Origin of the sequence: Serratia sp. OS31 (assembly GCF_014164835.1) — a bacterium.
Lineage (GTDB): Bacteria > Pseudomonadota > Gammaproteobacteria > Enterobacterales > Enterobacteriaceae > Serratia > Serratia liquefaciens_A.
In genome coordinates, this window is the sequence record NZ_JACJFQ010000001.1 from 57,672 (window position 1) to 288,357 (window position 230,686).

The following is a 230,686-nucleotide window of genomic DNA, read 5'->3' on the forward strand; positions in this document are numbered from 1 at the left end:
TCCGGGTTCTCTGCACCGAATGCGGCTTCCGGCTGCAAGGTAAAGGCGCACTTGTCGCCCGCACGCAGGCCAATCAATTCCGCTTCCAGCGGTGCCGAGAGGCTGCCGTCACCCAGACGGAACAGCGCCGGTTTGCCGCTGCTGCGGGTAGATTCTGCGGTCGAACCGTCTTCCAGTTTCAGCGTGAAGTGAACCAGCACTGCGCTGTTACCGTTAACCTGAGCCGTCATATTACTCACCTTTACTCTTTGCGCTTTTGCTCGCCGGCGACAAGAAGCCTTCCAGCACGATCATCGCCGCCCCCACGCAGATAAAGCTGTCCGCCAGGTTGAAGGTCGGGTAATGCCAGTCGCCTACGTAGAAGTCGATGAAATCGACCACAAAGCCGTGCCACAGGCGATCGAACAGGTTGCCGAGCGCCCCGCCGATGATAAAAGCATAGGCAATATTGTTCAGCTTTTGCTGCGCCTGGCTGCGGTACATCATCACCAACAACACCGCCACGATAGCGACGGCGATGCCGGCAAAGAACCAGCGCTGCCAACCGCCGTGATCGGCGAGGAAGCTGAAGGCGGCGCCGTAGTTGCGCGCATAAAACAGATTGAACGACGGGATCAGCGGCTGGGTCTGGCCCAGCACAAAGTTACCGAGGATCCACTGTTTGCTGGCGAAATCCAGTACCAACACCACCACCACCAGCCACAGCCAGCGCAGACCGGTCGAACAGATTGGTTTACTCATTTAGGCAAACTTACGCTTTTCGCCGTCACCGGCTACGTTGATCACACAGCGGCCGCAAAGATCTGCATGCTCCGCCACCAGGCCGATATCGGTGGTGTAATGCCAGCAGCGCGGGCACTTCTCACCTTCTGCGGTGCTGAAGGCAATTTTCAGACCTTTCACCAATTCTGCTGTTTGTGCATCCGCCGGCGCATCGGCCAGTGGAGCAACGCGCGCTGCCGAGGTCAGCAACACAAAGCGCAGCTCATCCTGCAGGCTGTTAAGACGCTCGGCCAGTTCGGTGTCGGCATACAGCGTGACCGCCGCTTCCAGAGAACCCCCCAGGCGTTTGTCGGCACGTGCCTGCTCCAGCACCTTGTTCACTTCGCCGCGAACTTTCAGCAGCTCGGCCCAGAAAGCGTCGTTCATGCCTTCACCTTCGGCCAAGCCGAACAGGCCGTCGTACCACTCTTCGGTGAACACGTATTGGGCACGTTTGCCTGGCAGGAAGCTCCAGATTTCATCGGCGGTGAACGACATGATCGGCGCCATCCAGCGAACCAGCGCTTCCGCGATGTGGAACAATGCGGTCTGGCAGCTACGACGGGCGACGCTGTCGCTCTTCGCGGTGTACTGACGATCCTTGATGATATCCAGATAGAAGGAGCCCATCTCGACCGAACAGAACTGCATCAGGCGCTGCACCACTTCATGGAAATCGTAGTTGGCGTAAGCCTGTTCGATATCCTTTTGCGCCGCCAGTGCACGACCCACCGCCCAGCGATCCAGTACCACCATGTCTTCCGGGGCCACGCAATCGGTGCTTGGCTCAAACCCGTTCAGGTTGGCCAGCAGGAAGCGCGCGGTGTTACGGATGCGGCGGTAAGAGTCGGCGGAGCGTTTGAGGATCTCGTCGGACACCGCGATTTCACCGGTGTAGTCGGTAGAGGCCACCCACAGGCGCAGGATATCGCCACCCAGCTTGTTCATCACGTCTTGTGGACTGACGGTGTTGCCGATGGACTTGGACATCTTGCGGCCCTGACCGTCAACGGTGAAGCCGTGGGTCAGCACTTCTTTGTATGGCGCCTTGCCCTTCATCGCCGTGGAAATCATCAACGATGACATAAACCAGCCGCGGTGCTGATCGGAGCCTTCCAGATACATGTCGGCACCGTGGCCCTGGAACTCAGGACGCACGTCGACCACGGAAGAGTGGGTAGAACCGGAGTCGAACCACACGTCCAGGGTATCAGGCACTTTGACGTAGTCGGCAGCATCCGCGCCGAGAATATCGGCCGCGTCCAGATCCCACCAGGCTTGGATGCCGTCTTGCTCAACGCGCTTCGCCACTTCTTCCATCAGCTCAACGCTGCGTGGGTGCAGTTGCTCGGTGTCTTTGTGCACGAACAGCGACATCGGCACGCCCCAGGTACGCTGACGCGAAATACACCAGTCCGGACGATTGGCAACCATGGTTTCGATACGTGCCTGGCCCCATTCCGGGATCCACTGCACGCCTTTGATCTCTTCCAGCGACTGCTTGCGCAGGCCTTTCTGATCCATGCTGATGAACCACTGTGGCGTTGCGCGGAAGATGATCGGCGTTTTGTGACGCCAGCAGCATGGGTAGCTGTGAACCAATTTTTCCACGTGCAGCAGTGCGCCTTTCTCACGCAGCAGATCTACGATCAGATCGTTGGCCTTGAAGACAAACTTGCCGTCCAGCAGCGGATGAGTTCCGGTCAGGTAGCAGCCGTTCGGCCCTACCGGGTTGGCAATCTCCAGACCGTATTTCTGGCTGATGACAAAGTCATCCGGACCGTGGCCACCGGCGGTATGGACCGCACCGGTACCGGCATCCAGCGTGACGTGTTCGCCCATGATCGCCGGCACGTCGAAGCCCATGAACGGGTGTTCGAAACGCATCAGTTCCAGATCGGCGCCTTTGCAGCTGCCCAGCACGGTCCATGAGCTGATACCGGCGCGCTTCATTACGCTTTCCACCAGTTCAGCCGCCAGGATCAGGCACTGACCTTCAACCTGTACCAATTGATAAGCAAATTCCGGGTGCAAAGAGATCGCGCGGTTAGCCGGCAAGGTCCACGGCGTAGTGGTCCAGATCACCAGAGAGACCGGGCCGTTGAAGCTGGTAACGCCAAACTTGGCCGCCACGGCAGCCGCGTCAACCGCGTGGAAAGCCACATCGATCGACGGCGAAGTCTTGTCGTAATATTCCACTTCCGCTTCCGCCAGCGAAGAGCGGCAGTCGGTACACCAGTGCACCGGCTTGGCGCCTTTCAGCAGGTGGCCGTTGTCGATGATTTTACCCAACGCGCGGATGATATTGGCTTCGGTTTTGAAGTCCATGGTCAGGTACGGGTGATCCCAGTCGCCCAACACGCCCAGACGGATAAAGTCTTTCTTCTGACCTTCAACCTGCTCTGCGGCGTACTCACGGCACTTCACACGGAATTCCGCAGCGGTGAGTTTCTCACCCGGCTTGCCGTACAGCTGTTCAACTTTCAGTTCGATAGGCAGGCCGTGGCAGTCCCAACCCGGAACATAAGGCGAGTCGAAGCCGGACATCCCTTTCGACTTGATAATAATGTCTTTGAGAATCTTGTTAACCGAGTGACCAATGTGAATGCTGCCGTTCGCATACGGAGGGCCGTCATGCAAAATGAAGGATTTTTTGCCCTTTTTGGCAGTACGAATAATCCCGTACAGATCCTGTTCATACCAACGTTGCAGCATGCCAGGTTCACGCTTGGCCAGATCGCCGCGCATCGGGAACCCTGTTTCCGGCAAGTTCAGGGTATTCTTGTAGTCACTCATTAGATTCTCGGTTCCGTTTTCGGCTATAGAGATTAAACCGGTGTCTGTAGCCCGAAGAACTTTCGGGCCGTCACCACATCATTGGCGATTTGCTGCTTCAGGGCATCGAGCGAAGCAAAACGCTGTTCATTGCGCAATTTCGCGCGGAGCACCACGTCTATATGGCGCCCGTAAAGATCCATTGTGACATCCAGCAGGTGGACTTCCAGCTGCTGACGCACACCGGCAACGGTTGGGCGCGTGCCGATATTGGCTACGCCAGGGAGCGGCTCAGGCCCCAGACCATAAACTTCTACCGCATAAACCCCTTTCACCGGGGCAACCAGGCGCTTCAGCGGCAGGTTGGCGGTCGGGAAGCCGATGGTACGACCCAGCTCATCGCCGTGCACCACCCGACCAGAAATGCTGTACGGGTGGCCCAGCAGCGTCTCCGCCTGCGCCAGGTCGTCATCGCGCAGCGCATTGCGGATCGCCGTGCTGCTGATGCGTTGATCGCCCTCGCGGAAGGTCGGCGTGCTGATCACCTCAAAACCGTATTCTTTCCCGGCTTTTTGCAATAGCGGAAAATCGCCCTGGCGGGTAGCGCCAAAGCGAAAATCATCCCCAACCATCAGGAATTTCACGCCCAGTTTTTCCACCAGCAGTTCGGCGACGAACGCCTGTGCCGTGTTGGCGGCAAAACGCGGATCAAACTTGACGCACAGCAGGTAATCAACGCCCGCCTGCGCCAGATATTTGGCCTTGTCACGCAAACGCGTGAGACGGGCCGGTGCCTTGTCCGCTGCAAACATTTCCAGCGGCTGCGGCTCAAAGATCATGACCATCACTGGCAGCCCGAGGCGTTGCCCCTCTTGTTTCAGCTGCTCCAGCAACGCTTGGTGACCGCGGTGTACGCCGTCAAAGTTGCCGATGGTGAGCACGCAACCATGGTGGCGTGCCCGGATATTGTGAATGCCGCGAATTAGCTCCATAGCTGGCTCAAAACAGTGGAAATCGCCGGATTATACCTTGTACAGCGGTTAAGGTTAACCCGCGATTGGTGCCTTTATGTAATAGACATACCATACCGGAGATAATCTGCAGGTGAAACGCTCTAACCGCAGTTTATCCGGCGTCATCCGCGTGATTACCGACTGCGGCCAATGGGTTGCGACCACCCTGGCAAATCATTGGTGAATTTTCTCGCGAAAGACTGTATTCCCATGACCGAAGCTGGTAAAATCCTGCGCCATCACAACGTAGCAAGTGCCGCCCGTACAAACGGCGCTTATTTGCACAAATTCATTGACAAACGCAGGCTAAAAGGGCATATTCCTCGGCCTTCGAATTGTCCTCAATAGAATATATTTGGGAGTTGGACCTTGGCTAATATCAAATCAGCTAAGAAGCGCGCCGTACAGTCTGAGAAGCGTCGTAAGCATAACGCTAGCGGCCGCTCAATGATGCGTACCTACATCAAGAAAGTAGAAGCTGCTATCGCCACTGGCGACAAAGAAGCTGCGCAAGCTGCTTACGCTGTAATGAAACCAATCGTGGACCGCAAGGCTGCTAAAGGCCTGATCCACAAAAACAAAGCAGCACGCCATAAGTCAAACCTGTCGGCGCGCATCAACGCTTTGTAATAAGCAAAGTGTTGTCTGCTTGAAAAAAAAACCGGCTCTGGCCGGTTTTTTTACGTCTGCGCTACCCGGTCTAGTAGGCAAACAGCGCAGAGAAGTCCTTGTTGCACACCCGCTGTACCGCCGGATGCTGGATCATACGCTCGGCAAAAATGATGTAGTACTCTTCCTGCACGCTATCAATACGTCCAATCTCCACCACGTCATCGTCGTTATAGGTATCTTGCGCATACAGCGTCGGAGCAACGAAGATCGCGTTGTGGTACATGCCAAAGGTCTTCATCAGGGCCGCATCATCAAACTCGCCCAGGATTTCCACCTGAATGCCTTGAGTGTTAAACCAGTTAAGCAATTTACGCCCCAGCATCGAACGTCGGCCAGGGATCAACAATTTGCGCTGCTCCAGGCAAGCGGGGAACGGCAGATCCGGCGCCGGCTGACGACAGAAGAAGCTGATGCCGCACTCACCCAGCTTGAGTGAAAACAGCCCTTCCTGCTGGCTGGAGTCCACCGGGCAGTCTGACAGGATCATATCGAGCTTATGCTGGCTGAGCTGCTCCAACAGCATCTCATGCGTCGACTCAAAGCAACGCAGGTGAATTTGCTCATTATCCACCACCACCGCCGTTTCCAGAACCTGGCTCACCAAACGCTTGGACAGCGCATCCGCCACCCCTACGTCGAACAGCAGGTTGGATTCCTTGCGATAGTTGACGATATCCAGCATTTCCTGGCTGAGCATAAACATCTTGTCGGCATAGCGGAACACCAGCTGCCCCAATTCAGAAGGCACCAGCCCACGCCCCTGCCGCTTGAACAGCTTGCCGTCCAAACGTTCTTCCAGCGCTTTGATCTGGCCCGTGATGGTCTGTGGCGTCAGAAACAACGCTTCGGCGGCGCCGACCACAGAACCTTCCTTGCAGACCTGCCAGAAGTAGTAAAGGTGATTAAAGTTGATATGCGACATCCTCACGAGGTGCTCTCCTTAACATTTCATCGCGGCGAACTTTCGACCGTGACGAGCGACTAATGTCCTTTCCCTGTTTCAGACAACCTGTTGCTGCATTCGTCCCAAACAGAACGGCCGAAGCTGCACATATTTTATACTGTGCAGCTCCGACCAGCTATTGTAGTGTGTCCCCGCAAACAGGGGATACCCTAAAGGGGTTATCTGACCCGTGGTAACGACATGCGCAACAGACCGTACCCGACTACCGCCGCCGTGGTTGACCCAATCAGGATCCCCAGTCGCGAATAGGTGCTTAGTACAACATCCGCATCACCAAACGCCAGTGACGCGATGAAAATCGACATGGTGAAACCAATACCACAGAGCACAGAAACGGCAAACACCTGTTTGAAACCAATTCCTTCAGGCAACCTGGCAATCCCCAGCTTCACCGCCAACAGGCTAAAGGTGAAGATACCCAACGGCTTACCGATAAACAGACCCGCTGCGATCCCGACCGGCAACAGTGAGGTCAGCCCACTCAACGACACGCCCTGTAATGAAACGCCGGCGTTGGCGAAAGCAAACAGCGGCAGGATCATAAAGGCCACCCACGGATGCAGTTCATGCTCTAACGTTTCTGAAGGCGACGGGCCTTTCTTCACGTTCAGCGGGATCATAAAGCCGACGATCACCCCGGCGAGCGTTGCATGCACCCCGGATTTTAGGATCGCTACCCACAGCACCAGGCCGACAATCATATAGAGCGAAGTTTTCCCCACGCCGCGCCAGTTCATAAACGCCAATACGGCAACAGCGGCCGCCGCCACGCCCAACGCCACCATCGAGACTTCATGGGTGTAGAACAACGCGATAATCACGATCACGCCCAGATCATCAATAATCGCCAGCGCCAGCAGGAACACCTTCAGGCTGGTTGGCACGCGGTTACCCAACAGCGCCATCACCCCGAGGGCAAACGCAATATCGGTCGCCGCCGGGATTGCCCAGCCCTGACGGGTCACCTCGTCCGCGCCGTTGAACATCAGGTAAATCAGCGCCGGCGCCAGCATGCCACCCAGCGCGGCAATTGCCGGGAAGACCGCCTTATCGCGACCGGCCAATGAGCCCTGCATCAGCTCACGCTTTACCTCCAGCCCGACCACCAGGAAAAAGATCGCCATCAGGCCATCGTTAATCCACAACAGCAGCGGCTTGGCAATCTCCAGCGAAGACACTTTCACCATGACCGGTAAATTGAGGAAAGCGTGATAGATCCCCTGAGCCGGGGTATTGGCCATGATCAACGCAATAATCGCGGCTACGATCAGGATGATGCCGCCCGCGGCCTCCTGACGCAAAAACTGACGAATAATGTTGGTCACAATACGTCTCTCCAGATTTGTGCGTGGCGCAAGGCCCCCGCAGACAAAGTAATGGAACGAGTATAGACGGCGATTTAGCTCGATAAAATACGTTTATAAATGCTTTAAACATCGATAAAACCGATCTATTTACGATGTATGTCACATTTTTTATAGGGGTATTGGCAAGTGAACGTCAATAAAAAACCCCGGTTTTGACACCGGGGTTATGCAGAACGCTAACGGAGACAGAAGCTTAACGCGTCAGGTCGTCAAAAAACTTTTTCACGCCATCGAAGAAACTTTTCGAACGCGGACTGTTTTTATCACCGGAAGGGCCACCCAGGCTTTCCTCCAGTTCCTTCAGCAACTGCTTCTGCTTGTCGTTCAGGTTAACCGGGGTTTCCACCACCACGCGACACAGCAGGTCACCCTGGCTGCCGCCACGTACCGATTTAACACCCTTGCCGCGCATGCGGAACAGCTTGCCGGTCTGGGTTTCCGTCGGCACTTTCAGCTTCACTCGGCCATCCAGCGTCGGCACTTCGATCTCACCGCCCAATGCTGCCATCGCGAAGTTAATCGGTACTTCACAGTACAGGTTGTTGCCTTCACGCTCGAAGATAGGGTGAGCTTTCACCTGAACCTGAACGTACAGATCGCCAGCCGGTGCGCCGTGTTCGCCTGCTTCACCCTCACCCGCCAGGCGGATGCGGTCACCGGTATCCACGCCGGCCGGGATTTTCACCGACAGCGTTTTGGCTTTCTCTACCCGGCCGTGGCCGTGGCAGCTGTTGCAAGGGTCTTTGATGATCTGACCGCGGCCATGACAGTGCGGACAGGCCTGCTGCACGGTAAAGAAGCCCTGGCGCATCTGCACCTGGCCCTGACCGTGACAGGTTGGACAGGTCACCGGCGAGCTGCCTGGCTTCGCGCCGCTGCCGTGGCAAACGCCACACTCTTCCAGCGTCGGGATGCGGATCTCTTTGGTCACGCCACGAACCGCTTCCTCGAGGGACAGCTCCATGTTGTAGCGCAGATCGGAACCACGGCTGGCGCGTTGACGACGGCCACCACCGAAGATGTCGCCAAATACGTCGCCAAAGATATCGCTAAAGTCGGCACCGCCGCCGCCAAATCCACCGCCGCCGCCCATGCCGCCTTGTTCAAACGCCGCATGGCCGTATTGATCGTAGGCCGCACGCTTTTGATCGTCGGTCAGAACTTCGTACGCTTCCTTGACCTCTTTAAATCTGGCTTCGGCGTCCTGATCCTGGTTGCGGTCAGGATGGTACTTCATCGCCAGGCGCTTATACGCCTTTTTGATCTCACGTTCTTCCGCCGTCTTGGAGACGCCGAGAATCTCGTAATAGTCTTTCTTCGCCATTATTTCTGTAACCCTTAACATGCGTGCACGGGCGTAGAGTTGCCTCGACGCCCGTGCTGGTTTCCGGTAACGGCCTCTCGGCCGTTCCGTGCCCGCTTAAGGGCGATTATTTTTTGTCTTTAACTTCTTCGAACTCAGCGTCAACCACGTCGTCGTCTTTCTGCGCCGCGTTGTCAGCACCGGCATCAGCACCTTGCTGAGCCTGCTGCGCCTGAGCCATTTCCAGCAGCTTGCCGGAGACCTGCACCAGAGCCTGGGTCTTAGCTTCGATCTCGGCTTTATCTTCGCCTTTAACCGCAACTTCCAGATCTTTCAGCGCCGCTTCGATAGCCGTTTTGTCTTCCGCCGGCAGTTTGTCGCCCGCTTCTTCCAACTGCTTACGGGTACCGTGGATCAGGTGGTCGGCCTGGTTACGGGTCTGCACCAGCTCTTCGAACTTACGGTCAGCTTCGGCGTTCACTTCAGCATCGCGCACCATTTTCTGGATTTCTTCTTCGTTCAGACCAGAAGAAGCCTTGATGGTGATCTTCTGCTCACGGCCAGTATTCTTGTCTTTGGCAGACACGTGCAGAATACCGTCGGCGTCGATGTCGAAGGTCACTTCGATTTGCGCCATACCGCGTGGAGCCGCCTGGATGCCGTCCAGATTGAACTGGCCCAGTGACTTGTTATCGTTAGCGCGTTTACGCTCACCCTGCAGCACGTGGATGGTTACCGCAGACTGGTTGTCTTCAGCGGTAGAGAACACCTGGCTGTGCTTGGTCGGGATGGTGGTGTTTTTGGTGATCAGCGGAGTCATCACGCTGCCCATGGTTTCGATACCCAGCGACAGCGGGGTAACGTCCAGCAGCAGAACGTCCTTCACGTCACCGGCCAACACGCCGCCCTGTACCGCAGCACCCACCGCAACGGCTTCGTCCGGGTTAACGTCTTTACGCGGTTCTTTACCGAAGAAGTCAGCGACTTTCTTCTGAACCATTGGCATACGGGTCTGGCCGCCCACCAGGATCACGTCCTGAATGTCGGAAACCGACAGGCCTGCGTCTTTCAGAGCGACTTTCAGCGGCTCGATAGAACGCGCAACCAGATCTTCTACCAGCGACTCGAGTTTTGCACGGGTCACTTTGATGTTCATGTGTTTTGGACCGCTCGCATCTGCAGTAATGTACGGCAGGTTTACGTCGGTCTGCTGAGCGGAAGACAGTTCAATCTTCGCTTTCTCAGCGGCTTCTTTCAGACGCTGCATCGCCAACGGATCGTTGCGCAGATCGAAACCTTGTTCTTTCTTGAACTCTTCCACCAGATAGTTGATCAGGCGGCTGTCGAAGTCTTCACCACCCAGGTGGGTATCACCGTTGGTTGCCAGAACTTCGAAGGTTTTTTCACCGTCAACTTCGTCGATTTCGATAATGGAGATATCGAAAGTACCGCCACCCAGGTCATAAACCGCGATGGTACGGTTGCCGACTTCTTTGTCCAGGCCGTAAGCCAGGGCCGCAGCGGTCGGTTCGTTGATGATACGTTTTACTTCCAGACCTGCGATACGGCCGGCGTCTTTGGTCGCCTGACGCTGTGCGTCGTTGAAGTATGCAGGTACGGTGATAACCGCTTCAGTTACCGGTTCGCCCAGGTAATCTTCCGCCGTTTTCTTCATTTTCTTCAGCACTTCAGCAGAGATCTGCGGAGGTGCAACACGCTGGCCTTTCACTTCTACCCATGCGTCGCCGTTATCAGCAGCCACAATTTTGTACGGCATGATGTCTTTATCACGCTGTGCTTCTTCATCCTGGAAGCGACGGCCAATCAGGCGCTTGATCGCAAACAGGGTGTTTTGTGGGTTAGTAACAGCCTGACGCTTAGCAGGCTGGCCAACCAGGATTTCACCATCCTGGGTATATGCGATGATCGAAGGTGTAGTACGGTCGCCTTCGCTGTTCTCCAGCACGCGTGCTTTACCACCATCCATAATTGCTACACAAGAGTTGGTAGTACCCAGGTCGATACCAATAATTTTGCCCATCTAAACGTCTCCACTAATAAATTCATATTCGGTCAGGTTGCTAACCTATATGCGGGCGAATTTTTGCTTTTCAACTGCCCGACATTTCAGACTTACCCGCGGTCAGCAACTGCGGTTGCAAATAAGATGGGGCCATACAATCCAGCATCAAGGGGCAGGGCAAAAAAAAATTCGTTTTTATCGTCACTCAGATCATTGTTTCCTGTTCTGGGGATCATTATGATGCCGCGCGCTCTGATGGAAGTTATGGGTTTTTCGGCCATTCAGACCATTTATGAATTTACCTATCCATTTTCGTTAAAATTCTGTTATCGCAGAGGACATATGCACACCAACAAGTTGGCGAATCCCGGCCCTCTCGGCCTGATGGGCTTCGGGATGACCACCGTCTTGCTGAACCTGCACAACGCGGGCTTTTTCCCATTGAACTCTTCCATCATCAGCATGGGGATTTTCTTCGGTGGACTGGCTCAGATTATGGCTGGCCTGCTGGAATACAAGAAAGGCAACACCTTTGGCATGACGGCCTTTATCTCTTACGGCAGCTTCTGGCTGAGCCTGGTCGGGCTGCTGCTGCTGCCGCGCCTGGGCCTGGCTGAACCGACCGACGCCAGCGTGCTGGGGATCTATCTGGCACTGTGGGGCGTCTTCACCCTGTTCATGTTCTTCGGCACCCTGCGCGCCAACCGCGTGCTGCAGTTCGTGTTCGGCAGCCTGACGCTGCTGTTCGCCCTGCTGGCCGTAGGTAACATCATCGGCAACCCTGCGCTGCTGAAATTTGCCGGCTACGAAGGCATCATCTGCGGCGCCAGCGCCATCTACCTGGCCATGGCGGAAGTGCTCAACGAGCAGTTTGGCCGTACGGTGCTGCCGATTGGCGAACCCAGCGTCAACAATGTAGAACCTATCCGGGCAGTGGCCTAAGCGTCATTGACCTGAAATGAAAAGCCCTGCGGTTGATTGCAGGGCTTTTTTTTTTAGCTGTAAGAACCGGCGCGTTGCGCCTTGGTTTCGCTGTTCAGATCGCGATGAAGGTAAATCCCCAGCAGCAGTCCTATTCCCGACAGCGCCAACACGTAGTAAGCGGGCGCTAACGGGGTTAACTTCATGATCAACGTCACAAATATTGGGGTTAAACCCCCAAAAATAGCGTATGCGACATTATATGAGAACGAAATCCCGGTAAATCGTACTTCCGCCGGAAAAGCCCGCACCATCACATAGGGTACAGCGCCCACCACGCCCACGCTGAAGCCCACCAGCGCATAGCAGGCGAACAGCATTTCCGGGTGTTCTCCCACCGTGCGATAAAACAGCCAGCTGCAGCCGGCCAACAGCAAACTGCCAACGATAAAGGTTTTGCTGGCACCGAAGCGATCCGCCGCCAAACCCGCGATGATGCAACCGGCAATCAGCATGATGGTGGCAATGCTGTTCGCCTGCAGCGACAGCGCCGGGGCGATACCGAACTGCTTTTGCAGATAGGTGGGGGTCATCAGGATCACTACCACGATACCGGCGGACAGCAGCCAGGTCAGCAGCATCGACACCGCCACTTCCTTGCGATGGTTCAGCACCACGGACTTCAGCGGCAGCTCCTCCGCCAGGGCTTTGCGCGCCTGCATCTCGATGAAAATTGGCGTTTCCTGCAACCAGCGGCGCAGGTACATCGCCACCAGGCCGAAAATACCGCCCAGCAGGAAGGGAATGCGCCAGCCCCCTTCGGCAATGGTCTGTTGGCTGAGCGTGGTGTTGATCACCGTCGCCACCAACGAGCCCAGCAAGATACCGACCGTCAGACCGGCGGTCAGGGTGCCGCAGGCAAAACCAATGCGGCGGCGCGGCACGTGTTCGGCAACAAACACCCAGGCCCCCGGCACTTCACCCCCAATCGCTGCGCCCTGCAGCACGCGCATCAGCAGCAACAACAGCGGTGCGGCAATACCGATGCTGGCGTAGGTCGGTAACAAGCCCATGCCCAGCGTCGGTAGCGCCATCAGCAGAATGCTCAGGCTGAACATCTTTTTACGGCCGACCAAATCGCCGAAGTGCGCCATCACGATGCCACCCAACGGACGGGCCAGGTAACCGGCGGCAAAGATGCCGAAGGTTTGCACCTGACGCAGCCATTCAGGCATATCCGCCGGGAAGAAAAGTTCGCCCATCACCGCAGCAAAGAAAACGAAAATGATGAAGTCGTAGAACTCCAGCGCTCCGCCCAAGGCAGCTAACGTCAGAGTTTTGTAGTCTTGCCGGCTTAACCGGCGATTATTATCGTGAGGCATAGGGTACCGTCGGAGGAGACTGTTAAAATAAAAGCCAGTGGCTTTCTGTAAACGAATCCTTACTATAACGGCAAAATATTTTCACACCAGATCGCTTGGGGCTTATCTCACATAACGCTGAAATTTAGAGGTTTATCTCGCGACGCGCATTCTTCGGACGAAATGCTGCTACCACTTCAGCCTGAGTTTCCACATAAGGCCCCTCGAGCAGTTGGATGCAGTACGGCACGCTGGCGAAGATACCATGCACCACCACCTTGCCCTGCTCGTCCCTGACCCCTTCCAGCGTTTCCTTGATTGACTTGGGTTGTCCCGGCAGGTTGATGATCAGCGCCTGCTTGCGGATCGCCCCCACCTGGCGTGAAAGAATTGCCGTTGGCACAAAGTGTAGGCTGATTTGACGCATTTGCTCGCCGAAGCCAGGCATCACGCGATCGGCGATCGCCAGCGTGGCGTCCGGGGTCACGTCACGTCGCGCCGGCCCGGTACCGCCGGTCGTCAGCACCAGATGGCAGCCCATTTCATCCACCAGCTCACACAGGGTTTGCTCGATCAACGTTTGCTCATCGGGGATCAGCCGGGTTTCCAGTTTGAACGGCGTGGCCAGCGCGTCGGTCAGCCACGCTTCCAAAGCCGGTATGCCTTTGTCCTGGTAAACGCCGCCGGAAGCGCGGTCAGAAACGGAAACCAAACCAATACGTAATATGTCCATGCGTAACCTCTACAGCCTAATGGGGTTCGAACGGGTTCGCTTCCCGCCCTGTTATTCATTCCGAGAGTATAAGGTGTCTGCCCGCGCCGGGGATCTGCGAGCATAAAAAAAGGCGGCCTAAGCCACCTTTTTCTGCGCAGACTGCCTGAATTACAGCAAATCGGCGATCATTTTTTCCAGCTTGCCCTGGTCTACGGCAAACTTGCGGATACCGTCGGTCAGTTTCTCAACCGCCATTGGATCCTGGTTGTGCTGCCAGTAGAACTCAGGCTCGGTCAGCGGCGCAGGACGCGCTTTCACTTCGCCGGTGTAAGCCAGTTTACGCTCCAGAGAACCTTCGCTCTCTGCCAGCTCTTTCAGCAATGCAGGGGCGATGGTCAGACGGTCACAGCCGGCCAGTTCGATGATTTCACCGACGTTACGGAAGCTGGCACCCATCACCACGGTTTTGTAACCGTGCTCTTTGTAATACTGGTAGATCTCGGTAACGGAAACCACGCCCGGATCTTCGTGCGGCGCGAACTCTTTTTTGTCGCCGTTGGCTTTGTACCAGTCGAGGATACGACCGACAAACGGAGAGATCAGGTACACACCGGCTTCGGCACAGGCACGCGCCTGGGCGAAGGAGAACAGCAGCGTCAGGTTACAGTTGATGCCTTCTTTCTCCAACTGCTCTGCAGCGCGGATGCCCTGCCAGGTGGAAGCCAGTTTGATCAGGATGCGATCGTTGCTGATGCCGGCATCGTTGTACAGTTTGATCAGGCGCTTGGCCTTGGCAACGCTGGCCACGGTGTCGTAGGACAGGCGTGCGTCCACTTCGGTAGAGATACGGCCAGGAACCAGCTTAAGGATTTCCAGACCGATGTTGACGGCCAGCTTGTCGGCGGCGTCGGCGATTTGCTGTTCGCGATCGCTGCTCTGCTCGCGCGCCCAGGCAATGGCTTCGTCAATCAGTTTGCGGTATTCAGGAATTTGGGCTGCATTGAGGATCAGCGAAGGGTTGGTCGTAGCATCTTGCGGTTGATACAGCTTCATTGCCGCGATATCGCCCGTATCTGCAACCACGGTAGTGAGTTGGCGCAGGGAAGTTAATTTATCGGTCATGTTGGCATTATCTCATCGTTTGTGCATGAACTTTTGGCATCGTTCAACCATGCCCTGCCCTGATAATAACATGCGCAAGGCCCGGTGCAAGGCTGGAAAATCGCGGCCCGGCGGCGCTAGTTTTATCCTTGAGCGAGCAACCGTTTACGCCAGTATCTTTCGTCATTCTCGAGCTGATGAAAAGGCAATAACGTGCTATCGATTGAATAAATTATGTTAAATTCGCGAAAATTGATGCAATAGGGTGAGTAATCTGAGAAAAATCTCAATTGCTCGGAACCCAGCCGGTTTCAGCTAAGCTCTTGTAAAAATTCAATCAATATATTTTCACCCGTGGTGGACGCGACGCGGTGCGTAACAAATAACAACAAGGAGGGATCCGTGACGGACCTGATGAATTTTATAAATAATATTTTGTGGGGCTCGGTACTGATTTATTTGCTGCTCGGCACAGGCATTTACTTCACCCTACGCACCCGCTTTATCCAGGTCCGCCATTTCAGCCACATGTTCTCGGTGCTCAAGCACAGCAACAAAAGCGACAGCGCTGGCATCTCCTCTTTTCAAGCTTTGTGCACCACTCTCGCCGCGCGCGTCGGAACCGGTAATCTGACCGGCGTGGCTATTGCCCTCACCGCCGGTGGCCCGGGAGCCATCTTCTGGATGTGGGTGGTGGCGTTCATCGGCATGGCCACTTCTTTTGTCGAAAGCAGCCTGGCACAACTCTACAAAACCAAAGACGATCGGGGTAACTACCGCGGTGGTCCGGCTTACTATATGGAGAAAGGACTGGGCATGCGCTGGATGGGCGTGCTGTTTTCCATCTTCCTGATAATTGCCTTCGGATTAGTGTTCAACGCCGTGCAGGCCAATTCCATTGCCCAGGCCTCCGCCGTCGCCTTCCACGTGAAGCCTCTGTATGTCGGTATCGGTCTGGTGATCCTGAGCGGTCTGGTGATCTTCGGCGGCATCCGTTCCGTTGCCCGCGTAGCCGAATGGGTGGTGCCACTGATGGCCGCAGCTTATTTGCTGCTGGCCTTCTGGGTGATTGGCCATAACATTGAGCATATGCCGGCAATCTTGTCGCTGGTGTTCAAGAGCGCCTTCGGGCTGCAGGAAGCGGCCGCCGGCGCCGTCGGCTACGGTATTTCACAGGCGATGACCCAGGGCGTTCAGCGTGGCCTGTTCTCCAACGAGGCCGGTATGGGCTCTGCCCCCAATGCGGCGGCGTCCGCTACCCCTTACCCGCCACATCCGGCCTCCCAGGGCTACGTGCAGATGCTTGGGGTCTTTATCGATACCATCGTGATTTGCAGCGCGACCGCCGCGATCATTCTGTCCTCCGGCGTACTGGATCAGCCGGTGGCCAACGTCAGCGGTATCGACATGACCCAGAGGGCATTATCCGCCGCCGTCGGCAGCTGGGGCTCCCCCTTTGTCGCCATCGCCATTTTCTTCTTCGCCTTTACCTCGATTATCGCCAACTATGCCTATGCCGAGAGTAATCTGGTGTTCCTCGAGCATAATCACCCGGCCGGTCTGCTGGTTTTCCGCTGTGCCGCGCTGGGGATGGTGATGTTTGGCGCGCTGGCCGAGTTGCCGGTGGTATGGAAGATGGCGGACACCTCCATGGCGTTAATGGCCATCACCAACCTGACGGCCATCCTGCTGTTGTCAAAAGTGGCGCTGAAACTGGCCGATGATTATCACCGCCAGCGCACGCTGGGCAAATTGCCTACTTTCGACGCCAACCGTTTTCCGGAACTGAAGTCTCAACTGGAACCCGGCGTGTGGGATAAAAACTGAGTTTTTACGGGCGCGTCTGGCACGCGCCCTGCCTATCAGACCTATTGACCCTTTTTCCCGCGCTTTTTGCTACAGTATCCGTTCTTGGATAAACAGGATCTGGCCATGCTCGTTATTATTTCACCTGCAAAAACCCTTGATTACGAAAGCCCGTTGGCAACAGAACGCTTCACGCAGCCGGAGCTGCTGGACAAGTCGAAGCAGTTGATCAAGATCTGCCGCGAGCTGACGCCGGTACAAATCGCCAAGCTGATGGGCATCAGCGACAAACTGGCCGGGTTGAACGCCGCTCGCTTTGGCGACTGGCAGCCAAAGTTCACCCCGGACAACGCTCGCCAGGCACTATTGGCTTTCAAAGGCGATGTCTATACCGGTTTGCACGCACAGGATTTCAACGAGGGCGATTTTGACTTCGCCCAACAGCATCTGCGCATGCTGTCCGGGCTATACGGCGTGCTGCGCCCACTCGATCTGATGATGCCTTACCGTCTGGAGATGGGCATCAAACTGGACAACGCCAAGGGCAAGGATTTGTACAGCTTCTGGGGCGAGCAGATCACCAAAAAACTTAACGAAGCGCTGGAGCAACAGGGGGACGACGTGGTGGTCAACCTGGCTTCCGACGAATACTTCAAATCGGTGAAACCGGCCAAACTGCACGGCACGCTGATTAAGCCGGTGTTCCTCGACGAGAAGAACGGCAAATACAAGGTGATCAGCTTCTACGCCAAGAAGGCGCGTGGATTGATGAGCCGCTATATCATCAAGAATCGCCTGACGCAGCGCGAACAACTGCTTGGTTTCAACCTGGAAGGTTACGCCTTCGATGAAGCCGACTCCAAAGGCAACGAACTGGTGTTCAAACGCCCCGAACAGTAATCCGCCACGCCCATAAAAAAAGCCGTCGCAATGACGGCTTTTCGCTTTATGCACCCAGGGGGATCAGGCAGGCAAGGCCATCAGGAACTTGCGCAGCTCGCTAAAACCGGCCGGCAGGTTGTGGGACAGCAGCGGTAAATCGGCGCGCAGTGCCAGCGCCTTCGGCAGCGGCAGCTCCTGACCGAGAATTTCTTCTACGCTCTCTTTAAACTTGGCCGGATGCGCGGTGCCGAGGAACAAGCCAAACTCCCCTTCCTGCAACTGGTCACGCAACGCGCGATAAGCGATTGCCGCATGCGGCTCAGAAAGGTAGCCCAGTTGCGCCAGCTCACGCATGCTGTCCTTGGTGGTTTCGTCACTCACCGTTGCGTGCCCCAGTTCTTTCAACTGCCAAATCTTCCGACGGAACAGCTCTTCTACGCGCGGCCAGTTATTCGGCTGGCTGACGTCCATCGCGTTCGACAGCGTTGCCACCGTGGCATGCGGCTGCCACTGACCATTCGTCAGGAAGCGCGGCACGGTATCGTTGGCATTGGTCGCGGCGATAAAACGCTTCACCGGCAGGCCCAGCGATTTGGCCAACAAGCCGGCGGTCAGATCGCCGAAGTTGCCGCTTGGCACCGAAATCACCAGTTGATTACGCGCTTCCTGCGGCAGTTGCGCTACCGCTTCGAAGTAGTAGCAAATCTGCGCCAGCAGGCGGCTGATGTTGATCGAGTTGGCCGAGTTCAGGTGCAGCGCTTCTTTCAGTTCCTGATCGTCAAATGCCTGTTTGACCAGGGCCTGACAGGCGTCGAAGTCGCCGTCAATCGCCACGGTGTGAATGTTACCGCCCAGGGTGCAGAACAGTTTTTCCTGCAACGGGCTGATTTTGCCCTGCGGGTAAAGGATCACCACGCGAACATTTTTCAGGCCGTAGAAAGCATGAGCCACCGCCGCGCCGGTATCGCCGGAAGTTGCCGTCAGGATAGTCACTGGCTGATCGCCCGCCACTTCCGCCAGCATTTGCGCCATGAAGCGGCCGCCGAAGTCTTTGAAGGCCAACGTCGGGCCGTGGAACAGCTCCAGGCAGGCAATGTCGTCTTCCACTTGCGCAACCGGCGCCGGGAATTCAAAGGCCGCCGCTACGCGCTTATGCAAAGCCTCTTCGGAAACTTCGTCGCCAATAAACGCCGACAGAATGCGGCTGCTGCGGGTGACAAAATCCTGCTCCAGCAGATGGTCGATTTCGGTCAACTCAAACTCCGGCAGTTCCAGCGGGAAAAACAGCCCTTGCTGTTTGCCCAGGCCTTGTTTGATCGCCTGCGCGAAGCTGACCTGTTCGTTGTGATCCTTAAGGTTGTAGAGTTTCATGCATTATCCCAGTAGTCGTGCGCCTGCGGTATCCAGACGGCAAATATGAACAAAACCTTCGTCGTTTTGCAGATAGTGATTAGTCAGCCAATCGGCCATGCGTTGTGCCGTAGCGCCATCATCACAGACGGCGAACAGCGTCGGGCCGGAGCCGGAAATACCGCAAGCCAGCGCACCTATATCCTGCGCGGCCTTGCGCGCATCGGCGAAGCCAGGCAGCAGGCGGGTGCGGTACGGCTCGGCAATCACGTCCTGCATCAGTTTGGCGGCCAAGCGTGGCTGCTGGGTGTGGCAGGCATGAATAAAGCCCGCCAGATAGCGGCCGTGGCTGATACAGTCCTGACGACGATACTGCGCGGGCAAAATCGCGCGCGCTTCGGCAGTGGACACCTTGATTCCCGGATAGGCCATCACCCACAGCCAGTCTTTAAAGCATGGCACTTCCTGGCTGATGAAGCCTTCTTCTTCCAGCATCAGCTGCAAGCCGCCGAGGTAGCAAGGCGCCACGTTGTCGTAATGCACGCTGCCGGAGATGCGGCCTTCCAGCTCGCCCATCAGGCTCAGCAGGGTCATTTTATCCAGAGGACGGTTGCAGAATTCATTCATCGCCATCAGCCCGGCAACCACCGAGCAGGCGCTGGAACCCAACCCCGAACCGATCGGCATGTTTTTCTCCAGCCGCATCGCCACCGGGATCTCACGGCCGATCTCCTGGCAGAAACGCTGCCAGCACTGATAAACGATATTCTCTTTTGGATCGTCCGGCAGTTTGCTGACGAAGCGACCGGCGTTCTGCAGGCTGAACGTGGCGGCAGCCTCGACGCTGACGCAGTCGCCCAGCAAAGTACCGTCGATCGGTGACACTGCTGCACCCAGAACGTCAAAGCCGACGCTTACGTTGCCAATTGAGGCCGGCGCATACACCTTAACCATATTAAACTCCCAACTTCCATGACAGTGTGCGCAACAGATCGGCGAAGACCCCTGCTGCAGTCACATCGTTACCGGCACCGTAGCCACGCAGCACCAACGGCAACGGCTGATAGTAACGGCTGTAGAAAGCCAAGGCGTTCTCGCCGTTCTTCACTTTATACAACGGATCGTTGCCGTCTACCGCATCTATGCGAACCTGACAGCGGCCATTTTCAATGACACCGACGTAACGCAGCACCTTGCCCTGCTCGGCGGCATTGGCCACATTGCGGGCATATTCCTTGTCCAACTCCGGCAGGCGCGCCATAAAGGTTTCCACATCCCCGGAGGCATCAAAGGAAGGCGGCAAAGCCGACTCGACTTCGATATCCTCCAGTTCCAGCTTATACCCCGCTTCACGGGCCAGGATCAGCAGCTTGCGGGCCACGTCCATACCGGAAAGGTCGTCACGGGGATCCGGTTCGGTATAGCCTTTGGCCTTGGCCTCCAGGGTTGCCGCCGACAGCGACATACCCTCGTCCAGCTTGCCGAAGATAAACGACAGCGAACCGGACAGAATGCCGGAGAAACGCGTCAGCTCGTCACCGGCGTTCAGCAGGTTTTGCAGGTTTTCGATCACCGGCAGACCCGCACCGACGTTAGTGTCGTACAGGAACTTGCGGCGCGAACCGGCCGCGGCGGTGCGTAACTGTTGGTAGTAGTTCATCGACGAGGTGTTGGCCTTTTTGTTCGGCGTCACCACGTGGAATCCGTCGGCCAGGAAGTCCGCATATTGATCGGCAACGGCCTGGCTTGAGGTGCAGTCGACAATCACCGGGTTCAGCAGGTGGTACTCCTTCACCAAACGAATCAAACGCCCCAGGTTGAACGGCTCTTGCGCGCCGGCCAGCTCATCACGCCAGCTTTCAAGCTGAATGCCGTGAATGTTGGTCAACATGGCGCGCGAATTGGCAATGCCGCACACCCGCAGATCGATATGTTTTTGTTTCAGCCAAGGTTGCTGACGGTAAATCTGCTCGATCAACGCGCCGCCCACGCCACCAACGCCGATGACAAACACTTCAATCACCTGATCGGTGTTGAACAACATCTGATGGCAAACGCGCACCCCGGTGGTCGCAGAATCATTGCTGACCACCACCGAGATGGAGCGTTCGGACGAGCCCTGAGCAATAGCGACAATGTTGATATTGGCGCGAGCCAGCGCTGAGAAGAAGCTGGCCGAAATGCCGCGCAGGGTACGCATGCCGTCGCCGACCACCGAGATGATCGCCAGCTGTTCCATTACGTCCAGCGGCTCCAGCAGGCCGTCTTTCAATTCAAGATAGAACTCGTCTTCCAGCGCACGACGCGCACGTTGCAGTTCGCTCTGCGGCACGCAGAAGCTGATGCTGTATTCGGAAGAAGACTGGGTGATCAGCACCACCGAGATACCGGCGCGTGACATCACGGCAAACACCCGCGCGGCCATGCCGACCATGCCTTTCATCCCCGGACCGGAGACGTTGATCATCGCCATATTGTTCAGGTTGGTGATGCCCTTCACCGGCGTATCGGAATCCAGATTTTCGCCACCAATCAGTGTGCCAGGCGCCTGTGGATTAGCGGTGTTTTTGATCAGGCAGGGGATTTGGAACTGGGCGATGGGGGCAATGGTGCGGGGATGAAGAACGCTGGCGCCGAAGTAGGAAAGCTCCATGGCTTCCTGGTACGACATCGATTTCAACAGCCTGGCGTCCGGCACGGTGCGTGGGTCACAGGTATAAACGCCGTCAACGTCGGTCCAGATCTCGCAGCAGTCGGCGCGCAGGCAGGCGGCCAGCACGGCGGCGGAGTAGTCAGAACCGTTACGGCCCAGCACCACCAATTCGCCCTTGTCGTTGCCGGCGGTGAAACCGGCCATCAGCACAATGTGATCCGCCGGGATGGCCGATGCGGCGATACGCAATGTGGATTCTGCGATATCAACCGTGGACTCCAGGTAATGCCCCTGCGCCAGCAGCTTTTCAACCGGGTTAATCACCGTGACCGGGAAACCTTTGGCGCGAAACACCCCTTCCATGATGGCGATGGAGAGCTTCTCGCCGCGACAGATGATGGCCGCATTCACGCTGTCCGGACACTGTCCAAGCAACGCAACGCCATGCAACACCTGCTTGAGCTGGGCGAACTCCTGATCGACAAACGTCTTGAGGCGATCGTACTCAAAGCCGGGCAACGCCTGCGCCAGCCCGCTCAGCAGGTCGGCGAAGATGCGCTCTGCATCGCTCATATTTGGCAGAATGTCTTGCCCCGCTACCGTTTTTTCAATCATCGCCACCAGGTGGTTAGTGATTTTAGCCGGAGCGGACAAGACCGTGGCCACCTGTCCCTGACGTGCATTACTTTCCATGATGTCGGCAACGCGCAGAAAACGTTCTGCATTCGCTACCGAGGTTCCGCCAAATTTCAGCACTCGCATTTCTTGTCTCTCCCGAATTTAAGCCGAAAAAAAAGCCCGCACTGGTTAGGTGCGGGCTTTTTTCTTTTGTTTCCTGTACGCGTCAGCCCGCCCCGTTACCTGTGGTATCGGTGGTGGTAATAATTGTTGTGTTCAGGCTGATGTTTCGCATTTTGTCTGTCTGTCTCATTAAATACTCTGTCCCCTCTATTGGTTAAAGCAATCGCTATCCCAAGTCAAATTATTTCTTTTTTTTGCTTATTTATCGTCCAGCTAGCTAACCGGGCGATGCGAGAGCTGAAAAGCCAGATGACAGAACAAAAAGACAGGCAGGCGGCAAATTTGCAGTGGATCACACTGCAAAATTAGCCATGTTTACGGGTATCACTTTGTCAGTTTTTTTTCGATATCATGCAACAAAGTATGCAGCATCGCCGTGTCCCGCTGTAGCAAAGTACCAAGCCGTTGATGCAGCCAGTCGCGCAATTTTTGATCGTCACTGACCTCCAGCGCCGCCAGTAACCCATCAGCACGCTGACGCAATGCCTTAAGCTGGCCTTCGTGGGCGACCGCCTCTTGCGGCGCGCTGACGTTCATCAGCTCTGACAGCTGATAACAGTACACCATCACCGCCTGGCCGAGATTGAGCGAAGGATAATCCGCCTGCATAGGTACGCCAGTCAGCAAATCCGCCAGTTCCAGCTCCTCATTGGTCAGGCCGGAATCTTCGCGGCCAAACACCAGCGCCGCCTGGTTTACCCACTGGCTGCGCTCACTCAGTTGGCCCAACAGTTGCTGCGGCGTACAGTAATAATGAAAACGCGCCCGGCTGCGGGCCGTGGTGGCTACGGTGAAATCTACGTCCGCCAGAGCCTGTTCCAGAGTGGCGAAAGTTTGCACGCCGTCGAGGATCTCCCCCGCCCCGTGAGCAACCCAACGCGCCGCCGGCTGCAGGTGCGCTTCGCTGTCGACGATACGCAACGAAGTGAAGCCCATGGTTTTCATTGCCCGCGCCGCAGCGCCGACGTTTTCCGGCCGTGCCGGAGCCACTAAAACAATATGCAGCTGCATCAATACTCCACAGAATAAGGGATCGCAGGTTTTTGACTGTTCAGGATAGTCTGATTATATTTACAAGTGTGCAACAATAATCCCGCGGGCCGCGATAGACAGGGGTAAATGCGCTATTGGCCTTATAAATGGCACGGAATACATATTATTACTTCTTATGATTTACTACTCTTATTAATCAAGGTGTTAAAATAACTGCTTTATCAATAAGCCGTTAATTCTACCTCATTAGGCGCAACAATGCTGAATCGTACACAGAATTTATGGTTCTGTGACTTAAGCTGGCATTTCTGTAAGTGTTTTTCACAAAACTGTTAACGTGCTACAATTGAATTTGATATATGTCAACAAAGCTTAGTTTTGTTGGGTGATGAATTCGGTACGCACTGTTATATTGCTGTTAATAGGGTTAGGATATGCGCCGTTTTGGCACCTTTGGGGATGTAAGGAATAGCACCCCCACCAAGCTAGCGATCTTGTTGACATGAGATGGAAAGTGCATCAAGAACGAGTTTACGTACTGTAGTCATTTGGTAAGAGGGAACGTGAGCGCTAATCTCTGCCCTCCGCTAAGAAAACAAAGACTTCTGTACTTCCTATTTTCTATTTTGTTGGCAATTTTAGGTAGCAAATATGCAGACCCCGCACATTCTGATTGTCGAAGACGAGTTAGTCACTCGTAACACCCTGAAGAGCATTTTCGAGGCGGAAGGCTACGTTGTTCATGAAGCCAATGATGGTGCAGAAATGCACAACATCCTGTCTGAAAATGATATCAATCTGGTTATCATGGACATCAATCTGCCAGGCAAAAATGGCCTGCTGCTGGCGCGTGAACTGCGCGAACAGGCCAGCGTTGCGCTGATGTTCCTGACCGGCCGTGATAACGAAGTTGATAAGATCCTCGGATTGGAAATCGGCGCTGATGACTATATCACCAAGCCATTTAATCCACGTGAACTGACCATTCGCGCACGCAACCTGCTGTCCCGCACCATGAACCTGGGCAGCGTCGGCGAAGAACGCCGTCTGGTTGAAAGCTATAAGTTCAACGGTTGGGAGCTGGACATCAACAGCCGCTCACTGATCAGCCCAGCGGGCGAGCAATATAAATTGCCGCGCAGTGAATTCCGCGCCATGCTGCACTTCTGCGAAAACCCGGGCAAGATCCAATCCCGTGGCGAACTGCTGAAGAAGATGACCGGCCGCGAGCTGAAACCGCATGACCGCACCGTGGACGTGACCATTCGTCGCATCCGCAAGCACTTCGAATCCACGCCGGACACGCCTGAAATCATCGCTACCATTCACGGTGAAGGCTACCGTTTCTGCGGCGATCTGGAAGAGTAAGCCTGCGCGTTAAAATAGTTGGGGTTCAACTGAACCCCAAGTCTCTTATTTTGCCTCACCCCAAGGGATGATCGGCACAGCGCTCAGTGCGTTCTTCGGCGAACCGTCCACCACACGGTCTGAATAACTCAGATAGATCAACGCATTGCGATTCGCATCGTAAAAACGCACCACCTGCAGCTTCTTGAACACCAGCGACGTCCGCTTCTGGAACACCACCGTCCCTTCCGCCTTGCCGTTTTTGATTTTATCGTTCAGCGCGATCGGCCCGACCTGCTGGCAAGAAATGGCTGCATCCGCAGTGTCTTCCGCTAATCCCAGACCGCCTTTAATGCCACCGGTTTTGGCACGGCTGATATAACAAGTTACATTTTTAACATCAGGATCGTCGAATGCTTCCACCACGATTTTGTGGTCCGGACCGAAGAGTTTGAATACCGTATCCACCGACCCAACCTGTTCTGCCTGCGCGCTGTTTACCGTTGCGCAAACTAAACCAAACAAAAATATCCATCCTTTTTTCATTCACTTAACTCCAATAACCTGGGCGCTAAAAATAGCCGCAGGCAATTAATATTGTTTATGTTTTAGGTCACAGAATAGGGGTTTTTCCGGTCTGCACCGGTCTTTTTAGCACAGAGCGTGAAAAAAATCTTTGAGAGTCTCGGAGGAAAAAAATTGCTATTATGCGGCGTCGTTATTTCTTTGCGCCCTTTAAGGTGTGCCCCTGTCCAACTCCCGCGCAACCCGCTGCGAGAGGCAAAGAGTGCTACGCAAAATGGCTCATGGATTGGTCTGATAGCGCAAGCACCAGCGTGACGAATAAACAGTTCGGGTCCCGACCCTAAAGCTCTACGAGGAAGATCTATGGATCAAGCCGGTATCATTCGTGATCTGCTTAGCTGGCTGGAAAGCCATTTGGACCAACCCTTGTCGCTGGACAACGTGGCGGCGAAAGCGGGTTACTCAAAATGGCATCTACAACGGATGTTCAAAGATATTACCGGTAACGCCATCGGCGCTTATATCCGGGCAAGGAGATTATCCAAGGCTGCAGTGGCGCTGCGTTTAACCAGCCGCCCTATTCTGGATATCGCCTTACAGTATCGCTTCGACTCGCAGCAGACCTTCACGCGCGCATTTAAAAAACAGTTTGCGCAAACGCCGGCGTTGTATCGCCGCGCCGAAGACTGGAGCGCATTCGGCATCTGTCCGCCAATCCGCCTGGGCGCCTTTACCCTGCCGCAGCCAGAGTTTGTCACGTTGCCGGAACAGCATCTGATTGGCCTGACGCAAAGCTATTCGTGCACGCTGGAGCAAATTTCGAACTTCCGTACCGAGCTGCGCTCACAGTTCTGGCGCCAATACCTGGGCGAAGCAGAGACGCTGCCGCCGGTGCTGTACGGTCTGCACCATTCGCGGCCAAGCCAGGAAAAGGACGACGAGCAGGAAGTGCTGTACACCACGGCGCTGGAACCGCATCACGTTCCGAAGGAAATTCAGGCTGGGCAACCGCTGACGTTGCAAGGTGGTGAGTATGCAATGTTCAGTTATGAAGGCCCTACTTCTGGTCTGCAGGACTTTATTCTGACGCTATACGGCACTTGCCTGCCGGCACTCAAACTCACGCGCCGCAAAGGGCACGACATTGAGCGCTTTTATCCCAAGGGTGACCGTCGGCCACCCCAACCGCCGACCGAGATCAACTGCGACTATTTGATCCCGATCCGCCGTTAACGCTGCAGTTCGTCCAGTGCGGGCATGTCCAGATGCGTGACATCGCCCGCCGTTTCGACTATCCAGCCGGAAGCCAGCCAAGGGCTCTGCTGATGGTCGACACGCGACAGCGAACAGTTGCGCAAACGCAGGCGACGTTCGGCATAGGCCGGTAACCCTAGCACGGTGCTGATCAAACACCCCAGCGCGATACCGTGGCTCACGATCAGCGGCTTGCTCCCTTCAGGCAGCATCAGGCAGCTTTCCAGCGCCTCACGCATCCGCCCACCCAGCTCGCTCATGGATTCACCTTGAGGGATACGGCCGTCGGCAGTACCATCGACCATCTGCTTGCGCCACTGCTCTTCCTGCGGCGTCAGGCTGTCGATCAGGCGTTCTTCCAGAACCCCCATGTGTAACTCGCGCAAACGCGGATCGTTTATAACCTCGCAACCGCAAGCTTCTGCGATAATTTGCGCGGTGCGTCGGGTACGCCCCAAATCGCTGGTAATCACGTGCGTGATACCGAGCTTGCTGACGCGTTGGGCAACCAGATGAGCCTGATGCTCACCGTGGGCGGTTAACGGGCTGTCGGACTGACCCTGGATACGGCGAGCCGCATTCCATTCCGTTTCGCCGTGGCGAACGAGGTATACCTGTAACATTTTGCTTTTCCGTTATACTGCGTGAAACCTGAGTTTATCTTCGTCACAGGCCGCTTGCGCAAGCGTCTGACGTATTGAATAGGCTCTTAGCTTAAGGATGCCAAACCCGTTATGTATCATGTTGTCGCTGCAACTACCAACCCGGCAAAGATCAAGGCTATTCAGTTGGCCTTTGAGGACACCTTTGGCGTGGACCAATGCCGCATTGAATCGGTCGACGTCGCCAGCGGCGTCTCACTGCAACCCATCGGCAATCTCGAAACCCGCACCGGCGCACGCCAGCGCGTCATGGAAGCGCGCCAGGTACGCCCGGAGGCCGACTTTTGGGTCGGCGTGGAAGCAGGTATCGAAGAGAATATGACCTTCGCCTGGATGACGGTGGAAAACCCGTACACCCGCGGCGAATCGCGTTCAGCCAGTCTGATGCTGCCGGAGACGATTTTACAGGGAATTCGCGCCGGCCGCGAATTGGGGACTGAAATGGCGACCATCACCGGCAATGCCGAAGTGAAGCGCCAGGGCGGCGCTATCGGTATCTTCACCGATGGGCGGTTGAGCCGCACCAGCGTTTACCATCAGGCTCTGCTGTTGGCGCTGGTGCCCTTCCACAACCCGATCTACCAAAACCATAACAACGCGCCGCAAAAATAAGCGTTGACGAGCGAGGCGCGACTAAGGTGCCTCGCCCAGTAACTGCTGTTCCAGCCACTGTTTCAACGCCGGCGTCGCGGCCTTCAGGCTGTTCGAACCGCGAGTGATGGTGGCAATACCGGCACCCAGCTCGTTCTTCAGCTCACGCTGGCTCATCTCACCGCGCATCAGCTCCTGAATAATCCGCACCCGCGTCCCCAAAGCCGTTCTTTCGTCCGGCGTCAGCAGCAGTTGCAGCAGCGGTTGGTGCAGATCCTGGGCGAACGAATTCTGCAGCAGCGCGACAAAGCGCAGCCAATCCTCATTGCCTTGTTCTGAAAGAGCCGGGTCGTTAAGCGATAATTGCGTCATGGCAAGCCACCATACTATTTAACTAGTACAGCAGCATAGCATAGCGCCGCAAAAATCAATAACGCCTCTGCCACTCGGCATCGGTCAGCACCTTGGCCGGACGATGCATGAGGTAGCGATAAAATGCGTCGTAGGCCAGTACGTTCTTCACATAGGAACGGGTTTCCGAGAACGGAATGCTTTCGACAAACGCCACCGCATCCACCCGTCCCTCGCTGTTGCCCAACCAGGTATTTACCCGCGATGGACCGGCGTTGTAGGCCGCCGATGACAGAATACGGTTACGGCCGAACTGCTGGTACACATACTCCAGGTAGCTGGTACCGATGGTAATGTTAACCCGGGGATCAAGCAGCTGGCTCGGGCTGGTGTAACCGGGAATATTGTACATTTGCACGGTATGTTGCGCCGTGCGCGGCATCACCTGCATCAGGCCGCTGGCCCCTACCGGTGACTGGGCTTTCGGGTTCCAGGCGCTCTCCTGACGGGCTATCGCCATGGCGTAGCTTGGCGTGATCCCCTTGTCATCGGTCGCGGCCCGGAACTCTTGCGGCCAGGCCACCGGGAAGCGCTCTTCAAGGTGATCCCACAGTTTGCCGACGATGGTCGCCTGCACGCTGAGATCGGCCCATTTTTGCTCGAACGCATAACGCGCCAGCGCTTCCTGTTCCGGACGGCTGCGGCTGGACACAAACGAGGTCCACTCGCTGCGCGCCAGATTATCCATATTCCAATACATTAGCTCGCGCACCCGGGCAATCTCCGGCCCGTCCACCAGCGAAGCGCGAGGTTTCGCCGCCACGGCCACCATTACCGGGTAAGGCTTATTCAGTTTCTGCGCCGCCACCATAGGATAGAAGCCGCGTTCGTTCATCAGGCGACGCAGGATCTCTTCACCTTCACTGCGTTTGCCTTCGTCCAGCAGCAGGCTTGCACGCCAGTAACGCCACTCGTCTTTATTGCGTGACTCTGCCGGCAGGCGAGCCAGCCAGGTAGCAACCCCCTGACGATCGCCATTGCCCAATGCCATACGCACACGACGTTCCAGCAGAGCCGGAGACTGACTGCGCAGGATCACCTTATCTCGCCATTGGGTTTGTTCGAAGGTGGCATCGCTGCCCATCAGCCGCCAGGCCACCGCCTCTTCCAACCCCAACTGCTCGCCGTCGCTCATTTTTTGCAGACGTACCAGCGTCGGGATCATCGCGCGGGCATTTTCTACATCCTGGCGCGCCAGGCGTTCAAAAGCGATGCCGGTCGCGGCACGGGTAAAATCGGTTGGCCCCACGCTGCGGGCAAAGGATTCTACCGTGGCAGGATCGTTTTGCAGGCGCACTAGCGCATCGCCCATGGTTTGATAATCTGACGGCCACTGGCGGTAGAGGCTGTTGACCAGGCCGCTGTTGCCCTCCTTCAACGCCAACTTCATGCGCTCCAGAATGGCCGACGGCGTCTGTTTCCCGGCACCCTGCCAGACGTTGAACAGCTTGTCGCAGGCACCCGGCAACGACTTACCGCTCATCCACACGTCTTCGGCACCGCTCCAGGCTGCCTGTTGATCGCCGATGGCCCACTTGGCGTAATAGTAATTGCAACGTGCAGCGATAGGTTTCGGCGCCTGTGGGCTAAAAGCCAACAGTGTGCGCCAGTCCTCACGCCGTGCCAGCTCGTTAACAAAACGCGGGGCCAATGATTTGGCCGGCGGCAGCGTCGGATGCTGTTTGATAAAATCGTTCACCTCAGAGAACCCGGCCTGACTGAGATCCTGCGTCAGCTCACGGTATTCCAGATAAGGGTATAGCGGATAATCACGCAGCGTCGGCATCAATTGCGCCACGACGTCCATCTGCTTGCTGTCCCACGCCTGCTTAATCTGCAGGTAGCGCTGACGCTGGGCGTCCAGCGAGTCCGCCAATGCGGCGCCTGAGAATGCCGTCAGGCACAGGCCCACAGCCAAAAACCGCCACTTGTCTACCTTGACCATACTGACTCTTTCCTCGCTAATGCTGATGGTGTTGCCAGAGCCGATTCACCCGTTGCCGCGCTACGACAGCAGCCAACGGACAGTGAAACGGCTCTCCGAGTGTTTCGCGCTCTGTCGTGGGATATCGCTTCATCCGGCACGCCAGAACAAAAGGGGCGCTGAGTGACTGACTCAGCCATCTACCATAGACAACGCGATCGCTTATCCATTCACTACTGTAGATGAAGTTTATCGTCACGAAGGGCTTCAGGTAAAAAAGGTTTACCCTCGCTGACAAATAAAATAAAGCCGGCGCCAAACACCGCGTATTAATCATTTAACCCGAGGTTAACATTGAGAAACGAACGGCTCATTTATTATTAATAAGCTCCGCCGACAATAAGATGAAGTCATCTGAAATAATTAGTCATGCAGGATATATTTCCAAGCCGACGACTATGCCGTTGCGCAAATCCCCTCAAACCTCAGGCCGGGCGGGCTCAGTTTGCAGAAAACGCCTGGCAAACCCTGACGGACGTTTTTATACTATTAAAAAAAGGTAAGATAATTCTGAGAAAACGGCACATAAAGCGCGCAACCGGGATATCTTATAATACAATCCGCGCCAATTATGGGTAGATAGTGTTCATCAGGCAGTGCGATTGACAGTTTTCAGCAAGGCAATTATCCCTTCGAGCGGGTCAGGCTTCTCATTGTTATGTTGCCGCATCGGTACTGCGGACGTGGGCAGGAATGGCAGATGAAGATGGCAAAATATGCCGCGTCGTTAGCGACATGCGCAAAAAATTCTCTTGCGAGTTTCATTTGCGCACGTCTGGACTACGGCCGCCTGTTGTCGCTGGTGCTGCTCACCCTGTTGGCCTTTCCCGGTTCAGCCCGCCCCGAAACCGGTGATCCTTATCAAAATCGCATCCATGCCGTCACCACCGTGGTGGTAGGCATTATCAGCTATGCCCGTTGGCCCAGCGAACCCAATCCGATCCGGCTGTGCGTGACGGCACCCACCCAGTATGCCGAAGGCCTGTTCGATCCGATCCTGCTTAGTGCTCCGCGGCCGATTAAGGCCGAGCGCGTATCCTTTGACAGCCCGCTACTGAGCACCGGTTGCGATGTCATTTATTTAGGCAATATTAACGCCGGCCAGAAACAGAATTTTATACAGCGCATCAGCGGCCACTCCATTCTCAGCATCAGCGAGAACGATGTTGAATGCTCAGCCGGCAGCGCGTTCTGCCTGCAAATCGAAGGGGATACCGCAAGTTTTAAAGCCAATCTCGATGCGCTGGCACGTAGCGGCGTGCGCGTTCACCCCAACGTGCTGCAGTTGGCACGCAAACAGGCGCCCCCGCTATGAAGTGGTTGCGCAAGAACCGTTCGGGTCAGTCACGCCCTACGCTGGGCCGGGTACTGCAAAGAGTCCACCTTGGGCTGGCGCTGATTGCCGTGGGTACTGCGGGGATCTTCCTGACCCTGGTGGCGCTGTTTGCCCTGCGTGCCTACGCCAACCACAATTTGCATCTGATCGCACGTTCCATCAGCTATACCGTTGAAGCCGCCGTGGTGTTCGAAGACCGTGCCGCCGCCCGCGAAGCCCTGGTGCTGATCGCCTCCAAAGAGGAAGTGTCGGAAGCCAGAATTCTGAACAACAACGGCAAAGTGCTCGCCACCTGGCATCACCCCAAGGACGGCCCACTGCACGGCATGGAGCAAATCGTGGCGCACTGGGCGTTGCCGGAACCGGTGATCTTACCGATCACGCATGAAGGCAAAGAAGTCGGCAAAGTGTGGCTGAGCGGCCACGGCGGCAGCCTGCTGCGTTTTTTGCTACGCGGTATGGTAGGAATGATCGCCTGCCTGGTACTCAGTACCCTGTGTGCGCTGGTACTGTCGCGCCGCATGCTGCAGGGGATCGTCCGCTCGCTGGACGATATTGCCAACGTGGCGCATGCAGTACGGCGCGATCGCGCCTTTGGGCTGCGGGTGCCTTCGGCACCGATTGCCGAATTGCATGAGCTGAGCAGCGACTTTAATGGCCTGCTGGACGAACTGGAGGCCTGGCAAGCGCACCTGAAACAGGAGAATGACTCGCTGACCCACCGGGCGACCCACGACAGTCTGACCGGCTTGCCGAATCGCGCTTTCTTCGAAGGTCGATTGAGTCGCGCGCTGGGAGACATCGAGTCGCCCGAAAAACTGGCGGTGCTGTTTATCGACGGCGATCGCTTCAAGGAAGTTAACGACAGCTACGGTCACGCCGCCGGCGACGTAGTGTTGACCACCATTGCCGGGCGTATCCGCGCGCAGTTACGCGAAAGCGACCTGGTTGCACGTTTAGGAGGTGATGAGTTCGCCGTGCTGTTGGCACCGGTCCACACTACGGAAGATGTACTGCAGATTGCCGATAACATTATCGACTGCATGACCCAACCGGTGATGTTACCGAACGGCGAGGAGGTCATTTCCTCTTTGAGTATCGGTATTGCACTTTACCCTGAACATGCGGTGACGCCTCAGGGACTCTTGCACGAAGCTGACGATGCGATGTACCAGGCCAAGCATCGTTATAACGGAGGCTGGCGGCTGGCAATACAGAAATAAAGCCCCGGCTATAAAATAAAACTAGGGATTTGATTATGATACAGCAAACACTAAAAAACCGTTTTTCACTGCTGACGATGATGTTTATCGCTCTGCTGGCCCTCGCCGGCTGCCAGAGCAAACCGCAGGGCCTGACGCCCGAGCAGATTGCCCTGTTGCAGTCACAAGGGTTCAAACTGACCGATAACGGTTGGGAATTTGGCCTGTCCGACAAGGTGCTGTTCGGCAACAACGTGGGCAAACTGAACCCGGAAAGCACCGACACGGTGCAGAAAATGGGCCGCGCGCTGATGAGCGTCGGCATCACCAAATTCCGTCTGGATGGTCACACCGATAATTACGGTGAAGACAGCTATAACGACCAGCTCTCGCTGCGCCGCGCCAATGCGGTGGCCGACCTGCTGGCCAGCGTGGGTATTCCGCGCGCTAACATCGAAACTCGCGGCATGGGCAAACGCGACCCGGTCGCCGATAACCGCACCTCCAGCGGCCGGGCGGAAAACCGCCGCGTCGCGATCGTCGTCACTCCTTAAGCGACCAATATGCGCCTTCACGGGCGCATAACCGGTTATACTTAGCGATCGCTGAGTGATGTCTGGGATCCGCTTTCGAAACGGGCTACACTCCGCAGCCAGACATCCTATAAAAACTGATATAGAGAGGCTAGAGCACCGTGGCTCAATACGTCTATACCATGCACCGCGTCGGCAAAGTGGTTCCGCCGAAGCGTCATATCCTGAAAAACATCTCACTGAGCTTCTTCCCTGGCGCCAAAATCGGCGTGCTGGGTCTGAACGGCTCGGGTAAATCCACTCTGTTGCGCATCATGGCCGGCATCGACACCGATATCGAAGGTGAAGCTCGCCCGCAGCAAGGGATCAAAATCGGCTACCTGCCTCAGGAGCCGCAGCTGAACCTGGAGCACACCGTCCGCGAGTCGGTCGAAGAAGCGCTGGCGGAAGTGGTCGGTGCCCTGAAACGTCTGGATGAGGTGTACGCGCTATACGCTGAAGAAGGCGCTGACTTCGACAAGCTGGCCGCTGAACAGGGCCGTCTGGAAGAAATCATTCAGGCCCACGACGGCCACAACCTGAATACCCAGCTTGAGCGCGCCGCCGACGCGTTGCGCCTGCCGGAATGGGACGCCAAAATCGCCAACCTGTCCGGGGGTGAGCGTCGCCGCGTAGCGCTGTGTCGCCTGCTGCTGGAAAAACCGGACATGTTGCTGCTCGACGAACCAACCAACCACCTGGATGCGGAATCCGTGGCCTGGCTGGAACGCTTCCTGCACGACTTCGAAGGGACCGTGGTGGCAATCACCCACGACCGTTACTTCCTCGACAACGTGGCCGGCTGGATCCTCGAGCTGGACCGCGGCGAAGGTATCCCGTGGGAAGGCAACTACTCTTCCTGGCTGGAGCAGAAAGATGCACGTCTGGCGCAGGAAGCCTCTTCCGAAGCCGCACGCCGCAAATCCATCGAGAAAGAGCTGGAGTGGGTTCGCCAGGGCGCTAAAGGCCGTCAGTCCAAAGGCAAGGCGCGTTTGGCCCGCTTTGAAGAGCTGAACAGCACCGAATACCAAAAGCGTAACGAAACCAACGAACTCTTTATTCCACCTGGCGCACGCCTGGGCGATAAAGTGGTTGAAGTCAGCAACCTGCGCAAGTCCTACGGCGACCGCGTGCTGATTGACGATCTCTCCTTTGCCGTGCCGAAAGGCGCGATTGTCGGCATTATCGGCCCGAACGGCGCCGGTAAATCCACGCTGTTCCGCATGATGTCCGGTCAGGAACAGCCTGATTCCGGCAGCATCGTGCTGGGCGACACCGTTAAACTGGCCTCGGTCGATCAGTTCCGTGACAGCATGGACAATTCAAAAACCGTTTGGGAAGAAGTCTCCGGCGGCCAGGACATCATGCGTATCGGCAACACCGAAATGCCAAGCCGTGCTTACGTCGGCCGCTTTAACTTCAAAGGCGTCGATCAGGGCAAACGCGTAGGCGAGCTGTCCGGGGGCGAGCGTGGCCGTCTGCACCTGGCCAAGCTGCTGCAGGTTGGCGGCAACGTCCTGCTGCTCGACGAACCGACCAACGACCTGGATATCGAAACCCTGCGCGCACTGGAAAACGCCCTGCTGGAGTTCCCGGGCTGTGCGATGGTTATCTCGCACGACCGTTGGTTCCTCGACCGTATCGCCACCCACATTCTGGATTACCAGGATGAAGGTAACGTCGAGTTCTTCGAAGGTAACTTTACCGAATACGAAGAGTACAAGAAACGTACGCTGGGCGCCGAAGCGCTTGAGCCGCACCGTATCAAGTACAAGAGAATCGCCAAGTAATCCGGAAGGCGCCGCATGCGGCGCCTTTTTTAATCCCGAGCCAGTTCGCGGGCGTAATCGTCGAATACCGGATGTTGCAACACCACATCGATAAAACAGGCCAGCGCCGGCGAATTAAGCTTGCGACTGGGATAAACAAGATAGAGTTCATTGCCTTCCGCCTGCCAGTCCGGCAACACCTCCACCAGCTGTTTTTGCGCCACTACCTCGCGGCTGAGAAATGCCGGCAACAAAGTAATACCCGCGCCATAAATCGCACATTCGCGCGCATACAGCAGGTTATCGGTGATATGCAGCGTCGGCAGTTGCCAGCGAAAATACTCATCGCCTCGGCGCAGATTCCATGCGGGCCAGGAACGGTGCGCGATGCAGCGGTGCTGCTGCAACTGTTGCGGATGCAGGATAGGCGGGTACTGTGCCAGATACGCCGACGATGCCAGCAAATAACGCGGCGCATGCCCCAAGCGGCGACCAATCAAAGAAGAATCCTGTGGTTTGCCGGTGCGCAAAGCGGCATCGAACCCGTCCTGCACCATATCCACCATCGCATCGGATACCGACACCTCCAGCGAAACGTCCGGATATTGGCGCTGAAAATCCGCCGCCAGCCGTGCCAACAAGGTCGCCCCCAGCCCGGCAGGGGTCGAGATGCGCAACCGGCCGCTGGGGTTGTCACGCAGCCGTTGCAGTGCCAAATCCGCCCGTTCGGCAGCGGTCAGCATCTCCTGACAGTGTTCCAGATAGCGTTCACCGGCAAACGTCAGGTTGAGCTGGCGGGTGGTGCGGTTCAACAGGCGCAGGCCCAACGTCTGTTCCAACTGGCTGATGCGCTGGCTGACGCTGGACTTCGGCAAAGCGGCACGTTTGGCGGCGGCAGTAAAACTGCCGCACTCGGCCACCAGCGCGAATAGCGCCATATCCTGCAACTGCTTAAACCTCATTGTTCACCTCAAACGAACACTTAGTTAGTTATTGTCCATCTTATCACTCCCTCTCAAGAGGTCTACACTGAGGTTATTCATTCGAAAGGAGCACAGTCATGCCGATTAAAGCCATTGCCGTAGACCCGAAAAACCCCGCCGCCTTCATAGAGATCAGCCCAGAAAAACCCACGCCCGGACAGTACGATCTGTTGGTGGAAGTGAAAGCGGTGTCGGTCAACCCGGTGGATACCAAGGTCCATGCCGGCCTGCAAAAAAGCGGCCTGCAGCAGCCACGCATTCTCGGTTGGGACGCCAGCGGCGTCGTGGTTGAAGTGGGCAGCAGCGTCAGCGGCTTCAAACCCGGTGACGAGGTCTGGTACGCCGGTGATATCACTCGCCCGGGCAGCAACAGCACCCAACAATTGATCGATTCACGCATTACTGCCCACAAGCCTCGCAGCCTGAACTGGGCCGAGTCTGCCGCCATGCCGCTGACCGCCCTGACCGCCTGGGAGGCGCTGTTCGAACACCTGAAAATTCAGGACGCGGCGCCGGGGAAAACCCTGCTGATCATCGGCGGCGCCGGTGGCGTTGGTTCGCTGGCGATCCCGTTTGCGGCACAGCGCAGTCAGGTGAAGGTGATTGCCACCGCCTCTCGTCCCGAGTCGGCGGCCTGGTGTCTGGAGCGGGGTGCCGATCTGGTGGTGGACTATCGCGATCTGAAAGCTAACCTGGCGCAACAGGGCATTGAGAACGTGGATTATATTCTTTGCCTGAATGACACCGACGGCCACTGGCAAGCCATCTCCGATCTGATCGCGCCGATGGGCCACATCTGCACCATCGTAGAAAACGCGCAGCCGTTGGACCAGAGCGCACTGAAGTTGAAAAGCGCCGCGCTGCACTGGGAATTGATGTTTACCCGCAGCATGTTCAATACGCCGGATATCGCTCAGCAGGGCGATATCCTCAAGCAAGTGGCGCAACTGCTGGATGAAGGGAAGCTGAGCACCACCCTGAGCGAAACGCTGCACGGGCTAACGGTGCCGACGCTGACCGCCGCGCACCAAAAACTGCTCGACGGACATATGCAGGGAAAACTGGTGATTGTTTACTGATGACCGACGGGGCGCAGCCTGCGCCCCGCAGGCTTAGACCGCAACGCCAACCAGGCGACTGGCATCGGCCGCCAACAGCTGTTTGACCAGTTCGACGCAGCGCAGGAAGCGCTCGTCGTAATCGCTGGACTCTACGTGTACGTATTCAATGTTGTTGGCCCGCAGCATCTCTTCCAGCAAATACTGGAATGCCTTGCGATCGTTGGGATTGCCCAGGCTGCGCAACCCATCCGCCACCCATGGGGTGTTATTCTCCAGCAGGATCACCAGATCAAACCGGTACTCGTCGATCAACGCCTGTACAAAGGGGTGCTCGCGTCCTTCGTATTTTTTGCAGAACGCCTGAGTGGTCACGAAGTCGGTATCGATAAACGCCACTTTATTGGCGTATTTCACCGCAAAATCGACGTACTGCGCCTGGCCAAGGGCAATTTTGTCGTAGTCGGAATATTGCAACGCCATCTCATCCCCGCCGAGGTGCGAGAACACGTAGTCGCGGCCATATTCCCAGGCGCTGGTGGTATTGAATATGTTCGCCAACTTATTGACCAGGGTCGATTTACCGCTCGACTCGCCGCCGAGGATGGCCACGGTGCGAACAAAAAACGGCTTCACTTCGGTCGGAATATAGTCCCAATAGCGGAACGGATCCTGACGGATCTGGCGGCCGCTGATGTTCATAAATGAACGTTCGGGATCGATCAGAATGGTTTCAATGCCCAGATGTTCGCGATAGCGCGGAGCATCCTGTGCTTCACTGGAATAGATAAAGCTCGGCACTATGGCTTTCTGCTCCAGAAAAGCTTTCACCCCGTCGCTCCACACGTTCCAGCCGTGCGGATAGGGCTCGATGCCCTGTTCGTCAAACGAGTGAATATGGATGTTTTTCTGATATTTGAAGGTTTGCAGCAGCCAGCGCAGACGATCGCTGACCGTCGGCTGTTGCGACATGGAGCTGTTGTCAAACAGCTCCCGATCGCGCGGTTCATCGTGACACAGGATCACGTGCAACTCATCCACCTGGCTACAGGCTCGCTGGATCAGGTAAATATGACCGGTGTGCAGTGGGTAAAATTTACCAAACACCACGCCGACCTTTTTCTCACGGCGTGGAAACTCCAGCCCGAGGTAACGGTGCAGCGCCTCCAGCTTCTGGGCGCTCGGACTTTTGATTTTGTCGTTTAACAGTTGGCTAAGGTAGCCTTTGGTCATGCCACTGGCATCCGCCACCTGCTGCAGAGTGCAGTTCTTCTGCTTAATCGACGCCTTCAGGTAATCAAATTGCCGCATAGCCCCTCCGTTTAGTATGCTAAACAAAATAGCATAATCTGCGTACCCCATGGCAATTAATAAAACTGCTCCAACACGTCCAGCGCATCCGCCAGTTTCTTCACGCCAAACACCTGCATATTGGCCGGCGGTTTTTTCGGTACGTTAGCGTGCGGCACGATGGCACGCTTGAAACCGTGCTTCGCCGCTTCGGAAATACGTTCCTGACCGCTCGGTACCGGACGGATCTCCCCCGCCAGCCCCACTTCGCCAAACACCACCAAATCGTTCGGCAATGGGCGGTCACGCAGGCTGGACACCAGCGACATCAGCAACGCCAAATCGGCGCTGGTTTCGCTGACCTTCACCCCACCGACCACGTTAACGAACACGTCCTGATCGGACATCTGCAATCCGCCATGGCGATGCAGCACGGCCAACAGGATCGCCAATCGGTTTTGTTCCAGACCGACCGCGACCCGCCGTGGGTTAGACATCATGGAATGATCCACCAGCGCCTGAATCTCCACCAGCAACGGCCGCGTGCCTTCCCAAACCACCATCACCGAACTGCCGGAGGTCACCTCGTCACCCCGGCTGAGGAAGATGGCGGACGGGTTGCTGACCTCACGCAGGCCCTGCTCGGTCATGGCGAACACGCCCAGCTCGTTCACCGCACCAAAGCGGTTTTTGTGGCTGCGCAGAGTACGAAAACGCGAATCGGCGTCGCCGTCCAGCAGCACCGAACAGTCGATGCAGTGTTCCAATACTTTCGGTCCGGCCAGCGAACCGTCTTTGGTGACGTGACCGACCATGACAATCGCCACGCCGCGCGTCTTGGCAAAGCGCGTCAGATAAGCCGCCGTTTCACGTACCTGCGCAACGCTACCCGGCGAAGATTGAATATCCGCCATGTGCATCACCTGAATGGAGTCGATCACCATCAGCTTCGGCTGTTCCTGCTCGGCGATCAGGCAGATCTGTTCGATGCTGGTTTCCGACAGCATATTCAGGCCGCCGGTCGGCAAACCGAGGCGATGGGCGCGCATGGCGACCTGCTGCAGCGATTCCTCGCCGGTGACGTACAGAGTTTTCATCTGCTCGGACAGTTTGCACAGCACCTGCAGCAGCAAGGTACTTTTCCCTGCGCCAGGGTTGCCGCCGATCAGGATCGCACTGCCCGGAACCACCCCGCCGCCCAGCACGCGGTCAAACTCAAGGAAACCGGTGGAAAAACGCGGCAGCTCTTCCAGGCTGATGTCCGACAGCTTTTGCACCTTGCTGATACCGGCATCGCCGGCGTAACCGCTCAGGCGCTCGTTGCGAGAAGAGGAAGACACGGCAGCCAGACGCACTTCTGTAATGCTGTTCCAGGCGTGGCAAGCGCTGCACTGCCCCTGCCAGCGCGGATAATCTGCGCCGCACTCATTACATACAAACGCCCGTTTTGCTGCTTTTGCCACTGATTACCTCTGCTTTATTACCACATTGCCGCTGACGGGCGTCATCGCCGTGTCAGGGGCCTACTTAGCGAACTTCGTGTTTCAGGCTGCCGGTCAACACGCACAGCACGCCCATAAGATCGGCATGGCGAATCGACACCTGCGCCTTCTCATACACTTTAGGCTTGGCGTGATAGGCAATGCCCAACCCGGCAACCTGCATCATTTTCAAATCGTTGGCGCCGTCGCCGATGGCGACAGTTTGCTGCGGTGGAATGCCCAGCTTTTCCGCCAGTGCCACCAGCGTATCGGCTTTGAACTGCGCGTCCACCACCGGCCCCAGCACCTCGCCGGTCAGCTTGCCGTCGCGGATCTCAAGCTCGTTAGCCACCACGGCCACCAGCTTCAGTCTGTCACGCAGATATTCGGCGTAGTAGGTGAAGCCGCCGGAGGCAATCGCCACGTGCCAGTCCATCGCCTGCAGCTTGCGCACCAGGTTGGTCAGTCCGGACATCAGCGGCAGCTCGTCGCGCACCTGTTTGAGGATATTGGCATCGGCGCCTTTCAGCGTGCCGACGCGCTGACGCAGGCTGGCAGTAAAGTCCAGCTCGCCGCGCATCGCGCGTTCAGTCACTTCCGACACCTGCTCACCGACGCCCGCCAGTTTGGCGATCTCGTCGATGCATTCAATTTCAATCGCGGTGGAGTCCATATCCATCACCAGCAACCCGGGGGTGCGCAGGTGAGGGATCTTGCCCAGCGGTGCCACATCCAGCCCGCTCTCCGCCGCCAGCGTTTTGGCGCGTGCCGTCAGCGTGCCCGCCAGACGCACCACCTGATAATCCTCCACGCACCAGGCGGTGACGATCACCATCGCCGCACCCAGCTTGCGCTGGAAATCGGTAATGCGCGTTTTGTTCAGTTCTCTGCCATATAATAGCCAACCGGTATGACCCGCCCGATAATCCAGCGGCATCACTTCGTCACCGCTCAGCGAAAGGGGAAGACCCGGCCATTGAGAGATCTCAGCCGGGAGATCGCAATAGGTCAGACTATTCGACATCCTTAACTCCTGAAAAAACACTGCATGATAAAACGACGCATCAAGCTATCCTATCGCCATTGCTTCTGGCAACATAAAGTGTCCAAGATGCCCAAGGAACCTGCATGGCCCGCGCTAAACTGAAATTCCGCCTGCACCGCACCGCTATTATCCTGATTTGCCTGGCTTTGCTGGTGCTGTTGATGCAGGGCGCTTCCTATTTTAGCCTGAGTCACCAATTGGCGCGATCCGAACAGGTGGAAGAGCTGGCGCAAACGCTGACCAAACAGGTGGCATCCAGCCTGGCCCCCCTGATGGATGACGACAGCGACGTCGACAACCAACGCATCGACGCCATCCTCAAACAGCTTACCGACCACAGCCGCATTTTGGACGCCAGCGTCTATCAACTGGACGGGTCCCTGGTTTCCCACGCCGGTGAGCAGATAAGTATACGCGATCGTCTGTCGCTTGACGGTAAACGCGCCGGCAGCTACTTCAATCATCAACTGGTAGAGCCCATCGAGAACAAAGACGGACCGATCGGCTTTATCCGCATCACGCTGGACACCCACGTGCTGGCGACCGAATCCAAACAGGTGGATAACACCACCAACCTGCTGCGTCTGATGATCCTGCTGGCGCTGGCCATCGGCATCATCCTGGCGCGTACCCTGCTGCAGCACCGTCGCAGCCGTTGGCAGCAGTCCCCGTATCTGTTAACCGCCAACACGCCGTTGGAAGAAGGTAATACGGTGGAAGATGACGATGACGAACGGCCGGAAGAAAAGAAAGAAGAGAAGAAGCCCTAGGCTAGACCGCTGACAAAGCCCGTTATTAGGGAGAGCGTGCCGTAGGGGTCGTAGCGGCTTGCCCGCCGACCCATTTGCCGGGAGCAAATGGGAACGACTTCCAGTCGGCCCGTAGGGTGGGACACATGGACGTGTCCCATAATGGCCCCTCGGTGCGCTAGGCCCGGGTATCTCAGGCTCAAAGACTACTTTGTCATCAAACTCAGCCCTAGGCTCCCTCTAAGCCATGCGCTGGATATGTTCGTTCAGCCCTTGAACCTGCATCAACATCTGGTCGGCAACACCACGGAACGCCTCGCTGATCAGCTCATGCTGTGACGTACGTTGCCAGAACGCCAGCGCCATCAATTCCGCCTGCCGCCAAATAGCGCCGCTGACTTCATGGCTCAGCCGAATTTCCAACGCGGTGTGCCGCATATTGCCGCTGCTGGTTGGAGCAAATGCCATCGGCAACATATCGTATAACGGCGCCAGCGCCACCGGCCGCTGTTCAGGGCGCAAGAACGATAAATTACCCTGGTGCATATCACTATTGGCTATCAATCTGCCGAATGCCCAATACAGAGCCATTCGCTGACAGGTCGGACGGTCGATCACACCTTGCCGCAGTAACCCCTTGGCGGCAGTGGCCCAGTTAACATTGCCGCTCCCGCTGAATTCGGCATCCAGGGCTTCCAACGAAACCATCGCCACCCGGCCAAACTGACCTATGCGATCGAACCGCTCGATCTCCAGAAAACATTGCCGGTCCTCACCCTGCAGGATTTCACCCTGTGCAGCAGGAAATCCGGCTTCCGCCACAACCTGCAACGCCAGTGATTCTGCGATCAGCAAATCACTCCAACGCTGAGCATTCGGGTTTTCCGGCGCCGTACTGAATTTCACCAGCACATGACCGCATCGATCATCCTTCAGTTCGGCATAGGCGATAAACTTGGGTTGCTCTCCGCCTGCAGAAGACCCGACCAGTTCCCCTGCCAGCGCCAGCTTCGCCAGCTGCGCGTAGCGGATTTTTTTATCCGTCATCGGCACGGCTTCCTGCGGACTCCGGGCCAGCCAGCGTTGATAACTGCCATTACCGGGCAACAGACTGCCACTCATGTCATCCCCAAAGTGACAAACGGCTACCAAGCGCTGTTCTTCGCTCCATAGCAAGGTATCTTCCGGCAGCCGCAAAACATGCGAGATGGCCTTCCCCCACGCCCGACCAAGAAAACCTGTCGGCCGCAGATCATTAAGGTACCAAGGCAATCCATCATAGAGGTGCCATTCGCCATTTTGCTCATTGTGGACCGCATAACTCTCCGCCGGATAGACAGGATAAAGCGTGGCCAGCTTAGAGACCTTGCCCTGCTCGTTCACCTGATAGAGTGGAAAATGCGTCTCCCCCCCCACAACCCTGCGCAATGCATAGCGGGTGGCTCGACCTTTACCCATAGTCAGTACCGCCTCCGCCAGCGTATGGATGCGGCGCGACAGCGTCGGTTGGCTGATACCCAGCGCATCGGTGAGTGCTTTCGACGCGGCGGGCCCCTTACGCAGAACTTGCTCGAGGCTAGTCATAGATGAATAGATGAGTGAATAGATTGGTGAATAGAGTAATAGCGCTAATTATCTATAAGGTAAAGCATTTCAAGAAAATGAGGGGAGTACGATGAATAGATTAGCTGGGGCGCAGCAGAACGCTGCGCCCGCAGTATGATTAGGCTTTGTCGCCCAACAGCACAGATTCCAGCGCGATAATGATCATTTCATTAAAGGTGGTTTGACGCTCTGCTGCGGTGGTCGCTTCGTGACGCAGAATGTGGTCGGAAACGGTACAAATGGTCAGTGCCTTGGAACCGAACTCTTCGAACAGCTCAGCCGCCACGCCGTAGATGCCGGCCGCTTCCATTTCCACGCCCAGGATGCCGTACTTCTTCATCACCTGGAACATATCCGGATCCGGCGTATAGAACAGATCAGCGGAGAAGATGTTACCTACGCGTGCCGGGATGCCCTGCGCCGCTGCCGCATCGACTGCGTTACGCACCATGTCGAAGTCGGCGATCGCCGCGTAGTCGTGATCCTTGAAACGCATGCGGTTCACTTTGGAATCGGTGCAAGCACCCATACCGATCACCACATCACGCAGTTTGATATCGTCACGCACCGCGCCGCAAGAACCCACGCGGATGATTTTCTTCACGCCGAATTCGGCAATCAGTTCACGCGCATAGATGGAGCAGGATGGGATACCCATACCGTGGCCCATTACCGAGATTTTGCGGCCCTTGTAGGTACCGGTAAAGCCCAGCATGCCACGCACGTTATTCACTTCCACCGCGCCTTCCAGGAAAGTTTCGGCGATGTATTTTGCACGCAGCGGATCGCCCGGCATCAGTACTACGTCAGCGAAATCACCCATTTCAGCATTAATGTGCGGCGTAGCCATAATTATCTTCCTTCAGAAATCATATTTAATAAAAACGTCAAACATCTAAGCCTTGAATTTCGAGTTGCAGCTAGGCAGCTAGCGGGTGAATCCCCAGGAGCTTACTTGAGTAAGTGACTGGGGTTCACTCGTGAAGCTAACAACGCTGCGGCTTGAAATACGGGGCTTAGAGCATGGATTTACCGTAGTCCATCGGCGACACGCCAAAATAGCTGGCTACGGTCTGGCCGATGTCGGCGAAGGTTTCACGGTGGCCCAACGAACCCGGTTTCACTTTCGGGCCGTAAACCAGGACCGGAATGTGCTCACGGGTGTGGTCGGTGCCCGGCCAGGTCGGGTCGCAGCCGTGGTCAGCGGTGAAGATAATGATATCTTCATCTTTCACCAGTTTCAGCAGCTCCGGCAGACGGCGGTCGAACAGCTCCAGCGCCGCGGCATAGCCCGCAACGTCGCGGCGGTGGCCGTAAGAGGAGTCAAAATCAACGAAGTTGGTGAACACGATGGTGTTGTCACCGGCTTTTTCCATTTCGATCAGGGTGGCGTCGAACAGCGCGTCGATGCCGGTAGCCTTGACCTTTTTGGTGATGCCCACGTTGGCGTAGATATCGGCAATCTTACCGATCGACACCACTTCGCCGCCCTTCTCGTCCACCAGCTTTTTCAGCACGGTTGGCGCCGGTGGCTCTACGGCCAGATCGTGACGGTTACCGGTACGCTGGAAATTGCCCGGCTTGTCGCCCAGGAATGGACGCGCGATCACGCGGCCAATGTTGTAACCGCCTTCGGTCAGCTCTTCACGGGCGATTTCACAGAGTTCATACAGACGATCCAGGCCGAAGGTCTCTTCGTGGCAGGCGATCTGGAATACCGAGTCGGCAGAGGTGTAGAAAATCGGCTTGCCGGTTTTCATGTGCTCTTCGCCCAGTTGGTCGAGGATCACGGTGCCGGAGGAATGGCAGTTACCGAGGTAGCCCGGCAGGTTAGCGCGCTCGACCAGCTTGTCCAGCAGTTCCTGCGGGAAGCTGTTGTGTTCATCGCTGAAGTAACCCCAATCGAACAGTACCGGCACGCCGGCGATTTCCCAGTGGCCTGACGGAGTATCTTTACCAGAAGAGAGTTCGCTGGCGTAAGCGTAGGCGCCGATGATGTCCGCATTGCGATCCAGCCCTTGCGGGAAGGTGCCGGTGGATTCTTCCGCCGCTTTGCCCAGGCCCAGACGGCTCAGGTTAGGCAGCGTCAACGGGCCCTGACGGCCAACGTTGGCTTCACCACGTGCGCAAACTTCGGCAATGTGGCCCAGAGTGTCGGAACCCTTGTCGCCAAAACGCTCGGCATCTTCGCTTGCGCCAATACCGAATGAGTCTAATACCATAATAAATGTACGTTTCATCATGCTCTCCTGCGTGTTCTCACGCTGTGGGCGACAGCGAAAAGGCCGCTGCCGCTCCTGATTCGTTAATTATTCCGTGATGCGCTTGTAGACCACAGGCGTCACTTCCGGCGCTTTGTCGCTCAGCACCATCGCACTGCGTACAGCGTCGGCCGCCTGCTGCCAGCTCTCTTCGTCGTTGGCGTGGATCACCGCCAGCGGCTGCTGGGTATCCACTTTGTCGCCCAGGCGTGCCATGCCGGTCAGGCCCACGCTGTAGTCGATGCTGTCGGTTGCACGGCGACGACCGCCGCCCAAAGACACCACCGCCATGCCCAGCGCACGGGTATCCATTGCACTGATGATACCTGTTTTCTCGGCATAAACCGGCTTGCTGAGGGTCGCGGCAGGCAAATAGCTGTCGTAGCGCTCGACGAAATCGGTCGGGCCCTGCTGTGCGGCGACCATACGGCCAAACACTTCTGCCGCTTTACCATTGTCCAGCACCGCCTGCAGTTTGGCACGCGCATCGGCATCATCTTTCGCCAGGCCACCGGAAAGCAGCATTTCCACGCACAGCGCCATGGTCACTTCCAGCAGGCGCGGATTGCGGTATTCGCCGGTCAGGAAGCGCACGGCTTCGCGAACTTCCACTGCGTTACCGGCGCTGGAGGCCAGCACCTGGTTCATGTCGGTCAGCAGCGCGGTGGTTTTGCACCCGGCGCCGTTGGCTACGCCAACAATCGCCTGCGCCAAATCAGCCGACAGCGCGTAAGTCGGCATAAAGGCACCGGAACCGACTTTAACGTCCATCACCAACGCATCCAGACCTTCCGCCAGCTTCTTCGCCAGAATAGAGGCGGTGATCAGCGGAATGGAATCTACGGTAGCGGTGATATCGCGGGTCGCGTAGAAACGTTTGTCCGCCGGGGCCAGCGAGCTGGTCTGGCCGATAATCGCCACGCCGACGTCCTGAATAATTTTGCGGAAGGCATTGTCGTCCGGGAAGATATTAAAGCCCGGGATCGCTTCCAGCTTGTCCAGCGTACCGCCGGTATGGCCCAAACCACGGCCGGAGATCATCGGCACATAGCCGCCGCAAGCCGCCACCATCGGGCCCAGCATCAGCGAAGTGACATCACCCACGCCGCCGGTGGAGTGCTTGTCGACCAGTGGCCCGTTCAGTGACAGGCTTTTCCAGTCCAGTACGGTACCGGAATCACGCATTGCCATGGTCAGCGCCACGCGCTCCGGCATGGTCATATCGTGGAAATAAATGGTCATCGCCAGCGCGGCAATTTGACCTTCTGAAACGACGTTGTCACGGATACCATTGATGAAAAAGCGGATTTCTGCTTCGCTCAACGGCTGACCGTCACGTTTCTTACGGATAATTTCTTGGGCCAGGAACAAAGCGTCCCCCTGTTTTAGCTAGAGTAGAGTGCAGGCCGGCGATCATCTCGCCTTGCCGACGTAATCGATCAGTAACCGCTGCCGGACGGCCCGGCACTGTGGCCCAGCGTCGTCAGCAGGCTGGCTAACAGACTGGAAGCCCCGAAGCGGAAATGACGCGCATCGGCCCAACCTTCGCCCAGAATACGATCGGCAAGTTGCAGATAATGCAGCGCGTCTTCAGCTGTGCGCACGCCACCGGCCGGCTTGAAGCCCACCGTTTTGGCAACGCCCAGATCGCGGATCACCGACATCATCAGCTCGGCGCTTTCCAGCGTCGCGTTGACCGGCACTTTACCGGTAGAAGTTTTGATAAAGTCAGCACCGGCGTTGATGGCGATTTCCGATGCTTTACGGATCAGGCTGGCCTGCTTGAGTTCACCGGTTTCAATAATCACTTTCAACAGCACGTTGGCCGCCTGGCAGGCCTGCTTGCACTGTTTGACCAGTTCAAAACCCACCTGCTCATTACCGGCGATCAGCGCGCGGTAAGGGAACACCACGTCCACCTCATCGGCGCCATAGGCGATAGCCGCGCGCGTTTCCGCCAGCGCGATTTCGATATCGTCGTTGCCATGCGGGAAATTGGTGACGGTCGCAATGCGGATGTCCGGCGTCCCCTGCTCACGCAGAGCCTTGCGCGCCACCGGGATAAAACGCGGGTAAATGCAGATGGCCGCGGTATGGCCGGCCGGGCTGTTTGCCTGACGACACAGCGCGATCACTTTTTCATCGGTGTCGTCGTCGTTCAGCGTGGTCAAATCCATTAAGGTCAGCGCACGTTGCGCTGCTGCGGTTAATTCGGTCATAAAACTCTCCAACTGAGAACCTGGGTGTTGGCGAGCGGACTTGGTTCCTTGAAGATAGCGCTGGGGAACGGGTTCCCACCGCGGCAACTGAGATCCTTCTCACCGCACATAACCCTTCGCATCGCGCAGGGTCAGTAATAGCTATTTGAACACGATCGCCGGAGGCAATTCGCGTTCGGGGTCACACTATATGAAATAGCACTGTAACAGGCCGGAATTATATGTGAAGACCATCACAAAATAACGCGATATCGTTCACAAATTCGCTAAAGAAACGGACGCGGGCACGGCACGCTGTGCACGTCTTAGAGTATAGGCGCTGTCCTGCAATAGGGCTCGCGGCGCTATCACAGGACAGGACCGGGGTTACAGCGCCAGGAAGAACCCGGCGATGGTTGCACTCATCAGGTTGGAGAGTGTACCCGCAGCCACGGCTTTCAGACCGAAACGAGCGATGTCGTGACGACGGTTCGGTGCCATGCTGCCCAGCCCGCCGAGCAGGATCGCCACCGACGACAGGTTGGCAAAGCCGCACAGCGCGAAGGAGATGATCGCCTTGGTGTGCGTGGACAACACCTGCAGACCTTCTGCCGCCACCACATCATCCGGACGCAGGTAAGCACCGAAGTTCATGTAGGCGACAAACTCGTTAACGATAATCTTCTGGCCGATAAACGAGCCGGCGGCCATCGCTTCATGCCAAGGTACGCCGATCAGGAAGGCGATCGGTGAGAACACCCAACCCAGTATCAGCTCCAGCGACAGCTGCGGATAATCGAACCAGCCGCCGATGCCGCCAAGGATACCGTTCAGCAAAGCGATTAACGCGATAAACGCCAACAGCATCGCGCCGACGTTCAGCGCCAGCTGCATGCCGGAAGCGGCACCTGAAGCTGCCGCATCGATCACGTTGGCCGGGCGTTCATCTTCTGCGATCAACTTCATCGCGTCGTCTTTATCGTGGGTTTTTTCGGTTTCCGGCACCATCAGTTTGGCGAACAGCAGGCCACCCGGCGCAGCCATAAACGAAGCGGCGATCAGGTATTCCAGCGGCACGCCCATCTGGGCATAGCCGGCCAGCACCGAACCGGCCACCGAGGCCAGGCCGCCGCACATCACGGTAAACAGCTCAGACTGGGTCATGGTGGCGATATACGGGCGCACCACCAGCGGGGCTTCGGTTTGGCCGACAAAAATGTTGGCGGTCGCCGACAGCGATTCGGTCCGCGAAGTGCCCAGCAATTTCTGCAAGCCGCCACCCAACACGCGGATCACCAATTGCATGATGCCGAGGTAATACAGCACCGCAATCAGCGAGGAGAAGAACACGATCACCGGCAGTACGCGCAGCGCGAACACAAACCCCCCGCCGCCGAAGACTTCAAACATCTTGTCGGAAACCAGGCCACCGAAGATGAAGGAGATCCCCTGGTTGCCGTAGGCGATCACGTTAGCCACACCCGCCGACATGCCGCCGAGAATCGCGCGCCCCACCGGAACGTACAGCACCAGTGCGCCGATGGCGATCTGAAGAACAAATGCCCAAATAACGGTGCGCAGGTTAATCGCGCGGCGGTTGCTGGAGAGCAGCACCGCAATGGCGATCAGCACCGCCATGCCGACCAGGCTCATGATGAGTTGCATGCAAAGTATCCCTGTTGCGAAAAAGAAATGCATCCCTGTCAGAGAGGAACACGGGGTTGCTTTAGAGTGATTTCGGGGTGCGATTATACGGAGCGAGGTAGTCCCCGCACCGATTTATGTCACAAATGCATACAACAAGAAGCAAATGAAAATCTTATAATGTGACAGGCATCACAGTTATTGCGTAACAGAGACCTAAAAGGTAAACAAGGCGTGGGTGTTGTGTTGCAGCTGGGCCGCAATCTGATCGGGAGACTCCGGGCGCAGCTGGCACAACACCTGGAAAACTTCAGCAGCACGTTCAGGGCGGTTGGGCTGCCCCTGGTAGCCGGCCAGCGGCATGTCCGGTGCATCGGTTTCCAACAGTAAGGAGGTCAACGGCAGTTGGGCCATCACGCTACGGGTTTTCTGTGCCCGCTCATAGCTGATGGTACCCCCCACGCCGATGTAATACCCCAGGCGGATAAACGCCTGCGCCTGGGACAGGCTGCCGGCAAAACCGTGTACCACGCCCCGGCGCGGTAGCTCAGCGCGACGCAGCATCGCCGCCAGCTGATCGTGACTGCGGCGAGAATGCAGGATCACCGGCAGGTCATATTCCTTGGCCAGCTTCAACTGGGCCTTCAGCACTCGCTGTTGTCGTTCGAACTGCGGGTTCTCCATATACAAATCCAGACCAATCTCCCCCACCGCCACCAGCTTCTGGGGTCGGCTGGCCAGAAACCCCGCCAACTGCTCAAGCTCCGCTTCCTGATGCTGGGCAATATACAGCGGGTGCAGCCCAAGGGCAGCAAACAGCGGCGGATAGTCGCGCGCCAGTTTTACCACCCGCGCAAAACGATCGGCAGTGACCGTCGGCACGATAATTCGCCGTACGCCGGCCTGTTCAGCCAACGCGAGGCTTTCGAGTTCATTTCCACTGAACGGCGGGAAATCGAAGTGGCAGTGGGTATCGATGAAGTCAGGATTCACAGCAGGCCACCTTCGCCCGGCGGCACATCACCCGGCAGAATAATCTCTCTCGCGGCCAGATTGGCCTCCGGCTGGGTCGACAGCTCACGCGGATGCGTCACGTCGGTCACAATCGGCGAAGGCATAATGACGTTCTCCGGCTGAATCAAACGGCGCGACAGCGCCTTCTTCACTTTCATACCGTCCAGTTTGTCCTGCTTGACCAGCCAGTGCCCGACGGTCGCCAGGAAATAGCGTCCGCAGCGACGCCCCAGGTGATAGTCCTGATTGAGCGACGCCAGCCGGCTGCCCAAGGCATTGCTGGCCAGCGGCTTCGGCGGGAAAATTTCAAAGATGCGCAGCTTGCCGGGCGGCTTCTCAATGAATTGCTGAATGCGGTGATAGCTTTGTTCATGGTGTTGAAGGATGCGCACCATCTGCTGCAAGCTGCTTTCGCTCAGCCAGTGCTCCATGCGCTTCATCCACTGTGGGGTGTAATACATCTGCGAAGGCACGGTACGGATCACCACGATGGTGTCTGCGCCGCGACGGTATGCCTCTTCGACCGGGATCGCATCGCTGATGCCGCCGTCCTGATAGCTGACGCCGTCCAGCTCCACGCCCATACGGTAAAAACCCGGAATGGCGCTGGATGCCTTGATCGCCGGTAGCCAACTGGCGCGCTGCGCCGGCAGGTAGGTGGGTTCAAAGTCATCGCTGCGGCAGGCGCACATCAAAAATTCACGGCCATCGGTCAGGTGCTTTTCCGCCACGTCCATCGCCAGCGGCAGCTGCTGCGAGGTGGTATCTATAAGCCAGTCGAGATCGATCAGATGCCCACCGCGTACAAAACGCAGCGGGTTAAAGAATTCAGCGGAGGTGGTGTAACGGGTGATCACGCGTCGCGCATAGCCCATCTGACCACAAATAAAGGCCGAGAGGTTTTGCGCGCCGGCAGAAGTGCCGATCATCAGATCAAAAGGGTTAAAGCGGGCACGCTGAAACTCGTCCAGCACGCCGGCGGTAAAAATGCCGCGCTGCCCGCCCCCTTCACACACCAGCGCCATTTTACCGGGCCGGTATGGTTTATACGCCAGCGGTTCTATATTGCCGAGCGTGATGGGTATTCTGTATCCCAACCCTGCATCCTCAGTGAGACGTTTTACCCGAGGATACCTCGTCTTGCTCTCTTCCGTAATCCTCTTGCAGTACGCCAGAGAGGCAGTCATTGCTTCCCATCAGCCAGATGCAGTCATTGTCGGACCACTCCGCCAATGCCTGACACACCCGGCCCTTCAACTGTTTCCAGCGTCCGAGGATGATGTCGCTATTCATGACTGACCTCCCTGCGGTGAGAAAAGGAATTAAGCTTTGTTACACTTTGAGAGAAAAGCTAAGGACGTCGGCGGCCGGTAAACAGGCTGACCAGGAACAGAATGATCCCCACGACGAAGACGATTTTTGCAGCCCAGGCGGCGGTACCCGCCAAAGAGCCGAAACCTAACGCCGCAGCAATCAGTGCGATGACTAAAAAGATAATGCCCCAACGAAACATAAGCTTCTCCTTACCATAGTGAAAAAACACATCGCAACCCGTGCCCTTTTCAGGCTCTTCCAGGTTGCCGGTCAGTTTCTTTTTTTGATGGTGCATCCCGGGTTAACCTTTTAGCCAACCCAGGATTTGGTGCTTGTTGTTACGCGTACTTAAACTTACGGCTTAACTACCAGGTCGTTTTTAACGCTTTTCACGCCGTCGATCGCTTTGGCGATGCTTTCTGCACGCTCAGACTGCGCCTGAGTTTTCACTTCACCGGAAAGCTGTACCACACCGTCGGTGGTTTCCACTTTCACATTGCGTGAAGGCACGATGTCATCGGCCAGCAGTTTGGCTTTCAGTTCGCTGGTGGTCGCGGTGTCACCGGCGTAAGCCTTCACGGACTGTTTGCTTTCGTCTTTCACGTGCAGCTTGTCGCTGACGGATTTGACGCCTTCGACTTTACCGGCCACTTCAACCGCATGCTCGGCCTGCGCCTGGCTGCCGACAAAACCGCTCAGGGTAACGGTACCTTTTTCCGTTTTCACCGAAATATCGCTGCTGGTAATGGTTTTATCATCCACCAGCGCACTTTTAACTTTAGCCGTTGTTGCGCTGTCATCCATGTAGCCGTCAACTTTTTTCATGGAGCTATCGATTTTGGCACCCGCGCTATCAGCGGCACTCGACGCTTTGTTGAGCAGCGTATCTTCAGCCAGCGCGCTGCCACTAACCAGAACGGAACCCAAAACAACAGCCATCAGTGATTGTGCAAATTTAGTATTTTTCATCGATCTCTTCCTTTGGTTATGGATCCAAAATGATTGCGGATCCTTCAGTCGCCATAACGCGACTCACTCAGTGAATACTTCACGATTTCTATACGTTCAAACATTCACGCTAAGACGATTGTTGCCACACCAGGATTATTGCAACGGCTGTGCCAACTTTAAAATAACCTTATAAATCAATAACAAAACAAAATTTGATTACTAATCGCCCTAAAAACTGTCGCCTATTGACGACAACACCGATCAGTTAAATCAGGGTTAAAGCTATGTTATTGATATTCATCAATTCACACTGTCTCTGATTGGCAACAGTACCGAATAACTCGCTATTACCATGACAAAAAACAGTGAATTACGCTTACCGTCTGGGTGAGGCCCTATTAAATATAGACCATATGACAGAAAAAGCAGGAGGTGCCGGGCAGATGCTGGCGGATGCGGGAAGCAGGTGAAACTGATGAGGGGGATTTATTAATTAGCAGAATAGGGTGAAGCAATGTAACACAGGGCGCCCTAAGGCGCCCTGTCGTTCTGTTAGTGTTCGCGCGTTTTGCGGAACACCACTTCAGGATAACGTTCCTGAGTCAGATTCAGGTTAACCATGGTTGGCGCGATGTAAGACAGGTTGTCGCCCCCGTCCAACGCCAGGTTAAGCTCGTTCTTACGCTTGAACTCTTCGAATTTCTTCACGTCGCTGCATTCCACCCAGCGCGCCGTAGAGACGTTGACCGACTCGTACAAGGCTTCGACGTTGTATTCGCTTTTCAGACGCGCAACTACCACGTCGAACTGCAGCACACCCACCGCGCCCACGATCAAGTCGTTGTTGGCAATTGGACGGAAGACCTGCACCGCCCCTTCTTCGGACAATTGAACCAGGCCTTTCAGCAGCTGTTTTTGCTTCAACGGATCGCGTAGGCGAATGCGGCGGAACAGCTCCGGCGCGAAGTTCGGGATACCGGTGAACTTCATGTCCTCACCCTGGGTGAAGGTATCGCCAATCTGAATGGTGCCGTGGTTGTGCAGGCCAATGATATCGCCCGGATAGGCTTCTTCCACGTGCGAACGGTCGCCCGCCATAAAGGTCAGGGCGTCAGAGATCACCACATCTTTACCGGTGCGTACCTGGCGCAGCTTCATGCCTTTCTCGTAACGGCCGGAAACCACACGCATAAAGGCCACGCGGTCGCGGTGTTTTGGATCCATATTGGCCTGGATCTTGAACACGAACCCGGTGAATTTCTCTTCCGCAGCCACCACTTTACGGGTGTTGGTATCACGCGGCATCGGCGCCGGTGCCCAGGCGACCAGACCGTCGAGCATGTGGTCCACGCCGAAGTTACCCAGCGCGGTACCAAAGAAGACCGGGGTCAAATCGCCGCTCAGGAAGGCTTCATGATCGAACTCGTGCGAAGCGCCTTGCACCAGTTCCAGCTCTTCACGCAGCTGCGCGGCCAGATCTTCGCCCACCGCGGCGTCCAGATCTGGGTTATCCAGGCCTTTGACAATGCGCACTTCCTGAATGGTGTGGCCTTTACCGGTCTGGTAGAGGTAGGTTTCATCCTTGTACAGATGATAAACCCCTTTAAACAGCTTGCCGCAGCCGATAGGCCAGGTGATAGGCGAACAGGCGATTTTCAGTTCACGCTCGACTTCGTCCATCACTTCCATCGGATCGCGGATATCGCGGTCCAGTTTGTTCATAAAGGTCAGGATCGGCGTATCGCGCAGACGGGTTACTTCCATCAGCTTACGGGTACGATCTTCAACCCCTTTCGCGGCGTCGATCACCATCAGACAGCAGTCGACGGCGGTCAGGGTACGATAAGTATCTTCGGAGAAGTCTTCGTGCCCTGGGGTATCCAGCAGGTTAACCAGGCATTCGCGATACGGGAACTGCATCACCGAGGTGGTGATCGAGATACCACGCTGTTTTTCCATTTCCATCCAGTCGGATTTGGCGTGCTGGTTTGAGCCACGGCCTTTTACCGTACCGGCGGTTTGGATCGCCTGTCCGAACAGCAACACCTTTTCGGTAATGGTGGTTTTACCAGCATCGGGGTGCGAGATGATGGCGAAAGTTCTTCTTTTCGAGACTTCGCGGGCAAATTCACTAGGAGACATGTTTTTCAGATTCTACAGTTAGTCCGCCCTGCGAAAACATCAGAACGCGCCGCGCACGGCGCCAGGCAAAGCGGTAAATAAAAGATAATAGCCGGGCATTTTCGCTGATTTGTCAACCGGTGACAATCAATGCTTTTCCCGGCGGGAAGAAGTTAAAACCAAGACGCCGGCTAGGCCAGCGGCAGCGCCATGACAATGGCGTCTTCACGCCCATTGGCGCTCGGATAGTAATTACGGCGGACGGTCACTTCGTTAAAGCCGAGATCTTCATACAACGCAATCGCCGCGCGGTTGGAGGCGCGCACTTCCAGCCACAAAGTGACCACATCGCGGGTTTCCAACTGTGCAATCAAGGCTTCCAGCAACTGACGGCCAAAGCCGCGACGTTGCCAGTCGGGGTGAATGGCGATGTTGAACAGCGTGGCCTCATCCAGCACGATCTGGGTGATGGCAAAGCCCGCCATCTGCCCGTCGGCGTCCAGTTTCAGGTTAAGGTAACGATCGCCCTGATTGCTGGTAAAGGTGGCTTGCGTCCAGGGAAAGGCGTGACTGGCTTGCTCAATCTTGAAGGCCGTGGCCAGATCGGCCGCGGTCAGGGTAGAAATACTGTTCATGATGACAAATCTGCTGCCAGAGTGCGCGTTTGGCACCCGCATCGAGAGAAAGCTCGGCCAGCGCCGGGCTGTGTAGCTGTGCGCCGGCCACCGCGAGCGGCTCCGCAACGCCCAACCGCCAACTGTTGCATTCGGTATCTTCAGGCAGCATCGCCACCTGATCCGGCGTCAGGCCGTAGGTTTGCGCCGGCGTCAATCCCAGGCTGCGCAACACGTCGCAAAACAGCGGATCGTTATGCTCAGGCAGTGCCTGCGCCACGATCAACAAACGCACTTCGGGCGGCAGGCTGACCGCTACTTCGCCCTGCAACACGCCCGGGCGGCGCAATGTCCACTGCGTAATACCCAGTTGTTGTAACAGCCAGTCGCGTTTTGATGCCATGCCGATTCCTGTCAGGATCTAACCGTTGTGGTGCGCCATGCCTGCCATGCGCCGCGCTATGCTAACAAACCCGCGCGGCCTGCGCCAACAAACCCGTCGAACATATCGCCACAAAGCTCTATAATCCCCGGTCTAATTTCTAGGAGCCAAAACCTGATGTCTGCATTAACCCCCGCCAGTGAAGTTATGCTGCGCCACAGTGATGAGTTTGTCGAACGCCGCGTTCTGTTTGCCGGTGACCTGCAGGACGCCCTGCCGGCCCAATTCGAGGCCGCGGATGTGCGTGTCCATACCCAGCAGTACCATCACTGGCAGTTACTGAACCGGGCGATGGGCGAAAACGTGCAGTTCGGGCTGACCGTGGACGCCGCGTTCGTCGCCGAGTGCGATACGCTGATCTACTATTGGCCGAAGAGCAAGCAGGAAGCGCAATTCCAGCTGTGCAACATTCTGGCCCTGCTGCCGGTCGGCGCAGAAGTGTTCGTGGTCGGTGAAAACCGCAGCGGCGTACGCAGCGCCGACCAGATGGTGGAGGACTACGCAACGCTGGTGAAAATCGACAGCGCCCGTCGCTGTGGCCTGTATCACGGCCGTCTGGATACGCAGACCGAATTCAACCTGGAAGACTGGTGGGAAAGCTATCAGCTGCACGATCTGGAAGTGAAAACCCTGCCGGGCGTGTTCAGCCGCGACGGGCTGGACGTCGGCAGCTCACTGCTGCTGTCGACCCTGGAAAAACACATGAAAGGCAAGGTGCTGGACGTGGGCTGCGGTGCCGGCGTGATGGCTTCCGTACTGTCCAAACTGTCGCCGAAGATGAAGCTGACCCTCAGCGACGTTAACGCCGCCGCCGTAGAATCGAGCCGGGCAACGCTTGCCGCCAACGGCATTGAGGGCGAAGTGATCGTCAGTAACGTCTATTCCGACATTAGCGGCCGTTTCGACCTGATCATCTCCAACCCGCCGTTCCATGATGGCCTGCAAACCAGCCTGACCGCAGCAGAAACTCTGATCCGTGGAGCATTGAAGCATCTGCCGATCGGCGGCCGCCTGCGCATCGTGGCCAACGCCTTCCTGCCGTACCCGGACATTCTGGACGCCACCTTCGGCAGCCATGAAGTGCTGGCACAAAATGGCCGCTTCAAGGTGTATCAGGCGACCGTAGCCCGTGCGCCGCGCGATACCAAGAAAAAGAAGTAACGGCGACCCGCTAACGCGTCTCCGTATCAGGGCGCAGCGTTTACACGCTGCGCCCTTTTTATCAGCCGTTGATATAGGTCATCGACTCCGTGCCATAGCGTGCGCCCGCCGCGGCCTGCAGGGGGAATACCGCCTCAATGGCCGCCAGTTCGGCGGCGCTGAGCGTCAATTCGGCGGCTGCGATATTCTCTTCCAGATAGCGACGGCGTTTGGTGCCAGGGATCGGCACAATATGCTCACCCTGCGCCAACACCCAGGCTAACGCCAACTGCGACGGCGCAACGCCTTTCTGCTTAGCCAGCTCGGTCACTTTTTCCACCAGAGCCAGATTGCGCGCAAAGTTTTCCCCCTGAAAACGCGGGTTGCTGCGACGGAAATCGTCAGCGTCCAGATCTTCCGGCCGTTGGATCGCCCCGGTGAGAAAACCGCGCCCCAGCGGGCTATAGGGAACAAACCCAATCCCCAGGCGTTCACAGGCCGCCAATACGCCCTGTTCGGCATCGCGTGTCCACAATGAATACTCGGTCTGCAACGCGGTAATCGGATGCACTTTATGCGCACGCTCCAGCGTGGCGACCGAAGCTTCACTCAGCCCGATATAACGGATCTTGCCTTCGTTAATCAGCTCCGACATCGTGCCGACCACCTCTTCAATCGGCACTTCGGGATCGACGCGGTGCTGGTAATAAAGGTCAATAACCTCGACCCCGAGACGCTTCAGACTACCCTCCACCGATCGGCGGATATACTCCGGTCGGCTGCTGACGCCCCGCGCAGCAGGGTTGGCCGGATCGCGCACAATGCCAAACTTGGTGGCCAGAAAGACCTGCTGCCGCTTGCCTTTGATCGCTTTGCCAATCAGCTGTTCATTGGTGTGCGGGCCGTACATGTCGGCGGTATCCAGCAGAGTGACCCCTAACTCCAGCGCACGGTGCAGCGTGGCGATAGCTTCTTGTTCATCGTGAGCGGTCGAATAAAAATCACTCATCCCCATGCAACCCAACCCCAGAGCGGAAACCAGCGGGCCAGTGGGACCTAATTTGCGTTGTTGCATTGTGTTGCCCTCTTGCGGTTTTTATCAGCGAAGATGCTGATGCAACAGAGTCTGGTTGTTTCGCCTAAAAAGATAAATAATGCAGATTACTCATCACTGTTCATAAATCACTAACAATACGGAGCGGGCAAGATGGACCAGATCCAGGCCATGCGCATTTTTACCCGTATCGTCGAACTGGGCAGTTTCAGCCGGGCGGCGGAGCGCTTGCAGTTACCCCGCGCCACGGTCAGCAATGCGCTTAAGCGGCTGGAGCAGCGCCTCGGCGTGCGCCTGCTGCTGCGCACCACCCGTCAGGTACAGGTGACCAGCGAAGGCACGCTTTATTACCAGCGCTGCGTACAGCTGCTGGGCGCACTGGAAGAAGCGGACACGCTGTTCAGCCACCAAAAACTGCAGCCCTCCGGCAAAGTGCGTATCGATATGCCCCATTCGCTGGCGCGCGAAATCGTTATTCCGGCATTGGATGACTTTTACCGGCGCTATCCGGATCTGACCCTGGCATTGGGTGCCAACGACACCCACGTGGATTTACTGCGCGAGGGTGTGGATTGCGTGCTGCGTGCCTGGGAAACCGAAGATGACAGCCTGGTGGCGCGCCGCATTGCCATGTTGCCACAGCTGACCTGCGCCTCCCCTGCCTACCTGGCGGCGTTCGGCGTGCCGCAGTCGATTGACCAGCTGCAGCATCACCTGGCGGTGGGCTATTTTTCCCTCGCCAGCAACCGGGATTATCCGCTGGAGTTTTGCCGCAACGGCAAAGTGGAATTGCGCGAGTTGCCCGCCAAACTGAGCGTCAGCGGGGCTGATGCCTACACCAGCGGCTGCCGCGCCGGCATGGGGCTGATACAGGCGGCACATTATTCGCTGGCACCCTGGCTGCAGAAAGGAGAATTGATCGAAGTGTTGGCGGAAACCCCACCGCCGCCGATGCCCATTTACGTCATGTATCCCCCTGGCCGTTTCCTTGCGCCACGGGTCAGGGTGTTGATTGACTGGCTGATTTGGCTGTTTGAACGCTATCAGTCACCCAAAACGGACATTTTTCCAGCAAACGCCCGCAAACAGGGGAAATAACTATTGACGTACCCGCCAAAATCTCTAGAATTCGCCTCCGTGGTAACGTTACTCCGGTAATGTATCTGGTATGCGAAGGTGGCGGAATTGGTAGACGCGCTAGCTTCAGGTGTTAGTGTCCTTACGGACGTGAGGGTTCAAGTCCCTCTCTTCGCACCAAATAACCACATGATTTATATTGCACAGCATCAATGCGAAGGTGGCGGAATTGGTAGACGCGCTAGCTTCAGGTGTTAGTGTTCTTACGGACGTGAGGGTTCAAGTCCCTCTCTTCGCACCAAGCTGGTGATATAAATCGAAAGCAAAATAAAGATTATCGGCTGTGCGAAGGTGGCGGAATTGGTAGACGCGCTAGCTTCAGGTGTTAGTGTTCTTACGGACGTGAGGGTTCAAGTCCCTCTCTTCGCACCAATCGATAAATCTCTTCGAAAGTCCCCCTCCAAAGCCATTCCCAATCGAAACGATAACCAACACGCGATAGCGTGATTTTTGCGTTTTTATCCCAGATTGAAATTCAGGCTGATCGCCGCCAATCCCCCAGCCAATGCCATGCAGGAAGGCAGCAGCAGATAATGCCGCCAGCGGCTGTTGAACAACATCACCAGCGTCGCCAGCATGGCGATCACAATCAGCGTACGCAGTTGCATCATATCCAGGTTGATCAATGCCAGTAACGGCATTAAAGCGCAGGGCAACAAAACGCCCCAGGCGCTGGCCAGCCGATTGCCCAGGCACCAGCTGACGCCCCACAACCCACACGCGGTAATCATGGCTGCAATCATGATAACCCTACCCTTCAAGTGATAATGATAACCAATATCATATACCACTTTTTTTCACTGCGCATCATTTTCACCGCAACCACCAAACGCGGATGACATAACGGTGTAAAAATGATAGTTTGCCATAAGAAAATTCTTAGTCTAATTCGCATGTGAATAATCACAATCAACAACCATACAATGCGGATGTTTAATTCACGCCGAAAGAATTTTTCGCCACCTTAATTTTTCGACAGATCGATTTTGTGAAGAGTGAACTCCGTATGAACGCGCGTTCTTATCAGGAACTGCTGAACAGCAAGCACCGCTTATCATTATTTTTATTTTTGTTGATGAACGCTGCCTCTTCCATATTTACATTATTGGTCCCATTTAATGACAAGCCCGCTTTTACCCTACCTTTATTAGGTATACCGATATTTTGTCTGGTGGCGCTGTTATTTACCTTGCAGTCTCCACGGTTATACGTCAAAAAATTGAATCTATTTTCCTGCGTGCTCGGCCTGCTGTGGGCAGCGCATATTTACGTTAAAAGTCAGTACTGTGCGCCGAACAATCAAAGTTTTCTATTAATTAGTCTGTTCAGTATGTTTTTTATCAGCGCCATTGCCTTAACCGATAACTTTATCGCTTTTTGCCTGCACGCCGTGCCTTCCGCCCTGGTCATTCTATTACTGGACGGTATGCACAATACCACCAGGATCGTATTCACTACTATATTGCCGATTATCGCATTCTCTATTCATCACCTGATGCTCAAACGCAGCGAGCTTTTTACCCAAACGCTGGTGGCCAATCTGTATAACGAGCGGGATAGATTCAGCAATTTGAGCATGATCGATCCCTTAACCGGGCTTTATAACCGCCGGGGACTGGAAAATAAAATCAATATGCTGACGGTGCCGCCGTCGGGTTGTCATTTCGTGGTGTTACTCGATATCGACCATTTCAAGGCTTATAACGATAACTATGGTCACACCATGGGCGATCAGGCGCTGGTTCAGGTTGCCATCACCATCCGCGATTCGGTGCGTTCTCGCGATATTGTGGTGCGCTACGGCGGGGAAGAGTTTCTGGTGCTGCTGACCAACGTCAGCGAGGATTACGCCACCCAGTTGGCCGAACGGGTGCGGCTGCGGGTGCAGGGATTAAAAATTCCTCATCGCTTCAACCAATTGGAAGCCACTACCGTGACGCTCAGCGCCGGAATCTCCGCACTGGACAAGCTGGACGTGTCCTCGGCGATCCGCGCAGCCGACGCCGCGCTGTATCAGGCGAAAAACAACGGCCGCAATAATATCCAGCTGGCACCTAGCGTGCAGCCCGCCGCTGTCTGAGCCGACGGGCCGGGGGCTTAGCGACGGCGCTGCTGCAGGCCGTACACAAACACCACGCCGAAGCACAACAGCGGCAGCACATACGACAGTGCCGTACTGTATCTGTCCGCCAGCGCCCCCATAAAGTAAGGCATGATGGCCCCCCCGACGATCGCCATGATCATAAAGGAGCTGGCGCGCTTGGTGTGTTTGCCCATGTTTTTCACCCCCAGGGCGAAAATGGTCGGGAACATGATCGACATAAAGAAGAACACCGCGATCAATGCCACCACCGAGACCCCATCCAGGCTGAGCATCACCACGCCACACAGCACAATGTTAATCAGCGAGTAGATCATCAGCAACGTGGCCGGCTTGACCCTGCCCATCAGCCAGGTGCTGAAGAAGCGCCCGACCATAAAGCAAATCATGGCGATTGAAAGCAGGTAGGACGCACTTTGGTTGGACACTTCGTTCCAGTGTTCGGTGGCGTAGTTGATAAAGAACGCACCGACGCCAACCTGCGCTGCTACATAGAAGAACTGGGTAATCACTCCGCTGACAAAGTGCCGGTGCTGCCACAACCCCTGAGCGATTTCGCCGTGTTCCGGTTGCTCTTCCTCACGAATGTCCGGCAGCCGGGTACGGCCAAACAAAAAGGCAATCAGCAGCACCAGCACGGCGATCGCCACATAGGTCATCTTCACCGCGCTCTGGTCGCCGCTGCTCGCCCCTTGGGTGGCAGAGAAAAACAGCGTGCCGCCGATCATCGGGCCGATAAACTGCCCCAGACCGTTAAACGACTGGGAAAGGTTCAGCCGCCGTTCAGCCCCTTTAGCGTCGCCCAATACCGTGGCATAAGGGTTGGCCGCCGTTTCCAGACAGCCCAATCCGCAGGCAATGACAAACAGCGCGAACAGGAACATGGCGAAGCTGTTGGCGGATGCCGCCGGCACAAACAGCAAAGCCCCCAGCGCATACAGGCACAGCCCGACCAAAATACCGGCCTTGTACCCTTTCTTATCCATAAAATAGCCGGCGGGCAGCGCCACCAGGAAGTAGGCGCCGAAATACGCTGCCTGCAACAATCCCGACTGCGCTTTGGTAACGTGCAATGTCTCCTGGAAGTGTTTGTTTAATACGTCTAACAGGCCATACGACAGCCCCCACATAAAGAACAGGCTAGTGACCAGTATAAAAGCCCAGCGCAGGTTGGCGGTTGACTTGACGCCCAGCGGTGGCGGGGCCGCACTTTTTTCAGCAAGCATTGATATATCCTCGGTAGGGTAGCGATGTTATTGTTTTTGCAAAGAAAATATCTGCTCCATCTCCACCCATTTTTCGCCTTTCGGCGTCCAGGGGGTGGCGACCTGGTATTGCCACATCAGGGCTTCCCAGCGCTGCACGTGGGAGTTGGTCAGACCCGCGGCGGCAAACCGCGCGGTATCGAACTCGGTACTAACGTCAACAATCATGAACAGCCGGGTACCCAGCCGATAAATCTCCATATCCAAAATGCCGTGCTCCCGCAGATGAGCGGCAATCTCCGGCCAGATACGCTGGTGATGGTGCAGGTACTCCTCGATCAGCGCCGGTGAGTCGACCAGATCGAGCGCCTGACAAAAGCGCCGTCCCCTGCCCGCCCCGCTACTCATGTGATCGCCCGATCAAGATGCAGATAACCACCATCCACCGACAGCCATTGCCCGGTGGTGTGCGACGAACGCGATGAAATCAGGAACACCACGGTGTTGGCGATTTCCTGCGGCGTGGTCATCCGATGTTCGAAAGGAATGCGCGCGGTAATTTTCTCAAGCTGCTGTTCCGGCTGCTCGAAGGTATTGATCCAGCGCTGATACTGCGGTGTGATCACCTCCGCCGGAACCACCGCATTCACCCGTACGCCTTCATGGCGCAGCGACACCGCCCACTCGCGGGTCAACGCCAGCACGGCGCCCTTGGCGGCGGTATAACCGCTGGTGCCGCCCTGCCCGCTCAAGGCCGTTTTGGAAGCGATGTTGACGATGGCGCCCTTGCTGTTTTGCAGCGCCGACTGGCACAGGTGCGCCATCAGGTAGTAATGGATCAGGTTTTTCTCCAGAGATCCGACAAAGGCCTCGCGTCCGGCCTCCAACCCCACACCATCGTTAACACCGGCGTTATTCACCAGCGCATCGATGCGGCCGAAGGTCTCTTGCGTTTGCGCCACTGCCCGCCGACAATCCCGCTCTTCGCATAAGTCGGTGATGATCACCGTACTGCGCGGCTGCAACTGCCGCAGTTGCGTCAGAAATTCCGCCTCTGGCGCAGCGTTGGTGACAATCACCGGGATCGCCCCTTCCTCCGCCAGCAGCAGGGTGATGGCCGCGCCGATGCCGGAACCGCCGCCGGTGACGATCACCACCTTATCTTTCAGATACAGATCCATAACCAGACTCCGTTAAGCCATAAATTCGGCAGGCGGTACCGCCCCAAATCTCCGCCTGTTGCGAAGGACTCAGCGTGGCGATTGCCTGCTCACTCAGTTGATAAACCTGGCCATAATCCCCGGCCAGCAGGCACACCGGCCAGTCGGAACCGAACATCAGCCGCTGCGGGCCGAATACCTCCAGCGCCGCATCAAAAAACGGCAGCAGCTGCGATGCCTGCCACCTGCCACCGGGCACTTCGGTGATAAGCCCCGACAGTTTGCAGACCACATGGCCCAATGCCGCCAGCGGCTTGATCTGCTGCGCCCAGTGCTTCGCGCCCAAAGCGATATCCGGCTTGCCGAGATGGTCCAGTACCAACCAGTAATCGTCGTGCTCGGCGGCAAACTGCGCCGCCGCCGTCAAATGCCGATGGGTGACTAAAATGTCGTAAACGTAGCCCTGCCGCTGCAGCGTCTGCATGCCGCGCCGCACCTCCGGCCGCGCCAGCCAGGCGTCCGGCTGCGGTTCATCCTGTACCAGATGACGCAGGCCACGCAGCAGAGGCTGCTGCCGCCATTCATCAAGCCGCTGCGACAGCTGCGGTCCGGCAATGTCCAGCCAGCCCACGACCCCGCACACACCCCGGCTTTGCTGCACCTGGGCCAACAGTTCCTGTGTTTCCTGTTCGCCGTAGCGGGCCTGCACCACCAGCGCACCGTCAAAACCGTGGCGCTGCAGCAACGGATCAAGCTGAGCCGGGCCAAAATCCTGCTGCAGCACCGCCATCTGCTCGCCGATCCACGGGTAGCGTTGCGGATGGTATTGCCAGTAATGTTGATGGGCATCGATGCGCAGCATGGCCTGTTTCCCGTTCAACCGCGGAACCGATACTGTTCAAGCGACGACGCATGCATCTCGATCGAATAACCCGGATGACGTGGCGGCATATAGGCCGCCCCCTTGACGTCGCAAGGGTGAACAAAGTGTTCATGCAAGTGATCGACGTATTCGATCACCCGTCCTTCGTGGGTACCGGCAATGCACAGGTAGTCGATCATCGACAGATGCTGAACGTATTCACACAGCCCCACGCCTCCGGCATGCGGGCACACCGGCAGGTTGTATTTGGCGGCCATCAGCATCACCGCCAGCACTTCATTGACGCCCCCCAGGCGACAGGCGTCGATCTGCACCACGTCAATCGCTTCGCGCATGATGAACTGCTTGAACATAATGCGGTTTTGGCACATCTCGCCGGTGGCGACCTTGACCGGATGAACCCCCTCGCGAATGCGGCGATGCCCTTCGACATCATCCGGGCTGGTGGGCTCTTCGATAAACCAGGGCTTGGCGAACGCCAGATGCTTCACCCACGGGATGGCATCGTTGACCTCCCAGACCTGGTTGGCGTCGATCATCAGTTGACGATCGGGGCCAATGACCTCGCGGGCAATGCGCACGCGGCGGATATCGTCTTCCAGATCGCGCCCCACCTTCAGCTTCAGGTAGGAGAAACCGGCATCGACCGCTTCCTGACACAGTCGACGCAGTTTGTCATCCGGGTAGCCCAGCCACCCGGCGGAGGTGGTGTAACAGGGGTAGCCTTCCTGCAGCAGCCGTTCCAGACGCTGCTCTTTGCCCTGCGCCCGCTGTTTGAGCAGCGTGAGCGCCTCCTGCGGCGTAATGCAGTCGGTGATGTAGCGAAAATCGATGCAGCGCACCAGTTCCTCTGGCGTCATCTCCGCCACCAGCCGCCACACCGGCTTACCCTCGGCTTTGGCCCACAGATCCCAAACCGCGTTGATCACCGCCCCGGTCGCCAGGTGGATCGCCCCCTTGTCCGGCCCGATCCAACGCAGCTGGCTGTCGCTGGTAAAACGGCGCCAAAAGGCTCCCATATCGGCGGCGATCTCTTCCAGAGTGACACCGACGATCTGATGCTCCAGTGCACGGATCGCCGCGCAGCAGATCTCATTGCCACGGCCAATGGTAAAAGTCAGCCCATGGCCGCTCAGATCGGCGCGATCGGTCTCCAGGATCACATAAGCGGCGGAGTAGTCGGGATCCGGATTCATCGCATCGGATCCGTCCAGCGCCAGTGAAGTCGGGAAGCGAATATCTTCCACCCGCAGTGCGGTAATCGTTGTCATGGCAATGCTCCCCATCAGGCCTGTACGGTTGTTTGACGCTGTTCACCCAATCCCTCGATACCCAGCCGCATCGTCTGTCCGGCTTTCAGGTAAAGAGGCGTTGGTTTCTGCCCCATGCCGACACCCGGCGGCGTACCGGTCGAGATCACATCGCCCGGTTGCAGGCTCATAAAACGGCTCAGGTAACTGATAATTTGCGGAATGCGGAAGATCATGGTGCTGGTGTTGCCGTCCTGATAACGCTTGCCGTCCACCTCCAGCCACAGGTTCAGGCTATGGGGATCGGCAATTTCGTCGGCGGTTACCAGCCAGGGGCCGGTGGGGCCGAAGGTGTCACAGCCTTTGCCTTTGTCCCAGGTACCGCCGCGTTCAATCTGGAATTCACGCTCCGAGACGTCGTTAATCACGCAGTAACCGGCGACGTGGCGCATCGTATCCTGCTCGCTGATGTAACTTCCGCCCTGGCCAATAATCACGCCCAGCTCCACTTCCCAGTCCGTTTTGAGCGAGTCACGCGGGATTTGCACCTCATCGTTCGGCCCGACCACCGCGCTGGTCCATTTGTTGAACACCACCGGCTCGGAGGGGATCGCCGCGCCGGTTTCCGCCGCATGGTCGGCATAATTGAGGCCAATGCAGATAAATTTACCGATGTGGCCCACGCACGGCCCCAGTCGCGGTTGTCCTTCCACCCGCGGCAGGAGGTTGATGTCCAGCGCACGCAGTTTGTCCAAGGTCCCCGGCAGCAAGGCTTCACCGCTCAGGTCGGCAATATGCTGCGAAAGGTCACGGATTTGCCCCTGCGGATCCAATATCCCTGGGCGTTCCTGTCCCGGCGCGCCATAACGTAAAAGTTTCATGATGTCCTCGCTGTGAAAAATGGGTTGGGCATAGCGGCCCAAAGCGTCTGGTCTCAGTTGCTCCAGCCGCCGTCGATAATCTGTACCGTCCCTGTGGTGTAGGAGCTGGCGTCGGAGGCCAGATACAGCGCCAATTGAGCGATCTCGCCGGTGGTGCCGATACGACCAATCGGTTGACGAGCCACAAACGCCTGGTACACCTCTTCTTCGCTGCGTCCCTGTTCGCGCGCCTGCTCGGCGATGCGCTGCCGCAGCGAAGGCGACTCCACCGTGCCGGGGCAAATGGCGTTGCAACGGATACCCTGAGTGACGTAATCCGCCGCCACCGAACGCGTCAGGCCTATCACCGCCGCCTTGGTGGCGCTGTAGGCAAAGCGGTTCGGCACCCCTTTCACGCTGGAAGCCACTGAGGACATGTTGATAATCGACCCGTTTTTTCGCGCCAGCATGCCGGGAAGAAAGGCGCGGATCATGCGGAACATTGCGGTCACATTCAGATCCAGCGCAAATGCCCACTGATCCTCGCTGCACTCCAGGATCGATCCGCTGTGCACCACGCCGGCACAGTTGAACAACACGTCGATCGGGCCAAGGCTTTCCGCCGCTGCCGCAATCGCCGCGGCATCGGTGACGTTAAGCGTCATTGGCACGATGCCGGGCAACCCCTGCAGTTGCTCGGTGTTGATGTCGGTGGCAATGACCTGCGCGCCTGCCTCAGCAAAAAGTTTGGCGGTACTGAAGCCAATCCCCTGGCCGGCGGCGGTGATCAGCACGCGTTTTCCGGTTAAATTCATTTTCGCTCCCTTGGCTTAAAGGTCTAATGGTCAGGCCACTTGAGGCGATCAAAGGTCAGGCCTTTAACATGACAAAAGACGCTTTACGCGTTATGGTTTGGTGAGAATGTTATGAGATACACTTGGAACAGCTTTTTGATTAACCAATTTTTTACACTTGAATAACGATTACTCAAGCGGTTTGACTAATAACTGTGCGCTGAATCACTTAACACGGAAAAGGCCAAGGTAAAAAATGCCGATTACCCGACTGGAAAACCCTCGTATTTACAGACAGATAGCCGACCAATTGAAACGGCTTATCGATAACAATGAATTTCCTCCCGGCAGCCGCCTGCCCTCCGAACGCGATCTGGCCCAGCAGTTACAGGTTAGCCGGGCCTCCGTTCGAGAGGCCCTGATCGCGCTGGAAGTGATTGGCCTGGTGGATGTCAAAGTCGGCAACGGGGTGATCGTCCGGGCGCAAACGCCGGTGATGACATCGCAAGAGCCGGTGATGGCCCAGGCTGGCCGGGATCAGTGGGCAGAGATCGATGATGAATTGAATATCGAGCTGGATTTTAACGCCGAGCTGCCGCCGTTCTCACTGCTGCAAACCCGCCTGTTGATCGAACCCGAAACCGCAGCACTGGCGGCGCGCCACGCCACCGATCAGGAACTGGCGGGTATCCGCGAGGCCTACGAGCAAAACTGCCGTGATAACCGCGCAGGATCGGCCACCCATCCCGGCGATCGGTTGTTCCATATCCGCATCGCCCAAGCCAGCGGTAACCCGGCTTACGCCTTTATCATCGGCCACCTGCTCGGCCACCGCTACGGCAGCATGTTCCGCGTACTGCAGCGCCACTACACGCCGGATGATATGCCGCACCGTTCCGAACAGGAACACCGGGAAATTCTGGCCGCTATCGAGGCGCGTGACGTGCGTGGCGCACGCAAGGCGATGAAAGCGCATCTGGACGAAGTGATCGCCATTTTCGCCCGCGCGCAGTAGGACGATTGACCGGCATCAGGGCGGTGGGAAATTTTTTCTCAAACCGCCTTTTTTCCACATGCAGCCAAGGCTCAGGCACATTACACTGACAGCAGATTAAGCCGTCCCCGGCCCTTTCCCTGCTGCCTTTTAAAATGGATAACGACCGTTGAAGAACTCTTTCTCCGCTTCATTGCTGGCGCTGAGCCTGTGTGCCGCTCCGCTGGCCGCGCAGGCCGCCGCCCCGCAGCTGGCTTCGCAAATCGTCGACCAATATGCCGAGCACATTTTCTACAACAGCGGCGCCACCGGCATGGCGCTGGTGGTGATCGACGGCAATCAGGTGGTTAACCGCAGTTTTGGCGACACCAAACCCGGCAACAACCTGCGCCCGCGCCCGGATTCCCTGATCCGCATCGCCTCGATCACCAAGCTGATGACCAGCGAAGTGATGGTCAAAATGGCGGCGGAAGGCCGGGTCAAGCTCACCGATCCGCTGCGCAAATACGCCCCGTCAGGTGCCTACGTACCGGCTTATAACGCTCGCCAGCCGATCACCTTGCTGAACCTGGCCACCCACACCAGCGCCCTGCCGCGTGAGCAACCGGGCAAGAAACCGCCAAAAACGCCGGTGTTCACCTGGCCGACCAAAGCGCAGCGCTGGCAGTGGCTGGAGCACGCCAACGTGACGGTACCGCCGGGCGTACGCGCCTCTTATTCCAACCTGGCGTATGACCTGCTGGCGGATGCGCTGTCACGGGCGGCAGGCAAACCTTACAGCGCCCTGCTGAAAGAAAAAATCACCGCGCCGCTAGGCATGGTCGACACCACCCTGACCCCCAGTGCCGAACAGTGCTCACGGCTGATGGTCGCCTCAGCCGGCCCTAGCGCCTGCCGCGACACCACGGCCGCAGCCGGCAGCGGCGGCGTCTACTCCACCCCACGCGATATGCAGCGCTGGATGCAACAGTTCCTCACTTCCAACGTCTCCGGCCCACGCAAATCAACCGCGGCCAGCGAGCAGACCATGTACTTCCAGCGTAACGATCTGGTTTCGCTGAAAGGAATGGATGTGCCGGGTGAAGCCAGCGCCCTGGGATTGGGATGGGTGTATATGGCGCCGAACGGTGAACTGCCGGGGATTATTCAGAAAACCGGCGGTGGCGGCGGCTTTATCACCTATATGGCGATGATCCCGCAGAAAAACGTTGGTGTATTTGTGGTGGTAACCCGCTCGGAACTGAGTAAATTCACCAACATGAGCGATCCGGTGAACCGGCTGGTGAGTGATTTGGCGGCGAATAAAAGTTGATGTTAAAAATCAAACTATTGCACTGAACTTCATACCAGAAGCATGCACGACACGGGTGATCGTCTTTAAGGTAGGGTTCCCTTTGGGCGATAGGGTGCGATACAGCGTTTCTCTGGATATACCTGCCTTATCGGCAATAAACGCCATTCCACCATTGGCTTCAACAATGTGGCGTAATGCGATGAGGAACGCTGTTTCCCCCCCCTCTTCATCAAGCTCTTCTAATGCTGTTTTTAAATACGCGGCTGCAAAGGCCCGATCATTACGAATCATTTCAATAACAGACGCATCGTGATCACGGGATTTCATATATTACCTCGACTGATAATCTCTCAAATAAACTATAGCTTTCTCAATATCTGCCTGTTGTTTGCGTTTGTCACCTCCAGACAATAGCAACAACGTGATATTTTCTATCTGAGCATAATAGACCCGATATCCTGGCCCTTGATCTATTCGAAGCTCCCAAACACCCTCTCGTAGAGGTTTACAATCGCCGAAGCTACCGGCAGATAATCGGTTAATTCGAGTAGTGATTTTTGCTTTTGCGATAGGATCTTTCAGCGAGTTAAGCCACTCCTGATAAGGGTCTTTACAATCGGCAGTAAGGTAATGGACTATTGTTTTCACTGGTATATTGTAGCTTTAAAGCTACACAAAGCAAGCGTTAGGGTGGGTATCTATTGCAGATTAATGCTTCAAGTTCCGGTCAATTCCTTCGGTTAAAATCGTGGGGCGCAGCGGTGAACTGCGCCCATGAGGATCAGGCCAAAGCCAGCCTTTCGTGCATCACCGGATGGAAGTTGCGTTTGAAGTAGATCAGACCGTTACCGCCCGCACTCACCCGGATCTGGCGGATCTGCACCAGATAAACCTGATGGGTGCCAATGCTCTGGATCTGCTCGATCTCCCCTTCCAGACTGGCCAACGTGTTACGCAGCACCGGTTGACCCAGCGCGCCGTTCTGCCATTCCTCCAGACGGAAACGATCCTCCATGCTGAGTTCGGTCATCCCGGCAAAGTGGCGCGCCATCAGCTCCTGCTCATGGTTCAACACGTTGACACACAGGCGCTGATTGGCCTGGAAAACCGGGTTCATCGCGCTGTTGCGGTTAATGCAGACCAGCAGCGTCGGCGGCGTATCGGTCACCGAGCACACGGCGGTGGCGGTAATGCCGCAGCGCCCCGCAGGGCCGTCGGTGGTGACGATATTCACCGCGGCGGACAGGCTGGCCATCGCGTCGCGAAACAGCAAACGGTGTTCATTTTCCTGAGACATACACCCCTCCTTCAGGATCACTTGAGCAAGTTATCCAGCTGATTAATATCACCATTATTATGCAGATGCGGCACTTTCCAACCGTGCTGGTCATAGTCTGACAGACATTTGTCGACCATCTCCATCATCTGGTTCATGGCGCCGGATCCCTGTGCGTTGCGCAGACACTGCAGGCGGATCTCATCCTGGCTGCCGGCGTAGTTGATCTCATACAGCTCGTGGCGACCGCCAAATTCGCTGCCGATCGCATCCCACATCAGCTTGAGGATCTTGATGCGTTCAACGTGATCCATACCGTCGGATCCGCGCACGTAACGAGAAAGGTATTTATCGATCTCCGGGTTATTCATGTCGCGCACGCTGGACGGCAGATAAATCAAACCGCTGGTGACATTCTTTTCGATGATGTGCTTCACCTTGGTGTAAGCCATCGGCGCCATCACGCGGTAAGTTTGCATCGCGGTAGAATCCGGCAGATAAGCCCCGTTTTCCCATTGGGTAGCTTCGGCGCACATCGCATCGCTCAATGACCAGAACATATTGCGCCAAGCCACCACTTCGCCGAGATCGGCCTGAACACCACGGAACTCCAGCACGCCGGTACAGGACAGGCTTTTTTGCAGCAGCGCGGTGATAAAGTCCATTTTCACCGCCAGGCGCACACAGGCCTGCAACGGGAACAGACGGGCGAAGCCTCCTTGGGTGCTCCAGCGGCGACAACGATCGAAATCGCGGTAGATCAGCACGTTTTCCCATGGGATCAGCACATGATCCATAATCAGGATCGCATCGTTCTCATCGAAACGGCTCGAAAGCGGATAATCGAACGGAGATCCCGTTGCGCCGGCCACCAGTTCATAGGAGGCGCGAGAAATCAGCTTCACCCCTTCGGCATCCATCGGCGCTACAAACATCAGCGCGAAGTCCGGGTTATCCCCCATCACCTGGGCAGAACCGAAACCGATAAAGTTATAGTGGGTCAGCGCCGAGTTGGTCGCCACCACCTTGGCCCCGCTGACGATGATGCCCGCGTCGGTCTCTTTCTCCACCTGAATGTAAACGTCTTTCACTTCGTTGACCGGCTTATGGCGATCAATCGGTGGGTTAACGATAGCGTGGTTAAAGTACAGGCCGGTTTCCTGAATGCGTTTGTACCAGTGGCGCGCGTTATCAGCGAACTGACCATAAAACTCGGGATAAGCCCCCAGCGCGCAACCGAAGGCCGCCTTGTAGTCCGGGGTGCGCCCCATCCAACCGTAGCTCTGGCGTGACCAGTCGGCGATGGCATCGCGCTGCTGGCGCATCTCTTGCGGGCTGCGGGCGTAGCGGAAGAACTTGTGAGTGTAACCGCCGTTGCCGGTATCGGTGTTCCAGCACAGGCGATCCTGGCTGACCGGATCGTGCAGCGAGTCGTACAGTTGGCCGACCGAAGCCGCCGCATTGCGGAATGCCGGGTGGGTGGTGACATCTTTCACTCGTTCGCCGTAGATATAAATTTCACGGCCGTCCTGCAAACTTTTCAGGTATTCAGCACCGGTGAACGGGCGTTTGTTGTCAGCACGAAAGTCTTCAGGTTTCATTTAAGTCTTCCTCGTAATCGGCATAGTGCAGACCGTGGATTTGGCCGCTTGTTAAAATAATGTTTTCTTTTGGTTGCTTAATTGAAGCTTCCAGGGCCGGTTTCGAGAAGAGACTTTTGCGGCAAACGCCGGTACTTTTCAGGCGGGTTGGCCGCAATCGGCGCGAATTGTGATCCAGACGGTGTTCCGCCGTTATGAAAGGGGATGCTGCGCGGCGCGGTAGGTCGAGGGTGAACAGCCTTCCAGACGATTAAAGAAACGCGCGAAATAGGCCGGATCCTTAAAACCCAGGCTGTAGGCGGTTTCATGCACCGTACAAGCGCTGAATAGCAGCATGCGCTTGGCTTCGCGCAGCAGGCGATCGAAGATCAACCTTTTGGGGGGCTGATTGGCAAACCGTCGGCACAAATCATTCAGCCGCGATTCGGTGACGCCGAGCGCCTGAGCATAGTCCGGCACTGCCAGGTGATCGCGAAAACGCTCGTCCACCATCTTGTTGAAACGCTGGAACAGCTTCAGTTCGCCACGCACGCCGCTGGTGGCGGTATCCTCCAGCGTGGTATTGCGCAACAGCAGGGTAAACACCGCCTGCGCCAACAGCACCAGCGTCTGTTCGCGGCCCACTAACCTCTGGCTGAACTCACGCCGGATCAGCGCCCAGTAATGGCTAAGCGCGGTCAATTCCTGCGGTGCATCCGCCAGCGACAGGCAAATGCCCGGCATGTCCAACGCCAGATTGCTGCCAGGGTAGAGGCGTTCCAGCAAAGGCCAAATCAGCTCCTGGCGTACCGTCAGCACGTGGCCGTCACTGTCCGGTTCGGTGAAAAACGCATGGGGCACCGAGGGCGGCGTCAGGATGAACAGCGGCGCCTGCACCGAATAGTGCTGGCTGTCCAGCTGCAGCTCAATCTTGCCGGTCTCCAGAAAATGCATCTGGAAAAACCGATCGTGCCAATGCACCTGCATATCGCGGCCAAAAAACGCCGCCAGCCCGGCGAAGGTTTCATAGTGCACTTCGTCGGTGGCGTAACGCGCATCGTACTCTTTGCAGATATCGATATTGGCGATAAAACCGGTACTTTTCTGCATGTAGTGACCTCATCCCCCAAGAACGGGTTGAGCATGCTCAACCCCTACAGGTATCCGGCAGGGGTGCCGCAAGCGGCCCCCGCAGTTCAAGGTGTGGCCCGTGGACGCGAACCCTGCATCGGGATCCGCCAAACGATCACGGCACCGATGATCAACAACGCCGAAACGAAATACAGCCCAGAGTTAAAGCTGCCGGTCAGATCCTTAAACCACCCGATCAACACCGGGCTGACCGCCGATCCGATATTGCCGGTGGCGTTGATCACCGCGATCCCAATCGCCCTCGCCTCGAGGCTGATGGACTGATCCGGCGTGGTCCAGAAGATCGCCATCGCCGTGAACGACCCCACCGACGCCATCACGATCCCCAGCAGCTGGATCATGCTGTGATCGGTGGCCGACGCCAGCAGCCAGCCGGCAGCGGCAAACAGGTACGGCAGCGCGGTGTGGTATTTGCGCTCTTGCAGCCGATCCGATCTCTTACTCCACCACACCATGCCGGCGATGGTACAGATCTGCGGGATCGCCGCCAGAATACCGATCACAATGTTGCTACTGCCCTGGTTGAAGCTCTGCAGGATCTGCGGCGTCCAGATATTGATGGCGCTCAGGGTGTTGGTCAGACAGAAATAAGCCAGGGTATACATCAGCACGATCGGCGTGAAGATTTCCCTCCACAGGCTGCGCTGCTGCAGCGCCCGATGGCTGTGCGGCCCATTGGGTTGCACCAGTTGCAGCTTGTCTGCCTCCATCATCGCCTTCAGGCTGGATTTTTCTTCATCGGTCAGCCATTTGGCCTTGGCCGGGGTATCGTCGAGATAGAACCACACCACCACGCCCAACAGCACCGAAGGAATGCCCTCCAGCAGAAACAGCCATTGCCATCCCTTGAGGTTCATCAGCCCGTCGAGCGCCAGAATATAGCCGGACACCAGCGAGCCAATCGCCATAGTCACCGGCATGGCGATCATAAACAGCGCGTTGGCGCGAGCGCGGTAAAAAGCCGGGAACCAATAGGTGAGATACACCAGAATCCCCGGCAGAAAACCGGCCTCGGTAATACCTACGATCATCCGCAATAGGTACAGGCTGGTCGGCCCGGTGGCGAATAGCGTGCAGGTCGAGGCTATCCCCCACAGCACCATGATGGTGGCTATCCAGCGTCGCGCGCCAACAATCCCCAGCATGATATTGCTGGGAATGCCGAAGATCACATAGGTGACATAAAACAAGGTTGCCGCCAGGCCGAACATGGTCGAGCTCAGGCCGAGATCCTTGCCCATCGTCAACCCGGCGAAGCCGATATTGATGCGGTCGAGGAAAGAGAAAACAAACAGCACAAACAGGAAGATAATCAGTCGCCGAAATAACTTTTTAATCACCGATTGCTCGGCGGCGGTTAACGCTTTATGTTGCTGCGCCGGGTTGGCCGGCGGCAGCGAATCGACGTTGCTCATGGTGTCTCCAATAAGATGGCTGCCTGCAACCTAATAAACGCTCGGGGATTGCACGGGCGGCCGCTCCTGCTTAAAGCGGCTGGCCAACGATTCCGCCGCTCGCGCCAGCAGGGTGGTATCCACCCCTACTGCGACAAACAGCGCGCCGGACGCCAGATAGTGCTGCGCCAGTTCCGGATTGGCCGTCAGAATGCCCGGAGCCTTGCCTGCGGCGCTGATGCGCGCTATAGCGTCATCGATGGTGCGCTGCACTTCCGGCTGCTGCGGATTGCCGGAAAAACCCATGTCGGCGCTGAGATCCGCCGGGCCGATAAACACCCCGTCGACCCCCTCCACCTGCAGGATGGCATCCAGGTTTTTCACCGCCTCGCGGGTTTCGATTTGCACCAGTACGCACATCTGCGCGTCGGCCTGTTGCAGATAATCCGGCACCCTGTTCCAACGGGAAGCCCGTGCCAGCGCACTGCCAACGCCGCGTATGCCGTGCGGCGGATAACGGGTGGCTCGCACCGCGTCACGCGCCTGTTCTGCGTTCTGGATCATCGGGATCAGTAGCGTCTGCGCGCCGACGTCCAACAGTTGCTTAATCATCACCGGATCATTCCATGCCGGACGCACCACCGGATGACTCGGATAAGGCGCGATGGCCTGCAACTGGCCCAGTACCGTTTGTACGTTGTTGGGCGCATGTTCGCCGTCGATCAGCAGCCAGTCGAAACCGGCCCCGGCCAGCATTTCTGCGCTGTAGCTGCTGCACAGCCCCAGCCACAGGCCAATCTGCGGGCGTTTTTCCTGCAACGCCTGCTTGAAAGGGTTGGTTAACATGGTGTTCTCCATTGGTTTTTTCACTCTCCCCCGGGAAAGGGCCGATCAGACAAACCGGCAGCTGATGCAGCCCATCGGGCCATAATCCGCATGGAAGGTATCGCCGCGTCGGGCGGCAACCGGTCGGGTGAAGGAACCGCCAAGGATCACCTGTCCGGCTTCCAGCTCTACGTCGTACGGGAAGAGTTTGTTGGCCAGCCAGGCCACGCCGTTGGCCGGATGATTCAGCACCGCCGCCGCCACGCCAGACTCCTCGATCACGCCGTTGCGGTACAGCAACGCGCTGATCCAACGCAGATCCAACGCGTCCGGTTTGATCGGGCGCCCGCCCATCACCACCCCGGCATTGGCGGCATTGTCAGAAATGGTGTCGAACACCTTGCGCGGGCGCTGAGTTTCGGGATCCACGTTATGGCTACGCGCATCGATAATCTCCAGGGCCGGGATGATGTAATCGGTGGCGTTGTAAACATCGAACAGCGTGCAGTTCGGCCCGCGCAGCGGCTTGGCGAGCACAAAGGCCAGCTCAACCTCGACGCGCGGTACGATAAAGCGATCGATGGGAATATCGCTGCCATCGTTGAAGAACATGTCGTCCAGCAGCGCGCCGTAATCCGGCTCGGTGATCTGGGAACTGACCTGCATGGCGCGCGACGTCAGGCCGATTTTATGGCCCTTGAGTTTGCGCCCCTCGGCGATCTTCAGCTCTACCCACTGGCGCTGAATAGCGTAAGCGTCTTCAATGGTGATCTCGGGATGATCCAGCGACAGCGCGCGGATCTGCTCGCGGTTTTGCTCCGCCTGATGCAAGCGCTGCACGGCACGACTCACCAGCTCTTTATTCAACATTAACGGCCCCTTAGCCTTGGCGAAATAGCGCGTGGACATTGTTTTGCTTGTAGTTCAGCACCGGATCCAGCTCTTCCATCGTGAAGGACAGCGCCAGATAGCGCCTGGCCATCAGCGCGGCGAAATGTTCTTTGATCAGGGCAAACAGCATCTCGCCCACCTGTTCACGGCTTTCCAGGCTGCGGCCGTGACCAATCTTCAAAGTCATATGCACGAACGCGTAATCTTGCTTACCGTCGGCCATCTGCCAGGTATCCAGCCAGATAGCGCGGCTGCGCACGCCTGCCAGCGGAAAAATACCGGTGTCCGCCAGTGCCTGATTGACCTTGGCGAACAGCGCGGGGAGCTCGGCTTCTTCGCGGATGTTATTGGTGCATTCAGCATAAAAATGCGGCATAGCAATCTCCGGGAGACGAATTTGCGCGGACGCCTGTCCGCGCGTTGGGGGCTACAGGGTGTTGCCGAGCTTAAAGCCTTTCTCTGTATCGCCTTGACGGGTATAGGAAAAACCATCCGCACCAATGGTGACGGCCATTTCGCTTGGCGCGTTGCGTTCGATAACCGGCTGCGGCTGGCCATCGAGATCGAGCACCAGGGACCCTTCGGTGTACCAGCTTGGCACTACCGGGTTGCCCCACCAGTCGCGGCGCTGGTTATCGTGCACATCCCAGCTCACGGTCGGGTTGTCAGGATCGCCGGTGTAGTAATCCTGGGTGTAGATTTCTACGCGGTGGCCATCGGGATCGCGCAGATAGAGATAGAAAGCGTTAGAGACGCCGTGGCGGCCTGGGCCACGTTCGATCAGATCGGATTTACGCAACGCGCCGAGCTTGTCGCAGATGGCCAGAATGTTGTGCTTTTCATGGGTGGCGAACGCAATATGGTGCATACGCGGCCCGGCGCCGCCGGTCATCGCGGTGTCGTGCACCGTGGCTTTGCGGCGCATCCAGGCGGCGTAAACCACGCCATTTTCATCACGGATATCTTCCGTCACGCGGAACCCCAGCCCCTGGATGTATTCCACCGCGCGCGGAACGTCGGGCGTGATCTGGTTAAAGTGGTCGAGACGCACCAGCGCCCCTGGCGTGTAGAGATCGTAACGCCAGGCCAGACGCTCGACGTGCTGCACGTCGTAGAAGAATTCGTACGGGAAGCCGAGCGGATCCTCTACCCGCACCGAATCGCCAATGCCTTTGGCGAAACCATTCACCCGGCGCTCGGTACGGCAACCCAGCGCTTTGAAATAGGCTTCGGCGCGATCGACGTCTTCCGGCGTACGCACGCGGAAGGCAAAGGCCGCAACGGCAGCCACCGGCCCTTCACGCAGCACCAGGTTATGGTGGATAAACTCTTCCATCGACCGCAGATAGAGGTTTTTTTCGTCCTCGGCGGTCACAACCAGACCCAGGATATCGACGTAGAATTCGCGCGCGGCTTTAAGGTTGGTGACCTGAATTTCCATATAGGCGCAGCGCACAACATCGGGAGCAGGGACAGCATGGGTGGTAAGTTTTGTCGTCATTGTTCTCATCTCCTTCGTTTTTATTATGGGTTGAGGCTTAAACGCCCCAGCGCGGGATCGGGTGGTCACCCATGGAAATGCACACGTTCTTCATCTCGGCGAACACTTCAAAACTGTATTCCCCACCCTCGCGGCCGGTGCCGGAGGATTTCACGCCGCCAAACGGCTGGCGCAGATCGCGTACGTTTTGGGTATTGACGAAAACCATCCCCGCTTCAATATTGCGGGCCAGACGCAGTACCTTGCTCACATCCTGCGTCCAGATGTACGACGCCAGGCCGTACTCCACGTCGTTGGCCATGCGCAGGCCGTCTTCTTCCGATTTGAACGGCAGCAGGCAGGCCACTGGCCCGAAAATCTCCTCCTGCGCGATGCGCATCCGGTTGTCGACATCCGCCAGCACCGTCGGGCGCAGGAAATTGCCGTGGCTCAGGCCAGCCGGTTTGTCCGGGCCACCAGCCAACAGGGTGGCGCCTTCTTCCAGCCCGAGGCGGATATAGCCGGACACTTTTTCCCAGTGCTGCTGGCTGATCAACGCCCCAACCTGCGTGTTGGGATCCTGCGGATCGCCTACGCGCAGGCGGTTGGCGCGCTCGGCAAAGCGTTTGACGAATTCCGGGTAAATGCTCTCCTGAATAAAGATGCGCGAACCGGCAGTGCAGCGTTCGCCGTTGATCGAGAAAATGGTGAACAGCGCGGCGTCCAGCGCACGTTCGATATCGGCGTCCTCGAAAATCAGTACCGGCGATTTCCCGCCCAGCTCCATGGAAAACTTCTTCAAGCCGGCACTTTCGATGATCCGGCGCCCGGTGGCAGTGCCGCCGGTAAAGGACACCGCACGCACGTCTTTATGACGCACCAGCGCATCGCCGGCGGTGGCACCGTAACCCTGCACCACATTGAGCACCCCGGCCGGAATACCGGCTTCCAGCGCCAGTTCGCCCAGGCGATCGGCGGTCAGCGGCGACAGCTCGGACATTTTCAGCACTGCGGTATTGCCCAGCGCCAGGCAAGGCGCAGTCTTCCAGGTTGCGGTCATGAATGGCACATTCCACGGTGACACCAGCGCACATACCCCCACCGGCTGGATCAGCGTGTAGTTGAGCATCTTGTCGTCCACCGGATAGGTGCGGCCGTTCATCTGCTGGCAGATCTCTGCAAAGAACTCAAAGTTGTGCGAAGCACGCGGGATCAGCACGTTTTTGGTTTGGTGGATCGGCAGACCGGTGTCGGCGGTTTCCATCTCGGCAATCTGCGGCACGTTCTCGTCAATCAGCTCGCCCAGACGACGCATCAGGCGAGCACGCTCTTTCATTGGCGTATTAGCCCATTTAGGGAACGCAGCCTTGGCGGCAGCCACCGCCTGATCGATCTCCAACTGCCCGCCGGAAGCGACCTCTGCCAGCACCTCGCCGTTGGCCGGATTGGTGGTGGTGAAATACTCTTTGCTGGCTACGTTCTTACCGTTAATCCAATGGTTGATGGTTTTCATCGCAGGCTTTCCTCGTAATCTTTTTCACTGATGATGTGGTTAACCAGACGGCCGATGCCCTCAATCTCCACCACCACTTCATCGCCCGGCTGCACGTCGGCCAGCCCTTTCGGCGTGCCGGTGGCGATCATGTCGCCCGGCTGCAGCGTCATAAATTCGCTCAGGTAACTGATCAGGTAGGGAATATCGAAAATCATGTCGGCGGTGCTGCCGCGCTGGCGCAGCTCGCCGTTGACGTAGGTGCTGAGTGCCAGACGGTGCGGATCGGCGATATCGTCACGATCGACGATGTACGGCCCAATCGGCGTCAGGGTATCGCGGCTTTTCACCCGCAGATTTGGGCGGTAATAGTTTTCCAGATAGTCGCGAATGGCGTAGTCATTGCACAGCGTGTAGCCCGCCACGTATGCCATGGCATCTTCGCGGCTGACGTTACGCGCCGTCTTGCCGATCACCGCCACCAGCTCGGCTTCGTAGTGCATATAGTCGACGTTGGCCGGACGTACCGAAACCTGCCGATGGCCGGTCAGGGTGTTCGGCGCCTTGAGGAACACCAGCGGCTCTTCCGGGGCCTTGAATTCCAGCTCGCTGGCGTGATCGGCATAGTTCAGCCCCAGGGCAAACACCGTGCCCTGCGCCGGTGGCAACCACTCGACGTCCTGCTCTGGCAACACCGTGCCGTCCGGCAACGTCACGCGCAGTTGCTCGTCGACGCTGACATTAACAATTTGGCCATGATGGCGAATACGGGCGTGTCTCATGCTGTTTCTCCTGCCTGCACTACGCGGTTGGTCAGGGTCGGTAAACCGGCGGCACGCACCCTCACTTCATCTCCGGGTTTGATGTCCACCCGTTGGTGCGGCGTGCCGATCAGCACTGCGTCGCCCGGCTGCAGGGTAATAAAATCGCTGATGGCGGCGATCAGTTCCGGCACCGAACGCACCAAATCGGCCGTCGACCAGCGGTCCTGTTCCACCCCGTTGATTTCGGTGATGATTTCCAATTGCTCGGAATTCACCAATGCACCTATCTCCCCCAACGGGCAAAAACCGTCGCGGCATTTCGCTTTGATCGCCGGGCGGTAAAAGCTGCTTTCCGGCAGGCTGATGTCATTGGCCAGCGCATAACCGGCCAGATAGTCGGCGACCCGTTCAACCGGCACCTTACGGGCGGTGTTGCCAATCACCACCGCCAGCGTAGCGCCGCTTTGCACCTGCTCACCGGCAGGAAACGGGATCGCCCCGCCGTTGGCGAGGTGGGTATTGCGCGGTTTTATAAACCACACCGGGGTCTTCGGCGGGGTTTTATACGGCGGCTGATGAAACGCCTGATCCCAGGCGTCTATCTGGCTGCGGTGGTTCAACGCGACGGAAAATACGGTGCCTTTCATGCAAACTCCTTTCAATGACACAACAGGGCAATTTGGCATTCATTAATATGTTAATGAATACTTTTATACGCTGTTCAGCTTTTACGCAACGCGGGTGGATTGATTTGTGATCGTGATAACAAAATATTCACAACCCATGAACATTAGCGTGATTATTCAACGGATTAATCATTTTTAGGTGATTTTTACCGCTGTATAGGCGTTTTCGCTTTATCCATCGGGGTAAACTTGGCTACTATTAAGTTATTAATAAAATCAGGATTTACAGGAAGGGATTGCAGCGCCCGTGGGGCCGCCTGCCGAGCCCCGCCGGTAAATGCCGGAACAAAGAACCCCTTATAGCCAAGGCCAAATCTATGCATGAGTCCTTAACCATTGCCCTGCTGCAAGCGCGTGAAACCGCCATGGGCTTTTTTCGCCCGATCCTGAAAAGCCATAACCTGACCGAACAGCAATGGCGCATCATTCGCGTTCTGGCCAACAGCCGTTCAATCGAATTCCACGAATTGGCGGCAGAAACCTGCATCCTGCGCCCCAGCCTGACCGGCATTTTGTCGCGCATGGAACGCGATAAGCTGATTTTCCGCCTGAAACCGGTTAACGATCAGCGCAAGCTGTACGTGTCTCTCACCCAGCAGGGGCAGGAGCTGTATGAAGTGGCGCGCCACCAGGTAGAACAGGGGTACGCTGAAATCGAAGCCGCATTTTCACAGCAGAAAATGGACCAGTTGATGACCTTACTGGACGAACTGATCACTCTGGGGGACAAACTGCCCGCCAACGTGACCGCCCATCCGACAAAGAAATGATCCTTCCGATTATCATCCTCTGATTAATTGGCATTGCAGCCAGGCGGCCAGGGCGTGAGTCCCCTGGCGCTTACTAGTGACTTGGGTGAGCGCAAGCAGCCAACAGCGCTGCAACGTCAAGAAAGAACAGGATGGGCTTCGGGGAGTAATGCGCCGCCGTCCACCACCAGCGTTTGGCCGGTCATATAGGCGGCCGCCGGCGAGGCGAGAAACACCATCGCCGCCGCGATGTCTTCCGGCTCCCCCAATCGCCCGAGCGGCACTGCGGCCGCAATCGCCTGATTGACCGCCGCGCCCCCCAGATTGGCCATCGCCGGTGTGCGGATCATCCCCGGCTCCACACCGTTGACCCTGACGCCGGCCGCCGCCAGTTCCAGCGCCGCCGCGCGAATAAATCCGTTGACCCCGGCCTTTGAAGCGGCATAGTGCGCCAGCCCCGGATAGGCGACCCGTGGCCCGGTCACTGACGAAGTCACCAAAATACAGCCCCCACCCTGACGCTTCATCCAGGGTAACGCCGCCTGTGCCAGAAAGAACGGCGCCATCAGATTAACGCTCAGCGTGCGTTGCAATAGCACGGCGTCAATCTCGGCAAACGGCGTCAGCGGGAAGTAAGCCGCGTTATGGATCACCACGTCCAGCCGTTTATGCTGCAACCCCACCGCCGCTATCAGTTCAGTAATCTGCCCCGGATCGGCCAGATCGCAGGCCATCGCCTGTACCTGCCCGCCCTGTTGTTGCAGTGCCTCGGCGGCATCCTGCGCTTTTTGCAGCTGCAGATCCGCCATCACCACCGTCGCGCCCAGTCGGGCAAAGGCACTGACGATCGCCAGCCCGATGCCCTGTGCACCGCCCGTCACCAGTACCACCTGACCGCTGAAGGCATCGGCCGCATAGGTTGTATTCATCGGCCTATCCCCGTGGGTGACGCGTGGTGTTCAGCACCTGCGCATGGGCACCTACCGCAAAATTGCTCAACGCGTTGAAATCGCTGCCCTGATAGCCGAGGATCTTGCCGTCGGTGCGCATGCCTTGCAGGTCGATCATGACTACGCCCAGCGTCGGCACAATCTTCTCCCGCCAGACAAACAGGTACAGCTGTTCGGCCACCTTCACGTAATGGCAGCGATCGACATCCGCCAGCCCTTTTTCCACGCCGTCCAGACACTGCCAGGCATAAAAATTGTCGTTCAGATAAATGTGTTCGTAACGCTCGGTCGGGCTGTAGGTATACATGTTGCGCATGCCGATCAGCTCGTCGGTGAACTGTGGCGGCTCAGCATCGGCGTTATCCAGCGTGCCAAAGTGGAAGTCAACGTTGACCGCCGTCAGCGGCAGCCCTTGCTCAACCCGGCTGAAGGCGTCCAGACGGGCCTGTTCCTCATCCGGCAATTGGCCATACACCGCCGTGAAATTCCCCTGGTTGCGATCGCACACCAGCGTAATACTGGCGTTATCCTGTGCGGGATCGAGAAAATCGATAAACAGAATGCCGGGGCGGATGCTGGTGGCGCGATAAGCGATGCCCCTGTACTCCCCCCAACTCAGCGTCTGCTCATCGACAAAGTGACAACTCAGCATTTCACCGTCGGCAAAACGTAATGTCAGCGTGTTACCGCTCAACCCATGCTGCTGTTCCAGCGTATTGCTGTGCGGCGCAAAGCCTTCCGCCAGTGCGCCAACCTGAATAAATACCGCTTCTGTACTCATTTGATGCTCCTTAAAGGGAAGTAAAAGCCAATGTCGGTACGTCGACAATGGTGGAGCCGCCGTCGGCCACCAGCGCCGCACCGGTAATGATCGACGCTTCCTCCGAACAGAGAAAACGGCAGATAGCGGCGATCTCTTCGGCGCTGGCCGGGCGACGCAGCGGCACGTCGCGGCATACCCGTTGGTAAGCCTGCTCCAGCGTAAGGTGGTACTCAGCCATCAGCGGCTGCATCTCTTCATCCGCCATCGGCGTAGTGACCCAACCGGGACACACCGCGTTGGCACGCACGCCCAGCGGGCCGTAGTCACGAGCGATGGAGCGCATCAGCCCAATCAGCGCATGTTTGGCGGTCACGTAGCCGCAAACCTCCGGCCCGGCGGCCAGCGAAGCGATCGAGGCGACAAACAGCAGGTTGCCGCCGGTTTTCACCAGCTCCGGCAGGCAGGCGCGGGCGCTGGCAAAAGCACTGTTGAGGTTGCTGTCCAGCGCCTGACGCCACTGGTCATCGTTCATTTCGGTAATGCGCCCCAGCCCCATCCCGCCGGCGCTGCAGATCAGGCAATCAATGCGCCCGGCCTGCTGCAAAATGGCCGGCAACAGCTGGCTTTGCCAGCATTCACCGCTGGCGGCGTCCCCCACCAATGCCTGCGCGCCAATGTCGTCCGCCAGCGCCATCAGAGGTTCACGACGGCGGCCGATGATAAACACCCGATCGCCCCTGCTCGCCAGCAGCCTGGCGCACGCAGCCCCCACGCCGGTGCCGCCGCCGGTAATCACCACCACTCTACTCATCCAGTTTCTCCATCAATTGGCCGATCATCAGCAGGCTGCTCAGCAGCAAGCGCCGCTGCTCCGGTTCCAGCCGCAGATAGCGGCGACCGGCAGGCAAACGGCTGACCACTTCCGAAGCGGCAAAATGTTCGATCTCCAGCCGCCAATGACCGGCCGCGACCGTCAGTTGGATACGCCGAAAATCCAGCTGCTCCAGCGTTTCGGCAATCTGCGGATAGCCCCGCAGAGCGGCAATCATTCGCTGCGCTGCGGCATCATCCCGGGTCGCGCGATAAACCACGCCGCGTCGCCGCAACCAACCGCCGGCGTTAATGCATAGCGTCAGCGGCTCCTTCTGCGAGCACGCCCCCTGCAAGCAGAAACGCTGACTAACGATATGCGCCATAAACAGCGCGCTGACTTGTTCGTTAATGTCGATAACCGGCCCCTGCGGCAAGGTCAGGCGCAGCAGGCAGGGCGAAAGGCGCTCGCAGGCATAGGGCTGCAGATTGTTCGCCAGCCGGCTGAGGGTGACGCCCGGCTGGTAGCCCGCCGGGGAGCGCTGCCAGTAGCGATTAAGTGAGGGAAGTAAGCCGATCAAACTGCGCCTCCTCGCTTTCCGCTTTGGCAAAGGCCGTTTCCAGTACCTGTTCGACCGGCACCGGTTTAAACGGATTGACCTTTTGCACGCACAGGGTCCAGAACAGCGCATAGGCGGCAGTCAGGCCAATCATGATGCTGAACGGGATATAGACGGCACGCGGATCCATGCCCGGCGGGGTGATATAGATAATCGCCAGCACGATGCCCACGCTGGAGACAATTTGCGGCAGCGGGAACCAGGGAGATTTGTAAGCGCGTGGCAGATCCGGGCGGCGAATACGCAGGATCACCACCGAGCAGGTGACCAGCAGGTAGGCCACGCCCCAGGCGCACACCGCCGCCAGCACCAGCGGAATAATGCGGTCGAGATTGCCCTGAATGGCAAAGGCATGCACGCAGGGGATCAATACCGCGACCAGAATACCCACCACCGGGGTTTTAAAACGGGGGTGCAGATAGGCGAAGATACGTGGCAATGCCCCGTCCAGCGCCATGCCGTAAAGAATGCGCGGCACCGCCGCCATCAGCGTGTTGATGGTCGCCGCCCCGGCCAGCAGCAGCCCGATACCCAACCAGTATTTGCCGAATTCGCCCATCACCTGACCGGCAAAAGCCGGGATCGCCATCGGCGTATCCAGCAGATGAACGCCGTTGGCGGCATCTACCACCACGTTTTCCACCTGATGGCTGAGCGCCGCGCCGTACAACGCCATGCAAACCGCCACGCCGCAGAGTCCCAGCGACATTGCCCGAGGGATCACGCTGGCGGAGCGTTTGATCTCCGGCGCCATCGGCGTGACCAACTCACACCCGACGAACATGAACATCGCCATGCCGATCAGGCTGAATACCGCAAAAGGATCGCTCAGGCTCAGCGTGCTGCCAAACCAGCCTTCCAGCGGTACCGCATGCGGCGAAAGCAGCCCGGTAATGCCAAATATCACCAGGGTGCTCCACATGGCGAAGGTCAGCACGATCTCCGCTTTACCGAAGGCCTCAATGCCGAAGGCGTTGAGTGCACCGAAGACGATGACCAACCCCACCCCCACCATCCAGGAGGCATTGTGGGTTTCCATCAGGGTATTAAGGTGCTCAAAATTCACCAGCGCCATAATGCCGGAGAGAATGGTTTCGGCGGTCCCGGCAAAGATATGCACGATCAGGTAGGCCGACAGCGCACCGGTAATGGCAAAAAAACGTCCCATACCACAGGCGATATAGTCATACACCGATCCGGAGGTCGGCAATATCGCCGCCGCCTCCGAGAAGGTGGTGAGCTGGGCCTGCATCATGATAAAGGCGATCAGCATCGCCAGCGCGAAGGTATCGCCGCCGATGCCGAAACCGCTGGTCACGGTGAGGATCACCGGGCTGGCCATAATCACCCCGACCGAGCTGGCCAGCGTGGTGGGGAATCCGACCTTGCCCCGCTCAAGATGGGCATGAAGCCGCGACGACAGGTTCATGGTTATGTCCTCTTATAGTTTTATCGTTTGGCCCTGATGGTGCATTTGCAGGTGTTTCGTCGCCAGTGGCGGCAATATCACTATAGAGAGGAAAAGAAAATGCTGACTATCGTCCTTAAGGACGAGGCCAAACCATAGCTTTTTCGTCTTACCTTTTTTGCTCAATCAGCCGTTATGGTTTTCGTTGGCTGGTAAAGGTTTTCACAGCGAGAACCAACGGGATTAAGGCTGTCTATCGTTCTTAAGAACGAGCTGCGGGGAGCGGCATCAGCGGCGAGACAGGCCGGTGATACCCCAGGGGCTCACCACGCCGAGGAGGAAATTGCTGTAAATTCAGCAGGAAGGCCATGCGTGATTCGTTAATATATTAATAAAATATCGACACTCGCGCGGTGTTGTCGCTGCCGAGGCTTCTTCGTTGCCTTGTTATTTATGTGTTTTATTGCAATCAGGCTCACGTTGTTAATATGTATTTATTGTGTTGCACAATTGCTATCACTATGCTTGTATCGTTCACATATTGACCGAATATTCCAGACCGAACGATAAAGGGAGGAAATGAATCATGCACATTGCATCGTCCGATGCCTTTATCAACAGCTGTTTGACCACCATTGCGCACCTGATCCCGGTGTCCGCAGGGGTGTTTTATTTGGTTAACCATGACCTGCGGCCAGACCACTATATTTTGCACGGCATCTCCGATAAGACCCATCAACAGTATTTGAACCATTTCCAGCAGATCGATCCGCTCAAGCCGGCCAACTTTCACCAGCAAGACATCAACATGGTCGGCATGAGCCCGGCGGCAATCGCCAATAACCGCCATTACTATCATGACTTTATGCTGCCCAATGATATGCGCGACATGACGGAGATCTTTATTCGGCAGCGTAAACGCATCGTTGCCGGGGTGTCCTTGATCCGCGATACGCCGTTTACCGAACTGGAACGCGGTCGCCTGCGGGCGGTGATGCCGCTGATCGAACTGGCGACCCGCGACCTGTTGCCCGACGGGGAAGCCCGCCTGCTCACCGCCAAAGAGCAAGAGATCGTCAATATGGTGCGTGAAGGCGCCAGTAATAAACGCATAGCGTTGAAGCTGGGTATTTCGCTTTCAACGGTAAAAACCCATATGCGCAATATTTTTGCCAAAACTGAAGTGGTCAACCGTACCGAATTGGTGGCCAGCAGCTTTATTGCCCACGGTTAATAAATAGAGCCATAACATCGGCTTATAGTGGAGAAAATAAGTTCGTTAATTATTCGCCATTCATGGCGCGGTTTCCGCCTGCCCAGAATACGGCAACGCGGTTATATCTGAGTCAGGCTTAACCTGCGGGGATACTTATTATGTTCAGTGATTCCGTTTCTGTACCCGCTGCCGGGGCGGCTCTCCCCTGCCCGCCGCGGCTGTTGACCGCCATCATCATCTTTGCCGCCATTGCACCGGGCATCCTGATGACCGCTCCGGCGGTTGCCGCACAGCTGGCCAGCCAATGGTCGCTCACCCCCGCGCAAATCGGCCATCTGTTTTCCACCGAGCTGGGGGCCATGAGCCTCGCCACCCTGCCCGCCTGGTGGTGGATCAGCCGCGTTAACTGGCGCCGGGTGGCAACCCTGGCTGCGGGGGTGTTTATCGTCGGCAATTTGGCGTCGGCACTGGTCAGTGATTTTCACCTGCTGCTGGGGCTGCGCTTCATCGCCTCTTTGGCGGGCGGCACGCTGATGATCCTGTGTATTACCTGTGCCGGTGGCACCGCCAACCCCAGCCGGGTTTACGCGTTATGGGTACTGGGCCAACTGGTGCTGGGCGCCGTTGGCCTGCTGGTGCTGCCCCTGCTGTTCGCCCATTTTGGCCTGATGGCGGTATACCTGATCCTGGCGGCCATCATGCTGTGCAGCTTGCCGTTGCTTTCCGCCTTTCCCAGCGGCTTTCATCCTGCGCAATCCACCGCCCATGCCACGGCAACGCCATGGCTGCGCAAAGCCTTCGCCGTTCTGGCGGTGCTGACCTTTTATATCAGCCTGAGCGCAGTCTGGACCTTTATCGGCAGTATCGCCCACGCGGCCGGCCTTTCGCCGGTCAGCAGCGGCCAGGTGCTGGCGTCCGCCACGCTGTTTGGCATCGTCGGTGCCGGTGGTGCGGCCTTCATCAGCGCCAGGCGAAGCGGCAATGGGCTCATCTGGCTAAGTTACGGCTTGCTGATCGCCGGCATTGCGCTGCTGTTCCACACGCCGCAGCTGCTGCGCTTTGCGCTGGCGGCGGTGCTGTTCAAGTTTACCTGGACCTTTGTGCTGCCGTTTATCCTGGCCCGCGTCGCCGGGCTGGATAACAACGGCAAGCTGATGAACAACATCAATCTGGTGATTGGCGGCGGCATGGCGATCGGCCCAACGCTGGCCGGTTACTGGATTGAGTCTTCAGGCGGTTTCGACAGGCTGCTGGTCGGGGCGCTGAGCAGTGCGCTGCTGTCGCTGCTGCTGATTTCGCTGGCTTCACCGCGCGTTCAACGCGCCATTTAACAGGAGTAATAAGGTGAAAAGAAAAACCGGTTTCTTGTTTGATGAACGCTGTTTCTGGCACAGCACCGGCCTGCATGCCACTACGCTGCCGGTCGGCGGCTGGGTGCAACCGCCCTCAGGGGCGGGCCATGCCGAATCGCCGGAAACCAAACGGCGGATGAAAAACCTGATGGACGTGTCCGGCCTGTCGCGCCAGCTCCAGCTGCTGAGTGCCAACATGGCGACGGAAGAAGACCTGCTGCGCATTCATCCGGCCGACTACCTGCAACGTTTCAAACAGCTAAGCGATAACGGCGGGGGCATGTTGGGTGAGGAAGCCCCTTTGGGGCCGGGCAGCTACGAGATAGCCAAACTGTCAGCCGGGCTGGCCTGCGCGGCGGTCGAAGCGGTGCTGCAGGGCGAACTGGATAACGCCTATGCGCTGTCGCGCCCACCGGGCCACCATTGCCTGCCGGATCGGTCGATGGGGTTCTGCTTTCTGGCCAATATCCCCATCGCCATCGAGCGTGCCAGGGCCAAATACGGTTTGGGCAAAGTGGCGGTGCTCGATTGGGACGTGCATCACGGCAACGGCACGCAGCATATCTACTGGCAACGTGACGACGTGCTGACGCTGTCGCTGCATCAGGACGGCTGCTTCCCGGCGGGCTACTCCGGTGAACAGGACCGCGGTGCCGGGGCAGGAGAAGGCTTTAACATCAATATTCCGCTGCTGGCAGGTGCCGGTGACGACGGCTATCTGTATGCCATGCGGCAGATCGTGATCCCGGCACTGGAGCGCTTCAAACCCGAGCTGATCATTGTCGCCTGCGGCTACGATGCCAATGCCCTCGACCCGCTGGCGCGCATGCAGCTGCACAGCGACAGTTTCCGCAGCATGACGGCTCTGGTGCAGGACGCTGCCGACCGCCTGTGTGAGGGAAAGCTGGTGATGGTGCACGAGGGCGGTTATGCCGAGTCCTACGTGCCCTTCTGCGGTCTGGCAGTGATGGAGCAGCTGAGCGGTATTCGCACCGAGGTCGAAGATCCGCTGCTGGCATTCATCCGCCAACAGCAGCCGCGAGACGCTTTCAACCTGTTCCAGCGTCAGGCTATCGATGCGTTGGCGCAGCACTTTATTCGCTAAATATCCTGGGGCACCGCACGCAGTGCCCCTACCCATTCTCCGCTTTGCCGCTACGCTGAATATGACCCTTCCGATGAGAAAATACGATGTCTGAACAGAAGATCAGCTTTATCAAAGGCGGCCATGGCGATATTGCCGTGCATGACTGGGGCCATGACCGGCCGCGCTTTCTGGCGCTGCTGGTGCACGGTTACGGCGAGCATCTCGGGCGCTATCAGTACGTAGCCCGTACGCTGGAAGCCCAGGGTGCGCGGGTGTTCGGCCCCGATCATCTCGGCCATGGGCTTTCGCAGGGTGAACGCGTATTGATTGAGGATTATGACGCCGTGGTCGACGACGTTCGCCGCGTGACGGAGCATTTTCAGCGGCTGCATCCTGGCGTCCCCCTGGTGGTCATCGGCCATTCCATGGGCGGGATGATTGCCACCCGCTACGTTCAACGCTATGGCGATGACGTGCGTGCGCTGGTGCTTTCCGGCCCCTTGATTGGCGAAAGAACCCTGATTTCCGATCTGCTTGATCTGCCGGTGATCCCAGATACGCCGCTCGATCCCGCTACCCTGTCGCGTGACCCGGCGGTAGGGGAAGCCTATCAGGCCGATCCGCTGGTATGGCATGGGCCGTTCAAACGCCCGACGCTGCGGGCAATGCAGCAGATCCTGGCGAAAATCAACGCCGGCCCGGGCTTCGGCACGCTGCCTACGCTGTGGATACATGGCGATGACGACAGGCTGATGTTAATGGCGGAATCGCAAACCGCGATCGATCTGCTCAAGGGCAGCGATTTCGAAGCGATGGTCAATCCAGGCGGGCGGCACGAGAGTTTTAACGAAACCAACAAGGATCAGATATTAAGGCGGATCACCGACTTTATCGATCGGGTGCTGGGATAGCGGAATGCCCCTCTCCCGGCGGAGAGGGGCCAGTTCACGATCAGCCTTCTACGATCGCCAGGTAATGTTTTACAAAACGATCCGAGGTGATCTCCCAGCGTACCGGGGTTCCTTTTTCGACAAACCACGAGTCCCCGGCCTGGTACTGCACGGATTGACCGGTCTTTTCGTCGGTCAGCGTCGCGCTACCTTCCCACACCGTGGCGTGTTCGGAGAACGGATACTCCATTACAAAGGTGCCGCGCGTGCAGCTGAAAATACCGCAGTTCAGGTTATCGGTCGGCTCACCGAAAAGGCTCGCCACCCCGACGTTTGGCTCACCGTCGATCACCGTGGCGCCCAGGTTGCTGACGCTGCCAATGTCCAACAGTTCAGGCAGCGGTTGCTTAAGCAGTAATGGTTTCATGTTTCTCTCCTGTGATAAAAATTAGCGACGGCCTTTCCAGTAGCCGGACGTCTGGTGCCAAACCTTGCCGGCGGTGGTCATTACCCGTCGCAGCTTGTCTTTACCGAAGATATTGACGTGCGGGATTGAACTCATCAGATCGTATCGATCCGATCCCTCGCTCATGCCCTCTGCCAACACCTTGCAAACGATATGACTCGGCGTTACGCCAAAGCCGGAATAGCCCTGCACATAAAACACGTTGTCATGCTGCGGCAAGGTACCGATCTGCGGGAACAGGTTGGCGCTGCAACACAGCGGCCCGCCCCAGGCCAGGTCGATCTTCACGTCGTGCAGGTACGGGAACACCTTGAGCATCAGGTTGCGGTTCCAGGCCTTAAGATCCGAGGGAATGTATTCGATCAAGCGAGTGGCGCTGCCAAACAGCAGCCGGTTTTCATTGGTCACCCGGTAGTAATCGATCACCGGGCGGATATCGCTGTAGGCACCTCGGATCGGGCTGATCTGGCGGATCAGCTCTTCAGGCAAGGGTTCGGTAGCCAGTTGGAACGCGTAGGTATTGATGGTTTTGTTGTAGATGAACGGCTCCATGCCGTTGAGAAAACCGTTGCACGCCCACAGCATCTTGTTGGCACGCACTGAGCCCATGGCGGTGCGCACTTTGATGCGCGAACCGTATTCCACGCCCAGCACGCTGCTGTTTTCGAAGATTTTTACGCCGTAGCCGCTGAGCGCCTTCGCCTCGCCTAACAGCAGGTTGAGCGAATGCACGTGGCCGCCGCCCATGTGTTTCAATGCGCAGGTGTAGGCGTCTGACCCCACGACCTGCTTCACCTCTGCGCCGGTGTAGAGTTCAATCTCTTCATCCGGCGAGACCGCCTTGAATTCCTTCAGCCAGCTGCGCAGGGTTTTCTCCTGGCGTGCATTGCTGCCGAGGTAGCCATAGCCAAAACAGAAATCGGCATCAATCTCGTACTTCTTGATGCGTTCGCGAATAATCCCGGCGCCGAGGTTGCTGATTTTGAAGATGGTTTCCAGCCCGGAGGGGCCGACGTGGCGTTTGATTTTTTCCAGATCGTGGCCGATGCCGGCCATCACCTGCCCGCCGTTGCGGCCGGTGCCGCCGTAACCCAGATAACGCCCTTCCAGTATGGCGATATTGGAGATGCCCCGCTCAGCCAGCTCCAGCGCGGTATTAATGCCGGAGAAACCGCCGCCGATGATCACCACGTCAACGTCCAGATCTTCTTCCAGCGTCGGGAAGCGCAGATCGTATTTTTTGGTTGCCGCGTAGTAGGTTAACGATTCGATATTATTGTTCACTGTCGCACTCCCGAAGACCCTATGCCATAACATCGGATTATCAGGAGGTCGGCGCGACGTCGCCATGTCCCCTTAGGGACATTCGCAACAAATAATTAACACTCAGGCGCTGCGACGCAGCGGGGTGGCCAACAGCAGATTGAACAGTTCGGCCTGCGAACCGATCGCCAGCTTGCTGTAGATGTTCTTGCGGTGGTTTTTCACCGTTCCCAGACTGATGAACAGCCGATCGGCAATTTGCTGCGAACCGCAGCCGTCCAGGATCAGATCCACTATTTCGCGCTCGCGAGGCGTCAGCAGATAACGTGCCTGCACCGCACGATCCGTCACCCTTTCAGGCTCTGCCGGAGCGACGATCACTTCGCCATGCAGCCGCGCTACGCTCTTGAGCAGCGTCAACGCATCGCGTAACTCAGCCAACTGCGGATAACGCACGCCCACCGACTGGCGCGCCGAGCCGAAAAACACCCCCAGCCCGCGTTCGGGTGTCACGGGCAGCAGCACTCCGGCCTCATCATGCCAGCCGGTCTTGCGATAAAAATTGCGGTAATAATCAGTATGGTAGAAACCGCAGGGGGCCAGTTGGCGCAGGGTCAGCACCTCGCCGCCACCGCCGCCGTTCAGTGCCTGATAAAACGGATCCTGCAGGTAAGCGCCCTGTTGGTAGAGCTGATTGACCGCGTCACTGTTTTCACGCTCGGTTTTGATCAGGCAACGCGGTGCCTGGCCGCGTTCAAAAGCGTAAACAATGGCGTTATCAAAGGCGAAGAACCCTTCCAGCCAGGCCAGCAGATTGGGATAGAAACGTTGGGTTGCGACTGCGTCTATCACTGCGGATAATCGTTCCACCTGAATATTCATCTTCGCCCCGCCATCATTAATAAATTAACAATCACTTGATTCCGGCTAAGCCGTGGCCCGCTTGTTATAGAAAACACTCAATAGCGCCAAATGCAACCGCATAATCGTTTACATGTTAAACAAATCACACCTTCGCCAGATTATTGCGGCAGGGCCGAACGAGGCTGGATTAATATATTAACGGAATCCCCGTCAGGCAGAGAAAAGCAGTGGTTCAGCCGCAGAGGCTGGCTTATGCTGTGGTTTTCGCGTGCCAAGGAGAGAACATGACTATCAGCCTGACCATTGCCAACCGCCATACCTGGTTCGGCCACGGCAGCATCAGCCAACTGATCCCGCTACTGACCGCCGAACCACAGCCGACGCTGCTGTTTAGCTGCCGATCATTCCTCAATGGCGCGGTGTATTCCTCACTGGCAGACGGATTGACGCCGCTGCTGCTCGGCACCGAAATCGTCAGTCACGAGGCTTCGCCGCAAGAGATAGATGCCTGGGTCGCGCGCTGGCGCGGCAAGGTGCGACGCGTGGTAGCCATTGGCGGCGGTAGCGTACTGGATGCAGCCAAGGCCTTCGCCGCGCTGGTCGAGCACCCGTTGCCCACCCTTCGCTATATGGAAAAGATCGGCGACACAAAAATCAGCGGTGCAACCTTGCCGCTGATCGCCATCCCGACCACCGCCGGTACCGGCAGTGAAGTCACGCAGAATGCGGTGCTCACCGACACCCAGGTGAGCAAGGTGAAAGCCTCGCTGCGCCATAACAACTTTGTGCCGCAGACTGCCATCCTGGATCCACAGCTGCTGCAGGGTGCGCCGGACAAGGTGCTGGCCTACTGCGCCATCGACGCCTTTACCCACCTGTTCGAGGCCTATCTGTCCAAAACCGCCAACGCCATGACGCGCGAGATGTCGCTGACCGGCATCCGCCACTTCCTGCAGGCCTGGCCTGCGCTCAACCGCAGCGCCGAGGCTCATGAAGCTATTATGCAAGCCTCCTATCTTGGCGGCCTGACGCTGAGCGCCGCCGGGCTGGGAGTGATCCACGGCATCGCCGGTGAGATTGGCGCCCTGCGCGACTATCACCACGGCCAGGTCTGCGGCCGCCTGCTGCTGCCGTTCCTCGAACTGCTGGCGAAAAGCGAACAACCGCAGCAGCGGGCGCTGATGGCTGAGCTTGCCGCCCGTCTGTTCCCCGAGCAGCATGGCAGCCCGGAACGCTACCTGATCGACTTTATTACCCGCAATGCCATCGCCAGTTTCTGGCAGGATGACCTGCCGATTTCCGCCGACGAACTGGCGGTGACGCTGGCAAAATCCAACAGCAAGAACTCGCTGATCGACTACAGCGTGCCGCAGCGGCAACTGATGATCGAAGGCGCATTCCGCATCGAATGATTATATAATTAGATCAAAGTAATAGCGGGAGATTGGACATGGGCATCATCAGCTGGATTTTCACCGGCATCGCGATTGGCATCCTGGTCGGCGTACTGATCAAGATTTTTGGTAAGAAGAAAGAGCAGTAAACATTAAGCTGTTCCATGAGCCGCCAGCAGGCACTCGTGGAACAGCTTGACCACCCGCTGCGGGCCGGGCGAACGCCGCAGCACGCTGGAATACTCGCAGTGATAACGGAACAGCGTCGGTTTAATGGCGCGCATCATATTCTGCGCGACAAAAAACGCCGCATAGTGGTCGGGAAGAAAGCCGACGTACTTGCCGGAAAGGATTAGGGTCGCGATCGACTCCTGGGCAAACCCCGTTGCCTTGCGATGTAAATGTTGCTGCAGGCTCAGTTCCATATTCGGCGAATGGTAGCCTAATCCGGCAAAGGCATAATTGTGCAACAGATCCCAATTCAGCATTTCATGATGAGCGGAAAATAATTCATGCTGCGCGCCACAATATAAGAACATCCTCTCATGAAATAACGAACTATAAGATAAACTTTCCGCACTGCGGTGCATGGGAATAATGCCAATTTGAAATTGGCCGTCAATCACGCCGCGTTCAATGGTATTTATCGGCTCCACATACATTTGCAAAGAGACATCCGGCGCCTGCTCGCTGAATAAAGCAATCGCCCGGCCGATATGCGCCTGAGGATTACTGACGGTATGGTCGAATATCGCCACGTGCAGCTGCCCACCCAGGCGTTGATGCACATCATCCACCCCACGGCGAAAGGCCTCGGTCGCCGCCAACAGATTCACGGTTTCCTGATAAATCAGCAGCCCTTCGTCAGTAACCGCAAACCCCTCGCGCCCGCGGTGGCACAGCGTCAGGCCCAGCCGCTGCTCCAGATCCTTGATGTGCTTGCTGATGGTCGACAGGCTGATGTTCAGCTCCAGCTCGGCGGCACTCATGCCGCCACAGTCGACCACCGCCTTGAATACCCGCAGCAACCGCAGATCCATATCCGATAATTGGCCCAACAATGCGCGCTTTTTTACTTGCATAAAACCTTAAGTAAGTTTCGACATATGATTATTCACATTAGTGAAGAAGCAGAACATAGTCAATTTCACTCAACATTTCATTAACACGTTAGAGTATTTAATTAACCGTACCTGTTCTCCCCCTCGGAGGGAAAAATGGCTGATTTAAATCACCGTGAAAATAAAGCCGACCGTGAATGGTTAGAAGCACATTGGATGCCCTTTACCGGCAACCGTAATTTTAAAGCCAACCCGAGAATGATAAGCCACGCGCAAGGCGTTTATTATACCAGCCAGGACGGTCGCAAGATTTTTGACGGGTTATCCGGGTTGTGGTGCTGCGGATTGGGCCATGGCCGCCAGGAAATTGCCGATGCCGCTCACCGGCAACTTTCCCGATTGGATTATTCCCCGGCGTTTCAGTTCGGCCATGCCTTATCTTTCGAGCTGGCTAACAAAATCAAGGCCATGACCCCGGCCGGGCTGGACTACGTGTTTTTCACCGGCTCCGGCTCCGAAGCGGCAGACACCTCGTTAAAAATGGCTCGTGCCTATTGGCGAGCCAAAGGCCAGGCGGGAAAAACCTGTTTTATCGGTCGCGAAAAGGGCTACCACGGCGTTAACTTTGGCGGCATCGCGGTGGGCGGCATTGCCGGCAATCGTAAAGCCTTTGGTGCCAGCGCCGAAGCGGACCACCTGCCCCATACCCAACTGGCGGGAAATGCCTTTTCACGCGGCATGCCCGAGCAGGGGGCTGAACTGGCGGAGGAACTCAACCGCATCATCGCACTGCGTGACGCCTCGACCATCGCCGCGGTGATTATCGAACCCTTCTCCGGTTCTGCCGGAGTGATCGTACCGCCGGTCGGTTACCTGCAACGCATTCGCGAGATCTGTACTCAACACAATATCCTGCTGATTTTTGACGAAGTGATCACCGCCTTCGGCCGCTGTGGCGCCTTGACCGGCGCCGAGGCATTCGGCGTCACGCCAGACATCATGAATATTGCCAAACAGGTCACCAACGGCGCACAGCCGATGGGCGCAGTGGTAGTTCGCCCCGAGATTTACCAGGCCTTCATGGCCACCGATGAACCGGAATATTTGCTCGAATTCCCGCACGGCTACACCTACTCCGCCCATCCGGTCAGCTGTGCGGTGGGGCTGGCGACGCTGGATATCATTGAACGCGAGCAGATGATCGAACGGGTGCAGGCGTTGGCCCCCCATTTCGAACGGGCGGTGCACGGTTTGCAGGGATGCAGCCACGTCAGCGATATTCGCAACTTTGGCCTGGCGGCAGGTATCACGCTGGCGGCCCGGCCGGGTGAGGCGGCACGCAGGCCGTATGAGGTGGCGATGCGCTGCTGGGAAAGCGGGTTTTATGTCCGCTACGGTGGCGACACCCTGCAGTTGGCACCGCCGTTTATCAGCAGCGAGGCGCAGATCGACTCGCTGATCAACGCCCTCGGCGACGCTATCAACGCAACCGAATAATAAGGAGCGCATGCCATGCCAATTGCACATTGGATCAACGGCCAGTCCGCCACCGGCGGCACCCGCAGCCAGCCGGTCTACGATCCGGCTACCGGGCAGTCATATCAGGAGGTGTTGCTGGCCGACCGCGCCACGGTAGAAAGCGCCATCGACGCCGCCGAACGCGCTTACCCGGCCTGGCGGGATACGCCACCGCTGAAGCGGGCCAGAGTGATGATGCGTCTAAAAACGCTGCTGGAACAGCATGCCGATGCCATCTGCCGGTTGATCACCGCCGAACATGGCAAGGTGCTCAGCGACGCCATGGGCGAACTGCAGCGCGGCATCGAAAACATTGAGTACGCCAGCTATGCACCGGAGCTGCTGAAAGGCGAGCACAGCAAGGACGCCGGGCCAGGCATCGACAGCTGGAGCGAGTTTCAACCGTTGGGGGTGGTGGCGGGCATCACGCCGTTTAACTTCCCGGCGATGGTGCCGCTGTGGATGTGGCCGATGGCGGTAGTGTGCGGCAACACCTTTGTACTGAAACCCTCCGAGCGCGTCCCTTCCTCCACGTTGTATATCGCTCAACTGGCGTCCGAAGCCGGGCTGCCGCCGGGAGTGCTGAACCTGGTCAACGGCGACCATGAGGCGGTGGACACCCTGCTGCACGATCCCCGGGTCAAAGCCGTCAGCTTTGTCGGCTCTACGCCGGTCGCGGAGCACATCTACCACACCGGTTGTGGTCAGAACAAACGGGTGCAGGCGCTGGGCGGCGCGAAAAACCATGCGGTGGTGCTGCCGGATGCCGACATCGCCGGCAGCGTCAGTGCGCTGATGGGCGCGGCGTTCGGTTCCTGCGGACAGCGCTGCATGGCCATCCCGCTGGTGTTGGCGGTGGGAGACGACACGGCCGAGGCGCTGGTCGCCGGGTTACAGCAGCAAATGGCGGCCATGCGGATCGGCGCCGGTAGCGATAACCGCAACGACATGGGGCCACTGGTCACCCAACAGCATTATGAAAAGGTGAAAGGCTATATCGATCGGGGCGTTGAGGAAGGCGCCACCCTGGTAGTCGACGGCCGCAAGCTGGCGGTGCGGGAAGACAGCGGGCAAATCAGCCAGGGCTATTTCCTCGGCCCTACGCTGTTTGACCACGTGCGACCGGGAATGCGGATTTATCAGGAGGAGATCTTCGGCCCGGTGCTGGGCGTGGTTCGGGTCGGCTCGCTGAAAGAGGCGATGGCGATGATTGACGCCCACGAGTACGGCAACGGGACCTGCCTGTTCACCCGCGACGGCGAGGCGGCACGTTATTTTTCCAATCATATTCAGGTCGGTATGGTGGGGATCAACGTCGCGCTGCCGGTTCCGGTGGCCTACCACTCGTTCGGCGGCTGGAAACGCTCGCTGTTTGGCGACCTGCACGCCTACGGCCCGGATGCCGTCAGGTTCTACACCAAGCGCAAAACCATTACCCAGCGCTGGCCCTCTTCCCATGACGCCCAGCATACCACCTTCAGCTTCCCGTCCGGGCAAGGGTAATCTCATAATAAACATAATGATTTTTTAGGGGCGAAGAAATTCGCCTCGTTTTCCACGCGCTCCATTTAATCAGGCCCGGGCAGCGGCATGCCATCGCCATGCTCTACCGCACGACCGCCATCCGTAAAATAATCCACTAACGCGTTAATGGAGTTTTGAATGACTGAGTCCACACCAGAACACAAATTCAAAGGTAATCTCAGCGTCCTCGACGTGGTGATGATTACCGCCTCCGGCGTCACGCCCGCCAGCTCAATTTTCGTTATTGCTCCGCTGGCGATCGCCAGCGCCGGCAGCGGTGCCTTTATCTCATTTCTGATCGCCGCCTTTATCGCCGCCACCATCGCCCTGTGCTATGCCGAACTCGGCGCGGCGCACCCCAGCGCCGGGGGCGAATACAGCATTATCAAACGCCTGTTCGGCACCCTGTGCGGACTGCAAACTTACCTGTTTATCCTCAGCGCTGCGCTGTTCGTGCCGGCGGTGCTAGCCACCGGTGCCGTACCTTATTTGAACACCGCGCTGGGGACTCAGTTCGACGCCTCTACCGCCGGGATGATCACTATCCTGATCGGCGGTGCCTGCGCCATTTTCAACATCAAAGCCAATGCGCTGCTGACCGGCACCTTCTTGGTGGTTGAAATCGCGGTGCTGGGGTTAATCGCCTGGTTGGGCTTCAGCAACCCGCACCAAAGTGCGGACATCCTCGTCGCGCCGGTGATGCTAAATCCCGAAGGCGTGTTGGCGCCGGTTTCCGTACCGCTGATCGTCGCCATGGTCGGCGTCGCACTGTTTTCCTATAACGGCTACGGTGCCGCGGTGTATATGGCGGAGGACATGCGCGAACAGGGCAAGCCCATGGCCACCGCCATCATGCTGACGTTGGCGATCGTGGTACTGGTCGAGCTGCTGCCCTTTACCGCTTTGCTGATTGGCGCGCCGTCCCTGGCGGAAATGGCCAAACAGGCCGATCCGGTCGGCTACGTGGTCAGCCAATTGGGGGGGCCGACGCTGGCACGGGTGGTCAGCGGTGCGATTTACCTGTCGGTGTTTAACGCCATTATCGCCATCGTGGCGCAGTTTAGCCGCATGATGTTCTCCAGCGGGCGTGACGGTTTTTGGCTGCCGCAGGTGAACCGGGCATTGAAAATCATCCACCCGCGTTTTGGCACGCCGTGGATCGCCACCCTGCTGTTCGGTATTCCCTCCGCGCTGTTGGCCTTTTGCTCCAACCTCGGCGATCTGACTTCCTTTACCGTGATCCTGCTGCTGCTGGTGTACATCATCATGGCGGTCGCCGCGCTGATCAGCCGCCGCCGCGCACGCTTCCACCACCCGTACCTGATGCCGCTGTGGCCGCTGCCGGTGGCGATCGCGCTGATCGGCTGCCTGTATGTGTTATGGACAATTTTGATCGCCAGCAGCCTGAAAGACTTTATTATCATCGCCGGTATCCTCTGTTTTGGTCTGCTGCTGAGTTACATGCGCACCCGGCAGGCTATCCCGCACGTTGAACCCTCAATTGAAGGAGAATAACCATGTCGCAGCGCGCTCAGGATTTGGGCATTAAAATCGGCCACGGCGTTGCCGGCCCGCTGAACGCCATCACCGATGTGCCCGGCGTTCGCGTCGGCCACGCCAGCATCCACGCCGATTTGGCCGAGGGGCGCAGCTTGCGTACCGGCGTCACGGTGATCGAACCGCGTGCCGGTCAGGCGCGACAATCCCCCTGCTTTGCCGGCGTGCATGTGCTTAACGGCAACGGCGACGCCACCGGGCTGGAGTGGATCCGCGAAGCCGGCCTGCTCACCAGCCCAATCGCCTTCACCAACACCCACAGCGTCGGCGTGGTACGTGACAGCCTGATCGCGCTGGAACGCGAAGCGCTGCCGGCCGGCGACGCGGTGTACTGGAATATGCCGGTGGTGATGGAAACCTTCGATGGCCTGCTCAACGACATCAACGGCTTTCACGTCAAGCCTGAACATGTGCGGCAAGCACTGCAGGCGGCACACCAAGGATTACCCCTGGAAGGTGCCGTCGGTGGCGGCAGCGGGATGATCTGCCATGAGTTCAAGGGTGGCATCGGCACCGCTTCGCGGCGCCTGCCTGCCGATCGCGGTGGCTGGACGGTCGGTGCCATCGTGCAGGCCAACCACGGCAAACGCGCGTCGCTGCTGGTGGGCGGTTACCCGGTGGGCCGTCATTTGGCACATATTCACTCGCCGTTTACGCCGCAGCTGCCGCACCCGGGCATGGGGTCGATCGTCGTCACCCTGGCCACCGACGCCCCGCTGTTGCCGCACCAGTGCGCCCGTCTGGCACAACGCGCCAGCATCGGCATTGCCCGCACCGGCGGCGGTACCGAAGACTCGAGCGGCGACATTTTTATCGCCTTCGCCACCGGCAATGACGGCCTCCCCCCTGCCGACTATGCCAACAAAGGGGCCTTTACCACCCCGCTGCGCATGGTGAACAATGATTACATCTCCGAGCTGTTTGCAGCCGCGGCAGAAGCGGTGGAAGAGGCGATTATCAATGCCCTGCTGGCCGCCAATACCGTTTCCGGCAATGGCCATCGGGCGGAAGGACTGAGCGCTGAACAGCTGCTGACGGCACTGGAAAAAAGCGGCTGGCGGAAATAATTTCAATGTCTTATCTGGTTATGAGGGCAGACTAAAAAATGCTACTCTGGGCGGCGTCCATTTTTTGATTCTCAAGGAATTAATGATGAGCCGCCTCTCGCTCAAATCCATTTTAAATAGCATCCCACCGGGGAAACGACGCATCCAATTTGTGGTAAGCATTTTACTGGTCTTCTTCGCGCTATTTCTCTACAACAAAAATTATATTATTTATGCCATAACCCTGTGCTTGCTTATGGCGATGCCGACCTTATTGTTGCTCAGAACCGTTGCCCTGTTTCCCACAATCAAAAAAAAGCTAATCAGACGCTATTGGCGTTTAGTGATCAACACCCGGCAATTTTATAAGCTATCTCTTGCGACAGAGTTCCTGCTTTATATCGCCACATTTCTCATTACCTTGCATATTCCCTACGCTTTTCTGATTAACGTCCAGAGCCTGCTGTTGTTGCAGATCAGCATTGGGATCTATGCGTTCGCAGCCCTGTTGGATTTAAAATCCAGGTGTGAGTGGGTGATAAGAAAAACCTGGGCAAGATTGGCAGGGAAAGTCCTGCTGGCCGGTATAGGAACGTTAGCCTTTTACATTTCATCTGCCATGTCAAAGAGTTGGCTAACAGAACTCACCCACAGCAACGCGCGTTTTTTCCCGGAAATGACCACGATAGTCGCGACCCTGTATACACCCATCGCCTACTTGAGCATCATCCTGCTGTGCGTTATCACAATGGCCGTATTGGAATGGCTAGCCATTCTCATCCCAATGTTCGTCACCATGCCGCTGCAAATATTTGCACCGAACTTTATTAAACGTACGGCGCAGCGTCTTATAACCGGGAAGAAACATCTCTCACCCGATGCGAACAAAGAGTTGGAAGTGAAAAAGCTCATCATGCTGCCGCGCATAGCGGCGCCTCTCATACTGGCTTCTTTAATGGTCATAGGCATGCAAAGTACTTATGACATCAGCTCACCGGCCGTCAGTCTTATCGCAAAAAAATTCCTTGTTGAGCTTCATTATCACCCCAACTACCAATGTAATAATCTTCCCCCTGAAGCGACCGTCGCTGAATTGGAAAAAGGGGTGGTCTCCGTTGCTTATTTTGACGATAACACCCTTTCCTTTAAAGAACAGAAGTGTGAAACGTCATCCAACGATAAATAATAACCAGCACGCTATTTCACACTATTTGGACTCGCCGCCCGGTTTGGGCGTCGGGTAGTCGTAATCCAGCTTCAGCGGTTCGGCGTACAGGCTGTCCCACAGTTGGCTGTACAACTTGTCCAGCCGCTGGCTCATGTTCGCGTCGTGCAGCACAATCTCCAGATTGCGCGAATTGTCCAGATAGCCGCCGGTCCAGTTGCTGGTGCCCACCCAGGCGATCCCGCCGTCGATGGTCATGATTTTACTGTGGATCACTCGGGCAAACGGGATAAACCCGCTGCTGGCCGGTGGAATGGTGACAATTCTCACCTGTACGTTCGGCACCACCGCCAGGCTCTTCAGCCAGGCGATATCCGGCTTTTTGGTATTCCAGTTGGCAACCATCAGCTCGATCTGCACACCGCGCGCGGCGGCGCTGCGCAGGGCGTTATCGATCACCGCGTAGTAAGGCCGGGTGCGCTCCGGGCCAAAAGACAACGGCGCATAGTCCATCACCTGTACCCGTACCCGCTGCCTGGCGGAAGCCAACAGGCGCGGCAGCTCAAGCTGCGAGTCAATCACGCCCGTCGGGTTGTAGGCGCGTGGGCTGGCGATCAGGTAATTGCCCTGCGGCGTTTCCGCCGTGGGTTGGTACGTCAGTTGGGGCACCGGTTTATCCGCCGCCAGCAACGCCTGCGCCTGCCAGTCCTGTTCGAAGATCGCCTGGATCTGCCCCACGACCCCGGCATCGCTGATGCGCAACCCGGTTTCATGGATGTGTGCCAGCGCGCGCCAGTCAAAGTTCTGGCTGCCGACAAACGCCTGCTCACCGTCCACCAGCAGGTATTTGGCATGCAGAATGCCGCCGCTCAGCCGCTGGTAAGGGATGATACGCAGCTCCAGATTCGGGATCGCCTTGAGCTGTTCAAGCGTTTCGGGAGTAGAAATGCGGATGCCCTTCTCTTCCATCAGGAAACGAATTTTTACCCCACGTTCCCCCGCCGCTTTCAGATGCTGCAGCACGCCATCCAGCAGCGAACCCTGTTGGTTCGCCACGTAGAACTGGCCCAGATCGATGCGGGTTTTCGCCGCATCAAACATCTGCTGCCACACCTCGGCCGTGTTGCGCAGGTCATCCGCCTGCAACGCAGTTTCTACCGGTGCGGTGTACACCAGCTCGTAGCCGGGAATTTCAAAGCGCGCCGCCGCATTTTGGCTCAACATCAACAGACAACCACCCCATAACGCAGTGTAAAGGCGGCCCAGTGGCCACCGTGAATGACGGCCATTAGGCATAGCGCGGCACCTCGCTGTCAACCCGTTGCTCGCGGCTGCCGTTTTCCGGGCGGCTGCCAGGCGCACCGGCGCGGATCAGCAGTACCTTCAACAGTTCGTTAATCCGCTCCATGCGGCTTTGCAGATAGTTGTTCCCCACCAGGCACAGCAGCGCGATGGCGATACCCAGCCCGGTAGCGTACAGCGCGGTGCCCATCCCGGCAGAAACCAGGCTCGGCTCGGACACCCCCGAGGCAGCCAGTGCCTTAAAGGTTTCGATAATCCCCATCACCGTCCCCAGCAGCCCCAACAGCGGCGCCGCGGTAACGATAGTTTCCAGCAACCACAGGCCTCTCGCCATCAGCGGCTTGCTCAACAGATACTGAGCGTCGATCAGATCACCGATCGCCTCGCGGTCACCGGCACGGTGTTTTTGCTCCAGCACCGGTGAAATCACCGCCAGCGGCAGGCTGTTGCGCTGGGTCAGCTCATCCGGCAGATCGGCCGTGCGGTGCACGTCCAACGTCAGCGCCTGCTCCAGTCGGCGCGCCTGGCGTTGGGTATAGGCGAAGTACAACGCACGTTCGATAATGATCACCAGTGCAATCGCCAGCGCGGCGTACATCACGTAGAAAATAATGTCGTGTAATAGATTGGCATTCATCGTTCAGCTCTCTTATCCGTCGTCTTTCAAGCCGCAGCGTTGTTACCTGCACTCGCTCACCCCAGTTACTTACTTAAGTAAGCGCCTGGGGATGAGCGAGTTGGCCGCCTGGCTGCAACTTGAAAGCCGCAGGGTATAAATAGTTAAAAGGTGGCTTCCAGCGATACGCTGAAGGTACGTTCTTCACCGACGTTGTAGTAAGGCGTGCTGGCCCTCACGCCGTTATAAGGTGCGGCGTTGAAGGTCGTGGTACGCACCGAAGTCAGGTACTCCTTGTCAAACAGGTTGCTGATGCCAAAACGGAGTGCCGCACTCTTGACGATCTTCTTGTCCACCGGCAGATGCACCCCCGCCGCCAGATCGAATACCGTACGGCCGCCAATCTTCTCGTCATTGGTCAGGTCGCCGTAGAACGCACTGACGTATTTGCCGCTCACGCTGCTGTAATACAAACCGTCGTCATAACCCAGGGTTACGTTAAGCAGGTTTTTGGGCACGTTCGGCACCTCTTTGCCGCTGGTCGGCAGCGGCAGGCCGCCGTTGCTGACAATGTCGCTCTTCTGCTTGGACTCGGTATAGGTGTAAGAGGTGTAGTAGTTGAAGTTATGCGGCAGTTGGCCGCTCCACTCCAGCTCCAGCCCTTTGTTCTCTACGTTGCCGATGTTCATCATCTCGTAGTCACCGGCCGGGTTGGTGGTGGAGATTTGACGGTCGCTGTAGCGCATGTAGAACAACGAGGCGCTGAGCAGCATATCTTCACGCTCGAAGCGCCAGCCCAGCTCATGGTTCCAGCTCAGCTCCGGTTTGGTGCTGATAGAGTCGCCGACGTTGTACAACACATAGTTTGGCGGGGTGCGCATGTTGCGCGTCAGGTTATAAAACACCTGGTTTTCCGGGTTCAGCTTGTAACTGGCGCTGAAGTTAGGCAGCAATTCATGGTATTTGGCATCACGCTTTTCCGGCACGTTATACAGGCTGCCCTTGTTATCGCCTTTTCGTTCAACGTACTGATAGGCCAGCCCGCCGACGAAGGTCCAGTCCGGCGTCGCAAACCAGGTGTCCTGCAGCCACACTTTTTGCGCGGGGGTAATGGTGTACTGGTTACGCCCCTGTACGGTTTTGCCGTTGGCGTCCTTCACCTGATCGGAACCGCCCGGTTTGCCCGAGAGTTGTTCCGGGTTGCCGTCGTCCTTGATGCCGATAAACGGTTGGGTCTGCGACTGGCGCGCACGCTCATACCAGTAGCCAATATCCAGGCTGTGCTGATCGTTGATGTCCCACTTCAGCTTGGTGGTGATGCCCGGCCGCCAGGTCTGGGTCCAGGAAGGGCGGTAATAGGTGTTGGACTGCAAGTTGCTGAGGTCATACTGACCGGCCCGGTCCGAGGTATTGGACAATACCGATGCCGTCTGGCCGCTGAAGCTGCCGCCGTTCCCCCAGTAGTAGTACGGCTGCAGGGTCAATGCCAGGTTGTCGCGCAGCTGCAGCTTCTGGGTGAACGTCAGGTTGAAATTCTCGAACGGATTACGGTTGAGCTTGTAGTAGCGAGTCAGTTGGCCCCGGTTGTTGTAGGACGGCGTGGTGTCATAATCGCCACGGGGGTCCTCCGCGAACTGCGCCTTGCTCAGGGTGTTGTAGTTAACGTTATTCTGCTGGTTGTACTTCATGATCAGGTTGCTGCTGTTGCCGTTACCGTCTTCATACAACGAGTTCATCTCGAACTTGTTGGAGTACAGACGCCCTTCCCCGCGCCACTTTTTGGCCTCGGTGTGCGAATAGGAGATCCAGTTGCTGAATCCGTTGTACTCACCGGTCTCCAGACGGGCAAAGGTTTTGCTCAGGTTATTGCTGCCCAGCGTCTGTTTGACGAAGCCGCCGAAGTCTTTAGACGGACGCCGCGTCACCAGGCCAATATTGCCACCGCTGGAGCCAATGTGCGGGCCGTCGGCTTCCGAAGAGCCTTGGGTGACGAACACTTCCCCCAGGTTCTCCGAATCACCCAGCAGGTTCGGATAAACCGCATAGTTGCCGGAGTCGTTGATCGGGATCCCGTCCATCGACAGGCCGATTTGATCGGAGTTCATGCCACGCATGGTGTAATCGACGCCGCTCAGGCCGCTGGCGTCGTTGCTGTTGACGTTCAGGCCCGGCGTATATTTCAGCTTGTCGATGGCGTTGGCCGCCGCCGGCATTTTATCCATCGCCTCTTTGGTGACGGTGGAACGCGACTTGGCGCTGTCCTCCTGCACCATCATGCCGCCCCCCAGCGACTGCCCTTTTACGTTGATGGTGCCAACGTCGGTCGAGTCCGCTGCCAGCACTGCACCCGGCAACATCGCCGACATCACTGCCAGATAAATCCCAGATCGATTGAAAGATTTCATTGTTTCCATCCCCTAAAAATCAAACTGTTATGCCAGGCCTCAAGGCGCCTGATAATTGAACGTGGCTGAAAATCTTTTGGTTGTCTGCCCGTTGAAAGCCTCACTTGGGAACGGCTTCACCTGGCTGATACTTTGCAAACTGCTCAGCGCTGCACGGTTGAGCAGCATGCTGGGGGCCTTATTGGTGATGCCGGACGAGATCACCCGACCGCTGCGATCCACCTCCAGCCACACCTCGACGTTGCCCTGCGGCCGTTCAAGCGAAGCCTGCCGCCCACTGGGATAGCGCTTGCGCTGCTCCAGCTCATGGCGCAATGCCTGCAGATAACCGTTTTCAATGGCCTGCGCGTTCACCTTCGGTGCCGCCGGAGCCGGCGGAACGGGTTGTGCGGCGGGCTTGCTGACCAGGGTTCTCGGCGCTGTCGGCACCGCGACCGGCCTGGCCTTTTCCACCGGTTTGGCTTTCTCTTTCACCGGCTTGGGTTTGGGTTTCGGCTGCGGCTTGGGCACCGGTTTGGCCTCGACAATCGGCTCAGGTGCAGGCACCACAGGTTCAGGAAGGGGCTCTGGTTCCGGCGGCGGTGGCTCCGGTTGCGGTGGGGTTTCCACCGGCGGCTCCGGTTCCGGCTGTGGCTGAGGTTCCGGCTCGACCAATGCCAGCTCCATGGCGGTTTCGTCATAGCGCGGCTGAATTTTCAGCGCCGCCTGTTGGCTGGCGAACAGCACGCAGCCCACGACGATCAGCGCCGGCAACCAGCTGAAAAGGTGACGTGAACGATAGAGCAGATACATGTCACAGCTTCCGTGTGGCGATGGAGACGGAGAAGAAACCGCCCTGACGCAGGTTATCCATCACCGCAACCAGGCGTTCTACCGCAACGCCTTTGTCGCTGTTGACGATAATGGTGGTGGTCTGGTTTTCCTGCTGCTGTTGTTTCAGCGTGCTGACCAACGCGCTCAGCGCAATGGGCTGACCGTCCAACTGCAGTTGTTCCTCAGCGCCCAACGTGATGATCGCCTTCTTCTGCGGCTTCAATTGCTGAGCGCTACCGGCGGACGGCAACTGAGTCTTCAGCCCAAGGGCCGGGATCACGTTCAGGCTAATCAACACAAAAAACACCAGTAGAAACATCATTACGTCGATCATCGGGATCAGTTCGATGTGCGCTTTGTTCTTTTTCGGCTCGTTCCAGTTACGCATGACACGCCCTCCCAAAAGCAAAGCAGCCAATATAGAGAGCCTATGTTTATCTTTTGTTACGTTTGTGTGATCTTATTTTCACAATGCAGCGGTTTTGAGAGTTTTTTCTCAGGCAATCACTGGTCGGAGGGGATATATAACCAATTAATTAACGATGATTTTTTGAGGAATAATTGTCAGGGAGAACTTAGAGCGGTAACGCATAGGCAGGTAAGCTGTGATTATTCTGACACTTTACAGCAAGATCTTCAGGCCGTGTTTTTGCACCAGAGAAAGAAGTTTCAGCGACGGGCCTCCCGGCAGTTCCCTGTCGCAATTTTGCCCACCTACAGCTTCGCGATGCCCGTTTAAGGCAACGAGAAAATCTGGCTTTTGCTGACAGTACCGGACCTTTAAAGCGGCAGAGGTAACGAAAGGAAAAGCACTGCGGAGACCTGCGCAAAACGGTGTTTTTTAGCCATAAAAAAGACGCCCGCAGGCGTCTTTTCTACAGCGACTGAATCAATCAGTTCACTTTAACCGGCATACCGGAACGGGCTTTGATTGCCGCGTCCACTTCGCTCTGGTTAACCGCCGGGTCCATCATCACTTTGCCCACTGGCGCAGAGATGGTCAACGGCACCGGATCTTTGGACTGCAGCTGTTCTTCGTTAGCAGAGAGTGGGTTGTGCACTTCGATGTAACGGGAACCGTCCGGCTCAACGCTGGCTTTGATCGGCTCGTTGATAAACTGCACGCGGGTGCCGACCGGAACGTTTTCAAACAGGAACTTGATGTCGTCAGCACGCAGACGCACACAGCCGTGGCTCACGCGCAGCCCGATACCAAAGTTGGCGTTGGTGCCGTGGATGGCATACAGGCGACCGACGTACAGCGCGTACAGCCCCATAGGGTTGTCCGGACCGGCCGGGAATACCGCAGGCAGGATCTCGCCGTCAGCGGCGTATTCTGCGCGCATCTTGGCGGTTGGCGTCCAGGTTGGGCCGTCTTTCTTGCGCTGCACGGTGGTGGTCCAGTTCAGCGGCGTATCTTTGCCCAACTGGCCGATACCGATGGGCAACACGATCACGGTGTTGGTGCCTTTCGGGTAGTAGTACAGACGCATCTCAGCGCTGTTGATGATGATGCCTTCACGTGGCGCATCCGGCAGGATCAACTGCTGTGGGATGGTCAGAGTGCTGCCCGCCTTCGGCAGGAAAGGATCCACCCCCGGGTTGGCTTCCAGCATATTGCTCAGGCCCATCTGGTATTGAGCGGCAAAGCTCTCCAGCGGCAGCTTGCTGTCTTCCGGTACGGTGATCTGGATGTTCTCACCCACCAGACGGCTGTCTTTGGCAGGCAAAGGGTATACAACGGCGAAGGCAGCCTGGCTGAAAGCCACCAGTGCCGTAAACAGGGTTAGGAACGCGCGAATGCTCATTTTCATCTTCGTGTTGGTAGTGGCCACTGGCAGTTATCAATATAGGTTTATGCGGCCATAAATGACCGGATGCGCATTATATGTGCACATCGGCCTAAGTGTGAAACATTACCAGCGCAATATCGAACTTTTTTGTAACCTGGTGCAGCACGAAGAGGTTTTTCTGTGAAAACTGCCGTTAAAGCGCGGCGGCCGGCGGCGACGTTCGACGAATCGGGATCAGGTATTCGCAGCGGATCGCCGTACCGGGTGCGTTGCAAGACTCACCCGGCGTCGGATAGAAACGCTCGATATCCTGTCCGGGGCGCCGTACGGCTTTCATCATGGGCATCGCGGCTTCATACAAACGGTCCACGAAGTTTGGCAACTCTTCAACCTGCCCCTGATAGGTAAAGCTGGCATAATCGCCCTGTTCGATCAGCACCTGCTCCCCTACGGCCTGCTCATCCGCCAGCGCCAGAGTATAGGCCATGCGTTGACCATCAAGCTGTCGGCTGTCCGCTTCCAGACTGGTGAGGCCGTAGACCACCGCCGGTGGCGCAACTTCGGGTTGCAACACCTGGTTCCAGACATACTGACGCAGCTCATTTTTCGAACGTTGCATTTGCCCCAGAGTGCAGCAGCGGCGCTGGGTACGCCCCACCAGCTGCATGGCCGGCAGAGTGACAATATCCCCCTGCGGCAATGGGCCTTCTGCCATCCGCAGCGGCGGCTGCATGCCGTGGCTGGACCAATCCGCACTGCGGCGATAGCCGGCCGGCGGTAAACCGAACTGTTTCTTGAAGCAACGGGTGAAGGTCTGCTGGGAATCGAACTGGTACTTATCGGCAATGCAGGCCACACCGGTGTGGGTGAGCCGCAGCTCACGCGCGGCGGCGGTCAAACGCCTGCGCCGGGCGTAGGTGCCGAGAATATGGCCGGTCAACTGCTTGAACAGCCGTTGCAAATGCCATTTGGAATAACCGGATTTGGCGGCAATATCGTCCAGCGTCAGCGGCTGGTCGAGGTTTGCTTCAATCCAGGCCAGCAGTTGCGCAATTACCTGTTGCTGATACATGGCGCTTCCTTATTAATTATTGTTCCCGTGGCTCGAGCAGGCGCTGTGCCAACTCATGGGCCTGTTGCTCACTGGCCACCACCTTCACCGGGTAGCCCCAGAAGCGGCTGGCGAAATCGACAAACTCTTCCGCCGCCTGGCGGCGCACGTCGTCCGGCTCGATCAGCACCATGCCTTTTACCCACTGTGCCAGCGCCTCGCGGTGATCGCGTTTCCACAGGGCAACCTGGGTGCGCTCGTCGCGATCCTGCTCGCCGCTCTCATCCATACGACGATCGCAAAGCAGCACAAACGGCTGTTCTCGCTGCAGCAAGGTGCTGAATTCGGCAAATTCGGCGAGGGTATCTTTCGGTTCGCCGGCGGCTTGCTGACGCATCCAGACCAGCGGGAAGGTTGCAGAATCTAATGACATGAGATTTCTCCTAAGAGTTCGGAAACGTGCGCTTACTTTATCGGCGGAAGCACTAGACCACATTGCACAATCAGGACATAATGTTTTTCATTTGCGCCAAATTGAGAATAATTCTCATGCCTTTTATCACTCAGCCGCTTTTCGATATCGATCGGGTGCCCCGGGCGGTTTTCGCCGTGCAGGGTTCCACCGTTAACAAGGATTGGGAAGTCGCCCATCACCGGCACCAAAAAGCGCAGCTGATTTATACGATGCGCGGCATGATCCGCTGTGAAGTGGAAAACGGCCTGTGGCTGGTCCCGCCGCAGTGTGCGCTTTGGATGCCCAGCAACGTGCTGCATAACGCTCAGGGTACCGGAGCCACCGAATGTTACGCGCTGTTTGTCGATCAGGCTGCCATCACCGGGTTGCCTACCAACTGCTGTACGTTGGCCGTTTCGCCGTTGCTGCGCGAACTGCTACTTCAGGCCAGCGGTTTTGATCCGCTGTATGACGAGCAAGGGCCAGAGGGGCGATTGATTGGCGTACTCCTGGATCAATTGGCCGCCGCGCCGATTGAGAACCTGCACTTGCCGGTCTCCAATGACGCACGCATTCGCCAACTGACCGAGCGCCTGCTGGCCGATCCGGCGGACAAAGCCACCCTAAGCCAATGGGCTCAGCGCATCGGCATGAGCGAACGCACCCTCAACCGCACCCTGCAACAGCAAATGGGCATGAGCTTTGGCCACTGGCGACGGCAACTGCACGTGATGCTGGCGCTGCAACGCCTGACCAAGGGGGAGACCGTACAGCGGGTGGCGCTGGATCTGGGCTATGAGAGCGCCAGTGGCTTCGTCACCATGTTCCGCAAAGCGGTGGGCAAACCGCCGGCACGCTATCTGGCGGAGAAAACCGCGGCGGATCGGGCACAGGGCGGTTGGATCACCCTGTGAAATAACCAGTCAAAAAGGCCGGCAACGAGGCCGGCCTGGAAAGTTTGTGCGGGGGATCAGAAGTCGTAGAACACCGTCACCCAGGTGGAGTCCGGCTCGTTGTCGCTGCTGTTGGCCAGCGTCCGTTCCACATACACCGACAGGCCGTAGCCGATGGTGGTACCCGCCCCAAGGTAAACGTGATTGGCGTGGTACTCTTCGTCGCCCTTCAATTGCAGCGAGTCCGCGGCCACATAAGGCTGGATCGATTTCAGGAAAGGCTTGTCGATATTAAAGGTATAACCGACAAAGCCTTCTACCCCGTAACCGCTCCCGGCGAAATAATGCGACAAGGTACGTTCACGGGTGCTCGGCACATAGTCTTTGTAATAGCTGGCGGTCCCGACGATATACCAGTTATTGGGTTGCCAGGTCAGCGCGGTGCCGGACAACTGCTGGTGATACTCTTTCTCGTTATATTGATTGTCTTTGATTTTTGCGTCGGTGTAGCTGTAGGCCGCGCTGAAGGTTAATTCCTTCGTCGCCTTATAATCAAACCCCAACCCGCCGCCGCCTTTACGGCGATAGATGAGATTATCCGCCGTGTGCAAATCGTCTTCTGGTAATAAATAGTTGGCGTATAAGGTGACCGGCCCAAAATCATTGGTGTATTTCAGGCTGTTCTTCGGTTTATTACCGCCGTCGTAGTCGCCGGATATGCCAATGCCGGTGCCGCCCGCATGACCATCGTTATCCCAGACGTCGCTTTTAATGCCGACAACCGAATAATAAATGCCGTATTGGTGGCCAAAGGTTAAGGTGCCGTAGCGGTCATCTTTGAAGCCGCCATACAGCTGGCGCTGATAGTCGCGTTTGCCGTCTTCGTTGTAGTGGCCGTCCCAACTCAGCGCATGTGCCAGATCGACACCCCACTCGTAGTAGCCGATAACCGAGGTATCCTGCGTCAGTGCATAGTCGCCGCTAAAGCGAAAGCGCGTGCCGCCGTCGTGACCATTTTTATAATATCCCGGCTCCGGGCCATTATTAAATATCCACTCGGGGCGAATACTGCCGCCGACTTTCAAACTCAGTGGTGCCAGCAACACATTGCTTTGCGGGTTTTTATCCAGAATGGTGATTTCTGCCTGCGCGCCGGCGGATAACGCCGACAGCACAACGCCGCCAATGAATATTGGCGTTTTTATATATCTCATTATTACCCCTGCCCGAAAAATTATTTTTATAAATACGGTGGTCTTAAGCCACGCATAAACAATTACCCGATGTGTGCAAATGACGCAAGTTATAAAAATTCATGTCATAACCTGAGATTATTCACCACCGGATGATTTTTTCACCCTAAAAGTATTCAACTGTAATTCAATGCAAGACAATGTAATTAACCGCTCACATAACGCACAAAATGAGGTTTTTTAACCCGTAGAAACCTCCGTTATTATCGGGTTTTTATTATAAGAGATAACAAATAAATATTATAACAGCCACCAAACAATAACGTAGCTAAATTAATTATGGGTTATCTACCGGCAGGGAAAACCAGGAAACCCACGCGGCGGCACGACATCAGCAACCTTCTGCGCACTCTTCACATTGTGATTTTCACCCCAGCCTGGGTAGAAATCACTCCCCTCCAGCATGAATAATGATTATTATTCGCAAACAGAAGGCCCGGCGCGACGCGACCGGCCGGATTTTGCTTTGAATTCAATGTTGAGCTTTTTAGCCTCTGGGCAACCGCCCTGCGGCGACAGGCATTTTAACTCCATGGAGAGGTTATGAACTCTGCAACAACCACCAACCGCCGCTTTGGCGCACGCGCCGCTTTCCCACTGCTGCTGCTCACTTCAATGCTGTTTTCCGCCCCGCTGCTGGCCCAGGGCGAGCCGGAACTGCTGCGCAAGCCCGTCGGCAAAGGCGCTTATGAGATGGTCTACAGCCAGGGCGAGAACGCGCTGTATCTGGCCACTTCGCAAAGCCGCAAGCTGGACAAAGGCGGCGTAGTGTATCGTTTGGATCCGCAAACGCTGGATATCACCCAGATCATTCACAACGATATCAAACCTTTCGGCGCGGCCATTAACAGCAAAACCGACACGCTGTTCTTCGGCAACACCGTCAATAACTCGGTTACGGCCATCGACGGTAAAACCGGTGAGGTTAAAGGCCGCCTGGTGCTGGATGCGCGTAAACGCTCCGAAACGGTAAAACCGCTGGCACCGCGTGAGCTGGTGGCCGACGCCACCACCGACACCCTGTATATCACCGGGCTGGGTGAATCCAGCGTGGTTTGGGTAGTGGACGGCAAAGACCTGACCCTGCGCACCACCATCACCGAAACCGGCAAATACGGTACCGGTCTGGCGCTGGATGCGGCCGCAAGCCGCCTGTACGTGACCAACGCCGACGGCGAGCTGGTGACTATCGACACCAAAACCAACAAGGTGCTCAGCCGCAAGAAATTGGACGAGTCCAAAGAGCACTTCTTCCTGAACATCAGCCTGGATCCTGCCACGCATCGCGCCTTTATCACCGACTCCAAGCAGGCACAGGTGTTGGTGGTCGATACCCGCGACGGCAAGATTTTGAGCAAAATCGACGTGCCGGAATCGCTGGCGGTCCTGTTCAACCCGACGCGCAATGAGGTGTATGTCACCCATCGCCAGGCAGGCCAGGTCAGCGTGATCGACGCCAAGAACTACAAGCTGCTGCAAACCATCAAGACCCCAACCCACCCGAACAGCCTGGCGCTGTCACCGGATGGTCAGACGCTGTACGTGAGCGTCAAACAGGCTTCCAGCCGTGAGAAAGAAGCCACGGCGCCGGACGACGTGATCCGTATCGCGTTGAAATAACGGCATAAGGGCGCCTCGGCCTGTTTCTTATACACAAGTCCCTGGGTTATTTACCCGGGGACTTTTTGAATCTTTTCTCATGCTCCCGATCTGATATAAAAATTATCTTTGGGAGATGGCTATGTTTATATCCAATACTGCACACTGGGCCTATGACACTTTTCATCAGGCAAAACAGGGCGATATTCGCCGCTGCATCGCTGGGGATTTGATGGCGGATCGGTAGTGGTTGAGTCGGAAGTTATCCGCTAGTGGTTGGGTGACATTGGCAAAAGAGCGATTGCACATGCGCGGTATCCGCTTGCCCTCCCCTTGAGAGTAGAGAATTCATACGTTTGAATATTGAGTTCCAGCAGGTATTTTAGTGGTAAATTTATACAAAAAGACCTATTGACTGGTCTTTTTATGCATTATAATAAGACCTGTTAACTGGTCTTATTATGGAGGCAACATGCCAAATATCATTCTTAGCGATATCAGTGCAAGTATTAGCGAACTCAAGAAAAACCCGATGGAAACGGTCGGTGCCGGAGACGGCTACCCTGTGGCAATCCTCAACCGAAATCAACCTGCGTTTTATTGTGTACCAGCCGAGTTGTATGAGCAAATGCTCGATGCGCTGGACGATCAGGAGCTGGTCAAACTGGTCACAGAACGTCGCAACGAGGCGCTGATTGACATTAATTTGGACCATTTGGCATGACGTATACGGTCAAATTTCGTGAGACTGCAGCCAAGGAGTGGAGCAAGCTTGATAAGGTGCTTCAACAGCAGTTTGCCAAGAAATTGAAGAAGTGTTGCGAAAACCCTCATATACCTTCGGCGAAACTGCGCGGAATGCCGGGTTGTTACAAAATTAAGCCGCGCGCCTCGGGGTTTCGGTTGGTTTATGAAGTGATCGACGACTGCCTTGTGATCGCGGTTGTGGCCGTTGGCAAACGTGAGCGGGGCGACGTCTATCAACTGGCCAGTGAACGCTCTCGTTTTAAACCCTAAATCCAAGGTGTTTGCCGTCAGGCAGTTCGATATCCAGTCGCAGTGTTCCACCCATCGCTTCCACATACCGTTTTAATGTTGAAATCTTCAGCTCATTGCCACGCTGCTCTATAGCGGCAACAGAGGGCTGCGAAATACCGAGATTATTCGCCAGTGTCTGCTGTTAAATATCCAGTGCCTCCCGCACCTCATATAAGCGCGTTTCCAGCAGCATTTCCTCTGCCATTTCCTCAATTCGCTGCCTGCTATCAGGGGTACGCGAAGCTAACATTTCTTTTAAAGTACCCATTTAAGTATCCTTTCAATGCAGGTGTATACCGAACGACCAAATTATAGACTACAGCCTATAATTACAACGCCATTTTTAAAACTGTACCGCCAAGAACCCTGCTGCTACGGCTTCCCCGCCATCCCGTCAGCGTCCTGAACCACCGCCTTTTTAGTGGCTCGTTGGTAAAGGCACAGCTCTTTGCCCGCTTTGTTATGCATAAACGCCTGCGGATAGCGCCCGGCGATCAACAGGGCCGAGTAACCGACGTCGTCACCAAAATGGATAATGCTGCCGACGGCTTTGGCCCCTTGCAAACTGCTGGCTTTCAGGCAGGCGGTTTGCAGTGCTTTATCGCCGCTGGCCCATGCCGCTTCAGAAGAGGCCCCGACGCTGAACGCCGTCATCACGGCGGCAAACACGATAAAAGCTCTGATCATTATTTTCTCTCCTTATAACGGCGTTCTCAGCAGTATATGCAGCCTTTTATTCTTCAGCCATCAGAGCCACGCCCCTTATTTACAGCTTTTTTATTCCGGCCATAAATAAAGTTACGGCGTTTTTACAGACAGGTTTTAGGGGCGCGGATAACATCATTACATCGCCAATATGGCCTTACGAGACGGATGCCTCATGTGTTTATCCCCTGCCCTGATAATAACTTCCCCCGCGACTTTAATTTATTTCGGGGGCTGCCATGCATGCTAACGTTATTGGTTTTAACCCGCTGCTGGCAGATATTCCAGCTTCGCAGGCGCGTTCATTCCACAAAGAAGTGGAACAGTATTTACAGCGCTACCCGGACACCGAACACGTCGATATTTATCTCAACGATCTGAACGGTCAATTCCGCGGGAAACGGTTGCCTGTCGCCGAGCTGTTTGCGCTGGATAAAGGCTGTTATTTCCCGCTATCGATCTACGCCATGGATCTTGGCGGCCAGGTGATCGAAGAAAGCGGACTGGGCCAACAGGCCGGCGAGCCGGACAGGTTGTGTCTGCCGGTGCCCGGTACTTTGCGGCCCTGCGCCCGAGATCCGCAGCACCATGCCCAATTGTTGCTGACAATGAAAAATGCCGACGGCGACGCCTGCGAACTGGAGCCGCGCGTGGTGCTGCAACAGGTGCTCAAACGCCTGCATGCCAAGGGTTACTTCCCGGTCGTGGCGGCAGAGCTGGAGTTTTATCTGCAGGATCCGCTGCAGCAACTGACTGACGCCGAACGGTGCCCGACGCAGAGTTTTTCTGTCGATGCACCGGAGCGCCACCAGGCGTTGCTCAATGACATCGAGCATCAGGCCAGGCTGCAGGCCTTGCCGCTGACCGGCGTGGTCGCCGAAGCCGCCTCCGGCCAGTATGAGCTGAACCTGCATCACAGCGCTCGCGTGCTGGAGGCCTGCGATCAGGTGCTGGCCCTGAAGCGGCTGACGCGCCAGATCGCCGAGAAACACCACCAGCACGCCTGCTTTATGGCCAAACCCTGTGCCCAAGCCGCCGGCAGCGGTTTGCATTTTCACATCAGCCTGCAGGATGAACAGGGCAACAACCTGTTGGCCAGCCTGCCGGGCGAGTTGAGCGCCACCATGACCCAGGTGATAGCGGGCATGCTGGCGCTGATGCCGGCCTCGATGGCGATATTCGCGCCCAACGTTAACGCGTTCCGCCGCTTTCGCCCCGGCATGCACGTACCGCTGCGCGCCTCCTGGGGGCACAACAATCGCACGGTGGCACTGCGTTTGCCCTGCGCCGACAATGCCAACCAGCGCATCGAATACCGGCTGGCCGGGGCCGATGCCAACCCGTATCTGGCCGTAGCGGCGATGCTGAGCGGCATGCTGTATGGGCTGGAGCACGCGCAGCCCCTGCCACCGGCGGCCTGCGGCAACGGCTATGAAAATGGCGACGCGGTGGCACTGCCGCTCAGCCAGCAGGAGGCATTGGCGTTGTTCCGGCAAACCCCGCCGTTACAGGAAAACCTCGGCCCGGCGTTTGCCGCGCTGTGGCACACCTGCAAGAGCGCCGAGCTGCGCCGCTTTGAAGCGCAGGTCACCGAAGCGGAAACCCGCTGGATGCTCTAACCCCTATTCGTAACCTGAACAAGGAACGCAGCATGTCTCGTTTGGTTTTGATCTCGAATAAGCAGTGTGACGGCAAGGATCTGGCCTGCGCTACGCAGGCCCTATCGCCTGACAGCCAGAACGACGACGATCGCGGGTTGTGGCTGGGCTGGAACGGTGACGTACAGAACTTTGGTGATGCGCTGCTGCGCCCGGTCAGTTACCAGCACCGCAGCGGCTACGAACAGGTGACCTTTCCGCTGTCGACCGAGGAGTTTCACTTCCACTATCAGGGCTACTATCACGATGGCCTGTGGCCAGTGTTCCATAACCACCCGGAAAAGGCGCATTTCACGCCGGAAAACTACCGCGCTTATCGACAGCTCAACCGGCACTTCGCCGATATCGCCTGCGAGTATGTTTGCCCGAACGACATCATCTGTATTGATGATTACCAGCTGTTGCCCTGCGGCCAGGCGCTGAAAGAACAAGGGTTGCTGAACCCCTGTGCGTTCTTCTTCCATTTGCCGTTCCCGTCGACGGCGCTGCTCAGACAGATCCCCGAGCACCACGGCTTAATCGAATCGCTGTTTTTCTACGATCTGATCGGCTTTCAGACGCTCGACGACCGCAACAACTTTCTCAGCTATCTGACCCACGAATACCCGGTCGAAATGCTGCCCGACGACCAGTTGCAGGTTAACGGACACATCTTCGCCACCGGCATTTTCCCCGCCGGGATCAACGCCAGAAAGATTTACTGACCCGGCTCTCGGTGGGGCGTCGCAATTCCCCCGGCAACGCCCCACCGCTCACCCCTGAATTTCAACCGTTCGGCCCCCTATAGCACCGCTGACTGAAATTCGCCTGTCTTCCCCTGCCCCAACCCGCAATGATGAGCTGTTCCTAAACCTATACCCGAACGTTATCCGCACCGGGCCGCGTGCCTGAAACATCTTATAAGCGGGTTAACTCACTCATTTTGCAGATTTGAACTAAGGACACCTCAATGAACAGAGAGGGGATTTTAAAACACTTACCCTGGATGCTGCTGGGAATACTCGGCGCGTCCTGCCTGGGCGTGGTTGCGCTGCGCCGTGGCGAACACATCAGCGCACTGTGGATCATCGTCGCCTCGGTGGCGGTGTATCTGGTGGCGTACCGTTATTACAGCCTGTACATCGCCACCAAGGTGATGAAGCTGGACGCCTTCCGCGCGACGCCGGCGGTGGTCAATAACGACGGCCTGAACTACGTGCCGACTAACAAAAACGTGCTGTTCGGCCACCACTTCGCCGCCATTGCCGGGGCTGGCCCGCTGGTGGGCCCGGTGCTGGCGGCGCAGGTCGGCTATCTGCCCGGCACGCTGTGGCTGCTGGGCGGCGTGGTGCTGGCGGGGGCGGTGCAGGACTTTATGGTGCTGTTCATCTCCTCGCGCCGCAACGGCGCTTCGCTCGGCGAGATCATCAAAAAGGAAATGGGCCCGGTACCGGGGACCATCGCGCTGTTTGGCTGCTTCCTGATCATGATCATCATCCTGGCGGTGCTGGCCCTGATCGTGGTAAAAGCGCTGGCGGAAAGCCCGTGGGGCGTGTTCACCGTCTGCTCCACCGTGCCGATTGCCCTGTTTATGGGCGTTTACATGCGCTTCCTGCGTCCGGGACGGGTGGGCGAAGTGTCGATCATTGGCATCGTGCTGCTGGTGGCTTCCATCTGGTTCGGCGGCGTAATTGCCCACGATCCGTACTGGGGCCCGGCACTGACCTTTAAAGACACCACCATCACCTATACGCTGATTGGCTATGCGTTCGTTTCCGCCCTGCTGCCGGTCTGGCTGATCCTGGCGCCGCGCGACTATCTGGCGACCTTCCTGAAAATTGGCGTTATCGTCGGGCTGGCGATTGGCATCGTGATCCTCAACCCTGAGCTGAAAATGCCGGCGATCACCCAGTTTGTCGACGGGACAGGCCCGGTGTGGAAAGGCTCGGTGTTCCCGTTCCTGTTCATTACCATCGCCTGCGGCGCCGTGTCCGGCTTCCACGCGTTGATCGCCTCCGGCACTACGCCGAAGCTGTTGGCCAATGAAAAAGACGCGCGCTTTATCGGTTACGGCGCGATGCTGATGGAGTCCTTCGTGGCCATCATGGCGTTGGTGGCGGCCTCGATTATCGAGCCGGGCCTGTACTTCGCCATGAACACCCCGCCGGCAGCATTGGGCATCACCATGCCTGACCTGCACCGTTTGGGGACCGAAGATGCGCCGATGATCATGGCGTCACTGAAAGATGTGACCGCCCACGCGGCGGCAACCGTCAGCTCATGGGGCTTTGTCATCAGCCCGGAACAGATCCTGCAGACCGCCAAAGACATCGGCGAGCCTTCGGTGCTGAACCGCGCCGGTGGCGCACCTACGCTGGCGGTGGGTATCGCCCACGTGTTCCACCAGATCATTCCCGGCGCCAACATGGGCTTCTGGTACCACTTCGGTATCCTGTTTGAAGCGCTGTTTATTCTGACCGCGCTGGATGCCGGTACCCGTTCCGGCCGCTTTATGCTGCAGGATCTGCTGGGCAACTTCGTGCCGTTCCTGAAGAAAACCGACTCGCTGGTGGCCGGTATTGTCGGCACCGCCGGCTGCGTGGGCCTGTGGGGCTACCTGCTGTATCAAGGGGTGGTCGATCCGCTCGGCGGCGTGAAAAGCCTGTGGCCGCTGTTCGGCATCTCCAACCAGATGCTGGCCGCCGTGGCGCTGGTGCTGGGTACCGTGGTGCTGATTAAGATGAAGCGCACCCAATACATTTGGGTCACCGTGCTGCCGGCGGTATGGCTGCTGATTTGTACCACTTACGCCTTGGGTCTGAAGCTGTTCAGCGACAACCCGCAGCTGGAAGGCTTCTTCTTCCAGGCCGGTGAGTACAAGCGCAAAATCGCCGAAGGCGGTGCCGAGCTGACCGCGCAGCAAGTGGCTAACATGAACCACATCGTGGTGAACAACTACACCAACGCCGGGCTGAGCATTCTGTTCCTGCTGGTGGTGTACAGCATCATCTTCTACGGGGTGAAGACCGCCATGGCGGCGCACAAAAACCCGAACCGCAGCGACCAGGAAACGCCTTACGTGCCGGTGCCTGAAGAAGCGCCTACCAACGGCGTAACTGAGGGGGACGTCAAAGTTTCACCGCAGCACTGATGGTGATTTAACGGATACCCTGCATAATGAAAGCTGTTATGCAGGGTAATTTTTTGGGGAGAAGGCGATGTTCGGAAATCTCGGCCAGGCGGGGAAATACCTCGGTCAGGCAGCGCGCATGTTAGTGGGCGTGCCCGACTACGATACCTACGCCCAGCATATGAAAGACAACCACCCGGACAAACCGGTGATGACCTATAAAGAGTTTTTCCGCGAACGCCAGCAGGCCCGCTACGGTGGGGACGGCAAAGGCGGCATGCGCTGCTGTTAATAAGGACCCGTAATGAAACCCATCGCAGTCACCATTCTGACCGGCTTTTTGGGCGCCGGTAAAACCACTCTGCTACGCCATATTCTCAACGCCGAGCACGGCTACAAGATTGCGGTCATCGAAAACGAATTCGGCGAAGTGCCGATCGACAATGCGCTGATTGGCGACCGCGCCAGCCGCATCACCACCCTGAGCAACGGCTGCATCTGCTGCAGCAAATCCAACGAGCTGGCGGATGCGCTGCTGGACTTGCTGGACGGCGTTGACCAGGGCCAATTAACCTTCGATCGGCTGATCATCGAATGCACCGGCATGGCCGATCCCGGCCCGATCACCCAGACCTTTTTCTCGCACGAGATCCTCTGCGAACGCTTCCTGCTGGACGGCATCATCACCCTGGTGGACGCCGCACATGCCGACCAACAACTGACCCAGTTCAGCATCGCGCAGGCGCAGGTGGGCTACGCCGACCGCATTCTGCTGACCAAAACCGACGTGGCACCGGACTGCGAAGCGCTGATCCAACGCCTGCAGCAGATGAACGCCCGCGCACCGGTGTATAAAGTGACGCACGGCGAGATCGATCTCAGCGTGCTGTTCGACATCGAAGGCTTTGTGCTGAACGACAAGCTGACCCTGACGCCGCCGGCGCCGCTGTTTCGCCGCATTCCGCAAGCGCAGAACAACATTGGCTCGATCGTGGTGTACCACGACCAGCCGCTGGAGCTGATGCAGATTTCCGAAGTGATGGAGGGCCTGCTGCTGGAATACGCCGACAGTCTGCTGCGCTACAAGGGCATTTTGTCGATCAAGGACGAGCCGCGCCGGCTGTTATTCCAGGGCGTACAACGGCTGTATAACGCCGACTGGGATCGCGAGTGGCTGCCAGAGGAAGAGCGCCGCAGCACCTTGGTGTTTATTGGCGTGGATTTGCCGGAGGAGACGATCCGCCAGCGGTTTGCCGACCTGACATAACCTTAAGTTCACCAGGCTGCGCCTTTGCCTGCGCAGCCTAATCCCCCCTCATTCCTTCTGAAAATAAGGCCCCGCCGCTACCGAGTCCCGCAGGATCAGGCTAGCCGGGAAGGTGGGGCGCTTGCTCAGCTCGCCACCGTCCAGCATCGACACCAGCCGATTGATGGTTTCCTTGATCATCTCGGTCACCGGCATTTTCATGCTGGAGAGCGAGGGGATGGTATAAGGTGCCAGCGGGATGTCATCAAAACCTATCACCGAAACGGCGGACGGCACCGGGATCTGGCGCTCCGTCAACCGCTTGATGGCGCCGATAGCCATCTCGTCGTTGCTGGCGACAATGGCGCTGAAAGCGCAGCCGCTGGCCAGCAGCGTATCGACCGCCGCCATGCCGCTTTGCGCATTCCACTTCCCCTCGACAATCAGGGCGCTATTGACGGCGATACCCTGCTCCGCCAACGCGGCTTTATAGCCGGAAAGCCGCTCCAGCCCGGTGGGTGAATCCAGCGAGCCGGTGATGAAAGCGATATCGCGGTGCCCCTGTTCGATCAGGTGCCCCACCGCCGCCGCGCTGGTGGCGTGCTGATCGCTGAAGATGCAGTAGCTGTCGTTCAGCCTTAACCGACGATTGATCACCAGGATCGGCTGTTTGTGCTGGGAAATGATCTCGTCCATTTCCGCAATCGACAGAAAACGCGGGTAGATGATCACGCCGTCGCAGCGCAGATCCAGCAGGAATTGAATGGCGGCCTTTTCTTCTTCGGCGGTGTGCTTGCCGTCCGCCAGGATCAGTTGGCGGCCGTGCTCTTCCATGATGCGCGCCGACTGGAACATCAGCTCGCTGAAATAGTTGCCGCTGTACAGCGTGTTGGTGACCACCAGCCCGATGGTCTGAGTGGTTTTGGTGGCGAGGTTGCGCGCCAGCAGGTTGGGCCGATAGCCGGTTTCGGCGATGGCTTTCTCTACCCGTTCGCGCTTTTCCGGGCCCACGTAGCCGCTGCCGGATAACACGCGGGACACCGTCGCTTTCGAAACGCCGGCCCTTTTTGCCACCTCAAGTATTGTTGCCATCTCTGCGCCGTCAAAATCCAGGGTTCCGCGCAGTCTACCCAAGACGCCCCGGCTTTGAAATGTTTTCGCGCCTGCCGCTGCCGTCCCTTTCGGCCTTAAAGTGACTGACCTCACAAAATGAAAAACCAAAAAATCATAATTCTTGCCATAACAAAAACAGATCAGCATGATTTTGTGAAACCGGTTTCTTGTGGGCGTTTCATTGAGATGGAACGGCGGATCGCCCTGGTAGCGCAAATTCGCCTTTGGGCAATCCGAATTCATATCTAAGAGACGATATTCCATGCCGAAGAACTACACAGAGATCTCGCACGCCATCGTGGATGCGTTGGGCGGCCGCGCGAACATCGAAGCCGTTACGCACTGCATGACCCGCCTGCGATTCGTGGTGAAAGACAAGGCGCTGATCGACACGCCGAGACTCAAAGCGATTAGCGGCGTGATGGGCGTGGTGCACAGCGGCGAGCAGTGCCAGGTGATCATCGGCAACGAAGTGTCGAAAGCCTATCAGGCGGTGCTGGCGCTCGGCATGCCGGGCAACGCCCCCGCGGCCGCACCGGCAAAGCGCAAAATCACCCTGAAAGGCATTGGCGCCGGCATTCTCGACGCGCTGGTCGGCACCATGTCGCCGCTGATCCCGGCCATCATCGGCGGTTCGATGGTGAAGCTGCTGGCAATGATGCTGGATATGGCCGGCGTGTTCGACAAAGGCTCGTCGACGCTGATCATCCTCAACGTGATTGGCGACGGCGCGTTCTTCTTCCTGCCGGTGATGGTCGCCGCGTCTGCCGCCCTTAAATTCAAAACCAACATGTCGTTGGCGATCGCCATTGCCGGTGTGCTGTTGCATCCTAACTTTATCGATCTGATGGCCAAGGCGGCGCAGGGCCAGGCGGTGGAGTTCGCCTACATTCCGGTGACGGCGGTGAAATACACCTACACGGTGATCCCGGCGCTGGTGATGACCTGGATCCTGTCGTATATCGAGCGATGGGTCGATCGCATCACCCCGGCGGTGACCAAGAACTTCCTTAAGCCGATGCTGATTGTGCTGATCGCCGCGCCGATCGCGATTGTGTTGATCGGCCCGCTGGGCATCTGGATCGGTAGCGGTATCTCGGCGCTGGTGTACACCGTGCATGGCTATTTGGGCTGGCTTTCCGTCGCCATTATGGGGGCGATCTGGCCGCTGCTGGTGATGACCGGCATGCACCGCGTCTTCACCCCGACCATCATTCAGACCATCGCCGAAACCGGCAAAGAGGGCATGGTGATGCCTTCGGAGATTGGCGCCAACCTGTCGCTCGGCGGCTCTTCGCTGGCGGTGGCGTTCAAAACCAAGAACCGCGAGCTGCGCCAGACCGCCTTGGCCGCCGCCGCTTCCGCCATTGTGGCGGGGATTTCCGAACCGGCGCTGTACGGCGTGGCGGTGCGCCTCAAACGCCCATTAATCGCCAGCCTGATCAGCGGCTTTATCTGCGGCGCCGTCGCCGGCATTGGCGGATTAGCCAGCCATTCGATGGCTTCGCCCGGCCTGTTCACCAGCGTGCAATTCTTTGACCCGTCGAACCCAATGAGCATTGTCTGGGTCGGCGGCGTGATGGTGCTTTCCGTGGTGCTGTCTTTCGTGCTCACGCTGCTGTTGGGCTTCGAAGACATTCCGGAAAGCGAAGAGGCCCCAACGACAACCGCGCCTGCGGCCAATACCGCTAACGCTACCCACTGAGACAATTGAGGATTGCATGTCTGATTCAACTTTCCCGCAAGGGTTTTTATGGGGCGGCGCCCTGGCCGCCAACCAGTCTGAAGGGGGGTATCGCGAGGGCGGCAAAGGGCTGACCACGGTTGACATGATCCCGCATGGCCCCAACCGCATGCCGGTAAAGCTCGGCCTGGAGAAGCGCTTTACCCTGCGCGAAGACGAGTTTTACCCCAGCCACGACGCGATTGATTTTTACCACCGCTACCGCGACGACATTGCGCTGATGGCGGAGATGGGCTTTAGCGTATTCCGCACCTCCATCGCCTGGAGCCGGATTTACCCGAACGGCGACGAGCTGACGCCCAACCCGGAAGGCATCGCCTTCTACCGCAGCCTGTTCGAAGAGTGCCGCAAATACGGCATCGAGCCGCTGGTGACGCTGTGCCATTTCGATGTGCCGATGCACCTGGTGACCGAGTACGGCTCCTGGCGCAGCCGCAAAATGGTGGAGTTTTTCACCCGCTATGCCCGCACCTGCTTCGAAGCCTTCGACGGGTTGGTGAAGTATTGGCTCACCTTCAACGAGATCAACATTGTGCTGCACAGCCCGTTCTCCGGCGCAGGGTTGGTGTTTGAGGCGGACGAGAACCCCGAGCAGGTAAAATACCAGGCCGTGCACCACGAACTAATTGCCAGCGCACTGGCGACCCGCATCGCCCACCAGGTGAACCCCGCCAACCAGGTGGGCTGCATGCTGGCGGGCGGCAATTTTTACCCCTGGTCCAGCAAGCCGGAAGACGTGTGGGCCGCGCTGGAGAAAGACCGCGAGAACCTGTTCTTTATCGACGTGCAGGCCCGCGGTGCCTACCCTGCTTACTCTGCCAGAGTGTTCCGTGAGAAAAGCGTGAGTATCGTGATGGAGGAAGGCGACGCCGAGATCCTGAAGAATACCGTCGATTTTGTCTCCTTTAGCTATTACGCTTCGCGCTGCGCGTCTGCCGATATGAACGACAACAACAGCAGCGCCGCCAACGTGGTGAAATCCCTGACCAACCCGCATATTCCGCGCAGCGACTGGGGCTGGGGCATCGATCCGTTGGGTTTGCGCATCACCATGAACATGATGTACGACCGCTACCAAAAGCCACTGTTCCTGGTGGAAAACGGCCTAGGCGCACACGACGAGTTCAATGCCGACGGCGAGATAGCCGACGATTACCGCATCAGCTACCTGCGGGAGCACATCCGCGCAATGGCCGACGCCATCGCCGACGGCGTGCCGGTGATGGGCTACACCATCTGGGGCTGCATTGACCTGGTAGCGGCATCGACCGGCGAAATGAGCAAACGCTACGGCCTGGTTTATGTCGACCGCGACGACAGCGGCAACGGCACCCTCGCCCGCACGCGCAAGAAATCTTTCTGGTGGTACAAAACCGTCATAGCCAGTAATGGGGCCGATTTGGGGTGATGGGTTCGTAAGTTCATCGAATAAGGCTGCAGATTTACAGCCTTATTCATTTGGTGGGGAGTTGGCTCTAGTGTTTTGAGGTAGTATGACCGCTCAACCTTGCCGCAGATTACGTCGTAAGCTCAGACTCACCCCTTCTGCTGCTGGATCATTTCTTTGAGTTCATCAATAGAGAGGGTTCTATCTTTTTTACGATGGATGATACTGTGGCAATTAGCGCAGACCGGCACCAAATCTGTAGCTGGATTAACGGGTTTCTCACCGCCAAGCTCCGAGACCGGCAACAAATGATGGATGTGGATAAATCCCTCTGCATACTCACCATAAAATGCCTTGAAGTTGAAACCGCAGACGCAACATGTAGTGCCATGTAATTTCACTGCTTGGTTTTTTAACAGTGGCTTACGTTCGTACTTGGTCGTGAAGTAGCTGATTTTTGCACCTTCAAGATGGGTTGCTTCGGACTCAAAACTGTCGTTGTAATCCCCTTCCTCTTCCACCGCCTTCTCTTCCGGAACTACTACCGCACCCCGCTCCGCATGCTCGACTATCGCTTCAAATATTTCTTCGGTTATGGGGCGTACGCCATCGTACCAGTAGTTTGATTCGCGATTAGAAGGAATAGACTCAAAGTAGTTTTCACCCTTCTTTGCCAACACAGCCTCAGTGAATGGCTGAAAGTCCGTCACCACAGCATATAAATCGCTACGTTTTGCGTTGGGATCAGGATAAACACTACTAATGGTGGCTATCGCAAAATAGTGCGGTTTATCAGAAAGCCGTAGCGGCCGGTAACTCCGGTCCTTAATCTGGCCTTTGTAGTAGACAACGCGAGTTCCAGGTATGAGCATTTTTGCGTAACGCTTAGGGAAGTGATATTCCTCACCAGGCTTATCATTCCACTTGGATTTGTCCATCTCTGCAATTACGGCATACAGCATACGAATACTCACAGCAAAAAAATAATTTCAGTGAATATATCGCAACCTATTAATTTTGCAAATGAGTTGGATGTTTACAATAGATTATTGTGTTCATTCTTTGACGATGATGATGTTAGAAATTAATTGCTGCGATCTTGATTCCAATATTGGCAGTAATCACCTGTAATTTTAAACAGTCTATTTTATCGCCAAGAGCACAACGATATAATTTTGCTCGCTGCGGCAAAATCCGTCGCCGGAGTTAGCGTTCCGAACACATACACTAAGCAGCATTATGTATATAATGCTGGGGCCTCGAACATCCAGAATCATGGTGGCCCAGGCGGAGGCTTCGCAAGAAGCGCCGGTTTCCTTAGTGTCCGGTAACGCTAACTTCGTTTGGGCTACCACCATGGGTTTAGCGTCACATGGTAGTAGCGGCACACCACACTAAGGAGAACAACCACATGGAAAACACTTTCACGTCAGAACCCTCCACTAACACCATCGCTCTCTATCGCGAACTGTTTAGCCAGATCGATCTTCATGAACTTACTTCCACACAGCTTCTCGACCTTGCTGCGCTTTCAGCGGAACATGTGGAAGGTCTTTGTCATGGGCTGATACTTTTGGGTGACTTGTTGAGAAAAGAACAGAAAGATAATGATTGGGAGCAATTCGAGCGATATCTGAGTTCTACTGCTCATTTAGTGTCTGTATTATTTGATATTTACGAAAGATCATTGAGTGAGTTGGATAACTCCGCGTACTAAAAAACACGTATCACAAATTACGTTAATAAATAAAAAATGAAGCAGAATCCTATCGATACTCCTGCTTCATTTCTAAAATTGATGATAGTAATGAGTTTAAATAACCTCCAACTACAGTCCCTTATAAAAACCACTTAGATATATATCCTCTTTTATAACGTTCATTTAACTCTCTAGCGAACACTTCATTCACTTTATTGAACAATTCAATTTCAGTATCAAAAATCATCTTTTCATTACCACCTAAGTCATAATAATATTTAGATAATGGCATAGCGACATCATTCATATCATGTAAAACACGTTTCATTCTACTTTCATCTTCATAGAAATCAAAAAACTCACGTGACAGTTTCGCATACCTATCCATTAACCCCTCTTTTCCCGGCATTAACACACTACGCTCTTGATATAGTTTGTTTATTTTTTTATTCTCATTAATTACTATCTTTATATAATCATTATATACTCCAAACACTATAGACATCTCATTATATCTTTGCCGTAATTCTGAAAAACATTTTGATTGATTAACTTTCAACACTTCAAGTTGCGAGACACTTTCAGTAAAATTTTCGATTATAGACTTAGATAAAATTGCTTGTGGGTAAGTAATTTTACTCCAATCCATCTGGCTAACCTTAACTATCTCATCGGAAAAACTTTGGCTAGCACCAGAAATATAGTAATACTTATTAATAAGCTTACTATGAATATCTTGACAGTTAGCTTGGGACGCTATCATTGGTCTATAATAATCATCAAGAATTTCTTTGCGTGATGTCATATCATTTTTATAAGTCTCTATAACACCCGAAAAAAACAATGTTCCTAAAATCATAGGGAACACTGTAGTTATACAAGTCTTATAAAATAAGTTAATAAACCTGTTCATTACAGCCTCACTGAATACTCATGATTTCCATTTATAGTTAAATAACAACAGAAAATAAATATTATAATTATAACTCTTCTTACATTAAGTAAGAAGAGTCTAGTCCGCCTCTATGAGTAATATTAACTTTCCATCTGCCGTTCAAAAGCTTGAGTCACCAATGCCATTATATAAGGTAAATCTTCTTTATTTTCAAAAGCGACCTCTACATCACCGTTTCCCCACCGGCCTAACTTCGTCACGTCACGACTCAAACCGCGAGGATCCTCGAGCTCTGCAATAGGAATATTTAGTGACAGTAATAGACGCTTAGCCTGAGGAATAACATCCACAAAATTCACCTCGGCTTTATAAGCAATATAGAGTTTAAGGAACACTTCAGATACACAAGGATCAAGTGCTAATACTGCTTTTCGGAATGCCTCAAAAAGCACATTTACTTGTTCTTTCGCTAAGTGTGGATGATCTTCAATACTGTACGAACGACTGATTTCATCTTCAGGTTTATACGCGTTAAGAACCTCAACGGGCAGATTCACTGCTGGCCATACAATACTGGCTTTCTCAGCCATCACTTTTGCTCGAGCTTGAATTGCAGGCTCATCCCAGTTTTCTACAATCGATAATCCTTCATTTAAGCGAAGTGGGCTATGCTTAAATCCACCATCCATGTCGCGCTTATCAGCAAAAGATTTATTACTATACTCAGAGTTATAACCAGTCAATGTTAAGTTACCTAACGTATGGCGCCAAGTTTCCCACACACGTTGCCATTCGGTACCGAGCGTCTTCTGCCATACTAAAGGTACTTTCTCCACATTATTATCACACTGAGGCATGATATGTTCGATGGTATATTCATCGACATGAACACGCTCTTTGTGATTAAAATTCTCAAATTTTTTCAGCCAATAACTACGGCTTCTAAAATTATACAGATCGCGATGAGTTATTTCTCGCTTAAACTCGTCATCATTAGGAAAACGACGATATGAAGGTAGCATCATAAATGCTGCTTGAACACTTTCCAGATAGCGATCTTTTTTGAAACTTTTACTGAGACCGGCAAAGGTTTTATTCATCGAGTTGGTAGGAATAGCACATACTGCCCGACGGAAAACATAGCTTTCTATTAAGCGTAAAACAGCAACGAACTCAGAATGTTGTAGCTTTTCATTCTGGTAATCATTATACAGTTCTAAAATAAGTGGATATGCCACGTCCATACGCAGTTCACGGATGTCCTGGAATACCTCTCTTAGTTTTTTGTCTTTTTCTACCCCGAGTACAATGGCGCAATAATACACCGCATATTGGTAAATATCAGCAACAACGGAATCAACTGACTGTTTGCTCCGGTAGAAATGTTGCTTGAATGTCTCATAAACGTCGTCAACCTTCGGGATCTCGCCGGTTTTAACCGTTAAATAATGACGCATGAAGAAATCAAACTGTTCAGAGTAAGCCTCTTGGCCAAAAAGCAGTTCCATTTTTCGCCAGTAGTCGTTATACAGCTCAGTTTGACGTTCGTTATCCAGCCCCATTAAAATGTAGTTTCTGATCAAATCAGCCTGGCTCAACTTCTTCCCTGTTGAGTTCATACTCTCAAAAATCAACTGTGGATTGTCATAACCACGCTGCAATGAAATATCAACCACAATAAGCTTGTTAAGCCCTTTACATACTGTTTCCTGTAACTCTTTATTTTTCAGTTTATCTTGGAAAAACTCAAAATTCTCTTTAATCCTGATCGAGTAAGCTTCCGGCTGCGATTTCCTGTCAACAATAGCGCGTAATGTTGCATTATCCGTTTGAGACAACACTAATTTATAACGTTTTTCGCCAGACAATAACGGGTTGGTCAAATAAAATCCGCGTAATTGTTCCTGATTAAACCCCTCGATAAACTCGTCTTGTCCTACAGCCTCAGCTAAGGCTGCGATTAACAAAGAGGCGGTAGTAACACGCTGTTGCCCATCGATTATGAGTAACGGAGACTGTGACGTAACAGAATAAAGGCCATGCTCAATATACACTACTGAACCGATAAAATGACCGTTATTACTTTCATCTTTACCACAGCGAATAATATCGTCCCATAACTGCTCACACTCTTTCAAACCCCAAGAATAAAGACGCTGATAGATAGGTATAACTAACTGCGGGGCTGTGCGTAGAAAATCGAGTAATTTTGCTTCTTTGGCTTTCATCCTGATTATTCTCTTTTTGATATCCTGATTACATGCACGCCAGTGCAAATGTGCACCTACTGACGCCACTTGAACTGGGCCTTATTCAAGGGTTGATCAGGCAAGGAAAACAATCAAGAGGTAAACATCACAAACATTACATAGCTTTATGTTTTTGATTAAAAAAACCGCAGGCAACATGGCCTGCTATCCGCGGATTTTTACAATGCCTAAGATAATTGTCTCGCATCTATCCCCATTTTAGGCGGCAATCAGTTACATATGAAACTTCATGCAAAACCTCAATGTGATAAATCAACCATGCAGATACTTCTTAAAGTTCTCCGCCTGCTCCAGTACGCTTTTATAGACCTCATCATTGGCCACAGGAGGGAAGCCAAAGCGGTGTAGCAGCAGGATAAGATCTACTTTCAGCTTAGCCTTGATATCGTCACGGTTGCTCCAGTCCGGATACTGGGCACTGTCGTCAACAATCACCTTCATCTCTTTGGCTAAAGCCAGCATCTTATCCTTGTCATAGGTGAACTCATATTTCTCACACATATGCAACAAAATATCCAGGAAGGCCTTCTCCTCCATGTCGATGCCAATATCAGCAAACGACATCATCTCGGTCTTAATGTCGTAGATCATGTCGGCCATCTGCTGGGTGAAAGTATCGAACTCTTCCCCGTTAAGCACATCGTTCTCTTTACGCTGATTGTACTGTTCTACCAATGCTTGGAAACGCTTGGAGAAATTGATCCCCTGAAGCTGATTCATCTTTTGAAAATCGCTGATGGCTTTTGCCAACATTTTTTGCAGTAGTTGCATCCGGGTATTGGGTAACTTGATCTTACTAATGCGAGCCATGTACTCGTCATCAAATATGTCGATGGTCTCAGCTTTATCTTCGCCTAAGGTGAAGATCTCCTCTACCCCTTCAGCCTTGAGCGCTTCGGCAACCATCTCACGCACTCTCTGGTTCATCTGCGCAGTGTCGGGTGCATCGCCCTTAGTCAGCTTGTAGACAATAGAACGCACGGCCAGATAGAAATGAATTCGCTCACGCTCATCCTGGGTGACTTTCTCACTGCCAACGCAGATGTCATAGGCAGCTTTCAGGCGTTTCACCAATCCCATAAATCGCAGCTCAATCTTCTTAGTCTGCAGAACAAACTCGGCAGCTCGGTTGAGGCATGCCAGCTGTAGTGTAGGTGTGCCAGAGAAGTAATCGCTGCTGTCAAAGTTATGCAATAACTGAGTAAGCAGATGCAGGTGATTACGCACCTCAATCAGTGACTGCTGGATATCTTCAAAGTTGGATTTATCAGCCTTCGAATACATAGCTAACGCCATATTCATCCGGCTTTTGATGCCGATGTAATCGACCACAAGCCCCTTCTCTTTGCCCTCAAAGCGGCGGTTTACCCGCGAGATAGTTTGGATAAGATTATGCTTTTGCAGTGGCTTATCGATATAAATGGTATCAAGTTCGGGCACGTCAAAACCGGTTAGCCACATGTCGACCACGATGGCAATTTTGAAGTTGGACTTAGGGTTCTTGAACTGTTTGTCTAGCTCACGGCGGTACTCCTTAGTACCGAGCAAGTTATACATAGCCTCATCATCATCCTGGCCTCGGGTCATGACCATGTTGACCAGAGGAAGACTCATCAATTCTTTTTTCTCTTGCTCGGTAAGGGTGGCACCATCTATAGCCTGTTTCGCCTCAAACCAATCCGGGCGCTGTAGCTTCAAACTCTTATAGAAATCGTAAGCAATCTCGCGGCTAGCACAGACAAACATCGCCTTGCCTTTGATGGTCGAACCTTCCGTCACCCGTTTTTCGTAATGCTGGGCGAAATCCTTAGCCAATGCCTCGATGCGATCCGGATCGCCCAGGATGGAATTCATATTGGCCGTGGTTTTCTTGCTCTCTTCAATCTGGTGTTCACTGGCACCCAGTTTTTCGCATTCTTGATAGTACTGCTCGATCTCTTCCAGCTTACTGTTATCAAGCACCACTTTGGCGGCTCGTCCTTCATAAACAATCCGCACCGTGATTTCATCGTTAACCGACTCGGTCATGGTGTAGCTATCGATGGTAGGACCGAACACATCCAGGGTGGCATCGATAGGGGTGCCGGTAAAACCAACATAGGTCGCGTTAGGCAGCGAGTCGTGTAGATACTTAGCAAAACCGTAGGTCTTTTTGACCGTTCCGCTTTCAGCATCGATGCTAATCTTCAGGTCGAGGTTGATCTGGCTGCGGTGGGCTTCGTCGGAAATACAGATGATATTGCTGCGATTGGAGAGCAGTTGAATATCTTCAGTAAACTTGTGAATGGTGGTCAGGAATACCCCGCCGCTAGCGCATCCGGCCAGCTTGTCTCGCAGATCCTGACGGCTGGTGACTGGTTCAATCACCGCATCGCCGATAAAAGCAGTAGCATTGCAGAATTGCTTCGCGAGCTGTTCATCAAGATCGGTGCGGTCGGTAATCAGAACAATGGTCGGGCTGGCAAAATCGACGCTCTTCATCAGCAGGCGGGCCAAGAACTGCATGGTGTAGCTCTTGCCGCAGCCAGTAGCACCAAAGTAGGTTCCCCCTTTACCGGTGCCACCGATATTCTCGCCGTTGGCCGCTATCTGCTTGCGCTCTTTTTTAATGTTGTAGTAAAGCTTGCGGGCGGCGTAATACTGCGGATAGCGACAGCAGATCTTCACTTCCTGTTTGCTGGTGTCTGGGAAGAAAATGAAGTTCTTCAACACGTCCAGCAAACGGACCGGATGGAATAGCCCTTGGATCAGAGTGTAAAGACCATTGATACCATCTTGCTCGGTGGATTCATTACCGTTCACCTTGCGCCAAGCGTAGTAAAACTCGTATGGAGCAAACAGGTTTCCCAGCTTATTGTTCACCCCGTCACTAAGAATACACAACGCGTTATAGACGAATAGCTTAGGAATATCACGCTTGTAACGCACACAAAGTTGGCGCCAGGCATCATAGGTAGTGGCCTCTTCTTCACGTACCGCCGATTTAAACTCGAAGACTACCAGCGGCAGGCCGTTCACATACAAGATGCCATCGGGGATACGCAGTTGCAGTCCGCCGTCCCGGGGCTGGCCTTCTATCTCCAGTTGATTAACCAACCGGTAGATATTATTGCCCACCTCGGCAATCTCTTCGCCATGCCCTGTAAATAAGCTGGCTAACTGCTCTGACAAGGTGCTGGTATCCATCAGCTCGATATAGAGGTCTTTCTTATTACGATCTTCTCGTTTAAGTAAAAAGCCGTTGCTGAGCCAGTGGCAGAAGGTTTTATTGCTCTGATAGAGATCGCTGGCAGGAAGCGTCTGCAACTGATGGAGGATGTGAGAAATCTCCCCTTCCGTGATCCCCTCAACCTGATACTGGTTGGCCAGATACTGGCGCAGGTCATCTGTAATCAGCACCTCACTTTTCTCTTTGCGCGGCACATTGCTACCGACAAAATGAGGGTAACAGGGTTGGCCTTCCGCATTCGAGTGCTGTCCCAGTAGGGAGATAATGGCCTGTTCCAGCTTCGCTTCCGTGAAAATATGGCTCATGGCAATGGCTTCTTGTCTTGTTGTTGTCAGTGTGACCGAGCAGGTAATAACCGCCTCACCATAAATAAACCGTGTGGTGGTCGGATGGTTTATGCCAATACTTCGTCTGCGGTGTTGACCTCACTATCGCTAAGGCGCAGTTCACCGGAGATTAGTTTGGGGAGCAGTGTGTCGCGAAGCCTATTTAACGAAATACTTTCGTTTGTATTCTGTTTTAACTTCTTAAAAGAAGGTAAAACTAGACTGGCAAAACTATTCATTACTTCGATGGGTGGAACTGCGATCTGATAGTTATCAAAGCAACCATTTTGTACTCGCTGGCGTCCCGATGAACCAACCATACTTTGCATAACATGTTGTCTAAATTGTTCATGTCGAGCTAAACAAGCAATATATGAGTAATGTATATTTTTATTACCTCGAAGAATGATGAATTCTGTTGAGCCAAAACCTGCTTCTTTATCGGACAAAAAGTCGACTATACCCGTTTTACCGTTCTGTAAACATGGTGTTATACGGGCGACTAATACATCATCTTGCTTGAATTTCATCCCACCAGTAAAAGGTTTTTCGATGACCTCTTCTATCGAATAACCAGTTGTGGGAAGAGCTTTCATATCGACAAATTTTGCAATAGCATTTTTAGCCAAACTCACTTTTGGGTTAATAGAAATAGCCTCAGACACACATTTAACCGACCACCCCTCCGGCACCCAGCCACTAAGGCCAAGTGAAGGCTCCGAGCATTCCTCAAAAGCTGCAGGGAATAGCTGGCGGATATCTTCCGATAAGGGTTTGAAGTCGGCACTTTCCCGCACCGCTTTGCGGGCCTCAGCACGGCGCAGCAACTCATCAGAGAACTCTAAATCCTGCTCGAAAAACCCTGAATCCAAGGCGTTATCGACCACGGGGTCAAAATCTATAAACCATGATTTAAACAGCGCTTGTGCCATTTTCTCTAGGGTTTGGTTGATTTGGTAGTTGAGGGTTATTTTGTTCTTGATCGCACTCAAATGAGAAGCAATTCGTAGCTCACTTTTAAACCAACGAGGGATTTCAAAAACTTTTAATACCGGAATTCGAATATTGCTAACAGTCGTGCCGGTACCTTCATTCCAAGAAATTTGATGTTGAACAAATGGAGATTGAAGTGCCCAGAACAAGTATTCTCCAGATACTCCATTTTTTGGCCTCAATAAAACCTGTCGTTGTCCCAAACAGCATTGGAGTCCTTCAGGAATAAGGCAAACCTCCCCCATAGGTGCTTCACGAGTAAAGACAATATCGCCAGCTTTTGGGACCGCACGCTTTATTCTGCTTTTATAACCATTTTCATCAGTGAAGCTTGGAGATGATAGATCGAGAGAACCGTTCCTAATATTTTGGTTACGCAGAACGATATAACCTGAGTCAGTCCATTCTGGGGTTGAATGAGGGCAATCCACTATTAATTCACATAGATCGACTAACTTCGTCGTAACTAATTGCTTACTCCCCATAACCCAGTTCCTCCATAATGGTGCGGAGCGCCTGATCCAGCGTTGTCGCTTCATCCAACTGCCGATAAAGCGTTTGGGTCAGCTCCTGCATCTTGGTTTCGAAAGCAATCCCATCATCTTCCACATCTGCAGCTCCGACATAGCGGCCTGGAGTGAGGACAAAGTCGTTAGCTTGTATTGCATCAAGGGTCGCGACCTTACAGAAACCTGCTTGGTCTTGGTATTGCTCGACACTGATTTCCTTAGCTTTTATGCGACGCTTGAGTTCGCTCTCGCTGCTGCGCCAGGCGTGGAAAGTATCAGCGATGGTAGCGATATCCTCTTTAGTCAGCTCTTTTTGGGTACGGCTTACCATAGTGCCCAGATTGCGGGCATCGATAAACAGAGTCTCACCGCGACGATCACGGTAACCATATTGAGGATTGGCTTGTTTACTTTTGCTGATAAACCACAGGCAAACCGGGATTTGGGTGGTGAAGAACAGCTGCCCCGGCAAGGCAATCATGCATTCGATGCGGTCATCTTCAATCAGCTTTTGACGGATTTCGCCTTCACCGCTGGTATTCGAGCTCATCGAGCCATTGGCCAGCACAAAGCCCGCAGTGCCGTCTTCGCTCAGCTTGGAGAGCATGTGCAGGATCCAAGCATAGTTAGCGTTGCCGGTTGGAGGAGTGCGAAAACCTGCAAAGCGTGGATCGTTGGTGAGCTCCGCCTCGTTGCGCCAGTCCTTCAGGTTAAATGGCGGGTTAGCCATGATGAAATCGGCTTTGAGATCTGGATGCTGATCGGCAAAGAAAGTATCAGCCGGACGCTCTCCCAAATTGCCCGAAAGCCCGCGCACCGCCAAGTTCATCTTGGCCAACTTATAGGTTGTACTGGTAAGCTCTTGGCCGTAAATAGCGATGTCCTTACTCTTACCTTGATGGCTTTCAACAAATTTGAGGGACTGCACAAACATACCGCCTGAACCACAGCAAGGGTCATAGATCTTGCCTTGATAGGGTTCAAGCATTTCAGCGAGCAGGGTCACCACTGCTTTCGGGGTATAGAATTCACCACCGCCTTTGCCTTCGCTGGCGGCAAACTTGCCAAGAAAATACTCGTAGACGCGGCCAACGAGGTCCTCTTCTGTCAGATCGCATTCGTTGGCGAGGGTGTCGATATTCTCAATACTATCGATGAGAGAAGCGAGTCTTTTCACCTCTAATCCCTGACGGGAGAAGTAGTTATCCGGCAGGGCACCTGTCAGCGACGCATTGCGTTTCTCTATTGTAGAAAGGGCCGTGTCGATAATCACCGCGATGTCATCTTGCTTAGCTCGGGCTTTGACGTAAGACCAGCGGGCTTCTGGTGGCAGGAAGAAGACATTGTCCTGCTGATAGAAGACATCCATATCGACAAAGGCTTCTTGACCGTTGGCGATCAGTTGCTTGCGCTTGGCTTCGAACTTGTCGCTGATAAATTTCAGGAATACCAGACTCAACACTACGTGCTTGTATTCGGAGGATTCCACGCTGCCACGTAGCTGGTTGGCGGTATCCCAAAGTGTTTCTTCGAAGCCTTTGCCAGCTTTCTTGGTTGGTGATTTAGCCATGTAAATGCGTTCTCTTTTTCTTATGAAAATAGTTGGGTTCCCGTACCTAAGGTCTAAGCCTCGATGAGCAGATATGCCATCATGGATTAATTTCCATACGGGTAGGCGACAATGTATGCAAAGTTATATTGACCGGGATTATCTCATAAAATCAGCCTAACTTAATTGTCCGTGGCCAAAATGGGTGCAAGTTTGATGTCTGGAGTCCCTCGTGCTCGTAGCCTATAGCTTGAGCATAGGGGGTAAGTAGAGTGTGTGTAGGCACACCACGCGTAGCTTTTCCATGCTCACCACTCCTGATCCCAGGTCTTGGGATCTACCGGCTTGCCACGCGGGGTGACCTGTAGCTCCAGGTCCAGCGCAGCAAGCAGTTTGAACAACGTCTCCAGCCGGGTGCCGTCCGGGTTGTTTTCAAACGCGGAAACCGTCGCCTGTTTTAACCCAACGCTGTCAGCGGTTTTGCTTTGGCTCTGGTTACGCTTTTTACGCTCGTTGCGTAATGTATGCGCCAGCATCTGTGCCGAGGTGATTTTCATTTTATCCTCCCAAGCGGATGAAATGAGTATTATCCCCTATAACGGATAAAGCAAATATTATCCTCTATAGAGGATAGATGCCCTCGCCATATCGTGGGATCTGCTATGGCTTTTAGTGAGTATCAAAAGCGGACATGATTATTTAGACCTGCCCCTAAAAAAATCCACGCCGAAACGTGGATTGAATTTGATAGCCAAGGCCAAGGATCACTTTATTCGAAGTGAACTGCGGGGTTATCCGCCAGTGACACGAAATTCTTCGTATTTTTATCCAGCGTACGGATCTCGCCACTTTCGATGTCGTACACCCAGCCGTGCAGACGCAGGCCGTTGTTGCGCAGGCCCACGGCAACGGACGGGTGAGTCTTAATATTATTTAGCTGGGCGATGACGTTCTCTTCGACCATAGCGTTAACTTTGTCGATTTCGTTATCCCACGTTTTCTTCTCTACCACCGCTTTGGCCGCGTCCGCATAGTGCAGCCAGTGGGCCACTGCCGGCATCGGATCAAGGCACTGGCAAGAGGCTATCGCCTTCATGGCGCCGCAGTTCGAGTGGCCGCAAATCACGATATCCGTGACGCCCAATGCCACAACCGCGTATTCAATGGTCGCCGACACCCCGCCCGGCTCCGGGCCAAAGGAAGGAACGATGTTGCCTGCGTTACGGATAACGAAAAGCTGCCCCGGGTCTTGCTGAGTCACAAGCTCGGGTACCAGGCGGCTGTCAGAACACGAAATAAAAAGCGCTTTAGGGTTCTGGCTGGAAGCAAGGCTGCGGAAGAGTTCCTTACGCTGTGGGAAAATCTCTTTCTGGAAGCTGAGGAAACCTTCAATGATATGTTGCATAACACGCTCTCTGGATCGGTAGTATCGATAACATGATAATCATCACTCCCGGTTAGTCCAGTATCTCTTGGATAGAAATGAGCGTTCAGCGGACTGCGAGGCGTGCCTGCAAAAGTGCCAATGACGAGGTGCGGCAACGCGGTTAAATTGGGGATAACCGCTTTCTGCGCATTCTTTAATTGAGGGGGTGACCGTGAACTCCCCCCACTTATTGAGCACGGATAGGTCGTTGCCCCTACCTTAATGGGTATATAACTACTGATTCAATTCCTGTAGCAGCCTGGTGTTGATATACAGCTTTTCACGGCCAACTCTCATTTCCTCCAGAATACCAATTTCTACCAGTTGCTTAAGATACGTTGATGCCGTCTGGCGCTTGGCTACGCCGCGTTCCACAAGGTTATCGATCCGGCAATACGGCTGCGCAAAAAGCGTCTGGATAAGTTCATGGGTGTAAATTTTCGGCAGCTTCTGGCGCACATATTCTGTGGTTTCTGCCATCAATGCCCGCACAATCGATATCTTGTCAGTCGTCCACCGAGACGTGTTCTCTACCGCCTCCAGCATAAACAAGATCCATGATTCCCAATCCCCCTCTTCTGTCACCCTGCGCAGGAGCATGTAGTAATCGTCACGCCGCTCCAGGATGAAGTGAGATAAATACAGAATAGGCAGCGAAAGCAGCCCAGTCTGAATCAAATACAAGATATTCAGGATACGGCCCGTTCGCCCGTTCCCGTCAGGAAAGGGATGAATGCACTCAAACTGATAGTGCGCAATAGCCATTTTTACTAGTGGATCTAAATCATCATCGCCGTGTATGAATCGCTCCCAATTCGCCAGTAAGTTACGAATAGCGTCTTCACCCACGGGGGGGGTGTACACCGCGTTTTTGTTCTGATCGCGCAATACCGTACCCGGCGTTTTCCTGATATCGGTTTGCACTGCGCGTAATTTGGTACAGAGAGTTATCGCGGTGTTTGTACAGAGCGGATAAGCCTCAAGGTGGGTGTAGCCATCATAAAGTGCTGTACGATAGCGCAGCGCTTCCTTGGTGGCCGGATCTGCACCATCTGCGCGATCTGCATACTGGAAGAGCCGATCGCTGGTAGTCACGATATTCTCAATGCGCGAAGAGTCTTTCGCTTCCAGCATAGGAAGGATATTTATCAGCAAACCTTGATCGGGGATCAGCTCACCTGCAGTTTTCAACTCTGCGATCGCTGCGCGCGCACTTATGCACGCTTTGAGTACATTACGCGTTTCAACACGCTCCAGATCGGGCGGCAGTATCGGCAAATCGTTGTAAGGAGTTTCTGGATCCCAGTTCATATGTTTATAAAAACCGTTTTCATCGACATATAGCCATCTTATGTCGATGCCATAAACATGTCACGCCATCATGTTTAAAAAATTGCATTTTATCGACATATCACCGGAACCTGTCGATACCCTGGATCTATCCCAGCCATATGTTTAAAAAAACGAATTTCATCGACACAGAGTCGGAATATGCCGCTGTCATAAATACGTTGGGGGATTAGGTTTAAAAAGGTCATTTTTATCGACCTATCTGGATATGCAGCGTAGCTTGCCTGCATAAATTGATTGCACTGCCGAGAGTTTTCCTGCCCGTTGGGTTAACTCACTATAAAAATCAGGGCATGGCCCGGGTGGATATCTTCGATTACATTGAAGTGTGCTACAGCCGTACCCGGCACCACAGCCATCTCGGTGGCGTCAGCCCTGAGGCCTTCAAAAAGGCCTCGCCGCGAGGACAGAAACTGTCTACCGGAACGGGGGCACTCCACCATGCCAAATCCCAGGCACAAAAAAACCACCTCTCGGTGGCTTCTTGTTCGCGCTGTACTAATGGTGCCGAAGGCCGGACTCGAACCGGCACGTATCTCTACGGTTGATTTTGAATCAACTGCGTCTACCGATTTCGCCACTTCGGCACTGCAAGTAGTATGCGGAAAACGGGTGCATTATACCTTTCAGCGATCCACGTGCAACACTTATCCGTTGTTCAATGAGTTAAGTGCTGAAAAAATCGTCGCCGGGGTCACGTTGGGTTCATTATTTGGGCGAAGTAAGGCGTGTCTATCGGGGATAATTGTGGCATAGGGCACTGGCGCAGCATGCAGCGCCCCTACGGATGACACCGGCGATACTTGCGGCAAACGGCACGGGCGCAGCGTGCAGCGCCCCTACGGAAGACATCGGCGATACTTGCGGCAAACGGCACGGGCGCAGCGTGCAGCGCCCCCACGGATGATATCGACGATAATGTGCACCTGTGCATAGCGATATCAGTATCAGCGCGCTACAGGGCCCCAGAAACAAAAAAGGCGTAACCGCATGGCTACGCCTTTTTAAATCGTCTGTCATGCCGCTACTTGCGCTTTAGCAGCATATACACGCTGATCAGCAGGAACAGCATGCTTGGCAGCAACGCGCCCAGTACCGGCGGCATGTTGTACACCAGGCTCAGCGGGCCGAATATCTGGTCCAGCACGTAGAACAGGAAGCCGAAGCTGATACCGGTCACCACACGCACGCCCATCGGCACGCTGCGCAGCGGCCCGAAGATGAACGACAGCGCCATCAGCATCATCACCGCGACGGAAAGCGGCGAGAACACTTTGCTCCACATGTTCAGCTGGTAGCGGTTGGCTTCCTGACCACTCTGTTTCAGGTACTTCACGTAGTTGTGCAGGCCGCTGATCGAAAGCGAGGTTGGGTCCAGCGCCACCACGCCCAGTTTGTCCGGAGTCAGGTTGGTTTTCCATTCGCCGGTCAGCGTCTGGGTGCCGGTCACCTGCTTTTCATTGGTCAGGTCGGAGGTATCCACCTGCGAAAGCTTCCACACGCCGTCTTCAAAGCTGGCGGTGGCGGCATAGCGCACCGTCTCCAGCCTGCGCTGGTCGTTGAAGTGGTAGATGTTGACACCGGAAAGCTCTTTCTCGCCCGCCACGCGCTCAATGTAGATGAAGTCGTTGCCGTCCTTCGCCCACAGGCCGTTCTTAGTGGAAAGCAGCGAGCCGCCGTACATCTGCTGCGCGCGGTAGTTGCGTGCCATCTGGTCGCCCTGCGGTGCCACCCACTCGCCAATCGCCATGGTCAACAGCACCAGCGGGATAGCGGTTTTCATCACCGAACCGGCGATCTGCATGCGGGTAAAGCCGGAAGCCTGCATCACCACCAGTTCACTGCGCGTCGCCAGTTGGCCCAGCCCGAGCAGTGCGCCCAGCAACGCGGCCATCGGGAAGAAGATCTCGATGTCTTTCGGTACGCTCAGCAGGGTAAACATCCCGGCGCTCAGCGCCGTGTACTCGCCCTGGCCCACTTTACGCAGTTGGTCGACGAACTTGATGATGCCGGAAAGCGACACCAGCATGAACAACGTCATGATGATGGTGTTGAAAATCGTCTTACCGATATATCGGTCTAAAACGCCAAACATCAGGCCGCTCCTCTCAGGCGTGCACGCAGCTTACGCATCGGCACCGTATCCCACAGGTTTAGCGCCAGCGCGATCGCAAAGTACCCCGCGTTGACCACCCAAAGCCATATCATCGGGTCCAGTTTGCCCTTGCCGCCGTTGGAACGCAGCGACGTCTGCAGCAGGAAGAAAATCAAATACAGCAGGATGGCCGGCAGCATGCTCAGCACGCGGCCCTGGCGTGGGTTGACCACGCTAAGCGGTACCACCAACAGCGCCATGATCACCACGGAAAGCACCAGCGTCAGGCGCCAGTGGAACTCGGCGCGCGCGTCCGGGTCGTCAGACTCCAGCAGCGTCTGCATCGACATCTGCTCGGCCTGGTTGCCGTCCACGGCGACCGTGCGGTGGCCGACCACGGCTTTATAGTCGTTGAAATCGGTAATGCGGAAGTCACGCAGCAGCGCGGTGCCTTCGAAGCGGGTGCCCTTGTCCAGCGTCACCACCTGCGAACCGTCTTTCATCTGGTTGATCTTGCCGTGTTCGGCCACCACCACGGACGGGCGTTGGTTGCCGTTCGGCCGCAGTTGCGCCAGGAAAACGTCGTTGAAGGTGCTGCCTTTTACGTTGCCGATAAACAGCACCGCGTTGCCGTCTTGCGAAGGTTTAAACTGCCCTTCCGCCAGCCCGGCGATGCTGGGGTTGGCTTTGGCTTCGCTGATCACCACGTCCTGATAGCGCGAGGCCAAAGGGCCGGCCCAGAACACGTTGACCGCTGCCACGGCGGAGGTAATCAGCGCCAGCACCATCGCGGCGATAATCAGGGTACGCTTACCCAGCCCGCAGGCGTGCATCACGGTGATTTCGCTGTCGGTATACAGCCGCCCAAACGTCATCAATAAGCCGAGAAACAGGCTTAACGGCAGGATCAGCTGCGCCATCTTCGGCACACCCAATGCGAGCAAAGAAAGAACTAAATTTGTCGGGACATCGCCGTCCACCGCATCGCCTAACACCTTGACCAGGTTCTGACAAAAGAAGATCAGAAGCAGGATGAAAAGGATCGCGATTTGGCTCTTTAGCGTTTCCCGTACCAGATATCTTATGATGATCACGCTTATTACGCCTGTGAAAACTTGTCTTTTTGCAGGAAAATCGATAGTTTCATCGCTAATCCGCCATTTATTCTCATCATATGGCAACCGACACAGCTAAAATAGTATTACAACATCTAGCATTTGGGTGTCCTATAGGAACTTACTTATAGTCGCCAAAACAGAGCAATTTACGCCGTTCAGGTTAACATAGTTAGTTAACTCAATGGCGGGAGATCGTTACGGAGTACGTTATTCTAGCCGTAGCGCCTGCCTTTGTCTTTAAGATTCAGGAGAGTGCATGGAGTTCAGTGTAAAAAGCGGTAGCCCGGAAAAACAGCGCAGTGCCTGTATTGTAGTCGGCGTTTTCGAACCGCGCCGCTTGTCCCCTATCGCAGAACAACTCGACAAAATCAGTGATGGTTATATCAGCGCTTTGCTGCGCCGTGGCGAACTGGAAGGTAAAGTCGGGCAGACGTTACTGCTGCACCATGTGCCTAACATTCTCTCCGAACGCATCCTGTTGATTGGCTGTGGCAAAGAGCGCGAGCTCGATGAACGCCAGTACAAACAGGTGATTCAAAAAACCATCAATACCCTTAACGATACCGGCTCCATGGAAGCGGTCTGCTTCCTGACCGAGCTGCACGTGAAAGGCCGCAACACTTACTGGAAGGTGCGTCAGGCGGTGGAAACCGCAAAAGAAACGCTCTACACCTTCGATCAGCTGAAAAGCAATAAAGTGGAGCCGCGCCGTCCGCTGCGCAAAATGGTGTTCAACGTGCCGACCCGCCGTGAGCTCACCAGCGGTGAACGCGCTATCCAGCACGGTCTGGCCGTCTCTTCCGGTATCAAGGCAGCGAAAGATCTCGGCAATATGCCGCCGAACATCTGTAACGCCGGCTACCTGGCCTCTCAGGCTCGTCAACTGGCGGACGCCTTCAGCACCAACATCACCACCCGCGTCATCGGCGAACAGCAGATGAAAGAGCTGGGGATGAACGCCTATCTGGCGGTTGGCGCAGGGTCGCAGAACGAATCGCTGATGTCGGTGATGGAATACAAAGGCAACCCGAACCCGGACGCCAAGCCGATTGTGCTGGTGGGTAAAGGGCTGACCTTCGACTCCGGCGGCATCTCGATCAAACCTGCCGACAGCATGGACGAGATGAAGTACGACATGTGTGGCGCCGCCACCGTGTACGGCGTGATGCGCGTGGTGGCGGAACTGAACCTGCCGCTGAACGTGATCGGCGTACTGGCCGGCTGTGAAAACATGCCGGGCGGCAGCGCTTATCGTCCGGGCGACGTGCTGACCACCATGTCCGGCCAGACCGTCGAGGTGTTGAACACCGACGCCGAAGGCCGCCTGGTGCTGTGCGACACCCTGACCTACGTTGAGCGTTTCGATCCGGAGCTGGTGATTGACGTTGCCACCCTGACCGGCGCCTGCGTGATCGCGCTGGGCCACCACATCACCGGCCTGATGTCGAACCACAACCCGCTGGCACACGAACTGATCGGCGCGTCCGAACAGGCCGGTGACCGCGCGTGGCGCTTGCCGATGTCCGACGAGTACTACGAGCAGCTGGACTCCAATTTTGCCGATATGGCTAACATTGGCGGCCGTCCGGGCGGGGCTATCACCGCAGCCTGCTTCCTGTCGCGCTTTACCCGCAAGTACAGCTGGGCGCACCTGGATATCGCCGGCACCGCCTGGCGTTCCGGCAAGGCCAAAGGCGCAACCGGCCGTCCGGTAGCCTTGCTGTCTCAGTTCCTGCTTAATCGCGCGGGGTTAAACGGCGACGATTAAATCTGAGCGGTAATTCAGGTATAATCCCGAGGGGCACAGCATGCTGTGCCCCTACATTTTTTATTGGCAGCGGTGAATCAGATCATGAAACAGGCAACGTTCTATTTACTCGAACACGCGGAACCGGCAGGTGCGCTCAGCGCGCATGAGGCCGTGGCCTGCGCCGTTGCCGCCGAACGCTGGCGCTCCGGCAAGCGGGTGTTGATCGCCTGCGAAAGCCAGGAACAGGCCCAGCGGTTGGACGAAGCGCTGTGGCAGCGCGATCCGCACCAGTTCGTGCCGCACAATCTGGCCGGCGAAGGGCCGCACTACGGTGCCCCGGTCGAGCTGTGCTGGCCCGGCAAACGCGGCAACTCACCGCGCGATCTGCTGATCGCCCTGCTGCCGCAGTTTGCAGATTTTGCTACTGCTTTCCATGAAGTGGTAGACTTCGTCCCTTACGAAGACACCTTAAAACAGTTGGCGCGCGACCGATATAAAGCTTATCGCAGCGTCGGCTTCCATTTGACCACGGCAACGCCGCCAACTCACTGAACAACGATATAAAATGGAAAAGACAAACAGTCATCTCGATACCGCATACGACCCGAAAGAGATCGAACAGAAGCTGTACGATCACTGGGAAAACCAGGGTTACTTCAAGCCAAACGGTGATACCAGCCAGGAAAGCTTTTGCATCATGATCCCGCCGCCGAACGTCACCGGCAGCCTGCACATGGGTCACGCCTTCCAGCAGACCATCATGGACACCATGATCCGTTACCAGCGCATGCAGGGTAAAAACACCCTGTGGCAGGCCGGTACCGACCATGCCGGTATCGCCACCCAGATGGTGGTTGAGCGCAAGATCGCCGCAGAAGAAAACAAAACTCGCCATGACTATGGCCGCGATGCGTTCATCGACAAAATCTGGCAGTGGAAAGCGGAATCCGGCGGCACCATCACCCGCCAGATGCGTCGCCTCGGCAACTCCGTGGACTGGGAGCGCGAGCGCTTCACCATGGACGAAGGCCTGTCCAACGCGGTACGCGAAGTGTTTGTCCGTCTGCACAAAGAAGATCTGATCTACCGTGGCAAACGCCTGGTGAACTGGGATCCGAAACTGCGCACCGCCATCTCCGATCTGGAAGTGGAAAACCGCGAGTCCAAAGGCTCCATGTGGCACCTGCGCTACCCGCTGGCTGACGGCGCCAAAACTGCCGAAGGCAAAGATTACCTGGTGGTCGCCACCACCCGTCCGGAAACCGTGCTCGGTGATACCGGCGTGGCGGTAAACCCGGAAGATCCGCGCTACAAAGATTTGATCGGCAAAGAAATCATTCTGCCGCTGGTGGGCCGTCGCATCCGCATCGTCGGTGACGAGCACGCCGACATGGAAAAAGGCACCGGCTGCGTGAAAATCACCCCGGCGCACGACTTTAACGACTACGAAGTCGGTAAACGTCACGGCCTGCCGATGATCAACATCCTGACTTTCGACGGCGATATCCGCCAGGAAGCGGAAGTGTTCAACACCCTCGGCGAAATCTGCACCGATTACTGCAACGAAATCCCGGCCCAGTTCCGTGGCCTGGAGCGTTTCGCGGCGCGTAAAGCGGTGGTTGCCGCCTTTGAAGAGCTGGGTTTACTGGAAGAGATCAAACCGCACGACCTGACGGTGCCTTACGGCGACCGCGGCGGCGTGGTGATCGAACCTATGCTGACCGACCAATGGTACGTACGTACCGCACCGCTGGCGAAAGTGGCGGTGGAAGCGGTTGAGCAAGGCGAAATTCAGTTCGTGCCGAAGCAGTACGAAAACATGTACTTCAGCTGGATGCGCGACATTCAGGACTGGTGTATCTCTCGTCAGCTGTGGTGGGGTCACCGTATCCCGGCCTGGTACGACGTGAACGGCAAAGTCTACGTTGGCCGCAGCGAAGAAGAAGTTCGCAGCGAAAACAACCTGGGTGCCGACGTGGTGCTGACTCAGGACGAAGACGTGCTGGACACCTGGTTCTCTTCCGGCCTGTGGACCTTCTCTACCCTGGGCTGGCCAGAGCAGACCGACGCGCTGAAAACCTTCCATCCGACCAGCGTGATGGTCAGCGGCTTCGACATCATCTTCTTCTGGATTGCGCGCATGATCATGCTGACCATGCACTTCATGAAGGACGAAAACGGCAAGCCGCAGGTTCCGTTCAAAACGGTCTACATGACCGGTCTGATCCGCGACGACGAAGGGCAGAAGATGTCCAAGTCGAAAGGCAACGTGATCGACCCGCTGGACATGGTTGACGGCATCTCGCTCGAAGACCTGCTGGAAAAACGCACCGGCAACATGATGCAGCCGCAGCTGGCGGAGAAAATCCGCAAGCGCACCGAGAAGCAGTTCCCGAACGGCATCGAGCCGCACGGCACCGACGCCCTGCGCTTCACCCTGGCGGCGCTGGCCTCTACCGGCCGTGACATCAACTGGGACATGAAGCGCCTGGAAGGCTACCGCAACTTCTGTAACAAGCTGTGGAACGCCAGCCGCTTCGTCCTGATGAACGCGGAAGGTCAGGACTGCGGTTTCAACGGCGGCGAGAAAGTGCTGTCGCTGGCGGACCGCTGGATCCTGGCCGAATTCAACCGTACGGTGAAGGCTTACCGCGAAGCGCTGGACACCTACCGCTTCGATCTGGCCGCCAACATCCTGTACGAATTCACCTGGAACCAGTTCTGTGACTGGTACCTGGAGCTGACCAAGCCGGTCGTGAGCAACGGCAGCGAAGCGGAACAGCGCGGCACCCGCCACACGCTGATCACCGTGCTGGAAGCCCTGCTGCGCCTGGCGCACCCGGTGATCCCGTTCATTACCGAAACCATCTGGCAGCGCGTGAAAACCCTGACCGGCGAAACCGCAGACACCATCATGCTGCAACCCTTCCCAGAGTACGACGCCGCGTTGGAAGACGCGCAGGCGCTGAACGACCTGGAGTGGATCAAGCAGGCGATCACCGCGGTGCGTAACATTCGCGCTGAGATGAACATCGCCCCAAGCAAACAGCTGGAAGTGCTGCTGCGCAACTGCAGTGCCGACGCCCAGCGTCGCGTGCAGGAGAACCAGAGCTTTATCGAGCGTCTGGCGCGTCTGGAGTCTATCGCCCTGCTGCCTGCGGGTGACAAAGGCCCGGTATCGGTCACCAAACTGGTGGACGGCGCCGAGCTGCTGATCCCTATGGCCGGCTTTATCGATAAAGACGCCGAAATCGCGCGTCTGTCGAAAGAGATGGGCAAGCTGGATGCAGAAATCGCCTCGATCGAAGGCAAGCTGGCCAACGAAGGCTTTGTGGCGCGCGCGCCGGAAGCCGTGGTCGCCAAAGAGCGCGAACGTCTGGCAGCCTGCAAAGAAGGCAAAGTGAAGCTGCAGGAACAGCAGGCGACCATCGCCGCGCTGTAATCTTTCGGTTCACTGCCACAGTTGAAAAACAGCGGGGATTTCCCCGCTGTTTTTTTATCGCCGTTGCATCCGGCCCGCTTTAGATGTTATTACAAGATATTGCTGCATGGACGCCGCCGAGATACAAACTCGGCGCGTTTTTGTCTGCACAAAAAACGATATTCCGGAACCCTTCGGGTTCTTTTTATGGCGAGTGTAACTATGACAACAGCAACCCCAGTACGTCTTCTGGTGCGCCCAATAACGGCTGACGACAACGCCGCTATTGCTAATGTCATTCGCGAAGTCTCTGCCGAGCACGGCCTGACGGCGGACAAAGGCTATACCGTTTCCGACCCCAATCTGGACGTCTTGTATCAGCTCTACAGCCTGCCCCGCAGCGCTTATTGGGTGATAGAAGTCGATGGCCGGATTGCCGGCGGTGGCGGCGTGGCCCCGCTGCAGGGCGGTGACGACGATATTTGCGAATTACAGAAAATGTATTTCCTGCCGGTTTTACGCGGCCAGGGCCTGGCAAAACGCCTGGCGCTGCAGGCACTGGAGTTTGCCCGTCAACAGGGCTTCCGCTGTTGTTATTTGGAAACCACCGCCAGCCTGATGCAGGCCATCGGCCTGTACGAGCATCTGGGCTTCGAGCATATCGACCACGCTATGGGCACCACCGGCCACGTCGACTGCGAAGTCACCATGCTGAAAACGCTTTAATCTTGCCGCTGCGCCCGCGGTCATCACGGGCGCAGCATTCAACGTCCCTACGCCGTTACCCTGCCCTTGATCGCCAGCTCAATCCGGCTCAGCACCAGGCTGGTCAGGTAGGACACCACAATCAGCAGCAGCAGGATCAGCGGCGTGTAGCGCGGCGCAAAAATCAGCTTTTGGGTGAAGTAATAGCAGTAGAAGCTGTGGGTCAGCCACATGTACATCGAATGCTTGCCCAGCTCGCCCACCGCCCGATTCACCGTGCTGCCCAGCCCGTCTGCGGTTTTCATCATCGCGATGATAAACAGCGGCGTCACCAGCAGCAGCCCCGGATTATGGGCGACGATAAACACCGCCACCGTCACCATCAGCAAGATCAGCGGATGGGTGCGGCTCAGGGTAACAATCAGCTTCGACAGCCAGAAGTCCGCCGGCATGTGTTTGCTGCGGCCAAACACCATGCCAAAACCGAAAGGCAGTAGCCAGGTGCAATATTCGATCAGGATTTCAGGCGCCCAGGCGAAATACTGTAACCCTCTTCCGCACAGCGCCGCCAGAACCAGCAGCCCCAGCAAAGGGTAGATATTCAGCCGTGATAACAGCGGCAGAGAAAGCACGTACAGCACATAGAGTTTGAAGAACCACCACTCGCTGTTATACGTGGATTTAATGCCAATCAGGTTTTCGAGAAACAGCGGCAGGGAAAGGCTATACCTTTCTCCGGGAAAGAAGAAAATGCCGATGGGGACAAAGATAAATAACACTATCCAATAGCTGATATATAAATTCTTCAGCTTGCCCCAGATATAGTGGAACGACACTTCTTTTTTCAGCGAAAACCCGTAACCGGACAGAAACAGAAACATCGAAACGCAAATCTTGCCGAACAGACCAAGATACATTTCAAGATCAACGCTGTTAACAATATGATAGACCGGGATATCCGGGCTAATTCGGATCGGGTAGGCAAACAGGTGATGGATCAGCATCAATATGATGGCAATCCCTTTTAAATAATTAGATTTATTAATCGAAATGTCCATATTTCTTAATATCTTATCCAACCACAGAGTGGCTCATCATATAGCAGCATTTTTGTGCTGACATCCTCTTTCCCGCTCGGATAAATCTCATATTTAATATTCCGTTTAGAAACAATGCGCCGGATATTTATCACCACATATTTTTCGCGCCGGCATCATCACAGCCACGCAATATCGCAAAAATATTAATATGAACATTTTATTTTTTATTTATAAAAATCAATTAATTAATAAAAATTAAAAACAATTTATGTGATATTCATTAATAAATTAACGATTTGAAATTGACCTGCCGTCCGCTTGCGATACTCTGCCATGACAGGCTCATGCCGTAATCGCACAGGGAGCAGTCATGTCGGAAAATGCTTTTGATTACATCATTGTCGGCGCAGGGTCCGCCGGCTGCGTACTGGCAGCGCAGTTGATCCGCCGCACTCAGGCGCGGGTGTTACTGCTGGAAGCCGGTGGCGACGACAATAATTTATTCATCAAGATGCCGGCCGGCGTGGCGAAAATCATCGCCAAAAAAAGCTGGCCCTACGAAACCGAACCCGAGCCGCACGCCAACAACCGCCGCATGCAGATCGCCCAGGGCAAGGTGTTGGGCGGCAGCAGCTCGGTCAACGGCATGATCTATATTCGTGGCCAGCGGCAGGATTACGACGAGTGGGCCGAACGTTACGGCTGCGTCGGCTGGGGCTATCAGGATGTGCTGCCCTATTTCAAACGTGCCGAGGCCAACGAGAGCCTGTCCGATACCTATCACGGCGGTGAGGGCCTGCTGCCGGTCAGCGAGAACCGCTACCGTCACCCGCTCAGCATGGCGTTTATCCGCGCCGGCCAGGAGCTGAACCTGCCCTACCGCAACGATTTCAACGGCGACAGCCAGCACGGCGTCGGCTTCTACCAGACCACCACCCATAACGGCGAACGCGCCAGCACCGCACGCACCTACCTGAAAGCGGTGCGTAACGACCTACGCCTGGTGGTGAAGCTGAATGCGCTGGTTCATCGGGTGGTGCTGGACAACAACGTTGCCACCGGCGTGGTGTATAGCCAAAACGGCGGTGCCGAAGTCACCGCGCATGCGGCAAAGGAAGTGATCCTCAGCGCCGGCGCGCTCGGATCGCCAAAGATCCTGATGCTGTCCGGCATTGGGCCACGCGAACATCTGCAACAGTTGGGCATAACGCCGATCGCCGATCTGCCGGTGGGCAAGAACTTCCACGATCATCTGCATATGTCGATCAACGTCAGCACCCGGCAACCGATCAGCCTGTACGGCGCCGATCGCGGGCTGCAGGCGCTACGCCACGGTACCGAATGGCTGGCGTTTCGCAGCGGCGTGCTGAGTTCCAACGTGCTGGAAGGCGCCGCCTTCACCGACAGCCAGGGTGACGGCCGGCCCGATGTGCAGATCCACTTCCTGCCGATGCTCGACAGCTGGGACGACGTGCCCGGCGAGCCGCTGCCCAATATCCACGGTTTCACGCTCAAGGTCGGTTATCTACAGCCCAAGGCGCGAGGGGAAGTCCTGCTGCGCAGCCGCGATCCGCGCGATCCGGTGAAGTTGCACGCCAACTACCTCGGCCATCCGGAAGATCTGGCCGGCAGCGTGCGCGCGGTGAAGTTCGGCCTGCGCTTCCTGCAAACCGCGGCCCTCAAGCCGCTGATCAAAGACCTGCTGATGCCGCAGCCGGCATGGTTGAACGATGAGGCCCAGTTGGAGGAGTTTGTGCGCAACTTCTGCAAGACTGTGTATCACCCGGTAGGCAGTTGCCGCATGGGCCAATCGCCGCAGGACTCGGTGACCGATCTGCAACTGCGGGTGCACGGTTTTGAGCGACTGCGGGTGATCGACTGCTCGGTGATGCCGCAGGTCACCAGCGGCAATACCAATGCGCCGACCATTATGCTGGCGGAAAAAGCGGTGGACTTACTGCTGGGCGCACCGGCGTAACTTATTTGCGCGGGCGCCCGGCTATCAGGCGAAGGCGGGCACGCCGCTGTGGAAGCGGAACTCGCTGTCCGGCGTTTGAATAAGCTCTGCTTCAATGCGGCCGAAATGAGCCACCCGCTCACTGATGTCGCCGCCGGCTATCTGCTCGGCAAGCTGCAGGTAATCCTGATAGTGGCGCGCCTCGGAGCGCAGCAGCGAAACGTAGAAACGGTTTAACTCATCGTCCAGATGCGGTGCCAACCGGGCAAAACGCTCGCAGGAGCGGGCTTCGATATAGGCGCCGCAAATCAGTTTATCAATCAGCGTGGCCGGATCGTGGGTGCGGATCTCGCGGATCATGCCTTTGGCATAGCGGCTGGCGGTGATCTTCTTATACGGGATCTGTCGCACCAGCATGATCTCCAGCACCTGCGAAAAATGGTGCAGCTCTTCTTTGATCAGCAGCACCATCTTGTCCGCCAGATCCTGGCCGTAGGCCGAGCCGTTCTTGGGCAAGATCTTGCGGGTGAAATTGTTTTGCTGGAACAAGGCTTCCGGCACGCCCTGCGCTTCATGCAGAAACGCTTCATAAGGCCTTAGCAGCGCCAACAAGGCATCGCCGCTCTCCTTGTCTGCCACGTAACGGCGGATCAGCCACATGCCGGTCTGTGCCGCTTTCAGCTCGCACACCATATGGTCGGTCAGCAACAACGGCAGGTTTTCCGGACGACGGGCGGCGTCAATCCAGGCGTCTGGGGTTTCGCAGTGCAGGAAGTTTAAAATGGGGGCTAACAGGGATTGGTATTTCATCTGCTTCAACTGCCCTATGCATTTCAAGTTACCGCTAGCGCAGCGGCTTGAAAGACGGCGGGATAGGCGGGGCCGGCGAGCGCCGGCCCACAAGATTAATTAATGGCGTTTACCGTCGTCGTCTTCGTCGATGAAGTCACCTTCTTCTTCGTCGTCGTCACCTTCTTCGCCGTTCGGATCTTCAAAGTAGGTGCCCCAACCGTCGTAGTTGACGCCGCAACGTGCCGCCAGCGCCACCAACTGCTCTACCTGAGTGTCGATCAGCTCGGCGTTCAGGCCGATTTCGCTGATCACGTCACAGCACATCACCAGGGTACCGTCTTCCACTTCCAGCTCTTCAGCGTCGGTCACTTCGTAGCCCAACTTGAAGGCTTCAACGGCGGCCTGCTCCAGCACTTCAAACTTCTCAGCAGAAAGGTGGTGTTCGATGGTGTAGAGCGCTTCCGGATCGCTGCCGTCTTCCAGCAGTTCTTCGATGATCAGGCGGGTCTCTTCACGTTGTTCTTCTAGCTGTTCGCGGTTTGCCATGCCTATATCCTCAAGTCAAATGGCCTGTATTCCTTCTATTTTCACACACCGTCGGCATTGCTTCCACGATAAACGTGAAAGATTTCTACCGCGGGGTTGAAATTGAATATTCATACATATAAAGTGAATTTTAATTCAATAACAACAAGCAGGATACACGGCAATGAGTAGCATAAACCCGTTCTACAAACGTCACTTCCTAAGGTTAATGGATTTCACCCCGGCGGAGCTTCAGGCGCTGCTGCAGCTTTCGGCCGAGTTAAAGCAGGCCAAGCGGAAAGGCCAGGAAACACGCCACCTGCAGGGCAAAAATATTGCGCTCATCTTCGAAAAAGACTCGACCCGTACCCGATGCTCTTTCGAAGTTGCCGCTTTCGATCAGGGTGCTCAGGTCACCTATCTGGGCCCAAGCGGCAGCCAGATCGGCCATAAAGAGTCGATGAAAGACACCGCCCGGGTGCTGGGCCGGATGTATGACGGTATTCAATACCGCGGCTATGGTCAGGCGCTGGTGGAAACCCTGGCCAACCATGCCGGCGTGCCGGTGTGGAACGGGTTGACCAACGAGTTCCACCCGACCCAGTTGCTGGCGGATCTGCTGACCGTACAGGAGCACCTGCCGGGCAAGCCGCTGAGCGAGGTGAAGCTCGCCTACCTTGGCGACACCCGCAACAACATGGGCAACACCCTGCTGGAAGCTGCCGCCCTGGCGGGCATGGATCTACGGCTGGTGGCACCGAAGGCCTGCTGGCCACAGCCGGAGCTGGTCGCGGAGTGCCAGGCATTGGCAAAACAGACCGGCGCCAAGATCACCCTGACCGAAGACATTGCCGAAGGGGTAAAGGACGCGGACTTCCTGTATACCGACGTGTGGGTATCGATGGGCGAGCCGAAAGAAACCTGGCAGGAGCGTATCGCGCTGCTGAAGCCTTATCAGGTCAATATGGCGATGGTGAAACTGACCGGCAACCCGAACGTCAAATTCCTGCACTGCCTGCCGGCGTTTCACGACGACCAGACCACGCTCGGTAAGCAAATGGCCGAACAATACGGGCTGCACGGCGGCATGGAAGTGACCGATGAAGTGTTCGAATCCGCACACAGCGTGGTGTTCGATCAGGCCGAGAACCGCCTGCACACCATCAAGGCGGTGATGGTCGCCACCCTGAGCGAAAGCCTGTAACCATGACCTCCCCGGGTGGGGGCTCTCCCCACCCCACAACCTGACTGATTAACTATTTCCCTTTATCTCCCCGCACAGCGGATTTTTATGCACCCTAAGCGCCTAATTCTCCCCAACCTTGTAAAACCGCTGATGCTAACGGCTTGTTTGTTGGTCAGTAATAAAATTTAATCCCACGGCGTCACAAAAATAAAAAACCATCCTCTGTCACAATCAGGAATAAAAATTCAAAGAAATTTACCTTCGAACGGATATTAATTTTTCATTAATGAATAACCTTGCCACCATGAAAATAAAACACATAAATTACAATAAATTAGACAACAAACCATTAATCTAAACATACGTTTATATGAATAATTAACGTGACATTCGAGTATTAATGCATTTTGGAAGATATAATTTCCAACAAAACAATGATATTGGTCAACTGATAATTAATTTCACCACCCATCCTATATCAATGTGATTTCCGTCACAAAACACCTCAGGACAATGTTTATTATCAGCGGCAACGGAACGGCACCCATTCTCATTAAGTGAAATAAACCCTTTATTTCATTCCGTCTGATATTACCTGGATCTGATAATAGGAAATGACATGAATAGGAATTATGTAGGTTCTGAAATAGGCCAATTACGCAGCGTTATGCTGCATCGCCCTAATTTAAGCTTAAAACGATTAACCCCTTCTAACTGTCAGGAATTATTGTTCGATGATGTATTATCCGTCGAACGTGCCGGTGAGGAACACGATATCTTTGCCCAAACGTTACGGGCGCAAAATGTAGAAGTCTTGCTGCTGACTGATTTGCTGACCGAAACCATGAGCATTCCCGCCGCCAAGCAGTGGCTGCTGTCGGCGCAGGTTTCTGATTTCCGCTTGGGGCCTTCATTTGCCGCCGATATTCGCGGTTGGCTGGGGGATTTGCCCGACCGCCAGTTGGCACGCCATATGACCGGTGGCCTGACTTATGAAGAAGTCCCGGACAGCTTCAATAATATGGTGGTTGATACTCATCAGGGCACCGACTTTATTATGAAGCCGTTACCTAACCATTTATTCACCCGCGATACCTCATGCTGGATATATAACGGGGTGTCTATCAACCCAATGGCAAAAGCGGCACGCCAGCGTGAAACCAATAATCTGCGCGCCATTTATAAATGGCATCCTTATTTTTCCAAGGGTGATTTCACCACTTATTTCGGCGATGAAGAACGTAATTACGATCATGCCACGCTGGAAGGCGGCGACGTATTGGTCATTGGCCGCGGTGCCGTATTAATTGGCATGTCGGAGCGCACCACGCCACAAGGGGTGGAATTCCTGGCGCAGGCGTTGTTCAAATCCCATCAGGCAGAACGTGTTATCGCACTGGAATTGCCTAAGCACCGCTCCTGCATGCATCTGGACACCGTCATGACCCACATCAACCTGGATACCTTCTCGGTCTACCCGGAAGTGGTGCGCAAAGAGTCGCAGTGCTGGACGCTGACGCCAGACGGTAAGGGCGGCCTGCATCGTCAACAGGAAAAACACTTCCTGACCGCTATCGAACGCGCTCTGAACATCAGCCAGGTGCAACTCATCACCACCGGCGGCGACAGCTTCGAGGCCGAACGTGAACAGTGGAATGACGCCAATAACGTGCTGACCATCCGACCTGGCGTAGTGATCGGCTACGAACGCAATACCTGGACCAATGAAAAATACGATAAGGCAGGCATCACCGTACTGCCAATCCGGGGTGACGAGCTGGGCCGCGGCCGCGGTGGCGCTCGTTGCATGAGTTGCCCACTGGAACGCGACGACATCTAACCCCGACGGAGTAAAACATCATGACTAAACCCACAGTGGTGGTTGCCCTGGGTGGGAACGCCCTGCTACGTCGTGGAGAACCGCTTGAGGCGGATATCCAACGTCGCAACATCAAACTTGCCAGCCGCCAAATCGCTGCGTTGACAGAAAACTGGAACGTGGTGCTGGTGCACGGCAACGGCCCACAGGTTGGCCTGCTGGCGCTGCAAAACAACGCCTATTCGCAGGTGGCCCCTTACCCGCTGGACGTCTTGGGCGCGGAAAGCCAGGGCATGATTGGCTACCTGCTACTGCAGGAGCTGAAAAACTGCCTGCCGGATCACCAGATCAGCGCGCTGCTGACCCAGGTCGAAGTTGATCCTGACGACGTTGCCTTCGGCAACCCCAGCAAATATATCGGGCCGGTCTACGACCAGAAAGCCGCGCTGGCGCTGAGCCTGGAAAAAGGCTGGACCATCAAACCGGACGGTAAATATTTCCGCCGCGTGGTGCCCTCACCCAAACCACTCAACATCATCGAAACCGACGCGATTAATGCCCTTATCGCGCAGGGGCATCTGGTGGTCTGCGCCGGTGGCGGCGGCATTCCGGTATTACGCCGGGAAGGCCGTTTGGAAGGCATAGAGGCGGTGATCGACAAAGATCTGTCCGCCGCTTTCCTGGCAGAGCAGATCGGCGCTGACGCGCTGCTGATCCTGACCGATGCCGACGCGGTGTATCTCGATTGGGGCACGTCGCAACAGCGCGCGCTGGACAAGGTAACCCCGGACGATCTGGCCGGCATCACCTTCGACGCCGGCTCCATGGGGCCGAAGATCTCGGCCGCCAGCCATTTTGTACGCTATCGCCAGGGCATCGCCGGTATTGGCGCGCTGCAGGACGCCACCCGCATCCTGGCCGGTGAGAAAGGCACATTAATTACCCCAACAAATTGAATAAACAGGAATCTGATCATGAGCATAAACTTACGTCACCGCCATTTTCTAAAACTGCTGGATTTCAGCAGCGACGAGATCCAATCCCTGATCGATCTGGCCTTTGCGCTGAAAAAAGCCAAATACGGCAATGTCGAGCAGCAACGGCTACGCGGTAAAAACATTGCGCTGATCTTTGAAAAAACCTCCACCCGCACCCGCTGCTCCTTCGAAGTTGCCGCTTTTGATCAGGGCGCCCGGGTCACTTACCTCGGCCCAACCGGCTCACAGATCGGTATCAAAGAATCGATGAAAGACACCGCACGGGTGCTGGGTCGTATGTATGACGGCATCGAATACCGCGGCTTTGGCCAGCACATCGTCGAAGAGCTGGCGGAATTTGCCGGAGTACCGGTCTGGAACGGCCTGACCGACGAATTCCACCCTACGCAAATCCTGGCCGACCTGATGACCATGCTGGAGCACGCGCCGGGTAAAGGCCTCAATCAGATTTCCTTCGCCTACCTTGGTGATGCGCGCAACAACATGGGCAACTCGTTAATGGTTGGCGCCGCCAAAATGGGCATGGATATCCGTTTGGTGGCACCTAAGGCCTTTTGGCCGGACGAAGCCTTGCTGGCGCAGTGTGCCGACATCGCCCGCGATACCGGTGCGCATATCACCGTAACCGAACGGGTGGATGAAGGCGTGAAAGGTGTCGATTTCCTCTATACCGACGTATGGGTATCGATGGGAGAACCGAAAGAGGCCTGGGCGGAACGCGTTAACCTGATGCAGCCCTATCAGGTCAATGCCGCGGTGCTGAAAGCCACCGGCAATCCGCAGGTTAAATTCATGCATTGTCTGCCGGCCTTCCACAACGAGCAGACCAAAGTGGGTAAGGAAATTGAACTCGCCTATGGCCTGAAAGGGCTGGAAGTCACGGATGACGTGTTCGAGTCGGCCCACTCCATTGTATTCGATGAAGCGGAAAACCGCATGCACACCATCAAGGCCGTGATGGTCGCCACCCTCGGCGACTGATTGGCGACGCGGCGGCATCGTCTGCCGCCGCGTCCTCTCAACCTATGAATCATTATTTTCCTGCTGCCCTGCGCAGCTGGAGGAACCCTCATGTCTGAGAAAAAACTGGGGCTGGTTGCCCTGATCGCGCTGGTCATCGGCTCCATGGTAGGCGGTGGCGTATTCAGCCTGCCGCAAAACTTCGCTTCCGTCGCCTCACCTGGCGCACTGCTGATCGGTTGGCTGATCACCGCGGTGGGGATGATCTGCCTGGCATTAATTTATCAGAACCTAAGCGCTCGCTGCCCGCAGTTGGAGGGCGGTATTTACAGCTACGCTCGCGCGGGATTTGGCGATTTTATTGGTTTCCAGTCTGCCTGGGGCTATTGGTTCTCCGCCTGGCTGGGGAACGTGTCTTATGCGGTGCTGCTGTTCAGCGCCCTCAGCTTCTTCTTCCCGGTATTCGGCTTGGGCAACAACTGGCAATCGATCCTCGGCGCTTCCATCGTTCTGTGGTTGGTGCATGCGCTGGTGCTGCGCGGTGTGCAAGAAGCCGCCATGATCAATACCGTGCTAACGGTGGTCAAAGTGCTGGTGCTGTTGGTGTTTATTGTGGCGGTAGTGATCGCCTTTCGCATCGGCATTTTTACCGCAGATTTCTGGGGTCGCATGATGGTGATCGACGGCAGCCATCCCGCGCTGTTTGATCAGGTAAAAAACACCATGCTGGTGACCACCTGGGTATTTATCGGCATCGAGGGTGCCACGGTCGTCTCCTCCCGCGCCGCCAGACGCGCCGATATCGGTAAAGCCACGGTGATCGGCCTGCTGGGCTGCCTGGTGATTTATATTCTGGTCAGCGTGCTGTCGATGGGCGTGCTCGATCAGGCGACGCTGAATGGATTAAAAAATCCGTCAATGGCCGGGGTGCTGGAATCCGTGGTCGGCATTTGGGGGGCACGCTTTGTCGCCGCCGGCGTGATTCTGTCGGTAGCCGGTGCGTTGCTTGCCTGGACGCTGTTCGCCGCAGAGTTACCCTTTGTCGCAGCCAAAGACGGCATGTTTCCGCAGATATTCACCAAAACCAACGCCAATGGATCGCCTGCGGTGTCGCTGTGGATCACCAACGGTCTGATACAGCTCTTCCTGCTGCTGACGTTGGTCTACAGCGCCGGCTATCAGGCGCTGTTCTCCATCGCGACTGCCGCCATCCTTCCCCCTTATCTGTTCAGTGCAGCCTACGGTCTCAAGCTGGCGATCACCGGGGAAAGTTATCAACCGGGTGAATCACGTACCCGCGATCTGATGCTCGGGCTGATTGGCACCCTCTATGGTTTCTGGCTGTGCTATGCCGCCGGCAGCCAAATGCTGCTGACGTCATTGCTGTTTGTCCCCGGCTTGCTGGTCTTCCTCTGGCACCAAAAAAACCAGCACGCAGAGCGGTTGTTGAAAGGTTACGAAGCGCTGATTGCCCTTCTTTTGGTCATTGTCGCCATCATTACCCTTTATATGATTGCGACGGGTCATATCACCCTCGGTTAACCCATCTTCATTGCATTGATTTATATAGAGTTGTCACTCATTTTTAAACCAAGGCAACATAATGGCGAATAAAATAGAAACTCTGTGGGAGAAGGAACAACGGAAACTGGCATTGTGCCGCAAGCTGGTCGTGAGCCAACGCTATTCATCACAGGAGGAAATCCGCGGTGAAATGATACGGGGGGGCTATTCGGGTATCAGCCAGTCGACCGTTTCCCGTCTGCTGAACGCGCTGGGGGTGATGAAGGTGCAGAATGCCAAAGGGAAAAAGGTCTATTCTCTCAATGCGCTGCACCATCCAGTGCCTGATATTAACGAGCCGCTGACGGCCATGCTGATTGACGTCGAGCATAACGACCACTTTGTGCTGATCCACATGAATTCCGGCTATGCAAAAGCCATGGCACGCATTATCGATCTTTGCGCCTGGCCCGCCGTGCTGGGGGTTATCGCCAGCAGTAATGTGGTATGGGTGGCGCCACGCGATACCGCCTATGTCGCGCAGTTGCACCAGCGTCTGAAGACTTTGTTGGAAAACGATCCCCTTCTTTAATCACCCCCCCAAGCCCTCTTCAACGAGGGCTTGGGGCCGTTGACAAAGTTCTCTGTTGTTTAATGGTAGGGGCGCTGCATGCTGCGCCCAATAGCATAATCAATGAGTTAAATCGGGTCGAACATGTTCGCCCCCTACCGGTTTAGCCTTTTCGAATGTTTGTCAGCAGTCTGAAGCCCTCTTCAACGAGGGCTTTATTCTCTGGTGCGGTGGGCGGAGAGTTACCCGGCGTTCTATAGTGTTTTTGGACATATCAAATAGCCGATTGGACTTTGTCAGCCGCCGACAAAGACTCTACCGTGGCATTCTGGCGGCGAAAATGCCGTGAAAACAAACGATAACAATAATTTCTTGCCGTGCATTCAAGGGAAAACATCGATGAAAGCCAAAGTCCTGCCGCTGTTAATGCTTGCCGCCCTTTCCGCCTCCGCGCTGGCCGCCACGCCGCCCAATACGCTGGTGGTAGTGCAATCGCTCGACGATATCGTCAGCCTGGATCCGGCGGAAGCCAACGAGCTGTCGAGTATCCAGACCGTCCCCAGCCTGTATCAGCGGCTGGTGCAGGCGGATCGCGACGATCCGGCAAAAGTGGAGCCGGTGCTGGCGGAAAGCTGGCAGGGCGACCCCGTAGCCAAAACCCTGACCATCAAACTGCGTCCGCAGGCGACCTTCGCCTCCGGCAACCCGCTGACCGCCGATGACGTGATCTTTTCCTTTAGCCGCGCGGTGAAGATGAACAAGTCACCGGCGTTTATCCTCAACGTTCTCGGCTGGCAGCCGAACAACATCGACACACAGCTGAAAAAAATCGATGACCACAGCCTGCAACTGAGCTGGACGGCGAACGTCAGTCCGGCGGTGGCGCTAAATATTCTCTCCACGCCGATCGCCTCGATCGTCGACAGCAAGGCGGTGCAGCCTAACGCCAAAGACGGCGACTACGGCAACGCCTGGCTGAAAATGCACTCCGCCGGCAGCGGGCCGTTCAAAATGCGCGTCTATCAACCGCACCAGGCGATTGTGCTGGACGCCAACCCGACGTCGCCGGGCAGCAAGCCGCTGCTGAAAAGCATCATCATTAAAAGCGTGCCGGACTCCGCCACTCGCCGCCTGTTGATCCAGCAGGGTGACGCCGATGTGGCACGCGAACTGGGCCCGGACCAAACCGTGGCGCTGAAAAATCAGCCCGGCGTGAAGGTGCTGGAAATCCCCTCTGCCGAACAGAATTACCTGGTGTTCAACACCGGCAATAGCGCCAATCCGCTGTTGAAAAACCCGGCCTTCTGGGAAGCAGCGCGCTATCTGATCGACTATCAGGGCATCACTAAAGATCTGCTGAAGGGCCAATATTTTGTGCACCAGAGTTTCCTGCCGGTCGGGTTACCGGGTGCGTTGAAAGACAATCCGTTCAGTTTCGATCCGGCCAAAGCCAAGGCCATTCTGGCCAAGGCCGGTATCACCCATGCCTCGCTGACGCTGGACGTCGAGAACAAACCGCCGTTTATTACTATCGCTCAGGCGCTGCAGGCCAGCTTTGCCGAGGGCGGCGTGAAGGTGGAACTGTTGCCGGCTGCCGGCAGCCAGGTTTATTCACGGGTACGCGCCCGACAGCATCAGGCGGCGATCCGCCTGTGGATCCCGGACTATTTCGACGCCCACTCCAACGCCAGCGCCTTCGCCTATAACGACGGCAAAACCAGCACGGTGGCGGGCCTCAACGGCTGGCAGATCCCACAGTTGAACCAGCAAACGCTGGCGGCGGTGGCCGAAGCCGATCCCGCCAAGCGCACCGCGCTGTACACTGCCATGCAGCAAGAACTGCAACGCAGTTCGCCGTATGTCTTTATCGATCAGGCGAAAACCGAAGTGGTGCTGCGCGATAACGTCAAAGGCTATCAGCAGGGTCTGAACGCCGACATGGTCTACTACGATCGCGTCAGCAAATAACCGACTCGCGCCGTGGGGATACACAGCCTGGTGAAATGATGATTAAGGGAGATTTTGCCCCTAAGGCCACTGGCAAAGTGCTCCCAGGTTTCGTAGTAGGGGCGCTGCATGCTGCGCCCTATCGCATAATCAATAGGTTAAATCGGGTCGAACATGTTCGACCCCTACCGGTTTAGCCCTTATGCGGGTTAATCAGCGGTCTGAGGGTGGCTTCACCACCCTTTAATCGGCAAGCGCTCTAGCGGGGAATGCGCGCGGCGTTATAGCAGGTGATATCCACTTCAACCTTGCAATCCACTACCAGATCGGCGACCGCGCAAATGCGTGCCGGGGGGTGAGCGGCAAAGAACTCGCGAAAGACTTTATTGAATGACTGGAAGTAACGCGCATCGGTCAGAATGACCTTAACGTGCACCACGTCTTCCAGACCGTATCCCGCCTCTGCCATAATATCCAGGCAGTTTTGGATCGCCAGGCGCGACTGATCGATAATCCCCCCCTCCACCACTTCACCGTCTTTCATCGGCGTTTGGCCGGAAATGTACAACCAGCCACCGGCTTCTACCGCGCGGGAAAAGGGCAGATGCTGTCCACCGGTTCCGGTTCCGCCGTCAATGCCGTATCTTTTGATCGTCATGCCTTGCTCCTGTCGATTGAGTTGCCCTGACGGCACAAAAACCGCCCGGCGCGCAGGCCGGTCACGGCCTGATGTTGATAACTCAGCACGCCGTTCACCCACACCGCGTCGATCCCTGCGGCGGGTTGCTGCGGTTGGCTGAACGTCGCGCTGTCTTTCACCTTCAATGCATCAAACAATACCAGATCGGCGTAGTACCCTGTTTTGATCAGCCCACGCTGCGGCAGCTGATAACGCGCCGCTGACATGCCGCTCATTTTGTGCACCGCCACCGTGAGCGGGAACAACCTCTCGTCGCGGCTGTAGTGACCCAGCACCCGTGGAAAAGCGCCCCACAGGCGTGGATGCGGCATCGGATCGTTCGGCAAACCATCCGAGCCCACCATGGTCAGCGGGTAGCTCAACACCCGGCGCACATCCTGCTCGTCCATGTTGTAATAAATCGCCCCCGCCGGCATCAGCCGTTTGCCGGCTTCATGCAGGCTCATGGACCAGGCCCCGGCGATGTCCCGCAGGGATTGCCCGGCCTTTTCCGGATGCGGTTCGGACCAGGTGATAACGATATCGAACTCATCGGTGATCTGCTTTAAATCCAGCGTCGATGAACTGGCAGAGTAAGGGTAACAGTCGCAGGAGACGTCCTGCGTCTGGCGCACCTTGTCGAACAGCTTGAGCGTTTCCTGCGTGCGGCCCCAGTTTTTGGCCCCGGCGCATTTATGGTGCGAAATCACCACCGGCACCCGGCCATGGCGGCCAATGTGAAATGCCTCCTCCATCGCCTCGAGTATGGGTTCAAACTCCGAACGCAGGTGGGTAGTATAAATGCCCTGCTCACCCGCCAGCTCTTCCGCCAGCGCCATCACCTCTTGCGTGGGGGCAGAGAACGCCGAGGCATAAGCCAGACCGGTACTCAGTCCCAAAGCGCCCTGTTGCAACGCAGCACGCAGTTGCTTACGCATGGCGGCGATCTCTTCGGCATTAGCCGGGCGAAACAGGTCGTCCATCTGGTTGCTGCGCAGCGTGGTGTGGCCAATCAGCGTCGCCACATTCACCGCCGGCGTCACGGCCTCGACCTGTTGACGGTAATCGGCAATCGTTGGGTAAACGAAATGCGCTTTTTCCCCCAGCAGGTTCATCGGATCGGGCACGCTGGTTTTGATCACCGCCCCGGCGGCGCTGATGCCGCAGTTGCCGACAATCACCGTTGTCACCCCTTGCGATATCTTCGGCAGCATCTCGGGCATGCGGATCACGTTAGTGTCGTCATGAGTATGTACGTCGATAAACCCCGGCGACAGCACCCGGCCCCGGCCGTCGATCACCACCTCGGCCTCAGCCTCTACAGCAGGTGCGATAGCCGCAATCCGATCGTCTTTCACCGCCACATCAGCACGATATTCAGGCCCGCCGCTGCCGTCGATCACCGTGACATTTTTAATCAGATACTGATACCGCATGAATCATCATCCTCAGGTTAGTGTCTTGGGGGGCCGACTCAGTCCCCCAGCGGCTGCCGATCTTCTCCGCCACGGTGACTGTCCAGCGCCAGCTTGATGCGGCGCAGACGGTCCCGGGACTGGCGTTTATTCGCCATGGCCAGCGCCGTCGCCAGCACGTCGACCATCGCCAACATGGCGTAGCGCGAAGTACTGGGCTTGTAGATGTAATCATTTTCCCGCACCACCAGCGCCAACAGCACGTCGGCCTGCGCCGCCAGCGGCGTTCCTGCCGGGGTGATGGCCACCACTTTGGCCCCGTACTGGCGGGCAATCGCCGCGCTTTCCACCACTTCCTGCGTGTAGCCGCCCAGCGACAGCGCCACCACCACGTCCTGCCTGGCCACCGCCGCCGCCATCATGCGCACCAGCAAGCCGTCGCTTTGCGCGGTTACCGGCAGCCCGAGCCGGAACAGACGGTGCTGCACCTCTGCGGCGCAAATGGTCGATCCGCCCCCCATGCCAATGGCCAGAATTTGCCGCGCGTCGCTGAGCCACTCCACCGCTTTGGCCAGCGCCGGCTCGTCAATCGTCCGGCGGTTAATCGTCAGGACATTGATGATGGTTTCGTAAATCCCCTGGATCCCTTCCAGATCCGGCTCTTCATGGATAAACCGTTGCCCCACCGCCAACGACTGCGCCAGCTTGACCTTAAGGTCACGCACGTCACGGCAGCCCAGTATTTTGGCAAAGCGCGTGATCGAGGCCTGGCTGACCTGGGCCTGCCGGGCCAGTTCGGCAATCGGCAAAGCAGTCACCGCATCCGCATCGTCCAGAATGAATTGCGCGATGCGTTTTTCGGTGCTGCTCAGCTCAATAAAACGCTCTGTAATGCGCGAGATAATGTCGATATCCACACCCATTGCCTCACCCCATAGTGGTTAAATTTTGTCATTTACAATGCAGGAAAACAGTGGAAGACTACACAAAAATGAGCGTTAAAAATGATACTTTGTACCCTAAAATCAAAAAATAAAATTTAAATTCAATTAAAATCAAAACAATACATCAAGATATCCCATTCAAAAAAGATAGAACACCCAAAGGATAATGTTATGAAATACCAAAAAGATTTCACCGTTACCCACAAGGCCGCCGTGCTGCGCAGTGACCCGTCCGCGCCGGCAAACCTGCTTAACGAAGACGTCTGCCTGCCGGCCGCGGTGATCAAGCTCAGCAGCCTGGAAAACAATATCGCCTGGATGCAAAACTATGCCGACGCACGCGGCGTCTCGCTGGCCCCACACGGCAAAACCACCATGACCCCCTGGATCTTCCAGCGTCAGGTAGCCCAGGGCGCCTGGGCGGTGGGCGTCGGTTCCGCCTGGCAGGCGAAGGTGGCCATGGAGGCGGGCGTCCCCCGGGTGCTGATGGCCAACCAGTTGGTCGGCAAGGCCAACATGCGACTCATTGCCGAACTGAAAGCGCAACATCCCTCCACCCTTTTCCTTTGCTGCATCGACAGCCTCAGCAATGCGCAAGCCCTCTCGGCGTTTTTCAGCCAGCACGGACAAACCCTGGATGTCCTGTTGGAACTGGGCGTGCCCGGCGGCCGCTGTGGCTGCCGCAGCGTGGGACAAGCCGAGCAACTGGCGCAGGACATCGTCAGGCTGCCAGGGCTGCGCTTGCAGGGTATCGAGCTGTATGAAGGCGTGATGCACGGTGACGACGCCCAGCGCAAAATCGAACAATTTCTGCGTGACGCCGCCGGTCTGCTGCGTGAACTGCACCGGCAACGCCTGTTCAGCGGTGAAGAAGCGATCCTCACCGGGGCGGGCTCTTCCTGGTATGACGTGGTTTGCCGCGTTTGGGGTGAAGAATCGCTGCCGGAAAACTGCCGTCGGGTGATCCGCCCTGGCTGTTACATCACCCACGATCGGGGAATTTATCAGGATGCGCAAAATGCGGTGCTGGCCCGCGATAGCTACGCCTGCGACTTGGCGGGGGAGCTAACCTCGGCACTGGAATTGATCGCACTGGTGCAGTCGGTGCCGGAGCCGGGCCGGGTTATTGTCAATTTCGGCAAGCGAGATGCGGCTTTCGACGCCGGGTTGCCGCAGCCGATCGCCCATTACCGCAACGGGGTTCTGCAAGAAAGTGACATCCAGCAGCTGATCACCCAGGGGATCATGGACCAGCATGCCATGTTAAGCTGTCCGGCAGACTTCCCGGTGCAGGTTGGAGATATACTGGTGTTTGCCACCTCGCACCCCTGCCTGACCTTCGATAAATGGAAGACGCTGTTGGTGATTGACGATAATTACAACGTTATAGAAACCATTGAGACATCTTTCTGAGCACGGAAAAGGATATTTCATGACCAGCCTGCCCATCGACAGCCTGCTGTCGGTGCAGAACCTTTCCCTGGCGACCCCTGGGAAAAGCCCGCGGATTGATCGGGCCACCTTTAGCCTTCAGCCAGGCGAGTCCGTCACCATTATCGGCCCGAACGGCAGTGGGAAATCCACGCTGTTGCGGCTACTGACCTGTGAGCTCAAGCCGACCGAAGGCGAAATTCTCTTTCAGGGAAAGCCCCTAGCCAGCTTAAAACCCCTGCAACGCGCCCGCGCTATCGCCTTGCTGAGCCAGCACGATGATGCGGATTTACGGCTTAAGGTGAGCGAGTATGTGGCGCTGGGACGCCTGCCCTGGCTGGCCGATCATTCGCCATCTCAACACGCGCTGATAGTTGCCAAAGCGATGGAGGAGGTGGGTATCGGCCACCTGCAACATAGCCCGTTGGGCAAGCTTTCAGGCGGCGAACGTCAGCGCGCCGGCTTCGCCAGAGCTTTGGCGCAGCAACCGGTGCTGTTATTGCTTGATGAACCCACCAACCATCTCGATCCGCTGGCCCGGCATCAGTTGCTGTCGCTGATCCATAAGAAAAAGATAGCCACGATAAAAGTGCTGCACGATCTCGAGCTGGTGCAACCCTTTTCCGATAAGGTGATGATCATCAATGAAGGGAAAATCCTGTGTTATGGCCGCCCTGAAACGGTGCTGGAATCGGCGCACCTGCAACAGGTGTTTGGCATGAGAACGCTGCAGGTTCGTCATCCGGAAAGCGGCGAAGCCCTGCGTTTTTTCGAAGCTTTACCCACATCATCCCGGCACAATTCGCCACAATCGACAATTGTTTGATCTAACTACATTTGTCATACGAATTATTCAGGTATGTTGCCCCCGTTTCCAATAAACCGGGTTATTGACTTCGGTTTTGCCGTTTTGCCCACGGGGTTACCCGAGTGGGATGACCTTCCTCCGCCCCACCCCGCTGACGCCAGGCCAGACAACCGACGGTAATGCCCTCTCAATAGCCTTTCGGTGCTATGAATCTGGAGTCGATGTGAAAAACTTAACCCTCGCTGCGCTACTGGCCTTCACCACGGCAAGTGCCGGGGCCTCTGGCTTCCCCGTTACGGTGGACAACTGCGGCCAGCCCCTGACCTTTGAACGCCCGCCACAGCGTGCCGTTATTCAAGATATCAATATGTCGCAAATGGCCTTTGCCCTGCAGCTCCAGCCTTCTATCGTGGGCGTGACAGGGATCTCCGGTTGGTACAAAAACATCCCTGAATTCACCCAACAGCAGGGAAAAATTCCTGAACTGGCCCCCAAGTACCCGACCATCGAAAACCTTCTCGCCGCAAGCCCTGACCTGTTCTTCGCCGGCTGGAATTATGGGCTTCGTGGGGAAGTGACCCCGCAAGCGCTGGCAAAATTCAATATCAAAACGCTGGTGCTGAGTGAAAGCTGCATCCACGTCGACAACCATCGGCCACGGGCCAGCATGGATTTGCTCTACGACGATATGATCAGGCTCGGCAAAGTCTTTGGCAAACAGGAACAGGCGGAAAAGCTGGTTGCAGACTGGCAACGGCAGGTGGCAGATATCCATCGCAAAGTTGCGACGCAAAAACCCGTCAAGGTGTTCCTTTATGATTCCGGCGAAGAAAAACCCTACACCAGCGGAGCCTACGCCATGCCGACGGCGATTATTGAAGCCGCTGGGGCAACAAACGTGATGGATACCCTGAACACCAGCTGGGTGAACACCAATTGGGAAAGCGTGGCGGCGACAGAGCCTGAATTTATTATTCTGGTGGACTATCAGGCTGAATCCACCGACAGCACCGATGCCCGGCAGCTTTTCCTTGAACAACACCCCCTGATGAAGCAAACCCCGGCAGTGGTCCATCACCGCTATTTGAAATTGAAATACCAGGCGTTAACGCCGGGACCGGTCAATATTGAGGCGATCCACAAACTGGCTCAGGCCCTTTACCCTGCCGCGATTAGCTGATGTCGGAAAAAATGCGTTTCAGGCTGGCCTGGACCCTCGCCCCGCTGTTATTGGCAGGGTTAGTCTTCGCCAATGTCGCCCAAGGCAGCGTGTCGCTCTCACTCGCTCAGGTGCTAAGTGCGCTGGGCATCGTCCCGGGTGATGTGCCCCCCATGATCAAGAGCATCGTGCTGGAACTGCGTTTGCCACGCACCTTACTTGGGCTGCTGGCGGGGGCCGGCCTGGCGTTGGTTGGCGCCCTGTTGCAAACCACAACCCGCAACGATTTGGCCGATCCCTTTCTGTTTGGCCTCTCCTCTGGCGCCTCCGCCGGCGTGGTGCTGGTGATGACGCGCCTCGGCGATAGCCTCGGGGCCTGGACGTTACCGGTGTCTTCCTTTGCCGGTGGCATGATCTCTGCCGCGGTGGTGCTGGTTATTTTTATGACTCAATCGCAAAAAGGCACCGAAAAGCTGATCATCTGCGGGCTGGCGGTCTCTTTTTTATTCGGCGCCTTCACCAACTATCTGGTTTTTTCCGGCGATCAGCGTACCGCCAGCAGCGTACTGTTCTGGACGCTGGGCGGACTGGGGCTGGCCCGCTGGGATAACTTGATTTTTGCCTTGATAGCGCTGCTGTTGCTGGTGGTGTTGATTGCCCTGCGCTGTCGATCGCTGGACGGCTTGCTGGCGGGCGAGCAGACCGCCGGTACGCTGGGCATCAACACCCGCCGCTTGCGCACGGAAGTGTTTCTTTGCTGTTCGCTGGCGACCGCGTTACTGGTGGCATTGACCGGGGTGATAGGGTTTGTCGGCTTAATGGTTCCCCATCTGGCGCGCCCGTTTACCGGCGTACGTCACCGGCGCCTGCTGCCGTTGGTCGGGGTGTTAGGGGCCATATTGCTTTCTGCCGGCGATCTGCTGAGCCGCATCATCACCGCCCCCCAAGAACTGCCTATCGGGATCATTACCGCCGGGCTGGGCGGCGTTTTCGTTCTGGTGATTTTGCTGCGCCGAGCCCACTGAAGATAAATTTGCCTGCCATGCGGCTAAAGGCCACCAGCCAATCGATTGCGAAATGACAAAAATCGGCGTTTTAGCGCTTGCAGTGGCCAAAGGCGCGAGTATAATGCGCGACAATTTGCCAGGAGAAAGCATGAAAAACGACGTTTGTTTTGTTAGCCACAACCGACAAAACCGACTGCCAATCGGCAGCCAACTGCCGTTGTTTCTCCTGTTGCTAAACCGATCGTTTCAAGCCCCTCGTTGAGGGGCTTTTTTTTGCCTGAAAAATCTGTTCAAAGCCCCGCGCCACGGGCACGAGTCGAGGAGAGTGAAAAATGGCCAACCCGCTGTATCACAAACATATCATCTCTATTAACGATCTCAGCCGCGAGGATCTGGAGCTGGTGCTACGCACCGCCGCCAGCCTGAAAGCCAATCCGCAACCCGAGTTGCTAAAGCACAAGGTGATCGCCAGTTGCTTCTTTGAAGCATCGACCCGTACCCGCCTGTCGTTTGAAACCTCGATGCACCGCCTGGGCGCTTCGGTGGTGGGCTTTGCCGACGGCAGCAACACCTCGCTGGGCAAGAAAGGCGAAACGCTGGCCGACACCATCTCGGTGATTGGCACCTACGTCGACGCCATCGTCATGCGTCATCCGCAGGAAGGTGCGGCGCGCCTGGCGACCGAATTCTCCGGCGGCATCCCGGTGCTCAACGCCGGTGACGGCGCCAACCAGCACCCGACCCAGACGCTGCTCGACCTGTTCACCATTCAGGAAACCCAGGGCCGACTGAACAACATCAATATCGCCATGGTCGGCGACCTGAAATACGGCCGCACCGTGCATTCACTGGCGCAGGCCCTGGCCAAGTTTGAAGGCAACCGCTTCTTCTTCATCGCGCCGGATGCGCTGGCAATGCCGGCCTATATCCTGCAAATGCTGGAAGAAAAAGGCATCGAGTTCAGCCTGCACAGCAGCATTGAAGAAGTGGTCCCCGAGCTGGATATTCTCTACATGACCCGGGTGCAGAAAGAGCGTCTGGATCCTTCCGAATACGCCAACGTGAAGGCGCAGTTCGTTCTGCGCGCGGCGGATCTGGCCGGCGCACGCGCCAACCTCAAGGTGCTGCACCCGCTGCCACGCATTGACGAAATCACTACCGACGTGGACAAAACGCCGTACGCCTACTATTTCCAGCAGGCGGGTAACGGCATTTTCGCCCGTCAGGCGCTGCTGGCGCTGGTTTTAAACGCAGATTTGGCTCTTTAAGGGGGAACCGTTATGACTCACGATAACAAACTGCAGGTTGAAGCGATCAAGTGCGGCACGGTGATTGACCATATTCCAGCACAGATCGGGTTTAAGCTGCTGACGCTGTTCAAGCTGACCGCCACCGACCAGCGCATCACCATCGGCCTGAACCTGCCTTCCAACGAGCTGGGCCGTAAAGACCTGATCAAAATCGAAAACACCTTCCTGACGGAGCAACAGGCCAACCAACTGGCCATGTACGCGCCGAAAGCCACGGTTAACCGCATCGACAATTATGAAGTGGTGCGCAAACTGACCCTCAGCCTGCCGGATCACATCGACGGCGTGCTGACCTGCCCGAACAGCAACTGCATCAGCCGCAGCGAACCGGTGTCTTCCAGCTTTAGCGTGAAATCACGCGACGGCGACGTACACCTGAAATGCCGCTACTGCGAAAAAGAGTTCGAGCATCAGGTGGTCTTGCAGGCGGACTGAGTTCGGCCGGCTGCCGGGAGATGAGGCTGTTATTCTCCCGGTGACTGCCTATAATGGGAACCCCGTAGGGGCACCGAATACCGGGCCCGACGCTACGGAGAGCCACGCAGCCCACCGCGCTGCGATTTGAAAGACGAAGGGTATATCAGGAGAAAAAATGTCACGTAACATCAGCACTGAACTCGCCCCGGCAGCCATTGGTCCTTACGTGCAGGGCGTTGATCTGGGCAGCATGATCATCACTTCCGGCCAGATCCCGGTCGATCCGAAAACCGGCGCCGTTGCCGACGACGTTGCCGCTCAGGCTCGCCAGTCGCTGGAAAACGTTAAAGCGATCGTTGAAGCCGCCGGCCTGAAAGTGGCCGATATCGTGAAAACCACGGTTTTCGTGAAAGATCTGAACGACTTCGCTACCGTTAACGCCGCTTATGAAGCTTTCTTCACCGAGCACAGCGCGCCGTTCCCGGCCCGTTCCTGCGTTGAAGTGGCCCGTCTGCCGAAAGACGTGAAAATCGAAATCGAAGCCATCGCCGTTCGTCGCTAATACCGCGACCTCGCGCCCAACGGTCAGCCCAGGCTGGCCGTTTTTATTTTTAGTATTTTTATTATTTCAATTATTTTATAACGATAGACCTATCCTCCACACATTTACAATTCCGCATTAAAAATACGTCTATAATTATTTTCGCCCGGCCAGGCTATGATTTCTTGTGATTTATTAACCAGACTAATTATCTCAGGAGAATATCCCATGGCTCAAAGCATATTGGATTATTTTATCCAACAGGTCACTTATTCCCCCGAAGCACTGGCGATCGTCAGTGACGATCAACGTATTACCTACCGACAGTTAAATGAAGCCAGCAACCAACTCTGCGGTCAGTTGCAACGGCAGGGCGTTAGCCCCGGTGACAACGTGCCATTAGTCGCGCTGCGCACGCCGGAATTGCTGATAGGTATCCTGGCGATTATCAAAGCTGGAGCAAGTTATATTCCCATCGATGCCCGATATCCTGAAAAAAGAATTCTGGATATTGTCAGACAAAGCGGGTCAAAAGTAATCATATTGAGTAACTTATCAATTACTTTTGAAATAAACAACCCCGATGTAAAAATCATTGCCATTGATAATATTACATCAGATAAACTGGTGCCTTTTGAATTAATAAATCCCAAGAGTGATGCAACGGCTTATATTATTTTCACCTCTGGCACTACCGGCAAGCCCAAGGGAGTGATGATTGAACATCATTCACTGTTGAATATTATTCTCTGGCATAACCAAAAATTCGCCATGAGCCATGAAAGCCGTTCCACGCTGATAGCCGGTATCGGCTTTGATGTGGCCCAGTGGGAAATCTGGGCAGCATTGCTCAGCGGCGGCACGCTGTATTTGCCGCAAGAAGAGACCCGACTGCAGCCCTCTGCCCTGCTCAACTTCTTCGCAGACCACCAGATCACCCATGCATTCGTGCCCACGGTGTTGGTGGCTGAAATCGTCGGAGCGCCACAGCCAGAAAACCTGGCGCTGCGCTACCTGTTTACCGCCGGGGAAAAACTCAACCCGATCGATCTCCGTGGAGTGAGTTACCCCTTGGTGGATTACTACGGCCCCACTGAAGCGACCATCTTCGCCACTTGGAATCGGGTCACTTGTGCAACACAAAACTCGGCCGCGACTATCGGTCGACCGGTGGCAGACACCGATATTTTCATTCTCGACGATCATCTGCAACCGGTGAGTGGCCAACAGGCTGGCGAGCTTTATATCAGTGGCCGTTGCCTGGCTCGTGGTTACCTGAATGACCCACAGCTCACCGCAGAAAAGTTTATTACCCCGGTGCATTTTGCCGGTAAACGCCTCTACCGCAGCGGCGATCGGGCACGCTGGCTACCGGATCAACGCATTCAATATCTTGGGCGTCTAGACGACCAGATCAAAATCCGCGGTAACCGCGTGGAACTGGGCGAAATAGAAAGCGTTATGGTGCAGGTTGCGGGAGTGAAGGCGGCTGTCGCTATCGCCATCCAACCCCAGGATCCTGCAAACAAACAGATTGTGGCGTTTCTGGCGGCTGACAATGACGACGGAGAGTTGGTCGAACGTGTGAAGCAGCAGCTGAAAGAAATGTTACCTTCATACTTCCTGCCCGCCAGCTTCCTGGTGATGGAACGCATGCCGATCAATGCCAATGGTAAAACCGATAAGGCCGCGCTGTTGGCCCTTTCCCGCACGGATCAGTCTCCGACAGCAGAGACGCTGACCGGCAGCCGGGAGATCATTGCCGCTATTTGGAGCCAGGTATTGGGGACGACGAATATCCGCGCCGAAGACAACTTTTTCGACATCGGCGGCCATTCACTGCTGGCAGCAAAGCTGGCGACGGCCATCGATAACAAAATCGGAGTCAAAGTCTATGTGCGCGATATTTATGAATATCCGACGATAAACCGTCTGTCGCAGGCGCTGGATGAACGCAGCGGCCATGCACTGCCGACGGTGGACAGCGAACCGGTACGTGCTCTGCAAGACGACGTTTGGCTGCCTGCAGATATCACCATCAACCCGGATTATGATGTGCGACAGGTCAGCGACCCCAAAGCCATTTTGCTCACCGGCGCCACCGGATTTGTCGGTGCGCATCTGCTGGCAGAGTTGCTCGTCACAACCCGTGCCGAGTTGTATTGCCTGGTGCGGCAGCGCAGCCGGATATCCCCGCAGCAACGACTCAACGAGATCCTGAATCGCTATCAGATTACTTTATCCGCCGAGCAGTACGCGCGCGTCCATCTGATCCCCGGCGACGTGGCCGAACACGATTTCGCCCTGTCACCTGAGCACTTCCGTGAACTCAGCCAGCGGATCGATATCATTTATCATTCGGCGAGTGCGGTGAACTTTATCCAGCCCTATTCTTATATGAAACGCGATAATGTGCAGGGTCTGCGCGAAATCATTCGTTTTGCCGCGTACCGACGCACCAAACCACTGATGTTGATGTCGACGATTTCGGTCTACAGCTGGGGGCACTTGCATACCGGCAAACGGGTGATGCTGGAAAGTGACGACATAGATCAGAACCTGCCGGCGGTGATCACCGATATCGGCTACGTCCGCAGCAAATGGGTAATGGAGAAAATTGCCGATCTGGCGGCATCGCAAGGCTTGCCGCTAATGACCTTCCGTCTGGGGTACGCCACCTTCCACAGCCGAACCGGCGTCAGCGCCAGCTACCAATGGTGGGGACGGCTAGTCAAAACCTGTATCACCAGCGGCACCCTGCCGGTGTTGCAAGACCTGCGCGAGGGCCTGACGACGGTGGACTATATGACCCAATCCATTGCCCATATCACTCGCAACCCTCAGGCGTTAGGGAAGAAATTCAACCTGATCCACCAGCACCAGAATAACCTGACGCTGCAAGCCTTCTTCAGCCTGCTGGAGCGCGAGTGTGGCCACCGTTTCCGACAGCTGCCTTTCGACCAATGGCGAGCACAGTGGGAACACGACGCTAATGCACCGCTCTACCCGTTGCTCAGCCTGTTCAGGGACAATATGGTGAATGGGCAATCGACAGTGCAGCTCTACCAAAATACCTACCAATGGGATTGCAGCAACCTGCAGCATTTCCTGCGGCACAGCGGGATCGAAGAACCGCGGTTTACCCGGCAAATGCTACTGAATTATCTGCGGCAGTCTATCGGCACTTCGCAGCAAGCATTGCAGGTATAAATGCCAGGGCGGGTCATCAGGGCCCGCCAGCGTCCTTTGCCCGGTGAGTTGCGCCATCACTGCTCATAGCCAACCCACACACGCCGCGGTTTTGCCCCGTTTTAAGGCAGCGTCCGCTTTGGTTGCACCCAAAGCGGGCCATTTCCTGCCGCGAGCCGGCGTTTTCGCGCCATTTTCGCCCCTTTATCACCTTGGCACATTTTATGCTGGTTCTGTATACAGCCTGCAATGTCGACGAGGTGATGATGCTAAATATCGATCTGTCTGCTTCACCGTTTTTTGATGAGATGCTTCTGGCTGAGGGTAAGCACCGGGGTCACTACGAGGCTTACTGGCATTGGCTGCAACAGGCTGACCAAAAGGCCGTTCAACGCAAGAGGGAAGAGGCTGCACTGCTGTTTCACCGGGTGGGAATTACCTTTAACGTTTATGGCGAGGATGACGGCGCTGAGCGTTTGATTCCGTTCGACAGCGTACCGCGCATCATACCCGCCGGCGAATGGGCGATGCTCGATCGCGGTATCCGCCAGCGTGTCCAGGCGCTTAACGCCTTTCTGCACGATATTTACCATCAACAACACATTCTGAAAGCCGGGATCATTCCGGCGGAGCAGGTGCTGGCCAACGACCAATATCAACCCTGCATGCAAGGGGTAGATCTGCACCGCAATATTTACGCGCACATTGTTGGCGTGGATATGGTGCGCAACGGTGACGGCCAGTATTACGTGCTGGAAGACAACCTGCGCACCCCGTCCGGCGTTTCCTATATGCTGGAAAACCGCAAAATGATGATGCGCCTGTACCCGGAGCTGTTCGCTCAGCAACGCATCGCGCCGGTGGAGCGCTACCCGTCGCACCTGCTGCAAACCCTGCGTGAAAGCTCGCCGATTAACGATCCCACCGTGGTGGTGCTGACGCCGGGCCGCTTCAACAGCGCCTACTTCGAACACAGTTTCCTGGCGCAGCAGATGGGGGTTGAACTGGTGGAAAGCGCCGATCTGTTCGTCAAGGACGGGGCGGTCTTTATGCGCACCACCGCCGGGCCTTGCAAGGTGGATGTGATCTACCGCCGGGTGGACGACGCCTTCCTCGATCCGCTGGCGTTCCGTCCGGATTCGATGCTCGGCGTGCCGGGGCTGCTGTCGGTATACCGTGCCGGCAACGTGGTGCTGGCCAACGCCATCGGCACCGGCGTGGCCGACGACAAGTCAATTTATCCGTACGTGCCGGACATGGTGCGTTTCTACCTGCAGGAAGAGCCGATCCTCAATAACGTGCCTACCTGGCAATGCCGCCACAAGAATGAACTGTCGTACGTGCTGGCGAACCTGGAACAGATGGTGGTGAAGGAGGTGCACGGCGCCGGTGGCTACGGCATGCTGATCGGCCCGGCGGCGACCAAGGACCAAATCGCTCACTTCCGCAGCCTGCTGCTGGCCAAGCCGCATAACTACATTGCGCAAAATACGCTGGCGCTGTCGACCTGCCCGACCTTCGTCAACGACGGCCTGGCGCCGCGACATATCGATTTGCGGCCGTTCGCCCTCAGCGGCGCGGAAATCCGCCTGGTGCCCGGCGGCCTGACGCGCGTGGCGCTGGCGCAAGGCTCGCTGGTGGTCAACTCGTCGCAAGGCGGGGGAACCAAGGATACCTGGGTGTTGGAGGACGACGCATGCTGAGCCGAACTGCCAGTGAACTCTATTGGATGGCCCGCTACCTGGAGCGGGCGGAAAGCATCGCCCGGGTGCTCGACGTCACCAACAAGCTGTCGATGATGCCGATCCGCGACAGCGAGGATCAGGATCTGCAGGTACCGCTCAATCTGACCAGTACCGGGCAGCTGTATGCCGCCGCCTACCCCGACCTGACGATGGCCAATCTGGTGAGCTTTTTTGCGCTCGACAGCCGCAACCACAGCAGTATTTACAGCTGTCTGCAGATGGGCTGGAACAACGCCCATGCGGTGCGCGGCAGCCTGTCTTCCGAGGTCTGGGAATGCATCAACGCCACCTGGATCGAAATGAAGCTGATCCGCCGTCAGGGCATAGGGTCGGTGGGCGCGGATGGCTTTTTCGACTGGGTGAAGGAACGTTCTCACCTGTTTCGCGGCGCGATGTTCGGCACCTTGCTGCGCAGCGACGCCATGTGCTTTATCCGCCTCGGCACCCTGCTGGAGCGTGCTGACGGCACTGCCCGTCTGTTAGGGGTCAAGAACTCGCTGATGGACAGCGACGGCGATCCGGTGCGCGAGTATTACCGCATGGACACGCTGTTGCGGGCAGTGAGCGCACGCGAAGCCTACCACAGCATCTACAAGCAGCAGCTCAGTCGGGACACCATTGCCGAACTGATGATCCTGCGTAATGAAATCCCCCGCTCCCTGCTGGCCTGCGTCGGCGATATGGTGCAGCAACTGGAGCAAATTGGCGGCAACAGTGCCAATCAACCGCGCCGGCTGGCGCATACGCTGCACGCCGAGCTGCGCTTTAGCAGCATGAAAGACCTGAACAAGGTCGGGCTGAATGACTGGCTGGACGCGTTTCTCGGCCAGATTGGCGGCATCGCGGAGAGCATCCATCACACTTATCTGGAGGCGCAATGAAACTGAACATTGAGCACAACACCCACTACACCTATGCCCAGCAGGTGCAGCGCAGCACTCAGTACCTGCGCCTGACGCCGCAGGATTCGGAACACCAGCGCATCATTTCATGGCAGTTGACGCTGCCGGAAGATGCGGTGTGTACCACCGATGCCTTTGGCAACGTGCTGCACGTGCTGACGCTGGATCACCCGCATCAGGCCATCACCATTCAGGCCCACGGCGTGGTGGAGATTGAAGATGGCGCAGAGGATCAGGTGATGGGGCACTTGTCGCCGCTGGTGTTCCTGCGCCACAGCCCGCTGACCCAACCCGACAGCGCGATCCAGGCATTCGCCCTGCGCTACTACCAACCGCAGGCGGTGCTGGACGGGCTGGAAAATCTGATGGGCGAGCTGTTGCTCAAAATGCCGTACACCCCGGGCTCGACCAGCGTCACCGACAGCGCGGCCCAGGCATTCGCGACCGGCACCGGCGTCTGTCAGGATCATACCCACGTATTTTTGGCCTGTTGCCGCAGCCTGAACATTCCGGCGCGCTATGTCAGCGGCTATCTTTACAGCGAGGATTCCGCCCACGTCGCCACTCACGCCTGGGCCGAAGCCTGGGTCGACGACCGCTGGCACAGCTTTGACGTCACCAACAATACCCGCCTGCCGAATCAACACCTTAAGCTGGCGGTGGGCATCGACTATCTCGACGCCTGCCCGGTACGCGGGATGCGGCTCGGCGGCGGCTGCGAGAACATGCAGACCATCGCCGAAGTGCAGATGATGCCAACCGGCCAGTAGCCTCTTGCCGAAAACCAGGGTTTACGGCACGCTGGCGGTTGGCGGCGTGCCAGTATCGTTTTGAGGGATTGTGGTATGACCTATTGTGTGGCCATGCGCTTGTCTTCCGGGCTGGTCTTTGCTTCAGATTCGCGCACCAATGCCGGCGTGGATCATATTTCCACCTTCCGCAAACTGCATGTGTTTCAGCAGGACGGTGAACGCATGCTGGTGTTGCAAAGCGCCGGTAACCTGGCGACTACCCAGAGCATCATCAGCCTGTTGCAGCGCCGCAGCAAAGATCCCGAACGCATGAACCTGCTGAACGCCCCGAGCATGTACGAAGCCGCCACGCTGGTGGGCGAAACGGTGCGGGAAGTGATCCAACGCGACAGCGAAGCCCAGCAAAGCGGCAGCACGACCGACTTCAGCTGCAGCCTGCTGCTCGGCGGCCAGATCTGCGGTGAAGAGATGCGGCTATTCCATATTTACCCGCAGGGCAATTTTATCGAGGCCACCCGCGATACGCCCTATTTCCAGATTGGCGAAAGCAAATACGGCAAACCGATTATCGATCGGGTACTGACCTACGACACCCCGCTGGAACAGGCGATGCAGTGTGCGCTGATCTCTCTGGATTCTACGCTGCGCAGTAACCTGTCGGTCGGCCTGCCGCTGGACGTGATGATCTACCCGCGCGACAGCTTTAGCAGTGCGCAGCAGTACCGCATCACCGAAGATCACCCGCATTTTAGCGCCATCCGTAAAGGCTGGGGCGAAGGGCTGGTCAGTATTTTCAAACAGTTGCCGCCGTTGCAACTGTAGGTCTGAAGGCTCAGCATGCTGAGCCCCTACATATGCTGAGCCTCTACACATGCAGAACACCTACACATGCAGAACCCCTACACATGCAGAACCCCTACGCGTGCAGAACCCCATACATGCTGACTTACCTCACTCGATAGCGCTGGCGCGCAGAAGCGCTTCCAGCGGATAGACCGCCGCAATCACCACTTCGTCCCGTATCTGCGCCGCCGCGTCCAGTTGCAGCTGTATTTGCGCCGCTTCTGGCTTGCTCAGCGGTTTGCCCTGTTGATAATGCTCCAGCAGCATCAGTCCCAGCGTGGAGAGCGCGCCGACATCCTGCGCCACCGGTGCCAGGTCCTGCATCACCCGGTTACCGGCAATCACCGTTTTTACCGGCGCGGTATTGAGCTGCCAGCGTTGTAAACGCTCGCGCAACGCCTGCGCTGCCGCCCGGTCGTTACGGTCCTTCACCAAGGCCGCAACCTGCATACCCATCTCGCGCACCGCGTTGCTTTCCGCCGGCAGTGCGTCGGCAAAACGGTTCAGCGGTTCGAACTGGTGATAGTTACCGGCTTTGAATTTCAGATGCTGTCGGGTGTAGTACTGTCCGGGCTCCACCGCTTCGGCCAGGATTTGCAGCGGTGCTATCGTCACGCTGTTTGCCAACCGGGTGAACTCGCGTGCGGTTTCCGCATGCTGTTGCAACCCCACCGATACCACCGACCAGGCGTCGACTGCCGCCAGCCTGCGGTACATATTATTTTCATCGGTCACGTCCTGCGCCGACCACAAGCGCTCCGCCACCGCGAACCCACGCGGCCAGAGTTTGAGATCGAGGATCGGCGCCCTGATATTTTCCGCCCACAGCGCCGCCTCGCCGCCGAGAATATTGGCCTGCTGTTTGGTCTCCGGCACCACCGGCATCTTGCCCACCGGGATCGCCGTAAGCTTGCTGCCGGTGGTCGGGTAACGCACGTTGCCCACCAGCGTATAACCGCTGAGCTGATCCTGGCTCAGGGTGAACACCGGGCGGGTGTCCCCCATCCAGCTGTCGAGCCGGAAGCTCACCTGCTGCGGGGAACGCCAGACGATATCGTGCAGCGCACGGCGAGATTTGCCGTTGAAATCGATAAAACCCCGCCAGCCCTGCTTGCCTTCAATCAGGGTAAAACTGCCTTCTACCGCGCTGCCCTTCAGCCGTGGCATGCTGAACTGCCAGCTTTGTGCCTTTTCATCCGGCTGCACCTCAGTGTCGACGCCCAGCGGCTGCGGCAGGATCTCATTGCGATAGTGGTAGGCGGCGCTTTGCGGTTGATCGAGGTAAAAGCCGGTAGACAAAATGCCCTGGTACCCGTCCTGCGCGCTGGCCCCAAGCGAGTCCTGCCCTTGCCATGACTGGATGACAATGCTGCGCGGCAGTGACGGATGATAGATCTCGTCCCACCCCACCATCTGGCGCTGGTGCTGCTCGAGGATTTTCTCCAGCTTCTGATTGAAATAGGCCTGCAGAGCATGGGTGTCCGCCAACGAGTGCTGCTGCATAAAGGCCTGAATGGTTTTGGATTGCTTCCACTGGCTGGCATCAACCTCATCACCACCGATATGCAAATAGGGATCGGGGAAGATTGCTGCCAGTTCACCGATGATAGCGTCAACAAACCGATAAACTTCATCGCGGGTCGGATCCAGCGTCGGCAGGTGCACGCCCCATTTACGCTCCATCGAATACGGACCAGGCGCGCTCATCAACTCCGGGTAGGCCACGGCGATGCTGGAAGCATGCCCAGGCAGATCGATTTCCGGCACCACACGAATACCGCGCGCTGTGGCATAGGCCACGACCTGTTGCATCTGCTCGCGGGTGTAGAACCGGCCGTCGCTGGCCTGCTGCTGCAGTTTAGGATAGCGCTCAGAAGCAAAGCGCCAGCCCTGATCGTCGGTCAGGTGCCAGTGAAACACGTTGAGTTTGGCCGCCGCCATGCCGTCGAGCTGACGCAGAATATCCGCCAATGGCAGGAAATGACGTGCCGAATCCAGCAGCACGCCGCGCCACGGGAAACGCGGTACGTCGGTAATGTTCACCAACGGCAGGAAAGTGTTCTGCCCGTCGGTCTGCACCAATTGCAGCAGGGTTTCCATGCCGCGCAACGCGCCGAAACGGGTATTGGCTGTCAGCGCTACCCCCTGCGGCGTCACCGCCAATTTATAGCTTTCATCGCTCCCCGGCAGCGGCTGCGCCGCCACCTTATCTTTGATATTCACCTTAATGACCACGCCCGTGGCTTTTTCTGCCTGTGGCGCCAGGGTCCAGCCGGTTTGCAGCTCAATACGTTGGCGCCAGCGCTGCAGCGCATCGCCCAAATCGTCGCCCTGCAGGCTAATCGACAAACGCTGATCCAGCACCAGCTTGCCCGCCGGCTGAGTCAGTTCAACCTGCTGCGGCCAGGGCATCAGCGGCAGATCGCCGGCCGGCTGCGCCAGCGCGCCCAGGGAAAGCAATAACGATGAAGCCAGTAGCGTATAACGCAGGGGTCGGTGCATCAGAAATTCCTCAGAGGAAAAAGATCAATAAAAACAGCGAAGCTGTAAATAAAGACTGAGCACAGGACAGATGTCCAACGGCGAAGGTGAAAAGCCGGGTTGGATCACAGATGCCCCTCTTCCGGACGAAAGAGGGGCGCAGCGGTTACTGCCAGCCGTAACGACGCACAAACCAGCCTTTCACGCACTGGGTCAGCACCATATAGCCAGTCAGGATCAACACCAGCCAAGGGAAATAGCCGAGCGGCAATGCCTGCAGCTGCAGGAAACCGGCCAACGGCGAGAAGGTCAGGCCGATGCCGGTAACGATGACCAGCAGGGTCATCATGCACAACGGCCATGAAGGACGGCTCTGGATAAACGGAATTTTGCGCGTGCGGATCATATGCACAATCAGCGTTTGCGACAGCAACCCTTCCACGAACCAGCCGGACTGGAACAGCGTCTGCATTTCAGGCGTATTGGCCTTGAAAACCCACCACATCAGGCTGAAGGTCAGCACGTCGAAGATCGAGCTGATCGGCCCGAAGAACACCATAAAGCGCCCAATATCGCCGGAGTTCCAACGTTGCGGCTGAGTAATCTGATCGTCGTCGACGTTGTCGAACGGAATGGCGATCTGTGAAATGTCATACATCAGGTTCTGGATCAACAGGTGCAGCGGCAACATCGGCAGGAAAGGCAAAAAAGCGCTGGCGATCAACACACTGAAGACGTTGCCGAAATTGGAGCTGGCGGTCATCTTGATGTACTTGAGCATATTGGCAAAAGTACGACGTCCCTCGATAACCCCCTGCTCCAGCACCATCAGGCTTTTTTCCAGCAGGATGATGTCCGCCGCTTCCTTGGCGATATCCACGGCGGAATCCACCGAAATACCGATATCGGCGGCGCGCAGAGCGGGCGCATCGTTGATGCCGTCCCCCATAAAGCCGACCACGTGGCCCTGCTGGCGCAATAGCTTGACGATGCGTTCCTTATGCAGCGGCGTCAGCTTGGCGAACACCGTGGTACGCGCCGCGGCCTGCGCCAGCTGTTCGTCGTTCATCTGTTCGATTTCGCTGCCGCGCAATATATGATCCGCCGCCAGCCCGACGTCTTTGCACACCTTGGCCGCCACCAGCTCATTGTCACCGGTGAGGATCTTCACCGTGACACCGCTGTTTTTCAGCGCCGCCAGCGCCGGCGCCGTGCTCTCTTTAGGCGGATCGAGGAAGGCTACATAACCCTCGAGGATCAAATCCGACTCGTCGGCCACGCTGTATTCATGAGCCTGCGCCGGCAAGATCTTGTTGGCCACCGCCACTACGCGCAGCCCTTGCTGGTTGAGATCGTCGGTGATGCGCCGAATGCGCGCCAACAGCGCCTCGCTGAGCGGGATCACCTCATCTTCCTGCCGCACATGGCTGCAAATTGCCAGCATCTCCTCCAGCGCGCCCTTGCAGATCAGCTCGTGATATTGCGCGTCTTTGGCCACCACCACCGACATACGACGCCGTTCAAAATCAAACGGGATCTCATCCACCTTACGGTAATGCTGCAGCGCATCCGGCTGTTGGTTCTGTTCCGCGCAGCTCAGCACCGCCACGTCGAGCAGGTTTTTCAATCCGGTCTGGTAGAAGCTGTTCAGCCAGGCGTAATGCAGTACCCGATCGCTGGCGGCACCGAACACGTCGGTGTGACGCTCCAGCACGATTTTATCCTGGGTCAGGGTACCGGTTTTATCGGTACACAAAACGTCCATGGCGCCAAAGTTTTGGATTGCATCCAGACGTTTGACGATCACTTTCTGCCTGGAGAGTTTCACCGCCCCTTTGGCCAGCGTCGAAGTGACGATCATCGGCAGCATTTCCGGAGTCAGCCCCACCGCCACCGACAGCGCGAACAGCGCCGCTTCCCACCAATCCCCCTTGGTGTAGCCGTTGATCAACAAAACGATCGGCGTCATCACCAGCATAAAACGGATCAGCAGCCAGCTAACCCTGCTGATGCCGGTCTGGAAGGCGTTCGGCTGTTCATCCTGGCTGATAACCCGCTGTGCCAATTGGCCGAAGTAGGTGCCGCCGCCGGTCCCGATCACCATTGCCAGCGCGGTGCCGCTGACCACGTTGGTGCCCATAAAGCACAGATTTTGGCACTCCAGCGGATCTTCTGCCTGTTCACGCTGCTCGGCGGTTTTCTCTACCGGCAGAGACTCGCCGGTCAACGCCGCCTGGCTGATAAACAGATCCTTGGCCGACAACACGCGCAGATCCGCCGGGATCATATCTCCTGCTGCCAGCTTAATGATGTCACCCGGCACCAGTTGAGAGATCGGCAATTCAAGGTGTTCGCTTTTACCGGACAATGCGTCGCTGCGGATCACCGTGGCGGTGTTGCTGACCATCGCCTTCAGCGCGTCCGCCGCCCGATTGGATCGCGCTTCCTGAATGAAGTTCAGCAACGTGGAGATCACCACCATCAGTGCGATCACCAGCGCGCCAGTCAGATCTTCCGTCGCATAAGAAATCATGCCGAGTGCGGTCAGCAGCAGGTTGAACGGGTTGCGATAGCAGTGCCACAGGTGCTGCCACCAGGCTTCTTTTTGCTGATCGTCGATGACGTTCTCACCGCAGCGTTCGCGCACCCGCTCAGCCTCATGAGCGGTGATACCTTCCGGGTGGCTGTGAAAACGCAGATACAGATCGGTGACGTCGGCAGCGGCGCATTCCATGCGCTGCTGAGCCAAACCGGCGGGCAACCCTTGCGCTTTGCCGCCAAGGCTGTCCAACAGGCTATCGCGGTGCACCAAACGGCGCGGTAAATTGCGGCTGAGCATGCCCAACAGCTGACGGGGAATATTTTTCAGTTTCATTATTTTGCACCTCGTCGCCCATTGCCTCCCGGCAGCGGGTGAACGCGGAATTGCTCCCTGCCGGGCTTTTGGATGCGCCAAAAAGCCTCTGCCGGGGCAGATCCTGGTTTTTTTAAAAGCAGCTGGAGCGAACGACGGGCGTGCGCTACCGGTTACCGTTTACTTCACCGGTAAAACAGCAGCGCAAAGCGAGCAGGTTTTACCGGATCACCGAGTGGGTGTCTAACGGGGTCGGATCGGGATCCATACGGGTGATAACCTCCGGTAAATAAAAAGATCAAACGACAAGAGCGGCCGTTCAGCGCAGTGCGTAAATCCCTGCATAGCGTCAAGATCCGTTGCGGAAAATAAGCTATGCTGACGGGCATTCAGCGTAGGCCGCCAGTCTACGCCTTTTAACCTCAACGAAAAGTAAACCATGCAAAACCGGCTGACCATCAAGGACATCGCACGCCTGAGCGGCGTAGGTAAATCCACCGTATCACGCGTGTTGAACAACGAAGGCAGCGTGAGCCCGCAAACCCGCGAACGGGTGGAAGCGGTGATCCGTCAGCAGGGATTTACCCCATCCAAATCGGCGCGCGCCATGCGCGGCCAGAGTGACAAAGTTGTCGGCATCATTGTTTCCCGTCTCGATTCGCCGTCAGAAAACCAGGCGGTACGTACCATGCTGCCGCTGCTGTATCAGCACGGTTTCGACCCTATCGTAATGGAAAGCCAGTTTGAAACCCGGCTGGTGGAAGAGCATCTGCATGTCCTTCAACAGCGCAACGTCGACGGGGTGATCCTGTTTGGCTTCACCGGCCTGACGGCTGCCATGCTCAGCCCATGGCAAGAAAAGATGGTGGTGCTGGCGCGGGAATACGACGGGTTTTCTTCGGTGTGCTACGACGACGACGGTGCCGTACGGCTGTTGATGGAACGCCTGCAAAAGCAGGGCCACCGCCATATCAGTTACTTGGGGGTGCAATTGTCGGATGCCACCACCGGTTTGCGCCGTCACCAGGCCTATCTGGACGCCTGCCGCGAACGGGGTATTTCCCCCCATGTGGCCTTGGGTGAATTGAGTTATCAGAGCGGCTTCCAGCTGGCGGCCTCAGCCATCGAACCGCAGACCACCGCGCTGGTGTGCGCCTCCGACACCATTGCCCTCGGCGCCATCAAATACCTGCAACAGCAGCAGATTGCGCCGCTGCAGGTGTGCGGCATCGGTAACACCCCGTTGCTTAACTTCTTGTTCCCCGAAACGTTCTCGGTCGATCTCGGCTACGGCAGCGCCGGACTGCAGGCTGCTCAACAGCTGCTGGGCCAGCTCAGCGGCGAACAAGGCCTCCGCCAGATCATCGTGCCAAGCAAACTCGCCTGACGGCGGAATTTGTAGGCAGTCCTCAAGGCCGCCCTTCGTAACCATCCCAGTAGGTTGCAACGGCGGCATCCAGCAGTATCTGGCGTTGTTTTTGCGGGTTATCCACTGAATATCGCTGATTGATAAATCTCCCTTTCTTCCCCATGTCACTCAGGAATTCTGGGCTGCGGAAATAGGCCTCCTGCTGCTGTGCCTGCTGCTGCGTTAGGCCCTTGGCCCGATCGGCTTTCCCCATTTGGTAAAACTGGTCAAAGAATGGGATAGCCGCTTTTATCGAATCCGGGATTTGGGTTCGCATTTCGGGGGAGAAATCTTCACGTGCCAACTGATAAACCGCATGTTTGGCGTGGCGTTCCGGGCTACTTTTTTGACTGGTACAGGCGCTCAGGAGCAGCGCGGTAAAGACGATAAGCAGTCGAGGCAATGTCAAAGTCATCATTCTTCCTTGAAAAAAGTGCGTGGTAATAGCACTCGTAGAGCGTATTGGTTTTAAAAATACAGGCGTGAGTGCCACTGATTTCAATCAACTTGTTGATTGTTAAGGCTGACAGTATAGCCACCATTGCGCCAGTTCAAGATAATATTACGAAATGTTACGGCTCGCGCTCAAATTTCCCCTGTTCAACAAGTGGTCATTTTTTTATCGTTTTGTGATCCTCGCCCCAAACCGGGAACGTTCCCATTCCATAAAAAAAGCGAAATGACTAAGCTTTGATCATCACTCGAACAACACCTCTGCGGCAGTCTCATCCCAAGAAAGGTATCTAATAATGGGCAAAGTAAAACAGCAGGATATCGATCGCCTGATTGTGCTGGTCGGCGGGCGCGAGAATATCGCCACCGTCAGCCATTGCATTACCAGGCTGCGTTTCGTTCTCAACGACCCAAGTCTTGCCAAACCAAAAGAAATCGAAGAGCTGCCGATGGTCAAAGGCTGCTTCACCAATGCCGGGCAGTTCCAGGTGGTGATTGGCCCGGAGGTCGGTGATTATTATCAGGCGTTGATTGCCACCACCGGCGTCAACGAGGCCGATAAAGAACAGGCCAAGGTGGCGGCGCGCCAGAACATGACCTGGAGCGAGCGTGCTATCTCCCACTTCGCCGAAATCTTCTTCCCGCTGCTGCCGGCGCTGATCAGCGGCGGTTTAATCCTTGGCTTCCGCAACGTGATCGGCGACATCCCGATGTCCGGCGGCCAAACGCTGGCGCAAATGCACCCGGCGTGGAAAACCATTTACGACTTCCTGTGGCTGCTCGGTGAAGCCATCTTCATGTTCCTGCCGGTCGCCATCTGTTGGTCAACGGTGAAAAAAATGGGCGGCACGCCGGTGCTTGGCATCGTGCTGGGCGTCACGCTGGTGTCCCCGCAGTTGATGAACTCCTATCAGCTCGGCCAGCAGATCCCGGAAGTGTGGAACTTCGGCTGGTTCACCATCCAGAAAGTCGGTTATCAGGCGCAGGTGATCCCGTCCATGCTGGCCGGTATGGCACTGGGCTGGATTGAAACCCGCTTGAAAAAGATCGTGCCGGATTACCTGTATCTGGTGGTGGTGCCGGTCGTTTCTCTGCTGCTGGCGGTGTTCCTGGCGCACGCCTTTATCGGCCCGTTCGGCCGCATGATTGGCGATGGCGTAGCCTGGGCGGTGAAAGCCGTCATGACCGGCAGCTTCGCGCCGATTGGGGCCGCACTGTTTGGTTTCCTGTATGCCCCGCTGGTGATCACCGGTGTGCATCAGACCACGCTGGCCATCGATATGCAGATGATCCAGAGCATGGGCGGCACGCCGGTTTGGCCACTGATTGCTCTGTCCAACATTGCTCAGGCATCTGCGGTGCTGGGTATCATCATCGTCAGCCGCAAGGCCAACGAACGTGAAATCTCGGTCCCGGCGGCCATCTCCGCCTACCTTGGCGTCACCGAACCGGCAATGTACGGGATCAACCTGAAATACCGTTTCCCTATGCTGTGCGCGATGATCGGCTCTGCCTTCGCCGGGCTGATCTGTGGCCTGGACGGCGTGATGGCCAACGGCATCGGCGTCGGCGGTTTGCCGGGCATCCTGTCGATCAAACCGCAGTTCTGGATGATTTACACGGTAGCGATCCTGGTGGCGGTCATTATCCCGCTGGTGCTGACCATCATGGTTTACAAACGCAAAGCCAGCCGCGGTGAGCTGCCGGTCTGATTAAAATGTAGGGGCCCGGCATGCCGGGCCCGTTGTCACGATTTAAAGGTATGACTATGAGCAATCCAATCCCCTGGTGGCAAAACGGCGTCATCTACCAAATCTACCCGAAGAGTTTTCAGGACAGCACCGGTAACGGCTACGGCAATCTGGCCGGTGTGACCCAGCGGCTGGACTATCTGCAGGAACTGGGCGTCGATGCGATCTGGCTGACGCCGGTGTATGTCTCCCCACAGGTGGATAACGGTTATGACGTAGCGGACTACTGCGCCATCGATCCGGCCTACGGCACCATGGAGGATTTCGACCGACTGATTGCCGCCGCCCACCAGCGCAGCATCCGCATCGTGATGGACATGGTGTTTAACCACACCTCAACCGAACACCCCTGGTTCAAAGCCTCGCAAGAACTGAACAGCCCCTTCCGCCAATTCTACGTCTGGCGCGATGGCGAAGGTGACGCGCCGCCGAACAACTGGCGTTCCAAATTTGGCGGTAATGCCTGGCAGTGGCATGCCGACAGCGGCCAGTATTACCTGCATCTGTTTGCCACCGAGCAGGCCGATCTCAACTGGGAACACCCGCCGGTCCGCGAAGAGTTGAAGAAAGTGTGCCAGTTCTGGGCCGACAAAGGCGTCGACGGCCTGCGCCTCGACGTGATTAACCTGGTTTCCAAGCAGCAGGATTTCCCGTCCGATCCTCAGGGGGACGGTCGCCGTTTCTATACCGACGGGCCGCGTATTCATGAGTTCCTGCAGGAGATGAGCCGCGACGTGTTCCAGCCGCGCGGCTTGATGACCGTGGGCGAAATGTCCTCCACCACCCTGGAGCATTGCCGGCAGTACGCTGCGCAAAGCGGTGAAGAGTTGTCGATGACCTTCAACTTCCACCATCTGAAAGTGGACTATGCCGGCGGCGAGAAATGGACGCTGACGGCGCCGGATTACGTTGAACTCAAACAGATTTTCCGCCACTGGCAGCAGGGCATGCACAACCAGGCCTGGAATGCGCTGTTCTGGTGTAACCACGATCAGCCACGTATCGTTTCGCGCTTCGGCGATGAAGGCGAACTGCGAGTACCGGCCGCAAAAATGCTGGCGATGGTGCTGCACGGCATGCAGGGCACTCCTTATATTTATCAGGGCGAAGAGCTTGGCATGACCAATCCCGGCTTTAGCACCATCGGGCAGTACCGCGATGTGGAAAGCCTGAACATGTACGCCGAACATAGCGCACAGGGCAAAAGTGACGCAGATCTGCTGGCGATCCTGGCCACTAAATCGCGCGATAACGGCCGCACGCCAATGCAGTGGAGTGCCGCGCCCAACGCCGGATTTACCCAGGGAACCCCGTGGATTGGCTGTGCGGAAAACTACTCGCAAATCAATGCTGAAGCGGCACTGGCCGATCTGGACTCGGTGTTTTACGCCTACCGTCAGTTAATCACCCTGCGCAAGCAGTATCCGCTGTTGACCCACGGCGACTATCAGGATCTGGCGCCCAGCCATCCGGCGCTGTGGTGCTACCAGCGCCGCTGGAACGGCCAACGCCTGCTGGTGGCAGCCAACCTCAGCCGCGAACCGCTGGCCTGGCAGGCGGAAGGCGTGGAACCTTCAGCGTTGTGGCGTCCGCTGATGAGCAATTACGCCGATGCGCCTACGCAGCCGCAGGCCATCACCCTGCGACCGTTCGAAGCGGTGTGGTGGCTGTTAGAGGACTAACCCCCAGGGCGTGGCCTCAGGCTGCGCCCTGCCCTTTTTTCAACAGAGCCACTACCCCGGCGGCCTCTTGCGCCAGACGCTCATCGCTCATGTCAAAAACGCCCTGCACCAGATGCGGCGGCAGATAATCCATGCCGGTCAGGTTGGCCATCGCATGGAACGGGCGCAGCAAATCCTCGACCGGATAGCGGTTATACCCTTCCGCCGTATAGGCCTGCTGATTGCCGCCGGTGGTAACCACCAGTTGCAAGGGCTTGCCGTGCAGCTGGGTGCCTTCACTGCCGTAAGCGAAACCGTGGGTTAATACCGCATCCTGCCATTCGCTGAGAATGGCCGGTGAGCTGTACCAGTAGAACGGGAACAGCATCACCACCGCATCATGGTTTTGCAGCAGCTCTTGCTCACGCGCCACGTCGATTTGATAGTCCGGGTAGGCACGCATCAGTTCGTGGACAGTGACGTCCGGCAAAGGACGAAGCGCTTCGATCAACGCTTTGTTGATGCGTGATTCGTCGGGAAAACGGTGGGCGGTCAACACTAAAATACGCGACATAAAGGATCCTTGATTAAGATTTGATAACGCATTTTTCCATTTCCAGCGCCGCGGGTGTAGGCTGTGAATGGTCACTTCAATTTCAACTGAAAGTATCAACCACTATGTCGCTGCCCTTTGACGTGCACCGCCTGCTGCCGGCCTTCCTCGCGGCCGCCCAGGCGCAGAATTTCTCCGCCGCCGCGCGCCAACTGGGCGTCACCCCGGCGGCGGTCAGTAAAAATATCCGCGTGCTGGAAGAAAAGCTGGCGCTGCGGTTGTTCCAGCGTAATACCCACAACGTGGTGCTCACCGACGAAGGCAAGGTGCTGTTGCAGCAGGTGGCGCCGCTGTGGCAGGCGCTGTCTGCCACGCTGGAAGCTGCCGGTAGCGCGCAGCAGGCCCCTTCCGGCACGGTGCGCGTCAGCATGATCCCCGGCTTCGGCCGCCAGATCCTGATGCCGTTGATCCCGCAATTCCTGGAACGTTATCCGCAGATCGATCTCGATCTCTCACTGGATGCCCGGGTGGTCAATCTGGTGGGCGAAGGGTTTGACGTCGGCATCGGCAGCCGGGTCGATCCCGACAGTCGGCTGGTGGCGCGGCCACTGTATCCGATGCAGATGGTAGTGGCGGCCTCGCCCGACTATCTTGCGCAGCACGGCACGCCGCAGGATCCTGACGATCTGCTGCAACATAATTGCCTGCTGCACCGTAACCCGGCTAGCGGCCGCAGCGTAAAATGGCCGTTGCACAGGCATGGCGAAGCCAAAACGCTGGAACTGCATGGCCGGCTGGTGGCCAGTCGGCCGGAGATGTTACTGGATGCGGCGCTGGCCGGGTTGGGCATCGTCTGTCTGGCGCGTTGGTATGCGGAGCATCACTTTGCGCAGGGCACTCTACTGCCGGTGCTGGCAGAATGCTGGCCGCGGCCAACCCAACTGTGGTTGTACTATGCCTCCGCCGATCTGCCCCCGCGAGTGCGCGTCTGGGTGGAGTTCCTGCTCGAACATTTCCACTCTCGTCCGGCCTGAGCATTCAGGCCGAAATTAACGTCTGTACAGCTTGCGCGCGCTCTTTCATTTTCTTTGTCCTACGTCAAAAGAACTCCATCAACATCTATATATAGTGCATCAAGAAACGACAGCACCTATATATAGTAGTTATCCACAAAATCATCCACACGTCGCCTCAGCCCTTGCGTGCTGCGGCATTGCCCTGTGGATAAGCTGAAATCATACCGATACCCGATAGCTTTCAGGCAGAAATCTGCAAGGCAGGGCATCAACGCTCCCTCGGGGAACAAGGAGTAACAACGTGAAACCAGTAGTGATTAAACGGGACGGTTGTCAGGTACCTTTTGACGAGGCACGTATTGGGCAAGCCATCGAGCGGGCCGCGCTGGCCGTGGGGATCGTCGATGCGGACTACTGCGCAACCGTCGCCCGCGTAGTCGCTCAGCAGATATCACAGCAGCCGCGCGTCGATATCCATGAAATCCAGCGGGCGGTAGAAAACCAGCTAATGGCCGGCGAGTACAAGCAGCTGGCGCGGGCCTATATTGAGTATCGTCACGATCGCGACGTCGCGCGCGAACTGCGTGGACGGCTGAACCAGGAGATCCGCGGCCTGGTAGAGCAAAGCAACGTGGCGCTGCTCAATGAAAACGCCAATAAAGACAGCAAGGTGATCCCCACCCAGCGCGATCTGCTGGCCGGGATCGTCGCCAAGCACTATGCCAAGCAGCATATCCTGCCGCGTGACGTGGTGCTGGCCCATGAGCGAGGCGAGATCCACTACCACGATCTCGACTACTCGCCATTCTTCCCGATGTTCAACTGCATGCTGATCGACCTGAAGGGCATGCTGACCAACGGCTTCAAGATGGGTAACGCAGAGATTGAACCCCCGAAGTCGATCTCCACCGCTACCGCAGTGACCGCGCAAATCATCGCGCAGGTAGCCAGCCATATTTATGGCGGTACCACCATTAACCGTATCGACGAGATCCTGGCGCCGTTCGTCACCGAAAGCTTTAACAAACACCAGCAGGTCGCCGAACAGTGGCAGATCCCGGATGCGCAAGGTTATGCCATGGCGCGCACCGAAAAAGAGTGTTATGACGCCTTCCAGTCGCTGGAATACGAGGTCAACACCCTGCACACCGCCAATGGCCAGACGCCGTTCGTCACCTTTGGTTTCGGGCTGGGGACCTCCTGGGAATCACGATTGATCCAACGTTCTATCCTGAGTAACCGCATTGCCGGGCTGGGCAAAAACCGTAAGACGGCGGTGTTCCCTAAACTGGTGTTCGCCATCCGCGACGGCCTGAATCATCAGTACGGCGATCCGAACTACGACATCAAGCAGTTGGCGTTGGAATGCGCCAGCAAGCGCATGTACCCAGACATTCTCAATTACGATCAGGTGGTGAAAGTCACCGGCTCGTTCAAAACGCCGATGGGCTGCCGCAGCTTCCTCGGCACTTACGAAGAAGAGGGCGAGCTGGTACACGATGGCCGCAACAATATCGGCGTGATCAGCCTGAACCTGCCGCGCATTGCGCTGGAAGCGATGGGGGATGAAAGCCGTTTTTGGCGTCTGTTGGATCAACGCTTGCTGCTGGCGAAAAAAGCGCTGATGACGCGCATCGCCCGGCTGGAAGGTATCAAGGCGCGCGTGGCCCCTATTTTGTATATGGAAGGTGCCTGCGGCGTACGCCTGAAGGCAGACGACAACATTGCCGAGATCTTCAAAAATGGCCGCGCGTCGATCTCGCTGGGCTATATCGGCCTGCATGAAACCATCAACGCCCTGTTCGGCAACGAACAACACGTATACGACGATGAAGCGCTGCGCGCCAAAGCGATCGCTATCGTTGCGCACCTGCGGGCCGCCACGGAAAGTTGGAAGGCAGAGACCGGTTACGGCTTTAGCCTGTACAGCACGCCAAGCGAAAACCTGTGCGATCGCTTCTGCCGGCTCGATACCGCCGATTTCGGCGTGGTGCCGGGCGTGACCGACAAAGGCTATTACACCAACAGCTTCCACCTCGACGTAGAGAAAAAGGTCAATCCTTACGACAAGCTGGATTTTGAGGCTCCCTATCCGCCATTGGCCAACGGCGGTTTCATCTGTTACGGCGAATACCCGAACCTGCAGCACAACCTGAAAGCGCTCGAAGACGTGTGGGATTACAGCTACAGCCGCGTGCCCTATTACGGCACCAACACGCCCATCGACGAATGCTACGAGTGCGGTTTTACCGGAGAATTTTCCTGCACCAGCAAGGGCTTCACCTGCCCGAAATGCGGTAACCACGAGCCGTCCAAGGTCTCCGTCACCCGCCGGGTGTGCGGTTATCTCGGCAGCCCGGACGCCAGGCCGTTCAATGCCGGCAAGCAAGAAGAGGTGAAACGCCGGGTGAAACACCTGGGGAACGGGCAGATCGGCTGACGCCGGACTGCTGTCGGTCGGGGCGCGGCCAACCGCGCCTGCTATCCGGGCTCAGCCTGCTGAGCCCCTACCTTCAGAAAGCGAAAGATGAATTATCACCAGTACTACCCCATCGATGTCGTCAACGGCCCCGGTACCCGCTGCACGCTGTTTGTTGCCGGCTGCGTGCACCAGTGTCCCGGCTGTTACAACAAAAGCACCTGGCGGCTTAACTCCGGCCAGCCTTTTACCCAGGCGATGGAAGACCAATTGATTGCCGACCTGAACGATAAGCGCATTCCACGCCAGGGGCTGTCGCTGTCCGGTGGCGATCCCCTGCACCCCGCCAACGTCGCGGCGGTGCTGCAACTGGTGAAACGGGTACGCGCAGAATGCCCCGGCAAGGATATCTGGCTGTGGACCGGCTACCGGCTGGCGGAGCTGGATGCGCAGCAAATGCAGATAGTGGACAGGATTAACGTGTTGATTGACGGCAAGTTTGTGCAGGACTTAAAAGATCCGGCGCTGATTTGGCGCGGCAGCGCTAATCAGGTGGTGCATAAGCTGCGTTAGTTCTATATGTCAGGGAATTTCTCTCGTTGATGAGCAACGGCTAAAACCTTAATCACGTCGTCAACAACAACGTATAAAACTAATAATGAAGCCTGGCTGACCAATAACTTACGCGCCTGTCTGTACCAAATTTTACCGAGTTCAGGGTAATCCAACAGGCGCCTCACTGCCTTATCAATCTCAGCATCAGCCTGCTCAGCAGCCTGCAGATTAAAAGGATAGAGAAAATCAAAAATACGTTCCCTGTCCCGTAGCGCTTCTTCATCCCATTCGACACGCATAACGATCCTTATTTTCGGTCGTATTTCGCTCGGACTTTTGCCTTAAAGGCATCCATGCTTTCATCAACCTGTTGTTGGTCAAGATAGACCGCGCTTCCTTCATGCAAACGGGCAAAAGCGGCATCAACCTTTTCTTTCAACCAATTCTCATGTTGCTCAGTTGCCCGTTGCTCATCTGCCATTTGCTCAGCCAAACGTCTACATGCCTCACTCAAAGTGATCCCCTTGGCTTCTGCGGCTTTCTGCGCCAAACGTTTAGTCTCATCCTCAATGCGAAACTGGATACGGCTTTCCATCTTGATACTCCTGCATTCGCTCAATAATTAACAACTGAAAACCTGTCAACGTTAGCACATTTGTGACAACACAAATACGAATGAAAGACTATTTATTAAACAATTTATACCAACCCCATTCCTACCACGCCCGTGACGATCCCACACAGCGCAACCAGCAGCGCCGTCAGGCACAGTGCCTTGGCAGAGAAGGCCTTGTTCAGCATCAGCAAAGAAGACAGGCTGACCGCCGGCAGGGTCATCAACAGCGCCAGCGCCGGGCCAGTGCCCATGCCCGCCAGCATCAGGGTCTGCACATTCGGGATTTCCGCCGCCGTCGGGATCACGAACAGGCAACCGGCGATCGCCAGGCCAATAATCCACAGCAAACTATTATCTATCGCCCCATCGGCATGCGGGAACAGCCAAACACGCGCGGCCCCTAGCGCCAACACTGCCAGAATGTAGACAGGTATGGTTGACCAGAACAGCGACCACAGCGCCCTGAGCCAGCGGCCGAAAAACGGCCTTTCGTCAGCTTTATCCAGCGACAGCAGCGGCGTTGGCAAAGCCGCCGGTTGCGCATCCCTGGCGGTGGCCCGCTGCACCAGCCAGGCGATGCCCAGCACCATGATCACCCCAGCCACCAGCCGGATTGCGGCAAACTGCCAGCCGAGCACAAAGCCCATGAAAATCAGCGTCGCCGGATTCAGCACCGGGTTACTCAACCAGAACGCCATCGCCGCACCGCTGGACACCGACTGACGCCGTAATCCGGCGGCTACCGGCGCAGCGCAGCAGGTGCACATCATGCCCGGCAGTGCGATCACCGCACCCAGCAAAGTGCCGGAAAAACGCGGATGACCGAGCGTGCGCATCAACCAGTCGCGTGGGATCAGCACCTGCACCAGCGAACCCAGCAGTACGCCAAGCACCGCCGCCTTCCACACCGCCGTGAAATAGACCAGCGCGTAGTGCCAGGCCGCCAGCCACGGGCTGCTGTCGTCGTTGACCAGTATCGATTTGCCGATGGAATGCGTGTCCGCCGCCAGAAAGGCCTTGCCGTAGTAAGGCTGCCATTTGACGTAGTAGAGGCCGATGGCCACCACCAGCAGAAACAGCGCCGGTTTCCACCACGGCCAAGGGCGCGCGCGGTGTTCAGTTGCAGTCAGGGGATGTGGCATGGGATCAGGTTAACTCGGTTCAATCATCAATAGCGTCAGCTTAGCGCGCTGCGGCTCCCTGCGCATCATCTGCCTGTCCAAAATAGTTCATCTGTTCGCCACCGACGCGTAACGCGATTGTCATCTGACGCCTGCAAGATGATGCCAACTTCACCACGGGACCTGCCCGTCGTCTTCCAAGCCGCAGGGTAAGCACCGTAAGACACGCCGATAAACCGCATATTTTTTATGTCGTTATGGCCACCGAGGTTTTTTATTATGATGGACTTATCTAGACATCCGACCAGTTACCCCACCCGCTATCAGCAAATCGCCGCACAGCTGGAACAAGAGCTGCGCACCCAATACCGCTGCGGCGACTACCTGCCTTCCGAGCAGCAATTGGCGGAACGCTATCAGGTCAATCGCCATACCCTGCGTCGTGCAGTCGATCAATTGGTGGAGCGCGGCTGGCTGCAACGCCGGCACGGGATCGGCATTCTGGTGTTGATGCGCCCCTACGACTACCCGTTGCATGCCAATACCCGCTTCAGTCAGAACCTGTTCGAGCAGGGAAGTCACCCCACCAGTGAGCGCTTACTCGCGGTGCTACGCCCATGCAATGGGCATGTTGCCAGCGCCTTGTCGCGGGAAGAAGGCGAAACGGTGATCCACCTTCGCACTTTGCGCCGGGTCAACGGCGTACCGATGAGCCTGATCGACCACTATCTGCCCGATCTGGACTGGTGGCCGGCGCTCCAGCAGTTCCACAGCGGTTCGCTGCACGAATTTATCGAATCAAACATCCACCAGCCGCTGACCCGCAGCCAGACACGCATCAGTGCGCGCCGAGCTCAGGCCAAAGAGAGCCGGATGCTGGAAATTGCCACTCAGGCGCCGCTGCTGTGCGTGCGCACCCTGAACGTCTGCACCGGCAGCGACAACGTGGCGGAATACTCCGTCAGCCTGGCGCGCGCCGACATGATTGAACTGACGATGGAGCACTAAATGCAAGCCTTACAGCCGAGACAACGCTGGATGTCGGTACTGGCGCACAGCCAGCCGGCCCAGTTGCGCAGCCACTGGCAGGCGCTGAATATCAACCCGCGTTACCAGAGCATCCGCGCACCGGAAATTGGCCTGACGCAGTTGCAGGGGCGCATGGGCGCCACCGGCCGCCGCTTCGTCTTGGGCGACATGACCGTCACCCGTGCAGTGGTACAGCTCGAAAGCGGCGGCTATGGCTACAGCTATATCGCCGGGCGCGACAAGGCGCATGCCGAACTCTGCGCGCTGCTGGATGCCCTGCTGCAACTGCCGGAACAGGCCGAATTGCTGCAACAACAGCTGATAGAGCCGCTGGCCGCGCTGCAACACGAGCAACGCCAGCTGCGTGCCCGGGCCGTCGCCTCCAGCCGGGTGGACTTCTTTACGCTGGTGCGAGGGGATTAATCATGAGCCTACTGACAGGTTTTACCCAGCCAATCGACCAATCTCAGCAGACTTTTCGTTTGATTCTTAAGGCGTTAAGCGAACCTGGACATCTGGTCACCCTGCAAGGTAGCCCGACTTGGGACAGGCTGAATGCCGCCAGCACCGCCGCCTTGCTGACCCTGACGGATCAGGAAACCCCGATCCAGCTGAGTCCGGAGCTAGAAAGTGAGCAAGCGCTAACAAACATTCGTTTCCACAGCGGAGCCCCCCTGGCCGACCGCGCCGAAGAGGTTTGTTTCGCACTGTTCGATACGCAACTGCAGGCGGCGGATTTACAGAGGCTGCCGCACGGCAGTGAAATTTCTCCCGAGTTCAGCGCTACGGTGATTGTGCAGTTGGCGAGCCTGGAACAAGGCACGCCACTGCGCCTGACCGGGCCTGGCATCAAACATCAACGGATTATTGCACCGCAGCTTCCGCCGGCGCTGCTGGATTACCTGCTTAACCGCCCGCAGCGCTTCCCGCTGGGGCTGGATTTCCTGCTGACCTGCGGCGAGCGCCTGTTGGCGTTACCGCGAACCACCCATGTGGAGGTGTGCTGATGTACGTTGCCGTTAAAGGGGGCGAAAAAGCCATTGAGGCCGCCCATCAGTTACAAGAACAGCTGCGGCGCGGCGACAACAGCGTGCCGGAGCTTGGCACACTGCAGATTGAGCAACAGCTGGGGCTGGCCGTGGATCGGGTCATGACCGAGGGCGGTATCTACGATCCCGAGCTGGCGGCGTTGGCCATCAAGCAGGCGAGCGGCGATCTGGTCGAGGCCATTTTTCTGCTGCGCGCCTACCGTACCACCCTGCCACGCCTGGCGATCGGCGAACCGCTGGCGACAGAAAACATGCGACTGGAGCGTCGTATCTCGGCGGTTTACAAGGACTTGCCCGGCGGGCAGGTGCTGGGGCCAACCTACGATTACACCCACCGGCTGTTGGATTTCGCGTTGCTGGCAGAAGGCGAAGCCCCCCGCGCACCGCAGGCCGACGAACCTTTGCCGGAAAACTGTGCCCACGTCTTTGATCTGCTCAGTCAACAACAGCTGGCATTGGCGGAGCGGGACGACGGCAGCATTCCGGACGATATCACCCGTAATCCTCCGGTTTACCCCTGCTCGCGCTCAGCCCGCCTGCAGCAATTGGTGCGCGGTGACGAAGGCTTTTTACTGGCGCTGAGCTACTCCACCCAACGTGGCTATGGCCGTACCCACCCGTTCGCCGGTGAGATCCGCACTGGCTATGTTTCAGCGGAGATCACGCCAGAAGAGCTGGGTTTCACCATTGATATCGGCGAGATCCTGCTAACCGAATGCGAAATGGTTAACGGCTTTATCGATCCGGTTGACCAGCCGCCGCATTTCACCCGCGGCTATGGTCTGGTATTTGGCCGCGCCGAACGCAAGGCGATGGCAATGGCACTGGTAGACCGTGCACTGCAAAGCCCCGAGTACGACGAAGGCATCGCCAGCCCGGCGCAGGACGAAGAGTTCGTGCTGGCCCATGCCGATAACGTCGAAGCCGCCGGCTTTGTTTCCCACCTTAAACTGCCGCACTACGTCGATTTCCAGGCCGAGCTGGAACTGCTCAAGCGTCTGCGCCAGGAATTTAGCGAGCGTCAGGAGGCCCGCGATGAGTGAAGTATTAACCGGCTATAACCTGGGTTATCTGGACGAGCAAACCAAACGCATGATCCGTCGCGCCATTTTGAAGGCCATCGCCATCCCCGGTTATCAGGTGCCGTTCGGCGGCCGCGAAATGCCGATGCCCTACGGCTGGGGCACCGGCGGCATTCAGTTGACCGCCAGCGTGATTGGCCGTGCTGACGTGCTGAAGGTGATTGACCAGGGCGCCGACGACACCACCAACGCCGTGTCGATTCGCCGCTTCTTCCAGCGCGTCGCCGGGGTCGCCACCACCGAGCGCACGCCCGAGGCCACGCTGATCCAGACCCGCCACCGCATTCCGGAAACCGCGCTGCGCGAAGACCAGATCCTGATTTATCAGGTACCGATCCCTGAGCCGCTGCGCTTTATCGAACCGCGAGAAACCGAGACCCGTAAAATGCATGCGCTGGAAGAGTATGGCGTGATGCAGGTGAAGCTGTATGAAGACATCGCGCGCTACGGCCACATCGCCACTACCTACGCCTATCCGGTGAAGGTCAATGACCGCTACGTGATGGATCCGTCGCCGATCCCCAAATTCGATAACCCGAAAATGCACATGATGCCGGCGCTGCAGCTGTTCGGTGCCGGACGCGAGAAACGCATCTATGCCCTGCCGCCCTTTACCAAAGTGGAGAGCCTGGACTTCGACGATCATCCGTTCAGCGTGCAGCAGTGGGACGAGCCCTGCGCGCTGTGCGGCTCGCGCCACAGTTATCTGGACGAAGTGGTGCTCGATGACCAGGGCAACCGCATGTTCGTCTGCTCCGATACCGATTACTGCCAGCAGCAACTGGCGCAACCTTCGCAAGAGGCGCAGCACTGATGACTTCCACCCCTCTGAGCACCACGCCGCTGCTGTCGGTGGCTAACCTGACCCACCTGTACGCGCCGGGCAAAGGCTTTAGCGACGTGTCTTTCGATATCTACCCCGGTGAAGTGCTGGGTATCGTCGGCGAATCCGGCTCCGGCAAAACCACCCTGCTGAAGTCGATCTCTGCGCGACTGGCGCCGCAGCAAGGGCAGATCCTCTACCGTCCGCAGGCCGGACAACAGCATGATTTATATGCGATGGCGGAGAGCGATCGCCGCCGCCTGCTGCGCACCGACTGGGGCGTGGTGCATCAGCACCCGCTCGACGGGCTGCGGCCCAAGGTTTCCGCCGGCGGCAACATCGGCGAACGGCTGATGGCTATCGGCCAGCGTCACTATGGCGACATCCGCCGTCAGGCCGGACAGTGGCTGGAAGACGTCGAGATCCCGCTGTCGCGCCTTGACGATCTGCCGACCACCTTTTCCGGCGGTATGCAGCAACGCTTGCAGATCGCCCGCAATCTGGTGACCCACCCGAAGCTGGTGTTTATGGACGAACCCACCGGTGGGCTGGACGTTTCGGTGCAGGCGCGGCTGCTCGATCTGCTGCGCACCCTGGTGGTGGAAATGCAGCTGGCTGCGGTAATTGTCACCCACGATCTCGGCGTGGCGCGCCTGCTGGCGCACCGCTTGCTGGTGATGAAACAGGGCGAGGTGGTGGAAAGCGGCCTGACCGACCGGGTGCTGGACGATCCGCACCATCCTTATACCCAACTGCTGGTTTCTTCGGTGCTGTCGTAACACAAGGTAATAACAGATGACTATTCAAATCCGGGTTGAACACCTCAGCAAAACCTTTGTGCTCCACCAGCAGCACGGCACGCGGCTGCCGGTGTTGCACGACGCCAACATGACGGTCAGCAGCGGCGAGTGCGTGGTACTGCACGGCCATTCCGGTAGCGGAAAATCAACCCTGCTGCGCTCGCTGTATGCCAACTATCTGCCCGACAGCGGCCATATCTGGGTCAACCATCAGGGGGAATGGCTGGACATGGTGCAGGCCGAAGCGCGCCAAATTCTGGCGGTTCGCCGTCATACCCTTGGCTGGGTCAGCCAGTTCCTGCGAGTGATCCCTCGTATCAGCGCACTGGACGTCGTCATGCAGCCGTTACTGGAACAGGGTGCCGATCGTACCGAATGCCGTGAACGCGCCGAGACCTTGCTAAACCAGCTCAATGTGCCGCAGCGTCTGTGGCAGTTGGCACCTTCGACCTTCTCCGGCGGTGAGCAACAGCGGGTGAATATTGCGCGCGGCTTTATTGTCGATTATCCGATTTTGCTGCTGGACGAACCCACGGCGTCACTTGACAGCCGCAACAGTGCGGCGGTGGTCGCCTTGATCGAACAGGCCAAACGGCGCGGCGCGGCTATCGTCGGCATTTTTCATGATGAGGGCGTCCGTCAGCAGGTCGCCGACCGGTTATATGACATGCAGGCGCCACAGGCGCTGGAGATCCTCTGATGATCATCAATAACGTGAAGCTGGTGCTGGAAGATCAGGTTGTCGAAGGATCGCTGGAGATCAGCGACGGCACGATCCGCAGTTTTGCCGATACCCCGAGCCAGTTACCCCAGGCATTGAACGGTGAAGGCGGCTGGTTGCTGCCTGGCCTGATCGAATTGCACACCGATAACCTGGACAAGTTTTTCACCCCGCGCCCCAACGTCGACTGGCCGGCCCATTCTGCCATGAGCAGCCATGATGCATTGATGGTGGCCAATGGCATCACCACCGTGCTGGACGCGGTAGCCATTGGCGACGTACGCGACGGCGGTCACCGGTTGGAGAACCTGCAAAAAATGATCGACGCGGTGATCCACAGCCAGCGTGCGGGGGTGAACCGCGCCGAACACCGGTTGCACCTGCGCTGCGAATTGCCGCACGACAGCACCCTGCCGTTGTTCGAACAGCTGATGGACAAGCCTGGCGTGTCTCTGGTGTCGTTGATGGACCATTCGCCGGGCCAGCGCCAGTTCGCTTCGCGAGAAAAATACCGCGAATATTATCAGGGCAAATACAACCTCAATGACCAGCAGATGAGCGACTTTGAGGAGCAGCAAATCGGGCTTTCCGCTCGCTGGGCCACGCCAAACCGCGAAGCGATCGCCGCTCACTGTCGGGCACGCAAGATCTCTCTTGCCAGCCACGACGACGCGACCGCCGAACACGTGACCGAGTCCTGTGCGCTGGGCAGTGCCATTGCCGAATTCCCCACCACCGAAGCCGCAGCCCTGGCCTCGCATCAGCAAGGATTACAGGTGCTGATGGGGGCGCCGAATATCGTGCGCGGCGGTTCCCACTCCGGCAACGTAGCAGCGCACCATCTGGCGGCGTTGGGGGTATTGGATATTCTGTCTTCCGATTATTACCCGGCCAGCCTGCTGGATGCGGCATTTCGTATCGCGGCCGACGAGCGCAACGGCTACGGCTTGCCGCAGGCGGTGCAGATGATCACCCGCAACCCGGCAAAAGCGCTGGACTTGCAGGATCGCGGGACCATCGCCGAAGGATTACGGGCAGATTTGGTGTTGGCGCGACCGCACGGCGAGCATATCTACGTGCAGAACGTGTGGCGCCAGGGCAAGCAGGTGTTCTGATGGCGCAGCTTATCTATCTGATGGGGCCTTCCGGGGCCGGGAAAGACAGCCTGCTGGCCGCCCTGCGCGCCCACGCCGACAGTGCGCCGCTGGTGGCGCACCGTTATATCACCCGGCCGGCAGACGCCGGCTGCGAGAACCACATTGCGCTCAGTGAACCCGAATTCTTGCGTCGCCGCGCCAAAGGCCTGTTTGCCCTCGACTGGCACGCGCACCAGCATCATTACGCTTTTGGGATCGAAGTGGATCTTTGGTTGCTGCAGGGGATCGATGTGGTGGTCAATGGCTCGCGCGCTCACCTTTTACAGGCGCAGCAGCGTTATGGCGCACAGCTGCTGCCGGTTTGCCTGCAGGTCAGTACGCATATTCTCCGCCAGCGGCTGCAAAACCGCGCACGCGAAAATGCCGAGCAGATCGAACAACGATTGGCGCGAGCGGCAGAGTACCAGGAAAAGCTCCCTGCCGGTTGCCGACGGTTGGATAACGACGGCAACCTTGATGACACGCTGGCGGCGCTGTTGGCGCTGCTGCCCTCTATGACAAGACAACCACAGGATGCCGTGCCATGAACGATGCCGCACAGCCGAAAATCGGTAACAACGTGACGCTTAACCGCACCCGCTTAGGCCAGTATGTGCATCTGGCCGACGATGCGATCCTGGAGGAGGTGGAAATGGGTGATTACTCCTACACCGCCGGACACAACCAGATTTTTTACGCCACCCTCGGCAAATTCGTGTCGATTGCCTCTTATGCACGCATCAATCCTGGCAATCACCCCACTTACCAGCGTATCGCCCAACACCATTTCACCTACCGCGCTTCAGACTATGACCTGGGAGAAGACGACGAAGCGTTCTTCGACTGGCGGCGCGAACAGCATGTGACTATCGGCCACGACGTCTGGATCGGTCATAACGCCATCGTCATGCCCGGCGTCAGCATCGGCAACGGTGCCGTTATCGGCAGCGCAGCGGTCGTCACCAAAGATGTCGCCCCCTATGAGATTGTCGCCGGCGTAGCGGCCAAAAAGATCGGCATGCGTTTCGACGACGCCCTGATCGAACGCATTGAGCGCAGCCAGTGGTGGCATTGGGACCACCAGACGCTGCAACAGCGGTTGGCGGATTTCCGTGATATCCATGCCTTCGCGGAGAAGTATTTATAATCGGGAGTGACGACATGCAACTGACGTTTCTCGGCACCGGCGGCGCGCAACAGATCCCGGTGTTTGGCTGTGATTGTCTGGCCTGTCAGCGGGCACGGCGCGAGCCGGCTTTTCGGCGACGACCGTGCAGCGCCATGCTCAAATTTCAGGGGGAAACGACCTTGCTGGATGCGGGATTACCGTCGTTGGAACGGCGTTTTTCGGCGGGGGAAATTCAACGTTTTTTACTGACACATTACCACATGGATCATGTTCAGGGGTTATTTCCTTTGCGTTGGGGATGCGGAAATTTTATTCCCGTCTATGGTCCGGCGGACGAACAGGGCTGCGATGACCTGTTCAAACATCCCGGCATTCTGGCGTTTCAACCGCCATTAACCCCCTTCGAACCCCTTGAACTGGGCGGGTTGCGCGTCACCCCGTTGCCGCTGCAGCATTCAAAAATCACGCTGGGCTATCTGATACAGGCCGCAGGAGCATCGCTGGCCTACCTGACCGATACCGTCGGCCTGCCACCCGATACCGACGCTTTTCTGCGCGGAGTGCCGTTGGATTTGCTGGTGCTCGATTGCAGCCTGCCCCCTCAGCCGCAGGCACCGCGCAACCACAACGACTTGACCCGTGCGCAGGAAATTCAGCAACGCTTACAGCCAGGCCGTACGCTGCTGACGCACATCAGCCATCATCTCGACTTGTGGCTGACGGACAATGAACTGCCGCCTGGCCTGGAGCTGGCGTTCGATAATCTCAGCGTGTACTGCGGTAACAATGCAGCCGATCGGATTCCAGCACCCTAACGCCGTTGCCAGGGCTGAACGCCTGTTCCAGCAGGGTTTGCGCCACGTCTTCGGCACTCACCGCTCGCCATTTGCCGGGCAGCAATTTGAACAGCGGCGCGGTGAGGCGCTCCAGCAAACGCGGCGAGGGCCGTGACCCCAGTAGCATGGATGGCCGCACCAGCGTCAGGCGCGGCCAACTCTGTTCACGCAGCGCCTGCTCCATTTCCCCTTTGGTGCGGTTATAGAGGAACGTAGAGCGCCTGTTCGCGCCTAACGCACTGACGGCCAGACAATGCTGTGCCCCTAACCGACGGCCAGTCAGCGCACTTTCCACCACCAGGGTGTAATCGACGTAATGGAAATTAGCGTCGCTACCGGCCTCGCGGCGGGTCGTCCCCAGGCAGCAAAACACCATATCGACCGGCTGTTCACAGCCGGTCAGCAGCGCGAACAAATCATCACCCACGGGGTTGTCTAATTTTTCGTGCGGCGGCAGTGGCTTGCGCGTTGGTGCCACGATCGCCGTGACCTGCGGATCACGCTGCAGCAGATGCAACAGTGCATTACCCACCAACCCAGTTGCCCCTACAATAAATACCCGTGCCATATGCCCTCCCGCCGATTGATGATGCTGAAAAGTATAGTTTGTCGTATTCAGACCCGCGCCCAGTGAAGCTTTTTACCGAAACCGAGGGTGTTGTCCGTCATCTTCACCTCCTGCAGATCCAACTGCCAGACCGGCGCCTTCATCATCTTGGCTATCGGGAAACGCTTACAGTAACGTGCCCGTGCCAGCGCCTCCTGCTCACCGTTCAGCATCGTCGCTTGCGCCCGATACTGAATGCCGCGGATCAAGGCGATGGTCTTCGGTTTCGGCGCTATGGTGCCCACCACGCCGGCGTTTTGCAGCATCAGCTCGCCGTGACGTGTGTGGGTTTCGGTCATCACCCACAGCGCCATACGCTCGGCATCAAACACGTAGAAACAGTTGGCGCACCACATGTCCATACCGTTTCCCGCGCACAGCGTCAGTACGTGCTGCTTGCTGAGGAAGTGCACTATAGGTTGATGCTCGTCGGTCATAATCACTGTGAATTCTCCCCTTTAGCTTGCTTCATCTTAACCCGTGTTGTTGAGGCGGGTCACAAATAACAACAATGCCGGCAAAAATGAAAAAAGAATAAACATCCAAATAAAGTGAATTTATATACGAAATGTCAATATATGGACTTATAACATAATAAAAACAAACTCACTTCAATTGCACTGTATATGCCCTTCTTAAACGCAATTTTTTTTGCCCTTTCTCCAGGCCAGGGAAAATCAGGTCACCAAATGGGCTGTTTGTTATCAATCTATTTACATACGTAATAACTCTTTCGCGGTATTTTTATTCACTTCAATGCATAACCAGTGAATAATTATTTACTTAAAGCTGCATATGCGTGACATGCATCACATATTTTGGCCAAGCCTGCGTTAAAATAGCGCCATCTTTTCACGCACCAAGGTGGATTAGAAATGGAAAACAACAACCGAAAAATGGCGCATATCAGGCGCACTACCCATATTATGATGATGGCTCATCGTAGCTGCTTTAGCTTCGCCTTCTTTAACTTCAGATAACCTCCCTCCTCGTTCGTCCTTATTCCGAACGCAAGACATTATTACGACTTATTTTTCACTCTGATCAACAGAGATAAATTTCTGTTGCTTACGCAAGGGAAAATACCGTAATTCATCTTTATTGGATAAGAACGTCGCCCAAAATAATAGAGTGAACTCAGGAATGCCTTTCGGCATGCCAGGTTCTCGCACACCTTTATTTTCATAAGGTATTAACGGCAAATTTTATTATTTGCTGATGGAATATCTTTGCCTGAAGAATGAGAAAAATGAAAAAGCTAAAAATTGCCGCTAATGAAAAAACACTGGGCTGTTTTGAAACTGAACGTGAAATTGTTGATGTGCACCAGAGCGATTTCAACGATGTCGCCGCCATTGTGCTGTCCGTTGACGACGTTGCACAGGGCATGGTGACGCATCTCGAAGAGATCGGGTTGAACATCCCGCTGTTTGTGGCGGTTTGCTGCGAAGAAGAGTTGGACAACGCCGTATTGCCGGCGCTGCACGGGGTATTTGAACTCTGCGGGAAAAACACCCAGTTCTACGGCAAGCAGTTGGAGGCCGCGGCGGTAAAATATGAAAAAGATCTGCTGCCACCGTTCTTCAACACGCTGACGCAGTATGTCGAAATGGGCAACGCCACCTTTGCCTGCCCGGGCCATCAGGGCGGTGAATTCTTCCGTAAACATCCGGCCGGACGTCAGTTCTTTGATTTCTATGGCGAGACGCTGTTCCGTTCCGATATGTGCAACGCGGACGTCAAACTGGGCGATTTATTGATCCACGAGGGGGCTCCCTGTGCCGCGCAGCAACACGCGGCCAAGGTGTTTAACGCCGATAAGACCTATTTTGTGCTGAATGGGACCTCCGCATCAAATAAAGTCGCAACCAATGCCCTGCTCACCCGCGGCGATTTGGTGTTGTTTGACCGCAATAATCATAAATCCAATCACCACGGCGCATTGATTCAGGCTGGCGCAACGCCGGTCTATCTGGAGACCGCCCGCAATCCATTTGGCTTTATCGGCGGTATTGATGCCCACTGCTTCGATGAACGTTACTTACGTCAGCAAATCCGCGAAGTGGCGCCGGAACGCGCCAATGAAGCCCGACCTTTCCGTTTGGCAATCATCCAGTTAGGCACCTACGACGGCACCATTTACAACGCTCGCCAGGTGGTCGACAAGATTGGGCACCTGTGCGATTACATCCTGTTTGACTCCGCCTGGGTGGGCTACGAACAATTCATCCCAATGATGAAAGATTGTTCGCCTTTACTGCTCGACCTGAATGAAAACGACCCGGGGATCATTGTTACCCAGTCCGTTCACAAACAGCAGGCCGGCTTCTCGCAAACCTCGCAAATCCATAAAAAAGACAAACATATCAAAGGGCAAAGTCGCTATTGCAACCATAAGCGCTTCAATAACGCTTTTATGTTGCATGCTTCTACCAGCCCGTTCTATCCGCTGTTTGCTGCCCTGGACGTCAATGCCAAAATGCACGAAGGGAAAAGCGGCCAGCGCCTGTGGAAGGAGTGCGTTCGCGTAGGGATTGAAGCACGTAAAATGCTGTTGGAGACCTGCCAGTTAATCAAACCCTTTGTCCCGGACCAGATCGACGGTAAACCCTGGCAGTCTTATGACACCGAAACGATGGCCAACGATTTGCGCTTCTTCAACTTTGTGCCAGGCGAGAAATGGCATGCCTTTGAAGGCTATGCGGAATCGCAGTATTTTGTCGACCCATGCAAGCTGTTGCTCACCACGCCGGGCATAGACACGGCGAGCGGCAACTACAGCGACTTCGGCATTCCGGCGACCATTTTGGCCAACTATCTGCGCGAAAACGGCATCGTACCGGAAAAATGCGATCTCAACTCGATCCTGTTCCTGCTTACGCCGGCCGAAGACATCGCCAAAATGCAGCATCTGGTGGCGCTGATTGCCCGCTTTGAAAAACACATCGAACAGGATTCATTACTCTGTGAAGTCCTGCCAGCGGTATATAAAAGCAATGAGCAACGCTACAAGAATTATACCCTGCGTCAACTTTGCCAGGAGATGCACGATCTTTATGTCAGTTACGACGTTAAAGAACTGCAAAAAGAGATGTTCCGTAAAAATTATTTCCCTCGCATTGCCATGAATCCACAAGATGCCAACACGGAATTTGTCCGCGGTAATATTGAACTGGTTTCTCTGGCCAAGGCGGAAGGCCGTATTGCGGCCGAAGGTGCATTACCTTATCCACCGGGCGTTTTATGTGTGGTCCCTGGAGAAATATGGGGCGGTGCAGCACAGCGTTATTTCCTGGCATTGGAAGAGGGTATTAATTTGCTGCCGGGTTTTGCACCAGAACTGCAGGGTGTTTATATCCAGAAAGATGAAGACGGCTGGAACCGTGCTTACGGTTACGTCATGAGTCATTAACGACCTTACAAGGCGGTGAATATTATTCACCGCCAAGATCGCATCATAAAAGAGAGAATGATCATGAGTAAGTCCAATAATAAAATGGGGGTCGTACAGTTAACGATCCTGACGGCCGTCAATATGATGGGTTCCGGCATAATTATGCTGCCGACCAAGCTGGCCGAAGTAGGTACGATTTCTATTGTTTCCTGGTTGGTCACCGCAGTGGGATCGATGGCGCTGGCCTATGCCTTTGCCAAATGCGGGATGTTCAGCCGTAAATCCGGCGGCATGGGGGGGTATGCTGAATATGCCTTCGGGAAATCGGGCAACTTTATGGCGAACTATACCTACGGCGTTTCGTTACTGATCGCCAATATCGCCATCGCCATTTCTGCCGTGGGTTACGGTACCGAGCTGTTTGGCGCCAACCTGAGCCCATTGGGGATCTGCATCGCCACCATCGGCGTGCTGTGGTTAGCCACGGTCGCCAACTTCGGCGGCGCTCGCATTACCGGCAGGATCAGCGGCATCACCGTCTGGGGCGTCATCATTCCGGTGGTCGGGATTTCGATCATCGGTTGGCACTGGTTCAGCGGCAGCGCATACGTCGCCGCTTGGAACCCGCATCAGGTGCCGACTTTTGAAGCCATTGGCGCTTCGATTTCCATGACCCTATGGGCTTTCCTCGGCCTCGAATCCGCCTGTGCCAATACCGATGTGGTGGAGAACCCAGAACGTAATGTGCCGATCGCCGTATTGGGCGGCACGCTTAGCGCCGCAGTGATCTATATCGTTTCGACCAACGTGATCGCCGGCATAGTACCGAATATGGACCTGGCCAATTCCACCGCGCCGTTTGGGCTGGCGTTTTCCCATATGTTCAACCCAACGGTCGGCAAGATCATCATGGCACTGATGATCATGTCCTGCGTCGGTTCACTGCTGGGCTGGCAGTTCACCATCGCCCAGGTGTTCAAATCTTCAGCCGACAGCGGTTTCTTCCCGAAAATCTTCTCGAAACTCAGCAAGGCGGACGCCCCGGTCAAAGGCATGCTGACCATTGTCGTTATCCAGAGCGTACTGTCGCTGATGACCATCAGCCCGTCGTTGAACAAGCAGTTCAACGTGCTGGTTAACCTGGCCGTGGTGACCAATATCATCCCCTACATCTTGTCGATGGCGGCGCTGATCATTATTCAAAAGGTGGCGAAAGTGCCGGAGAAAAAAGCGCGCATCGCCAACATCATCGCCGGCATTGGCGCGCTTTACAGCTTCTACGCGCTCTACAGTTCCGGTGAAGAGGCCATGATGTGGGGTGCCATCGCCACTTTCCTCGGCTGGACGCTGTACGGCCTCGTTTCACCCCGCTTTGAAATGGCGGGCAAAAAAGGCTGAAAGTAATCATCCGCAGGCGGCCAGGGTGGGATTACGACGGCGAACATGCCATCATATTCCCACCCTGGCCACTGAAGTTGCTGCTTATTCATGACCGATACCCTCTCCCCCTGGCACCTTTACATGCTGCGTCTGCCTAACGGCATGCTGTATACCGGCATTACTACCGACATCGAACGACGTCTGGCGCAGCATCAGGCTGGCAAAGGTGCAAAAGCACTGCGGGGCAAAGGCGAGCTGGTGTTGGCGTTTCACTGCCTGGCGGGGGATCGTTCTAAAGCGCTAAGGCTGGAATACCGGGTGAAGCAACTGAGCAAAACGCAAAAAGAGAGGCTGGTGAATCACCCGCCTCTTTCGTTGGATCATTTACTGCCGGAAGCTGAGATTAAAACCGGTTAAACGGCTCGGAAAACTCCACCGCCCCGTGCGCATCATCCAGAGCATTTTCCGCCAGCGGGTATACCTGGAAGGCGGCTTCGCTGCCCGGCCAACGGCATTGCAGCCCGTAGGCGGCAGCCGGTTTAAAGCCAAAGCGGCCGTAATAAGCGGGATCGCCCAGCACCACCACTGCGGCATAGCTGAACTCATTGAGCGAATCCAACCCTTCGTAGATCAGCTTTTCGCCCAGCCCCTGCCGACGCAGGCTTTCGTCCACCGCCAGCGGTGCCAGACCGACCCATTGGCGATCCTCTCCGGCCACATCCACCGGACTGAACGCCGCATAGCCTACCACGCCGCCTTCGTCGTCAGTGGCAACAATGCCCAGCGTCAACAGGCCATCTTCGCGCAGTTGCTGCACCAGATCGGCCTCGTCGTCACGCCCGAAGGCACGACGCAACAACGCGTCGATCCCTGCGGCATCTACCGGAATTTCTACGCGGATTAGCATGATACCGGCACACGGGAAGCTTGCGCCGTGCCCTCCTGCAGCCCTGCTTCGACAAATTCAGCCAATTGCAGCAGGCCCAGGCGCAACGGCGCAGGCATGGCTTCCAGCTCGATGGCGTCCATCAGATTTTTTACATACAGGCCCAATTCGGTGTCCCCTTCAATCTGCAGCCGACGCTGAAAGAACAGCGTATCGGGATCTTGCTTACGTGCTGCGATAAGAATCAGATCGTTGGCGTCGCCGCTGAAGCTGACATCAGCCTCGGCGTGTTGGCTGACAACCAGCTTGCCGTTTTCTACCGTCATAAACCAGTGTAGCGCCAGATCGCGGACTTCGATCTTTAACCAGCGCGATTCGAGAAATTCCAAATCGCCATCCGCCAACGCCTGGCGGAACTGCCAGCCCAGCACCTGTTCCAGAAGCTGGCGCTGCAAAGCAAACGGCGTGAATTTTAGCGGTACTCGCAGCAGCGACGGCCCCTGGCGCACAATGCGCGCTCGTAATTGTTCCAACACTGTCGTTCACTCCTTTCAACACAGATGCACTATTTTGCCACAGTGGCGCACGGCAGAAGCGCTCTATATCAACAAATAGTGCATTTTGCCGTCAGCTTTATCAATACGCCAGAAGCTGCCTCAAATCAAAGCCTGTTCAGCACGCTTTCACTAAAATTGCCTCCCGATTAGCGTTTGCCGGTTAAAAACGGTCACCGGTAAACATTGTGACAGCCCGCATCCGCCATGGGTGCATGCTGAGTCAGGATAAATCTATGGAGCTGCTTTGTCCCGCCGGTAACCTGCCGGCCCTGAAGGCTGCGGTGGATAACGGCGCTGACGCCGTGTACATCGGCCTGAAAGATGATACCAACGCGCGCCACTTTGCCGGCCTCAACTTTACCGAGAAAAAGCTGCAGGAGGCGGTCGAGTACGTCCATCGCCACAACCGCAAGCTGCACATCGCCATCAATACCTTTGCCCACCCGGACGGCTACGCCCGCTGGCAGCGGGCGGTGGATATGGCGGCTCAACTGGGTGCCGACGTGCTGATCCTCGCCGATTTGGCGATGCTGGAATACGCCGCCGAACGTTACCCGCAGTTGGAGCGCCACGTGTCGGTGCAGGCTTCTGCCACTAACGAAGAGGCGATTCGCTTCTACCAACGCCATTTCGACGTCGGTCGGGTGGTGCTGCCGCGCGTGCTGTCGATGCACCAGGTTAAACAGCTGGCGCGTACCAGCCCAGTGCCGCTGGAGGTCTTCGCCTTCGGCAGCCTGTGCATCATGGCCGAGGGGCGTTGCTACCTCTCCTCTTATCTGACCGGCGAATCCCCCAACACCGTCGGTGCCTGTTCGCCGGCACGCTACGTGCGCTGGCAGCAAACGGCTCAGGGTATGGAGTCGCGCCTGAACGGGGTGCTGATCGACCGCTACCGGGACGATGAAAATGCCGGCTACCCGACGCTGTGCAAGGGCCGCTATCTGGTGGATGACGTGCGCTACCACGCGCTGGAAGAGCCCACCAGCCTCAATACGCTGGAACTGCTGCCGGAACTGCTGGCTGCCAATATCGCTTCGGTGAAGATTGAAGGCCGTCAGCGTAGCCCGGCCTATGTTAGCCAGGTTGCCCGCGTGTGGCGTCAGGCCATCGACCGCTGCCAGGCCGATCCGGCCGCTTATCAGGCCGAGGCCGGCTGGATGGAGGCGCTCGGCTCGATGTCCGAAGGTACCCAGACCACCCTCGGCGCCTATCACCGCAAATGGCAGTAGCAGGAGGACGCATGAAATACGCATTAGGCCCGGTGCTGTACTACTGGCCAAAAACCGAGATCGAAAGTTTTTATCAGCAGGCGGTGAAGAGCAGCGTGGAGATTATTTATCTCGGTGAAAGCGTCTGCACCAAGCGGCGTGAAATGAAGGTGGGCGACTGGCTGACGCTGGCGCAAGAGATAGCCCGCAGCGGTAAGCAGGTGGTGATCTCCACCCTGGCGTTGTTACAGGCGCCGTCAGAGCTGAACGAACTGAAGCGCTATGTGGAAAACGGCGAATTCCTGATCGAAGCCAACGATCTGGGCACGGTGAACATGGCCGCGGAACGTGGCCTGCCGTTCGTCGCCGGTCATGCGCTGAATTGCTACAACGCCTATACCCTGCGCCTGCTGCACCGCCAGGGCATGACCCGCTGGTGCATGCCGGTCGAGCTGTCACGCGACTGGCTGGCCAAACTGTTGGCTCAGTGCGATGAACTGGGCTTCCGCCAGCAGTTTGAAGTGGAGGTGCTCAGCTACGGTCACCTGCCGCTGGCCTATTCAGCACGCTGCTTCACCGCACGCTCTGAAAACCGCGCCAAGGATGAATGCGAAACCTGCTGCATTAAATACCCGCAAGGCCGCATGATGCGTTCGCAAGAACAGCAGCAGGTGTTCGTGCTCAACGGTATCCAGACCATGAGCGGCTACTGTTACAACCTGGGTAACGAATTGAGCAGTATGCAGGGGTTGGTAGACATCGTGCGCCTGTCGCCGCAGAGTGAGGAAACGCTCACGCTTGTCGACCGTTTTCGTGCCAACGAGCAAGGGGCGCAGCCGCTGGCCCTGGCCGATAAAGCCGACTGTAACGGCTACTGGCGCCGGGTCGCGGGGCTGGAATTGGTGTCTTGATCCGTTAAGAAAACACAAAGTTGCCGGGCAGGCGTAGCGCCACCCGGCAAGTCAGCCAGCAGCGGCAACTACTCCTTGAAGAACCAGTATCCCTGATTTATCAGCTCTGTCAGCTCGGCCACAAAGGCCGGATTTTGCAACGCCTCACCCAGCTCCGGCTGGCCCAGCTCGGTATAGCGACACAGCGCATCGGCCGCACGATCGTCCACGGCATCCAGACGCTCGCTGTTGATGAAGAAGCTGTCGCCGATGTGCAGCACACGCAGGCCGCTCAGGCGAGTCAGGGTTTCACCGCTCATCAGCGCATTCAATACCTCTTCCGCTTCATAACGGGGTTCCGCCATAGCGATATCCAGCTCATGACGTGGCGTAGTGGCAAAACGACCAAACCACTGCTTAAAGTCTTCCGGTTGGGCGATCATTTCAAACATCATTGAGCGCAAGCGCTCAAGCTCATATTCTTCGACCCGGCCTGGATGTTCACGCAGGGTTAAATCAGGATCGCTGTAATGCGCGCCACCCAGATCGTTTTCCAGCGCGTAATCAGCAAAGCTGCTGATCAAGTCGCGGCCGTTTGGCCCACGGAAACCCACTGAATAGTTGAACGCCGTTTCGTGGGTAAAGCCGTCGTGTGGGAAGCCTGGCGGGATGTACAGAATGTCGCCCGGTTCCAGGTCTTCATCAATGATGGGCTCAAACGGATCAACGTGCAGCAGCGCCGGGTGCGGGCAGAACTGGCGCATCGGCAAGGCATCGCCTACGCGCCAGCGACGGCGGCCCATCCCCTGAATGATGAACACATCGTAGTTGTCGATATGCGGCCCCACACCGCCCCCCGGCACCGAGAAGGAGATCATCAGATCATCCAGGCGCCAGTCCGGTAAGGCGCGAAACGGGCGCACCAGCTCGGCTGAGGGCGCATGCCAGTGGTTAACCGCCTGCGCCAGCAGGGACCACCCCGTTTCACCGAGGTCATCGAAATGTTCAAACGGACCGTTGCTGGCCTGCCATTTTCCCTCAGTGTTACTCACCAGACGGCTGTCAACTTCAGGCTCCATCGCCAGCCCCGCCAGTTCGTCTGGCGTGATAGGATCGACAAAGTTCGGGAAGGCATTTTTCAAAACAACAGGTTTTTTCTGCCAATATTTCTCTAAAAACTCGGGCCAGTTCAGGTTCAGTTGGTAAGCCATACAATCACACCAGTAAGAAAATTCACGGACGTGATTATGCGAGACGGCGCGTCTGTCCACCTTGTTAAGGGTCAAGGAAATGGTGGAGCTCCCTTGCTGGAACGTTAATTAACCTGTCGTTTGCGGAACATACTGCGCAGCGCGACGCTGTTGCGTACGAAACCCACGCCGAAACCCAGCAGGGTGTAAATAATCCCCAGCACCAGCAGCATCGCCACGTCTCCCCACACTTCGTTCAGCGACAACCCCATCTGGTTAACCCCCGCGACGGCCTTGGTTGCCCAGGTGGAGGGGATGCTGTAGGAAATCGCCCGCACCCAGCCCGGCATCGCCTGCAGCGGCCAGATGGTGCCCGAAAGATAAAATATCGGCGTCGTAATAAACGCCAACGTCAGGTAGATCATTTCGACGCTGCGTAGGCACTCCGTCACCAGCTTGCCCAAGCCCAACACCGCCAGCAAGAACGGGAAGGTCAGCAGCAGAATTTCCGCAATGCCCGCCGTTTGCCGGTAGCCCAGCACCCACGGCCACAGTACAAACAGCACGATCGACAGGAACAGCCAGATCGGCAGCAACGCCGTCAGCCCCCCCAGATGCGCCGCCAACGGTGCTTTGCCACCGGGCATACTCTTCATGGCAATGCTGACTCGCACGCAGGCAATCAACAGCGAGTGCTGCAGCAGCATCACCAGCAGGCCGGGAAAGATGATCGCCGCAAAGCTGATGCCCGGGTTGAACACATCCAACGTCTGCCCGACGATCGGCGTCAGGATCACCTGCGCCTGGCGCTCGCTGAAACCGCTGCGTAGCAGCAACCCGTTGTTGTACTGGGTCAGTAACTGCTGATAAGCCGCCACCACATCCTGCTGGATCTGCCCGTTGGCCAGGCGGTTGGTCGCATCGCCATACACCGGCACCACGATATTCTGGCCGCTCAGGATCTTCTTCTCCAGATCCACCGGCATGATGATCACCGCAAACAGCTTACGCCAGCCAAGATCCCGCTGTGCCTGCTCCAGGCTGTCATAGGTTTCAATGGCAATTTTGGAGGTGGCGTCCAGCTGACGGATCAGTTGGCGACTGGCGGTGCTGTGGTCCTGATCGATGACGCCCATCGGCAGATCCCATACCGTGCGGTTGGCATAGACCATGCTCATGACGCACAACGACAGGATCAACATCAGCCACATCGGCCGCTCCAGCATCCCGAGCAGCACCCGGACGAAGGTTTGCCAATAAAGTTTCATCCTGCTCCCCCTTCTTTCAACAGCCGCGCCAACAGCCGGTTACGCACCAGCAGTGCTGTTACCAGCGGATAAATAGACAGCAACGCACAGACGCTGAAGATGGCGCTGGCAGGGACTTGCCGCAGGAATACGTCGAACATGGCGTACAACGCATGAGTTAACGGCTCAATATTGGAGATAATGCGCGCCGGCAGCGGCATCGACAGTTCCGGCACCGCCATGCCCGAAAAGGTCAGCGCAATACTCACCAAAATGGCGATCAGGCTGTAGGCGGTGATGGTGCTACTGGTAAAGGTAAACAGCAGCAGGCCAATGCTCTGCGCCGCCATCACGTAGAAGAAGCCAATCATCAGCATAAACAACGGATTGCCGCTGACGCGGGCGTCAAAAATGCCCACCAATGCGGCAATTTCAACCATCAGCAAGCTGGTGAAACATAAAGTGTACGGCGCCAGCTTGCCGAGCAGCGCCAGGCTGAACGGCCGAGCCTTCAGCAAGGATTTGCTGCGCGCCAGCACGTAGATCATGCAGGTCACCACGAACAGCTGCAGCAGGTGGATGGTGGCGGCAAACTGTTGATAATAGATGTAGCTGCCGCTGGCGTTGAATAAGCTGCCGTAGGAAAGCGTCACGTCTGCCAGGGGCGGCAAGGTTTTGCCCATTTCACCGGCGATAATGCTGCGGTAGCTGGCGTTGATTTCGGTCATCAGGCCGCTGAAGTCCTGGGTGGAATACAGCCCGGCACCGTAAAACAGCGCATTGTAGTACATCACCACGCTCGGCTGTTTACCTGCCAGCGCGTTGGCCTCAAAATCCGGCGGCACGTACAACAACGCATAATCCTGCGCGCTACGCAGGCGATGCAGCGATTCCTGCAGCCCACCGGGGTAAGCCTCGACGTGGGCGTGCGAACCGGCATCCAGACGGCGCGTCAGCGATTTGGATAACGGGCTGTGATCGCTGTCCACCACCGACACCGGCAGATCGAGCAAGGTCCCTTCCGAAAAGTTACTGCTGATCAGGCCAAACAGGATCAGCGGGAAGATCCAGCTCAGCCAGTGCACTACCGGGCTGCGAAAGGCAACCCGGCACTCGTTGCCAAACGCGTGACTGAAGCAGCGCCAGCCGGCCCTTACTCTTTCCATAGCCATAAGCTGCTCATCCCTGGGCGCAGGCCGTCTACCGGCTGTGACGGATACAGGCGCACTTCAAACGTTTTCAGATCGAAGTCCCCGGTAGCTCGGGTGGCACGTTTGGTAGCGTAGTCGCCGAGAGGGGCGATATAGTGCACTTCCGCCTCGATCATTTTGTCCTTCAATGCCGGTACCCGCATCTGGACTTTGTCGCCCTTGCGGACATGGGCCAAAATATCTTCACGTAGGTTAAACACGAAATAAGCGTCCGGTATGCGGATCAGCGTCAGTAACGGGCTGCCCGCATTCAGCAACTCCCCCACCTCTGCCGGTATTGGCCCGACTTCGCCGGTCACCGGGGCTAAAACCTGCAGGTCGTCCGTCTGGGCTTTCACCTGCAGCAAGTTTTCTTCCGCTGCTCGCAGTGCCGCAGCGTACTGCTGGCGTAATTCGACACGGTCGCCGTTAATCCCTTCGTCCAGGTTGGCCTTGGCCGCCTGCACCTGCTGGAAAGCGGTATCGCGCGCGCGGCGCGAACTGTCCAGTTCAGACTTCGAAATATAGCCTTTGCCGGCCACGCTCAGGTTACGGTTGTAGTCGTTCTGCGCGTTGCGATATTGGGCTTCGGATTGCGCCAGATTGGCACGCAGGTTGCGGATACTTTCTTCACGCGTGCCGTGCAACGACTGGTCGAGCTGCGCCTTGGCCTCATCGCGCGTCGCCTGCGCGGAACGCAGTTGCGCCATCAGTTCCGGGCTGTCGAGATGAATCATCACTTGCCCTGCCTGCACGTCGTCCCCACGCTCCACCAGACGTTCAATCACTCGTCCCTTAGCCTTGGAAGCCACAATCACCTCAGGTGCATCCACTTCGCCCTGCAACAGCAAATCCTGATTATGTGCGCGGAACAATATCGCCATGGCGATCGCCACCACCATCAACAGTAGGGTAAACAACGTCTTTTTTTTCATTCTCTCAGCTCCCTGAGCAGTAAGCGGCAGGTGAAATCATCATGTCCATATTTCAATAAACTCCCAAAAAAACCATTTTTCTCATGAGGATATCACAAGCACATATATCCTCTTTTATAACCATAAATTGGATTATGCTTTTAACACTAAAAGCACATTAAGCTTTGTAGTTTGCAGACTTCTGCAATCGCCCTTTAAGCGATCACCTTTTGATGGACGATGCCATGACTGAAAAAACTGCGGTACCCCTGTCGGTACTGGATTTATCCCCCATTCCCCAAGGGGCAAAGCCGCGTGATGCGTTTCACGCCTCTTTAGATTTAGCACAACATGCCGAAAAATGGGGTTATCAACGCTATTGGTTGGCGGAGCATCACAACATGACCGGCATCGGCAGCGCCGCCACGTCGGTATTGCTGGGCTATCTGGCTTCCGGCACTCAGCATATTCGCCTTGGTTCCGGTGGCGTGATGCTGCCTAACCATGCGCCGCTGGTGATCGCCGAGCAATTCGGTACGCTGGAGTCCTTGTACCCCGGGCGTATCGATTTGGGCCTCGGCCGCGCGCCCGGTACCGATCAGCGCACCATGATGGCGCTACGCCGCCATCTGTCCAGCGAGGTGGATAACTTCCCCCGCGACGTGCAGGAACTGCAACATTACTTCTGCGATGTGCAACCGGGCCAGCCGGTCCAGGCGGTTCCCGGCCAAGGATTGCATGTCCCTCTCTGGTTGCTCGGTTCCAGTTTGTACAGCGCGCAGTTGGCGGCACAGCTCGGCCTGCCGTTCGCCTTCGCTTCTCACTTTGCACCGGAGATGTTGTTTCAGGCGCTGAATCTGTACCGCGACAACTTCAAGGCTTCCGAGCAGTGCCAGCAGCCGCATGCGATGGTGTGCGTCAACGTGGTGGCCGCCGACAGCGATGCCGATGCGCGCTTCCTGTTTACGTCGATGCAGCAGCAGTTCATCAACCTGCGCCGCGGCTCGCCGGGCCCATTGCCGGCGCCGGTGGACAATATCCACGCGCTGTGGACCGCCGGAGAACAGTACGGGGTTGATCAGGCACTGCGCATGTCGATCGTCGGTAACGAAAATACCGTGCGTCACGGGCTGCAAACGTTGCTCAACGAAACCGGTGCGGATGAGATCATGGTTAACGGCCAGATCTTCGACCATCAGGCACGATTGCATTCGTTTGAGATTGTCGCTGGAGTAAAAGACACGCTGGCGAAAGGGTAAGTCAACGCCGGGCCGCTGGGCAATCATTTCCCTTCACGCCCGCCGTGCAAAACGGGGCAGCGCAATGCTGCCCCTGGCAGGTTAGCGTTGGATAAGATAGCGGATGGTTGGCCCATCCTGCTGAATATCCAGCACTTTGTAACCGTGATTCCGCGCGTCGAGCGGGATGTTGTTGATCGACTGCGGGCAGTCGCTGATCACTTCCAGGATCTCACCCGGCTTCAACTGCGGCATCGCCTCCAGCGTGGCCACTGCCGGATACGGACAAGGTTCCCCCAGCATATCCAACCGATAATCTGGCACTATCGCCGCTTGCTTCATGACACACTCCTCAAATTAACCACCTGCGCATCGGGTTTGGCGCGGAAAAAGCGTTTCTCCCACCACAGCATGGCGGCAAACGCCAACGCCAGCAGCAGGTAAGTCACCAGCAGGCCGCCGATCGGCCCGAAAGTGTCCAGCAGGTTGATCTTGTCGTAATCTGTGGCCAGCGCCGGGGCCAGGTCATCCCAGTAATAAGCCAGCAGGGTCGCGCCGATGATGTTACCCAGCCCCACCCACCAATAGTGCACCTGTCCTTCCACCGCGCGGTACATCCAGCCGGTTTCACAACCGCCGGCCAGCACGATGCCAAAACCAAACAGCAGCCCGCCCAGCACCGCATTGGGGCCGGCCCACATGATTTTCGGCGCGACACCCAACTGCACATAGCTGAAAATGCCGATGGCGCTCACCGCCATGCCGATGATGATCGCTTTCGCCATGTGCGTACGGCCGGTGATCCATAAGTCGCGGAAGGCCGAGGTGAAGCAGATCTGCGCACGCTCAATCAACAGGCCAAAACCTATACCGAACAGCATGGCGATCCCCAGCTTCGGCGCATCGAACAGCGTCCAAAGCGACCAGGCTACCGACAGGAAAAAAATCACCATGCCCAGACGGAAGCGGCGACGCGCCTGCTCAGGCTTTTGCGTCAGCGGCGCCGCGGCCTTCACCTTTTGTAATTTCACCGGGATACGGAACATCGGCAACAGGGTGAATTTGGCACCAAAGTAGGAGCCGGCCGCGGTCGCCAGCGCAAAGAACCAGGCATGCAGAGAGAACTGCGGTATACCGGTGAAGAACGCGGCCAGATTACAGCCCATCGCCAGGCGCGCACCAAAGCCGGCGATAATGCCCCCCATCAGCGCCTGCACAATGCGAATACGATGCTGTGGCTGACGCAGCTTGATGTTATTGGCCCACAGCGCGGCGGCGATACAGCCGGCGAACATGCCGATGATCATTCTGCCGTCGATGCGCTGCAGCGGCGTGCCCTCAAGGCCGATAACCTTGAAGTAGCCCCATTGCTCGGGGTGCAAACCGAACCACTGCAATACGTGGCCGCCCCAGCGGGTAAATTCGCCGGTTACCGCCCAGAAGGTACCGGTCAAACCGAAGTAGTAGGTGGAGAGGATCCCTGCGGCAATCACCGCGGGTAAAGGCGCCCAAAAGCGCACCAGGTATTGAGACTTGAACTGCTGCCAACTCATGGCATCTCCCGTGCGTAGTATCCATAAGAAAAAACCTTATAAATGATACGCCATTTTCCGCCATTTAACGGTGAATTTCAGGTATAAAAAAACCAGCCCGAAGGCTGGTTTCTTGGTCCGATTAACCGCAAGCGGTCAAATCAGATGTTATGCATCACCGAAACGGCGACGTGGTGCAGCCGGAGCGGCATCATCACGACGTGGAGCGCGTTGGCCGTCACGGTTGAAGTTACCGCCACGACGTTCGCCACCGTTGCCGGCAGGGGCAGCAGCACCGCCTTCACGACGATCGCCGAAAGAACGACGGCCTGGGTTTGCCCCTTCACGACGTTCGCCGTTGAATGGACGACCACCGCCACGACGCTCGCCGTTACCTGCACCAGCACCGCCTTCGCGACGCTCACGACGTTCATGCGGCTGTGCATCGCCCAGCAGTTGCATGTTCATCGGTTTGTTCAGAATGCGGGTACGGGTGAAGTGAGACAGGATCTCGCCCGGCATGCCTTTTGGCAGTTCGATGGTGGAGTGACCAGCAAACAGCTTGATGTTACCGATGTAACGGCTGCTGATGTCACCTTCGTTAGCGATCGCGCCAACGATATGACGAACTTCAACACCGTCATCACGGCCCACTTCAATGCGGTACAGCTGCATTTCGCCAACGTCACGACGCTCACGACGTGGGCGATCTGCGCCACCGTCACGGCTGTCTGGACGTGCGTCACGACGACGGTCGTTACCGCGGTCGTCACGGTCGTTGAATTCACGACGTTGACGTGGTTTGAACACGGGATCCGGTGGCAGGATCAGAGGACGTTCGCCCTGTGCCATTTTCAGCAGTGCCGCGGCCAGGGTTTCCATTTCCAGCTCTTCTTCCGGCTGCAGTTTAGCCAGCAGTGCGCGGTACATGTCCAGATCGCTGCTTTCCAGCTGTTGCTGTACTTTAGCGGCGAACTTGGCCAGACGACGCTCACCCAGCAGTTCTGCGTTTGGCAGTTCAACTTCTGGAATGGTCAGCTTCATGGTGCGTTCGATGTTACGCAGCAGGCGACGTTCGCGGTTTTCTACGAACAGCAGCGCACGGCCGGCACGACCTGCACGGCCAGTACGGCCGATACGGTGAACGTAAGACTCTGAATCCATAGGGATGTCATAGTTTACCACCAGGCTGATACGCTCAACGTCCAGGCCACGAGCAGCCACGTCGGTTGCGATCAGGATGTCCAGACGACCATCTTTCAGGCGCTCCAGGGTCTGCTCACGCAGCGCCTGGTTCATGTCGCCGTTCAGTGCGGCGCTGCTGTAACCGCTGCGCTCCAGCGCTTCAGCCACTTCCAGGGTCGCGTTTTTGGTACGTACGAAGATAATCGCCGCATCAAAGTCTTCCGCTTCCAGGAAACGCACCAGCGCTTCGTTTTTACGCATGCCGTGCACAGTCCAGTAGCTCTGGCTGATGTCCGGACGGGTAGTGATGCTGGATTGAATGCGCACTTCCTGCGGCTCTTTCATAAAGCGGCGGGTAATGCGACGGATCGCTTCCGGCATGGTTGCAGAGAACAGTGCGGTCTGATGTTCAGCCGGGATCTCTGCCATGATGGTTTCTACGTCTTCGATAAAGCCCATGCGCAGCATTTCGTCGGCTTCATCCAGCACCAGACCGCTCAGGTTAGAGAGGTTCAGGGTGCCACGCTTCAGGTGGTCCAGCAGACGGCCTGGAGTCCCTACTACGATTTGCGGGCCCTGACGCAGAGCGCGCAGCTGCACGTCATAACGCTGGCCGCCGTACAGGGCCACGACGTTAACGCCATGCATGTGTTTGGAGAAATCGGTCATCGCTTCAGCAACCTGAACCGCCAGTTCGCGGGTCGGTGCCAGCACCAGGATCTGAGGTGCTTTCAGGGAAGCGTCAAGGTTGTGCAGCAGTGGCAACGAGAACGCCGCAGTTTTGCCGCTACCGGTCTGTGCCATGCCCAGCACATCACGGCCGTTCAACAGGTGAGGAATACACTCAGCCTGGATCGGTGAAGGTTTTTCGTAGCCCAGATCGGTCAGGGCAGAAATGATCGGAGCAGACAGCCCCAGGTCAGCAAAAGAGGTTTCAAGCTCAGTAGTCATGTACACGTGCCTCATTAATAATGGCAGCCAGTCTACATAACTCGTCGAGAAAATTTTCAGTCATTTTCATTGAAAAGTGTGAACCGGCTCAAATTAGATTATAAAACGAACAAAAAAGCCCTCGCCCGTTAAGACGATAACTTTGGCAAAAAACCAATGTATATCAGGCTGATAGTTGTTCGTCAGCTATTGCTGGTCCGATTCCGATAGGTCGTCTTGTTCTTGGCCTAACAGCGCCAATTCCAACAATGCATAGCGGTGCTCAACGAAGTTATGAACGTTGTTAGCGACCGTCAGTTTGAACAGCGCCGAAGCGGTGTCCTTGTCCCCCAGACTTAGGTAATGCTTACCTAAATAGAAGTCAGTTTCACTGAGATGCTCAGCGAGCGAAGTGTTATCCGTTGCATCTGCCTTGAGCCTTTCCATCAGCGTTTTTTCACTGATGTTGCCCAGGTAGAATTCGACAATATTCCATCCCCATTGCCCTCGGTTCGCTTTGTCATAACGCTGCTGGAGCGCTACGTCAGCCTTCTTGGGATCGATTTCTCTTTCCACCAGATAAAGCCACAACGAACGGAAGGGATCGTTTGGGTCGTCTTGATAAAACGCCTGCAGATCATCCTGCGCCAACGGGAAGCGGCCGCCATAATACAGTGCGATGCCCCGGTTTAAACGCGCGTAATTGTAAGTTGGATCAAGCTCTAGTACAGAATCAAACGCTTCATAGGCAGCATCAAAATTGCCTGCCTGCGTTAAGTAAATGCCCAGGTAGTTGAAAACTTCTGGCATATCAGGACGTATCGCTAGCGCTTGCGAGAAATCATTGCGCGCCAGTGCACGTAGCCCGAGGCTATCATACAGCACACCGCGCTCATATAAAAGCTGCGCACGCTCATCGTCCGTCAGTGCCCGGCTGGCAAGTATTTGTTCCATGCGCGCCAGGATCACTTCCTGCTGCAGAGTTGGCTGCAACGGGATCGCCAAAACTTCGTCTTTACGCCAATCATGGTTGCTGCATCCTGCCAGCATGAGTGCTGTCGCAACGTAACACCAGCGCAAGAAAGGCTTCATTTCCCACTCCCGAAGACAAACATTGGATGAACATCCTTTCATCCGTTTGCTAATACGCAGGCATCCTACCCGCGCGATACGAACAGCTCCCAACCCCATGGCCGGGAGCTGTAAATCTATCTATACAGTTATTCTGCTTCAGGCGCAGGTGAACCTGCTTCTGGTGCGGTCGCTTCTTTGATGCTCAGACGCACGCGGCCCTGACGGTCAACTTCCAGTACCTTAACCGGCACTTCCTGACCCATCTGCAGATAGTCGGTCACTTTCTCAACGCGCTTGTCAGCGATTTGAGAGATGTGCACCAGACCTTCTTTACCGCCGCCGATCGCCACGAATGCGCCGAAATCAACGATACGGGTAACTTTACCCTGGTAAATACGGCCCACTTCGATCTCGGCAGTGATCTCTTCGATGCGGCGAATAGCGAATTTCGCTTTCTCACCGTCGGTAGCAGCGATTTTAACTGTACCATCATCTTCGATTTCGATGGTAGTACCGGTCTCTTCAGTCAGCGCACGGATGACAGAACCGCCTTTACCAATCACGTCTTTGATCTTGTCCGGGTTGATTCGGATAGTGTGAATACGTGGTGCGAACTGAGAGATATCGCCACGCGGAGTGCTGATAGCCTGTTCCATTACGCCCAGGATGTGCAAGCGCGCGCCCTTGGCCTGGTTCAGAGCAACCTGCATGATTTCGCGAGTGATGCCTTCAATTTTAATGTCCATCTGCAGCGCGGTGATACCGTCACGGCTACCGGCCACTTTGAAGTCCATGTCGCCCAGGTGATCTTCGTCACCCAGAATGTCGGACAGAACCACAAAGTTATCTTGTTCTTTCACCAGGCCCATTGCGATACCCGCAACGGCGGCTTTGATTGGCACACCTGCGTCCATCAGCGCCAGAGAAGCACCACAGACGGAAGCCATGGAAGAAGAACCGTTGGATTCGGTGATTTCGGAAACCACACGCACCGTGTACGGGAAATCTTCTGCTTTAGGCATCATAGCCAATACGCCGCGTTTCGCCAGGCGACCGTGACCAATTTCACGACGTTTAGGCGAACCTACCATCCCGGTCTCACCAACGGAGTACGGAGGGAAGTTGTAGTGGAACAGGAAGCTGTCGGTTTTCTCGCCCATCAGCTCATCCAGGTTCTGCGCATCACGAGCAGTACCCAGAGTGGCAGTGACCAGAGCCTGAGTCTCACCACGGGTGAACAGTGCGGAACCGTGGGTACGCGGCAGTACGCCGGTACGCACGTCCAGACCACGGATCATGTCTTTTTCACGGCCGTCGATACGCGGCTCGCCACGCAGCACACGGCTACGAACGACGTTTTTCTCAACGCTGCCCAGGATGTCCTGAATTTCAGACGCGTCCAGGGTTTCGTCTTGCGCCAGCAGGGTTTCAACAACGCTGTTCTTGATCGCATCTACCTGAGCGTAACGCTCTTGTTTTTCGGTGATGTGATAAGCGTCGCCCAGGCGGCCTTCTGCCAGTTCTGCAACGCGCGCGTGCAGCGCTTCGTTGACCGCAGGTGCCTGCCAATCCCACTTAGGCTTGCCGGCTTCGGCAACCAGGGAATTGATGTTCTCGATAACGATCTGCTGTTGCTCGTGGCCAAAGACCACCGCGCCCAGCATTTGATCTTCGCTCAGAACGTCAGCTTCGGATTCAACCATCAATACTGCGCCTGCGGTACCGGCAACCACCAAGTCCAGGCTGCTTTCTTTCAGCTCGTCGGTAGTCGGGTTCAGCACGTACTGGCTGTTGATGTAGCCCACGCGAGCCGCGCCGATTGGACCGTTGAACGGAATGCCGGACAGGCTCAGGGCCGCAGAGGCACCGATCATCGCAACGATATCCGGGTTAACCTGCGGGTTAACGGAAACCACGGTCGCAATGACCTGAACTTCGTTCAGGAAGCTGTCCGGGAACAGTGGGCGGATCGGACGGTCAATCAGACGGGAGGTCAGGGTTTCGCCTTCGCTCGGACGGCCTTCACGACGGAAGAAGCTGCCCGGGATACGACCAGCAGCGTAGGTACGCTCCTGATAGTTAACGGTCAGTGGGAAGAAGCTCTGGCCTGGTTTGGCTTTTTTCTGGCCAACTACGGTAACGAATACGGCGGTGTCATCCATGCTCACCATCACGGCGGCGGTGGCTTGACGAGCCATCATACCGGTCTCGATAGTGACGGTATGCTGGCCATACTGGAATTTGCGAATGATCGGTGTCAGCAAAATTATATCCTTAGATTAGGCGCGCAATCGTATTGACGACTCGACACGCCAGTGACTCGATTTGCCTTCTCACTACATCCTCGCGACTAATGACAATCCTCATCTCAAGCCTGAGACAAAGCCTCTCATTAGCCGCGCGAACCTCTGTAATGGAAGATCCTGTTTGGAAACATCAGTAATACATTAACCTGATTTGCTTATGCTTCCTAGAAGAAAGGGGCCCAAATAGGCCCCTTTCCGCTGAAACTCGCTAGATTAGCGACGCAGACCCAGACGCTCGATCAGGCTGGTGTAACGTGCTACATCTTTACGCTTCAGGTAGTCCAGCAGCTTACGACGCTGAGAAACCATACGCAGCAGACCACGACGGCTGTGGTGATCTTTTTTGTGCTCTGAGAAGTGGCCTTGCAGATGGTTGATCTGCGCAGTCAACAGGGCAACCTGAACTTCGGAAGAACCGCTGTCGTTAGTACCACGACCGAAATCAGCTACGATTTTAGCTTTAGCTTCAACACTTAGAGACATTGTAATACTCCAGATTATAGATAATAAATACAGGCGCCGATCTCTAATTCAGCAACCCAATGCATAAGCTGCGCCATTCTACCCTTAGCGCAGTGCGATCGCAAGGCAGTGCGTTTTCTACCCTCAGTCGAAATATTCGACTACCAGGCGGCGCGGTGCCACACGACCGTCATCGGCAATATCGCCCACGCCGATAAATTTACGCTCTTCACCTTCGGTGATACGAACCATGCCCGAGGCCGGCGCACCGGCAACCTGTACGGGCTGCCCCTGCTTAACGTATCCGGCAACCACCGGCAGCAAATTCACCTCCGGATAGTTCTCCACGGGACTGTCCATCGGCATCAGCAGCGGATCGAGCAGCTCGCCTGGCGCGACTTCCTGTACTTGTGCCTGCTCCAGCAATTCGTTCAGCTGTTCCAGCGTGACCATCCTTTCAATCGGATAGGTCGCCACCTGCAGACGACGCAGGTAGATCACGTGTGCGCCACACCCGAGCAGCTCACCGAGGTCGTCGGTAATGGTGCGGATGTAGGTGCCTTTCGAACAGTGAATTTCCAGCTCCAGCTCGTCCCCTTCCCAGCGGATAAACTGCAGGTCGTAAACGGTAATGCTGCGTGCTTCGCGTGGGACTTCGATACCCTGACGAGCATACTCATAGAGTTTCTTGCCCTGGTACTTCAGCGCCGAATACATCGAAGGCACCTGCTTGATATCGCCGCGGAAGCTGTCCAGTGCCGCGTCAAGCTGTGCCTGGGTGAAATTCACCGGACGTTCCTGCACGATCTGGCCGTCGGCGTCCGAGGTATCGGTGCGCTGGCCCAGTCGCGCAATAACGCGATAGCGTTTGTCGGAGTCGAGCAGAAATTGTGAAAACTTGGTCGCCTCACCGAGGCAAATCGGCAGCATGCCGGTCGCCAGCGGATCGAGCGCGCCGGTGTGGCCCGCACGGTTGGCGTTATAGAGGCGCTTTACTTTTTGCAGGGCGTCGTTAGACGACAGGCCCTGCGGTTTGTCCAGCAACAGGACGCCGTGGATATCACGGCCGCGGCGACGAGGGCGACTCATTAAGCCTCCTCGTCATCGCCTGATGCGGAACGGCGTTCGGCGTCGTTCTTCACTACGTTGGTCACCAGGTTGGACATGCGCATGCCTTCAACCAGGGAGTTGTCGTAAGCGAAGGTCAGCTCGGGCACCACGCGCAGACGCATGGCTTTGCCCAGCAACGTGCGGATGTAGCCTGAAGCGTCTTGCAGCGCTTTGATGCCGTTCGGCACCAGTTCCGGATCCGGGTTTTCGGTCAACACGTTCAGGAAGGTGACATAAACTTTGGCGTAGGCCAAATCACGAGAAACTTCTACACCAGAAACGGTAGCCATGCCGATACGCGGATCTTTGACTTCACGCTGCAGAATGATAGCAATCTCTTTTTGCATCTCTTGTGCCACGCGCTGACCGCGGCTGAATTCTTTTGCCATTATGGATTCTCCAGACAAATCGGGGGGCACAAGGCCCCCCAGAAAAGACTTAAGCAGATGTGCTAGCGTTAAGCGATGGTACGTTGGATCTCGATGATTTCGAAGACTTCGATCATGTCGCCGACGCGCACGTCGTTGTAGTTCTTAACGCCGATACCACATTCCATGCCGTTACGGACTTCGTTAACGTCATCTTTGAAGCGGCGCAGGGATTCCAGCTCGCCTTCATAGATAACCACGTTGTCGCGCAGAACGCGGATTGGGTTGTGACGCTTGATGTTACCTTCGGTAACCATACAACCGGCAATAGCACCGAATTTAGGTGATTTGAACACGTCACGCACTTCGGCCAGACCGATGATCTGCTGCTTGTACTCAGGCGCCAACATACCGCTCATCGCCTGCTTCACTTCGTCGATCAGGTTATAGATCACGGAGTAATAACGCAGATCCAGGCTTTCTGCTTCAATCACGCGGCGCGCAGAAGCGTCGGCACGGACGTTGAAACCCAGGATGATGGCGTTGGAAGCGGCTGCCAGCGTTGCGTCGG

The 230,686-nt window shown here is 56.4% G+C and carries 212 protein-coding genes, 4 tRNA genes, 2 pseudogenes and 1 other annotated feature (2 of these 219 only partly in view); of the genes and pseudogenes, 94 read left to right on the top strand and 124 right to left on the bottom strand.

What is annotated here, in order from left to right; genetic code table 11:
- The 4 genes in view from fkpB to ribF are tightly spaced (at most 32 nt apart) and all read right to left on the bottom strand, a layout consistent with a single transcriptional unit that may run on beyond the window.
- Positions 1–230 carry the beginning of an FKBP-type peptidyl-prolyl cis-trans isomerase gene (gene fkpB / locus H5P17_RS00245; RefSeq protein ID WP_044554124.1) on the bottom strand. It extends 241 nt beyond the left edge of the window, so 230 of the gene's 471 nt are visible here — the first part of the coding sequence; the start codon lies at positions 228–230; the stop codon falls past the left edge of the window.
- Position 231: 1 nt separating this feature from the next.
- Positions 232–741 carry a signal peptidase II gene (gene lspA, locus H5P17_RS00250; RefSeq protein ID WP_044554123.1) on the bottom strand — a complete coding sequence of 170 codons (510 nt, stop codon included), beginning with the start codon at positions 739–741 and terminating at the stop codon, positions 232–234.
- The gene (gene ileS / locus H5P17_RS00255) at positions 742–3,558 is read right to left on the bottom strand and encodes an isoleucine--tRNA ligase (RefSeq protein ID WP_044554122.1); all 2,817 of its coding nucleotides are present in this window, start codon (positions 3,556–3,558) and stop codon (positions 742–744) included.
- Between the two features lie 32 nt (positions 3,559–3,590).
- Positions 3,591–4,529 (bottom strand): bifunctional riboflavin kinase/FAD synthetase, encoded by a 939-nt coding sequence (gene ribF, locus H5P17_RS00260; protein ID WP_044554121.1) that lies wholly within the window; start codon positions 4,527–4,529, stop codon positions 3,591–3,593.
- Positions 4,530–4,919: 390 nt separating this feature from the next.
- On the opposite strand from ribF, the gene rpsT reads away from it, so the two are divergent.
- A complete protein-coding gene (gene rpsT / locus H5P17_RS00265; RefSeq protein WP_012005147.1) occupies positions 4,920–5,180 on the top strand; it encodes a 30S ribosomal protein S20 in 261 nt (86 codons plus the stop codon).
- A gap of 70 nt (positions 5,181–5,250) precedes the next feature.
- Here rpsT and nhaR read toward each other — a convergent pair whose 3' ends face one another.
- The 4 genes from nhaR to dnaK all read right to left on the bottom strand — a co-directional run bounded on the left by nhaR (position 5,251) and on the right by dnaK (position 10,897).
- Entirely contained in the window at positions 5,251–6,150 is a 900-nt protein-coding gene (gene nhaR / locus H5P17_RS00270; protein WP_004950031.1) for a transcriptional activator NhaR, read from the bottom strand.
- Between the two features lie 194 nt (positions 6,151–6,344).
- The gene (gene nhaA, locus H5P17_RS00275; protein WP_044554120.1) at positions 6,345–7,511 is read right to left on the bottom strand and encodes a Na+/H+ antiporter NhaA; all 1,167 of its coding nucleotides are present in this window, start codon (positions 7,509–7,511) and stop codon (positions 6,345–6,347) included.
- 235 nt (positions 7,512–7,746) lie between these two features.
- Positions 7,747–8,877, bottom strand: coding sequence for a molecular chaperone DnaJ (dnaJ, locus tag H5P17_RS00280; protein ID WP_020825148.1), 1,131 nt, complete (start codon positions 8,875–8,877; stop codon positions 7,747–7,749).
- Positions 8,878–8,983: 106 nt separating this feature from the next.
- Positions 8,984–10,897, bottom strand: a complete 1,914-nt coding sequence (dnaK, locus tag H5P17_RS00285) for a molecular chaperone DnaK (RefSeq protein WP_020825147.1) — start codon at positions 10,895–10,897, stop codon at positions 8,984–8,986.
- Between the two features lie 324 nt (positions 10,898–11,221).
- Here dnaK and satP point away from each other — a divergent pair, with 324 nt between their 5' ends.
- Complete coding sequence (gene satP / locus H5P17_RS00290; RefSeq protein ID WP_182820684.1) at positions 11,222–11,821, top strand: acetate uptake transporter; 600 nt, start codon at positions 11,222–11,224, stop codon at positions 11,819–11,821.
- 53 nt (positions 11,822–11,874) lie between these two features.
- On the opposite strand, the gene H5P17_RS00295 is transcribed toward satP, so the two are convergent.
- From H5P17_RS00295 to tal, 3 genes are all read right to left on the bottom strand, one after another.
- Positions 11,875–13,182, bottom strand: coding sequence for an MFS transporter (locus tag H5P17_RS00295; protein ID WP_182820686.1), 1,308 nt, complete (start codon positions 13,180–13,182; stop codon positions 11,875–11,877).
- Between the two features lie 124 nt (positions 13,183–13,306).
- Positions 13,307–13,894: a molybdopterin adenylyltransferase gene (gene mog / locus H5P17_RS00300; protein WP_182820688.1), complete on the bottom strand. Its 588-nt coding sequence runs from the start codon at positions 13,892–13,894 to the stop codon at positions 13,307–13,309.
- Positions 13,895–14,044: 150 nt separating this feature from the next.
- Positions 14,045–14,998, bottom strand: a complete 954-nt coding sequence (tal, locus tag H5P17_RS00305) for a transaldolase (RefSeq protein ID WP_044554117.1) — start codon at positions 14,996–14,998, stop codon at positions 14,045–14,047.
- 381 nt (positions 14,999–15,379) lie between these two features.
- On the opposite strand from tal, the gene H5P17_RS00310 reads away from it, so the two are divergent.
- Positions 15,380–16,804 (top strand): sodium:alanine symporter family protein, encoded by a 1,425-nt coding sequence (locus H5P17_RS00310; protein ID WP_182820690.1) that lies wholly within the window; start codon positions 15,380–15,382, stop codon positions 16,802–16,804.
- Between the two features lie 105 nt (positions 16,805–16,909).
- A complete protein-coding gene (yaaA, locus tag H5P17_RS00315; protein WP_182820692.1) occupies positions 16,910–17,683 on the top strand; it encodes a peroxide stress protein YaaA in 774 nt (257 codons plus the stop codon).
- A gap of 63 nt (positions 17,684–17,746) precedes the next feature.
- Here the strand turns inward: yaaA and thrC are convergent, their stop codons facing one another.
- The 5 genes from thrC to H5P17_RS00340 all read right to left on the bottom strand — a co-directional run bounded on the left by thrC (position 17,747) and on the right by H5P17_RS00340 (position 23,480).
- The gene (thrC, locus tag H5P17_RS00320; RefSeq protein ID WP_044554114.1) at positions 17,747–19,036 is read right to left on the bottom strand and encodes a threonine synthase; all 1,290 of its coding nucleotides are present in this window, start codon (positions 19,034–19,036) and stop codon (positions 17,747–17,749) included.
- Positions 19,037–19,039: 3 nt separating this feature from the next.
- The gene (thrB, locus tag H5P17_RS00325) at positions 19,040–19,969 is read right to left on the bottom strand and encodes a homoserine kinase (RefSeq protein WP_044554113.1); all 930 of its coding nucleotides are present in this window, start codon (positions 19,967–19,969) and stop codon (positions 19,040–19,042) included.
- 1 nt (position 19,970) lies between these two features.
- A complete protein-coding gene (thrA, locus tag H5P17_RS00330; RefSeq protein ID WP_122077094.1) occupies positions 19,971–22,430 on the bottom strand; it encodes a bifunctional aspartate kinase/homoserine dehydrogenase I in 2,460 nt (819 codons plus the stop codon).
- 25 nt (positions 22,431–22,455) lie between these two features.
- Positions 22,456–22,574, bottom strand: a sequence feature (Thr leader region).
- Positions 22,513–22,599 carry a thr operon leader peptide gene (gene thrL, locus H5P17_RS00335; protein ID WP_071592991.1) on the bottom strand — a complete coding sequence of 29 codons (87 nt, stop codon included), beginning with the start codon at positions 22,597–22,599 and terminating at the stop codon, positions 22,513–22,515. It overlaps the preceding feature by 62 nt.
- Positions 22,600–22,793: 194 nt before the next feature.
- Entirely contained in the window at positions 22,794–23,480 is a 687-nt protein-coding gene (locus tag H5P17_RS00340; RefSeq protein ID WP_182820694.1) for a tRNA/rRNA methyltransferase, read from the bottom strand.
- Positions 23,481–24,113: 633 nt separating this feature from the next.
- Between H5P17_RS00340 and arcA (H5P17_RS00345) the strand changes: the two genes are divergently transcribed.
- Positions 24,114–24,830, top strand: coding sequence for a two-component system response regulator ArcA (arcA, locus tag H5P17_RS00345; RefSeq protein ID WP_004949989.1), 717 nt, complete (start codon positions 24,114–24,116; stop codon positions 24,828–24,830).
- Between the two features lie 45 nt (positions 24,831–24,875).
- Here the strand turns inward: arcA (H5P17_RS00345) and creA are convergent, their stop codons facing one another.
- A complete protein-coding gene (gene creA, locus H5P17_RS00350) occupies positions 24,876–25,355 on the bottom strand; it encodes a protein CreA (RefSeq protein ID WP_044554110.1) in 480 nt (159 codons plus the stop codon).
- A 342-nt stretch (positions 25,356–25,697) separates the two neighbouring features.
- Here creA and robA point away from each other — a divergent pair, with 342 nt between their 5' ends.
- Positions 25,698–26,567, top strand: coding sequence for an MDR efflux pump AcrAB transcriptional activator RobA (gene robA / locus H5P17_RS00355; protein WP_182820696.1), 870 nt, complete (start codon positions 25,698–25,700; stop codon positions 26,565–26,567).
- Here the strand turns inward: robA and gpmB are convergent.
- Positions 26,564–27,211, bottom strand: a complete 648-nt coding sequence (gene gpmB / locus H5P17_RS00360) for a 2,3-diphosphoglycerate-dependent phosphoglycerate mutase GpmB (protein ID WP_044554108.1) — start codon at positions 27,209–27,211, stop codon at positions 26,564–26,566. The genes robA and gpmB overlap by 4 nt on opposite strands.
- Positions 27,212–27,322: 111 nt before the next feature.
- On the opposite strand from gpmB, the gene yjjX reads away from it, so the two are divergent.
- Complete coding sequence (gene yjjX, locus H5P17_RS00365) at positions 27,323–27,862, top strand: inosine/xanthosine triphosphatase (protein ID WP_020825133.1); 540 nt, start codon at positions 27,323–27,325, stop codon at positions 27,860–27,862.
- A 21-nt stretch (positions 27,863–27,883) separates the two neighbouring features.
- On the opposite strand, the gene trpR is transcribed toward yjjX, so the two are convergent.
- Together trpR and sltY are read right to left on the bottom strand one after the other, a co-directional pair.
- Positions 27,884–28,213 (bottom strand): trp operon repressor, encoded by a 330-nt coding sequence (gene trpR, locus H5P17_RS00370; protein ID WP_020825132.1) that lies wholly within the window; start codon positions 28,211–28,213, stop codon positions 27,884–27,886.
- 55 nt (positions 28,214–28,268) lie between these two features.
- Positions 28,269–30,197, bottom strand: a complete 1,929-nt coding sequence (sltY, locus tag H5P17_RS00375) for a murein transglycosylase (protein ID WP_182820698.1) — start codon at positions 30,195–30,197, stop codon at positions 28,269–28,271.
- A gap of 739 nt (positions 30,198–30,936) precedes the next feature.
- On the opposite strand from sltY, the gene H5P17_RS00380 reads away from it, so the two are divergent.
- From H5P17_RS00380 to ettA, 4 genes are all read left to right on the top strand, one after another.
- The gene (locus H5P17_RS00380) at positions 30,937–31,551 is read left to right on the top strand and encodes a YfiR family protein (RefSeq protein ID WP_044554106.1); all 615 of its coding nucleotides are present in this window, start codon (positions 30,937–30,939) and stop codon (positions 31,549–31,551) included.
- Positions 31,548–32,795, top strand: coding sequence for a diguanylate cyclase domain-containing protein (locus H5P17_RS00385; protein ID WP_044554105.1), 1,248 nt, complete (start codon positions 31,548–31,550; stop codon positions 32,793–32,795). Before H5P17_RS00380 ends, H5P17_RS00385 begins: the two co-directional genes overlap by 4 nt.
- Positions 32,796–32,830: 35 nt before the next feature.
- On the top strand, positions 32,831–33,328 hold the full coding sequence (locus tag H5P17_RS00390; RefSeq protein ID WP_020825128.1) for an OmpA family protein: 498 nt from the start codon (positions 32,831–32,833) through the stop codon (positions 33,326–33,328).
- A gap of 140 nt (positions 33,329–33,468) precedes the next feature.
- On the top strand, positions 33,469–35,136 hold the full coding sequence (gene ettA, locus H5P17_RS00395) for an energy-dependent translational throttle protein EttA (RefSeq protein WP_041414175.1): 1,668 nt from the start codon (positions 33,469–33,471) through the stop codon (positions 35,134–35,136).
- Between the two features lie 29 nt (positions 35,137–35,165).
- On the opposite strand, the gene H5P17_RS00400 is transcribed toward ettA, so the two are convergent.
- Positions 35,166–36,077, bottom strand: coding sequence for a LysR family transcriptional regulator (locus H5P17_RS00400; protein WP_182820699.1), 912 nt, complete (start codon positions 36,075–36,077; stop codon positions 35,166–35,168).
- A gap of 98 nt (positions 36,078–36,175) precedes the next feature.
- On the opposite strand from H5P17_RS00400, the gene H5P17_RS00405 reads away from it, so the two are divergent.
- Positions 36,176–37,177, top strand: coding sequence for a zinc-binding alcohol dehydrogenase family protein (locus tag H5P17_RS00405; RefSeq protein ID WP_182820701.1), 1,002 nt, complete (start codon positions 36,176–36,178; stop codon positions 37,175–37,177).
- Positions 37,178–37,210: 33 nt separating this feature from the next.
- Here the strand turns inward: H5P17_RS00405 and nadR are convergent, their stop codons facing one another.
- From nadR to serB, 3 genes are all read right to left on the bottom strand, one after another.
- Complete coding sequence (gene nadR / locus H5P17_RS00410) at positions 37,211–38,467, bottom strand: multifunctional transcriptional regulator/nicotinamide-nucleotide adenylyltransferase/ribosylnicotinamide kinase NadR (RefSeq protein WP_020825124.1); 1,257 nt, start codon at positions 38,465–38,467, stop codon at positions 37,211–37,213.
- A gap of 56 nt (positions 38,468–38,523) precedes the next feature.
- Positions 38,524–39,909: a DNA repair protein RadA gene (gene radA, locus H5P17_RS00415; RefSeq protein ID WP_020825123.1), complete on the bottom strand. Its 1,386-nt coding sequence runs from the start codon at positions 39,907–39,909 to the stop codon at positions 38,524–38,526.
- A gap of 64 nt (positions 39,910–39,973) precedes the next feature.
- On the bottom strand, positions 39,974–40,951 hold the full coding sequence (gene serB, locus H5P17_RS00420) for a phosphoserine phosphatase (RefSeq protein WP_020825122.1): 978 nt from the start codon (positions 40,949–40,951) through the stop codon (positions 39,974–39,976).
- 104 nt (positions 40,952–41,055) lie between these two features.
- Here serB and H5P17_RS00425 point away from each other — a divergent pair, with 104 nt between their 5' ends.
- Positions 41,056–41,742 carry a YtjB family periplasmic protein gene (locus tag H5P17_RS00425; RefSeq protein WP_182820703.1) on the top strand — a complete coding sequence of 229 codons (687 nt, stop codon included), beginning with the start codon at positions 41,056–41,058 and terminating at the stop codon, positions 41,740–41,742.
- A 219-nt stretch (positions 41,743–41,961) separates the two neighbouring features.
- Here the strand turns inward: H5P17_RS00425 and yjjJ are convergent, their stop codons facing one another.
- The 14 genes from yjjJ to H5P17_RS00495 all read right to left on the bottom strand — a co-directional run bounded on the left by yjjJ (position 41,962) and on the right by H5P17_RS00495 (position 55,846).
- Complete coding sequence (yjjJ, locus tag H5P17_RS00430; protein WP_182820705.1) at positions 41,962–43,305, bottom strand: type II toxin-antitoxin system HipA family toxin YjjJ; 1,344 nt, start codon at positions 43,303–43,305, stop codon at positions 41,962–41,964.
- Between the two features lie 139 nt (positions 43,306–43,444).
- Positions 43,445–44,176 (bottom strand): purine-nucleoside phosphorylase, encoded by a 732-nt coding sequence (gene deoD / locus H5P17_RS00435; protein WP_182820707.1) that lies wholly within the window; start codon positions 44,174–44,176, stop codon positions 43,445–43,447.
- Between the two features lie 166 nt (positions 44,177–44,342).
- Positions 44,343–45,566: a phosphopentomutase gene (gene deoB, locus H5P17_RS00440; protein WP_044554100.1), complete on the bottom strand. Its 1,224-nt coding sequence runs from the start codon at positions 45,564–45,566 to the stop codon at positions 44,343–44,345.
- Between the two features lie 69 nt (positions 45,567–45,635).
- Positions 45,636–46,958 carry a thymidine phosphorylase gene (gene deoA / locus H5P17_RS00445; RefSeq protein WP_182820709.1) on the bottom strand — a complete coding sequence of 441 codons (1,323 nt, stop codon included), beginning with the start codon at positions 46,956–46,958 and terminating at the stop codon, positions 45,636–45,638.
- Positions 46,959–47,026: 68 nt separating this feature from the next.
- Positions 47,027–47,806, bottom strand: a complete 780-nt coding sequence (deoC, locus tag H5P17_RS00450; protein WP_182820712.1) for a deoxyribose-phosphate aldolase — start codon at positions 47,804–47,806, stop codon at positions 47,027–47,029.
- Positions 47,807–48,172: 366 nt separating this feature from the next.
- Positions 48,173–49,450: a NupC/NupG family nucleoside CNT transporter gene (locus tag H5P17_RS00455; protein WP_255477842.1), complete on the bottom strand. Its 1,278-nt coding sequence runs from the start codon at positions 49,448–49,450 to the stop codon at positions 48,173–48,175.
- Positions 49,451–49,645: 195 nt separating this feature from the next.
- Entirely contained in the window at positions 49,646–50,422 is a 777-nt protein-coding gene (locus tag H5P17_RS00460) for a TatD family hydrolase (RefSeq protein WP_182820714.1), read from the bottom strand.
- Positions 50,419–51,540 carry a patatin family protein gene (locus tag H5P17_RS00465; RefSeq protein WP_182820716.1) on the bottom strand — a complete coding sequence of 374 codons (1,122 nt, stop codon included), beginning with the start codon at positions 51,538–51,540 and terminating at the stop codon, positions 50,419–50,421. Before H5P17_RS00465 ends, H5P17_RS00460 begins: the two co-directional genes overlap by 4 nt.
- Positions 51,541–51,550: 10 nt before the next feature.
- Positions 51,551–51,736 (bottom strand): stress response protein, encoded by a 186-nt coding sequence (locus H5P17_RS00470; RefSeq protein ID WP_037424142.1) that lies wholly within the window; start codon positions 51,734–51,736, stop codon positions 51,551–51,553.
- A gap of 58 nt (positions 51,737–51,794) precedes the next feature.
- A complete protein-coding gene (locus H5P17_RS00475; RefSeq protein WP_004857650.1) occupies positions 51,795–51,956 on the bottom strand; it encodes a DUF1328 domain-containing protein in 162 nt (53 codons plus the stop codon).
- Between the two features lie 155 nt (positions 51,957–52,111).
- Positions 52,112–52,726 (bottom strand): molecular chaperone OsmY, encoded by a 615-nt coding sequence (gene osmY / locus H5P17_RS00480; RefSeq protein ID WP_020825110.1) that lies wholly within the window; start codon positions 52,724–52,726, stop codon positions 52,112–52,114.
- Between the two features lie 534 nt (positions 52,727–53,260).
- On the bottom strand, positions 53,261–54,850 hold the full coding sequence (gene prfC, locus H5P17_RS00485; RefSeq protein WP_182820718.1) for a peptide chain release factor 3: 1,590 nt from the start codon (positions 54,848–54,850) through the stop codon (positions 53,261–53,263).
- 170 nt (positions 54,851–55,020) lie between these two features.
- On the bottom strand, positions 55,021–55,464 hold the full coding sequence (gene rimI, locus H5P17_RS00490) for a ribosomal protein S18-alanine N-acetyltransferase (protein ID WP_182820720.1): 444 nt from the start codon (positions 55,462–55,464) through the stop codon (positions 55,021–55,023).
- On the bottom strand, positions 55,409–55,846 hold the full coding sequence (locus H5P17_RS00495) for a DNA polymerase III subunit psi (protein ID WP_020825107.1): 438 nt from the start codon (positions 55,844–55,846) through the stop codon (positions 55,409–55,411). The genes rimI and H5P17_RS00495 overlap by 56 nt, the downstream gene beginning before the upstream one ends.
- 156 nt (positions 55,847–56,002) lie before the next feature.
- Between H5P17_RS00495 and rsmC the strand changes: the two genes are divergently transcribed.
- Entirely contained in the window at positions 56,003–57,046 is a 1,044-nt protein-coding gene (gene rsmC / locus H5P17_RS00500; protein ID WP_182820722.1) for a 16S rRNA (guanine(1207)-N(2))-methyltransferase RsmC, read from the top strand.
- Positions 57,047–57,107: 61 nt separating this feature from the next.
- Here rsmC and H5P17_RS00505 read toward each other — a convergent pair whose 3' ends face one another.
- Positions 57,108–58,100, bottom strand: a complete 993-nt coding sequence (locus H5P17_RS00505; protein ID WP_044554090.1) for an aldo/keto reductase — start codon at positions 58,098–58,100, stop codon at positions 57,108–57,110.
- A 132-nt stretch (positions 58,101–58,232) separates the two neighbouring features.
- On the opposite strand from H5P17_RS00505, the gene H5P17_RS00510 reads away from it, so the two are divergent.
- From H5P17_RS00510 to H5P17_RS00525, 4 genes are all read left to right on the top strand, one after another.
- Positions 58,233–59,177, top strand: a complete 945-nt coding sequence (locus H5P17_RS00510) for a LysR family transcriptional regulator (RefSeq protein ID WP_182820724.1) — start codon at positions 58,233–58,235, stop codon at positions 59,175–59,177.
- Positions 59,178–59,249: 72 nt separating this feature from the next.
- Positions 59,250–59,336 (top strand) — tRNA-Leu (locus H5P17_RS00515).
- A 34-nt stretch (positions 59,337–59,370) separates the two neighbouring features.
- Positions 59,371–59,457, top strand: a tRNA-Leu gene (locus H5P17_RS00520).
- 44 nt (positions 59,458–59,501) lie between these two features.
- Positions 59,502–59,588, top strand: a tRNA-Leu gene (locus tag H5P17_RS00525).
- An 86-nt stretch (positions 59,589–59,674) separates the two neighbouring features.
- On the opposite strand, the gene H5P17_RS00530 is transcribed toward H5P17_RS00525, so the two are convergent.
- Entirely contained in the window at positions 59,675–59,959 is a 285-nt protein-coding gene (locus H5P17_RS00530) for a DUF1435 domain-containing protein (RefSeq protein ID WP_020825103.1), read from the bottom strand.
- A 263-nt stretch (positions 59,960–60,222) separates the two neighbouring features.
- Between H5P17_RS00530 and H5P17_RS00535 the strand changes: the two genes are divergently transcribed.
- Positions 60,223–61,296: a GGDEF domain-containing protein gene (locus H5P17_RS00535; RefSeq protein ID WP_044554088.1), complete on the top strand. Its 1,074-nt coding sequence runs from the start codon at positions 60,223–60,225 to the stop codon at positions 61,294–61,296.
- 17 nt (positions 61,297–61,313) lie between these two features.
- Here H5P17_RS00535 and fucP read toward each other — a convergent pair whose 3' ends face one another.
- From fucP to H5P17_RS00570, 7 genes are read right to left on the bottom strand one after another with little or no spacing between them, the layout of a single operon-like run.
- On the bottom strand, positions 61,314–62,543 hold the full coding sequence (gene fucP / locus H5P17_RS00540) for an L-fucose:H+ symporter permease (RefSeq protein ID WP_182820726.1): 1,230 nt from the start codon (positions 62,541–62,543) through the stop codon (positions 61,314–61,316).
- Positions 62,544–62,570: 27 nt separating this feature from the next.
- Positions 62,571–62,930 carry an L-rhamnose mutarotase gene (locus H5P17_RS00545; protein WP_182820728.1) on the bottom strand — a complete coding sequence of 120 codons (360 nt, stop codon included), beginning with the start codon at positions 62,928–62,930 and terminating at the stop codon, positions 62,571–62,573.
- Positions 62,927–63,703 carry an SDR family oxidoreductase gene (locus tag H5P17_RS00550; protein ID WP_182820730.1) on the bottom strand — a complete coding sequence of 259 codons (777 nt, stop codon included), beginning with the start codon at positions 63,701–63,703 and terminating at the stop codon, positions 62,927–62,929. Before H5P17_RS00550 ends, H5P17_RS00545 begins: the two co-directional genes overlap by 4 nt.
- Positions 63,681–64,544, bottom strand: coding sequence for an amidohydrolase (locus H5P17_RS00555; protein ID WP_182820732.1), 864 nt, complete (start codon positions 64,542–64,544; stop codon positions 63,681–63,683). The genes H5P17_RS00550 and H5P17_RS00555 overlap by 23 nt, the downstream gene beginning before the upstream one ends.
- A gap of 14 nt (positions 64,545–64,558) precedes the next feature.
- Positions 64,559–65,836 carry an L-fuconate dehydratase gene (locus H5P17_RS00560; RefSeq protein WP_044554083.1) on the bottom strand — a complete coding sequence of 426 codons (1,278 nt, stop codon included), beginning with the start codon at positions 65,834–65,836 and terminating at the stop codon, positions 64,559–64,561.
- Between the two features lie 14 nt (positions 65,837–65,850).
- Positions 65,851–66,696: a fumarylacetoacetate hydrolase family protein gene (locus tag H5P17_RS00565; RefSeq protein WP_182820734.1), complete on the bottom strand. Its 846-nt coding sequence runs from the start codon at positions 66,694–66,696 to the stop codon at positions 65,851–65,853.
- A gap of 53 nt (positions 66,697–66,749) precedes the next feature.
- The gene (locus tag H5P17_RS00570) at positions 66,750–67,490 is read right to left on the bottom strand and encodes an SDR family oxidoreductase (protein WP_044554082.1); all 741 of its coding nucleotides are present in this window, start codon (positions 67,488–67,490) and stop codon (positions 66,750–66,752) included.
- Between the two features lie 235 nt (positions 67,491–67,725).
- Here H5P17_RS00570 and H5P17_RS00575 point away from each other — a divergent pair, with 235 nt between their 5' ends.
- Both H5P17_RS00575 and ampH read left to right on the top strand, forming a co-directional pair.
- On the top strand, positions 67,726–68,484 hold the full coding sequence (locus H5P17_RS00575) for a FadR/GntR family transcriptional regulator (RefSeq protein ID WP_020825094.1): 759 nt from the start codon (positions 67,726–67,728) through the stop codon (positions 68,482–68,484).
- A gap of 148 nt (positions 68,485–68,632) precedes the next feature.
- Positions 68,633–69,775: a D-alanyl-D-alanine-carboxypeptidase/endopeptidase AmpH gene (gene ampH / locus H5P17_RS00580; RefSeq protein WP_182820736.1), complete on the top strand. Its 1,143-nt coding sequence runs from the start codon at positions 68,633–68,635 to the stop codon at positions 69,773–69,775.
- A gap of 9 nt (positions 69,776–69,784) precedes the next feature.
- On the opposite strand, the gene H5P17_RS00585 is transcribed toward ampH, so the two are convergent.
- The 13 genes from H5P17_RS00585 to H5P17_RS00645 form a co-directional block, all read right to left on the bottom strand.
- Positions 69,785–70,084: an addiction module antidote protein gene (locus H5P17_RS00585; RefSeq protein ID WP_017891533.1), complete on the bottom strand. Its 300-nt coding sequence runs from the start codon at positions 70,082–70,084 to the stop codon at positions 69,785–69,787.
- 3 nt (positions 70,085–70,087) lie between these two features.
- Positions 70,088–70,405, bottom strand: a complete 318-nt coding sequence (locus tag H5P17_RS00590; RefSeq protein WP_112363120.1) for a type II toxin-antitoxin system RelE/ParE family toxin — start codon at positions 70,403–70,405, stop codon at positions 70,088–70,090.
- 133 nt (positions 70,406–70,538) lie between these two features.
- Complete coding sequence (gene hpaC, locus H5P17_RS00595; RefSeq protein ID WP_182820738.1) at positions 70,539–71,054, bottom strand: 4-hydroxyphenylacetate 3-monooxygenase, reductase component; 516 nt, start codon at positions 71,052–71,054, stop codon at positions 70,539–70,541.
- 17 nt (positions 71,055–71,071) lie between these two features.
- The gene (hpaB, locus tag H5P17_RS00600; protein ID WP_182820740.1) at positions 71,072–72,634 is read right to left on the bottom strand and encodes a 4-hydroxyphenylacetate 3-monooxygenase, oxygenase component; all 1,563 of its coding nucleotides are present in this window, start codon (positions 72,632–72,634) and stop codon (positions 71,072–71,074) included.
- Between the two features lie 192 nt (positions 72,635–72,826).
- Positions 72,827–73,723 (bottom strand): 4-hydroxyphenylacetate catabolism regulatory protein HpaA, encoded by an 897-nt coding sequence (gene hpaA / locus H5P17_RS00605; RefSeq protein ID WP_044554078.1) that lies wholly within the window; start codon positions 73,721–73,723, stop codon positions 72,827–72,829.
- 86 nt (positions 73,724–73,809) lie between these two features.
- Positions 73,810–75,180, bottom strand: a complete 1,371-nt coding sequence (hpaX, locus tag H5P17_RS00610) for a 4-hydroxyphenylacetate permease (RefSeq protein WP_182820741.1) — start codon at positions 75,178–75,180, stop codon at positions 73,810–73,812.
- Between the two features lie 30 nt (positions 75,181–75,210).
- The gene (gene hpaI, locus H5P17_RS00615; protein ID WP_044554076.1) at positions 75,211–76,005 is read right to left on the bottom strand and encodes a 4-hydroxy-2-oxoheptanedioate aldolase; all 795 of its coding nucleotides are present in this window, start codon (positions 76,003–76,005) and stop codon (positions 75,211–75,213) included.
- Between the two features lie 45 nt (positions 76,006–76,050).
- A complete protein-coding gene (gene hpaH, locus H5P17_RS00620) occupies positions 76,051–76,854 on the bottom strand; it encodes a 2-oxo-hept-4-ene-1,7-dioate hydratase (RefSeq protein ID WP_044554075.1) in 804 nt (267 codons plus the stop codon).
- Between the two features lie 10 nt (positions 76,855–76,864).
- Positions 76,865–77,251 carry a 5-carboxymethyl-2-hydroxymuconate Delta-isomerase gene (locus H5P17_RS00625; protein ID WP_182820745.1) on the bottom strand — a complete coding sequence of 129 codons (387 nt, stop codon included), beginning with the start codon at positions 77,249–77,251 and terminating at the stop codon, positions 76,865–76,867.
- Between the two features lie 51 nt (positions 77,252–77,302).
- Positions 77,303–78,376, bottom strand: a complete 1,074-nt coding sequence (gene hpaD / locus H5P17_RS00630) for a 3,4-dihydroxyphenylacetate 2,3-dioxygenase (RefSeq protein WP_182820747.1) — start codon at positions 78,374–78,376, stop codon at positions 77,303–77,305.
- Positions 78,377–78,413: 37 nt separating this feature from the next.
- Positions 78,414–79,868 (bottom strand): 5-carboxymethyl-2-hydroxymuconate semialdehyde dehydrogenase, encoded by a 1,455-nt coding sequence (gene hpaE, locus H5P17_RS00635; RefSeq protein ID WP_020825084.1) that lies wholly within the window; start codon positions 79,866–79,868, stop codon positions 78,414–78,416.
- Positions 79,865–80,629: a fumarylacetoacetate hydrolase family protein gene (locus tag H5P17_RS00640; protein ID WP_020825083.1), complete on the bottom strand. Its 765-nt coding sequence runs from the start codon at positions 80,627–80,629 to the stop codon at positions 79,865–79,867. Before H5P17_RS00640 ends, hpaE begins: the two co-directional genes overlap by 4 nt.
- On the bottom strand, positions 80,626–81,258 hold the full coding sequence (locus H5P17_RS00645; protein WP_044554073.1) for a fumarylacetoacetate hydrolase family protein: 633 nt from the start codon (positions 81,256–81,258) through the stop codon (positions 80,626–80,628). The genes H5P17_RS00640 and H5P17_RS00645 overlap by 4 nt, the downstream gene beginning before the upstream one ends.
- A gap of 356 nt (positions 81,259–81,614) precedes the next feature.
- Here H5P17_RS00645 and hpaR point away from each other — a divergent pair, with 356 nt between their 5' ends.
- Complete coding sequence (hpaR, locus tag H5P17_RS00650; protein WP_041415197.1) at positions 81,615–82,067, top strand: homoprotocatechuate degradation operon regulator HpaR; 453 nt, start codon at positions 81,615–81,617, stop codon at positions 82,065–82,067.
- A 116-nt stretch (positions 82,068–82,183) separates the two neighbouring features.
- Here the strand turns inward: hpaR and H5P17_RS00655 are convergent, their stop codons facing one another.
- Genes H5P17_RS00655 through H5P17_RS00675 form a run of 5 tightly spaced genes read right to left on the bottom strand, consistent with a single transcriptional unit; the run spans position 82,184 to position 86,618 of the window.
- Positions 82,184–82,975, bottom strand: coding sequence for an SDR family oxidoreductase (locus tag H5P17_RS00655; protein WP_182820748.1), 792 nt, complete (start codon positions 82,973–82,975; stop codon positions 82,184–82,186).
- Positions 82,976–82,979: 4 nt separating this feature from the next.
- Positions 82,980–83,777 carry a MoaF C-terminal domain-containing protein gene (locus H5P17_RS00660; RefSeq protein WP_182820750.1) on the bottom strand — a complete coding sequence of 266 codons (798 nt, stop codon included), beginning with the start codon at positions 83,775–83,777 and terminating at the stop codon, positions 82,980–82,982.
- Between the two features lie 10 nt (positions 83,778–83,787).
- The gene (locus tag H5P17_RS00665) at positions 83,788–84,570 is read right to left on the bottom strand and encodes an SDR family NAD(P)-dependent oxidoreductase (RefSeq protein ID WP_182820752.1); all 783 of its coding nucleotides are present in this window, start codon (positions 84,568–84,570) and stop codon (positions 83,788–83,790) included.
- Positions 84,563–85,150, bottom strand: a complete 588-nt coding sequence (locus H5P17_RS00670) for a DUF3156 family protein (RefSeq protein ID WP_182820754.1) — start codon at positions 85,148–85,150, stop codon at positions 84,563–84,565. The genes H5P17_RS00665 and H5P17_RS00670 overlap by 8 nt, the downstream gene beginning before the upstream one ends.
- Complete coding sequence (locus H5P17_RS00675; RefSeq protein WP_044554068.1) at positions 85,125–86,618, bottom strand: APC family permease; 1,494 nt, start codon at positions 86,616–86,618, stop codon at positions 85,125–85,127. Before H5P17_RS00675 ends, H5P17_RS00670 begins: the two co-directional genes overlap by 26 nt.
- A gap of 565 nt (positions 86,619–87,183) precedes the next feature.
- Between H5P17_RS00675 and H5P17_RS00680 the strand changes: the two genes are divergently transcribed.
- The 4 genes from H5P17_RS00680 to H5P17_RS00695 all read left to right on the top strand — a co-directional run bounded on the left by H5P17_RS00680 (position 87,184) and on the right by H5P17_RS00695 (position 91,163).
- Positions 87,184–87,831: a LuxR C-terminal-related transcriptional regulator gene (locus H5P17_RS00680; RefSeq protein ID WP_182820756.1), complete on the top strand. Its 648-nt coding sequence runs from the start codon at positions 87,184–87,186 to the stop codon at positions 87,829–87,831.
- Between the two features lie 140 nt (positions 87,832–87,971).
- Positions 87,972–89,144 (top strand): MFS transporter, encoded by a 1,173-nt coding sequence (locus H5P17_RS00685; RefSeq protein ID WP_182820758.1) that lies wholly within the window; start codon positions 87,972–87,974, stop codon positions 89,142–89,144.
- A 13-nt stretch (positions 89,145–89,157) separates the two neighbouring features.
- Entirely contained in the window at positions 89,158–90,270 is a 1,113-nt protein-coding gene (locus H5P17_RS00690; RefSeq protein ID WP_182820759.1) for a class II histone deacetylase, read from the top strand.
- A gap of 86 nt (positions 90,271–90,356) precedes the next feature.
- Positions 90,357–91,163 carry an alpha/beta hydrolase gene (locus tag H5P17_RS00695; protein WP_182820761.1) on the top strand — a complete coding sequence of 269 codons (807 nt, stop codon included), beginning with the start codon at positions 90,357–90,359 and terminating at the stop codon, positions 91,161–91,163.
- Between the two features lie 40 nt (positions 91,164–91,203).
- On the opposite strand, the gene H5P17_RS00700 is transcribed toward H5P17_RS00695, so the two are convergent.
- From H5P17_RS00700 to H5P17_RS00710, 3 genes are all read right to left on the bottom strand, one after another.
- A complete protein-coding gene (locus H5P17_RS00700; protein WP_182820763.1) occupies positions 91,204–91,569 on the bottom strand; it encodes a cupin domain-containing protein in 366 nt (121 codons plus the stop codon).
- 21 nt (positions 91,570–91,590) lie between these two features.
- Positions 91,591–92,892 carry an FAD-binding oxidoreductase gene (locus H5P17_RS00705; RefSeq protein ID WP_182820765.1) on the bottom strand — a complete coding sequence of 434 codons (1,302 nt, stop codon included), beginning with the start codon at positions 92,890–92,892 and terminating at the stop codon, positions 91,591–91,593.
- A gap of 102 nt (positions 92,893–92,994) precedes the next feature.
- Entirely contained in the window at positions 92,995–93,753 is a 759-nt protein-coding gene (locus H5P17_RS00710) for a response regulator transcription factor (protein ID WP_044554060.1), read from the bottom strand.
- 266 nt (positions 93,754–94,019) lie between these two features.
- Here H5P17_RS00710 and H5P17_RS00715 point away from each other — a divergent pair, with 266 nt between their 5' ends.
- The gene (locus H5P17_RS00715; protein ID WP_182820767.1) at positions 94,020–95,147 is read left to right on the top strand and encodes an iron-containing alcohol dehydrogenase; all 1,128 of its coding nucleotides are present in this window, start codon (positions 94,020–94,022) and stop codon (positions 95,145–95,147) included.
- A 134-nt stretch (positions 95,148–95,281) separates the two neighbouring features.
- Here the strand turns inward: H5P17_RS00715 and H5P17_RS00720 are convergent, their stop codons facing one another.
- Positions 95,282–96,211: a LysR family transcriptional regulator gene (locus H5P17_RS00720; RefSeq protein ID WP_044554058.1), complete on the bottom strand. Its 930-nt coding sequence runs from the start codon at positions 96,209–96,211 to the stop codon at positions 95,282–95,284.
- 135 nt (positions 96,212–96,346) lie between these two features.
- On the opposite strand from H5P17_RS00720, the gene H5P17_RS00725 reads away from it, so the two are divergent.
- The 5 genes from H5P17_RS00725 to H5P17_RS00745 all read left to right on the top strand — a co-directional run bounded on the left by H5P17_RS00725 (position 96,347) and on the right by H5P17_RS00745 (position 103,021).
- Positions 96,347–97,687 (top strand): aspartate aminotransferase family protein, encoded by a 1,341-nt coding sequence (locus H5P17_RS00725; protein WP_182820769.1) that lies wholly within the window; start codon positions 96,347–96,349, stop codon positions 97,685–97,687.
- A 15-nt stretch (positions 97,688–97,702) separates the two neighbouring features.
- Complete coding sequence (locus H5P17_RS00730) at positions 97,703–99,211, top strand: CoA-acylating methylmalonate-semialdehyde dehydrogenase (protein WP_182820771.1); 1,509 nt, start codon at positions 97,703–97,705, stop codon at positions 99,209–99,211.
- Positions 99,212–99,370: 159 nt separating this feature from the next.
- Entirely contained in the window at positions 99,371–100,747 is a 1,377-nt protein-coding gene (locus H5P17_RS00735; RefSeq protein ID WP_182820773.1) for an APC family permease, read from the top strand.
- 2 nt (positions 100,748–100,749) lie between these two features.
- Positions 100,750–101,856: a P1 family peptidase gene (locus H5P17_RS00740; protein WP_182820775.1), complete on the top strand. Its 1,107-nt coding sequence runs from the start codon at positions 100,750–100,752 to the stop codon at positions 101,854–101,856.
- A gap of 82 nt (positions 101,857–101,938) precedes the next feature.
- Complete coding sequence (locus tag H5P17_RS00745) at positions 101,939–103,021, top strand: hypothetical protein (protein ID WP_182820777.1); 1,083 nt, start codon at positions 101,939–101,941, stop codon at positions 103,019–103,021.
- Positions 103,022–103,042: 21 nt separating this feature from the next.
- Here H5P17_RS00745 and H5P17_RS00750 read toward each other — a convergent pair whose 3' ends face one another.
- The 8 genes from H5P17_RS00750 to H5P17_RS00785 form a co-directional block, all read right to left on the bottom strand.
- Positions 103,043–104,296, bottom strand: coding sequence for a phospholipase D-like domain-containing protein (locus H5P17_RS00750; RefSeq protein WP_182820778.1), 1,254 nt, complete (start codon positions 104,294–104,296; stop codon positions 103,043–103,045).
- Positions 104,289–104,939 (bottom strand): MotA/TolQ/ExbB proton channel family protein, encoded by a 651-nt coding sequence (locus H5P17_RS00755; protein ID WP_020825059.1) that lies wholly within the window; start codon positions 104,937–104,939, stop codon positions 104,289–104,291. Before H5P17_RS00755 ends, H5P17_RS00750 begins: the two co-directional genes overlap by 8 nt.
- A 143-nt stretch (positions 104,940–105,082) precedes the next feature.
- Complete coding sequence (locus tag H5P17_RS00760; RefSeq protein WP_182820780.1) at positions 105,083–107,323, bottom strand: TonB-dependent receptor; 2,241 nt, start codon at positions 107,321–107,323, stop codon at positions 105,083–105,085.
- Between the two features lie 39 nt (positions 107,324–107,362).
- Positions 107,363–108,115, bottom strand: a complete 753-nt coding sequence (locus H5P17_RS00765; RefSeq protein WP_182820782.1) for an energy transducer TonB — start codon at positions 108,113–108,115, stop codon at positions 107,363–107,365.
- A 1-nt stretch (position 108,116) separates the two neighbouring features.
- Entirely contained in the window at positions 108,117–108,524 is a 408-nt protein-coding gene (locus tag H5P17_RS00770) for a biopolymer transporter ExbD (RefSeq protein WP_020825056.1), read from the bottom strand.
- A 505-nt stretch (positions 108,525–109,029) separates the two neighbouring features.
- Entirely contained in the window at positions 109,030–109,950 is a 921-nt protein-coding gene (locus tag H5P17_RS00775) for a L,D-transpeptidase family protein (RefSeq protein WP_044554048.1), read from the bottom strand.
- A 172-nt stretch (positions 109,951–110,122) separates the two neighbouring features.
- Positions 110,123–111,001 carry a helix-turn-helix domain-containing protein gene (locus tag H5P17_RS00780; RefSeq protein ID WP_182820784.1) on the bottom strand — a complete coding sequence of 293 codons (879 nt, stop codon included), beginning with the start codon at positions 110,999–111,001 and terminating at the stop codon, positions 110,123–110,125.
- 16 nt (positions 111,002–111,017) lie between these two features.
- Entirely contained in the window at positions 111,018–111,413 is a 396-nt protein-coding gene (locus H5P17_RS00785) for a hypothetical protein (protein ID WP_044554046.1), read from the bottom strand.
- Positions 111,414–111,529: 116 nt separating this feature from the next.
- Between H5P17_RS00785 and H5P17_RS00790 the strand changes: the two genes are divergently transcribed.
- Positions 111,530–112,348, top strand: a complete 819-nt coding sequence (locus H5P17_RS00790) for a helix-turn-helix domain-containing protein (protein WP_255477845.1) — start codon at positions 111,530–111,532, stop codon at positions 112,346–112,348.
- A gap of 56 nt (positions 112,349–112,404) precedes the next feature.
- Here the strand turns inward: H5P17_RS00790 and H5P17_RS00795 are convergent, their stop codons facing one another.
- Positions 112,405–113,541 (bottom strand): porin, encoded by a 1,137-nt coding sequence (locus H5P17_RS00795; protein WP_020825050.1) that lies wholly within the window; start codon positions 113,539–113,541, stop codon positions 112,405–112,407.
- Between the two features lie 582 nt (positions 113,542–114,123).
- Between H5P17_RS00795 and H5P17_RS00800 the strand changes: the two genes are divergently transcribed.
- The 3 genes from H5P17_RS00800 to H5P17_RS00810 all read left to right on the top strand — a co-directional run bounded on the left by H5P17_RS00800 (position 114,124) and on the right by H5P17_RS00810 (position 116,196).
- The gene (locus tag H5P17_RS00800; protein WP_182820788.1) at positions 114,124–115,200 is read left to right on the top strand and encodes a YncE family protein; all 1,077 of its coding nucleotides are present in this window, start codon (positions 114,124–114,126) and stop codon (positions 115,198–115,200) included.
- A 451-nt stretch (positions 115,201–115,651) separates the two neighbouring features.
- A complete protein-coding gene (locus tag H5P17_RS00805) occupies positions 115,652–115,903 on the top strand; it encodes a type II toxin-antitoxin system Phd/YefM family antitoxin (RefSeq protein ID WP_044554042.1) in 252 nt (83 codons plus the stop codon).
- Complete coding sequence (locus H5P17_RS00810) at positions 115,900–116,196, top strand: type II toxin-antitoxin system RelE/ParE family toxin (protein WP_182820790.1); 297 nt, start codon at positions 115,900–115,902, stop codon at positions 116,194–116,196. Before H5P17_RS00805 ends, H5P17_RS00810 begins: the two co-directional genes overlap by 4 nt.
- Here H5P17_RS00810 and H5P17_RS00815 read toward each other — a convergent pair.
- A pseudogene (locus H5P17_RS00815) lies at positions 116,186–116,485 on the bottom strand (helix-turn-helix domain-containing protein). The gene H5P17_RS00810 and the pseudogene H5P17_RS00815 sit on opposite strands and share 11 nt — an antisense overlap.
- A 104-nt stretch (positions 116,486–116,589) precedes the next feature.
- A complete protein-coding gene (locus tag H5P17_RS00820; protein WP_182820792.1) occupies positions 116,590–116,904 on the bottom strand; it encodes a hypothetical protein in 315 nt (104 codons plus the stop codon).
- Between the two features lie 257 nt (positions 116,905–117,161).
- On the opposite strand from H5P17_RS00820, the gene H5P17_RS00825 reads away from it, so the two are divergent.
- The 5 genes from H5P17_RS00825 to yjiA all read left to right on the top strand — a co-directional run bounded on the left by H5P17_RS00825 (position 117,162) and on the right by yjiA (position 122,956).
- Positions 117,162–118,541, top strand: a complete 1,380-nt coding sequence (locus H5P17_RS00825; RefSeq protein ID WP_182820794.1) for a glutamine synthetase family protein — start codon at positions 117,162–117,164, stop codon at positions 118,539–118,541.
- Positions 118,542–118,573: 32 nt separating this feature from the next.
- Positions 118,574–119,284 carry a trehalose-6-phosphate synthase gene (locus H5P17_RS00830; RefSeq protein ID WP_182820796.1) on the top strand — a complete coding sequence of 237 codons (711 nt, stop codon included), beginning with the start codon at positions 118,574–118,576 and terminating at the stop codon, positions 119,282–119,284.
- Between the two features lie 245 nt (positions 119,285–119,529).
- On the top strand, positions 119,530–121,710 hold the full coding sequence (locus H5P17_RS00835; RefSeq protein ID WP_182820798.1) for a carbon starvation CstA family protein: 2,181 nt from the start codon (positions 119,530–119,532) through the stop codon (positions 121,708–121,710).
- A 67-nt stretch (positions 121,711–121,777) separates the two neighbouring features.
- On the top strand, positions 121,778–121,981 hold the full coding sequence (locus H5P17_RS00840; RefSeq protein ID WP_182820800.1) for a YbdD/YjiX family protein: 204 nt from the start codon (positions 121,778–121,780) through the stop codon (positions 121,979–121,981).
- A 12-nt stretch (positions 121,982–121,993) separates the two neighbouring features.
- The gene (gene yjiA, locus H5P17_RS00845) at positions 121,994–122,956 is read left to right on the top strand and encodes a GTPase (RefSeq protein ID WP_182820802.1); all 963 of its coding nucleotides are present in this window, start codon (positions 121,994–121,996) and stop codon (positions 122,954–122,956) included.
- 48 nt (positions 122,957–123,004) lie between these two features.
- On the opposite strand, the gene H5P17_RS00850 is transcribed toward yjiA, so the two are convergent.
- On the bottom strand, positions 123,005–124,027 hold the full coding sequence (locus tag H5P17_RS00850; RefSeq protein ID WP_182820804.1) for a LacI family DNA-binding transcriptional regulator: 1,023 nt from the start codon (positions 124,025–124,027) through the stop codon (positions 123,005–123,007).
- 283 nt (positions 124,028–124,310) lie between these two features.
- Here H5P17_RS00850 and ascF point away from each other — a divergent pair, with 283 nt between their 5' ends.
- Positions 124,311–125,753, top strand: a complete 1,443-nt coding sequence (ascF, locus tag H5P17_RS00855; RefSeq protein ID WP_182820807.1) for a PTS cellobiose/arbutin/salicin transporter subunit IIBC — start codon at positions 124,311–124,313, stop codon at positions 125,751–125,753.
- 16 nt (positions 125,754–125,769) lie between these two features.
- Positions 125,770–127,200 carry a 6-phospho-beta-glucosidase gene (locus tag H5P17_RS00860; RefSeq protein ID WP_182820809.1) on the top strand — a complete coding sequence of 477 codons (1,431 nt, stop codon included), beginning with the start codon at positions 125,770–125,772 and terminating at the stop codon, positions 127,198–127,200.
- Positions 127,201–127,328: 128 nt separating this feature from the next.
- Here H5P17_RS00860 and H5P17_RS00865 read toward each other — a convergent pair whose 3' ends face one another.
- Positions 127,329–128,141, bottom strand: coding sequence for an HNH endonuclease (locus H5P17_RS00865; protein ID WP_220496670.1), 813 nt, complete (start codon positions 128,139–128,141; stop codon positions 127,329–127,331).
- A 220-nt stretch (positions 128,142–128,361) separates the two neighbouring features.
- Between H5P17_RS00865 and H5P17_RS26800 the strand changes: the two genes are divergently transcribed.
- Together H5P17_RS26800 and H5P17_RS00875 are read left to right on the top strand one after the other, a co-directional pair.
- Positions 128,362–128,577, top strand: a complete 216-nt coding sequence (locus H5P17_RS26800; protein ID WP_370570021.1) for an ash family protein — start codon at positions 128,362–128,364, stop codon at positions 128,575–128,577.
- A gap of 13 nt (positions 128,578–128,590) precedes the next feature.
- Positions 128,591–128,896 (top strand): hypothetical protein, encoded by a 306-nt coding sequence (locus H5P17_RS00875; protein ID WP_182820813.1) that lies wholly within the window; start codon positions 128,591–128,593, stop codon positions 128,894–128,896.
- Between the two features lie 121 nt (positions 128,897–129,017).
- On the opposite strand, the gene H5P17_RS00880 is transcribed toward H5P17_RS00875, so the two are convergent.
- From H5P17_RS00880 to fic, 8 genes are all read right to left on the bottom strand, one after another.
- Positions 129,018–129,737 (bottom strand): hypothetical protein, encoded by a 720-nt coding sequence (locus tag H5P17_RS00880; protein ID WP_182820815.1) that lies wholly within the window; start codon positions 129,735–129,737, stop codon positions 129,018–129,020.
- A gap of 176 nt (positions 129,738–129,913) precedes the next feature.
- Positions 129,914–132,001: a DUF262 and DUF1524 domain-containing protein gene (locus H5P17_RS00885; RefSeq protein ID WP_182820816.1), complete on the bottom strand. Its 2,088-nt coding sequence runs from the start codon at positions 131,999–132,001 to the stop codon at positions 129,914–129,916.
- A gap of 294 nt (positions 132,002–132,295) precedes the next feature.
- Entirely contained in the window at positions 132,296–135,577 is a 3,282-nt protein-coding gene (locus tag H5P17_RS00890) for a type I restriction endonuclease subunit R (RefSeq protein WP_182820818.1), read from the bottom strand.
- 89 nt (positions 135,578–135,666) lie between these two features.
- On the bottom strand, positions 135,667–137,076 hold the full coding sequence (locus tag H5P17_RS00895; protein WP_182820820.1) for a restriction endonuclease subunit S: 1,410 nt from the start codon (positions 137,074–137,076) through the stop codon (positions 135,667–135,669).
- Positions 137,066–138,670 (bottom strand): class I SAM-dependent DNA methyltransferase, encoded by a 1,605-nt coding sequence (locus tag H5P17_RS00900; protein ID WP_182820822.1) that lies wholly within the window; start codon positions 138,668–138,670, stop codon positions 137,066–137,068. The genes H5P17_RS00895 and H5P17_RS00900 overlap by 11 nt, the downstream gene beginning before the upstream one ends.
- A gap of 287 nt (positions 138,671–138,957) precedes the next feature.
- Entirely contained in the window at positions 138,958–139,206 is a 249-nt protein-coding gene (locus tag H5P17_RS00905) for a helix-turn-helix domain-containing protein (protein WP_012005023.1), read from the bottom strand.
- 212 nt (positions 139,207–139,418) lie between these two features.
- Positions 139,419–140,054: a carbonic anhydrase gene (locus tag H5P17_RS00910; protein WP_012005022.1), complete on the bottom strand. Its 636-nt coding sequence runs from the start codon at positions 140,052–140,054 to the stop codon at positions 139,419–139,421.
- A gap of 255 nt (positions 140,055–140,309) precedes the next feature.
- Positions 140,310–141,386, bottom strand: coding sequence for a protein adenylyltransferase Fic (gene fic / locus H5P17_RS00915; protein WP_182820824.1), 1,077 nt, complete (start codon positions 141,384–141,386; stop codon positions 140,310–140,312).
- 335 nt (positions 141,387–141,721) lie between these two features.
- Between fic and H5P17_RS00920 the strand changes: the two are divergent.
- Positions 141,722–141,823, top strand: a pseudogene (locus tag H5P17_RS00920) (IS3 family transposase); the annotation flags it as partial.
- A gap of 104 nt (positions 141,824–141,927) precedes the next feature.
- Here H5P17_RS00920 and H5P17_RS00925 read toward each other — a convergent pair.
- The 3 genes from H5P17_RS00925 to lptF form a co-directional block, all read right to left on the bottom strand.
- Positions 141,928–142,012 (bottom strand) — tRNA-Leu (locus H5P17_RS00925).
- A 437-nt stretch (positions 142,013–142,449) separates the two neighbouring features.
- Entirely contained in the window at positions 142,450–143,520 is a 1,071-nt protein-coding gene (gene lptG, locus H5P17_RS00930; RefSeq protein WP_020825022.1) for an LPS export ABC transporter permease LptG, read from the bottom strand.
- Positions 143,520–144,614, bottom strand: a complete 1,095-nt coding sequence (gene lptF, locus H5P17_RS00935) for an LPS export ABC transporter permease LptF (protein WP_182820826.1) — start codon at positions 144,612–144,614, stop codon at positions 143,520–143,522. The genes lptG and lptF overlap by 1 nt, the downstream gene beginning before the upstream one ends.
- 280 nt (positions 144,615–144,894) lie before the next feature.
- Between lptF and pepA the strand changes: the two genes are divergently transcribed.
- From pepA to H5P17_RS00955, 4 genes are all read left to right on the top strand, one after another.
- Positions 144,895–146,406, top strand: coding sequence for a leucyl aminopeptidase (gene pepA, locus H5P17_RS00940; RefSeq protein ID WP_044554022.1), 1,512 nt, complete (start codon positions 144,895–144,897; stop codon positions 146,404–146,406).
- A gap of 84 nt (positions 146,407–146,490) precedes the next feature.
- Positions 146,491–146,940 carry a DNA polymerase III subunit chi gene (locus H5P17_RS00945; protein ID WP_044554261.1) on the top strand — a complete coding sequence of 150 codons (450 nt, stop codon included), beginning with the start codon at positions 146,491–146,493 and terminating at the stop codon, positions 146,938–146,940.
- A 13-nt stretch (positions 146,941–146,953) separates the two neighbouring features.
- On the top strand, positions 146,954–149,830 hold the full coding sequence (locus H5P17_RS00950; RefSeq protein WP_182820828.1) for a valine--tRNA ligase: 2,877 nt from the start codon (positions 146,954–146,956) through the stop codon (positions 149,828–149,830).
- A gap of 201 nt (positions 149,831–150,031) precedes the next feature.
- Positions 150,032–150,535, top strand: coding sequence for a GNAT family N-acetyltransferase (locus H5P17_RS00955; protein ID WP_182820830.1), 504 nt, complete (start codon positions 150,032–150,034; stop codon positions 150,533–150,535).
- Positions 150,536–150,582: 47 nt separating this feature from the next.
- Here H5P17_RS00955 and H5P17_RS00960 read toward each other — a convergent pair whose 3' ends face one another.
- On the bottom strand, positions 150,583–151,572 hold the full coding sequence (locus H5P17_RS00960; RefSeq protein ID WP_182820832.1) for an acyltransferase: 990 nt from the start codon (positions 151,570–151,572) through the stop codon (positions 150,583–150,585).
- 352 nt (positions 151,573–151,924) lie between these two features.
- Between H5P17_RS00960 and H5P17_RS00965 the strand changes: the two genes are divergently transcribed.
- Entirely contained in the window at positions 151,925–153,532 is a 1,608-nt protein-coding gene (locus H5P17_RS00965; RefSeq protein WP_182820834.1) for a GMC family oxidoreductase, read from the top strand.
- Between the two features lie 24 nt (positions 153,533–153,556).
- Here H5P17_RS00965 and miaE read toward each other — a convergent pair whose 3' ends face one another.
- Positions 153,557–154,321, bottom strand: coding sequence for a tRNA isopentenyl-2-thiomethyl-A-37 hydroxylase MiaE (gene miaE / locus H5P17_RS00970; protein ID WP_182820836.1), 765 nt, complete (start codon positions 154,319–154,321; stop codon positions 153,557–153,559).
- Between the two features lie 99 nt (positions 154,322–154,420).
- Positions 154,421–154,849, bottom strand: coding sequence for a ribonuclease E inhibitor RraB (gene rraB, locus H5P17_RS00975; protein WP_020825014.1), 429 nt, complete (start codon positions 154,847–154,849; stop codon positions 154,421–154,423).
- A gap of 163 nt (positions 154,850–155,012) precedes the next feature.
- On the opposite strand from rraB, the gene argF (H5P17_RS00980) reads away from it, so the two are divergent.
- From argF (H5P17_RS00980) to H5P17_RS01010, 7 genes are all read left to right on the top strand, one after another.
- On the top strand, positions 155,013–156,032 hold the full coding sequence (gene argF, locus H5P17_RS00980) for an ornithine carbamoyltransferase (RefSeq protein WP_182820838.1): 1,020 nt from the start codon (positions 155,013–155,015) through the stop codon (positions 156,030–156,032).
- Positions 156,033–156,633: 601 nt separating this feature from the next.
- Complete coding sequence (gene arcA / locus H5P17_RS00985; protein WP_182820840.1) at positions 156,634–157,854, top strand: arginine deiminase; 1,221 nt, start codon at positions 156,634–156,636, stop codon at positions 157,852–157,854.
- Between the two features lie 17 nt (positions 157,855–157,871).
- Positions 157,872–158,789: a carbamate kinase gene (arcC, locus tag H5P17_RS00990; RefSeq protein ID WP_182820998.1), complete on the top strand. Its 918-nt coding sequence runs from the start codon at positions 157,872–157,874 to the stop codon at positions 158,787–158,789.
- Between the two features lie 18 nt (positions 158,790–158,807).
- Positions 158,808–159,812 (top strand): ornithine carbamoyltransferase, encoded by a 1,005-nt coding sequence (gene argF / locus H5P17_RS00995; protein ID WP_182820842.1) that lies wholly within the window; start codon positions 158,808–158,810, stop codon positions 159,810–159,812.
- A 90-nt stretch (positions 159,813–159,902) separates the two neighbouring features.
- A complete protein-coding gene (gene arcD / locus H5P17_RS01000; RefSeq protein WP_182820844.1) occupies positions 159,903–161,333 on the top strand; it encodes an arginine-ornithine antiporter in 1,431 nt (476 codons plus the stop codon).
- 61 nt (positions 161,334–161,394) lie between these two features.
- Positions 161,395–161,886, top strand: a complete 492-nt coding sequence (locus H5P17_RS01005) for an arginine repressor (protein ID WP_182820846.1) — start codon at positions 161,395–161,397, stop codon at positions 161,884–161,886.
- A 378-nt stretch (positions 161,887–162,264) separates the two neighbouring features.
- Positions 162,265–163,833 (top strand): ABC transporter substrate-binding protein, encoded by a 1,569-nt coding sequence (locus H5P17_RS01010; protein ID WP_182820848.1) that lies wholly within the window; start codon positions 162,265–162,267, stop codon positions 163,831–163,833.
- Positions 163,834–164,071: 238 nt separating this feature from the next.
- Here H5P17_RS01010 and H5P17_RS01015 read toward each other — a convergent pair whose 3' ends face one another.
- Genes H5P17_RS01015 through H5P17_RS01025 form a run of 3 tightly spaced genes read right to left on the bottom strand, consistent with a single transcriptional unit; the run spans position 164,072 to position 166,829 of the window.
- Entirely contained in the window at positions 164,072–164,470 is a 399-nt protein-coding gene (locus tag H5P17_RS01015) for a RidA family protein (protein WP_020825011.1), read from the bottom strand.
- Positions 164,467–165,927, bottom strand: coding sequence for an amidohydrolase family protein (locus H5P17_RS01020; RefSeq protein WP_182820850.1), 1,461 nt, complete (start codon positions 165,925–165,927; stop codon positions 164,467–164,469). The genes H5P17_RS01015 and H5P17_RS01020 overlap by 4 nt, the downstream gene beginning before the upstream one ends.
- Before the next feature lie 38 nt (positions 165,928–165,965).
- The gene (locus H5P17_RS01025) at positions 165,966–166,829 is read right to left on the bottom strand and encodes a MurR/RpiR family transcriptional regulator (protein WP_182820852.1); all 864 of its coding nucleotides are present in this window, start codon (positions 166,827–166,829) and stop codon (positions 165,966–165,968) included.
- Between the two features lie 192 nt (positions 166,830–167,021).
- Between H5P17_RS01025 and H5P17_RS01030 the strand changes: the two genes are divergently transcribed.
- The 12 genes from H5P17_RS01030 to H5P17_RS01085 all read left to right on the top strand — a co-directional run bounded on the left by H5P17_RS01030 (position 167,022) and on the right by H5P17_RS01085 (position 180,933).
- Positions 167,022–168,263: an amino acid deaminase gene (locus H5P17_RS01030; protein ID WP_182820853.1), complete on the top strand. Its 1,242-nt coding sequence runs from the start codon at positions 167,022–167,024 to the stop codon at positions 168,261–168,263.
- 19 nt (positions 168,264–168,282) lie between these two features.
- Positions 168,283–169,107, top strand: coding sequence for an ABC transporter ATP-binding protein (locus H5P17_RS01035; protein WP_182820855.1), 825 nt, complete (start codon positions 168,283–168,285; stop codon positions 169,105–169,107).
- Positions 169,108–169,312: 205 nt separating this feature from the next.
- Positions 169,313–170,269 carry an ABC transporter substrate-binding protein gene (locus H5P17_RS01040; protein ID WP_182820857.1) on the top strand — a complete coding sequence of 319 codons (957 nt, stop codon included), beginning with the start codon at positions 169,313–169,315 and terminating at the stop codon, positions 170,267–170,269.
- On the top strand, positions 170,269–171,273 hold the full coding sequence (locus H5P17_RS01045; RefSeq protein ID WP_182820859.1) for an iron ABC transporter permease: 1,005 nt from the start codon (positions 170,269–170,271) through the stop codon (positions 171,271–171,273). The genes H5P17_RS01040 and H5P17_RS01045 overlap by 1 nt, the downstream gene beginning before the upstream one ends.
- Before the next feature lie 314 nt (positions 171,274–171,587).
- Positions 171,588–172,523, top strand: coding sequence for an aspartate carbamoyltransferase (pyrB, locus tag H5P17_RS01050; protein ID WP_020825004.1), 936 nt, complete (start codon positions 171,588–171,590; stop codon positions 172,521–172,523).
- 12 nt (positions 172,524–172,535) lie between these two features.
- Positions 172,536–173,000, top strand: a complete 465-nt coding sequence (gene pyrI / locus H5P17_RS01055) for an aspartate carbamoyltransferase regulatory subunit (protein WP_020825003.1) — start codon at positions 172,536–172,538, stop codon at positions 172,998–173,000.
- A gap of 157 nt (positions 173,001–173,157) precedes the next feature.
- Positions 173,158–173,544 carry a 2-iminobutanoate/2-iminopropanoate deaminase gene (gene ridA, locus H5P17_RS01060; protein ID WP_044554008.1) on the top strand — a complete coding sequence of 129 codons (387 nt, stop codon included), beginning with the start codon at positions 173,158–173,160 and terminating at the stop codon, positions 173,542–173,544.
- Positions 173,545–173,751: 207 nt separating this feature from the next.
- Positions 173,752–176,733 carry a non-ribosomal peptide synthetase gene (locus tag H5P17_RS01065; protein WP_182820861.1) on the top strand — a complete coding sequence of 994 codons (2,982 nt, stop codon included), beginning with the start codon at positions 173,752–173,754 and terminating at the stop codon, positions 176,731–176,733.
- A 245-nt stretch (positions 176,734–176,978) separates the two neighbouring features.
- A complete protein-coding gene (locus tag H5P17_RS01070; RefSeq protein WP_182821000.1) occupies positions 176,979–178,415 on the top strand; it encodes a circularly permuted type 2 ATP-grasp protein in 1,437 nt (478 codons plus the stop codon).
- Positions 178,409–179,338, top strand: coding sequence for an alpha-E domain-containing protein (locus H5P17_RS01075; RefSeq protein WP_044554006.1), 930 nt, complete (start codon positions 178,409–178,411; stop codon positions 179,336–179,338). Before H5P17_RS01070 ends, H5P17_RS01075 begins: the two co-directional genes overlap by 7 nt.
- Positions 179,335–180,129: a transglutaminase family protein gene (locus H5P17_RS01080; RefSeq protein WP_182820863.1), complete on the top strand. Its 795-nt coding sequence runs from the start codon at positions 179,335–179,337 to the stop codon at positions 180,127–180,129. The genes H5P17_RS01075 and H5P17_RS01080 overlap by 4 nt, the downstream gene beginning before the upstream one ends.
- 75 nt (positions 180,130–180,204) lie before the next feature.
- A complete protein-coding gene (locus H5P17_RS01085; RefSeq protein ID WP_182820865.1) occupies positions 180,205–180,933 on the top strand; it encodes a proteasome-type protease in 729 nt (242 codons plus the stop codon).
- Between the two features lie 129 nt (positions 180,934–181,062).
- Here the strand turns inward: H5P17_RS01085 and H5P17_RS01090 are convergent, their stop codons facing one another.
- Positions 181,063–183,456 carry a beta-N-acetylhexosaminidase gene (locus H5P17_RS01090; RefSeq protein WP_182820867.1) on the bottom strand — a complete coding sequence of 798 codons (2,394 nt, stop codon included), beginning with the start codon at positions 183,454–183,456 and terminating at the stop codon, positions 181,063–181,065.
- A gap of 145 nt (positions 183,457–183,601) precedes the next feature.
- Entirely contained in the window at positions 183,602–186,310 is a 2,709-nt protein-coding gene (mgtA, locus tag H5P17_RS01095) for a magnesium-translocating P-type ATPase (protein ID WP_182820869.1), read from the bottom strand.
- Positions 186,311–186,728: 418 nt separating this feature from the next.
- Here mgtA and treR point away from each other — a divergent pair, with 418 nt between their 5' ends.
- Complete coding sequence (gene treR / locus H5P17_RS01100) at positions 186,729–187,676, top strand: trehalose operon repressor TreR (protein ID WP_182820871.1); 948 nt, start codon at positions 186,729–186,731, stop codon at positions 187,674–187,676.
- Between the two features lie 22 nt (positions 187,677–187,698).
- Here the strand turns inward: treR and H5P17_RS01105 are convergent, their stop codons facing one another.
- Positions 187,699–188,112 carry an Exc2 family lipoprotein gene (locus tag H5P17_RS01105; protein ID WP_182820873.1) on the bottom strand — a complete coding sequence of 138 codons (414 nt, stop codon included), beginning with the start codon at positions 188,110–188,112 and terminating at the stop codon, positions 187,699–187,701.
- Between the two features lie 334 nt (positions 188,113–188,446).
- Here H5P17_RS01105 and treB point away from each other — a divergent pair, with 334 nt between their 5' ends.
- Both treB and treC read left to right on the top strand, forming a co-directional pair.
- Complete coding sequence (treB, locus tag H5P17_RS01110) at positions 188,447–189,862, top strand: PTS trehalose transporter subunit IIBC (RefSeq protein WP_044553999.1); 1,416 nt, start codon at positions 188,447–188,449, stop codon at positions 189,860–189,862.
- A 56-nt stretch (positions 189,863–189,918) separates the two neighbouring features.
- Positions 189,919–191,583, top strand: a complete 1,665-nt coding sequence (treC, locus tag H5P17_RS01115) for an alpha,alpha-phosphotrehalase (RefSeq protein WP_182820875.1) — start codon at positions 189,919–189,921, stop codon at positions 191,581–191,583.
- A gap of 16 nt (positions 191,584–191,599) precedes the next feature.
- On the opposite strand, the gene H5P17_RS01120 is transcribed toward treC, so the two are convergent.
- Entirely contained in the window at positions 191,600–192,136 is a 537-nt protein-coding gene (locus H5P17_RS01120) for an NAD(P)H-dependent oxidoreductase (protein WP_182820877.1), read from the bottom strand.
- 104 nt (positions 192,137–192,240) lie between these two features.
- Between H5P17_RS01120 and H5P17_RS01125 the strand changes: the two genes are divergently transcribed.
- From H5P17_RS01125 to nrdG, 3 genes are all read left to right on the top strand, one after another.
- Positions 192,241–193,149, top strand: coding sequence for a LysR family transcriptional regulator (locus tag H5P17_RS01125; protein WP_182820879.1), 909 nt, complete (start codon positions 192,241–192,243; stop codon positions 193,147–193,149).
- A gap of 283 nt (positions 193,150–193,432) precedes the next feature.
- Positions 193,433–195,571, top strand: a complete 2,139-nt coding sequence (gene nrdD / locus H5P17_RS01130; RefSeq protein ID WP_182820880.1) for an anaerobic ribonucleoside-triphosphate reductase — start codon at positions 193,433–193,435, stop codon at positions 195,569–195,571.
- Positions 195,572–195,658: 87 nt separating this feature from the next.
- Positions 195,659–196,123 (top strand): anaerobic ribonucleoside-triphosphate reductase-activating protein, encoded by a 465-nt coding sequence (gene nrdG / locus H5P17_RS01135; protein ID WP_182820882.1) that lies wholly within the window; start codon positions 195,659–195,661, stop codon positions 196,121–196,123.
- A gap of 2 nt (positions 196,124–196,125) precedes the next feature.
- Here nrdG and H5P17_RS01140 read toward each other — a convergent pair whose 3' ends face one another.
- The 3 genes from H5P17_RS01140 to H5P17_RS01150 all read right to left on the bottom strand — a co-directional run bounded on the left by H5P17_RS01140 (position 196,126) and on the right by H5P17_RS01150 (position 197,863).
- A complete protein-coding gene (locus tag H5P17_RS01140; protein ID WP_182820884.1) occupies positions 196,126–196,404 on the bottom strand; it encodes a type II toxin-antitoxin system RelE/ParE family toxin in 279 nt (92 codons plus the stop codon).
- An 8-nt stretch (positions 196,405–196,412) separates the two neighbouring features.
- Positions 196,413–196,700 (bottom strand): type II toxin-antitoxin system RelB/DinJ family antitoxin, encoded by a 288-nt coding sequence (locus tag H5P17_RS01145; protein WP_020824985.1) that lies wholly within the window; start codon positions 196,698–196,700, stop codon positions 196,413–196,415.
- 104 nt (positions 196,701–196,804) lie between these two features.
- Positions 196,805–197,863: a permease gene (locus H5P17_RS01150; RefSeq protein WP_182820886.1), complete on the bottom strand. Its 1,059-nt coding sequence runs from the start codon at positions 197,861–197,863 to the stop codon at positions 196,805–196,807.
- A gap of 261 nt (positions 197,864–198,124) precedes the next feature.
- Here H5P17_RS01150 and phnF point away from each other — a divergent pair, with 261 nt between their 5' ends.
- The 11 genes from phnF to phnP are packed head-to-tail and all read left to right on the top strand — an operon-like array spanning position 198,125 to position 206,426.
- The gene (phnF, locus tag H5P17_RS01155) at positions 198,125–198,850 is read left to right on the top strand and encodes a phosphonate metabolism transcriptional regulator PhnF (protein ID WP_182821002.1); all 726 of its coding nucleotides are present in this window, start codon (positions 198,125–198,127) and stop codon (positions 198,848–198,850) included.
- Positions 198,851–199,294 (top strand): phosphonate C-P lyase system protein PhnG, encoded by a 444-nt coding sequence (gene phnG, locus H5P17_RS01160; RefSeq protein WP_182820888.1) that lies wholly within the window; start codon positions 198,851–198,853, stop codon positions 199,292–199,294. It begins immediately after the preceding gene.
- A 2-nt stretch (positions 199,295–199,296) separates the two neighbouring features.
- Positions 199,297–199,878, top strand: coding sequence for a phosphonate C-P lyase system protein PhnH (gene phnH / locus H5P17_RS01165; RefSeq protein ID WP_182820890.1), 582 nt, complete (start codon positions 199,297–199,299; stop codon positions 199,876–199,878).
- Entirely contained in the window at positions 199,878–200,963 is a 1,086-nt protein-coding gene (locus H5P17_RS01170) for a carbon-phosphorus lyase complex subunit PhnI (RefSeq protein WP_182820892.1), read from the top strand. Before phnH ends, H5P17_RS01170 begins: the two co-directional genes overlap by 1 nt.
- Entirely contained in the window at positions 200,956–201,816 is an 861-nt protein-coding gene (locus H5P17_RS01175; RefSeq protein WP_020824979.1) for an alpha-D-ribose 1-methylphosphonate 5-phosphate C-P-lyase PhnJ, read from the top strand. The genes H5P17_RS01170 and H5P17_RS01175 overlap by 8 nt, the downstream gene beginning before the upstream one ends.
- Positions 201,816–202,604, top strand: coding sequence for a phosphonate C-P lyase system protein PhnK (gene phnK / locus H5P17_RS01180; protein WP_020824978.1), 789 nt, complete (start codon positions 201,816–201,818; stop codon positions 202,602–202,604). Before H5P17_RS01175 ends, phnK begins: the two co-directional genes overlap by 1 nt.
- 16 nt (positions 202,605–202,620) lie before the next feature.
- Positions 202,621–203,325, top strand: a complete 705-nt coding sequence (gene phnL / locus H5P17_RS01185; protein WP_044553987.1) for a phosphonate C-P lyase system protein PhnL — start codon at positions 202,621–202,623, stop codon at positions 203,323–203,325.
- Entirely contained in the window at positions 203,325–204,461 is a 1,137-nt protein-coding gene (gene phnM / locus H5P17_RS01190; RefSeq protein ID WP_044553986.1) for an alpha-D-ribose 1-methylphosphonate 5-triphosphate diphosphatase, read from the top strand. The genes phnL and phnM overlap by 1 nt, the downstream gene beginning before the upstream one ends.
- On the top strand, positions 204,461–205,030 hold the full coding sequence (phnN, locus tag H5P17_RS01195; RefSeq protein ID WP_044553985.1) for a ribose 1,5-bisphosphokinase: 570 nt from the start codon (positions 204,461–204,463) through the stop codon (positions 205,028–205,030). The genes phnM and phnN overlap by 1 nt, the downstream gene beginning before the upstream one ends.
- Positions 205,027–205,629: a DapH/DapD/GlmU-related protein gene (locus H5P17_RS01200; RefSeq protein ID WP_044553984.1), complete on the top strand. Its 603-nt coding sequence runs from the start codon at positions 205,027–205,029 to the stop codon at positions 205,627–205,629. Before phnN ends, H5P17_RS01200 begins: the two co-directional genes overlap by 4 nt.
- 14 nt (positions 205,630–205,643) lie before the next feature.
- Positions 205,644–206,426 carry a phosphonate metabolism protein PhnP gene (gene phnP / locus H5P17_RS01205; RefSeq protein WP_182820894.1) on the top strand — a complete coding sequence of 261 codons (783 nt, stop codon included), beginning with the start codon at positions 205,644–205,646 and terminating at the stop codon, positions 206,424–206,426.
- Here the strand turns inward: phnP and H5P17_RS01210 are convergent.
- Together H5P17_RS01210 and H5P17_RS01215 are read right to left on the bottom strand one after the other, a co-directional pair.
- Entirely contained in the window at positions 206,377–207,015 is a 639-nt protein-coding gene (locus H5P17_RS01210) for an NAD(P)H-binding protein (protein WP_182820896.1), read from the bottom strand. The two genes, phnP and H5P17_RS01210, sit on opposite strands and share 50 nt — an antisense overlap.
- 47 nt (positions 207,016–207,062) lie before the next feature.
- Entirely contained in the window at positions 207,063–207,491 is a 429-nt protein-coding gene (locus H5P17_RS01215; protein ID WP_220496684.1) for a YhbP family protein, read from the bottom strand.
- A gap of 438 nt (positions 207,492–207,929) precedes the next feature.
- On the opposite strand from H5P17_RS01215, the gene speFL reads away from it, so the two are divergent.
- From speFL to H5P17_RS01235, 4 genes are all read left to right on the top strand, one after another.
- Complete coding sequence (gene speFL / locus H5P17_RS01220) at positions 207,930–208,034, top strand: leader peptide SpeFL (RefSeq protein WP_112363015.1); 105 nt, start codon at positions 207,930–207,932, stop codon at positions 208,032–208,034.
- A 269-nt stretch (positions 208,035–208,303) separates the two neighbouring features.
- The gene (gene speF, locus H5P17_RS01225) at positions 208,304–210,466 is read left to right on the top strand and encodes an ornithine decarboxylase SpeF (RefSeq protein WP_182820900.1); all 2,163 of its coding nucleotides are present in this window, start codon (positions 208,304–208,306) and stop codon (positions 210,464–210,466) included.
- Positions 210,467–210,529: 63 nt separating this feature from the next.
- On the top strand, positions 210,530–211,846 hold the full coding sequence (gene potE / locus H5P17_RS01230) for a putrescine-ornithine antiporter (RefSeq protein ID WP_041415181.1): 1,317 nt from the start codon (positions 210,530–210,532) through the stop codon (positions 211,844–211,846).
- A gap of 90 nt (positions 211,847–211,936) precedes the next feature.
- On the top strand, positions 211,937–212,245 hold the full coding sequence (locus tag H5P17_RS01235; RefSeq protein ID WP_182820902.1) for a GIY-YIG nuclease family protein: 309 nt from the start codon (positions 211,937–211,939) through the stop codon (positions 212,243–212,245).
- On the opposite strand, the gene H5P17_RS01240 is transcribed toward H5P17_RS01235, so the two are convergent.
- On the bottom strand, positions 212,232–212,735 hold the full coding sequence (locus tag H5P17_RS01240) for a GNAT family N-acetyltransferase (RefSeq protein ID WP_130016093.1): 504 nt from the start codon (positions 212,733–212,735) through the stop codon (positions 212,232–212,234). The two genes, H5P17_RS01235 and H5P17_RS01240, sit on opposite strands and share 14 nt — an antisense overlap.
- Positions 212,729–213,250, bottom strand: a complete 522-nt coding sequence (locus H5P17_RS01245) for an SCP2 domain-containing protein (RefSeq protein WP_044553976.1) — start codon at positions 213,248–213,250, stop codon at positions 212,729–212,731. The genes H5P17_RS01240 and H5P17_RS01245 overlap by 7 nt, the downstream gene beginning before the upstream one ends.
- 254 nt (positions 213,251–213,504) lie before the next feature.
- Here H5P17_RS01245 and H5P17_RS01250 point away from each other — a divergent pair, with 254 nt between their 5' ends.
- Together H5P17_RS01250 and H5P17_RS01255 are read left to right on the top strand one after the other, a co-directional pair.
- Positions 213,505–214,500, top strand: a complete 996-nt coding sequence (locus H5P17_RS01250; RefSeq protein WP_044553975.1) for a peptidase U32 family protein — start codon at positions 213,505–213,507, stop codon at positions 214,498–214,500.
- Positions 214,501–214,511: 11 nt separating this feature from the next.
- Complete coding sequence (locus tag H5P17_RS01255; RefSeq protein ID WP_182820904.1) at positions 214,512–215,390, top strand: U32 family peptidase; 879 nt, start codon at positions 214,512–214,514, stop codon at positions 215,388–215,390.
- 68 nt (positions 215,391–215,458) lie between these two features.
- On the opposite strand, the gene H5P17_RS01260 is transcribed toward H5P17_RS01255, so the two are convergent.
- The 4 genes from H5P17_RS01260 to H5P17_RS01275 form a co-directional block, all read right to left on the bottom strand.
- Positions 215,459–216,580 (bottom strand): cupin domain-containing protein, encoded by a 1,122-nt coding sequence (locus tag H5P17_RS01260; protein WP_182820906.1) that lies wholly within the window; start codon positions 216,578–216,580, stop codon positions 215,459–215,461.
- 104 nt (positions 216,581–216,684) lie between these two features.
- Entirely contained in the window at positions 216,685–217,827 is a 1,143-nt protein-coding gene (locus H5P17_RS01265; protein WP_182820908.1) for an ABC transporter permease, read from the bottom strand.
- A complete protein-coding gene (locus H5P17_RS01270) occupies positions 217,824–218,978 on the bottom strand; it encodes an ABC transporter permease (RefSeq protein WP_044553971.1) in 1,155 nt (384 codons plus the stop codon). The genes H5P17_RS01265 and H5P17_RS01270 overlap by 4 nt, the downstream gene beginning before the upstream one ends.
- Complete coding sequence (locus tag H5P17_RS01275; RefSeq protein ID WP_182820910.1) at positions 218,960–219,931, bottom strand: HlyD family secretion protein; 972 nt, start codon at positions 219,929–219,931, stop codon at positions 218,960–218,962. Before H5P17_RS01275 ends, H5P17_RS01270 begins: the two co-directional genes overlap by 19 nt.
- Before the next feature lie 224 nt (positions 219,932–220,155).
- On the opposite strand from H5P17_RS01275, the gene H5P17_RS01280 reads away from it, so the two are divergent.
- Positions 220,156–221,169 carry a luciferase-like monooxygenase gene (locus H5P17_RS01280; RefSeq protein WP_182820912.1) on the top strand — a complete coding sequence of 338 codons (1,014 nt, stop codon included), beginning with the start codon at positions 220,156–220,158 and terminating at the stop codon, positions 221,167–221,169.
- A gap of 81 nt (positions 221,170–221,250) precedes the next feature.
- Here the strand turns inward: H5P17_RS01280 and yedF are convergent, their stop codons facing one another.
- From yedF to infB, 10 genes are all read right to left on the bottom strand, one after another.
- Entirely contained in the window at positions 221,251–221,490 is a 240-nt protein-coding gene (yedF, locus tag H5P17_RS01285) for a sulfurtransferase-like selenium metabolism protein YedF (protein WP_004952879.1), read from the bottom strand.
- Complete coding sequence (gene yedE, locus H5P17_RS01290; RefSeq protein WP_044553968.1) at positions 221,487–222,701, bottom strand: selenium metabolism membrane protein YedE/FdhT; 1,215 nt, start codon at positions 222,699–222,701, stop codon at positions 221,487–221,489. Before yedE ends, yedF begins: the two co-directional genes overlap by 4 nt.
- A 147-nt stretch (positions 222,702–222,848) precedes the next feature.
- Complete coding sequence (locus H5P17_RS01295; protein WP_044553967.1) at positions 222,849–224,816, bottom strand: DEAD/DEAH family ATP-dependent RNA helicase; 1,968 nt, start codon at positions 224,814–224,816, stop codon at positions 222,849–222,851.
- Entirely contained in the window at positions 224,806–224,886 is an 81-nt protein-coding gene (gene yrbN / locus H5P17_RS26805) for a protein YrbN (RefSeq protein ID WP_096335046.1), read from the bottom strand. The genes H5P17_RS01295 and yrbN overlap by 11 nt, the downstream gene beginning before the upstream one ends.
- 116 nt (positions 224,887–225,002) lie before the next feature.
- Positions 225,003–225,887: a lipoprotein NlpI gene (nlpI, locus tag H5P17_RS01305; RefSeq protein ID WP_012004952.1), complete on the bottom strand. Its 885-nt coding sequence runs from the start codon at positions 225,885–225,887 to the stop codon at positions 225,003–225,005.
- Positions 225,888–226,015: 128 nt separating this feature from the next.
- The gene (gene pnp / locus H5P17_RS01310) at positions 226,016–228,133 is read right to left on the bottom strand and encodes a polyribonucleotide nucleotidyltransferase (RefSeq protein ID WP_020824956.1); all 2,118 of its coding nucleotides are present in this window, start codon (positions 228,131–228,133) and stop codon (positions 226,016–226,018) included.
- Positions 228,134–228,388: 255 nt separating this feature from the next.
- Positions 228,389–228,658, bottom strand: coding sequence for a 30S ribosomal protein S15 (gene rpsO, locus H5P17_RS01315; RefSeq protein ID WP_012004950.1), 270 nt, complete (start codon positions 228,656–228,658; stop codon positions 228,389–228,391).
- A gap of 123 nt (positions 228,659–228,781) precedes the next feature.
- Positions 228,782–229,726 (bottom strand): tRNA pseudouridine(55) synthase TruB, encoded by a 945-nt coding sequence (truB, locus tag H5P17_RS01320; RefSeq protein ID WP_044553966.1) that lies wholly within the window; start codon positions 229,724–229,726, stop codon positions 228,782–228,784.
- Entirely contained in the window at positions 229,726–230,136 is a 411-nt protein-coding gene (gene rbfA / locus H5P17_RS01325) for a 30S ribosome-binding factor RbfA (RefSeq protein ID WP_020824954.1), read from the bottom strand. Before rbfA ends, truB begins: the two co-directional genes overlap by 1 nt.
- 68 nt (positions 230,137–230,204) lie before the next feature.
- Positions 230,205–230,686, bottom strand: the end of a protein-coding gene (infB, locus tag H5P17_RS01330; RefSeq protein WP_020824953.1) for a translation initiation factor IF-2. It continues 2,206 nt past the right edge of the window; the window shows 482 of its 2,688 coding nt (coding positions 2,207–2,688); the start codon falls outside the window, past its right edge; it ends in the stop codon at positions 230,205–230,207.

Bases quoted from the DNA above. Each gene is read 5' to 3' on its own strand.
- H5P17_RS00685 (WP_182820758.1), top strand. From the start codon at position 87,972: ATGTTCAGTGATTCCGTTTCTGTACCCGCTGCCGGGGCGGCTCTCCCC.
- H5P17_RS00900 (WP_182820822.1), bottom strand. From the start codon at position 138,670: ATGGCTAAATCACCAACCAAGAAAGCTGGCAAAGGCTTCGAAGAAACA.
- argF (WP_182820842.1), top strand. From the start codon at position 158,808: ATGAGCATAAACTTACGTCACCGCCATTTTCTAAAACTGCTGGATTTC.
- yedE (WP_044553968.1), bottom strand. From the start codon at position 222,701: ATGAGTTGGCAGCAGTTCAAGTCTCAATACCTGGTGCGCTTTTGGGCG.
- hpaI (WP_044554076.1), bottom strand. From the start codon at position 76,005: ATGTTAACCAACCCTTTCAAGCAGGCGTTGCAGGAAAAACGCCCGCAG.
- H5P17_RS01120 (WP_182820877.1), bottom strand. From the start codon at position 192,136: ATGTCGCGTATTTTAGTGTTGACCGCCCACCGTTTTCCCGACGAATCA.
- H5P17_RS00895 (WP_182820820.1), bottom strand. From the start codon at position 137,076: ATGGGGAGTAAGCAATTAGTTACGACGAAGTTAGTCGATCTATGTGAA.
- serB (WP_020825122.1), bottom strand. From the start codon at position 40,951: ATGTCGAATAGTCTGACCTATTGCGATCTCCCGGCTGAGATCTCTCAA.
- fucP (WP_182820726.1), bottom strand. From the start codon at position 62,543: ATGCTTGCTGAAAAAAGTGCGGCCCCGCCACCGCTGGGCGTCAAGTCA.
- hpaH (WP_044554075.1), bottom strand. From the start codon at position 76,854: ATGTTGAATAAAGAGCTGGTGAGTCGTGCCGTGCAGCGCTTGCATCAG.
- H5P17_RS00295 (WP_182820686.1), bottom strand. From the start codon at position 13,182: ATGCCTCACGATAATAATCGCCGGTTAAGCCGGCAAGACTACAAAACT.
- yjiA (WP_182820802.1), top strand. From the start codon at position 121,994: ATGAAACCCATCGCAGTCACCATTCTGACCGGCTTTTTGGGCGCCGGT.
- H5P17_RS00550 (WP_182820730.1), bottom strand. From the start codon at position 63,703: ATGGATCTGTATCTGAAAGATAAGGTGGTGATCGTCACCGGCGGCGGT.
- sltY (WP_182820698.1), bottom strand. From the start codon at position 30,197: ATGGTCAAGGTAGACAAGTGGCGGTTTTTGGCTGTGGGCCTGTGCCTG.
- H5P17_RS00715 (WP_182820767.1), top strand. From the start codon at position 94,020: ATGACTATCAGCCTGACCATTGCCAACCGCCATACCTGGTTCGGCCAC.
- H5P17_RS01035 (WP_182820855.1), top strand. From the start codon at position 168,283: ATGACCAGCCTGCCCATCGACAGCCTGCTGTCGGTGCAGAACCTTTCC.
- H5P17_RS01065 (WP_182820861.1), top strand. From the start codon at position 173,752: ATGGCTCAAAGCATATTGGATTATTTTATCCAACAGGTCACTTATTCC.
- H5P17_RS00585 (WP_017891533.1), bottom strand. From the start codon at position 70,084: ATGAAATCCCGTGATCACGATGCGTCTGTTATTGAAATGATTCGTAAT.
- H5P17_RS01265 (WP_182820908.1), bottom strand. From the start codon at position 217,827: ATGAAACTTTATTGGCAAACCTTCGTCCGGGTGCTGCTCGGGATGCTG.
- H5P17_RS00455 (WP_255477842.1), bottom strand. From the start codon at position 49,450: ATGCAACTCATCATGAGCCTGGTCGGCATGGCGGTGCTGATCGCCATT.
- H5P17_RS00885 (WP_182820816.1), bottom strand. From the start codon at position 132,001: ATGAAAGCCAAAGAAGCAAAATTACTCGATTTTCTACGCACAGCCCCG.
- rraB (WP_020825014.1), bottom strand. From the start codon at position 154,849: ATGGCAAACCGCGAACAGCTAGAAGAACAACGTGAAGAGACCCGCCTG.
- H5P17_RS01075 (WP_044554006.1), top strand. From the start codon at position 178,409: ATGCTGAGCCGAACTGCCAGTGAACTCTATTGGATGGCCCGCTACCTG.
- phnH (WP_182820890.1), top strand. From the start codon at position 199,297: ATGAGCCTACTGACAGGTTTTACCCAGCCAATCGACCAATCTCAGCAG.
- argF (WP_182820838.1), top strand. From the start codon at position 155,013: ATGAGTAGCATAAACCCGTTCTACAAACGTCACTTCCTAAGGTTAATG.
- H5P17_RS00755 (WP_020825059.1), bottom strand. From the start codon at position 104,939: ATGAATGCCAATCTATTACACGACATTATTTTCTACGTGATGTACGCC.
- H5P17_RS01150 (WP_182820886.1), bottom strand. From the start codon at position 197,863: ATGCCACATCCCCTGACTGCAACTGAACACCGCGCGCGCCCTTGGCCG.
- H5P17_RS00735 (WP_182820773.1), top strand. From the start codon at position 99,371: ATGACTGAGTCCACACCAGAACACAAATTCAAAGGTAATCTCAGCGTC.
- H5P17_RS00340 (WP_182820694.1), bottom strand. From the start codon at position 23,480: ATGCAGCTGCATATTGTTTTAGTGGCTCCGGCACGGCCGGAAAACGTC.
- nadR (WP_020825124.1), bottom strand. From the start codon at position 38,467: ATGCGGCAATTTGATTACCTGAAGGCGTCGATTAAGCAGAAGAACTGC.
- H5P17_RS00800 (WP_182820788.1), top strand. From the start codon at position 114,124: ATGAACTCTGCAACAACCACCAACCGCCGCTTTGGCGCACGCGCCGCT.
- H5P17_RS00645 (WP_044554073.1), bottom strand. From the start codon at position 81,258: ATGAAAGGCACCGTATTTTCCGTCGCGTTGAACCACCGCAGCCAGATA.
- H5P17_RS01085 (WP_182820865.1), top strand. From the start codon at position 180,205: ATGACCTATTGTGTGGCCATGCGCTTGTCTTCCGGGCTGGTCTTTGCT.
- H5P17_RS01030 (WP_182820853.1), top strand. From the start codon at position 167,022: ATGAAATACCAAAAAGATTTCACCGTTACCCACAAGGCCGCCGTGCTG.
- treB (WP_044553999.1), top strand. From the start codon at position 188,447: ATGGGCAAAGTAAAACAGCAGGATATCGATCGCCTGATTGTGCTGGTC.
- hpaB (WP_182820740.1), bottom strand. From the start codon at position 72,634: ATGAAACCTGAAGACTTTCGTGCTGACAACAAACGCCCGTTCACCGGT.
- H5P17_RS01170 (WP_182820892.1), top strand. From the start codon at position 199,878: ATGTACGTTGCCGTTAAAGGGGGCGAAAAAGCCATTGAGGCCGCCCAT.
- H5P17_RS01275 (WP_182820910.1), bottom strand. From the start codon at position 219,931: ATGAAAAAAAAGACGTTGTTTACCCTACTGTTGATGGTGGTGGCGATC.
- hpaA (WP_044554078.1), bottom strand. From the start codon at position 73,723: ATGCAGAAAAGTACCGGTTTTATCGCCAATATCGATATCTGCAAAGAG.
- H5P17_RS00745 (WP_182820777.1), top strand. From the start codon at position 101,939: ATGATGAGCCGCCTCTCGCTCAAATCCATTTTAAATAGCATCCCACCG.
- H5P17_RS00780 (WP_182820784.1), bottom strand. From the start codon at position 111,001: ATGTATCAGCAACAGGTAATTGCGCAACTGCTGGCCTGGATTGAAGCA.
- H5P17_RS00865 (WP_220496670.1), bottom strand. From the start codon at position 128,141: ATGCTGTATGCCGTAATTGCAGAGATGGACAAATCCAAGTGGAATGAT.
- H5P17_RS00665 (WP_182820752.1), bottom strand. From the start codon at position 84,570: ATGAGTAGAGTGGTGGTGATTACCGGCGGCGGCACCGGCGTGGGGGCT.
- deoB (WP_044554100.1), bottom strand. From the start codon at position 45,566: ATGAAACGTACATTTATTATGGTATTAGACTCATTCGGTATTGGCGCA.
- H5P17_RS00770 (WP_020825056.1), bottom strand. From the start codon at position 108,524: ATGCGTAACTGGAACGAGCCGAAAAAGAACAAAGCGCACATCGAACTG.
- yjjX (WP_020825133.1), top strand. From the start codon at position 27,323: ATGTATCATGTTGTCGCTGCAACTACCAACCCGGCAAAGATCAAGGCT.
- H5P17_RS00730 (WP_182820771.1), top strand. From the start codon at position 97,703: ATGCCAATTGCACATTGGATCAACGGCCAGTCCGCCACCGGCGGCACC.
- ileS (WP_044554122.1), bottom strand. From the start codon at position 3,558: ATGAGTGACTACAAGAATACCCTGAACTTGCCGGAAACAGGGTTCCCG.
- H5P17_RS00575 (WP_020825094.1), top strand. From the start codon at position 67,726: ATGCCGATTACCCGACTGGAAAACCCTCGTATTTACAGACAGATAGCC.
- treC (WP_182820875.1), top strand. From the start codon at position 189,919: ATGAGCAATCCAATCCCCTGGTGGCAAAACGGCGTCATCTACCAAATC.
- H5P17_RS01210 (WP_182820896.1), bottom strand. From the start codon at position 207,015: ATGGCACGGGTATTTATTGTAGGGGCAACTGGGTTGGTGGGTAATGCA.
- H5P17_RS00660 (WP_182820750.1), bottom strand. From the start codon at position 83,777: ATGAGTACAGAAGCGGTATTTATTCAGGTTGGCGCACTGGCGGAAGGC.
- phnL (WP_044553987.1), top strand. From the start codon at position 202,621: ATGACTATTCAAATCCGGGTTGAACACCTCAGCAAAACCTTTGTGCTC.
- H5P17_RS00835 (WP_182820798.1), top strand. From the start codon at position 119,530: ATGAACAGAGAGGGGATTTTAAAACACTTACCCTGGATGCTGCTGGGA.
- pyrB (WP_020825004.1), top strand. From the start codon at position 171,588: ATGGCCAACCCGCTGTATCACAAACATATCATCTCTATTAACGATCTC.
- H5P17_RS00890 (WP_182820818.1), bottom strand. From the start codon at position 135,577: ATGAGCCATATTTTCACGGAAGCGAAGCTGGAACAGGCCATTATCTCC.
- H5P17_RS01090 (WP_182820867.1), bottom strand. From the start codon at position 183,456: ATGCACCGACCCCTGCGTTATACGCTACTGGCTTCATCGTTATTGCTT.
- rpsO (WP_012004950.1), bottom strand. From the start codon at position 228,658: ATGTCTCTAAGTGTTGAAGCTAAAGCTAAAATCGTAGCTGATTTCGGT.
- H5P17_RS00765 (WP_182820782.1), bottom strand. From the start codon at position 108,115: ATGTATCTGCTCTATCGTTCACGTCACCTTTTCAGCTGGTTGCCGGCG.
- H5P17_RS01080 (WP_182820863.1), top strand. From the start codon at position 179,335: ATGAAACTGAACATTGAGCACAACACCCACTACACCTATGCCCAGCAG.
- H5P17_RS01295 (WP_044553967.1), bottom strand. From the start codon at position 224,816: ATGACTACTGAGCTTGAAACCTCTTTTGCTGACCTGGGGCTGTCTGCT.
- H5P17_RS00880 (WP_182820815.1), bottom strand. From the start codon at position 129,737: ATGATTTTAGGAACATTGTTTTTTTCGGGTGTTATAGAGACTTATAAA.
- H5P17_RS00640 (WP_020825083.1), bottom strand. From the start codon at position 80,629: ATGAGACACGCCCGTATTCGCCATCATGGCCAAATTGTTAATGTCAGC.
- H5P17_RS01260 (WP_182820906.1), bottom strand. From the start codon at position 216,580: ATGGCTTACCAACTGAACCTGAACTGGCCCGAGTTTTTAGAGAAATAT.
- robA (WP_182820696.1), top strand. From the start codon at position 25,698: ATGGATCAAGCCGGTATCATTCGTGATCTGCTTAGCTGGCTGGAAAGC.
- tal (WP_044554117.1), bottom strand. From the start codon at position 14,998: ATGACCGATAAATTAACTTCCCTGCGCCAACTCACTACCGTGGTTGCA.
- H5P17_RS01270 (WP_044553971.1), bottom strand. From the start codon at position 218,978: ATGGCTATGGAAAGAGTAAGGGCCGGCTGGCGCTGCTTCAGTCACGCG.
- H5P17_RS01010 (WP_182820848.1), top strand. From the start codon at position 162,265: ATGAAAGCCAAAGTCCTGCCGCTGTTAATGCTTGCCGCCCTTTCCGCC.
- H5P17_RS00795 (WP_020825050.1), bottom strand. From the start codon at position 113,541: ATGAGATATATAAAAACGCCAATATTCATTGGCGGCGTTGTGCTGTCG.
- arcA (WP_004949989.1), top strand. From the start codon at position 24,114: ATGCAGACCCCGCACATTCTGATTGTCGAAGACGAGTTAGTCACTCGT.
- H5P17_RS00390 (WP_020825128.1), top strand. From the start codon at position 32,831: ATGATACAGCAAACACTAAAAAACCGTTTTTCACTGCTGACGATGATG.
- phnG (WP_182820888.1), top strand. From the start codon at position 198,851: ATGCAAGCCTTACAGCCGAGACAACGCTGGATGTCGGTACTGGCGCAC.
- hpaE (WP_020825084.1), bottom strand. From the start codon at position 79,868: ATGAAAACCATCAACCATTGGATTAACGGTAAGAACGTAGCCAGCAAA.
- gpmB (WP_044554108.1), bottom strand. From the start codon at position 27,211: ATGTTACAGGTATACCTCGTTCGCCACGGCGAAACGGAATGGAATGCG.
- H5P17_RS01240 (WP_130016093.1), bottom strand. From the start codon at position 212,735: ATGCTAATCCGCGTAGAAATTCCGGTAGATGCCGCAGGGATCGACGCG.
- truB (WP_044553966.1), bottom strand. From the start codon at position 229,726: ATGAGTCGCCCTCGTCGCCGCGGCCGTGATATCCACGGCGTCCTGTTG.
- H5P17_RS01070 (WP_182821000.1), top strand. From the start codon at position 176,979: ATGCTAAATATCGATCTGTCTGCTTCACCGTTTTTTGATGAGATGCTT.
- H5P17_RS00505 (WP_044554090.1), bottom strand. From the start codon at position 58,100: ATGCAACAACGCAAATTAGGTCCCACTGGCCCGCTGGTTTCCGCTCTG.
- H5P17_RS00775 (WP_044554048.1), bottom strand. From the start codon at position 109,950: ATGAAAATGAGCATTCGCGCGTTCCTAACCCTGTTTACGGCACTGGTG.
- arcD (WP_182820844.1), top strand. From the start codon at position 159,903: ATGTCTGAGAAAAAACTGGGGCTGGTTGCCCTGATCGCGCTGGTCATC.
- fic (WP_182820824.1), bottom strand. From the start codon at position 141,386: ATGAACTGGGATCCAGAAACTCCTTACAACGATTTGCCGATACTGCCG.
- H5P17_RS00820 (WP_182820792.1), bottom strand. From the start codon at position 116,904: ATGATCAGAGCTTTTATCGTGTTTGCCGCCGTGATGACGGCGTTCAGC.
- mgtA (WP_182820869.1), bottom strand. From the start codon at position 186,310: ATGAAACTGAAAAATATTCCCCGTCAGCTGTTGGGCATGCTCAGCCGC.
- H5P17_RS00535 (WP_044554088.1), top strand. From the start codon at position 60,223: ATGAACGCGCGTTCTTATCAGGAACTGCTGAACAGCAAGCACCGCTTA.
- H5P17_RS00400 (WP_182820699.1), bottom strand. From the start codon at position 36,077: ATGAGGTTTAAGCAGTTGCAGGATATGGCGCTATTCGCGCTGGTGGCC.
- arcA (WP_182820840.1), top strand. From the start codon at position 156,634: ATGAATAGGAATTATGTAGGTTCTGAAATAGGCCAATTACGCAGCGTT.
- H5P17_RS00545 (WP_182820728.1), bottom strand. From the start codon at position 62,930: ATGAGTAGCGGGGCGGGCAGGGGACGGCGCTTTTGTCAGGCGCTCGAT.
- H5P17_RS00680 (WP_182820756.1), top strand. From the start codon at position 87,184: ATGCACATTGCATCGTCCGATGCCTTTATCAACAGCTGTTTGACCACC.
- H5P17_RS01140 (WP_182820884.1), bottom strand. From the start codon at position 196,404: ATGCGTGTCGAATGGGATGAAGAAGCGCTACGGGACAGGGAACGTATT.
- H5P17_RS00695 (WP_182820761.1), top strand. From the start codon at position 90,357: ATGTCTGAACAGAAGATCAGCTTTATCAAAGGCGGCCATGGCGATATT.
- phnP (WP_182820894.1), top strand. From the start codon at position 205,644: ATGCAACTGACGTTTCTCGGCACCGGCGGCGCGCAACAGATCCCGGTG.
- dnaJ (WP_020825148.1), bottom strand. From the start codon at position 8,877: ATGGCGAAGAAAGACTATTACGAGATTCTCGGCGTCTCCAAGACGGCG.
- H5P17_RS01105 (WP_182820873.1), bottom strand. From the start codon at position 188,112: ATGACTTTGACATTGCCTCGACTGCTTATCGTCTTTACCGCGCTGCTC.
- H5P17_RS01025 (WP_182820852.1), bottom strand. From the start codon at position 166,829: ATGGGTGTGGATATCGACATTATCTCGCGCATTACAGAGCGTTTTATT.
- H5P17_RS00380 (WP_044554106.1), top strand. From the start codon at position 30,937: ATGAAGATGGCAAAATATGCCGCGTCGTTAGCGACATGCGCAAAAAAT.
- H5P17_RS01020 (WP_182820850.1), bottom strand. From the start codon at position 165,927: ATGCGGTATCAGTATCTGATTAAAAATGTCACGGTGATCGACGGCAGC.
- H5P17_RS00565 (WP_182820734.1), bottom strand. From the start codon at position 66,696: ATGAAACTTTTACGTTATGGCGCGCCGGGACAGGAACGCCCAGGGATA.
- rsmC (WP_182820722.1), top strand. From the start codon at position 56,003: ATGTCTGCATTAACCCCCGCCAGTGAAGTTATGCTGCGCCACAGTGAT.
- H5P17_RS00530 (WP_020825103.1), bottom strand. From the start codon at position 59,959: ATGATTGCAGCCATGATTACCGCGTGTGGGTTGTGGGGCGTCAGCTGG.
- phnF (WP_182821002.1), top strand. From the start codon at position 198,125: ATGGACTTATCTAGACATCCGACCAGTTACCCCACCCGCTATCAGCAA.
- phnK (WP_020824978.1), top strand. From the start codon at position 201,816: ATGACTTCCACCCCTCTGAGCACCACGCCGCTGCTGTCGGTGGCTAAC.
- H5P17_RS01045 (WP_182820859.1), top strand. From the start codon at position 170,269: ATGTCGGAAAAAATGCGTTTCAGGCTGGCCTGGACCCTCGCCCCGCTG.
- lspA (WP_044554123.1), bottom strand. From the start codon at position 741: ATGAGTAAACCAATCTGTTCGACCGGTCTGCGCTGGCTGTGGCTGGTG.
- H5P17_RS01235 (WP_182820902.1), top strand. From the start codon at position 211,937: ATGACCGATACCCTCTCCCCCTGGCACCTTTACATGCTGCGTCTGCCT.
- miaE (WP_182820836.1), bottom strand. From the start codon at position 154,321: ATGAAATACCAATCCCTGTTAGCCCCCATTTTAAACTTCCTGCACTGC.
- osmY (WP_020825110.1), bottom strand. From the start codon at position 52,726: ATGAAAAATACTAAATTTGCACAATCACTGATGGCTGTTGTTTTGGGT.
- thrA (WP_122077094.1), bottom strand. From the start codon at position 22,430: ATGCGAGTGCTGAAATTTGGCGGAACCTCGGTAGCGAATGCAGAACGT.
- H5P17_RS01175 (WP_020824979.1), top strand. From the start codon at position 200,956: ATGAGTGAAGTATTAACCGGCTATAACCTGGGTTATCTGGACGAGCAA.
- H5P17_RS00955 (WP_182820830.1), top strand. From the start codon at position 150,032: ATGACAACAGCAACCCCAGTACGTCTTCTGGTGCGCCCAATAACGGCT.
- dnaK (WP_020825147.1), bottom strand. From the start codon at position 10,897: ATGGGCAAAATTATTGGTATCGACCTGGGTACTACCAACTCTTGTGTA.
- H5P17_RS00425 (WP_182820703.1), top strand. From the start codon at position 41,056: ATGGCCCGCGCTAAACTGAAATTCCGCCTGCACCGCACCGCTATTATC.
- H5P17_RS00945 (WP_044554261.1), top strand. From the start codon at position 146,491: ATGAAACAGGCAACGTTCTATTTACTCGAACACGCGGAACCGGCAGGT.
- H5P17_RS00720 (WP_044554058.1), bottom strand. From the start codon at position 96,211: ATGCAAGTAAAAAAGCGCGCATTGTTGGGCCAATTATCGGATATGGAT.
- H5P17_RS00725 (WP_182820769.1), top strand. From the start codon at position 96,347: ATGGCTGATTTAAATCACCGTGAAAATAAAGCCGACCGTGAATGGTTA.
- prfC (WP_182820718.1), bottom strand. From the start codon at position 54,850: ATGTCTCCTAGTGAATTTGCCCGCGAAGTCTCGAAAAGAAGAACTTTC.
- H5P17_RS00860 (WP_182820809.1), top strand. From the start codon at position 125,770: ATGTCTGATTCAACTTTCCCGCAAGGGTTTTTATGGGGCGGCGCCCTG.
- H5P17_RS00840 (WP_182820800.1), top strand. From the start codon at position 121,778: ATGTTCGGAAATCTCGGCCAGGCGGGGAAATACCTCGGTCAGGCAGCG.
- yrbN (WP_096335046.1), bottom strand. From the start codon at position 224,886: ATGAAAATGACTGAAAATTTTCTCGACGAGTTATGTAGACTGGCTGCC.
- H5P17_RS01250 (WP_044553975.1), top strand. From the start codon at position 213,505: ATGGAGCTGCTTTGTCCCGCCGGTAACCTGCCGGCCCTGAAGGCTGCG.
- treR (WP_182820871.1), top strand. From the start codon at position 186,729: ATGCAAAACCGGCTGACCATCAAGGACATCGCACGCCTGAGCGGCGTA.
- H5P17_RS00475 (WP_004857650.1), bottom strand. From the start codon at position 51,956: ATGTTTCGTTGGGGCATTATCTTTTTAGTCATCGCACTGATTGCTGCG.
- hpaC (WP_182820738.1), bottom strand. From the start codon at position 71,054: ATGTCTCAGGAAAATGAACACCGTTTGCTGTTTCGCGACGCGATGGCC.
- ribF (WP_044554121.1), bottom strand. From the start codon at position 4,529: ATGGAGCTAATTCGCGGCATTCACAATATCCGGGCACGCCACCATGGT.
- H5P17_RS00910 (WP_012005022.1), bottom strand. From the start codon at position 140,054: ATGCAACATATCATTGAAGGTTTCCTCAGCTTCCAGAAAGAGATTTTC.
- H5P17_RS00750 (WP_182820778.1), bottom strand. From the start codon at position 104,296: ATGCCTAATGGCCGTCATTCACGGTGGCCACTGGGCCGCCTTTACACT.
- satP (WP_182820684.1), top strand. From the start codon at position 11,222: ATGCACACCAACAAGTTGGCGAATCCCGGCCCTCTCGGCCTGATGGGC.
- lptG (WP_020825022.1), bottom strand. From the start codon at position 143,520: ATGTTTGGCGTTTTAGACCGATATATCGGTAAGACGATTTTCAACACC.
- phnM (WP_044553986.1), top strand. From the start codon at position 203,325: ATGATCATCAATAACGTGAAGCTGGTGCTGGAAGATCAGGTTGTCGAA.
- H5P17_RS00495 (WP_020825107.1), bottom strand. From the start codon at position 55,846: ATGGCATCAAAACGCGACTGGCTGTTACAACAACTGGGTATTACGCAG.
- H5P17_RS00740 (WP_182820775.1), top strand. From the start codon at position 100,750: ATGTCGCAGCGCGCTCAGGATTTGGGCATTAAAATCGGCCACGGCGTT.
- ridA (WP_044554008.1), top strand. From the start codon at position 173,158: ATGTCACGTAACATCAGCACTGAACTCGCCCCGGCAGCCATTGGTCCT.
- H5P17_RS00825 (WP_182820794.1), top strand. From the start codon at position 117,162: ATGCATGCTAACGTTATTGGTTTTAACCCGCTGCTGGCAGATATTCCA.
- yedF (WP_004952879.1), bottom strand. From the start codon at position 221,490: ATGAAGCAAGCGGCGATAGTGCCAGATTATCGGTTGGATATGCTGGGG.
- mog (WP_182820688.1), bottom strand. From the start codon at position 13,894: ATGGACATATTACGTATTGGTTTGGTTTCCGTTTCTGACCGCGCTTCC.
- H5P17_RS00960 (WP_182820832.1), bottom strand. From the start codon at position 151,572: ATGGACATTTCGATTAATAAATCTAATTATTTAAAAGGGATTGCCATC.
- H5P17_RS00790 (WP_255477845.1), top strand. From the start codon at position 111,530: ATGCCTTTTATCACTCAGCCGCTTTTCGATATCGATCGGGTGCCCCGG.
- H5P17_RS00905 (WP_012005023.1), bottom strand. From the start codon at position 139,206: ATGAAAATCACCTCGGCACAGATGCTGGCGCATACATTACGCAACGAG.
- phnN (WP_044553985.1), top strand. From the start codon at position 204,461: ATGGCGCAGCTTATCTATCTGATGGGGCCTTCCGGGGCCGGGAAAGAC.
- H5P17_RS00470 (WP_037424142.1), bottom strand. From the start codon at position 51,736: ATGAATAGCGACATCATCCTCGGACGCTGGAAACAGTTGAAGGGCCGG.
- H5P17_RS00405 (WP_182820701.1), top strand. From the start codon at position 36,176: ATGCCGATTAAAGCCATTGCCGTAGACCCGAAAAACCCCGCCGCCTTC.
- H5P17_RS00805 (WP_044554042.1), top strand. From the start codon at position 115,652: ATGCCAAATATCATTCTTAGCGATATCAGTGCAAGTATTAGCGAACTC.
- H5P17_RS01005 (WP_182820846.1), top strand. From the start codon at position 161,395: ATGGCGAATAAAATAGAAACTCTGTGGGAGAAGGAACAACGGAAACTG.
- speF (WP_182820900.1), top strand. From the start codon at position 208,304: ATGAAAAAGCTAAAAATTGCCGCTAATGAAAAAACACTGGGCTGTTTT.
- pepA (WP_044554022.1), top strand. From the start codon at position 144,895: ATGGAGTTCAGTGTAAAAAGCGGTAGCCCGGAAAAACAGCGCAGTGCC.
- H5P17_RS00385 (WP_044554105.1), top strand. From the start codon at position 31,548: ATGAAGTGGTTGCGCAAGAACCGTTCGGGTCAGTCACGCCCTACGCTG.
- pyrI (WP_020825003.1), top strand. From the start codon at position 172,536: ATGACTCACGATAACAAACTGCAGGTTGAAGCGATCAAGTGCGGCACG.
- trpR (WP_020825132.1), bottom strand. From the start codon at position 28,213: ATGACGCAATTATCGCTTAACGACCCGGCTCTTTCAGAACAAGGCAAT.
- thrB (WP_044554113.1), bottom strand. From the start codon at position 19,969: ATGGTTAAGGTGTATGCGCCGGCCTCAATTGGCAACGTAAGCGTCGGC.
- H5P17_RS01125 (WP_182820879.1), top strand. From the start codon at position 192,241: ATGTCGCTGCCCTTTGACGTGCACCGCCTGCTGCCGGCCTTCCTCGCG.
- nrdG (WP_182820882.1), top strand. From the start codon at position 195,659: ATGAATTATCACCAGTACTACCCCATCGATGTCGTCAACGGCCCCGGT.
- H5P17_RS00830 (WP_182820796.1), top strand. From the start codon at position 118,574: ATGTCTCGTTTGGTTTTGATCTCGAATAAGCAGTGTGACGGCAAGGAT.
- H5P17_RS00785 (WP_044554046.1), bottom strand. From the start codon at position 111,413: ATGTCATTAGATTCTGCAACCTTCCCGCTGGTCTGGATGCGTCAGCAA.
- deoC (WP_182820712.1), bottom strand. From the start codon at position 47,806: ATGACCGAATTAACCGCAGCAGCGCAACGTGCGCTGACCTTAATGGAT.
- hpaR (WP_041415197.1), top strand. From the start codon at position 81,615: ATGCATGAGTCCTTAACCATTGCCCTGCTGCAAGCGCGTGAAACCGCC.
- H5P17_RS00710 (WP_044554060.1), bottom strand. From the start codon at position 93,753: ATGAATATTCAGGTGGAACGATTATCCGCAGTGATAGACGCAGTCGCA.
- H5P17_RS00555 (WP_182820732.1), bottom strand. From the start codon at position 64,544: ATGCTGCGCATCGATGCCCATCAACATTACTGGCAATACCATCCGCAA.
- H5P17_RS00700 (WP_182820763.1), bottom strand. From the start codon at position 91,569: ATGAAACCATTACTGCTTAAGCAACCGCTGCCTGAACTGTTGGACATT.
- H5P17_RS01145 (WP_020824985.1), bottom strand. From the start codon at position 196,700: ATGGAAAGCCGTATCCAGTTTCGCATTGAGGATGAGACTAAACGTTTG.
- H5P17_RS00510 (WP_182820724.1), top strand. From the start codon at position 58,233: ATGGACCAGATCCAGGCCATGCGCATTTTTACCCGTATCGTCGAACTG.
- ascF (WP_182820807.1), top strand. From the start codon at position 124,311: ATGCCGAAGAACTACACAGAGATCTCGCACGCCATCGTGGATGCGTTG.
- thrC (WP_044554114.1), bottom strand. From the start codon at position 19,036: ATGAAACTCTACAACCTTAAGGATCACAACGAACAGGTCAGCTTCGCG.
- yjjJ (WP_182820705.1), bottom strand. From the start codon at position 43,305: ATGACTAGCCTCGAGCAAGTTCTGCGTAAGGGGCCCGCCGCGTCGAAA.
- speFL (WP_112363015.1), top strand. From the start codon at position 207,930: ATGGAAAACAACAACCGAAAAATGGCGCATATCAGGCGCACTACCCAT.
- H5P17_RS01200 (WP_044553984.1), top strand. From the start codon at position 205,027: ATGAACGATGCCGCACAGCCGAAAATCGGTAACAACGTGACGCTTAAC.
- H5P17_RS00570 (WP_044554082.1), bottom strand. From the start codon at position 67,490: ATGAATTTAACCGGAAAACGCGTGCTGATCACCGCCGCCGGCCAGGGG.
- H5P17_RS01015 (WP_020825011.1), bottom strand. From the start codon at position 164,470: ATGACGATCAAAAGATACGGCATTGACGGCGGAACCGGAACCGGTGGA.
- H5P17_RS01255 (WP_182820904.1), top strand. From the start codon at position 214,512: ATGAAATACGCATTAGGCCCGGTGCTGTACTACTGGCCAAAAACCGAG.
- H5P17_RS00875 (WP_182820813.1), top strand. From the start codon at position 128,591: ATGGAAAACACTTTCACGTCAGAACCCTCCACTAACACCATCGCTCTC.
- creA (WP_044554110.1), bottom strand. From the start codon at position 25,355: ATGAAAAAAGGATGGATATTTTTGTTTGGTTTAGTTTGCGCAACGGTA.
- rbfA (WP_020824954.1), bottom strand. From the start codon at position 230,136: ATGGCAAAAGAATTCAGCCGCGGTCAGCGCGTGGCACAAGAGATGCAA.
- hpaX (WP_182820741.1), bottom strand. From the start codon at position 75,180: ATGAGCAACGTCGATTCGCTGCCGCCGGCCAACCCGGCGCAGCAACAT.
- H5P17_RS01280 (WP_182820912.1), top strand. From the start codon at position 220,156: ATGACTGAAAAAACTGCGGTACCCCTGTCGGTACTGGATTTATCCCCC.
- H5P17_RS01215 (WP_220496684.1), bottom strand. From the start codon at position 207,491: ATGACCGACGAGCATCAACCTATAGTGCACTTCCTCAGCAAGCAGCAC.
- potE (WP_041415181.1), top strand. From the start codon at position 210,530: ATGAGTAAGTCCAATAATAAAATGGGGGTCGTACAGTTAACGATCCTG.
- thrL (WP_071592991.1), bottom strand. From the start codon at position 22,599: ATGAGACAGACAGACAAAATGCGAAACATCAGCCTGAACACAACAATT.
- nlpI (WP_012004952.1), bottom strand. From the start codon at position 225,887: ATGAAGCCTTTCTTGCGCTGGTGTTACGTTGCGACAGCACTCATGCTG.
- H5P17_RS00810 (WP_182820790.1), top strand. From the start codon at position 115,900: ATGACGTATACGGTCAAATTTCGTGAGACTGCAGCCAAGGAGTGGAGC.
- rimI (WP_182820720.1), bottom strand. From the start codon at position 55,464: ATGAACAGTATTTCTACCCTGACCGCGGCCGATCTGGCCACGGCCTTC.
- H5P17_RS00760 (WP_182820780.1), bottom strand. From the start codon at position 107,323: ATGAAATCTTTCAATCGATCTGGGATTTATCTGGCAGTGATGTCGGCG.
- yaaA (WP_182820692.1), top strand. From the start codon at position 16,910: ATGCTCGTTATTATTTCACCTGCAAAAACCCTTGATTACGAAAGCCCG.
- deoD (WP_182820707.1), bottom strand. From the start codon at position 44,176: ATGGCTACGCCGCACATTAATGCTGAAATGGGTGATTTCGCTGACGTA.
- hpaD (WP_182820747.1), bottom strand. From the start codon at position 78,376: ATGACGACAAAACTTACCACCCATGCTGTCCCTGCTCCCGATGTTGTG.
- H5P17_RS00655 (WP_182820748.1), bottom strand. From the start codon at position 82,975: ATGAATACAACCTATGCGGCCGATGCCTTCAGCGGTCAGGTGGTACTG.
- H5P17_RS00950 (WP_182820828.1), top strand. From the start codon at position 146,954: ATGGAAAAGACAAACAGTCATCTCGATACCGCATACGACCCGAAAGAG.
- H5P17_RS00675 (WP_044554068.1), bottom strand. From the start codon at position 86,618: ATGAACCTGTCGTCGCGGCTTCATGCCCATCTTGAGCGGGGCAAGGTC.
- H5P17_RS00560 (WP_044554083.1), bottom strand. From the start codon at position 65,836: ATGACAACGATTACCGCACTGCGGGTGGAAGATATTCGCTTCCCGACT.
- H5P17_RS00625 (WP_182820745.1), bottom strand. From the start codon at position 77,251: ATGCCGCATTTTTATGCTGAATGCACCAATAACATCCGCGAAGAAGCC.
- H5P17_RS00965 (WP_182820834.1), top strand. From the start codon at position 151,925: ATGTCGGAAAATGCTTTTGATTACATCATTGTCGGCGCAGGGTCCGCC.
- H5P17_RS00850 (WP_182820804.1), bottom strand. From the start codon at position 124,027: ATGGCAACAATACTTGAGGTGGCAAAAAGGGCCGGCGTTTCGAAAGCG.